Origin of the sequence: Bacillus sp. ISL-51 (assembly GCF_018613535.1) — a bacterium.
Classification (GTDB): domain Bacteria; phylum Bacillota; class Bacilli; order Bacillales; family Bacillaceae; genus Bacillus.
Genome location: NZ_JAGGQB010000005.1, coordinates 114549 through 345234 on the forward strand (window position 1 = coordinate 114549; position 230686 = coordinate 345234).

A 230686-nucleotide genomic window follows, 5' to 3' on the forward strand; every position below is an offset into this window, starting at 1 on the left:
TCGCTCGTGCATGCCTGTTCTTTTTTCGCTGCGGCCACTTTACATTCTGTCAGCTCATGGGAGAGCGTTTCTTTTGTAGAGGATTGAGTTTGCTTTTGCTTTGTCAGCCTGTCCATTTCCTCTTCAAGCTCTTTCAGCTGGGTTGACGCTTCTTGGAGCTGCTCTTCCAATTCCGACTTGCGCATCTGTTTCTCCCGGCTGTTTTCAGTGAGTGACGCTTTCTCCTGATCATAAAGCTCCAAATGGGTATTGATGTTTTTTTCGGCGACTTCAAGTTCATACAGCCGGCCTTTTACATCCTGCTGTTTGCTTCTGAAGGCTTCACCGTCTTCACGCAAGCCGGTGAGTGTATTCTCAAGTTCCTGAATGGCTTGTTTCAGAGTTTTGACTTCTTTTTCGAGCACGGCCGTTTTTTCTTCCATTTCGGCAAGCCGCGCCGTCACTGTTTCAAGCTCACGGCTTCGGCCCAGCAAAGAATTGTTTTTCTTTTTCACCGCACCGCCCGTCATAGACCCGCCGGGGTTGACGACATCGCCCTCAAGCGTGACGATGCGGTAGCGGTGACCGAGAAGCTTGGCCAGTTCATTTGCGCCTTTTAAATTCTCGGTAATCAGCACCGTGCCGAGAAGATTTTGTATGACGTTTCGGTAAGCCGGGTCATATGTGACGAGCCCGCTTGCTGTGCCGAGAAAAGAAGGATGCCCTTGTGCAACCTGCTCGTCCCGCGATTGCAGCTGGCGGTTTTTAATCACCGAAAGCGGCAGAAACGTCGCGCGGCCGAAAGAATTCTGTTTTAAATATTGAATCGCTTTTCTCGCGGACTGCTCATCTTCTGTGACAACGTGCTGCGCCGCTGCGCCGAGCGCGATTTCGATCGCCGTTTCATATTTTTGTTCGGTGGTGATCAGTTCAAGAACGGCGCCCCGGATTCCGCCGAGCTGCTCCTTCGCTTTCAGTACTTCTTTTACACCTTGATAAAATCCTGAAAAGTCGCCTTGCATCGTTTCAAGCATATCCTTTTTAGACCTGGCCTGCTGGACAAATTGATATGCCTGATAAAGCGCGGATTCTTTCTTTTCATATTGGCGTTTTTTCTGTTCATATGCCGTCTGTACATCGCGGTATGTGCCGACCTGATTGTGAATATCTTGTTCAATACGGGCCAGTTCATCCTCACACGCCGCTTTGCGGACAGAAATGTCTTTGCGTTCTTGGATATATTTTTCGTTATTTGCGGTCAGTCTTGCCTGCTGGACGGCTGATTGGGACATTTGGTCATCCAAAAGCTGAAGCTCATTCCGAATCGCCGCCTGACCGTTTAACAGCTCAAAGTAATCGCTTTTTAATTGTTCAATTTTCTCTTCTACGTTTTCGTTGTGCAGACTGAGGGCCTGCTGCTTTTCTTTCACCTGGGCTTTTAATTGTTTTACTTCTGCCCGCAGCTTATCATAGACAGCCGACTGCTTCGAAATGCCGGCCTTCAGTTCGGTTTCTTTTTTTTCATAGTGCGTAACCGCTTCCTCAAGCTGTTCTTGGTTTTGTGCGGCGTTTTTTTTGCGTTCTTTCAGCACTTCTTTCCGGCCTTCGAGCTTCTCAAGCTCTTCACTTGTCACAAGCAGAACCTGCTGCAGTTCGTTTACTGATTCGTCAAGAGCGTGAATTTTATCCCGCGTCTCTTCAATCAGCGCTTCTTTGGCTGATATCGCGGACGATTCCGCAAGCTCTTCTTCTTTTGCCGTCTGTACTTTTTCTTTTAAGCCGGTCCATTTGCCATGCAGCTCTTCGATATCAAAAGCAGTGAGGGCAATTTCAACGTGCTCAAGCTCTTTCTTTTTCTCTAAATAATCTTTGGCGATAGACGCCTGGATTTTAAGCGGTTCGACCTGGCCTTCAAGTTCGTGAAGAATATCTTCCACCCTGTTTAAGTTATCCTGCGTCTCAAACAGCTTGTTTTCTGCTTTTTTCTTTCTTGTTTTATATTTCAGCACTCCGGCCGCTTCTTCAAAAATACTGCGGCGGTCTTCTGCCTTGCTGCTGAGAATTTCTTCGACTTTCCCTTGGCTGATAATGGAAAACGCTTCTTTTCCGAGCCCGGAATCCATAAATAAATCGATGATATCCTTCAGACGGCACTGCTGGTTGTTAATGAGAAATTCACTTTCTCCTGACCGGTACACCCGTCTCGTCACACTGACTTCGTGAAAATCAATCGGCAGAAAGTGATCTTCATTATCAAGCGTCAAAGTAACTTCAGCAAGATTCAGCCGTTTGCGCGAGTCACTTCCGGCAAAAATAATGTCCTCCATTTTCCCGCCCCGAAGCGAGCGGGCCGATTGTTCGCCCAGCACCCAGCGGATCGCTTCCGTAATGTTGCTTTTTCCGCTTCCGTTCGGTCCGACAACGGCCGTGACGCCTTTCACAAAGTCAACGGAGATCCGTTCTGCAAATGATTTAAATCCTATAACGTCTAAACGTTTGAGGAACATCTTAGATCCTCCTTATCGTATAAGTATCTCAATATTATCATAATCACACGCTTATATCAGTCGGCAAACATACTGAAATCCCCCTAGGAGATACAGGGGGATTTTATTGTTTCATATGGTGTTTTTGCAATTTTGCAAGAGCTTCCTGTGCTGCGTGCTGCTCGGCTTCTTTTTTGGAGCGGCCGTTGCCGATACCGAGCGCTTCGCCTTTAAGAGAGACGATGGCTTCGAATTCCCGGTTATGGGCAGGCCCTTTTTCATTGAGTATTTTGTACTCAAGCGACCCTTTTCCGTCCCGCTGTACAAATTCTTGAAGCTGGCTTTTAAAATCCATCACATGAGAAAAAGCACCATCGTTTATTTTAGGGAATACATAAACTTTTAGGAATTTCTGAACCGGCTCAAGGCCCTGATCCAGGTACAACGCGCCGATAAACGCCTCAAACACATCCGCTAAAAGCGCCGGACGCTTTCTGCCGCCCGTCATCTCTTCTCCTTTTCCCAGCAGCACGAGGTCGCCGAAGGACAATTCGTGGGCAAGGGAAACGAGTGACGGCTCGCATACGATAGCGGCTCTCAGCTTCGTCAAATCTCCTTCACTCATGGCCGGATATTTGGCAAATAAGAATTGGGAGATCGTCAGTTCCAAAACAGCGTCACCTAAAAATTCAAGCCTTTCGTTATCTTCATACGGCTTTTTCCGATGCTCATTCACATAAGATGAATGTGTAAATGCTTGATACAAAAGTTTCTCGTTTTGAAAATGAACCGAAATCCGTTCTTGAAACTCTTTAAATTGCTCTATTTTTTTATAGAACTTTTTTTTATCTTTAAAATGTGAGTGTTTTGACATAGTAACCTCCATAGGCACATCAGGTTCACCGCGCTCCTCACCATAAACGGAATCGGCAGCGCGCACAGCGTCATACGCTGATAACCGCACGATTAAAGGGCTAAAGCCCCGCGGTTAGGCGGGACTTTCAGCATCAGCTTATTGCTGGTTTTGTATGTAGTTCACAGCGTCGCCGACTGTTGCAATTTTTTCAGCATCTTCGTCAGAAATCTCCATATCAAACTCGTCTTCAAGTTCCATAACAAGCTCAACTACATCTAGGGAATCAGCACCTAAGTCTTCCTTGAAAGAAGCTTCAAGTTTGACGTCAGCTTCATCAACGCCAAGGCGGTCTACGATGATCTTCGTTACACGCTCTAATGTATCTGCCATAGCAATTCACCTCCCCTCAAAGTATTATAGTGGATTCGTTTTTAAAAAACTAGAGAAACTAGGATGAAATTTTAAAAACAAATCTTTACATCACCATTCCGCCGTCAATATGAAGGGTCTGGCCCGTCATATAACGCGCTCCTTCAGAAGCCAGGAACGTCACAACGCTGCTGACATCACCGGGATCTCCGAAACGCGCGAGCGGAATCTGTTTCAGCATTTCATCTTGGACTTCCTTAGAAAGCTTGTCCGTCATATCTGTGGAAATAAAGCCCGGCGCAATGGCATTTACCGTAATATTGCGGCTTGCAAGCTCTTTAGCTGATGATTTGGTTAAGCCGATCACGCCGGCTTTTGCCGCCACATAGTTGGCCTGTCCGGGGTTTCCGCTGACGCCGACGATGGATGATACATTGATAATCCGGCCGGAGCGCTGCTTCATCATCTGTCTTGTCACAGCTTTTGTGCAGTTGAATACACCCTTTAGGTTAATGTTAATGACGTCATCCCATTCATTTTCTTTCATTCTCATCAATAAATTATCTTTCGTAATGCCTGCATTGTTCACGAGAATGTCGATAGAAGAAAATGCCGCGATAGCTTCTTTCATCATGTTTTGTACTTCTTCGGAATTTGATACATCCGCTTTTACCGCGATCGCGTTTCGGCCCAATGATTTAATCTCATCCACCACTTCATTCGCTTTCGCTTCATTGCCTGAATAATTGACCACAACATTTGCGCCGTTTTTCGCAAGGTCAAGCGCGATGGCCCGTCCGATGCCGCGTGACGCTCCCGTTACGACTGCCGTTTTTTCATTAAGCATCCTGATTCTCCTCCTTCAGCGTTTGAATCGCTAATTCAATCGTCTCATGATCAGAAACCGCAATCGTTTTTAAGCGGCGGTTTACTTTTTTTACAAGCCCTGAAAGCACTTTTCCGGGCCCGATTTCAATAAAAGTCGTAACGCCTTCGTCAATCAGCTTGTTGACGGTTTCTTCAAAGCGTACTGGTGAATAAAGCTGTTCGATCAGTTTTTTCTTGATATCGTCTTTTTCGGTCATGACATCCGCTGAAACATTTGAAATGACCGGAACAGCGGCGTCTTTTAATTCGCAGGCGTCAAGCACCTCTTCAAGCTTTTGTGCGGCGGGTTTCATTAATTCAGAGTGGAACGGACCGCTTACCTCCAACGGAATGGCCCGTTTCGCTCCGTTGTTTTTCGCTTCTTCTGATGCAAGCTCTACGCCTTTTGCCGTTCCCGAAATCACGATCTGGCCAGGGCAGTTCAGGTTGGCAAGCTGCACGAGGTTGCCTTTTTCGGTCACTTGATCCGTTACCTTCTTCAAGGCTTCCGCGTCCATGCCGAGAATCGCAGCCATCGCCCCTTCTCCGGCCGGTACTGCTTCGTTCATAAATTCTCCGCGTTTTCTGACAGTGTAGACGGCATCTTTAAATGATATCGCTCCAGCCGCAACAAGCGCTGAATATTCGCCAAGGCTGTGCCCGGCTGTAAAATCAGGCGTGATGCCGGATTCTTTAAATTTTTCTAATACGGCAATGCTTGTTGTTAACAGCGCGGGCTGCGCGTTATATGTAAGAGTTAATTCACTGGCGTCTCCTTCAAAAATCAGCGAGCTGAGCTTTGTTTCAAGCGTCTCGTCCGCTTCATCAAAAATACGCTTTGATGCTTCTTCCCGTTCATACAAGTCTTTTCCCATACCGATGAATTGTGATCCCTGTCCGGGAAATAAAAATGCAATCTTACTCATGATGCGGTAACCTCCAGACTACTCATCTGTTTTTTCTTCTTTTACTTCTTCTTCAATAAATGCAGCTACGTTTTGGCTGACCATTTCTCTCGCCTGGCGCACTGCATGGTAAACGGCGCGTGCGTCAGAAGAGCCGTGCGCTTTAATGACAGGCGCTTTTAATCCAAAAAGACTCGCTCCGCCGTACTCAGAATAATCCATTTTAAGCTTCATTTCCATCAGTTTCGGTTTCAGCACCCCGGCTGCAAGCTTTGATGCGAAACTTGATGTAAGCGTGTCTTTCAGCATTTTGAAAATGGATAAAGCCGACCCTTCCAATGTTTTCAGCGTGACATTTCCCGTAAAGCCGTCTGTGACAATGACGTCGGCAGCTCCTTCTAACAGATCTCTCGCTTCAACATTTCCGACGAAATTGACGTTTGTTTCTTTTAATAATTCAAAGGTCTTTTTCGTCAGCTCGTTTCCTTTCTTCTCTTCCGTGCCGACATTTAATAAGCCTACCCGCGGCGAGGGTATACCGAGAACCTGGCGGGCATAGACAGAACCCATTATCGCATACTGGACAAGATGTTCTGGTTTGGCATCGACATTGGCTCCCACGTCAAGAAGGAGGAACCCGTCGCCTGATACGGTCGGAAGCGTCGGTGCGAGCGCCGGACGGTCAATTCCTTTAATTCTGCCGACGATAAACAGCCCCGCTGTCATCAGCGCACCCGTATTCCCCGCTGAAATGCAGGCGTCCGCTCTGTTTTCTGCCACTTCCTGCGCCATCAGCACCATGGAAGAATTTTTCTTTCTGCGTACGGCGCGGACCGGTTCGTCCGTCGGTTCAATCACTTCATCGGCGTGCAATACAGTGATGCGGTCTGATGTTGTTGGCAAATGTGATTCTATTGTTGTCTTGTCACCGACAAGCGTAATATGAAGATCGTCAAAAGCCTCTATACTCTTCATTACTCCGTCAATAACAGCTTTGGGTGCGTTGTCGCCTCCCATTGCATCTACAGCTATTCTCATGCATGCTCCACCTTTATGATTGTTTTGAACGGTACATGTCAAAATCCCCCGAGAAAACGACTTCTTCTCCTACATAGCTGTTGACTTCGACTACCGTTCTGCCTTTTTCTTTTTCGACTGCCGTCACCTTTGCTTTTGCAACGACGCGTTCTCCCTCTTTCACCTGTCTTGTAAAACGGATACGCGCGCTTGCGGTCAGCGCCAATTCATCATCAATTACGGCAACGGCGAGTGAGTTCGCCTGCGCAAACAAATGATGCCCCCGCGCAATTTGATTGCGGCTGAAGACATGCTCGCGCCTTACTTCAAATATAGAAATGGCCTGGCCGTCAAGCTCCAGATCAATGATTTCACCAATTACTTCATCTAACGGCAGTGACTTCACTTCGTCTTCAAGTGTTTGTTCTGCCACGTTTTTAATTCTTTCTCTAAGCTCCGGTATGGAGAGCTCTAAGCGGTCCAAACGGATCGTCTGAATGCTTACTCCGAATTTCCCCGATAATTCCTCATCTGTGATGAAGGGTGTCGATTTGATCGTCTGCTGTAATAATTTTTGGCGTTCTTTCTTATTTCTTCTCATCATTAAACACCATCCGGACAATTAAGACTAGGTACTAATAGTAGTATATAATTTCATAGATTGGAATGCAATGATTGTTTACGAAGAAAACCAAAATTTCCGGCTCAGCTTAATTTCTCGCCTTCAAGGACGCCGCTTGAGATTAAGTGATCCCGCAGTGCGCGGTATTCGTCATCTTTCCAGAAAGCCTCTGAGGATACAAGATTCGCCGCATCCTGCCGGGCCGTTTCCAGCGCTCTGTAGTCATGAACCATATCAGCCACTTTGAATTCAGGCATGCCGCTTTGTTTCTTCCCGAAAAAGTCGCCGGGCCCGCGCAGTTCTAAGTCTTTTTCTGACAGCTCAAAGCCGTCGTTTGTCTCCGACATGATTCTCATCCGCTCTTTGCCTGTTTCAGATTTCGGATCGGCCATTAAGATACAAAAGGACTGGTGCTCCCCCCGGCCGACCCGGCCGCGAAGCTGGTGAAGCTGTGATAAACCGAAGCGGTCGGCGTCATAAATGACCATGATGGTCGCATTCGGCACGTTTACCCCAACTTCAACCACGGTTGTTGAAACAAGAATTTGACAATGGTTGGCGCTGAAATCCCTCATGACCTGGTCTTTTTCATCGGAATGGAGCTTGCCGTGCATCAGCCCGACATTCCATTTTCCGCGGTAAACGTCAGACAGCATGTTGTACACATCAATTGCATTCTGCACATCAAGCTTGTCCGATTCTTCAATGAGCGGGCAAATGATATATGCCTGTCTTCCCTGCTTCAGCTCTTTTTCAATAAAAGCCAAAATCCGCTCCAGCATGTCATGCTTGACCCAATAGGTTTCAATCTGTTTCCGCCCGGCAGGCATTTCATCAATAACGGATACATCCATTTCTCCGAATACGGTAATAGCAAGGGTCCTCGGAATCGGCGTGGCGGTCATAAACAGCACATCAGGGTCCTGGCCTTTGCTTCTGAGCTTTTTGCGCTGCTCTACTCCGAACCTGTGCTGTTCGTCCGTAATGACAAGGCTTAAAGCTTTAAATTCCACTTCATCCTGAATTAAGGCGTGAGTGCCTACAAGAATATCAGTCTCTCCGAGGGCAAGACGCTCCAGCAGCTCCCTGCGCCGTTTTCCTTTTACGGAGCTGGTCAAAAGCGCAATATTGACATCTTCGTTCGCAAATAAAGATACGAGGGAGTCGGCATGCTGCTCAGCAAGGATTTCTGTCGGCACCATTAAAGCTCCTTGATATCCAGAGAGAATCGCGGCGTATAAAGCGATAGCGGCGACGGCTGTTTTCCCTGATCCGACATCGCCTTGCAGCAGACGGTTCATTCTGTAAGGCGATGTCATATCCGCCGTAATTTCACGCAGCACACGCGTCTGGGCATCTGTAAGCGAAAAGGGCAGGCTGCTGACAAAGGCAGTGAGCTTTTCGGCCGGAAACGAATGGCTGATGCCTTCTGACTGTTCTCTTTCCGCCTTTCGGAACGCCTGCATCTTCAGCTGGAATATTAAAAATTCTTCATAAACAAATCGGCGTCTTGCCTGCTGTAAAGATTCTCTCGTTTCCGGCTGGTGCATCGTCTGCAAGGCACGGCGGTAATCAGGCAGTTTGTAGCGGGTTCTCAGTTTCTCAGGAAGCGGGTCAGCGGCCGCATCAAGATGATGCTGCAGCGCTTCCTTGATAAATCGCCTCATCATTTTAACGGTGACGTTTTCTTTAACGGAATATACCGGCTCAATGCTTTTGTCTTCTTGGTGCGGGCCGTTTTTTAATTCCTGCACCGAAACGGTCTGCCTGTGTTTGTCCCATTTTCCGGATATCGTGACGACTGAACCGAGTGAAAGCTTCTTTTTTAAGTACGGGCGGTTAAAACAAACAGCCGTGATTAAATAGTTTCCGGCGAGCACTCTGAATGTGAGCCTGTTTCGTTTTTTGCCGTAATAGGTAAGAGAAGGTTCTGAATGAACCTTCCCTTCTACGGTGACTCTCTCTTCATGTTTTACTTCTTCTAAATCCCTCAGCTCATAGTCATCATAACGGTAAGGGAAATAATTCAGAAGATCAGAAATATCATATATACCCAGTTCATGTAATGTTTTTTCTGTTTCCGGCCCAATGCCCTTAATATCCGCTATACTAGTTTGCTGATGTTGTTTCACTTGACTTTAGCGCTCCTCCGAATATTTTTTTCTCTAATTCTCTTCCCGTCGGTGTCGCGGCTAAACCGCCTTGTCCCGTTTCTCGAAGTGCGGTCGGCATCGTTTGTCCGATTTTGTACATCGCGTCAATGACCTCATCGCAAGGGATGCGGCTTGTGATGCCGGCTAGCGCCATATCTGCCGCAATCATTGCGTTGGATGCCCCCATTGCGTTCCGTTTGACGCAAGGCACTTCAACCAAGCCTGCAACGGGGTCACACACGAGGCCGAGCATATTTTTAAGCGTAATCGCCATCGCCTCAGCTGATTGTTCGGGCGTGCCGCCGGCCATTTCTACAATCGCAGCCGCAGCCATCCCGGAAGCTGATCCGACTTCTGCCTGACAGCCGCCGGCCGCTCCTGAAATACTCGCATTATTCGCAACGACAAAGCCGAAAGCACCGGCTGTAAAAAGAAAGCGGATCATTTGTTCTGTCGTCGGGTTCAGCTTATGCTTTACGGCAAATAAAGTCCCCGGCACAACACCCGCCGAGCCGGCAGTCGGAGTCGCACAGATCGTTCCCATCGCAGCATTGACTTCATTTGTCGCTACAGCTTTTGAAACGGCGTCTAAAATAAGATTGCCTGACAGGCTCTTTCCTGATTGAATGTACGCCTGAAGTTTAACCGCATCTCCGCCTGTTAATCCGGTTTGGCTTGTAACGCCATTAAGCCCTTTTTCGACTGCGGCTTCCATGACGGAAAGGTTGCGCTCCATTCCTTGAAAGATTTCTTCTCTCGTTTTTTGGGTAACTTCCATCTCTTGCGTAATCATGACTTCTGAAATCGGAATTTGTTTTTCTTTTGTGATTTCGATTAATTCTTTTACATTACGAAACATGTCATATTCCTCCTGACTTTTTAGTCAGCTATCTTAGTAACCTGAATAATATTCGGCAGTGTTGAAAGTTCGTCAAGCACTTCTTCATCAATATTCTGATCGACTTCAATCGTCATCAGCGCAAGCTGGCCGACGTCTTTGCGGGCAACTTCCATATGGCCGACATTGATGGAGAATTTCGCAAGCACATTGGCAACCCCCGCAATGGTGCCGAATTTATCATTATGGACCACTAAAATGGCCGGGTGGTTTCCTGAAAGACGCAGGTCAAAACCGTTTAATTCCGTTATTTCTATTTTGCCTCCGCCGATTGAAATACCGGTAAGGGCAAGCTCTCCCTCATCATCCGAAATGACGATGCGCGCCGTGTTCGGATGAACGGGCACGGCATCTTCAGTGCGGAACTCTACATGTATGCCCTTTTCTTCAGCGATTTGAATCGCTGTTTTAATTCGTTCATCAAATGTATCAAAATCAAGCAGGCCGCCGATAATGGCGACGTCAGTGCCATGTCCCTTGTACGTTTCCGCAAACGATCCGTAAAAGGATACAACGATACGCCGGGGCTCCCGCCTGAATAAACTTCTGGCCACTCTGCCGATCCGTGCGGCTCCTGCGGTATGTGAGCTGGATGGGCCGATCATTACCGGACCGATAATATCAAAAACGCTCCTATACTTCATGGTGTTTGTTCCTCCTTATCGTCACTTCTTCAGCGCTTTTCTTTAGACTAATTGATCATTTATAAATTGGCAAGCCGGCGCACTGCCGCACTGGCGCAGGTAAATAACGGCATAAGAATAGAAGGGCCTGAAAGCCCTTCTATTCCGCCGCAAATATATATGGGTACAGAGGCTGTCTGCCGTTATGGATTTCAACCTCGATATCGTCGTAAACGCTTGTGAGATAATCTCCGAGTTTCTCAGCTTCTTCTTCTGATGCGTCCTCTCCATACAAAATGGTTACGATTTCATCTTCTTCCCCAATCATTTCATCAAGCAGCAATTTTGCGGCAGAAAGCCGATCGCCGGCGCTGCCGATAATCGAGCTGTTTAAAATTCCGATAAAATCACCTTTTTTAATATCCTTGCCGTCTATGTGGGTATCCCTGACAGAGTAGGTCACCTGGCCGCTTTTCACATGCTGTATCGCTTCAAGCATGCCGGCCTCATTCACCCCTGCCGGCTGCTCGGGATTAAACGCAAGCAGCGCAGCCATACCTTGAGGCACCGTTTTAGCCGGAATGACAATTACCTTTTCCTCAGCAACACTCGCCGCTTGATTGGCTGCCATCACAATATTCGAATTGTTCGGAAGAATGAAAACCGTTTCCGCGTTTACAGACTTTACGGCCTCAACAATATCTTCAGTGCTGGGGTTCATCGTCTGCCCGCCTTCAATGACATGTGACGCGCCGATGCTTGTAAACAGTTCAGAAATGCCTTCCCCCATGGCCACAGTCACGATTCCAAAAGGTGTTCGCGCCGCCTTCGAGACGCCTGCCGGCTTCTGCTCCCCGGCCTCTTGGCTGAGAATGGAGGTATGCTGTTCCCTCATGTTTTCAATTTTGATTTTGATTAAATCACCGTAACGCTGTGCCAAATTGAGCACGTTTCCCGGTTCCTCGGCATGAATATGGACTTTTGCCAGCGTATCATCGGCAACGACCAGCAATGAATCGCCGAAACGGCTCAGCTCGTTTCTGAACGTATCTTCACTGAACGTTCGTTTATCTTGGTCCAGCCTTACCATAACTTCTGTACAAAATCCGAATTCAATATCTTCTGTACTCAGCATGCTCTGCGCGCTTTTATGATGCTCGGCATTCACCATATCGTCGAGCGCCGGCAGAACCGCTTTTTTTGAAACGGTTTCGCCTTTTAATGAAGATAAAAAGCCTTCATATACACAAAGCAGGCCTTTTCCGCCGCTGTCAACGACACCGACGTCCTTTAAAACAGGGAGCAGGTCCGGCGTGCGGTTCAGTGACGCTTCCGCTTCTTCAACGACCGCCTCCATTAACGCAATGATATCGGTTTCTTCTTTGGCTGAGGCGACCGCTTTTTTAGCCGCGTCTTTCGCCACCGTTAAAATTGTTCCTTCAACCGGCTTCATCACCGCTTTATATGCCATATCCACTCCAGCTTGAAGAGCCGCGGCAAATTCTTTGGCGTTTATTTCTTTTTTGTTCTCAATGCTTTTTGTGAAGCCTCTGAATAATTGGGACAAGATCACCCCTGAGTTCCCTCTGGCTCCCATAAGCAGGCCTTTTGACAAGGCGATGCCGACTTTGCCGATTTCAGGTGAGTCAAGGTGCTCAACTTCCCTCGCGCCTGATGACATGGATAAATTCATGTTTGTTCCGGTATCGCCGTCAGGCACAGGAAATACGTTCAGCGCATCGACTGCGGATGCGTTTTGAGACAATGTCTCAGCCCCCGCCAGAATCATTGCCGCAAAAGCTCTCCCATCTAAGTTTCGTCTAGACAATACTCATCCTCCTCACTACGGGTTCGTTACACGTACTCCTTGGACATAAATATTTACAGAATCCACTGCAAGTCCGATTGTTTGATTTACTGTGTATTTTACTTTCGTCTGAACATTGTAGGCTACCTCTGATATTTTTGTGCCGTAGCTGACAATAATGTACATGTCGATATGTATTTGTTCTGCTTCCTGGCGGACATGCACGCCTCTTGCGAAGTTCTCTTTCCGGAGGATTTCAGACAAACCGTCTTTAATCTGGTTTTTTGAGGCCATCCCCACTATTCCGTAACAGTCAATGGCAGCGCCTCCGGCAACCATTGCGATGACTTCGTTGGATATATCAATCTGTCCGTATTTTGTCTTCATTTCAATGGACACACAAGTTCCTCCTTCGGGTGCATAGAGTTATAGTTATTCTACTATATGTATTCCATTATGAAAAGAAAAGATACAGACAGCAACATTGCAAGAAGAAATGTTGCTGCTTTTACATGTCAAGTGATTTTTCTTGAAAGTAGGGTAAACAATAGTTGCAAACGGTTTTTAGCTGTGGTAAATTATTTAAAGTATTGTATAACGAAAGCATCTAAGACACTATGTTTGGAAAAGATGTTTCGCGCAGTTAGGAGGGAAACAAATGGCACGTAAATGTTTTATTACAGGTAAAAAAACAAAAGCCGGCAACAGCCGTTCTCACGCAATGAACGCTTCTAAGCGTACTTGGGGCGCCAACCTTCAAAAGGTCCGCATCCTTGTTGACGGCAAACCTAAAAAAGTATATGTATCTGCTCGGGCTTTGAAATCCGGTAAAGTTGAGCGTGTATAAGCAAAAATGAACGCCTGCCCCTTTTATGCGGCAGGCGTTTTTATGTGTTCAAAGAGGGCAATTCAGCTTCTGAGGCTTACTCTTTTCTAAATGAGCTCAGCATCGCCCGGACAATTCCTCCTAAAAACTTCGGCAATTTAATGGTATAAAATTTCATTTTTGTCCCCTCCTATAAGTCCCGTATCCGCTGCGTTCATCACTTTAGGATTCATGGTTTTTCCGTATATGGCAGAAGCCGCTTTTTTAATCCGCGCTCCTTACCATTATTAATATGCCTTTTGCAAACGAAAAAGTACCTCGTGAATGAATGAGTTCGTTACTAATACATAGTGTGGAACCGAGGGTAATATGACAATTATTCAGCGGATATTTGAAACCTTCCAGGGTCAGGCCGTCTGCGGCTTCCGTAAAGGGGATAAATGAAATATAGCGTTTGTCGCTTCTTGCATCAAGCGTATAACACCCCGGAGCGAACATTTGAATTTCATTCTGCCGGTCTATCAGCCTGATGGAGGCGTTTGTTTTTAAGCCTTTGTAAAGAAGCTGAATGTTCCCTAAAAAGTGGTCGGCTCTCCCGCCCGTAACACCGAACATGTGAATGTTGTTCGCATCCATCTTTAAAGCCCAGTCAAGGGCCAGCTCAAGATCGGTCTGATCCTTTTCTGCCTGAAAGACATGCAGGCCGGGCGCCGCTTTTTCAATTTGCCCGCGCTCCTTATCTGTTATGCTGTCAAAATCGCCGAACGCTTCTTTCGGAATCAGCCCGGCTTGTAAGAGAGTGACCGTACCCTTATCCACTCCGACCCACGTCGTATCGCTGTCCGTATACTTGGTCAGATCAGGGATGAGCTCAGGAGGGCCGCCTGCAACGATATTGATTGTATTCATATGGCTTTCCTTTCTCTTTCAACCAGGAAAAGAGCCTATTCGGCTGACGCCGGGCTCTTTTTCAGCTTATTTGCCGCTTCGGATATCAGAAATGGCTTTTTTTCGGTCCGCTTGATTATAAACGGCAGAACCGGCAACAAGCAGATTGGCGCCCGCTTCAGCACATAAAGGCGCTGTTTCTTTATTGACGCCTCCGTCCACCTCAATTAAAAGCTCAGTTAAACCTCTTTCCTCGGCGAGCTGTTTGACTTCACGAATTTTCGGAAGGACTGAATGAAGGAAAGTCTGCCCTCCGAAACCGGGATTAACCGTCATTAAAAGCACGAGATCAAGCTCGTCGATGATATGCTCGATCATTTGGACAGGCGTGTGCGGATTGAGCACGACTCCCGCCTTCACTCCCTGCTCTTTGATCAATTGAACGGTCCGGTGAAGATGCGGGCACGCTTCAACGTGGACAGACAATATATCCGCTCCCGCTTTCGCAAATGAAGGAATGTAGCGGTCGGGATTTTCAATCATCAGATGCACATCAAGCGGCAGATCTGTCACCGGACGGACCGCTTCAACGATAAGCGGCCCGATTGTAATGTTAGGGACAAAATGGCCATCCATGACATCAATATGGATATAGTCCGCCCCTCCCTTTTCCACGTCTTTAATTTCCTCGCCTAATGAAGCAAAATCGGCGGAAAGAATTGATGGCGCAACCTTCATCATATTAATACCTCGGCTTTCTGTCTTTTATTTCCTGCATGAATTCTTTGTAATGCTCATAGCGGTACGGCTGGATTTCTCCTTCTTCTACCGCTTGCTTCACGGCGCATTTCGGCTCCTTCAGATGCAGACAGCCCCTGAATTTGCACGCAGCGCTGTTTTCTCTGATATCAGGAAACGTGCTTCCTAACTCTTCCTCTCCTACGTCTGTAAATTCCAGCGAACTGAACCCCGGTGTGTCCGCCACTAAACCGCCGGACGTATGAATGAGCTCCACGTGGCGTGTCGTATGCTTCCCGCGGCCCAAATGAGCGGAGATTTCGTTTGTTTTCAGCTCAAGCTCCGGGCTGATCGCATTTAACAGCGATGATTTTCCGACACCGGACTGTCCGGCAAATACCGTCGTCTTATTCGGGAAGTGTTTAGCGATGGCGGTTAAGCCGCTGTTTTCTTTTGAAGACGTAACATATACGTCATACCCGATCTTTTGATAGTCTTTCACATAAGAAAGAATGGCTTCTTTCGTTTCCTGGTCTTCGGCTAAATCCATTTTGGTAATGCAGATGATCGGGTTAATGCCATTGGCTTCAACGAGAACGAGAAAACGGTCCAATAAAGACGTGCTGAACGCCGGCTGGACGGCTGAGAAGACGAGAACTGCCTGATCGACGTTAGAAATCGGCGGCCTGATCAGCTCGTTCGTTCTTTTTTTGATTTCTAACAGATAGCCTTCTTTGTCGTTTTCAGCCTGATACACAACGTAATCGCCGACAAGAGGCGTTATTTTATTTTTTCTGAAGATGCCTCTTCCTCTGCATTGAATGATGCTGTCTTCAGATTTATCCAATACGTAATAAAATCCGCTTAATGCTTTAATAATTTTGCCCTCCGGCATACGGTCCCTCCTTGTCAATCTTTATCATCCTTCGGGTATTCAATCGTTTTGTAGCTGACGACTTTATGGTTTACCATCACTTGATAATACCCTTTTTGTCCCTGTTCAATCTTCAGCTTGATCGTTTTTTCCGTCGGCTCTTTTATTTTAAACGTCTCATACGTATCAGAAATGCTGTGGTCTTTATCATCGATTGCGATTTGGACCTCAAGCTCGTCCCCTTCCTGATCCGGTTCGTAAGGAATGCTGATTTTTTCTTTTACCGTCTTGGCCGGCTTTTCCTCAGGCCCGAGCGAAAATGTAACTTTGACATCGCTTCCCGGTTTCACCGCCGCCCCTGCTGACGGCTCCTGTTTGATCACTTGCCCTTCCGGCACGTCATCTGAATGGGATTCTTTTTCAACCAGGTTCAGACCGTTATCCTCAAGATACCCTGAAGCCGCCTCTTTACTGTATGTTTTTAAATCTCTGAGCGTAATGTCCGCCGGACCGATACTGACCGTCAAGTTCACTTCGTCATCACCCGCGACCATCTCGGTGCCCGCTGACGGGTCTTGATCAATAACGGTTCCCGCATCACTGGCATCATTCACTTCTCTTACATTCACATGCTTGAAGCCTTTTTCCTTTAATGCTTCTTTCGCTTTGTCAATTGAACGGCCTTTTACGTCAATCAGCTCTGTTTTCGCCTTCCCTATACTTTTGTACAATTTTACAGAAGAACCTTCTTTTACGGTCGAACCCGCTTTAGGGTCAGTTTTGACCATTAAGCCCTCTTGTACTTTTTCATCCTCGATGTCCGTTACATCAGAATCCGCCTGCAGCCCGATCTTTTCAAGAAGCGCTTCGGCCTTTTCGTACTCCATTCCTTTTACGTCAGGAACGCTGACGTCTTTTGGCATAAACAGAGACGGGAACACGGTGACGGCAAGGACAGAGGCAGTTATGAGAACGAAGCAGACGGCTAAAAGAATCCACGGCCATTTCCGCTTTTTCTTTTTCACAGGTTTTTCATCATCATCTTCAGCCTGCTTTTGCGGTTCTGGCGGCGTGACGCCCGAACCGTCCGTAATAACGGGTATCGCTTTTGTCATTTCCTCGTCATCTTGCACAGAAAATCTTTCTTCATTCAGCCTGTCGGCATCGAAAGCAGTTCTGATGTCTTCTTCCATGTCTTCCGCGCTTTCATAGCGGTGAAACGGATCTTTGGCGGTCGCCTTTAAAATAATGTTTTCGACGCTTTGGGGGATGGAAGGATTCCACTTTTTGGCCGAAGGTGTTTCTGCTTGAAGATGCTTTAACGCAATGCTGACGGCCGATTCCCCGTCAAAAGGAATTTTGCCCGTCAGCAGCTCAAAAAGCACGATGCCAAGCGCGTAAATATCGGATTTCTTAGTTGCCAATCCGCCTCTTGCCTGCTCGGGAGACAGGTAATGGACAGATCCCAAGACAGAATTTGTATGGGTGATCGTGGTCGAGCTGAGGGCGGTGGCAATGCCGAAATCGGTCACCTTTATATGCCCCATATGATCGATTAAAATGTTGTGCGGTTTAATATCCCGGTGCACGATATGATTTTGATGGGCATGGGCGATGGCTGAAACGATCTGCTCCATAATCGACAGCGCTTCCTTCGGATGCAGCGGCCCGTGTGTTGTTATGTATTCCTTCAGCGTCATGCCTTCCACGTATTCCATGACAATATAATAAATATCGCCTTCTTCCCCGATATCGTAAATGCTGACGATATTCGGATGATCAAGGCTTGATGCCGACTGCGCTTCTCTTCTGAAACGCCTGATAAAATCATTGTCATTCACAAAGTCAAACCGCAGAATTTTGATTGCGACTTCACGTTCAAGAATGATGTCCTCAGCTAAATAAACGTTTGCCATTCCGCCGCCGCCTATCGGCCGGAGAATATGATAACGCCCGCTGATCCGCTTGCCGGTTAGCACTTGTCTTCACCCTCTTTTGCATGTAAAGCAAGCTCAAGCAAAACTGCGGTAATATTATCCTCGCCGCCGTTTTGATTCGCTTTGTCGATGAGCAGGTCAACTTTTTCTTGAGGCGGAGATTCGGCTTGAAGCATTTGTTTTAATTCATCATCTTCAATTTTATTCGTCAGTCCGTCAGAGCATAAGAGAAGCTGATCTCCGTCAGAAAGCTCAAATGAACGGGCATCAGCACTGATGTTTTCATCTGTTCCCAGTGCCCGTGTCAGAACATTTTTTCGCGGATGATGCTCGGCGTCTTGTTTAGAAATTTCCCCCGTGCGGACAAGTTCATTGACAAGGGAATGGTCTTCAGTAAGCTGAATGAAATCATCCTCTTGAAGCAGATAGCATCTGCTGTCTCCAATATGCGCAACAGTGACAAACTTCCCCGTAAATAACACACACACGATGGTCGTTCCCATTCCCCGGCATTCTTCATGCGCTTTGGCATGATCATATATCCGGGTATTGGCCTGCTGAATCCGTTCTTTCAGCCACACCTCGCATTCAGACGGCAGGGAAGGAACCGTTTCTGCCTGGTTCCATTGCTCCTCCATGGCCGCCACAGCCATCTTGCTCGCTACATCTCCGGCAAGATGGCCGCCCATGCCGTCGGCGACAACCGCCAATACTAAATCTTCTTTTCTGAAAATACCCGCATCATCTTCGTTATGCTGGCGGATTTTACCTGTATCTGTTTTTAAGGCTGTAATCAACCTCTTCACCTCGTCTCGTCTTGACGCTCCTTCGCGCGAAGCTGACCGCAGGCCGCGTCAATGTCATGGCCTTGCTCTCTTCTGATCGTGACATTTACACCGCGGGATTTTAACGTTTTTTCGAATGCAAAAATCTGGTCTCTCGGTGTGCGGACGTAATCCCGTTCAGGCACATAGTTAACCGGAATTAAGTTTACATGGCATTTTACGTCTTTTAACAGCTCTGCAAGCTCTTCAGCGTGTTCGACCTGGTCATTCACGCCTCCGAACAAACCGTATTCAAAGCTGATCCGTCTGCCTGTTTTCTCAATATAATATTTGACGGCTTCCATAAGATCAGGAAGCTTGTAAGCTTTGTTAATCGGCATGAGCCGGCTTCTGATTTCCGTATTCGGCGCGTGCAGAGAAATCGCGAAATTGATCTGCATTTTTTGATCGGCGAATTCGTAAATCTTCGGAATGATTCCGCTCGTAGAAACCGTGATATGACGCGCGCCGATATTTAAGCCTTTGTCATGGTTAATGATTTTTAAGAAAGCAAGCATTTCATTGAAATTGTCAAATGGCTCGCCGATTCCCATTATTACAACGGAGCTGACGCGTTCATCCGTCTCATCAAGCGCTTTTTGCACTTTTAAGACCTGGGCGACGATTTCGCCTGCTTCAAGGTTTCGTTTCAGCCCGCCAAGCGTCGACGCGCAAAATGTACAGCCGATACGGCAGCCGACCTGTGTTGTTACACATACAGAATTGCCATACTCGTGTCTCATTAATACGGTTTCGATCGTATAACCGTCATGAAGCTCGAATAAAAATTTCATTGTGCCGTCTTGAGAAGTCTGCTTAATCGCCGTTTTCAGCGTTGTCAGCACAAAATGGCTCTTCAGCTTGTCACGCAGGCTTTTTGAAAGGTTTGTCATCTCATCAAAGGAAGACACCCGTTTTTCATACAGCCATTCAAAAATCTGGGCCGCGCGGAACGGCTTTTCGCCTTGCTCAGTGAGCCATTGTTTAATTTCATCTAATTCAAAAGAGTAAATGGACGGCTGTTCAGTCCGCAGCTCTTTTCGTACTTTTGTCTTTTTTAGTTCTGTCATTTTTATCCCTTCTTTCTCATGCTGCTAATAAAGAAGCCGTCTGTTCCGAAATAGTGTGGAAGGATTTGAAGGCTTCCATCCTGAACAAAGGGTCTCGCCTTTTCAGGCAGCCGCTTTTCAAGAGACAAATCGGGTTCAAATTCAGGGTGTTCTTGTATAAACGCATGCATAACTTCTTCATTTTCTGTCCGGTCCATTGTACACGTACTGTATACGAGAGTGCCACCTTTTTTTACTAATGGCGCGATTTCCCTTAAAATGCCGAGCTGAATGTGCGACAGCCGTGTGCTGTCCTCCGGTGTTTTTGTATATTTCATATCCGGTTTTCTTCTGATTACCCCAAAGCCTGAGCACGGGGCGTCAACGAGAACCCGGTCAAATTGTTCAGCAAGAAAAGCGTCTCCCGCTTTTCTTGCATCCATCGTTTTAGCGTCAATGATATCCAGACCGAGCCTCTCTGCACCTTCTTTTATCAGCTTGACCTTGTGGCGGTGAAGATCCAAGGAAATAAGGCTGCCCTCATTCTTCATCAGCTCGGCGATGTGAGCAGATTTTCCTCCGGGTGCGGCGCAAGCGTCAAGCACGGTTTCGCCCGGCTTCGGATCAAGCGCCCTCGCGACAAGCATGGAGCTTTCATCCTGAATGGATACTTGCCCTCTTTGGAAAAATTTCGTTTTCGCAATGCTGCCTTTTAAAAGCTTAATCGCGTCAGGAGAGAGGTCTCCGTCTTCAGCTTCGATTCCTTCATCCATCATTTCTTTCAGCACTGTATCCCTGTCGGCTTTTATTTGATTGACACGGAGAGTCTGCTTCGGAGGAACAAGATGAATGCTGCAAATGTTCGCAGCCGCTTCAAAGCCGTACGCTTTCGCCCACTCCTTAACGAGCCATTCAGGATGGCTTGTCTCCGTTGAAAGACGGAGAACCGGGTCTTCTATATCGGCAAATGACGGAGCCCCTTCCCGCTGAAGGGAGCGGAGAATACCGTTGACAAATGATGCAATGCCTTTATGCCCGCGCTTTTTGGCAATTTCAACCGCTTCATGGATAGCCGCGCGATCCGGTATTTTTTCCAGGTACTCCATTTGGTAAACAGACAGGCGCAGAAGCTGAATCACCCACGGCTTTACCTTGTTCGGCTTGTTAATGAAAGGCTTCAGTATATAGTCTAAAGCGAATTTATTTTGGAGTGTTCCGTAAACAAGCTCTGTCAGCAGTCCTCTGTCCTGGTCACTGAGCTCATTTGTTTTTATGACTGAGGTAAGGAGCAGGTTGCTGTATGCCTGGTTTTGATCCAGCTTTTCCAGCGCCTCGAGGGCAAGCTCCCGGACATTATTTTTCTTCATTTGCTGCTCCTAACACGTCACCGGCCTGCACTTTTTTGCCTCTTGCAAAGTCCTCGCCCTTCATTCGTTTTTTTCCGGCCGGCTGAAGTTCTGTGATTAAAATAGCGGTGCTGTTGCCCGAAGCGACGACAAAGCCGTTTTGGTCCGTGCGAATGACGGTGCCGGGCGCTGCTTTTGAATCGGCATCGACTTTTTCGGACGCCCACACTTTAACATTTTGCCCGTTCAGCGTAGTATAAGCGACCGGCCAAGGGTTTAAGCCTCTTATTTGGTTGTAAATTTCTTCGCCCGTTTTCGTCCAATCAATCCGCTCCTCGTCACGCTTAATGTTGGGCGCGTAAGTCGCTTTAGACTCGTCCTGCTTAATCGGCTTAATATTTCCGGAAATGACGTTCGGAACGGTTTCTGATAAAAGCTTCGCTCCGGCTGCGCTCAATTTGTCATGAAGCGTGCCGACATTATCTTTCTCATCGATTTCCACTTCGATTTTTGAAATCATATCGCCTGCGTCAAGCTTTTCAACCATATACATAATGGTCACGCCGGTTTTTTTCTTTCCTTGCAGAATGGAATAATGAATCGGCGCTCCGCCTCTTAGTTCAGGCAAAAGTGACGCATGCACATTGATACAGCCGTATTTAGGGCCGTCCAGCAGCTGTTTAGGCAATATTTGCCCGAATGCGGCCGTGACAATTAAGTCGGGGCGCAGGCTGAGCACTTTTTCTATCTCTTCTTCGAGCCTTACTTTTTCAGGCTGAAGCACCGGAATGCCGCGGCGTTCGGCTTCAGCCTTTACAGGAGGAGGCGTCATTACCTTTTTTCTTCCTTTCGGGCGGTCAGGCTGGGTGACAACACCCACGACCTCGTACCCGTCTTCTATAAGCGTCCGCAGCACGGGAACTGAAAAATCGGGCGTTCCCATAAAAACGATCCTTGTCATCCAATCATCCTTCCATTTCTGCCAGTTCTTCTTCTGTATAGTAGGTCAATATCTTTGATGTAAATAAAACGCCGTCCAAATGATCCATTTCATGCTGCACGGCTCTTGCCAAAAAGCCTTTCGCTTCAAAAATGAACGGCTTTCCCTTGCGGTCAAAAGCTTTTACTTTCACGTAGTCAGAACGTGTGACATCGCCGTATACACCAGGGAAGCTTAAGCAGCCCTCCACGCCTGTTTGTTCTCCGCTCTTCTCAAGAATGACGGGGTTTACAAGGTCGATCCTGCCGCTTTCTTCACCGATGTCCACAACGGCTGCTCTTTTGAGGACGCCGATTTGCGGAGCTGCAAGGCCGACGCCGTCCATTTCAAGCATTGTATCGTACATATCGTCAAGCAGTTTTTTTAATTTTTTATCAAATACTGTCACATCTTCAGCCGGTGTTTCCAGAACTTCCGCCGGGTGTGTGACGATTTTTTTCACAGCCAAAATTTATTCCTCCAAAACAAATGTTACATCAGCATGTACGGATTCATATCAATGGAAATCATCACATGCTTTTGCGCTATGTCGCGTTTATAATGGTCCAGTATTTTCTTAAGCTGAACCTGCAACTCGGTTTCCTGTCTGTATTTTATCACGCATTGGTAGCGATATCTATCTTTGATCCTGGCGATCGGGGAAGCGGCCGGCCCGAGAATTTTTGTATCCGGTCCGCATCCTGATTTTAAAAAGTTTGTAATCTTTTCTGCGGTTATCGCGGCTTTGGCTGCTTCTTCATGAGAAACGGTCACAAGCGCCACATAATAATAAGGCGGATAGGACTGAGCCCGCCGGTGCGCCATTTCCTGCTGAAAAAAAGATTCATAGTCATGTGTTTTCGTCAGCTGGATGCTGTAATGCGACGGCGTATACGTTTGGATGATCACCGATCCCGGCTTCTCATGACGGCCCGCCCGTCCGCTTACTTGCGTCAGCAGCTGGAACGTTTTCTCCGCCGCCCGGAAGTCAGGGATATGCAGCGTTGTATCCGCGCTTAACACCCCGACAAGGGTCACGTTCGGAAAATCAAGGCCTTTTGCGATCATTTGCGTACCGAGAAGGATATCTGCCTTTCCTTCGCCGAAAGCCGATAACAGCTTCTCATGAGCCCCTTTTCTGGAGGTCGTATCTACATCCATCCTGATCACCCGCGCTTGCGGCAGCACTTTGGTGAGTTCCTCTTCCACACGCTGCGTTCCCGTGCCGAAAAAACGGATATGCTCGCTGCTGCATTCAGGGCACGTGCCCGGCACGGGCTCCTCATGTCCGCAGTAGTGGCATTTGAGCCTTTGTCCGTAGCGGTGATAGGTCATTGAAATATCGCAATGCGGGCATTGAGGCACATAACCGCAATCACGGCACATCACAAAGGATGAATATCCCCGCTTGTTTAAAAAGAGCACAGCCTGCTCTTTTTTCGCCAGTTTCTCTTCCAGCTGTTCCATCAGCTCTGTCGAAAACATCGACCTGTTGCCGTTTCTCAGCTCTTCCCTCATATCGATGAGAGAAACCTCCGGCATAAGCTGGCGATTTACACGGTGTTTTAATGGCAGCAATTCATAAACGCCTTTTTTCGCCCGCGCAAAGGACTCTAGAGTCGGCGTAGCGCTGCCGAGAACGACCGGGCAGCTGTGATGCTCTGCCCGTTTAATCGCTACGTCTTTTGCATGATATCGAGGCATTTCCTCCTGTTTATAGGAAGACTCCTGCTCTTCATCAATGATAATCATGCCAAGGTTTTCAAACGGGGCAAAAATCGCCGATCTTGCTCCGACGACAAGCCTGACTTCCTTGCGCTGAATTTTCCGCCATTCATCATATTTTTCACCAGTGGATAAACCGCTGTGCATGACCGCAACCTGTGAGCCGAATCGGCCTTTAAAACGGTTGACCATTTGCGGCGTTAAAGAGATTTCCGGAACGAGCACGATTGCTTCCTTTCCTTTGGCAAGCACCTTTTCAATAGACTGCAAATAGATTTCCGTTTTTCCGCTTCCGGTCACCCCGTGAAGCAAAAACACATGATGGACATTATCTGCTACCGCTTGTTTAATCGGCTCAAAAGCAGCATGCTGCTCGTCTGTCAGCGGCAGCGGCTCTGTTTTTTTGAACATTCTGTCCTGATAAGGGTCGCGGTAAACCTCTTCAAAGCTTTCCTTCAGAAGCCCTTTTTTGAGCAGCGTCTTTAAAGTCGCTGAGCTGGCATCTGTTTTTTTGCAAAGGTCGGCTGCAGAAATCTTTGCTCCCCCGGCAATAAAATAGTGAAGCACGGCCAGCTGTTTGGAAGCCTGTTTCGTTAAAGCGTCTGCCTGCCGGATGAGTTCTCCTTTGTCTGCGTCCGCCTCAATCATGCGGATCATTTTTTTATTCGTTTTTTGTGCCACTTTATAAGTGACATCAATGCTGCCTCGGCGTACGAATTTTTGAAGTGACGAAAGGATGTTCTGATCGGAAATATCGGAGTACAGAAGGCTCTTCTGATCCCGGAAGAGCTGCTTGATTTCCGGCGTCAATGCCTCTTCGTCAATGACCTTCAGTTCTTTTTCATACTTTGCCTTCAGCGCAGCGGGCAGCATCGCCTGAAGCGCTGTGATTTTAAAGGACAGCGTTTTGTCTGAGAGCCATAAAGACAGCCGCATCAGTTCTTCAGTCAACACTGGCGTCAAATCAAGAAGCTGCTCAACTTCCTTTACTGACTTGCCGTTAAGCTCTGACGCATCTTTCAAACCGGTCACAAATCCTTGAAGCTTGCGCGGGCCGAACGGGACAATCACCCGCATGCCGACTTCAATCATGCCTTTTAAATGATCCGGGATTTTGTAATCAAAGGGCCTGTCAATGTTTTTTGAGCTGACATCCACAATGACTTCTGCTACATTCATACTCGCTTTTGGCCCTCTTCTTTCAACGCGGTCATTTCCTTCAGCAGTTCAAAGGAAACGTCAAGCTTCGACATAACCGCAAGCTCCCGCTTTCTGCCGTCCCGGAAATAGAAAGTGACGAGGTTAGTGTCTGTGCCGAACCCGGCCCCTTCTGCTTTAACATCATTAGCGACAATCATATCAAGGTTTTTCTTTTCCAGTTTGTTGCGCGCGTAGCGTTCGACGTCTTGCGTTTCAGCCGCGAATCCGACTAAAAGCTGATGGGTTTTCCGTTCGCCAAGCTCTTTCAAAATGTCAGCAGTACGATTGAATTCCATCGTGAGCGAGCCGTCCTTCTTTTTCATTTTTTGATCTGAAACCGATGCCGGCGTGAAATCAGCCACGGCCGCCGTTTTTATCACCATGTCACACGAATCGAACTCAGAAAGCACCGCTTCTCTCATATCAGCTGCGGACTGAACGGGCAGAAATTGATACAGCCCCTCGGGCGGTTCTATCGCCACCGGCCCGGAAATCAATGTCACGCGCGCACCGAGTCGGACGGCAGCCTCCGCAGCGGCGTACCCCATTTTTCCTGTTGACTTATTTGTAAAAAAGCGGACAGGATCAACGGCTTCGCGTGTCGGTCCAGCCGTAATGACGACATGTTTTCCCCGCAGCGGCGCACCTTCCTCCGCCTTTGAAAAATGCTCTTTGACACGCTCGACAATATGCTCCGGCTCTTCTAATCTTCCTTTGCCGACATACCCGCATGCCAAATAGCCTTCGCTCGGCTCGATAAAACGAACGCCGTCCTGATAAAGAACGGAGATATTCCGTTTCACCGCCGGATGATCATACATATGGACATTCATAGCAGGAGCCACCCAGACAGGGGCCTCCGCCGCTAACAGCGTTGTTGTGAGCATATCATCAGCCAGCCCGTTGGCAAGCTTGCCGATGATATTTGCCGTAGCAGGCGCCACAATGATTAAATCCGCCCAGTCAGCCGCATCGATATGGGAAATGACTTTCGGATTCTGTTCTTTAAATGTATCTGTATATACTTCATTCCGGCTTAATGCCTGAAATGTCAGCGGAGAAACAAACTCACGCGCGGACTCAGTCATAATCACTTTTACGTTCGCACCGGCCTGAACCAGCTTGCTTGTCAGTGCGCAGGCTTTATAAACGGCAATGCCTCCGCTTACACATAGTAAAATGTTTCGGTTAATCATGAAGTCTTCTCCCCCTTATGAAAGCATTGGACAAATTCCCAGCGGAAAAAAATAACAACCTATTTAGAGATAGGTTGCTACGTGTGCTTTTTATTCGCTGTCTTCTTTTTCAAACGAAAGCAGGCCCGCATCAATTTCTTCTAAAGCTTTGCCTACATATTTGTGTGAAATGGTATGTTCAATCTGCTGGTCTTTTTTGATTTGCATTTCACGCGCACGTCTTGCAGAAACAGTCACCAGCGTATATTTTGAATCTAATTTATTCATTAAAGAGTCAATTGACGGATCTAACATAAGTTATTCTACCTCCAGCATTTTCTTATATCTCGGAGCAACGCGTTCGCGCTTTAAATGCTCAGCGAGAACGATCGCATTGATCTTGTCGCAAGCCGTTTGAATATTGTCGTTTTCTACGACGTAATCATACGCGTCCATCATTTCGATTTCCGCTTTGGCCGCCTTCATTCTGTTTTCAATTAAATCATCGGTTTCTGTACCTCTCGTCACGATCCTGTTCTTCAGCTCAGAAAGGCTCGGCGGCGCTAAGAAGATAAACAGGCCTTCCGGAAATGCATTTCGCACTTGGAGTGCGCCCTGCACTTCAATCTCTAAGAAGACGTCTTTTCCTTCTTGAAGCGTCTTTTCGACATAATCGACGGGCGTTCCGTAATAATTGCCGACATATTCTGCCCATTCGAGCAGTTTGTTGTTTTCAATCATGTGTTCGAATTCATCTCTTGTTTTGAAGAAATAATCGACTCCGTCCGTCTCGCCCGCTCTCGGGCTTCTCGTCGTGACTGAGATCGAGTATTCGAATTTCGTATCCTCTTGTGAAAATATTGCTTGCCGAACCGTTCCTTTACCAACTCCTGAGGGACCTGAGAGAACGATTAATAACCCTCTTTCTTTCATGCGGCAATTATCCCTGCCCTTCATCCATAATTTCTTCTTTCACAGAAAGTCTGTGTGCAACTGTCTCAGGCTGGACGGCAGATAAGATAATGTGATCACTATCCATGACGACAACTGCACGGGTTCTTCGTCCGTATGTAGCGTCTATTAGCATTCCGCGGTCTCTTGCATCCTGAATCATTCGCTTTATTGGCGCAGACTCCGGGCTGACAATCGAAATCATCCGATTGGCGGAGATGATATTGCCAAATCCGATATTAATCAGTTTAATCGTCATCTTCTACGTTCCCCCTGTAAAATAGACGTCTCTAGTGTAACCTAGAGAGACCGTCTGTAAACAATACGCACAGTCGCTATTCTATATTTTGCACTTGTTCCTTTAATTTTTCAATAGAACTTTTCATTTCGACGACAAGCTTTGTGATTTGATGATCATTTGCTTTTGAGCCGATTGTGTTGGCTTCGCGATTCAGCTCCTGGACGAGAAAATCGAGTTTGCGGCCCACAGCCCCGCCTTCTTCCAATATATCACGAAATTGAACAAAATGGCTCTTCAGCCTGGTAATCTCTTCTGTAATGTCAGATCGGTCGGCAAAAATCGCGCATTCCGTGATCAGCCTGCTTTCGTCAAGCGCGTCCTCCGTCCATTCCTTCATTCGGGCGTACAGCCGCTCGCGGTAATGATCCACAACGGCCGAAGCGCGGTCTTTCACTTGTCCGGACAGAGCCTCGAGACGTTCAATATGCAAAAGGCAGTCCTCTGCCAAAAGCCGGCCTTCCTTCGCCCTCATGTCACAAAGTTCCTTCACCGCCAGCTCAGCCGCTTCTCTGATCACCTCTTCAAGCTTATCATCGCGCATCTGTTCCTCACGGATCTGCGCGACATGCTCAAACTTGAAAAAATCCATTGCATCGGGCTCCGCAGCCAGGCTGTAGCGCTTTTTCATGTCGCGTGCTGCGCTCACATATTCATCAAGCAGCTCCCAATCAATCGCCAGGCTTCTTTTTATAAGCGCGTCACTGTTTACAGTCAGAAATAGCTCCACTCTTCCGCGCTGTATATGCTGTAAAATCATTTGTTTCAGCTTATCTTCTACATATAGCAAAGGCCTTGGCAGACGTGCATTGACTTCTTTGAACCGGTAGTTCACGGATTTCAATTCAACGGTTGCTGAGAGATTGTCTTTTGTGCTGCTTGCGCTGCCGAAGCCTGTCATACTCCGTATCATATGAAACACCCAATTTCTTTCCCGTTATCAAAATAAAAGGGCAATAGACATGCTATTACCCCTAAGATTATATCATATGGATTTATTTTTTTCTTGTCAAAAGTTGACCCGCCAGTAAAAAAGTCGGGATGGATGACATGCCGATAACGAGCATCCAATCACCAGGCGTAATCGGTACGGTTTTGAAAATCGGCTGCAGGGGCGGATAGTAGATCACAATGGTCATCAAGAAAACAGACGACAGGATGGCGCCGATTAAATAAAGATTCTCAAATGGATTACGGGAGAAAACAGACGTTTCGCTCCGGCAATCAAACACGTGAATGAGCTGAGCCAGTACAAGGGTTGCAAATGCGACTGTTTGGGCGTACGGCAGATTTTCAGGATTGCGGTGATAGACGACGATGAAAGCTAAAATGGTTGCGGCGCCGATTAAAAATCCTCTCGATAGCACTTTCCAGCCGAGTTTCCTGGCGAACACCCCTTCTTTCGGATGCCGCGGCTTCCGCCTCATTACGTCATTCTCGGCCTGATCCATGCCGAGCGCCATGGCAGGAAGGCCGTCTGTGACCAAGTTTACCCACAATATTTGAATCGGAACCAGCGGCAGAGGCAAGGCGAGAAGCATCGCAAACAGCATAACGAGAATTTCACCGACGTTTGATGCGAGCAAATAACGGACGAATTTTCTTATATTTTCATAGATATTTCTTCCTTCTTTAATGGCTGATTTAATGGTTGCAAAATTATCGTCTACGAGAATAAGAGAGGACGCTTCTTTCGCCACATCCGTACCGGTAACGCCCATAGCGACACCGATATCGGCCTGCTTAATGGCCGGCGCGTCATTGACTCCGTCTCCTGTCATTGCGACGACGTGTCCGTTCTCTTGAAACGCTTTGACGATTTTTAATTTATGCTCCGGCGATACGCGGGCAAATACATAGACATCATCCACAGCCTCAGCAAGCTCTTTTGACGTAAGCTCGTTAAGCATTTTCCCGTCCATCACACGGCCTTTTTTCGGAAGAAGGCGCAATTCTTTTGCGATAGCTTTTGCCGTTTCCACATGGTCACCCGTAATCATAACGGTTTTAATGCCTGCTTCCCGGCATTCTTTAATGGCTTGCCTGACCTCGGGACGAGGCGGATCAATCATACCGGAAAGCCCGAGCATCGTGAGGTTTTTTTCCGCCTGCTCCATCGTCGGCTTCTCCCCGGACTTAAGCGGTTTGTATGCAATGGCAATCGTTCTGAGCGCTTGAGACGCCAATTGTTTGAGCACCGCTTCTGTTTCGGCTTTCTTTTCTCCAGAATATGGGGCGGTTCTGCCGTCATACATCATATGTGATGAACGCTCAATTAACACGTCAGGAGCACCCTTTGTAATGACGAACTGCTTCTTATCCTTCCCCTCTACAATAACAGTCATCATTTTACGGACGGAGTCAAACGGAAACTCAGTAATCACGCGGTATTGCGACTGGAGCCAGTCATTTGTAAAACCGCCTTTCCTCGCCGCCGTCAATAGCGCCCCTTCCGTCGGATCACCGTCTAATACATAGTGCCCGTCTTTCAGTTCAATTTCGGACGTATTGCATAATGCGCCGAAGAGCAGCATTTGCTCAAGCGGCCTATCATCTTTCGGTTTGATTTCTTGATCATCTCGTGTGAAAACCCCGGCCGGCTCATAGCCGATGCCTGACACTTTAAATGTTTTTCCGCCCGACCACATGTGGGTGACCGTCATTTTGTTTTGCGTCAGTGTGCCGGTTTTATCAGAACAAATAATTGATGCGCAGCCCAGCGTTTCAACCGCCGGAAGCTTTCTTACGATTGATTTTTGTTTGATCATGCGCTGTACGCCGAGTGATAAAGCAACCGTAACGATGGCAGGGAGGCCCTCCGGAATCGCGGCTACCGCCAATGACACTCCCGCCAAAAACATGCTGTAGAGCTCATGTCCCTGTATAACGCCGACAGCTACGACCAATACCGTTAATAGCAGCGCGACAACAATTAAAATTTTGCCCAGTTCTTCCAGCCTTCTTTGCAGCGGCGTTGAGATATTGCCCGCTGAATCCAGCATATCGGCGATTTTTCCCATCGCCGTATTCATTCCTGTGCCGACAACGACACCGACGCCGCTGCCGCGCGTGACGATCGTACCCATAAACCCCATATTGGTGATATCGCCTAAGGAGACATCCGGCTCCCTCAGCTTATCAGCCTGTTTCACAACCGGAAGTGATTCTCCGGTGAGCGCCGATTCTTCGATTTCAAGGCTCTTCGCTTCAACGATTCGCACGTCTGCGCCAATCCGATCGCCGCTTGTAAATTTCACAATATCTCCGGGTACGAGTTCCTTGGACTGAATTTTCGTCCAGTTCCCATCACGAAGCGCTGACACATATGGCGTCGACAGCTCTTTTAATGCTTTCAAAGACTTTTCCGCACGCCGCTCTTGGAAAAAGCCGAGGACACCATTGACAAATACGATCGCCATAATGGCAATTGCATCTACATATTCGCCCAAAAATCCTGAAATTAAAGTTGCCGCCAGCAGCACAAGCACCATGAAGTCTTTAAACTGTGCGAAAAACAATACTATCGCTGAGGTCCGCTTCCCCTCTTGAAGTTCATTCGGTCCGTGCTTTTCAAGGCGTTTTTTCACTTCTTTTTCGGTCAATCCCTGTTTAATGGACGTATTTGTTGCTTGCAGCAAATCGGTTTGTCCCATTTCATGAAACTTCATTTCCCTCGTCCACTCCCCTGCTCACTTTAGAGATGTCACTCTACAAACAAGCTTATTCTGACTCGTCCCTTTTCATGCTATAATTATCGAATGCAGGAAGAAGGAAAGGGTGTTTCATATGTCTTTTGATGGCATGTTTACATACGGAATGACACACGAACTGAACAGCAAGATTGCCGGAGGCCGGATCACAAGAGTCCATCAGCCTTTTAAGCATGACGTGATCTTCTATATTCGCGCAAACGGAAAAAACCATAAATTATTATTATCAGCACATCCCAGCTACTCACGGGTGCATTTGACCGATCAGGCCTATGAAAACCCGAGCGAGCCGCCAATGTTTTGTATGCTGCTCCGAAAGCATATAGAAGGCGGATTTATTGAGAAAATCGAACAGGCCGGATTAGACCGGATTATGATGTTTCATATTAAAAGCAGAAATGAGATCGGCGATGAAACCGCGAGAACGCTTTACGTCGAAATTATGGGGCGGCACAGCAACTTGATTTTGACTGACGAAGAAGGATCAATCATAGACGGCTTAAAGCATTTATCACCGTCAATGAACAGCTACCGGACCGTGCTGCCCGGCTATGATTACAAACTTCCTCCCGCTCAGGAAAAAATATCGCCGCTGACTGCGGATGAAGAGGACATTTTACGTTATCTCAGTTTTCAGGAAGGACGGCTTGACCAGCAGATCGTCAAGCATTTCTCCGGTGTTTCTCCGCTTTTTGCAAAAGAAGCGGTCTACAGAGCGGGACTGGCGAACAAAATCACGCTTCCGAAGACATTGTTAGAGATGTTTCAAGCGGTGAAGGAAGGCAAGTTAACGCCTAATATTACATCAGCAGGCGGGAAGGAATATTTCTATTTACTTGCGCTCACGCACGTAAACGGAGAGGAGCGCGGCTTTCAGTCATTGAGCGGACTGCTGGACCGGTTTTATTTCGGAAAAGCGGAACGCGACCGCGTCAAACAGCAGGCTCAGGATCTCGAACGATTTGTCGTGAACGAACGGAAAAAGAACGCCAATAAAATCAAAAAGCTTGAGAAAACGCTCGACTATTCCGAGAACGCGAAGGAATTCCAGTTATACGGCGAGCTGCTGACGGCGAATTTGTATATGCTGAAAAAAGGAGATAAGGAAGCGAAGGCCATCAATTATTACGATGAGGAAAGCCCGGTGATCACCATTCCTTTAAATCCGAACAAAACACCTTCAGAAAACGCGCAGATATATTTTACTAAGTATCAAAAAGCGAAAAATTCCGTTGCGGTCGTCAAAGAGCAAATCCGTTTGGCCGAGGAAGAAATCGCCTATTTCGATCAGCTGATCCAGCAGCTCTCTTCCGCTTCAACAAAGGATATTCATGAAATAAGAGAGGAGCTTGTCGAAGGCAAATACTTACGCCCGAAGCAGCAAAAAGGACAGAAAAGGAACAAACAGCTCGCGCCTGTTTTGGAGCAATATGAATCTTCCAGCGGTCTGAGCATTCTGGTCGGCAAAAATAATAAACAAAATGAGTATTTAACGACAAAGGCTGCTGCAAGGGATGATATGTGGTTTCATACGAAAGACATTCCGGGCTCACACGTCGTAATTAAAAGCAGCGAACCTGATGAACAATCCATTCTGGAAGCAGCAGCAATTGCCGCTTATTTTTCAAAAGCGAAGGATTCCGGATCAGTGCCTGTTGACTATACAAAAATCAGACACGTTAAGAAACCTAATGGCGCAAAACCAGGCTTTGTGACCTATGACAGCCAGCATACCGTATTTGTCACACCTGATGCCGACCTCGTCATACGGCTGAAAAAATAAAAAGAACATAAAACCACCTCCAGTTGGTTTGGAGGTGGTTTTTTCAAGAAGCTGAACCCAGAAATAAACAAGAGAGGCTGCATCAGCCTCTCTCTCCCTTACTTTTGAACATAGATGGATACCGAGCCGCCGTTCACATGAAACTCTCCCCAGCCATCAGGTTGAATCATTACGGAATCTGACCGGTTCCCCGTGATGTCATACCATGTTTCACCGGCATTTTGCCGGCCGGCATACATCCGCTTTGATCCGCCGGGGCCGTCTGTGATTAAAGCAGCCAAACCTGATTGAGCGACTGATTGATCGCCTTCTCTCGTCCATCCGATAATGTCCTGATGATCAAAATAATCGTGCTGGGTCCCGTATGCATATTGTTTACGCGCTTTCAAAATCGGCTCTATTTTATGTTTTAGCGAAGGAATTTCCTTTGACGAAGAGCCTTTTGTTCCATACAAATCTCCATAGAAAACCTGCGGGTAACCGGACTCCCTTGTTAAAATGAAAGCATAAGCGAGCGGCTTAAACCATGTTTGCACAGTCGACTCTAATGATTGGCCCGGCTGTGTATCGTGGTTGTCAACAAATGTAACCGCCTTCATCGGATGCTTAGAAACGACTGTCCCGTCCAGCAAACGTCTCATATCATAGCTGCCCCCTTGTGAGGATGCTGCCTGTAAATGATAGTGAAGCGGAACATCGAAAACGGATTGATTAAAGCCTGTTTTATTCAAATAGTTTTCGAGCTCGCCCAGGTTATTCTGCCAATACTCCGCAACTGTAAACATTCCCTTTCCGGTTGACTGCCTGACTGCCTTTACCCAATCACTCAAAAATGAAAATTTAATGTGTTTTACGGCATCCAGGCGAAACCCGTCTAATTGAAGTTCGTTTGCATACCATGTTCCCCATCTTTTCGTTTCTGCCGCAACATCGGGATGGTCGTAATCAACATCTGCATACATCAAATAATCGTAGTTGCCGTTTTCACTTGATACTTCCCAATCCCACGCCTTCCCATCCCCTCGAAACTTATAGATGCGGTTCAGCTTTCTGGATTCGTCCCAGTCTACTCCGTCGAAATGATACCAATGCCATTTAAAATCACTGTACGTGCTGCCGCGTCCCGGGAAATGAAAACCTGTCCATGCTTTTATTTGGTACTCTCCGGATGTTTCCTGATTTCTGTCGCTTGGGTTTACTTCAACGGCTGTTACATTTTCTGTTGCATCTGCACCTGCCTTATGATTCAGAACGACATCACCATATACCTGGATGTTTTCGGAATGCAGAGAGCCGATCGCTGCCTGAAGCTCAGACTTTGTGCCGTATTTCGTACGTATCGTCCCTTTTTGCTGAAATTCCCCTAAATCGTACAAATCATACGGACCGTACCCATTATCGGCTTGGCTCGTTCCTTTATATGCAGGCGGAATCCATACGGCAGTTATTCCAATATCAGATAAATGTCCCGCACCCTCTTGTAAACGTTTCCAATGTTGTCCGTCATTAGGCAGATACCATTCAAAATACTGCATCAGCGTGCCATTTATGTTTGCGGCCGATGTTTTAGAGACTGGCAGGTTGACAAATAGCATCGTTAACAAAAGCACGAGACCGCACGATACTGCCCGTTTTTGTTTCTGAAACATGTTCCTCTCCCCTTTCAGTTTAAACCCATTATCATTTTACAACAATAGAAATTTCTTACAAATATCTATTTTCCTATATTTTCACATGCCCAAAAAGCAATTGTGAAATTTAGATATGGAGCTCCGCTGTTGGGGAGTACCCCCGACAAAATAAAAAACACCTTAGCTGAATTTAGGTATGCAGTACAAAATTCAGGCTAAAGGTGTTTTTCTGCGGGAATAAGAGTCAGTTACCACAGTTTTCGGCAGTATTTATGTTCCTCTTCTTTTCTCAAACAAGCGGCTCACTTCTTCAACCAATTCGCCGCCGATCAGCGGGTCTATTTTTTCTGCAATCTGTTTGGTGTGTTTTGGGCTTGCGCCGCTTGTTGAAATTGACACTTGAATATGCCCTTTGCGGATGATCTTCGGCATATAGACGCTGCCGTTTTCAGCCTCGCTTACACAGTTGACCAGCTGGGAATCAGAAGCGTTTGCGGCAATCTGCAAATTCACTGTCCGGTCATTTGTTGCTGCGATGATGAAAAAGGCAGGCGTAAGATCCTCCATTTCAATTTTGCGGGCAATCCAGCGGATGCGGCCCTCCTCCGCCAATTGTTTAATTTCAGGGAGGGCTTCAGGACTGATCACAGTAATCTCCGCTCGTTCCGGAAGCACTGTTTTCAACCGCCTAAAAGCAACATTGCCTCCGCCTGCAATGACCACTTTCTTTCCGCTGAGGTTAATGTGAAGGGGCAGCATATAATTCCCCCTTGAAATCAAACTGACCGTCAGGATTTTCAGCGGCTTCTGCCACACGGTTCAAAAACGCCTGCTTGATATGCTGGTGAAAGCCCAGATATGAAGCAAGATAAACGTTTTGATTCACGGTTTGAAGCTTTTGAACCTCCCGCTCGATCTCTGTCATTAAAAGCCCGGTAAACAGCAGATAAGGCACGATAAAAACAGGAGCGCCATCATCCTCCGCAAGCCTGGCAAACACTTCTTTGTAGTGCGGTTTACAGGCAGTTAAAAAACAAGGAATTACTTCTTTAACGGGCGCGACCCGGCTGAGCCTTCCGGCAACCTCGCTGATATCCTTTTTGACAGCGGGATCTGTACTTCCTCTTCCGATCAGCACAACTTTCGCCTGTTCAATCGCTCCGCCTGTTTCTAAGAGACGATGGTAAACCGCTTTTACGACCTCATCATCCACCCCGATCGGAACGCCGTACGTCACCTGTACATCAGGATGGCGGGCTGCTGCGTGAGCGATCTCAATCGGAATGTCCTGTTTTGCGTGAGCGGCAGTCAACAGCAAGAGAGGCACCACCGCAATGTGAGTGGCGCCTTGATTGACACATGCTTCAAATCCCGTTTCAATAGACGGTTTCTGCAGCTCTAAAAAACAGATTTCTTGAATAGGGGCTTTTGTGTGCATCTTGCATCCTTCTAAAAACGCTGCCGATTCTGTCTGAGCTTTTTTCAGCCGGCTCCCGTGTCCGACGTATAATATCGCCTGCTTCATTTACAACGCCTCGCTCAAATCATGTTTTTTCAGTTCAGATTCAAACCAGTCCAGCTTACAGTGATAATTGACGACATCACCGATGACAATTAAGCTCGGATTTTTGATCTCTTCTTTTATCACCGTTTCCGAAAGTGTGGCCACTGTGCAGAAAACTGACTTTTGCTTGTCAGTCGTGCCCCAGTGAATAAAGGCAGCAGGCGTTTCGCCGTCTCTGCCGTTTTCCAGCAGCATTTTTTCAATATGCCGGATATTTTTGATACCCATGTAGATGACAAGCGTATCAATGCCGGTCGCCAGCGCCTTCCATTTTTCTTCAAAATCGTCTTCTTGTTTATAATGCCCGGTAACGAACGCGACATTTGAGCCCGCATCCCTGTGCGTGACGGGAATGCCGGCGTAAGCGGCCGCCGCGATGCCCGATGTAATACCCGGTACGATCTCAAACGGAATGGCGTTTTGCGCGAGAGTTTCTGCTTCTTCTCCGCCGCGGCCGAACACGAACGGGTCGCCTCCTTTGAGCCTTACGACGGTTTTTCCCTTTTTCGCGTATTTCACAAGAAAACGGTTAATGGTTTCCTGTTTCATAATATGGAAATCAGGGAGCTTACCGCAGTAAATCAAGTCCGCTTCTTCTTTGGCGTATTGTAAAATCTCTTTGTTTACTAATCTGTCATATAAAATAACGTCAGCTTGCTGAATGGCCTTCATTGCCTTTACCGTTAATAAGTCCGGATCTCCCGGACCGGCCCCAACGATAAATACTTTCCCCATGGTATTCTCCCCGATCCGTTTTGAAGTCTTCCAGAACAGCCGCGAGGCCGCACACCAGCTATTTTATCATATCCCGTTCTTCTGACGGGCATCCGGCTGAATGCGCGGCCTTTTTGGACTTATTATGCTAAATTGTTTTTCACAAATTCAATGAGCTGGCTTGTGCATTCTTCTCGTTCATATTTGCCGGAATCAAGTACGAGCTCAGGCGCTTTCGGCTCCTCGTACGGAGAATCAATTCCTGTAAAGAAAGGAATTTCGCCGTTTCTTGCTTTTTTATATAAACCTTTCGGGTCCCGCTGTTCACAAATGTCGAGGCCGCATTTGATGTAGACTTCATTAAATTCACCTTCACTCACCAGCTGGCGAACCTGCTCTCTGTCTTCACGGAACGGAGAAATAAAGGCGGTAATGACGATGGTGCCCTGCTGAACGAAAAGCTTCGCCACTTCACCGATTCTGCGAATATTTTCCTTGCGGTCATCATCAGAAAACCCTAAATCCTTATTTAATCCGTGGCGGATGTTATCTCCGTCCAATACGATCACTTGATAGCCCTGTTCAAACAGCTCGCGCGCTGCGGCATTTGCAATGGTGGATTTTCCGGAGCCGCTTAAGCCTGTGAGCCAGAGAATGGAGCTTTTATGATTGTTTTTCCCCTGATATTCTTCTTTCGTTATTGAGGCATCATGCCACACAATATCACGATTCGTCACTCTTTTTTTCCTCCTTAAGAAACGCCTGCTTCTTCTTTCGTTTTCAGCCCTTTAATTAATACCTCGACAACTTCAGGACGGCTGAATTCCGCCGGCGGCATCACGCCGCTTCGCAGCATTTCTCTGACTTTCGTTCCTGAAAGAATGACGTGGTGCTCTCTTTCGTGCGGACATGTTTTGGCAGTCGCCATGTTGCCGCATTTTTGGCAGAAGAAGCTGTGCTCGAATTTCATCGGCGTAATGCCGAGTTCATCTGCTGTAAACTGGTCGAACAGCTCTTGCGCTTCGTACGTGCCGTAGTAATCACCCACTCCGGCATGGTCGCGGCCGACGATAAAATGTGTGCAGCCGTAGTTTTTCCGGACAAGCGCGTGGAAAATGGCTTCTCTCGGGCCAGCATACCGCATGGCCGCTAAAAATACGCCAAGAAAAACGCGGTCTTTCGGATAATAATGATCGAGCAGCACCTGATAGCTTTCCATTCTGACGTCTGCCAGAATATCGTCTGATTTTGTTTCACCGACAAGCGGGTTCAAAAACAAACCGTCAACCGTTTCAAGCGCTGTTTTTTGAATATATTCGTGCGCGCGGTGAACGGGATTTCTCGTTTGGAAGCCGACAATGGTTTTCCAGCCTTTTTCTTCAAATCTGCGTCTTGTTTCAGCAGGTTCAAAGGTAAACTCCGGAAACTGTTTTGACGCTTTTTTGATTAATGTAATCGGTCCCCCGACGTACGTATCACCGCGGCTGAACAATTTTTTCACGCCAGGATGCGCGGCATCGTCGGTTTTATACACATGAATGGCTTCTTTTTGTTTGTCTGGCGTGTACATATCTTCGATCTCTACCACGCCGTATGTTTCTCCGCCGTACGTTAATTTAACGGTGTCGCCGATTGCAAGCTCAGCTGCTTTTTCTGAATCAACCGGAAGCGTGATCGGAAGAGACCAGACGGTTCCGGATGCCAAACGCATGTTTTCAACGACTGACACGTAATCTTTTTCTGTGAAAAATCCTTCAATCGGGCTGTACCCCCCAATTCCGATCAACTCTAAATCAGCAAACGAAATCAGGTCCAATTCGATTTCCTTTTGAATAGATGTAACGTCGTATTGCTCGTTTATCCGATTAATTAATGTTCCTCCGTGCGGTGCTAAACTCATAACAATTTGTTCCTCCCAGTTAACAGATAAATAAACTCAGATTAATAGTTAAATGCCCCCGCCTTGTTCATGGACAGAGCGCTTCTCTTTGCGGATGGCTTTCATCAGGCTGACTGCTCCGCCGGCGGCTAAAAGCACGCTTGCCATCATAAAGATGGAATAGTAATCTCCTTTTAATAATAAGGAGACAAGCAGGTAAGAAATAGACAGTGATAAAAACGGCGAAACGATCCATACTTTCAGCATCGTTTTCACGACTTGTTTATGAAAAACGTTAGGCCCGTTTTTAGCCATTCCGATACCGATAATTGACGATGAAGTCACTTGTGCCAAAGGAACCGGCAATCCGAATACGGAGCTGATAATGACAAGACCTGCTCCGGTTCCGGAAAGCAGAATGCCTTCTCCGGCTGAAAATCTCGTAATTTTTTTGCCGTTTGTTTCAAGCACCTTTCGTCCTAAAAGCAAAGCCCCGAGGGCAACAAAGACGCCTCCGTACAACGTGCCGTTAGACACGTTGAGCACTCCGGCCGCAACTAATGGGCCTACGGCGTTTGCCACGTTGTTCATTCCGGCTGAAAAAGCTTCCGAAAATCCCGCGATAAGGAGCACAATTCCCAATATTCGCTGTTTTCGGGTTGAAATGACGCGAATATTCAGAGAACTAAACAACTTCGAAACGAGATACGTGAAGCAGAAGGCGACAAACGGAACCAGCACCCAAAATATAACGATCACAAAAAGATGCTGTATAAATAAAACTTTGTAGGCTACGCCTACTCCGACAATCGCACCGACGGTCACTTCGCTTGTCGATAACGGAATGCCGAGCACATTTGCCGTAAATAGTGACAGCGTCGCCGCTCCGATAATGATGCAGACAATGGAGAGCGTAATCGTCTGTTCCGGAATGATTCCGGAGCTTATCGTCTTGACGACTTCTCCCCCGCCGATGATCGCACCGGACAGAACGCCGGCTGCGCATATCAACAGCGCGTAGGTTTTCTTTTTTACGGCGCCAGACCCGTAAGCGACTCCCATCGAAGCCGCCGCGCCGCTTGCTCCGATATTCATGGCAAAAAACAGGCTGAATAAAATTGCGGCTATTTCCATCGCGCAGCTCCCTTATTCATGCAAGCCGCATTCCGTTTTAGCCATGCCGTTCCATCTGCCGCTGCGCAAATCTTCCGCAGTAAATGCCGGAGAGGTGCACGGTTCACAGCCAATGCTCGGATAGCCTTGGTCATGAAGGGGGTTATAATCAAGTTCATGCTTGGATGTATATCTCCAGATGTCTTTCCATGTCCAATGAATCAGCGGGCATACTTTGATTGATTGAAACTTATCGTCTTTATTCAGGAAATTCGTATTTGCCCGGCTCGGACCTTGATCGCGGCGCAGGCCGGAAAGCCATGCAGGATGTCCCGACAGCGCTTCTCTTAACGGCAGAATCTTTCTGATAAAGCAGCACTGGTTAGGGTCACTTTCCCACAGTTTATCCCCGTGAGCCTCAGCCTGTTCTTCAAGAGAAAGGTTTGGTTTTTTCAAAATGATGTTAAGGCCGGGATACCGCTCTTTGACTTTTTCAATGGTCTCGTACGTTTCCTTAAAATGAAGACCCGTGTCAAGAAAAACGATTTCCGCGTCTTTCTTCACTTTATAAATTAAATCGATCAGAACGATCCCCTCAATTCCGAAGCTGCACGCATAAACGAGCTGATCTCCGTAGTGTCCGTACGCCCATTTCAGGACTGACAGCGCACCCTTATAAGAATCGTCTTCCGGAAACGTAATCGCCGGCTCTTCCCATGTGTCATACGTTAACATTTTTTCTTTCCTCCTCTCGGAGACAATCAAACAGCTGTTGCTTTCTGCCGGTTGTCTTTTCCTTAATCTGTTATTCTCATCATATAAAAAACTTTCAATCCAGCGGAATGAAAGACAGTGACCCAGTATAGCCCTTATCTTCAAAATGCTATGCATTTTTCTGGATGCGGCACCTTGCATGATATGCAGGTTGCCGGGCATCATCGGTCCAGTCCCTCAGCCGCTCTTGATAAGTTTTTTTAGATTTGTACTAAATTTTAGCACAATTCTAACAGAAGTCAACCCGAGTTTTTTGATAGGAATAATAAAAACAGGCCCTGCGGCCTGTTTTCTCTCATTTATTTTTTAAACCAATCTTTTGACTCGGGATTCTTTTTCCACGCTTTCAGCTTTTCGAGGTCAGCTGAGTGAATCGTTCCGTTTTCCAGCGCCGCTTCCGTCAGCGTGTCATAGTCCGTTAATGAATAATACGGCAGGCCTGCTTTCTCAAATGCTTCTCTTGCTTTCGGAAGGCCGTATGTGAAAATCGAGATGACGCCGAGAACGTCCGCGCCCTCTCTTTGAAGAGCCGCCGCTGCCTCAAGCACGCTGCCTCCCGTGGAAATTAAGTCTTCGATCACGACGGTTTTTTGCCCTTTTTTGAGGGCGCCTTCGATTTGATTTCCCTTGCCGTGCGCTTTCGGCTTGCTTCTGACGTAGCACATCGGCGCATCCAAACGGTCTGCCAGAAGCGCGGCATGCGGAATGCCGGCCGTTGCTGTTCCCGCGACCATCTCAGCTTCCGGGAAATGCTCTTTTAACAGCTTGCTGAGGCCGTCTGCCACATCATTTCTCACTTCCGGAAACGACAGTGTCAGACGGTTGTCGCAATAGATCGGGGATAATATGCCGCTCGCCCAAGTAAACGGCTCATTCGGGCGCAGAAATACAGCTTCAATGTTTAATAGATGTTTTGCGATGGCTTGTTTCATTGGCTAACGCCCTCCCATTCCAGTTTGATTGATTCATACGCTTTGACGGGGTTTTTCGCTTTTGTAATAGACCGGCCCACGACAATGGCTGATGATCCGTTTTCTCGTGCGAAAGCGGGTGTCGCCACACGAACCTGGTCGTCTGCTGTATCTTGTGACATGCGAATGCCGGGCGTGACGGTCAGAAATGAGGGGCGGACCGTTTCATAAATGGCTTTTGCCTCATGAACCGAGCATACCACTCCGTCAAGCCCGCTCTCATCCGCCATCTTGCTGTAATGCACAACCGTTTCTAAAAGCGGTTTTTGAAGCAGAAGCTCTTCCTTCGCCATTTGCTCTGAGGTGCTTGTCAGCTGTGTGACCGCAATCAAAGACGGCCGTTTTTTTCCTGCCGGGGCTCCTTCTTCCAGTCCCTCGAGAGCGGCCCGCATCATTTGCGCGCCCCCTGCGGCATGCACGTTTACAAGATCAACGCCGAGGCTCGCAAGCCGTTTCATCGCCTTGTTTACGGTTGTCGGAATGTCGTGGAGCTTTAAATCTAAAAACAATTCACAATTCCGTTCCTTTAATTGCTGTATAATGGCGGGTCCTTCTTGATAAAAAAGCTCCATTCCCACTTTGACAAACAGCCTCTCTTTTTGAAATAGATCTAAAAAAGCGAGCGTCTCATCAGCCGATGCGAAATCAAGCGCGATGATGGGCAGGTTGTTTTTCATGTTTCCAGCTCCTTCCGATGCATTCACTTACCGATTGAAAGCCGTATTGGCCCAGCACACGAGGGAGCTGTTCAATGATCTCAGGGCAGGCAAAAGGGTTGACGAAGTTAGCCGTGCCGACGGCAACCGCACTCGCCCCCGCCAGAAGAAATTCCAATGCATCTTCAGCCGTCTGGACGCCGCCCATCCCTATGATCGGAATGTTTACAGCCTGACTGACTTCATAAATCATCCGAATGGCGACAGGTTTTATTGCCGGACCTGACAGCCCGCCCGTTTTATTTGCTAAAATCGGCTTGCCGGTTTTCAAATTAAGCCTCATTCCGACAAGTGTATTGATCATCGTCAATCCGTCAGCTCCGGCCGCTTCAATCGCCTTTGCAATTTCTGTAATGTTTGCGACGTTCGGCGACAGCTTGACATACACAGGCACTTCAGACACATCTTTTACCGCTTTTGTCACTTCTGCGGCCATCAGAGGATCTGTGCCGAAAGCGATTCCGCCTGTTTTGACGTTCGGGCATGAGATGTTGAGCTCAAGCGCGTACACATTCGGCGCTTTGCTGATATGCTCTGCCACTTCCCTATAGTCTTCAACCTGAGAGCCGGCCACATTTGCGATGATCGGTGTATCAAATTGTTCCAGCCAAGGCAGTTCATGTTCAAGCACATGCTGAAGGCCGGGGTTTTGCAGTCCGATGGCGTTCAGCATTCCTGCGCCGGTCTCCGCCACTCTCGGCGTCGGATTTCCGAAGCGCGCCTCTTTCGTGGTCGCTTTAATCATGATCGCACCGAGGCATGACAAATCGTAAAACCGTGCATATTCTTTCCCGAAGCCGAAACAGCCGGAAGCGGGAATGATCGGATTCTTTAAATGAAGACCCGGCAAATTCACTTCTAACATTACAGCGCCACCTCCTCAGCTTTAAATACAGGCCCGTCGAGACAAACTTTGACATATGATGTATCGCTTTCGTCAGTGCGGCACACACAGGCAAAACACGCTCCGATGCCGCAGCCCATCCGCTCCTCCATCGAAAGATAAACCTCTTTATGGCCGTACTGCTGCTTTAATGCCCTCAGCATCGGGGTCGGCCCGCAGCTGAGGAGGACGTCAAATTCGAGCTGCTTCTGTTTAATGACATCCGTCACAAACCCTTTTTCACCGTGTGTCCCGTCAGCCGTCGCTACATAGGTGTCTCCGTATCTGAGGCATTCTTGTTCGTAAAAGACATCCTTAGCCGACTGGAATCCTAACACATGGATGACGTTTACGCCTTTTTCCGTAAGACGCTTTGACAGTTCCTGCAAAGGCGGAACCCCGACCCCGCCCCCGACTAACAAGGCGGTTTTGCCGGATTCAATCTGCCGAACGGGGAATCCATTCCCGAGAGGGCCGAGAACATCAATCTTGCTTCCTTTTTGCTTCTGAGACAAAAGGCGCGTTCCCTCACCGTCTGTTCTATAAATAATTGTCACTTCATTCGCTGAAAAATTGACGTCTGCGATGCTGATCGGTCTTCTTAAAAGCGGCGTGACCGCGTCACTTACCTTCAGATGGAGAAATTGTCCCGGCTCCGTAAAGTGCCGGACAAGTTCTCCTTTCAGCACCATTTGATAGATTCGGTCGGCAATCTCGCGGTTGGATTGAACAGTCAAATGCGCTTTTTTCATATCGTGACAGCTGCCTCCTGATTCGTTTCCGATGCCGGCATATGGTCCGATCGGAATGTCATACTTTCCAATACCCGCAAAATCGCTTCGGCCGTGTCTAGAGACGTCAGGCAGGCCACGCCGTTTTCCACAGATTCACGGCGGATTCTGAAGCCGTCCCTCGCCGGCTGTTTGCCCTTTGTCAGCGTATTGATGACAAATTGCGCTTCTCCGTTTCTGATGACGTCAAGCAGGTTTTGGCCTTTTTCACCGATTTTCCCGACAATCTGGGCCGGAATTGCAGCGTCTTTCAGATATGCCGCCGTTCCTTCCGTCGCCAAAATCTTATAGCCGATCGCATGGAAGCGTTTGGCGATCAACAGTCCTTCTTCTTTGTCTTTATCGGCAACGGTCAGAAGCACTGATCCGTAATTCGGGATTTGGATGCCTGAGGCAATCAGCCCTTTATAAAGCGCCTTTTCGACTGTTGAATCCTTGCCCATCACTTCTCCCGTCGACTTCATTTCAGGCCCTAATGTAATATCGACTCTTCTCAGCTTCGCGAATGAGAAGACAGGCACTTTGACGAATACTCCCTGCTGTTCAGGCTGCAGTCCCTCTTGATAGCCAAAGTCAGCAAGCTTTTGGCCGAGGATGACCTTTGTCGCAAGGTTCGCCATCGGAATCTTTGTGATTTTGCTTAAAAACGGTACGGTTCTGCTTGATCTCGGATTCACCTCAAGCACGTATACTTCACCTTGCGACAGTACGAATTGGATGTTCAGCAAGCCGACGATGTTGAGGCCTTTCGCTAAAGCCGCCGTGTACTCTTCAATTTTCCGCTTGATTTCTTCGCTTAAAGACTGCGGCGGATAGACGGCAATCGAATCCCCTGAATGGACGCCGGCCCGCTCGATATGTTCCATAATTCCCGGGATGACGACTGTTTCGCCGTCTGATACGGCATCCACTTCGATTTCTTTCCCCGTTAAATAGCGGTCGATTAAGACCGGATGCTGCGGGTTGATTTTCACCGCATTTTTCATATAGTGAAGAAGCTCGTCTTCGTGGTAGACGATCTCCATCGCCCGGCCGCCGAGTACATATGAAGGACGGACAAGAACCGGATAGCCGATGGCAGAGGCAATTTTGACCGCTTCGTTAACTGACGTAGCGGTTTTTCCGAGCGGCTGCGGCACGTTCAGCGCCTCAAGCGCCTGCTCGAACTTATCGCGGTCTTCCGCACGGTCTAAATCCTCAAGTGATGTGCCGAGGATTTTGACGCCGCGGGCGCTCAGCTCCTCTGCAAGGTTGATGGCCGTCTGGCCGCCGAATTGGACGACAACGCCTTCCGGCTGTTCCAAATCGATGATGTGCATAACATCTTCAACCGTCAGCGGTTCAAAATACAGCTTATCTGAAATGCTGAAATCAGTTGACACCGTCTCCGGGTTGTTATTGATGATAATCGCTTCATAGCCGGCTTGCTTAATCGCCCACACAGAATGAACAGTCGCATAATCGAATTCAACGCCTTGTCCGATGCGAATCGGCCCTGATCCGAGGACGACGACGCTTTTTCTTGAAGTGACGACTGACTCATTTTCTTCCTCATACGTGCTGTAGAAGTACGGGGTTTCAGATTCAAATTCCGCCGCACACGTATCTACCATTTTAAATACCGGCAGGATAGACGACTGTTTTCTCAGGTTGTACAGCTCTGATTCCGGCATGTTCCATTCCCTGCTGATGTATCTGTCAGAGAAACCGAGTTCTTTTGCCGTCTGTAAGACTGTTAGGCTGCCTTTATTTGCTTTCAGCTCGTTTTCAAACGCAACCAGCTTATGCAGCTTGTGCAAAAAGAATACGTCGATGGCAGAAAACTCATGAAGCTGTTCAACTGTGTAGCCCCTTCTGAAAGCCTCAGCGAGATAAAACAGCCGCTCATCTCCCGCCTTTCGGATCCGTTTTTCCAAAAGCCCGTCAGAAATCTCCTCCGCATCTTTCAATTCCAGATGATAGACGTCAGCTTCCAGTGAACGGACAGCTTTTAAAAGCGATTCTTCAAGTGTGCGGCCGATGGCCATTACCTCTCCCGTCGCTTTCATTTGCGTGCCGAGTCTGCGGTTTGCCGATTCGAATTTATCAAACGGCCAGCGCGGGATTTTGGAGACGACATAGTCAAGCGCAGGTTCAAATGCCGCGTATGTTTTACCCGTTACAGGGTTCATCATTTCATCGAGAGAAAGGCCGACTGCGATTTTAGCCGCCAATTTTGCGATCGGATAACCCGTTGCTTTTGAGGCGAGGGCAGAAGACCGGCTGACCCGCGGGTTTACTTCTATAATGTAATATTGGAAGCTGTCAGGATCTAATGCCAGCTGAACGTTACAGCCGCCTTCGATGCCGAGCGCGCGGATAAGCTTTAATGAGACGTTTCGCAGCAGCTGGTACTCCCGATCGCTCAAAGTCTGGCTCGGAGCAACGACGATGCTGTCTCCCGTATGGATGCCCACCGGATCGATATTTTCCATGTTGCAGACGACAATCGCGTGATCCCTGCCGTCTCTCATCACTTCATATTCGATTTCTTTGAAGCCGGCGATGCTTTTTTCAAGCAGGCACTGGTGAACCGGGCTCAGCTTTAATCCGTTTTCTACAATTTCCTTCAGTTCCGTTTCGTTCGAGCAGATACCGCCGCCTGTTCCGCCCAATGTATAAGCAGGACGCACGATGACCGGGAACCCGATGCGGCTGACAAAATCCTCAGCTTCTTGTAAAGAGTGAATAATATCACTTTCCGGCACTGGTTCATTCAGCTCATTCATCAGCGAGCGGAACAAGTCACGGTCTTCTGCCTGCTGGATGGCTGACAGCTTCGTACCGAGCACTTCCACACCGCATTCTTCAAGAACGCCGAGGTCAGAAAGCTCTACGGCAAGGTTCAGGCCTGTCTGGCCGCCCAATGTCGGCAGGATGGCGTCCGGACGTTCTTTTCTGATAATACGGGTGAGAAATTCGGTCGTCAGCGGTTCGATGTATACCCGATCGGCCATTTCCGTATCCGTCATGATAGTGGCTGGGTTTGAATTGACGAGAATGACTTCATAGCCTTCTTCTTTTAATGCAAGACACGCCTGCGTGCCCGCATAATCAAATTCTGCCGCCTGGCCGATAATAATCGGACCGGACCCGATCACTAATATCTTCTTAATATCTACGCGTTTTGGCATACCGCTTCCCCTTCTTTCTCTGTTGTTTCGATCATGTCGATGAATCTGTCAAACAAGTGATTGGCATCTTCCGGGCCTGGTGAAGCTTCGGGATGGTATTGAACCGTAAATGCCGGCAATGTTTTATGCTTCAGCCCTTCGATTGTGTCATCATTTATCGCGACATGTGTCACTTCAAGCTCTGTCTCATCAATGGAAGAGACCGTGTAGCCGTGGTTTTGGGCGGTCAAAGCGACTTTTCCTGTCGCAAGCTCTTTTACCGGATGATTGGAGCCCCTGTGTCCGAATTTCATTTTTTCTGTATCAGCTCCGGATGCCAGCGCAAATAATTGGTGGCCGAGACAGATTCCGAATAAAGGCACTTTTCCGAGTATTCCTTTTATCATTTCAATCGCTTCCGGGACATCTTTCGGATCTCCGGGTCCGTTAGAAAGCATGACGCCGTCCGGCTTTAATTGAAGCACTTCCTCTGCCGTTACATTGTAAGGCACAACGATGACGTCGCATTTACGTTTGTTTAATTCTCTTAAAATGCCGTGCTTCATGCCGAAATCGACTAACACGATGCGTTTGCCCCGGCCCGGGCTAGGATAAGCCGTTTTCGCTGACACTTGCGCGACTTGGTTTCTCGGAAGTTCGGTTTCTTTCAGCCGTGTAAGTACCGTTTCCACATCCTCATCACATGAAGCAAACGTCCCTTTTAATGCACCGGCCGTGCGGATCATTCTTGTGAGCTTTCTCGTATCAATCCCTTGCAACCCCGGGATATTTTTCATTTTTAAATATTCATCGAGTGTATAAGCCGACCTCCAGTTGGATGGCAGTTCGCATAACTCTTTTACAATGAGTCCTTTTATAAACGGTGTAATGGATTCAAAGTCATCCCGGTTAATGCCGTAGTTGCCGATAAGGGGATACGTCAGCGTAACGATCTGCCCGCAGTAAGAAGGGTCTGATAAAATTTCCTGATAACCGGTCATTCCGGTGTTGAATACGACTTCACCCGCGGTATGGTCCAGGCTTCCGAATGCTTTCCCCTCAAACACCGCTCCATTTTCCAGTACTAGTCTTCTTTTCATTTGACGAGTCTCCCTTCTTCATATGCAAGCTTCCCGGCTGCGATTGTCGCGACAGGCCAGCCGAAACATTTGATCTTGTTGAATGGTGTGTTTTTCCCTTTTGATAAAAATGTATCTTTGTCTATAGCGGCTTCTTTTTCCAGATCAATGAGGGTGATATCCGCTGCCGCACCCGGTTTCAGCGTCCCGTACGGAAGGTTAAACGCTTCGCAAGGTTTTTTCGTCATATAGTCTGTGAGCTGCTTCAGCGACCATGATCCGTTTTTTACAAAGTGTGTGTATAAAAGAGGGAAGGCCGTTTCTAAGCCGACGATGCCGAACGGCGCAAGCTTCATTTCCGTATTTTTCTCTTCTTCCGTATGCGGCGCATGGTCAGTCGCGATGAAATCAATTGTGCCGTCTGACAGCCCTTCAATCAGTGCTTCTCTGTCTTCTTTGCTGCGAAGCGGCGGATTCATTTTATAGTTGGTATCAAGCCCCGGAATATCCTCGTCACAAAGCAGCAGATGATGCGGTGACACTTCGGCTGTCACGCGGATCCCGGCCTCCTTAGCGTCTCTTACGGCTCTGACGGATTCTTTCGTGCTGATATGGCACACATGGTAGTGGCAGCCCGCTGCTTCTGCAAGCAGCACATCACGGGCAATGTGGACGGATTCACATATAGATGGAATTCCGTGCAGACCGTTTGCTTTTGAGAAAACACCTTCGTGCACGCTTCCTCCGTAAATGAGGGAGTTGTCTTCACAATGGGCGACAATCGCTTTATCCGCAGCTGCAGCCCGCTTCATTGCTTCATACATCATTCCGGCAGTCTGGACACCGACGCCGTCATCCGTGAAGGCAAACGCGCCTGCTTCTTTCAGCGCCTCAAAATTTGTCATTTCTTCGCCGATTTGTCTGATCGTGATGGATGCGTACGGAAGCACCCTGACAGATGCGGTTTCTTGAATGCGGCTTTGGAGCCGCTCCATTTGCTCCTTCGTATCCGGCACAGGTCTTGTATTCGGCATGGCGGCGACTGTGGTAAAGCCGCCACGTGCCGCAGCCTTCGAGCCTGTTTCAATGGTTTCTTTTTTCTCGCCGCCCGGCTCTCTGAAGTGCACGTGGAGGTCGACAAGCCCCGGAGATACGAACAGTCCTTCGGCGTCGATCACCGTTTCCCCGTCGTTTGCTGTAAGACTGCCGATGTCAGTAATGACCTCCCCAGCCACACGGATATCCTGTTCGATTCTTTTACCATTTTCGTTTAACATCCAGCCGTTTTTAATGAGATAAGACATACGACGCTTCTCCCCTTTTCACATTTGTTTGCAGTGCTCTCTTTAGTACCGCCATTCTGATAAACACACCGTTTTCCATTTGTTTAAAAATTCTTGATTTTCGGCATTCCACTAATGTTGTGTCAATTTCGATTCCTCTGTTTACCGGCGCGGGATGCATGATGATGGCATGCGGCTTCATGTTTTCAGCCCGCTTTGCCGTCAGCCCGAATTTTTCCAAGTAGCCTTGTTGGCCGGATTCCGTTTGGTGCCTTTCATTTTGAATGCGGAGCAGCATGACGACATCTGACGCGGCAATTGCTTCATCTGTTTGGACACAGGTGCCGAACGTGTTTTCTGCATCCTGCCATTCCGGCGGCCCTGAAAACAGAACGTGCGCGCCCAGTCTTGTCAGCACCTCGGCGTTAGACCTTGCCACCCTGCTGTGTCTAATATCGCCGTGAATCGAAACCGTCAGGCCCTTAAAGCTCTGGAATTCCTCTTGTATCGTCATTAAATCTAGCAAGGATTGGGTCGGATGCTGGCCGCAGCCGTCTCCCGCATTTAAGATCGGAATATTGACTTTGTCTGCCAAATCCTTGTAGTATTCATCTTCCCTGTGCCTGATAACGCAGGCGTCGACACCGATAGATTCAAGCGTTCTGATAGTATCGTACAAAGTCTCGCCTTTTTGAACGCTTGTGCTCGTTCCGTCTAAATTCAGAACGTTCATGCCGAGTTTTTTTTCCGCAACCTCAAAGCTGAACCGTGTTCTGGTGCTTGGTTCGAAAAACAAATTCGCAATAAATTTCCCTGCGAGGTCCGTGCGTTCCGTTCCCTCTTTAATTGCTTTTGCTGCACGCAGGAGTTCTTCGATCTCAGCAATGCTAAGTTCACTCATCGTCGTTAAATGATTCATGTTTTTTCCCCTTCCGTTTCAACTTGAAGGCCGTAAAAAAACACCCCGGTCACTAGACTCGGGGTGCGGTTAAAGAGAGAAGCAGCGCGCAGCTTCTTCCCGTCATAACCCTTCCAAGCCTCTCTGGACTTTCTTTAAAAGGTTTATGTATGATGCTGTTATGAGGCGTCAGCCTCTTCTTCCTTTGCGTGCGGCAGAATCAGGTTGAGGATGACTCCGACAATTGCCGAAAGCGCCATACCCGATACTTGAAAGCCGCCTTTAGATACTTGAATGAAAGCACCGCCTACGCCGATAACGAGGATGACAGATGTAATAATTAAATTTCTGTTGTTTTCATAATCAATTTTATTGTCGATCAGCATTCTCAAACCGCTGGACGCGATGATTCCGAAGAGAAGAAAGGAAACGCCTCCCATGACTGCGGACGGAACTGAGCTGATCAGCGCCGATACTTTGCCGATAAACCCGAAGCAGACTGCGATGACACCCGCGCCTCCGATGACAAAGACGCTGAAGACTCTCGTAATGGCCAGTACACCGATGTTTTCGCCGTACGTTGTCGTCGGCGGGCCGCCGATTAACGAAGCGATGATCGTCGCAACGCTGTCTCCCATTATGGAGCGGTGCAGTCCCGGCTTTTTAATGAAATCCTGTCCGACAACTTTACTCAGCACCATTTGATGGCCGATATGCTCTGACATCGTCACGAAAGCGACCGGCACCATCGCCGCTGCAATGCCGAGTGTCACAGACGGCGTATAGTCTTTAAACGGAATGATGAACTCAGGAGCGGCAAACCATTTGGCATCCATGACAGGCTGGAAATCGACGATTCCCTGTGTAAGGGCGAACAGATACCCGCCTATAATGCCGATCAGCACCGGGATCAGGCTTAAAAATCCCCGCAAAAAGATGGCGCAGATGATGGTAATCGCCAAGGTGACGCCGGCTACACTGAAGTGCTTTAAGCTGTAGACGAGCTCCTTCGCATTCGGGTCTGCGTACATCGCCATGTTGACGGCCGTGCTTGCCAGCCCGAGTCCGATGACGATAATGACCGGTCCGACGACAACCGGCGGCAGCAGCTTCATCAGCCACCCCGTTCCGAGCTGCCTGATCAGTAGCGCGATCAAGCCGTACACGATTCCCGCCAGGAAGGCGCCCACCATGGCCGCCCCCGGCCCTCCCGTTGCTTTCACCAATATAATCGGAGAAATAAAGGCAAATGATGATCCGAGATAAGCAGGAATTTGGCCTTTCGTAATCAAGAGATAGGCGAGTGTCCCGATTCCGCTCGTGACAAGCGCCACTGCCGGACTCATCCCGACCAGTTTCGGAACGAGGATGGTTGAGCCGAACATGGCGAATAAATGCTGCAGGCTGAATGACAGCCAAGACAATGGGTTTGGGACATCCCTGACTCCCAGATTTATTTTTTTCTTACTCATGGCGTTTCCTCCTGATTGACGTCTCTTTAGAATGACTCTTAAATGGTATAAAAAAACCTCTTTGCTTTTTGCGCAAAGAGGCATACAAAGTCCGGCCGCGTCATTCCGCCCGGCTTTTGTGCGTTAAAATCCTCTTTGCAGACTCTCTGGAATGCATTTAAAAAGGTACTTTATTCATTTTCATATATGGCGACCATATCCGTTTGATCGACTTCGCTCAGCTGAACCATCACTTTTTCAGCCTTTGAGGTCGGTATGTTTTTCCCGATATAGTCCGCTCGGATCGGCAGCTCCCGATGTCCTCTGTCAACAAGCACGGCAAGCTGTATGGATGACGGACGCCCTACATCAACGAGCGCATCCATCGCCGCTCTTACCGTCCGTCCCGTATAAAGCACGTCATCGACTACAATGACCTTTTGGTCGGTAATATCGGTCGGAATGTCTGCACCTTTTACAAGCGGCTCTTCATTGCTCGTTTTTTTTGAAAGATCGTCACGATAAAGGGTAATGTCAATTTCCCCGATGGTCACGGGGTTTCCTTCAATCTGCTCAATTCGTTCAGCAAGCCGCTTCGCTAAATAAATGCCTCTTGTTTTAATCCCGACAAGAATACAGTCATTCATTCCTTTATTCCGCTCGATCATTTCATGGGCAATCCTTGTTAAAGCCCTTCTGATCGCCTGCTCATCAAGAATAACAGCTTTTTGATTCACGCGTGACACCTCTCCATTCGTATATAAGAAGAAAAAACCCCTCTTTGCCAGAGCATAGAGGGGTTCCTTTCAGGACGGAACACACATATATCTTCCGTCCTATCCGTTATCCTTCTCAGCCTCTCTGGACTGTGTTAAAGAATCTATTAGCTTGTTTTTATTATTTCAGAAAAGAAACTTGCTGTCAACGGCTATTTCTCAAATTTTCGATGAGTTTTTGCATATCTTCCGGCAGCGGCGCTTCAAATTCCATATATTCGTCTGTCCGCGGATGCTGAAAGCCTAATATTCCCGCATGCAGCGCCTGGCCGTTAAAATCAATGGTTTTTCTCGGCCCGTATTTCGGATCTCCCGCTAAAGGGAAGCCGATATACTTCATATGGACGCGGATCTGATGCGTTCTTCCGGTCTCAAGGCGGCACTCTACAAGCGTAAAGTCATCAAAACGCTCCAGCACGTGGAAATGTGTCACGGCATTTTTGCTGCCTTCTCTCGTAACGGTCATGCTCTGGCGGTCTTTTTTATCTCTTCCGATCGGTGCGTCAATGGTTCCGTCATCATGAGAAATAATCCCGTGGACAACCGCTGAGTATTTCCGGGTAACGGTTTTATTGACGAGCTGATTGACAAGTGATTCATGCGCCATATCATTTTTTGCAACCATTAACAGGCCTGAGGTGTCTTTGTCAATGCGGTGAACGATTCCGGGCCGCATGACGCCGTTAATTCCGGAAAGGTCATTGCAGTGGGCCATCAGTCCATTAACAAGCGTTCCCGTCACATGGCCGGGTGCCGGGTGAACGACCATGCCCCGCGGTTTATTCACGACCAACACGTCTTGGTCCTCATAATAAATATCCAAATCCATAGGCTCGGCAAGCACGTCCAGCTCTTCGGGTTCAGGAACGGTCACTGTCACTCGGTCGCCGGGCTGCATTTTATAGTTTGCTTTCACTGACTTTCCGTTAACAGACACAAAGCCTTCCTTTACCCATTGCTGCACCTGGGTGCGTGACCAGTTTTCACCGGATGAGGCCAAAAATTTATCAATCCGCTCGCTTTTTTGTTCAGGCTGAGCGGTTATGTCAAATTGATTCATGTTATTGCTCCTTCTTTTTCCCGCTGTCAAACAGCATATGAATAAATAAAAGTATCACGCCGACACACAATGAAGAGTCCGCGATATTAAAAATCGGGTAATGATAATTAACGATGATGACATGGATAAAATCCACTACTTCCTGACGCGCCGCCCGGTCAATAAAATTTCCGACAGCGCCCCCCAGCATTAAACCGAGAGAAATCCCGAGTAAAATCTGCCCTTTTGTATAACGCTGTATGTAATAAACGATACCGATGATCACTGCGATGGTAACCAAGTAGAAAAACCACATCTGACCGGCTAAAATGCCCCATGCCGCTCCTGTGTTCCGATGTGAGGTGATATACAGCACCTGATCGATGACAGGTATGCTTTGTCCCAATTCCAAATGGTTTACGACAAGCCATTTCGTCAATTGATCAGCTATGATAATTAAAAGAGCGATAAGATAATAAAGCACACACGTTCCTCCATTATACAGTTACTTTTATCCTTTATGAATTTTATCAGTAAAAGATGCAGGAGTAAAGGCAGATCATCATGCTGCGGCAAACACACGGAAACAGACGCTGTCATTCATACAGCGCCTGATCATATGAATACATCTCGGGCTCCCAGTAAGGAAGGGTTTTCTTTTCAAATTGGGCGGGATAATAAAAATCATCGGCTGCCCGTGCCGTCGGCAAAACCGCAAGCTTTTCAATCGGAATGGGGGCGCCGGTTTTTTCACAATAACCGAATGTATTGTTTTCAAACTTAGACAGCGCAAGAAGAACATCCTGAAGTTCTTCTTTAATATGAAAGATCAGAGTTGCTTTTTGATTGTTTATTGAAGGTTCAACAGATGCTGACATTTGAAAGCAAGAATACTCAAATAATCTTGACTGGAGTTCTTCTTTCATGATGAGAAGCTCCGTATGGATTGCGGTCAGTTGATCATTCATTCATCACAACTCCTGCTCTTTGAGGTTATACCTCTATTGTTGCCCCCGCGGCGTCATCTGAAGCCCATAAGATTTTTCCTATCGTTCTAATCGATGACATTGCTGGCATGAAAAAACGCCCGGTTCCCACCGGGCGCCTACAAACCATTATTTTTGATAATATTTTTCCACGATTTCCGCATTTCGGAGCGATAATGTCGGATATTTCGGATTGGCGCCGACATCTTTGGAAATCACACGGGACCGTTCACACATTTGGCCCTCTGCTTTTTCTACGGTTATTTTTCCTGTGGCAAAGCTTTGCGCATCTTCCGGCGCTTCACTTTCATCTTTCACCGTCAGTTCAGACACGATAAACAGCTGTGCTGTATTTTCTTTAATGGATGACAGCAGGTCACGATTTTCTTTGTTCGGATACAAAGTCAGGCTCGCTTCCAATGATTTCCCGATAATTTTTTCGTTCCGGGCTGTTTCTAACGCTTTTAACACGTCATTGCGCAGCTCCATGAAACGGTCAAATTTTTCCTCTGCCGCTTCACTGTCAGGAACAGAGATCGTTTTCGGCATATCTGTCAGCTGAACGCTCGGTTCTTCCACAAATGATAAATGAGTCCACATTTCATCAGCCGTATGCGGCAGAATCGGCGCAGTCAGCTTCACTAACGCAAGCAGGGTTTCATAAAAAACCGTCTGCATGCTGCGGCGGTCCGGATGATCCGCGTGCTCGATGTACACCACGTCTTTTGCAAAATCAAGATAGAAAGAGCTGAGCTCGATCGTGCAGAAGTTATGAATGCTGTGATATACAACCGCAAATTCATATTCATCATATGCTTTTTTCACTTTTTCAATCAGCTTATTCAATTTAACCAGCATATACTGATCCACTTCCCGAAGGTCTTTTACATCAACGGCATTAACGCTCGGATTGAAGTCAAACAGGTTGCCGTGAAGGAAACGGAATGTATTGCGGATTTTACGGTATACTTCAGCGACTTGTTTTAAAATATCTTCAGAAACAGGGTGGTCGGCCTGATAGTTTACTGATGATACCCATAAGCGTAAAATCTCCGCTCCAAGCTGTCTGGCTATCTTTGTCGGATCAATGGTGTTGCCAAGTGATTTACTCATTTTTCTGCCGTTTGCATCAAGTGTGAAGCCGTGGCTTAAGACACCTTTATAAGGCGCATGGCCTGTGACGGCAACAGCGGTAGAAAGGGATGAGTTAAACCAGCCGCGGTATTGGTCTGAGCCTTCAAGATATAAATCAGCCGGACGGACGAGATCATCACGTTCTTCAAGCACAGCCTGATGCGAAGAACCGGAATCAAACCACACATCCATGATGTCCTGTTCTTTTGTGAAGATGCCGTTCGGGCTTCCCGGATGCGTAAATCCTTCCGGCAGCAAGTCTTTTGCTTCTTTTTCAAACCAGATGTTTGAGCCGTGTTTTTTGAACAGCTCTGAAACGTGTTCAATTGTCTCGTCAGTGATAACCGGCTCGCCATTTTCAGCATAAAATACCGGAATCGGCACACCCCAGACACGCTGTCTTGAAATACACCAGTCACCACGGTCGCGCACCATGTTGTAAAGACGCTGTTCGCCCCATTCAGGCACCCATTTCGTTTTTTTGATGGCATCAAGCAGGTCAGATCTGAAATCTTTGATGGACGCGAACCATTGCGCAGTCGCTCTGAAAATGGTCGGTTTTTTTGTTCTCCAGTCGTGCGGATAGGAGTGTGTAATGAACTCGAGCTTCAACAGCGCGCCATTTTCTTCAAGCTTCTCTGTGATCGGCTTGTTTGCTTTATCATAGAACATGCCTTCAAAACCAGGTGCTTCGTCAGTCATGTTTCCCTTTTCATCAACAGGGCAAAGAACCTCTAAGCCGTATTTTTGACCGACGATAAAGTCATCTTCCCCGTGGCCCGGAGCAGTATGGACACAGCCCGTTCCGGCATCCGTTGTCACGTGCTCACCGAGCATGACGAGCGAATCTCTGCCATACAGCGGATGTTCAGCAATAATATGTTCCAATTCTCTTCCTTTGTATGCGGCGACAACTTCCGGGTTTTCAAAACCGCATGCTTGGGCAACGTTTTCGATTAAATCAGTTGCGACGACATAACGTTTCTCTCCGGCTTTGATGACGCTGTATTCTAACTCCGGATGAACGGAAATTCCGAGGTTGGCAGGCATCGTCCATGGTGTTGTCGTCCAAATGATGAAGCTTTCTCCGTTTTCAAGAACGCCCTTTCCGTCTTTCACTTTAAACGCGACATAAATAGATGGAGAACGTTTGTCCTGATATTCAATTTCCGCTTCTGCCAAAGCAGATTCACTTGAAGGAGACCAGTTAACAGGCTTCAGGCCTTTATAAATGTAGCCTCTTTTCGCCATCTCACCGAAAACGCGGATTTGCTGCGCTTCAAATTCAGGCTGCAGCGTGACATAAGGGTTTTCCCAGTCTCCTCTGACGCCAAGGCGCTTGAATTGTTCGCGCTGTCCTTCAATCTGCTGCCATGCATATTCTTCACAAAGCTTGCGGAAATCAGCAACGGACATTTCTTTCCGGTTTACTTTTTTGTTTTTTGTCAGCGCCGTTTCAATCGGCAGCCCGTGTGTATCCCAGCCCGGCACGTACGGGGCGTTGTAACCGCTCATTGATTTATAGCGGACGATAAAGTCTTTCAGGATTTTGTTCAGGGCATGACCCATGTGGATGTCTCCGTTTGCATACGGAGGCCCGTCATGAAGCACAAACTTCGGGCGGTCTTTCGTCCGTTCTTGAACAAGGCGGTAAATGTCCTGTTCCTCCCATTGTTTTTGCATGTCCGGTTCACGGTTCGGCAGATTTCCTCTCATCGGAAAATCTGTTTTCGGCATCAACAGCGTATCTTTGTAATCCATCTTCATTCCTCCACAACATTTTTCAGAAAATAAAAAAAGCCCTCTCATCCCATAAGGGACGAGAAAGCTTATCTCGCGGTACCACCCTTTTAGAAAAAGCGGCAAATCCCGCCTTTTCCACTCGAGCATCGTAACGTGATGGAACGTCCTTTCCTACTGTAAGTTCAGAAAGGAAACTAAAGGGCTGATCCACATGATTCAGGCCATGCCGGGCTTCCACCTTCCCCGGTTCGCTTTATGGCTTTTTTGAGTCATGACGGTCCCTTTCAATCGTCTTTTCATCTGAATTTATGAACGTATTATATTCGAACGGCCCTGAGAATGTCAAGAAAATCAGAAAATTATTCTTTTTCCTCAAACACCGCATCGACTTCGTATTCAAGCAGATGATCCCAATCATCATTTTTCAAAAGGTCGAGCTGCGCTTCAATCAGCATTTGGAAACGGGTTCTGAACACTTTTGACTGTTTTTTCAGCTCTTCAATTTCCATGGCGATTTTTCTTGATTTTGACAGCGACTCGTTAATGATGCGGTCCGCATTTTTTTCCGCTTCACGGACGATCAGCTTCGCCTCTTTCTGTGAGTTGCGTTTGACGTCTTCTGCGGCCTCTTGCGCCACGAGGATTGATTTATTCAGCGTTTCTTCGATATTAGCAAAGTGTCCGATTCTTTCGTCAAGCTCATTCACTTTCGCTTCAAGCTCCGCTTTTTTCCGGAGTGCGATTTCATAATCTTTTCTGACTTGCATTAAAAATTCATTTACTTCATCTTCATCATATCCGCGAAAACCTTTTGTAAACGTTTTGTTATGGATATCATTTGGCGTTAATGGCATACTGCCACCTCCATTTTTACATTTCAGTACGATTATCTAGTTCACATTATAAAACAAATACGGCACAGATGGAGAAAAAAACTGAAAAAACGACTCATTTTTGACGTTCAAACGTGACTTTCCACTTGTCTTTTTTCGTTTTTCCCTCAATTTTTGTCAAACTGCATCGGCCGAAGCCCCGAATGGAAAGCATGTCTCCTTCTGCGACCTGATAGGACGGATCCTCAACGGTCTTCCAGTTTACCTTGACGAGTCCGTTTTTCACAAGCGTCTGCGCCTTTTGCCGGGATTGCCGGCTCATAGAGGCGCAAACGGCATCGAGACGCAATGAAGAAACCGTGTCATCTCTTATTTCGACATCCGAAGCAGGAATGTGAAGATCGGTGAGCGCAATTTTCTCAAGCTTTACCGGGGCTTTGCCCGCTTTGGTGAGCTGGACGCTGATAAAATCGGCAATTTCCCCGGACACGATAAGCTGCACCGCTTTTTCCGAAAACACCAAATCACCGAATTTCTGCCGCTTTAATCCGATCCCCATTAAAGACCCGAGAAGAGAACGGTGGTCGATGCTGACGAATTTTTCAGCATATTGAACCTCAAAAGCCTGAAGCTCATAATCATTCTGTTCCGGCTCAATATAATCAGGGTATAATATCGCCCGTTTGCGTTCGGCCCGATCATATCCTCCGAAAAACGCGAGACCGCAGGCATCACCGATAACGGCTTTTAACATCACCTGTTCCCGCGGATCTAAAAAATCGGTCAGTTTCAGCCGATACTGCTCCAGGACAATCTGTTTCCATTCGAGCGCCTGATCGATAAAAGGCCGCTCGTCCTTTCTGAAGTGCTGGTAAATATCGCTCATGTTCTTTCCTTTCTATGTAAAGAGGCTTGGCTGGTGCCAAGCCTGTATCAAACTGTCACATTACGTATACATTGCGATCATGCGGTATAGACCCCAAAGTCCTGTCGCGGCAAACCGAAGCACGATAATGGCAACAATCGGGGATATATCCAGCATGGCAATCGGCGGAATGATCCTTCTGAACGGCTCTAAATACGGCTCGCATATTGCTGCGAGAAACCGTCCGACTGCCGTTTCCCTCGTACTCGGCACCCAGGACATAAAAATATAAATAATCAGGGCAAACGAGTAAATGTAAATTAAATAGCTCAGAACGGAAAAAATTTGATAAAGAATCATCCTGCTTTACCACCTCTGATGTTCGTCTTCAGATATGAGCTCCGAAATCGTGCCGGATACGTCGACATTATCAGGCGTGCACAGAAAGATATCTGAACCGATTCTTTGAATGTCGCCGCCGATGGCGTAGACAGTCCCGCTTAAAAAGTCGACGATTCTTTTCGCCTGATCATGCTGAATGCGCTGAAGATTAACGACAACTGCCCGCCTGTTCTTTAAATGATCGGCGATTTCCTGCGCTTCCGCATATACACGCGGCTCACTCAACACCACTTTAGAGGATTTCTGAACACTTTGCAAGCTTACTACGTTTTGCTTGCCGGCCGCCTTTTGAGCATAGGCTGGCTGCTTTTCTTTTTGCTGATCATGCTCTTCCGGATGATCCTGCTCTGTTTCAATATATTCGTACTCATACTCTTCCTCATCCATTGAGAAAAAGTTTTTCAGTTTATTTTTCATGCTCATTTGTTAACACCCCCTGTTTCATTTCCGACTAATGAGGAGCCTATTCTGATAAGTGTAGCGCCCTCTTCAACAGCAATTTCATAATCATTTGACATGCCCATGGAGAGCTCCCGGCACGGTGCGTTCGTCTGGTTCAGCTCCTGTACGCGGTCGCGGAGATCCCGTAATTCCCGAAAACAGGCTCTGATCCTGTCTTTATCGTCTGTCAGCGGAGCCATCGTCATCAGCCCTTCTACAGAGATGTTTGTAAATCCTGAAAGCTCCCGGATAAAGGGGATGACCTCTTCTGTTTTCATACCGTGCTTAGACGGTTCAAGCGATGTATTCACCTGCACTAAACAGCGCACTTTATGTGAAGCTCGTTTTTCAATCTCTTTTGCCAATGACAGTCTGTCTAAGGAGTGAATATAAGATACGCGGTCAACGACAGACTTCACTTTTCTTGACTGAAGACTGCCGATAAAATGCCAATCCGGATTTCCCGTGATGACATCCTGCTTGCGGACCAGCTCGGTATCCCGATTTTCTCCCAGGCTTGTAATGCCTGCATCAACGGCCTCCTGAGCCCTTTCTGTTGATACATATTTTGTAACAGCGATGATGGTCACATTCTCAGGGCTTCGGCCCGATCTGTTACATGCTTCGTTTATTCGTTCGTTTATATGTCGTAATTGATCAGCAACACGCAAGATTACTTATGCCTCCTTCATTCCGATAAAGGACATCATGCGTCCCGTTTTTCCTTTGTCGCGGCGGTGTGAAAAGAAAAGATCACGCTCTGTTTCCGTACATAAACCGCTGACAGAAATGTTTTCTTCCGGAATGCCGCAATGTGTCAGAAGAAGACGGTTGACCTCTTTTAAGTCGAGCTTATATTGGCCTGCGCCCGTTTCACATACGGCTGATTCAGCCGAAAAAGGCAGCGCCCGGACTTCATTGATGACACGGTCATCTACGGTGTAGCATCCGCCGCTGATGGACGGGCCGATGACGGCGTGAATATCAGATACACGGGAGCCTTCCTGATCTGCCCAGCGTTCCGTCATGATGCGCCCAATTTGCTTAACGGTTCCCTTCCATCCGGCATGGGCAGCCCCGATAAGAGAATTCACAGGGTCGTAAAAATACAAAGGCACACAGTCAGCAAAACACAGAGCCAAAAAGACGCCTTTATCTTTCGTGTAGAGCCCGTCCGTCCTGCGAAATGCAGCGGAGTAGTCCCTCGCTCCTTTTCCTCTGTCACCGGCTGTCACTTTTCGAATGCGGTTTTCATGTGTCTGATCGGCAAATACCCAAGAATCCAGTTCAGAGCCGCATAAAGACGCGATGATTTCACGATTTTTAACGACATCACAAGCTTCGTCACGGACATGCAATCCTGTATTTAACGATTCATACGGCGGATTGCTGACACCGCCGTTTTTTGTTGTAAATCCGGCGATGACCTTTGTGTTATGCTGATTCACGCGGTTCCAGTCTTGTATCATGAGTGCCGAGGGGGTGGTAAGACTAAACGGGTGATATGTATTCATGAGGATCCAACCTTTCGACAAACATTAAAAAAGCGTAATTTCCCAATCATTTTACCACAATTTAAAGCATTCGTTTAGCGGCTGACTTTAAAATGAATGAAATAAATGTGCCGGAAACATTGAGATTTCCGGCATTTTCAAGTAATGGGCTGATCATGCAGAGCCCTTTGGTTCATTTACACGCACTAAGATGACATCTTCCCCAATTTTAACTATATTTCGCCAAGGAATGACCATTTCCTCTTCTTTTCCGAAAAAACCGAGAACTTTTCCGCTGCCCCCTAAAATGATCGCCTGAATTTTACCCGTTGTCACATTAATATCGATGTCACCGATGCTTCCGAGTTTTTTTCCGTTCGAAACGTTCACCACATCTTTTATTTGAAATTCAGAAATGCTGATCATCCGGATCACGTCCTTTACCGTTCTTTTTCTTATTATATGAACGGTCGGGCCGAACCTTGTCAAGCCGGGCAATCTTTTTTGCGGCTGCACCAGGTAATGATAAATCTCAGCATGATTTTCGTATACTCAATAAGCTCCTCAACGGACACTTCCTCGTTTACGGAATGGGCATTCTTCAGGTCGCCCGGCCCGTATATGACGCTCGGAATCCCGGCATCGTAAAGCCAGCCGCCGTCTGTTACGGTTTGTGATACATCTGTAACGGGCTCCTCCTTTTTGACGGCGCGGTGCGATGCTGCTAAAACACAAACCGCCGGATGATCAGGATCTATTTCCAGCGCCGGAAAAATTTCGCCCCTGTCCTCAATCATTGAAGAGCCTCCCCATTTGAAAACCGGTCTGTTTTCCCTCAGCCACACATCACTGTCGCTGATTCGGTTCACAAAGTCTTCAATTTCCGCCGCCACTTGTTCATGTGTTTCGTTCGGATAAAAGTGAACCGTAATCCATAAGCGGCACTCATCCGCGACAAAGGCAGCGTGTCTTCCCCCTTCTATTACAGCAGGGTTGATCGTATTTGTGCCGGGCGTAAAGCCGGGATAGTTTTTCATTACCGACCAGTGGCGCTCCAGCTCTCCGAGGGCGCCGATGATCTTCGCCATTTTTTCAATCGCGCTTGCCCCGAATGTGCCGCCGCCCGCGTGAATCATATTGCGCCTCATTCCGTCGTGAAACGTTTTTGCGCTTTTGATTTCTATCCAGCCGGTAATCACTCCGCCCTGGCCTTGAATATGCAGGCTGCTCGTATCCGCGACAACCGCAAAGTCCGCATGATAACCGCGTCTGCAGCATTCAAGCGTGCCCGCTTCACCCACCTCTTCGCCGATGACCGACTGCACAATCAGATCGCCAGGCAGTTGTAAACCGGCTTCATGAATCAGCTTCAAGCAAAAAAGCACGCACGCCAGCCCGCCTTTCATATCAGAAGCGCCTCGTCCGATTAACATGCCGTCTTTTATAAGAGGCTGAAACGGGTCCGAGCCCCAGTCTTCCCCGTTTACTTCGGCTACGTCAATGTGTCCGTTTAGAATGAGGCTTTGATAATGTTCGGAATCGGTTCCCTTTAACACACCGACTACGTTCGGATCTTCGGGGTAAACATCCCATATATCGACAGAACAGCCCAACTCTTTTAAAAACCCGGCAACCCATTTCTGCGCGGTTTTCGTATTTCTCGCGGGCGGCGCCGGTGTGGGAAAGGAGATTAAAGTTTTGGCGATACTGATTAAATCAGCCTGCTGCTCATCTGCTTTTTGTAATATCATATTGAGTTGATCCAATGGAAATCTCTCCTTCTTGTTGTATAGAAAAAACCGTTTCAACGAATGAAACGGCTTTAAAAAAACGCACAGGGGCCCGGCAATATATAAACCGCGGCTTCCTCCGCTTTTTTCACCGCTTCCCTCCGCTGGCATGATCCAGATCAGGTCTGTTAAGGGTTGAGACACACGCCTCTCTCAGCTGCCGGACAGCACCCCCAGGATGAAATGTATTCACCTTTCACACGGATGACGTTTCTTTCGTCCGTGTTAAAAACGGACGGTCATTGTTCCACATCACGCTGACCGGTATGTCAAAAAAGGCAGAAAGCCGTTCATCAGAAAGCATATCCCGTATCCCGCCTGAGGCGAACACTTCGCCTTGTTTTAAAAGCAGCGCTTTATCAAATACCGGTAAAATTTCTTCAGCATGATGGGTGACGTAAAGGATTGACGGCGCATTTTCTTTTCCGGCGATATATGTAATCGTATCTAACAGCTTTTCCCTCGCCATAAAGTCTAAACCAGTCACCGGCTCATCCAAAATTAAAAGTTCAGGATCTGCCATAAGGGCACGGGCAATCAGCGCCCTTTGTCTTTCTCCTTGGGATAAGGTCTCATAGCGCCTGTCCGCGTAACCGAGCGCGCCCAAATCCTTCAAAAGCCCGATCGCTTTTTCCCTTACTTGTTCACTCGGTGTTTCGTATAAACCGATAGATGCGTACGCACCGCTGAGCGCGATTTCAAATGCGGAATCCGCGGGATATAGTTTATGCTGAAGCCCGGCTGACACAAGGCCGATTTTTCTTCTGAACTTATCACCGAGCTCTGTTTTTCCGAATTGATGGCCGAGCACCTGCATCTCTCCTGAAGTAGGAAAGTAATATGAGCATAACATATTTAACAAAGCTGTTTTTCCGGCCCCGTTTAATCCGTACAGCACCCAGTTTTCATTTTGTTCAACATGCCAGTTTATATCCTTTAGAATCCATTTGCCGTTTCTTTTTAATGACACGCGGTCAAGCTGTAAAATCATTGTGCTCCCCCCTGTAAATTTGTTTCAATTTTCATAAAACTTTTACAGATTAGAATACATGACTTTTTTGCATACGTAAACCAGAGACACGAAAAAAGCCTTTAAAACAAATGTTTTAAAGGCTTTTCCCGTTATTGATGGATGTTCTTATTCATTTGTTTAATGGCTGCCTTTTCGAGCCTCGAAACCTGAGCTTGGGATATGCCGATTTCTTCTGCCACTTCCATTTGGGTTTTTCCCTGAAAGAAGCGCTTGCGCAAAATCATTTTCTCCCGTTCGTTCAGCCTTCTCATGCCTTCTTTTAAAGCCAGCTCCTCAATCCATTGTGTATCCTTGTTTCGCTCATCGCTGATCTGGTCCATGACGTAAATCGGATCACCGCCGTCGTTATAAATCGGCTCAAACAGCGACACCGGATCTTGGATGGCGTCAAGAGCAAACACAATTTCTTCATGGGGCACTTCAAGAACTTTGGCGATTTCCTCTGCTGTCGGCTCCTTGCTTGTCTCACTGATTAACCGCTCTCTTACTTGAAGCGCTTTATATGCGATATCACGCAGCGATCTTGAGACGCGGATCGGATTGTTATCACGCAAATATCTGCGGATTTCTCCGATGATCATCGGTACAGCGTATGTTGAAAACTTAACATTATGGCTTAGGTCAAAATTATCAATGGATTTCATTAGTCCGATGCAGCCGACCTGAAATAAGTCATCAACATACTCTCCTCTATTGTTAAACCTTTGAATGACGCTTAAGACAAGGCGCAGGTTGCCGTTTACCAGCTTTTCTCTTGCTGAATCATCGCCTTCATCCTGCAATTGCTTAAATAGCTTTCTCATCTCTTCATTCTTGAGCACCGGTAATTTGGAGGTATCCACCCCGCAAATTTCGACTTTATTTCTTGACACGTTTTTCCCTCCCAACAGGAGCTGCTGTACAACGTTAAGTATCTCCTCGGGTGGGAAAAATATGCACCTTCATTTTACAGAAAAAAACATCTGCCCAAGACAATCCTTGCAGCAGTAAGGGTTGGCTGATGGAAATTTTTTTACACCATTTTGTTAAACTCTTTTCGCAGTCTTTTTATAATCCGTTTTTCAAGCCGGGAAATATAGGATTGGGAGATTCCCATCATGTCGGCTACATCTTTTTGCGTCTTTTCTTCTTCTCCGACAAGCCCGAAACGCAGTTCCATGATCTGCTTTTCTCTCTCGTTTAATTGCTCAAGCGCTTTTTTCAAAAGCTTTTTATCCACATTTGCTTCAATATCCTTTGTAATAATATCATCATCTGTTCCGAGCACATCTGAAAGCAGCAGTTCATTTCCGTCCCAATCAATATTAAGCGGCTCATCAAAGGATACCTCGGAACGGATTTTATTGTTTCTGCGCAGGTACATTAAAATCTCGTTTTCAATGCATCGTGATGCATAGGTGGCAAGCTTTATTTTCTTTTCCGGGTTAAAGGTGTTTACCGCTTTGATCAGACCGATTGTCCCGATGCTGATCAAATCCTCAATATTAATGCCCGTGTTTTCAAATTTGCGGGCGATGTACACGACAAGGCGTAAATTCCTTTCAATTAAAATAGCGCGCGCCGCCTGATCCCCGCTCGGCAGCTTTAAAAGCAGCACCTGTTCTTCTTCTTTTGACAGAGGCGGCGGCAGTGCTTCGCTTCCCCCTATGTAATAAACTTCATCACTTTTCAGCCCGAGTTTCATCAGCCATTTATACCAAAGATATGTCAAACGCAGCTTAAGTTTTTTCATCTTCCTCCCCCTTCTAAATACAATGCGGATTGAGTATGATTAGTAACAGACTTTTAGATCAGGATACATGTTTCACCGCTTTTCCTGTCAGCATTTTCGGATGAATGATCGCGTCAAATTCGCCGTCTGCCGATAATTGTCTCGTGCTGATTCCGATCAGGCATTTCTCACATGCGATCATTTCGTCTTTTGTTAAAATGGTCACGTAATCCGGCTTCAAACAGAGTAAAAATTGATGGTCCTGGCCGACGCCCCTGTACGGAATCAGTCTGAGTTTTTCTGCGTGGCGGAACGTATTATCCAGCTGTTCGATCACCTCAAGCGGACTGGCGGTTTTGATAATGTCTGTTTCCTTTTCCCCGAGAAGCGGGGCAAACTTATCAATATGAAGAATCATGACCGGCGTTTTCGTCAGCGGATCGTACAGCTGGTTTCCCGAATCCACCAATCCCTTTGCATGGATTGTCTGTCCGCCGAATTCAGCCTGCACCCTGACAAGTTCATCATACTGAATGGATTTTGTTTCGATCTCTTCAATTCTTTTTTTCGAAAAAAACCACACGGCGGGAAATCCGATGACGACAAACATCCAGCTGATCGGATCACCGAATCCGGTCTGGCTTGTCACCATTACGCCATGCTGCACGATTGATTTTGTCTGCAATAAGGAATGAACACCGATCATTCCCCCGCCGACGAGAAATGTTGCGAAATAAAAGGCAAACAAATTTTGAAAAAAATACCGAAACCGTTTAAATCCGAAAGCCGTAAGCACGATGAAAACTGAAAACACCATTTTTCCCGCCGGGTGCTCCACAAGCGGCGAAACAGGGGTGAACATCAGCAGCACAATCGTTGAACCGATGAAGCCGCCAGCCGCCACTCTTCTTTTCTTTACCTGGCGTTTTAAAATAAAGGCCGTCAATAAAAGCAAAAGAGAATCAAAACAAAAGTTCAACAGCCAAATGACATCCAGATAGATTTTCACATCTGACCCCTCTCCTCTTTTGTCTTACATACCTGTTTCTCTCTCTTGTTTCATAAGTATAAAGCAAGCTCTGTGGGAAAGTCTGTCAATTAATGTTGAGGGGAAAGTACAATTTTTAAGGGATAACCGTTTTATTTGTCGAGGATGCCTGTTTGGGCATTTTGCTAGGTTCGGATCATCTGAAAAAGCGCTGCCCTTCTAAAGGCAGCGCTTTTCTTTACTCGTTAATATAAAGTTTTCCTTTCGCCGTTTGTCTCGTTTCATTCCCGTAGTCATCTCTTACGATAACGTCAATTTTTGCTCCGTTCGCTTTAATTGAAGAGGTGGCCGTCCAGTATCCTTCATATCTTCCCGGAGAAATTTCTCTCAGCGGAAGCTCCGTTGCGTTTTGGGTAGTTGCGCGCGCATTTGTCAGCGGAAGACGAATGACAAACGTGGCGTCTAATTTCTTTCCGCTGGAGAAAGCGATTTTTACTGATTCTCCGGCTTTTAATGTTTTATCCTCTCCGGGAACTAACCCAGAAATAACGGGGGCGGTGTAATTTGCATTGATAACCGTCTTTTTCGTCGTTTTGTTTCCCGCTTCATCCGCTGCCGTGACTTTGATTTCATTGCTGCCGTTTTCCAGAAGAATTCGGGCTTGGTAAGAGCCGTCTTTCACCTCAGCTTTTTGGCCGTTCACCTTCACACACTTCAAATAATCATCGGCAGCTTTTCCTTTTACGGTCACGGTTTCTTTATTTGTTTTATCTCCGTTTTTCGGATTATCGATCGTCAAATCCGGTTTATCCTGATCAAGTATCACCGTGACAGGGCCGGAAGCGTCTGTTGATCCCCTGTCAGTTGACGTTGATGCAGTCAGGCGGTTGGCCCCTTTATGAAGCGATACATCAGCCTGGAAGGTGCCGTCTGCTCCGGCTTTTGTTTCAGCGGCTTCTTTTTCATCGTTGTAAAGACGGACAGCGGTCCCCGGAGAAGCGGTCCCTTTTACCGCAAGTTTCTCTTGATTTGTAAATGATTTGTCCTGCGGTGAAGTAATCTCAGGCACTGCTGCTTCATAGTCAACCAAAGCGCGGATCATATAGTTTCCGTCAGATTTATCCGATTTTGACCAGCTGCCGCCGATGTACTGCCAGTTTCTGTTTGAATACGGGCTTCCGTCATCGGCTGACAATCCCGGCGAATAAGGATCGGGTTTCGTCTGTACGAAGACGAGATAAAATTCTTTACCGACCGCAATTCCTTTTGAGCTGAGGTCGGCTTTTGTCCATTCACCGTTTCTGAGCGCTTCCGCTTTGAAAGGACCGGCGATTTTTTTACCGGGCGCACCGTCTTTTTCCGATGCGTCATATACTTCTATTTGAAATTCCGTGCCGCCAGGAGCAGGCCAGTCTTCACCCCAAAATTTAAACAGCCCTCCTGTCAGCATGCCGCGGTCTTTTCCGTCAGCGAGCGTCATCTTAACCGCAGATTTGCTGCCTGCCTCAAAGTACGACATGGCGGCTTCTTCCACACCGTTATCATAGGCAATTTCGCCTTCATAGCCGATATACGGCTTTAATTCGGAGTTTTGGGTGACATTCCCTTTTACATCAACAGAAATTTCGTTGTTGTAAAATCCTTTTGCGGCGATTTTGATCGTATAGGAGCCTTCGTACGCCTGAAGTGAATATTCCCCTTTGTCATTCGTCACCGCCGGTTCAATTGCGGCATCCTCGATGACATACAGCGCGGCGCCTTTCACCGGTTCTCCCGTTGACTGATTGGTGATCGTGCCTTTTAACGTGCCGGATGGCATTTTTTCCAGCGTGAAGTCTGCCTGTGCCGTTTGATTTGATTGTATGGAGACTTTTTCTGTTTTTGGCTGATACCCGTAAGCCTCCGCTTTCAGCGTATAGCTGCCCGCTTTATGAGAAAGGGTGTATTTGCCGCTTGCCGGGTCTGAATAAACGGATTTTCCCGTCTCGGCAACACTGACTTGCGCTCTGAGCGGAAGCAGGTTTGTTCCGCGGTTCACAGCTTTTCCTGCTGATTTTGCCGCCGGTTTCGCTTTTTTAGGATTAACAGCTTTTTTCTTTAGTTTGCCGGACGGCTTTTGTATACCGAGTTTAGCTTTTTTCACCTTGCCGTGAGAGCCGGCTGAGAGGCTGACATCATCGATATACCATCCGTCTTCATTTACCACTTCATCGGACTGCAAATTAAACATGACTTTAATGTTTTGGCCTTTATATGCCGATAAATCAATTTCTTCATCAGTCCAGCCTACCGAAGCTCCGTTATAAATGGCAGCCTGCTCCCAATTCGTTTTCCCTTCAGGAAGTACAAACACATATCCGTAATCAAAAAATTCTTCGAGCTTGTGCCAGCTTTTAAATTGAAGGAACAGACGCCCGGCATCCGGCACTTGAATCGGAGGCATCACTAAATTCATGTTGGCCGAATCGGCGTAAGGGCCTGACAGATTCGTCGCAAATACTTTTTCTCCGGAGACTGCTGCGCCGGGGCCTGAAACCGGAACACCCCATTCCCATTGATCGTGTGTTCCGTAGCTTGACCATCCTGCGGGCTGCGACTCAAAATTCTCTTTGTAGCCCGCTGTAATGCTTGGTTTGACAGTGACCCGGTACGTGTCAGATTCCGCCGAATGACCGCCAAAGTCCTTTATCGTCCATTTGTAGCTTACAGATTTGGCCATTACATTCGGGATTTCCGCTTGATATGTTCCCTTTTTTTCATCGCCGCTTTTTTGCACCGCGGTGATCGTTTTCCAATCTCCCTCATCAAACTGATAGGAAAGCGTAACCTTCGTAACACCCACATTGTCTTCCGCCGTGACAGTTAACGGAAGACTCGCGCCTTGATAAGCTTCCGAGACAGGATCATGCTGATATACGGGCGGTTCGTTATCTTCACCTGCTGTCGACACCTGCCCTTCTATTTTTCCAATTCCGTCCGTTACAGCCGAAACGGCGTCAAATGCATTGACAAGACCGTGGCCGTAACCGTTATTCGGTGAATTCGGAAAGACGGAATCGGTCAGCTTTTCTGCTGTGCGAGTCAAGACGTCTTCCATTTCATCGACCGTAATAGAGGCATTCGCCTGCCTCAACAGAGCCGCAGTTGCAGCCACATGCGGTCCGGCCATCGAAGTTCCGTTCCAGCCGCCTTCATATGTTCCCCCCGGCACCGATGAACGGATATTGACTCCCGGAGCCGAGATATCCGGTTTTGTTTCATGATACGGTGAAGGGCCTTGAAGTGAGAAATCAGCGAGTTTCTTTTGGCTGTCGGTAGCACCTGTCGCAAATGCTTCCGGATAATTGGCGGGATTGGCAATCGACCCCGGTCCTCCAGGTGTAAACAAGTCTTCATTTCCCGCAGAGAATTCCGGAAAAATATCAGCCGCTCTCCACGCGTTGACCATGTCCCTGTACCACTCGTCAATTCCTGAACCGCCGGACCAAGAATTATTTACAACGTCCGGAGCCATTTCAGGATGCGGCTTCCCGTCTTTATCTTTTGGCGCCAACACCCATTCACCGGCATCCAAAATATCGGCATCTGTCCCTCCGTCATCCGAGAAAGCTTTTACCGCAATCCATTTTGCGCCGGGAGCCACGCCGATTTGATTTGAGCCGTCAGGTTCAGACCCCGTCATTGTTCCGGTCACATGAGTGCCGTGGTCTTGGTCGTCATAGGGAGCGTCTTTTTTGGCAACGGCATCATACCAGTTCATGTCATGGTTCGGCTGAGCGGGATTTTTAGAATCATAGCCGCGGTATTTCTCCTTTAATGCCGGGTGATCCCACTCAACTCCGGTATCAATGGATGCAACAACCGTACCGGTTCCGTCATAGCCTAAAGCCCAGGCTTTAGGTGCATCGATTTGGCTGATGTTCCATTCGATACCGCCTTTTGCTTTGATTTCTTTTTGTTTTTTCTTCATTTGAAAAGGTGCGGATGATTTTGTCAGCTGACGCTTTTCATTCGGGAGCACTTTTTCCACTTCAGAAAATGAAGCGACTTTTTCCATTACCTCTTTCGAAGCACGGACAGCCATTCCGTTGACAATATAATAGGAATGAATATGGTCTGCCTTGCCTTTCTTTTTTTGTTTTTCCAAGTAATTTTTTATGTTTTGCTGCGCATCATCAGCTGTTACCTTTAAAGAAGAGACAACGGCCGAACGTTTTTGATATTCTGTTTTTGCAGCTGAAAGCGAATGTGACTCAGCTTTCTTTTCGGCCGTCTTGGCAGCTTTTTTCGTATCAGCCCGCTCTTTGAATTTAATGAGAAACGTGACCTTATCACTTTTTTCAAAACGTTTCTTGACCGAATCAGAAATCTTATGCTGGATGGCTTTCGAGGAAGAGAGTTCTTCTTTTAAAGAAGCAGCTGCATGTGTGCTGTTCGCTCCGGCTGCACCCGGAAAAAGCAGTGAGCTGACGACAATGACGCTTAAAACGGAGCCTGTCCACTTGTTTCTCGTTTTTTTTCTCAATCGTATTCCCCCTTATTTAGAAAGATAATGTAATTTTTGTCTGCCCTCCTTTATAACTGGAATCGTTTGTCATTTCGATGTTGTACGTTAAATGTAGACAATCTCCTATTCAGATATTGTCGTATTCTGTCAGAAAGCCATATGAAACTGAAAATAATCCAATGGTCATGTTTTATACATAGGGATAAAGATTCTTTTTTGGTATATGAATCGGAGGACCTGAGGAAGAAATCAGTCTATAGAGGAAAGAAAAAGGACAAAACCATGTGGTTTTGTCCTTTTACATCAGCCGCGTTTGTTGCGGTTTCTTAAAAATGTCGGAATATCCAAGGCATCATCCGCCGGCTGTGATGTATGACGGTTTGCCGTGTTTTGATGCTGCTGCGTTTCTTCACGCTTTGGCTCACGCTTAGCAGCATTTTGGTTTTGGGATTTTAACCCTTGGTTTAATGTCGGGCGCTGCGGTTTTGAGTCGTCTTTTTCCTGTTCAATAAACCCTGTTGCGATGACAGTCACGACAATTTCATCTTTCAGATTTTCATTGATTACTGAACCGAAAATCATATTCACGTCAGGATCAGATGCAGATGCGACGATATCCGCAGCTTCCTGCACTTCGTATAGACTCAGGTTTGTGCCGCCTGTGATGTTCATCAGAACACCTTGCGCTCCGTCAATTGCCGCTTCTAATAACGGGCTGGAAATAGCTTTTTTCGCAGCTTCTGCCGCACGGCTTTCTCCGGTTGCAATTCCGATTCCCATCAATGCAGAACCTTTATTCGACATGATGGTTTTGACATCGGCGAAGTCCAGGTTGATCAGTCCGGGTGTCGCGATGAGGTCTGAAATACCTTGAACCCCTTGGCGAAGCACGTTATCAGCTTCACGGAATGCTTCAAGCATCGGCGTGTTTTTGTCAACAATTTCAAGAATACGGTCATTCGGAATTACGATCAGCGTATCCACCGCTTCTTTCATTGCTGTAATTCCGCCAGCCGCCTGCAGCTGGCGCTTCCGTCCTTCAAATGTAAACGGTCTTGTTACGACTCCGACAGTCAGAGCGCCTAAATCCTTTGCGATTTGGGCAATTACCGGTGCGGCCCCCGTTCCGGTTCCGCCACCCATTCCGGCTGTAACGAAAACCATGTCAGCGCCTTTTAACGCTTCTTCAATCTGTTCTTTGCTTTCTTCAGCGGCTTTTTTGCCGACTTCAGGGTTTGCTCCAGCTCCAAGACCCCGCGTCAGTTTTTCTCCGATCTGCATTTTCACTTCTGCTTTTGACAGGTTAAGAGCTTGTGCATCCGTGTTCACCGCGATGTACTCTACACCTTGCACTTCATTTTCAATCATTCGGTTGACCGCGTTATTTCCGCCGCCTCCTACTCCGATTACTTTAATTGATGCTAAGCCGTCTATGTTTGTTTCGAAATCCAACATGCTAAATCCTCCTAATCTGCCGAATGACTATCTATCTATTCCCAAAACATGCTTAATAGTTTTTTCATTTTGCTCGGTTTGTTCTGTTCGGCTTGTGTTTTTTGTTTTGCTTTAGGCCGCTGCTGTGCCTCTTGCCTCTGATGATGCTGTTCTTCGTGTGAAACCGCAATTTCCTGCACGGCTTCCTCCGGCATATGAAAGCCTATTTTTCTTCCTTGAATTCTTGCGTTTCGGCAGGCGAATTGTATCAAGCCGACACCCGTCATATACTGCGGGTCTCTCACGCCGATATAGTTCGGGCTTGCGACTCTTACATTGTGCCGCAGCACGTCCTGTGCCAATGAAAGCACCCCGGGCATTGCGGCCTGTCCTCCGGTCAGCACAAAGCCGCCGGGCAAGTCGGTAATCCCCATATGTTCGATTTCAGATGCGGCAATCTCAAGAATCTCTTCCACTCTTGCTTCGATGATATTGGCAATTTCCTGCTGCGTAAAAGATTGCTTTTGATTCGTGCCAATGACGGTGACTTCAAATACTTCATCTTCTGAAGCCTCGTCGTAGAAAGCATGTCCGAATTGTTTTTTTACTCTTTCCGCCTCTTCTGTGGACGTCCGTAAACCGATTGACACGTCTTTTGTGATGTTTTCGCCTCCGAGCGGAATTACGGTGGTCGCTTTAAGGTGCCCCTGTTCAAAAACCGCAACCGTCGTAGATCCGCCGCCGATATCAATCATTGCGACGCCGAGGTTCTTTTCGTCTTTTGATAAAGCCGCCGAACCGGCCGCAAGCGGCTGCAGGCAGATATCCGTAATTTCAACGCCCGCTCTCTCCACACAGCGAAGTAAGTTATGTAAGATTGTTTTTGAGCCGGTAATCAGCGTGCCTTCCACTTCCAGGCGGACACCGAGCATTTTTTTCGGATCTGTAATTTCATCTCTTCCGTCAACGATAAACTGTTTCGGAACGACGTCAACGATCAGCTGCTCATGCGGGACCGAAACGACCTGTGCCGCCTCCATCACCCTGCGGACGTCTTCTACGTGAATCTCTTTGTTTTCACTTGAAACAGCGACAACGCCGTTCGTATCTTGAATATTAATATAATTTCCATTAACACCGACAATGGCTTTTCTCAGCGGAAAACCTACCATTCTTTCAGCTTGGTCAAACGCTTTTCTTATAGAATGAACAGTTTCATCTATATCAACGATTGAGCCTTTTTTCAACCCTTCAGACGGTACATTTCCCACTCCGATAATGTTAAGGGAATCATCTGTCATTTCTCCGACGATCACTTTTGTATTGGACGTACCGATGTCAAGACTGACGTAAAGTTCATTGTTGTTCATTCTATGGCACCTCCTCACATTTCGATCAATTCTATTCTATTATTTGCGGAACAACAATACAATGAATGTGGCTTTACAAGTGTGTAACAAAAACAACAGCAACAACATATTCTTATCTGATTTCTCACAATTTATGTTTATTGAAACTATTCGTTATATTCTATGTATATCCTCTTTTATATCACTTTTTTTTTATTTTTTTTAAAGACGGCCCACCTTATCAGAAGATTTCTTTTGATGGCGTCATATTGTGCAACACATGATGCAAATATACCCGCTTTATACAAGTCTACACTAAGATGAACCTTCAGAAAAGCTATAGATATTGCCAGAATCATACGAAAAAAGAAGAAACAGGAGGAAAATTCCAAATACAATGCTTATCTCATATACCATACGCATAACACTGAGAATTTTCCGCTTGTTTATCAGCCATATCTTCAGCAAAAAACAGACATAGTCATAATTATTCCGCTATCGGTTATATCGGATGCCTGCGCTGATTTTAATTGATTCTTTTGAACGGACACAAAAATAGGTATTTAGACTTATTTCATCAATTCTTTTTCTTCTTATCAGCATTACCCTTGTTAAATTCCTCAAAATATGTAGCGACTTCTAAATGGATAATTCCCTTTTTCCCATCCAGCTGCGAAATAATAGAAGGATAGGTTTTCATTTTGCTTGCAACAGTCTTAATAGAAGCCGTAACCACATATCCATCGTTCATATACAGCTTGATCCGGTCATTGTCCATTTTTGCCGGCGTGTAATAAATTTCAGAAATCGACTGTTTTAAAGAACCTGACAGCTTATCAAGCTGCTTTGCCAACTTGATCCGTTTTTTCCCGTTTGTCCAGTCTACCAAAATCGGCCCGGCATCATCCGGAGTGACTTCGTTCGGCAGTACGGTGCCGTTTTCCAGGACTTCATAATATACATCGTTTTTTTGTAAATACGCAATGGTCTTATACTCTTCGATACTGATGTTGACTTTGTTAGGGAAGGCTTTTGTAACCGCCGCCTTTTTCACCAGCTTGTTTTGCTCGATCTTTTCTTCTGTTTTTTTCTTATTCAAGCTCCAGAATTCTGTTTGGCCGTTATGAATATCAGAAAGCGCGGCAACCTCTTTTGCAGGCACAATTTCGTTTCCGGAAACAGAAACAGAAGATACTTTACTGATCGGCATCTGCAAGTACACGATGATCAGCACCATCATAAAAAAGAGCAGAATAAATGAAATGAGACGGCGGTTTGCTTTTTGTTTTCGCTGCTCTTTAATTTTCGGAATCCGTTCTTCAATATTTACAATTTTTTCTCTTTCATGATTCGGGTTCACTGCCTGTCCACCTCACTAAGAATGAAACAGCTTTACATTCGTCTGATTGAAAAACAAACGGCATGCTGTGATGCCGTTTGCCATTTGTTCAAAGTATATCACATGAGCTCGTGTAAATCAGAGAACCATTTAGCGATTGCCGCCGATGATTTCAACTTCTGTGTGCATCTCCACGTCATATTGCTCACGGATTGTCTTTTTCACGTAATCAATCAGGTCAAGGACGTCCCTGGCAGTCGCTCCGCCGGCATTGACGATAAAATTCCCGTGCATCTCGGATACTTTGGCGCCGCCGATCTGATGCCCTTTTAACCCCGCTTTTTCAACGAGGCTTCCCGCATGGTTCGGCAGCGGATTTCTGAATATGCTTCCCGCACACGGGCTTGAGTACGGCTGTGTATTTTTTCTGTAGTCTTTGTTATTTTGCATCTGCGCTGTGATCGCTTCACGTTCCTTCTGTTCAAGTTTAAGGACTGCCTCAAGACAGACGCCGGGCCGTTTCTTTTGCAAAATAGACGTTCTGTAGCTGAAATCCATTTCTTCATTCGTAAGCCATTCGATTGAACCGTCTTCAAATAAAATACGGGCTTTCACAAGGATTTCACTCATATCCGAGCCGTGGGCGCCGGCGTTCATATAGACGGCCCCGCCGATTGACCCGGGAATTCCGGCTGCAAATTCAAGGCCGGACAGCCCCTTTTTGCTCATGGATGTAGCCAGGCGTACAACGGAATAACCGCCTCCGACCGTTACTTGATCACCTTCAAGCTCTAAATGGTCAAGGCCGGGTCCGAGTTTTATGACAACTCCCCTGATGCCTTCATCAAGTACAAGCAGGTTTGAACCGCGGCCGATGACAGTCCACGGCAAATCATATTTTTTCACAATATCCATGATATCTTTGACCGCTTCCACCCGATTGGGAATAATCAAAATGTCGGCAGGTCCGCCAATTTTCATTGTTGTATGGTTCGCGAGCGGCTCTTGTTCTAACACTTTGCCAACTTCGCGGTTTTTTAATTCCTGAATCACGTTCTCCATCGTAAACCTCCGCATTCCAATTACTCTTCTCTTATTTTTTAATATCTTCCATGATACTGTACAGTCTGGCTGCCGCATCTGGAACACCGAGTGACTTTGTCCGCTCACTCATGTCCTTTAGTGTTTCTTCATTCATTACGATCCGGTCAAGAGCGGCAATCAGTTTTTCTCCGCTAAGCTCGGTTTCTTTCAGCACAATTGCAGCGTCATGCTGGCTGAGCGCCTTCGCATTGACTTCTTGGTGATTGGCTGTAACGTACGGGCTCGGAATGAGCACGCTCGGAATTCCGAGGGCGGTAATCTCGGCGATTGTCGTCGCTCCGGCTCTTGCCACAATCACATCAATTGATTTTAAGTATTCCGGCATTTGGTGCAAAAACGGTTTTGTCACCATATTATCCGCGGCTTTGCCTTTCAGCTCCGCCGTTACCTTCTCATAATGCACTTCTCCGGTAATATACAGCACTTGATAAGGCCTCGTTTTTAATTCTTCCTGCATGTCAATAACGGCGCGGTTAATAGGGGCTGCGCCTCTGCTTCCGCCAAAAATCAGAACCGTTTTTTGATTTTCTTTCAGTCCGAATTCGGTTAATGAGCGGCCTGTCTTAATTGAGACGACTTCAGATGCTCTGGGGTTTCCCGTAAAAACAACTTTTTCAGCGGGAAAATGCGATTTTGCTTCTTCAAAGCAAATCGCTACCTTATTAACATATTTCGAGAGAAACTTATTTGTGATGCCCGGAAGACTGTTTTGTTCATGAATAATGGTCGGAATCCCCAATTTCGCAGCCGCGTATACGACAGGACCGCATACATAACCGCCCGTTCCGATGACGGCATCCGGTTTAAATTCTTTTAAATACGATTTGCTCATCTTCACGCCTTTTAAGAAGCGCATAACGGTTTTTACATTTTCAAAAGAAAGTTTTCGTTTAAAGCCCGTAATTTCAATTGAACGAAACGGAATGTTTTCCCGTTCGACGATTTTTTTCTCAAGGCCGTTCTCCGTTCCGATATACAAAAATTCCACATCCGGATGGCGGCGCTGCACTTCTTTAATAAAGGCCAGGGCCGGATAGATATGTCCTCCCGTACCGCCTCCGCTTACTGCAATACGCATACGTATGTCCCCCTTCATCACATAGCGATAACCCTGTTTTTTAGGACAGGGTTATTGATGTTGTCTGTTTTTTTATATTACGAATATATCATGATTTATGAGGCAAGATACAGATCAATACCTCGAATACCGGCTGACATTTAAGAGTACGCCGACGGCCATAAGCATCAGTGTCAATGATGATCCCCCGTAGCTTAAAAACGGCAGCGTAATTCCCGTCACCGGAATGAGACCCGTCACAACGCCGATATTAATCATGACTTGAATGGCAATCATCGAAATAATACCGATGGCGACGAAGCTCCCGTATAAATCCGGAGCGCCGAGGGCGATTCTGACGCCCCGCCATAATAAAATACTAAACAGCAGCAATATGAGCGTACCGCCGATAAAGCCAAGCTCTTCTGATAAAATAGCGAAAATGAAATCGGTTTGCGGCTCCGGCAGATAAAAAAACTTTTGCCGGCTTTGGCCGAGCCCCATGCCGAACAGCCCGCCGGGACCTACGGCGTACAGCGACTGAATGATCTGAAAGCCGCTCCCAAGCGGGTCCTCCCAAGGATTTAAGTAAGAGGTAATCCGCTTGATCCGATACGGAGCGGACAGGACAAGGGCCGCAAACCCGCTTAGTCCGATCAGCCCCAGAAACGCAAAATGAGCGATGCGCGCACCGGATACGAAAATCATTACGATACACGTGCCCACCATAACCGTCCCCGTTCCGAGGTCGGGCTGGCACATAATGATAATAAAGGCAGAAAACACGATTCCGAGGGCGGGAATGAACCCGCGTCTGAATGACGTAATGTTCTTCTGTTTTTCAGAAAGGAACTTAGCCAGAAACGCAATCATCGCGAGTTTCATAAACTCCGAAGGCTGAATGCTGAACGCTCCCACACCGATCCAGCTTCTTGAACCGTTCCGCACCATTCCGACTCCCGGAATCAAAACGAGCACAAGCAGAAAAAAACAGATAATCAGAAGCAGTTTCGACCAAGTCCGCCATGTCCAATAATCCACGTTCATTATAAAAAACATGGCAATGACGCCGATCCCCGCAAACAGCAACTGCCGTTTGGCAAAGAAAAACGAGTCATCAAATTTATAATCCGCCCATACCGCACTTGCACTGTAGACCATAATTAATCCTATTGTTAAAAGCAATAACGTAATAATGACTAATAACAAATCAGGCGCTGTTTTTTTAGTAGTCAAAGCAATCGACACCCCAAGCATAAGTTCATTAGGGCTGCCGAAATTCTTTAGACAAGCCCTTACTTAAGCATATGCACGGCATCTATAAACATGTCACCGCGTTCTTCAAATGTTTTAAACTGATCCCAGCTTGCACACGCCGGTGACAAGAGGATGACGTCTCCTTCATTTGAGAGCGCAAACGCCGCAGATACTGCTTGTTCAACATTATCGACACGTTTGACATGTTGTATTCCCAGCTCGTTGCCCAGTTTTACAAACTTTGGCGCTGTCTGTCCGAACGTAAGGATCGCTTTGACATGTTCCATATACGGTTTTAGTTCATCAACGCCGTTGCCGCGGTCAAGACCGCCGGCAAGCAGAATAACCGGAGCTTTAAACGCGGAAAGCGCTTTGCTCGTTGCTAAAATATTCGTCGCTTTGCTGTCGTTATAAAATTTTCGTTTTTGAATCGTCGTCACGTATTGAAGGCGGTGCTTCACTCCCGTAAAGCTTGTCAGCACCTTTTGAATCGCTTCATTTGATGCGCCCGCAGTCTTCGCAGCGGCAACGGCTGCCAAAATATTTTCTAAATTATGCGCGCCGGGCAGGACGATGTCATCTATAGGAAGAATCGCTTCATCATTAAACATCAGCATTCCGTCTTTTATGAATACGCCGCTAGAAAGCGGCTGTTGAACTGAAAACGGAACAATGCCGGCTTTGCCCGATTCTGCAAGCCGCACCACTGTTTCATCGTTTTGATTGACGATGGCCGTATCGCTTTCAAGCTGGTGAAGATACACCTTCTGCTTGGCCTTCTCGTAATTTTCACGGCTGTGGTGATAATCTAAATGGGCGTCAAATATGTTTAAAATCAGGCTGATTTCAGGTCTGAACGCATGCGTCCCCATAAGCTGAAAGGAAGAAAGCTCCGTGACGATCCATTCATCTCCGTCGGCGTGATATGCCACCTCACTGGCGACAGTGCCGATATTGCCTGCAATCAGGGCTTTTTGAGAATCAGCCTTCAGCATTTCATATATGAGCGTTGTGGTTGTTGTTTTGCCGTTCGAGCCTGTAATGCCGATGAATTTTGCGTTTGTTATATAATATGCAAGCTCAATTTCCGTCCAGACCGGGATGCCTCTTTTTTGCGCTTCCTGCACCATAATATTTTCATAAGGAATCCCGGGATTTTTGATCATAATGGTAATGTCATGCTGATCAAAAAGTGACGTCGGGTGCTCTCCGCAGATGACTTCAATCCCTCTGGCAGAAAGCTTTTGGGCAGGTTCATTTTCTTCAAAGGCTTTCTGATCGTTAACGGTGACGTTAATGCCTTTTTCATGCAGAATTGACGCTGCCGCATACCCGCTTTTTGCCAGTCCGAGGACTAGAAAATTTTGTTTTTGCAAAAAATGTTCGTTTTCCACTTATAACCACACCTCGATGTAAATTCCTAAAACGGCAAGCAACAGTCCCGCAGTCCAAAATGTCACGACGACTCTCCATTCAGACCACCCGACCAATTCGTAATGGTGATGAAGCGGACTCATTTTAAAGATTCGTTTTCCTGTCGTTTTAAAGCTGATAACTTGTAAGATAACAGATAAGGTCTCGATCACAAATACTCCGCCGATAATGACAAGCAGAATTTCAAGCTTTGTCAAAATGGCAACAGTCACGATCGCTCCGCCAAGCGCAAGCGAGCCGGTATCCCCCATAAATACTTTGGCGGGATGCGCGTTAAATACAAGGAAACCGAGAACAGCGCCGACAACGGCAACTGAGAAAATCGCAACATCATATTGTGATTGATTCCACGCCAAAATAGCAAAAGCGCCAAATGCGATAGCCGCAGTTCCAGACAGCAAGCCGTCAAGGCCGTCCGTCAGGTTGACGGCATTTGAGCCCCCGACAAGCATAAAGAGTACGAGAATAAAGTATCCCCAGCCGAGATCGATTGATAGATGAGTGCCCGGCACCCGGATATCAGTTGCAAAATGGCAATAATGATATACACCATAAAATATGATAGCAATAATGATCTGACCGATCAGTTTCTGCTTGGACGTTAATCCAAGATTCCGTTTCATGACAACTTTAATATAGTCATCTAAAAACCCGAGAAGCCCGTAGCCGATTGTGACAAACAGCAGAAGAAACATTTCCGGGCTTAATTCCGAAAATTTCTGCGTCATGACAATGGCCGTAATGGTGATTGATACAATGATCATGACCCCGCCCATCGTCGGCGTCCCTGATTTTTTCATATGTGATTTCGGCCCCTCTTCTCTAATACTCTGGCCGAATTTTAATCGTCTTAAAAACGGGATAAGAATCGGAGATATCAGAACACTGATTAAAAATCCCATTATAATTGTAAATAAAATCACTTGCTCAAGCATTGCTCTTTTCTCCTCCCGTTTCGTTCAAACGACATACGTATTTATCATATTCACATTGTTTCCCCGTATGTGAAATTCTTTTCAATTCCCTCATTCATAACACTCTTTCCTGTTTTACTTTTTATTCAGCTCGACGATAGCTCTCCCCGCTACTTCGGCATCGTCAAAGTCAAATGTTTCAGTGCCGATTTGCTGATAGGTTTCATGTCCTTTGCCGGCGATCAGCACGACATCTCCTTTTTTCGCATTGGCAATAGCAAAAAAGATTGCCTGTTCACGATTTGCGATACTGTGATAGTAGCAGCCTTCGACTCCTCTTTCCATATCTCTTAATATGGCCAGCGGGTTCTCGCTTCTCGGGTTATCTGAGGTAAAAATCGGTTCATCGGCGATACGCACCGCGATTTCCGCCATTTTCGGGCGTTTCGTTTTGTCTCTGTCACCGCCGCAGCCGACGACGACGAAAAGCTTGCCCTCGGTCATGTCTTTACAGGTGTTCAGAACATTTTCAAGACTGTCAGGCGTGTGTGCGTAATCGACGACGACAGGGAACGGCTGATCCTTATTCACCAATTCGAAACGCCCTCTGACACCTTGCAGTTCTTCAAGTGCGCTTGTAATCGTATCAAAAGGAAGATCTGCAGCAATCGCCGTCGCGGCGGCAGCCAGCACATTATACACGTTGAATTGACCGACGAGAGAAACCGTAATATGTTTCGTCCCTTTTGGCGTTACAAGCTCAAAGCTTGTGCCCTGCGCGGAAATCTCAATATGTTTCGCCATCACATCGGCATCGTTTTTAATTCCGTATGTAAGGATATGCGCCGCTGTTGCTTTTTCAAAATAAGCACTCGCCTCATCATCAGCGTTTAAAACGGCCCGCTTCGGCTTTTCATGGTTAAAGGCGCCGCCCAGCTGGGAGAACAGAAGGCTTTTTGCCTGCCTGTATTCATCCATCGTTTTGTGATAGTCCAGATGGTCTTGGGTCAGATTCGTAAACACTGCGATATCATAATCGCAGCCGTGCACCCTTCCCAATGAGAGAGCGTGCGACGATACTTCCATAATGGCTGTGTCGACATGCTCATCATTCATTTTTTTGAATGTCTTTTGAAGGGTAACGCTTTCCGGCGTTGTGTTTTTTACCGGGAATGTCTCATCGCCGATCTTAATATACATGGTGCCGATTAAGCCTGTCTGTCTTCCCGCTTTTTTGAACACCTCATCCACCATGTGCGTCGTCGATGTTTTGCCGTTTGTGCCGGTGATGCCGATGAGCTGAAGCTGTTTCGTCGGCTGCCCGTAAAACGCGTCTGACAGGACACTGAGCGCCCGCTGTGAGCGGCGGACGATAATAACAGGAACACTGACGTCAAGCTCTCTTTCAGCGACAATGGCAGCTGCTCCGTTTTCTTCAGCTTTTTGCGCAAAATCATGCCCGTCTACCGTGTACCCTTTTATACATACAAAAAGACTCCCTTTTCTCACTTCCCTGGAGTCCATCTCGATTGAAGTTATATCAGGGTCATGAAAGTCATTTTGAACAGGTTCGGTCATTAAATATGTAAGCAGCTTTGTAAGTTTCATTGTATCAAACCTCTCAGAAATTCTATTCATTCTTTTATCGTGATAACCGTTTATGAAAGTCAGAACGGCTTTTAAACATACAGTTCATATTTTAGCGTAAAAAAAAGGATACATCCAGTTAATCTTAAAAGTTATCTTCTTTTTTTCTCATTATGATAAAAGGCAGCCGAAAACAATCGGCTGCCTCATCAGACTCAATCTTCACTCAAATAAACCCGGATCTTTGAGCCTTCTTTTACTTTCGTTCCGGCTGCAGGTGATTGTTTGACAATTTTGCTTCCTTTTCCTGAGGAGTCTATATTTAAATTGACAAGCAGCGACTCAAGATCAGAGACAGACATCCCTACAACATTCGGAACCTCTATAGTTTTTGTGTCGGACCATTGATATTTTTTCTCTATTTGATTTTTTCTCGGTTTAATGCCGAGCTCCGGCAGGCTGTCTCTCATGATGTTTCCGACGATCGGCGCGGCAACGGTTCCGCCGAATTGAATCGTGCCTTTCGGGTTATCGACTGCAACGTAAACGACAAGGCTCGGGTCGTCAGCCGGCGCAAAGCCGATAAACGAGACAATGTGGTTGTTTTCAAGATATTTTCCGTCTTTGACTTTTTGCGCCGTACCTGTTTTGCCGCCGACACGATATCCTTCCACAAAGGCATTCCGTCCCGTTCCTTGGGCAACGACGCTTTCTAAAGCGAATCTGATCTGTTTTGACGTTTCCTGGGAAATAACTTGTCTTTTCGCAATCGGCGATTGTTTTTTAACCGTTTTATTCGTGACGGGGTCAACCCATTCTTTCGCGATAAACGGGGTGTAAAGCGTCCCGCCGTTTATGGCTGCTGATACAGCAGCTACCTGCTGAATAGGCGTGACGGACACCCCCTGCCCGAAAGCAGTTGTCGCCTGCTCGACCGGTCCGACTCTATCAAGCGGGAACAAAATCCCCGTTCCTTCCCCTTGCAGATCAATGCCGGTTTTTTTCCCAAAACCGAAGTCCTTTATATATTTAAACAGTTTTTCCTTTCCAAGCCGCTCCCCAAGCTGTACGAACCCCGGGTTACAGGAATTTTGGACGACTTCGAGAAAGGACTGCGAGCCGTGGCCGCCCTTTTTCCAGCATCTGAGGCGGGCGCCGTCCACCTCGGCAAACCCCTTGTCATAGAACTGATCTCTTTGCAAATTCACTTTTTGCTCTTCAAGGGCGGCTGCCAGTGTAATAATTTTAAAGGTTGAACCCGGTTCATACGTGCTCCAAACCGGCAAGTTGCGGTTGTACACGGACGGTTCCACTGATTGATAGTCAGCAGGATCAAAATCAGGTCTGCTTGACATTCCGAGAACTTCCCCGTTTTTCGGGTTCATAGCGACCGCAATCATTCCGTCCGGATTGTACTTCGCCGCCGCATTATCGAGCTCTCTTTCTATGATGGTTTGAACCTTGGCGTCAATTGTCAGTTTCATATCGAGGCCATCCTTCGGCGGTGTATAGTCATCAGCTTCATCCGGCATTTTTTTCCCTTTGGCATCTGTATAAAACTTCACCGATCCTTTTTCACCTTTTAAATCATCGTCATAATAGGCTTCCAGCCCAAGAAGACCTTGGTTATCGATCCCGGCAAAGCCGAGAACATGTGATAAAAAGCTGCCGTACGGATAATGGCGGATACTGTCTTCTGCCACATATACCCCCTTTAAATCAAGCGCTTTGATTTCTTTTGCTTTCTTATTTGAAATCTTCCTGCCTTCGGGTGAAATTTTTTCAATGGAGGCTTTCTTTGTAATGTGCTTATAGACCTTTTCTTCCGACATATTTAAGACTGATGCGAGCAGCTTGCCCGTTTTGATTGGATTTTGAATTTGGCGGGGGACGACAAATACAGTCGGCGCACTTTTATTTGTGGCCAGCTCGACACCGTTCCGGTCAAGAATTTCTCCCCGCTCCGGCTCAAACGGCAAATTCCGGCTCCAAGAATCTTTCGCAAGCGAGGTAAGCTTTTCTCCCATAATAAATTGGACATAGCCTAATCTAGTATCAATGACCAAAAAAATGATCACTCCAAAAAGCAAAACAAATAATAAACGTTTCCGAACCGTTACATTTGAGACGCGCAAGGGATCGTTCACTCCTTATTTAGGCTTGTTTACAATTTATGCCTAAGCTTGGTCACATAGAACGGCGCATCAAAAAAGAAGCCCGCAGCACCTGCGGACTTCCTTTCTCATTTAATCAGGATTTTTGAATTTTACCTTAATCACAGTGTTTTCTTTTAATTCTTTTCCTTTTTTCACACTCTGGCTTACGGCGTATCCCTCACCGCTTACATCAATATGAATGCCTGATATTTTGCTGAATTGGAGTACTTCCCGTCTCGACCAGCCTGACATATCCGGCATGGTCATCTTTCCGTCTGTTTTTAAGAAGATCTTCTGTTTTGTAATGATGTCTTCTCCGGCTTCAGGATATTGCTCTTTTACAGCAACATCGCCGCCGATGACAATCGGTGTAAGGTTTTCGCTTTTGGCTTCCTTCTCCGCACTTGTTACCGTTTGGTCTGTCAGATCAGGCATCTCCTGAGTTTTCGTTTCTTCTTTATTTGAATCAGACGTGTCAGTCGGTTCAATATTCAAGTAATGCAGACTGTTTTTCATCGTCGGGTTAAAGATCTCTGCAACAGGATCTGAGCTGCTTTGCCCCGCCTTTAATTGTGGCTGCTGCACGGCCACATAGATGACAAGCTTAGGATCGTTTTTCGGCGCCATTCCCATGAACGAAAACACATAGTTGCTCGTTCCTTTTAAATATCCGCCTGTTCCGGCAATTTGCGCAGTTCCGGTTTTTCCTGCCACATCAAAGCCTTCAATTTTATAAGGCTTACCGGTTCCGATATCTGAAGTGACGACCTTTCCCAGCAGATTCCGGACCTTTTTGGCCGTATCGGCTGAAATCGGCGTACCTGCTTGTTCAGGCTTAGTCTGCTTGACAACTTTTTTCGTATCCGGATCCACAATATGATCAATGACGTAAGGCTTCATCATTTTGCCGTTATTTGCAATCGCCGTTACCGCTTGAAGCTGCTGAATCGGCGTAATCGCGGATGCCTGGCCGTATGCCGTTGACGCCTTGTCAAAATCATATTTGAAATTAATTTTACTTGACCCTTCTCCCGGCAGATCAACGCCAGTTTTTTGATAGAATCCGAACTTATGCAAATACTCATTATACCGGTCAAAGCCTAGCTTTTCATTTGCCAGCTTGGCAAAGGCGACGTTTGAAGATCTCATAAGACCGTCACGGAAACTTGTCATGCCCCAGCCTGCCCCATTATTCCAATCCCTTACTGTACCGCCGCCAACCTTATACGTGCCTGATTTATATTCCTCATTTGCATTAAACACGTTTTCTTGAATCGCTGCGGCAAGCGTAAAGATTTTCATCGTCGATCCCGGTTCAAACGAGTAAGAAACTAAGTCGTTGTAATAATTCGTGACGTTTCTTATATTCGGATCAAAACTCGGGCGCTGCCCCATCGCAAGCACCTTTCCGGTTTTCGGTTCTACGACGGCAGCCATGATTTTTTTCGGTTTATATTTTTCCGCCACTTTTGTCATACTGTCTTCTAAAAAGGTTTGAATTTTCTGATCAATGGTTAAATATACATTGTCACCATTTTTTGGTGCGGTGATTTTCTCTTTGCTGTTCGGAAGCTTCCAGCCGGATTTATCACTTTCATATGTGACAGAGCCGTCGTGTTCCGTTAAATAGTTGTTAAGTATTTTTTCAAGCCCTAAGGAGCCTTGAATTTGGTTTGTTTTCTGGTTGACATCCGCATAGCCGAGAACATTTGATAAAAATACGCCGTTCGGATAGTAGCGTTTCGTATCTCTCAAGAAAGAAATGCCCGGGAGATTCATTTTTTCGATCTTTTGTTTTTTCGCATACGAAATGTCCCGTCCGGCTGATCCGAATTCCACCTGTTTCGCGCCATTCCTGTTTAAAGTGTCCAGAATCTTACTTTTGTCAAGGTCAATGACAGCGGACAGCTCTTCCGCTGTTTTCTCTTTATCCTTGACATACTGAGGCGCCATCTTTTTATCAAGCACGGCAATCAGCTTATAAGTGGCCGTATCTTCAGCCAGCACTTTGCCTTTCCGGTCGAAAATAGAGCCGCGGCTCGCTTCAATCGTCCGTTTCTTTTCATGCTGCTCGGTCGCTTTTGTCGCCAGTGCCTCTCCGTTTGCTTTGCCCGTTATTTGAATGTATGTCATTCTTCCGAGAATGACAAAGAAAAAGAGAGCGAAACAAATACTAAGTATCGCTGCTCCTCTGTTCATAAACTTATTTTTTTTCGGCATGGGTTATCATTCCTGTATGTTTTTCACTTTTTTGTCTTTCAAATTCAAGCCGTGTTTTTTTGCGATATCCATCAGGCGCTGCGGCTTGCTTAAGTCACCTGCCGTTTTTTCGAGGTCACCGATCTGCTTTTTTTGCTCGGAAATTTGCTCCTCCAGTTTTTGCACTTCAATATTTGATTGATATGCCGCATATGCTTTTGACACGATAAACATTGATGTGCTTAGCACGGCAATCGCAAACAGGACGAGCAGCACCTTTTCTCCGAGTGTAATGGAAGCCCTCTTTTTGACAATCATCTTTTTTTCGGGACTTATCACTTGCCGCTGTTGTTTTTCTTGCTGGTAAGCTAAATTGCTCATAGGCTGATGACCTCCTTTAATGTTGTCATTTGCCGCCCGTTATTTTCGTTTTTCAGCAATCCGGAGTTTAGCTGATCGGGCGCGGTTATTTTCTTCAAGCTCCTCTTTTGACGCCGTAATGGGCTTTCTCGTAATGAGTTTTAATTCAGGCTCAAATTCTTCCGGTATAACAGGAAGGCCCGGCGGCAGTTCAGGAAGTGATGATTTCTCCTTAAATGTCGTCTTGCACATTCTGTCTTCCAGCGAGTGGAAGGTGATCACAGATACCCTTCCGCCCGGCTTCAGCACCTCTATCGCTTGTAAGAGGGCCTCTTCAAATACTTTAAGCTCGTCGTTTACGGCGATTCGAATCGCTTGAAATACACGTTTCGCCGGATGTCCCCCGCTTCTTCTTGCCGGAGCCGGTATCGCGTCCTTTATTAGATCGACCAGTTGGCCGGTTGTTTGAATAGGCGATTTTAATCTTGCCTCTTCAATTTTTCTGGCGATTTGCTTGCTGAACTTCTCTTCTCCGTATTTAAAGAAAATCCGCACAAGATCCTCATACCGCCATTCGTTTACGACCTCTTTCGCCGTAAGTGCGGCCGACTGGTCCATCCTCATGTCCAGCGGTGCGTCATGATGATAGCTGAAGCCCCGTTCCGGGGTATCAAGCTGCGGAGAGGATACTCCCAAATCAAATAAAATCCCGTCGACGCTCGTAATGCCGTGTTCATGTAAACATTCTTTTAAATAACGAAAGTTGCTTTTCACAAGAATAAGCTGTCCTTTATAATCGGACAATGTTTCCTTTGCGTTTTCCAGCGCCGTGTCATCTTGGTCAAAAGCGACTAGCCGCCCTTTTTCCGATAACTGCTGTAATAAATATGTACTGTGCCCGGCGCCTCCAAGGGTGCAGTCTACATAGGTTCCGTCCGGTTTGATATTTAAACCGTCGACGGTTTCTCGAAGAAGTACTGTTTTATGCTGAAACATTTGTGTCGGTCCCACCTTTTATCAGGATGAATTGAATTGTCAGTTGTTAGTGTGTGATGCACGAAGATCCATTATATATCAAATCCAATCATGTTTTCAGCAATTTCAGCGAATGAATCTTCTTGCTCTTCTGTGTATTGTTCCCATATTACCTTACTCCACAATTCAATTCGATTGGAAACCCCGATGACAACACATTCTTTTTCCAGTTTTGCATAGTTCAGAAGAGATGACGCAATATTAATTCTTCCTTGCTTGTCCAGGTCGCATTCGGTCGCCCCGGAAAAAAAGAAACGGGTAAATGCGCGGGCGTCTTTTTTAGTGAGAGGAAGAGCCTTCAGTTTCTCTTCTATCAGCTTCCATTCATGCATGGGATAGCCGAAAAGACATTGGTCAAGCCCTCTGGTCAGCACAAACTGCTCACCCAGGCCTTCTCTGAATTTTGCGGGAACGATCATGCGGCCCTTTGCATCGATTGTATGCTGGTATTCACCCATAAACATGATAAGGACCCCCACTTTCTCCCCTCAGCTCACCACTATCCGCCACTTCTCTCCACACCCTCATTTTACACTGTTTACACATAAAAAAAAACCCTGAACTAGTCAGGGTTCATTAAAACTTTGTTTCAAAGTTTGACAATTTGATGTTGGTTTTGAAAAGAAAATGGCAGATGTTTGAAGGTTGTGAAGAATTTTGGACCGTACCGGTTAAGATAATACATCATATTCCAAATCCGCTCCTGCGGGGCGCCCAGCGGTTTGATGCTATTTTGTATTCTTTCATAGTCACGCAGCACGAAACCTTCTTTTTCTTCGATTCGTTTTGTCACCGTCCGTTCTAAAAACGCGAGCTGATCTTGAATAAAGGCGGCATTTTTCTCTAAAAGCGGCTCCAGGCTTGAATCGACTTTAAGCGCTTGTTGTCTCGCAGACTTGTGGATTGCTTCAATCTGCGCCTTGGCTTGCTCCATCACAGTCGTAAACTCTTCCGGGATTTGCGCTTCAAAGTAAGTATCCTTAAAACGATCAGTCCCGCCTTCGATCGCTTCCTGAAGCGAAATATTCCGTTCTTCCAGCTTCTTTTCAATATGGCGTTCAAGGATCGTAATATTGAGCCTCGGCATAACCGGAGTCATTTTTAAACCCATCAGTGAAAATGCCTGTTTCAGCTCGCCCCAATAATTGACTTCACCGGGGCCTCCGATAAACGCAAGAGTCGGGATGAGAAACTCCTGCATGAGCGGTCTTGTCACGACATTATTGCTGAAGTATTCCGGTTTTTCTTCCATATGGGTATGGAGTTCATCTTTTGTCCACTTCAGGTCAAGCTCTTTAATGACAAAAACGCCGTCTTCTTTTTCAACTAAAAAGCGTTCTCCTTCGTATTCATAAAACAGATTCGCCTGTTCTTTTCCTGATTCAATAATAGGATTGTAGCCAGCCTCGCGCATGATTTGCTGCTGGTTTGACACCGCGTCCGCCAATTCATCATTGTGCTTTAATATCTGCTGAAACATTGACGTTTCCAGTTTTTTAATACCCGGGTCTCCCGAATTGACAAGAATAAGCCCTTCTTCTTGAAAGAGATCAGCAATTAACAGCTCAAAAAAGTCCGTGAATGTCTCTGATGAGCGTAAACATCGCTTCACGTGCTGAAGGAGAGCGTTTGTATGATCCGTTTCTTCAAACGATGCGAACACGTCATCGATCCACGCTGCGCATTTTTCTTGATCGAGCACGGTTTTAGCAGCCGACGTTTTTTTCCAGTAGGATTGCGGCAGCTTACATTTAACGGGGCCTTTTTCGTCTGATGAAGTATGAACATAATTGATTTCTTCCAGATCGTGATCTTCCCCCGCCACCCAGAAAACCGGAGCGACAGGAACCTGTAAAGCTTCTTCCTGCTGTTTGGCAAGTACGATAATGGAGATGATTTTATGTATAGTGTAAAGAGGCCCTGTTAAAAGACCGGCCTGCTGACCGCCTACTACAGCAGCGCTTGACGGATCTCTTAATTTTTCGATGGATGTCTGCATGGCTTCGGAGTGAAATTTTTCGTGATATGAGGATAGATAATCCGCTAATTCCTCCCTGGCAAACGACCGTACGGACAGATCATGAAGCCTCTTTTTCCATACGTTCTCAGAATGAATATCATAATCAAAAAATGAAGACATGTTTTCTCCATCTATATAGTGCTGTACAAACTTGTTTTGACTTTTGATGGAAAGTTCAGTTAGCTGCATCTGTCTGGAACTTCCTTTCTCCAATAAATAGTTAGGTTTCCGAAATGAGTATAGCATGTTACCCTGAAACCTCAAAAGACTTTGTTTCAGTTTCCTTCTAACGCTTTTATGCTGCCGTATAAAAACGGCAAATGAACGGCTTTCAATCCGCGGCTTTTGGCTTCTTTTACAAGATAACCGATAATGGCATCGACCTCTGTCTGCCTTCCCGCCATAACATCGACAAGCATGGAAGAGTGGTTATTTTTCGTTTGCCTGCAAACAACGCAAACCCGGTTCCACGCTTCAGCGCTGTCGTCGAGGCGTAAAATCGCCTCCGCCTCTTCAAATACCTTTCTCATATATTCTTTGTAAGCAGCACACGATAACAGCTCTCCGTTTTTCACACGCAACAATGCGGTTAACGGGTTGATGCACACATTAATGATCAGTTTTCCCGTTAACAGCCGATACCAATCGGTTTCGAAATAAACGGGAAAATCCGAGTGCATGCCGGAAAAGATATTTTCGAGTGCTTCCGGCCGTGAGCCGCGAAACGCACTCCATTTTACCGCACCGGTTCCGGTATGTTCAACGGCTGTATCTGATTTTCTTACAGCTCCGTGCTCCACCGTGCCGACATAAAGCGAATGATCCGTGTGCCAATGTTCTAAATCGTGTATATGCCCCATGCCGTTTTGCAAAAATAAAACATTTGTCGCTTTTATGTTCATCAAGCTCGGTAAAACACTGCTGAGCTGATGCTGTTTAACGGTTACGATCAGAAGATCATAGCCGGAAGCAACGCCTGCCGCAGCTCCGCACTCGGCATTGAACTCTTTTCCGTCTTTCACCAGGCGGATGCCGCGGGCATTTATAGCGTCCGCCTGCTCCTGACGCCTCGTTAAGACCGATACCTGATGGCTGGACGATAAGTAATAAGCACACAGCAGGCCCACCGCTCCGCCACCGATAATTCCGATTTTCACACTGTCACACCCTATATCTGCATTTTTCCATATTATCATAGCAGAACCCGGGGCAAATTACTTCAATTTCGTTTCAGGTGCAAGTAAGATAAACATCTTATAGTTGGAATTTTCAATTAAAGCGTTTACAATAATGGTAGAACACAGCAAAGGGGGAATTTGTGTTGAAAATAGAGCGATTGCTCATCAACTTTAAAACACTTGAAGAATTTAAAAGGTTTAAGGAATACGGGATGCAGGAGCTGTCGATGCTTGAGGAGCTTCAGGATAATATCATTGAAAATGACAGCACCTCGCCATTTTACGGGATTTACTTCGGGGATAAACTAGTGGCGCGAATGAGTTTATATCAGGTAAACGGCAGCACAAATCCGTATTTTGACCAGCGCCAGGACTTTTTAGAGCTTTGGAAGCTTGAAGTTCTTCCGGGCTACCAAAAAAACGGCTACGGCAAGGCGCTCGTTGACTTCGCCAAATCATTCAGAATGCCGATCAGAACAAATTCGCGTATGAAATCGGCGGATTTCTGGGATAAAATGAATTTCGAGCCTGTTAAATATGATATGGCGCGTGACAAAGGAGAAAATCCTTACATTTGGCATCCTGATATGGACGGCGAAATGACATCTGGGGAATCAGCATAATAAAAAACCGGCCGGGACACTGCCCTCAGGCCGGTTCACTTTATATGCCCTGCGCCGATTTTTTATGTCTTTCATCTTCTTTTGAATCCACCATTCTTCTCGCTCTGTCCATAATGTCAATCAAAGCTTTATAATCCTCTTCCGTCATCTCCAGCCTGTTTCTCAAGGTTTCATTTTCCTCGCGCAAATCCTCTACCTCTTTTTGCAGTGCGCTCAGCTGCGCCGAAAGCTTTTCTTTTTCGTGATGCACATCTTCGGCAGCCGGCGACTCTTTGAATTGCTGAAGAAACGCAATAACATCATCAATGGATAACTCTCTTTCTCCTTCCGCCCGGCGGACCGGAGATTGTTTAACAGCGCCCGGCAGATTGGCGGAATGCACGCCGATTTGTTTTCTTAATTCTTTGCGCTGCTTTTTGGCAAGCTCTATGCCGGACTGGTATTGCTTTCTGACATAGGAATTCCACCTGAACCCGCAGGCGGCAGCAGTTCTCGTCAAAGCTCTGCCGACTTCCTCAAAAGCGGAAAGCTGCGTCCCGCCTTCCCGAATGTGCCGCAGCACCACTTCGGCCAGCAGCAAATCTTCATCTTGTGTCCAGGCATCTTGTCTCGTTATGGTCAATCGTATCCCCCTCCATATTTGCTCGTTTACCTCATACATATGCCGCTGATAGATTAGATAGACTACTGCCGCTCACAATTTTTTCGCGCAGACAAGCCGGAGGGAGAAAAAAGAAAAGCGCGGGAATCAAATTCCCGCGCTTTTCTTCATACATTAATTGCTTTTTACATTTATGTCTTTGCCGTTGTATGATCCGCATGCTTTACATACACGGTGAGACAATTTCATCTCTCCGCATGACGGGCATTCTGTCATACCAGGTACATTTAGTTTGAAATGTGTACGGCGCAATCTTTTTTTCATTTTAGAAGTTCTTCTAAAAGGTACAGCCATTATTCCCACCTCCTTAAAGAGTTAAGATTCATCATCTTGTGTTAAGAGCTTTTTCAGATCCGCAAGTCTGGGGTCGATTTGATTTTGCTTGTCTTCCTCAGAAATCACTTGCCAATCTTTCCCCACTTGGGGAGCGGCTCCTTCTTTTTGTTCAGTTTCACAAAAGATTTGCATAGGAATTTCTAAAAGAATCTCTTCTTTTACGATCGGAGTTAAGTCGACAGTATCGTCTTCTGCAATATGAACGTCCTCATCTTCTATATCATCCGTCTTATGAAATCTAAACAGTTCTTTTGTCGCGATTGTAAATGGATACGGCACATCAACTAAAGTTCTTGAGCACGGCAAAATCATTTCGCCTGAAATCGTAAAGTCAAACGAAACCTGCTTGGATTCAATCTCCGCGCGGCCCTTCACCCTGACGGGAGAAATGCGGCGGATGTCAGAATTCAATTTTGTCATCTCATTTAACTCAACTGTTTCATCAAACTCAAAGCTCTTTTTAGCCATTTGATGAAGCTGATAAATCGTCCATTTCATTTGTATCACCTCAGGAAAGCAACAAACATGATTATAGCTTTTCAGAATGTTTTTGTCAATATTTTTTCTTTACAGCATAATGCCGCCGTTATGCAATCGTTGACAGCCGGATGGGCTATGCATACACTAAACGAAACGGACGCAAAATGCGTTTCATTTGCAAATGTACCACACGAAGCAAAACATAGCAAGAAAGGCGGGAGATTTATGAAGGCAGTCGGACTGGTTGTTGAATATAATCCCTTTCATAACGGACACCGCTATCATGCCGAACAAGCAAAAATCAGCACGGGAAGCAGCGTGGCTGCGGCAGTGATGAGCGGTCATTTTTTGCAGCGCGGGGAACCGGCTGCCGTCTCAAAATGGGCCCGAACCAAGATGGCGCTGGAAAACGGAGTGGACCTTGTGATTGAGCTTCCTTATATGTATGCCGTGCAAAAAGCGGAAATATTTGCGCGGGGAAGTGTTTCGCTTTTACACCAATTAGGATGCAGCAGCTTGTTTTTCGGAAGCGAAAACGGGCGGATTGAACCTTTTATTGAGGCAGCTGAGTCATTCGGCCGGGAGGAACAGAACTATAATATTATAGTAAAAGAAGAGCTCAAAAAAGGCGTCAGCTATCCCGCCGCCGCCTCAAAAGCATTTTCAGCCATTTTCAAAGAAAACAATATGCTCGACTTGTCAAAGCCGAACAACATTCTCGGTTTCCACTATGTAACCGCGATACAAGCGGCCGGCTCTTCCATGAAGCCGTACACGACAGCCAGAATCGCCTCACAGTACCATGATGCCGAGCTCCCTGACACAAATAGCCGGATAGCCAGTGCTACAAGCATCCGCAAGGCGATGATAGAAAAAGGATCGGCCGCCGTCGAGGACTTTCTCCCGGAAGCGTCTGCGCGGGAGCTGAACACATATCACACAACATACGGATTATGGCACACCGCTGAAGACTATTTTTCATATGTAAAATACAGCCTCAGCACGCTCTCCCCGCAAGAGCTGAGCCAAATCTATGAAGTGGAAGAGGGACTTGAGCATAGAATACTGCGAATCATCAGACAGGCGCGATCTTACCATGAGATGATGGAGCTTTTGAAAACAAAACGGTATACGTGGACGAGGCTCCAGCGTATGAACACGCACATATTGACACGAACCAAAAAAGAGGATATGCACAAGCTGCTGAAACCTTCTGCCGCCCCTTATATCAGACTGCTCGGAATGACAAAAAAAGGACAGGCCTATCTGGCCGGTAAGAAAAAAGAGCTTTCAGCACCGCTGGTGAGCAAGCTGTCTTCTATTTCTCATCCCGCACTTGATTTAGAAATTAAGGCGGGCCGGATTTACAGTCTGCCGATAAAAGAGCCGCTCAGAACGATGTTTGACCGGCAGGAATTTTCACAAGCTCCGATCCGCTATGATGAAGATGAAAAACGTTTTTTGAATGCGTGAGAAAAGCACCTGACGATCGTCAGGTGCTCTTTACTTTCAGCTTATCCAAATAATCAAGCGCGTCCTGCATGGTGTCGACCGGGACGATCTTCATATGGGTGGCGATGGCTTTTGCCGTTTTCACAGCGTTTTTATAATCGGAATTTTTTGCTCCGTTTTGATTCGGCGCAAAGAAGATGTCTTTTCCCGCTTTGTCTGCGGCGACTACTTTTTGGTCGATTCCGCCGATCGGTCCGACCTTGCCGTCAACGTCAATCGTTCCCGTTCCGGCGATATTGTAGCCTTTTGTTTCGTCCGGCTTTGTCAGCTGGTTATAAATTTCTAATGACATCATAAGACCGGCGGAAGGGCCCCCTATGTTTTCAATGTTAAAATGGAGATCCGGCTTCACTTTCACGTTCCGGTCCGTGTATAATGCCACGCCGATTCCCGCTCTTGACGGCTCGTCCGGGAATGATTTCAACACGAGAGTGACCGTCTTTTCTTTTGTGTCACGTTCAATCTTGAATGTCACTTTTTCACCGGCTTTTTTGCTGCTGATATAATCAATCAGCTTTTCTGCGGATTCATACTTTTTCCCGTCCGCACTGATGATTTTATCGCCGACCTCAATCTTTCCTTTCGCCGGCATGTTTGACACCACTGAGCTTGCGTAAATGCCGTTAAATGAGTAGCTTACCTGTTTGCCCGCTTCCTGATAGGCGGCAATGACCGCGTTTTCCTGAGAGCTCTTCATCATTTGCAGCTGGCGCTTCATATATTCGGCATCTGATTCGCCCTCTTCTTTAATGCTTTCGTCAGGAACGATCTCGTCATAAGGGTGCACTTTCGCCCAAAGATATGTATACGGATTGGCAGGGCCTACTTTTACAGTCATTAAGGACAGGCTTCCCTTTTCCGGATACCCTCCGTCAACTTTAATCAGCGGCCTGAGCTCCGATGCTTCTCCGGGCTGTGTTATGTAATACGGAAGCTTAATAAATGTAACGGCAATCAATAAGATCAGGATGATAAACACCCAGCGAAAATGTTTTGTCTTCATATGAGTTAGCCCTCCCAATTCTCTATTTCTTGTTTAATCCGGCCGATCATCCGGTCTGCGGCTTCTTCGCCGGCGGTGATCATATGATCGATGTTGGCAAATGAGCTTGAGCTGAATGTTTCAAGAGAAGGGCGGATCATGACGTCTGCGGCAATGGTCTGGTGACGGACCAATTCGTTTTGCAGTATATCCATACTTTGCATGATTACATCAAAAATATGTGCCGCTTTTTCCGTTTTTTTCACCCGGGATACATCTGAGGCGATGACGATATCGGCTCCCATATCCTTCACGGCCGATACCGGGATTCTGTCGACTACTGCGCCGTCTACCAAAAAACGTCCATTTATCTTTTGCGGGACAAAAATGCCTGGTATGCTGATGCTCGCGCGGACGGCTTCAGAAACAGAGCCTTTTTTAAAGACGACTTTTTCTCCGGTCTGCAGATCGCAGGCAACGATGCCAAGCGGGATTTGCAGTTCCTCTATTGGCTTGCCGAACGTATACGCATGCACGAGCTGCCTGATGCGGTCTCCTTTCAAAAATCCGAGCCTCGGTATCGAGTAATCCGCATACAGCCGCCTTTTAAAAGCTTTAGCGACTTTTTTCATCTTAGCGACGTCATGCCCCGCCGCATAAAAGCTGCCGACTAAGGCTCCCATACTGCTTCCGGCGATCATATCAATTGGAATCTGATGCTTATGTAAACTGGATAACACTCCGAGATGAGCAATCCCTCTGGCCCCTCCCGAACCTAACGCTAACCCGATTGTAGGTTTGGCCAACTTGATTTAACCCCCTATAGACATCCTATACTTGAATTCTATGGTCTAAATTGAACCCCTATGCTCGTATATTAGTACAGGATCACAAATAGGTACTTGCCCGGCCATCCTTAAGGTCTGATCTTTATTTTATCATGATATAAATGTCAGTGTGCATTTTTAGCATCGGGGAGGTAAGAATGAACTTGTCGAAGTTTCATACATTTTTGATTGCATTGTTTTTTATCTTTTTGACGGCGACGGTTATTACGCACCCGCAGGCCTCATTCGAAGCCTCCAAAACCGGTCTTTCAATGTGGTGGGAGGTTGTTTTTCCTTCTTTGCTTCCGTTTTTTATTCTGTCAGAGCTCTTAATAGGCTTTGGCATCGTCAGGTTTGTCGGCCTTTTGCTTGAGCCCTTTATGCGCCCGATTTTCAGAGTGCCGGGAGTCGGCGGATTTGTACTGGCTATGGGCATGGCCTCAGGATATCCGGCCGGGGCTAAGCTGACTGCGCGGCTGCGGCAGGAAAAACAAATATCGAGAGTGGAAGCTGAACGACTCGTCTCTTTCACCAATTCGTCAAACCCTTTATTTATTTTCGGCGCCGTTGCGGTCGGTTTTTTTCATAACGCGCCACTAGGCATTTTGCTCGCCTCGGCTCATTATCTCGGAAATATCGCCGTCGGCCTGACAATGCGTTCATACGGACGGAAAGAGGAAGCGAAGTATACCGGCAAAAAAACGTTCTCACTTCCTTCGCTGAAGGAAGCATTCCAGGCGCTGCACAGCGCACGGATGGCGGAACAACGGCCTTTCGGGAAAATATTGGGCGATGCGGTCACCTCTTCTGTACAAACTCTTCTCATGGTAGGCGGTTTTATTATATTGTTTTCTGTTTTTAATCGGTTATTATCTGTTGTACAAGTAATGGATGTCCTGTCGGTTTTCACAAATGCTGTACTTACACTCTTTCATCTGCCTGCAAAACTGGACATCCCCCTCATGAGCGGTATGTTTGAAATTACGCTCGGAAGCAAACTGGTCAGCGAAGCAGATGCCGCTTTGCTTCCGAGAGCCATGATTGCAAGCTTCATCCTTGGTTTTAGCGGACTTTCCGTTCAAGCGCAGGTTGCCGGGATATTATCAGATACAGATATCAGGTTCAAACCGTTTTTTATGGCGCGTGTTCTGCAGGGCTTTTATGCCGCTGTTTTTATTCTCTTATTGTGGAAGCCGCTCTATCTCGCATTGGACGAACCTCATCAGTCCGTATTTCTGCCTCTGAATGATCAGGGCGCAGCATCGTTTTTTGTCAGCGGCTGGAACCGCCTTGTCGCGGGCGGCCCCGCTGTCACATTGGCGGCGCTTGCCGTGTATGTGATGATTTATTGGCATAGACTGTCAGCAAGAATAAAAAAAGGATGAGACGCCGACCGGCGTTTCTCATCCTTTAAATTTCTGCTCCAGTGCCTGTTCGACTTCCGGCGGAACAAACTCTGAAACAGGGCCTTTATATTTTGCGACCTCTTTCACAATGCTTGAACTTAAAAATGAATATTGATTGTTCGTCATCATAAAAAAGGTTTCTATTGATTCGTCAAGCACGCGGTTTACAGAAGTCCCCTGCATTTCGTATTCGAAGTCAGAAACGGCTCTCAGTCCTCTGATGATCGCTTTTGCCTGCTTCTTTTTCGCATAGTCGATTAACAGCCCTTGGGACGTTTCCACCGTAATGTTCGGTATGTCTCTCGTTACTTCCCTTAACAGCTCACAGCGCTCCTCGACCGTAAATAAAGGCTGCTTAGAAGAATTATTCAGAACGCATACGTACACGTGCTCAAACACGTTCGCTCCCCGTCTGATGATATCCAGATGCCCGTAGGTGACAGGATCAAAACTTCCGGGACACACAGCTACACTTGCCACATCACTACCCCCTATTTCGGTATATCGTCACTCCTGTAAGCCCGTAAATCTCCCGTCTCGTTACAAGAAGCGCGCCGACAGCTTCAGGCAGCTCCACCTCTTTGTCATGTTCGGCAACGATAAAACCGTCCTCTTTCAGCATGTTTTGCTCATCAATCATCTCGATAAGCGCTTTCAGCTTTTGTTCCTTATACGGAGGATCTAAAAAAATACCGTGAAAACCTTTTTCCCGTTTGGCTGCGGCATAAAGAGCCCGTTCTGCGTCATTGCGGTATACTTCCGCTGAAGACAGCAGGTCAAGCGTTTTTAAATTCGCTTTTACCGTTTGGATGGCCTTAAAATCACGGTCTACAAAAATGCAGCGGTCAAACCCGCGCGACAGCGCTTCAATCCCGAGTCCTCCGCTCCCCGCAAACAAATCAAGCCCCGTTCCTCCGTCAAAATACGGGCCGATCATATTAAAGATAGACTCTTTTACTTTGTCCGTCGTCGGCCTCGTTGATGTGCCCGGCACGGCCTTTAAAGCTCGTCCTTTTCTCGAACCGGAAATTACTCTCATTTTCCACACCACTTTTTCTGAAAACTTTGATGTCTGGCTTCGGCTTAAGGCCGATATGTATAAAAACAAATCCTATCTTATCATAAAGCATTCTCCCAAACAACGAACGGGAATACCATGTATACTTACACACGTTCTTGTCAATATTACGTGTAACAGCATCATTAGTGATGTTGTTGCCAACCGCGGAGAAGACTTACGTTTCCCCATAAGTTCTTCCTCCGGTTTCTCCTCTCCCTTTGCCTTCTCCTTAACTTGTTAAGGAATAGAAGGACCCCGCAGATGTCTGCGGGGATTTTTTTATATACCGACCTTATAATCGTATTCTTTTGCTTTATCAAGCTTAGATTCAAACTCTAACTTAAGAAAAGGCTTATAGGAAGGCTCCACTTTTTTTACATATGAGTAAGAAGATATCTTGTCCATCGTTTTTTCGATTTGACTCATATCGCAATACAGCACAACGTATTTCAGCCGTTTCGAAACATAATGCACGTTCCCGAATTTTCTCAGCATTTTACTGTGCTTTAAGGAGTGAAGATATACGATTATGCCTTGGCGCTTACTTTCCACCATTATCACCCGCCTGACTTTCTATTCATTTATGTAAAAGACGAGACGGCCGTCTCGTCAGGAAACTTTGCATCCGCAGCCCCCGCCGGAACCGCAGCCTCCGCCGCAGGATGACAGGCCGTCAAAATAAGGATTTCCCGCCGGAACTTTTACATGCTCCGATACGGCCGTTCCGATCTCAACGCTGATCTCGTCAAGCAGCGACTGAAGCTCGGTCTCTGCTTTTTTAAAATCGGCCACCTTATCGTTTAAGTCCAGCTCCCGCTTAATTTCCCTCATTTTGCGGGAAATCTCTCTATAATCAGGATGATACTTGCCGAATCGCTGCACATCCTCATACTGCTCTTTAATGCTCATAAAAGAACGAATGATCCGCCCTGCCTCTTCATCTTCACGGAGACGCTTGTAACAATCGCGGTAATTTTCAGCCGTCTCAGACTGCAGAATCATGCCGGCAAGCTGCTCCGCTTCACTTTGAAGCTTGACGGACTCAATTGTTGCATACATGAATACGCACCTCCAGTTGTTAGTTTACCATGAAACCAGCCAATTGGAAAATACGGAGAATGAGGCGCTCCCTTTTCTTTTTTATGAGAGTTTTCGAAGGCTAAAAAAAGCCCCTGTATCAGGGCTTTAATCTTGCGTCCGCATCGCATGGACCATCTGCATCATCATTTGCGCCATTTGAATTCCGTTTGTGAATTGATGAACGCGGTGCGGAATCGTTTTTTCATAAAAATTCATCATGTCAAGCTGAAATGAATTCAGATCATCGGGTTTTCTCGCAAGTCTGCGGTACCAGATGGGGCGTTCCCTTATAAACCGTTTCCGTTCTTCATCAGCCAGTATGAATTCCTGAACCTCTTTGCGCATACACGATCTCCTTCTTTAATCCTTTCTGAACGAAAAAGGATGTTGTCCAGAGCCCTGCTGAGGCTGCTTTGAGCTGCTGCCAGAAAATTGGCTCAAAAGGCTTTGCAATGACGAAATGGACTGGCTCATTTTATTGATCTGCTCATTCATTTGGTTCATATCCATTTTTTTGACGGCGGTCACCATTTTTGAAACAAAATCATTTTTTTCAGCCGGTTCTTCTTTGGTTTCCGCTTGAGAAGCAGGCTGCACGGACTGTTCTTTAAAAGGAGTCCACATAGGATCTTCCTCGCCGAGCAGAACCCAATTTTCGTAAACTTCCTGCCAGCTTTTTTTTTCCTTGCGAACGTTTTGAATCAGCTTGGGATGCTTTTTTACGAATTGTTTAAAATCATCGATTGATTGCCTGGATTGTTGATTCGCCACAATTCTCACCCCCTCCGAAAAGTTTTACCTACTATAATGTATCGGTTTATGCGCCTTTATGTTCGCCTAAATTGTAAAAAAAGCTGGTATATCTCAAAGGTTCTTTCTTTGGTCAGTCCCTGATGCAGAAAACAATAAAAAAACCGCACGGGTGATTCCTCCCCTGCGGTCTTTTTGCTACCAAGGTTTAATAAAATTTTGCGTGTAATATTTTCTGTCCACACCGACACCGAGATGGGTATAGTCCGGGCTTAACAGCGCCTTTCTGTGCCCTTCGCTGTTCAGCCAGCCTTCCACGGCAGCCGGCCCGTCCACATAGTTATACGCAATATTTTCTCCGGCCTCTTGAAATTTCACATTCCCTTTTTCTAACCGATCCTTTAAAGTGCCGTATTTTTTTGACACATGCGAGAAATACTTGTTGTCTTTCATGTCTTCACTATGGCCGAATGCCACCTTTGCCGCCGGCTCATCCCACTTCAGCCTCGCAAGGCCGTGTTTGACGCGGATCACGTTAGTTATATCAAGAATCTGCTGTTCACTCGCCCGCTCAATTTCATCCCATTTTTTATCGGAAACAGGCTCCGGCTCGGTCAGCTTCCCTCTGTACATGACCTCGTACGGCCTTTGTTTCACAAGCGTTTCCGCATCAAACGCGCGGATGCTTGATAGATTTCCTTCAAATTTGTCCATATACAGCTGAACATACATGCCGCCTATCTTTACTGCCGGACGGGTGTTGATATCCTCTTCCGAAAACTCGAACCGATACGTATTCCCCTTGTCAGTGACATTGACGAACGGAGCCACCTGCGTCGTTTTAAAGACCTCGCCAGTCGATTCCCCGATTTTAAACGGTTTCGCGTTGATGCCGCTTCCCGAAGCGTATAAAGTCACCGCTTTATCATTCAAAATGCCGACTTGAACATATTGGTCTTTCCCCTGATTGTATACCCACCATTCATAGTCATAGGCAGACGGATCTTTCCGTACCGGTTCCCCCAGTTTCTTTTTTACCTCGGCAGCAGATTTCCCCATTAAAGAAAGAAGTCCTGATGAAGGCATTTTCAGCCGTTTTCCGTGTGCTTCCTCGTTAGAGACCTGCGGCTCCTCAGGATTTGTCTGTTTCTGAGGAGCTGATCCATATTGTATAAACAGAACATACGCCCCGTAAATAAGTAAAAGGATAACGAGAGCCCTTGCGATATTTTTCAACCTCTCACCCCCATAAAATCATACCGTTCTTTATTTTTTCTCATACAGTACAGCCTATTTTTAACGTCCGTGATTTATGTTTAATGGATAAAACCCTGCTGGCTGTCCCCATCTTCAGAAATGTCAGAAAGAGCTTGGCCTGCCCTCTCGTTTGATTGCTCGGCTAAAGAAAGATCCCCGAGGGTGACAATGCCGACAAGCTTTTTATCCTGTGTGACTGGAATTCTTCTGAGCTGATGCTCTGCCATCATATGGAGCACTTCATCTACAGAAGCATCCTCCTCAACACTGATGACCTGTTTTGTCATAGCATCAGTTATTTTTTGGGAATTTGGTTTTTTTGAGGCAATCCCTCTTAATACGAGATCTCTGTCTGTCACGATCCCAACCAGTGTCTTGCCGTCCTCATCTACAATCGGAATGGCGCCGACATCTGCGTCTTTCATCTTCACCGCAGCTTCATATACATTATCTAATACTGTACAATAATGCAAGTCTGACGTCATGAGCTTATTGATCTTTGTCATTGCGGAATTCCTCCTTTTTTATGCTACTATTGTCGTCAAATTTTTCTTTTCGCATACTTTCACCGTATGAATCATTGAAAGTGTAACGCTTTCATACTATGATTGTCAGGAAAGGTAAATTTTAAAAGGAGGGGGAACGTTTGAAGTTTGAGGACAGCGGTCTTGAAGGAGTAAAAGCCGAGCTTAGCCGCCTGGATGATCTGATGGAAAGCAAGGGGTTAATCCGGGCGGGCCAATGGGATTATGAAAGAGTGACCTATGATAAAAAATTTTCAGTTGCTGAGGGGACATTTTATCTGCGGATTCAAGGGGTTGCAGCAGAGGGTGATGTAGGAAGCGGCCGCGCCGTTATACAGCTGATGGCCCCTCTTTTAGGCAAGCATTATTATCCGCACGGTGTTGAATACGGCAGCACAGAAGAATTTCCGAGCCATGTCGTCGCCCAAAGCAAAGCATTGATCCTTGAATTAGCAGAGCCTTTAAAAACAGTGCAAATGTAAGAAAAAAGGTACAGCATGTTCTGCTGTACCTTTTTTATGATACCGTATGCTGAATATACGGAGGCTCTGTCGGCGTATCTTTTTCCCGCTCCGTTTTCACCCACTGAAAAAAAACGACAGCCAAATACGTTCCGTACACAAGCTCCTGAATGATTTTCATTAATACCGCGCCAAGCTGCTGATCCTCTAAAGGAGGCAGCGTGTTAAACATCTCGGGCCCCGATAAAGGAATCTGCTCCAGCAAATCTAAAGGCACGCACAGCTTCATCGCTTCAGCCCAAGCTGCCGGGTCTGTATACGTCGCATACAGCGGTGCTCCGCTGAACATAATAAGGGCGCAGGCCGGCGTCAGAAGAATTCCGTCTGCCATAATATACCCCAGCTTCATTAACCCGCTGAGGCGCGGCAGGCCGTTCACTTGATGCACAAGCGGCCACCACATAAAAAACGCCGTGATAAATATCAAATCGTTCATCAGCGTGTGATACAGGGAATCCGTTTTCACGGCATCAAATATAAACGGAACGTGATAGAGAGAAAATATGCCGTTAAATAACAGCAATGCGATAAGCGGCAGTGAAAAAAAAGAAAACAGCGGTTTAACGACCGGCCTGAAAATGAGTTTCTCCCACGCCCAGCCGGGAATTCCTGAAATCAAAAGCGGAGGCACAACTAAAAATAAAACCGCCATCTGCGCCATATGAGCGCTGAACATCACGTGCCCCAATAAATCCACCGGACTTCCGGCAGCTGCGTAAAAAAAGAACGCCGAAAGCCCGAACAAAACCTTCTCCTTTACCGATACACGACCCTTATGCCGGCTGCACCAGTAAAAATAAAGCGCCGTAATCACGGCAGTCGCACAAAACAGATAAGGGCTCCACATCGCGCGAAACCCAAACATCTCTAAATTAATCAAATCCCTCACTCCCTGCCGCCCCGATTACCACCAAATAATCGTGACAAATGCCAGCACGGTGATAAACGCGACAAATATTCCCGAATACAGAAATAATGACGGCGCTTCATGCCCTTTTTGGCTCATATGCATAAAATAAAACAGCTGAAAAATGACTTGGATGACTGCAAGCAGGATGAGAAACGGCATTGTAAACCAGCTCGCGATGCCATCGGCCGCCACCGTCAGAAACGCGACAAGCGTAAGGCCGATCATTAAACCGAAGGACATGATTTGATATTTCATCTCCTCGGCATTTTTCTTTTTCCGGTATTCAAGATCCGTACTGACAGTCCCTCTGTTTTTTTTATCGTCCATCGTTATCCCACCATCCCCATTAAATATACAACGGTAAAGATAAAGACCCACACGACATCGATAAAATGCCAATATAAACTGGCAACATAATATTTTGGCGCATTATAAAGGCTGAGCCCTCTTTTTGCATTTCGGATCATAAGTGTGCTGATCCATAAAAGGCCGAACGCCACGTGGGCTCCGTGTGTTCCGACAAGCGTGTAAAACGCTGAACCGAGCGCAGAGCTTGTGATGGTGAATCCGAATTCATGAGTGTAATGTGTAAACTCATAAATTTCTACGCCTAAAAATCCCGCCCCCAATAAGATGGTAATCAGAAGCCACAGCTGCATTTTTCCGAACGAGAAATTTTTCATATGATACATCGCGTACACACTTGTTAAGCTGCTCGTTAACAGCAGCATCGTAGCAATAAACACAATCGGAAGCTCAAACATCTCAGCGGTGGACGGCCCCCCGGCTTTCGACTGCCTTAAGGCGAGAAATGTCGCAAAAAGCGAGGCAAACAAAACGGTTTCCCCGCCGAGAAAAAGCCAAAATCCTAAAAACTTATTTTTCCCCTCCAGCGTTTCTTTTTCAGGAGAAGCCGGAAAGGTTTCAGCCGTCATTTTTTCCTGAAGCTGCATTACGCCTTCACCCCTTTATCATCATTCGGCAAATCTTCTTTATGAATATGATAGCCGTAATCATCAATTACAGAGCGCAGCAGCATGGAAAAGAACGTAATGCCAAGCCCTATAAAGATGACGGGAAGCCCCCAAGAATGGTCGGAGCGATACAAAAGACCGAATGCTGCGACAAATAGCCCAAAAGAAATGATGAGCGGCAAAATGGAACCGTTCGGCATATGAATGTCTTCTACAGGCTCTGCGGGTGCCATCCCCTGATTTCCGGCCTGCTTTTCGATCCAAAGCGGATCAAGCCCTCTTACAAATGGCAGCTGCTTAAAATTGTATTCAGGCGGCGGTGAAGATACGGCCCATTCAAGTGTACGCCCGTCAAGCCATGGGTCACTTCCGACGTATTTGCCTTTTACAGAGGTATAAATGATATTGACTACCAATAAAACAGCCGCACCGGCCATAAAAAATGCACCGATTGAACTGATGAGGTTGCCCGTATCAAGACCCTGGTCAGGAAGAAACGTGTAAACACGCCGCGGCATTCCCATCAATCCGAGAAAATGCTGGATGAAGAAAGTTAAGTGAAAACCGATAAAAAATAAGATGAACGAGATCTTTCCCATCGTTTCGTTAAGCACCTTACCGAACATCTTCGGCCACCAGAAGTGCACACCGGCAAGGATGCCGAACACAACACCGCCGATAATGACATAATGGAAATGGGCAACGACAAAGTACGTATCATGGAACTGGTAATCGGCCGCGGCCGCAGCCAGCATGACACCCGTCACCCCGCCGAGAACGAAAGAAGGGATAAATGCCACCGCGTACAGCATAGGGGTCGTAAACTTGACGTTTCCTCCCCAGATCGTCAGGAGCCAGTTAAAAATTTTAATACCCGTCGGCACCGCAATTGCCATCGTAGCAACAGAAAAAATCGCGTTGGCAATCGGTCCGAGTCCTGTCGTGAACATGTGGTGCACCCATACCATAAATCCGAGGAAGCCGATCAGCACAATCGCAAAGACCATTGAGGAATATCCGAACAGCCGTTTTCTCGCAAATACGGGAATCACTTCTGAAAAAATCCCGAAAGCAGGAAGGATTAAAATATATACTTCCGGGTGCCCGAAAATCCAAAACAAGTGTTCCCAAATAATCGTATTTCCTCCGAGCTCAGGATTAAAGAAATTCGTTCCGAACAAACGGTCCAGCATCATCAGCGCCAAGCCGACCGTGAGCGGAGGAAAAGCAAATAAGATGAGTGCCGACGCCACAAATGTCGTCCACGTAAACAGCGGCATTCTCATATAGGACAAACCGGGCGCCCTCATATTAATAATGGTTGCCAAGAAGTTAATCCCGGCAATCAATGTCCCTAACCCCGATATTTGCAGACCAAGCACGAAGAAATCAATGCCATGCCCTTTTGAATGCAGCGCAAGTGACGCATAAGATGTCCAGCCGGCGTCAGGGGCGCCGCCTAAAAACCAGCTCAGATTCAGAAAAATCCCCCCGAAGAAAAACAGCCAGAAGCCGAGCGCGTTCAAAAATGGAAATGAGACATCACGGGCTCCGATCTGAAGCGGCACGACGGCGTTCATCAGTCCGAATAAAAGCGGCATAGCCGCAAGGAAAATCATTGTCGTTCCGTGCATCGTCATAATTTCATTAAATTGCTGCGAACTGACGAAATGGTTGTCAGGCCTTAAGAGCTGAATCCTGATAAGCATCGCCTCAAGCCCGCCGACTACGAAGAAAAATCCCCCGGCGATCATGTATAGAATCGCGATTTTTTTATGGTCAACCGTCGTCAAATAATCCCAAAGCAAAGAGCCTCTTTTCCGCTTTTCTGTAAGCGTATTCAACATTTGCGACCTCCCCCCAAATATCTCCCTGTCCTCACTTGCTTTCCGCTTTTAACCCTTTTAAATATTCATACAGCGCATCCGTTTCAGAATCTGTCAGCTTCGGATACGAGCCTGTCATTTTGTTTCCCGGCTTAATGCTCTCCGGATCTTTCAGCCAAGCCTTCACATTTTTTTTATTCGAATCCTTGATCCCGGCTACTTTGAGCCGTTCGCCGAAGGTTGCCAGGTTCGGAGCCGTTCTCGCCGCTTCTGCCCGTTTATCATTAGGCTCAACCGCATGGCAGCTCAGGCAGTTTTTCTCCTTAAACAGCTCTTCGCCTTGTGCGGCTAAATCAGAATTCGTCTTATGCTTATAATTTTTCATCGCTTTCGTCCAGTTTTTAAATTCTTTTGACGAAAGCGGCTTCACTTTAAAATCCATCAGCGCGTGTGAAGGCCCGCACAGCTCCGCGCATTTGCCGAAGAAATACTCTCCCGCTTCTTTGCTTCGCTTCGAATCAAAGGTTAAAAAGAAGGTATTGTCATTATCCGTATTCGTATCAATTTTCCCGCCCGCTGACGGAATCCAGAAGGAGTGCTTTACATCTGATGACTTCAGTTTGAAATAGACACGCTCATCCGTCGGAACGATTAGCTCCTGGCTCGTCACAATTCCGTAATCCGGATATTCAAATTCCCACCAATATAAATTAGCCCTGACATTCACAACGAGCGCATCTTCCGCTTTACGGTTTTTCTTATCCATCGGCGATGTATCCGCGAGCGCCAGTGTGTCGATTACAACCGGAATGACAAGAACAATCAAAAGCAAGATGGGAATGACCGTCCATGTGATTTCTAAAAAGCGGTTCCCCTCGACCTGTTTCGGTATCGTGTCTTCCCCTACACGCGACCGTCTGAACCTTACAATGACATAAAAGAAGATAACGGCCACGACCGCCACGACTACAACCATAATAAGTGTGCTGAGCACGGTCAGATCATACTGTTTATCAGCCACCTCGCCGGCAGGCTTGAGTGTGGACAGAAACGGTTTTCCACAGCCGCTCAACAAAAGCGGCACTAAGGCTAATAATGAAAAAAGACGCCAACGCTTTAACATTTCACCCAACCCCTTTTTTGATCAGTACAAGATGAACTTCAACGGAATGTTCACAAGCAGATAAACTGCTTCCAACTGAAATGCTTCATTTCCTCATTTCTTAAAATATGAGATTTTTTACTTAAAATTCCATCTATGTATAAAAGCAAAGCCGCCTGATTAAACAAAAGGTCAAGGCGGCGTTTACTAGTTGTCATCGTTTGTTTTGAAGCGATCAAACAAGGTCGTTATTCAATTTTAAAATAGAGTAAAGACCACCATTGCAACAAAATAAATGGTCATGTAATTAAGTGAATAGACAAACATAAGAGTTGCCCACTTCATGATGTTTTTCATCCGGAAACCCATCAGTCCGAGAACGAGCCATCCGACGTTTAACAAAGTGCCGAGAATGACAATCGGAAGACCGAGACTTCCGAGAAAAAACGGAAGCGGCAATAGGCATGCGACCCAGACGATAATCTGTCTTTTCGTCACTTCAAAGCCATGCACAACCGGCAGCATCGGAATATTTGCGGCTCTGTAATCTTCTGTTTTTTTAATCGCCAGCGATAAAAAGTGTGGAATCTGCCAAATGAATAAAATCATGAACAATACCCACGCGACAACCCCGATATGCCCATCAACTGCCGCCCAGCCGATTAACGGAGGCACGGCGCCTGAGACACTGCCGACAACCGTATTAATCGTATAGCGGCGTTTCGTCCACATTGTATAAAGAACAACGTACGTAAATACGCCGATAAAACCGATCACTGCTGCCATCACGGTGGTCATTAAAAGCATGATAAGTCCTAAAGCAACGAGTAAAATCCCTGACCACAGCGCTTGATTCGGCTGAATCTTTCCGGTAACCGTCGGCCTTACTTTCGTGCGCTCCATTAAATGATCGATATCCCGGTCGTAATAGTTGTTAATGGCACAGGAACCGGCGATGATCAAAGAAGAACCGATTAATGTAAGAAGCACGGTGTTTAAATTGCCTAAAAAGCTTAGACCGGATATATGTAACGCAAGCCACATTCCGGTAAAAGTCGTAATTAAATTTGAATTGACGATTCCTATTTTAATAAGAGAAAGGAAATCCTTCCATGCCGTCGTCTCTTCAATCTGCCCGTCTATAGCTGTATCGTTTAAAATTCTGGAATTAGCCATAACGTAAACCTCCCTTACAAACCTAAAACAGGTTTTTTAAGACCTGCAACTCTATCATACAAGATAATTCCTTGTAAAAAAACATCCTCTTAAATATTAAACGAGAAACAGGAATTTATTTGTGAACTTTTTATGAATTTTACCAAATTCGCCGATTTTGAGTAAAGCGGTTACTTTATTTCTATCAGACCCATGTGGAATAATCAACCCCATAATATAAGAAGTCCTGATTCTATTATATTTTTGTGAACAAACAGAATTGAGAATTGCCACAAAACACATATTCGCTTACACTTGGTACGTATATAAATTTGTTCAGTTTGTTAAGAAGGTGAATGTATAATGAATAAAGCATTAAAAGCACTAGGTGTGCTGACGACATTTGTCATGCTCGTCGTCCTGATAGGCGGGGCCCTCGTCACAAAAACGGGGTCGGGTCTCGGCTGCGGAAGGCAGTGGCCGTTATGTAACGGCCGGTTTTTCCCGGAACTGAACGCCGCGTCGATCATTGAATGGAGCCACAGGCTCGCAAGCGGTGTATCCATCGTTCTCGTCCTGAGTCTCGCTTTTTGGGCGTGGAGAAAAGTCACGCCGGTTTTCCGTGAGACAACCTTTCTCGCCATTATGTCCATTATCTTTTTATTTTTACAGGCGCTCCTCGGCGCATTGGCGGTTGTTTTCGGCTCAAACGCGCTGATTATGGCGCTTCATTTCGGCATATCGCTGATTTCTTTCGCTTCCGTTTTGATTTTAACGCTGCTCATATTTGAAGCTGATAAATCAGTCAGAAAGCTCGTCAAACCGCTTCGTATCGGCAAGAAAATGCAGGTGCATATGATCGGGCTTTTGATTTACACATATGTCGTCGTTTATACGGGCGCTTATGTGCGCCATACCAGTTCAAGCCTGGCCTGTCCGAATGTTCCGCTTTGCAGCAGGCTGAACCACGGGCTTCCTGTCCGCTTCCAGGAATGGGTGCAGATGGGCCACCGGACGGCGGCGCTCTTGTTATTTGTATGGATCATTATCGCAGCCGTGCACGCTGTTCGTTCTTACAAAGATCAAAAACAGATTCTCTGGGGCTGGATGGCGGCACTCGCCTTCGTTTTATTGCAGGCGATATCAGGGATCATGGTCGTTTATTCCGAAATGGCGACCGGTTTCGCGCTTGCCCATTCGCTCTTTATCGCCGGATTGTTCGGCGTCTTATGTTATTTCCTATTATTAATCGCCCGTTTCCGCTATGAATCTAAACAGCAGAACGGCTGATGCAAAAAAGGCCAAAGCTCAGCAGCTTCGGCCTTTTTTTGAACAAAAACTCCCCTTCACCTATACCTTCCGATCTTTTTATAAAAAAAGCCGGACCATGGCGTTGCATGCTCCGGCTTTTCATCAATTACGCTTTTTCAATCTCAATCAGTAAATCGCCTGTTTGAATCGGTTCGCCATTTTTCACATGAATCTGCTGAATTGTTCCAGAGAATGGCGCCTGCACAGTCGTCTCCATTTTCATCGCTTCATTGATCATTAAATGATCGCCTTTATTCACCTTCGCGCCGGTTTCCGTTAACAATTTAATAACGGTCCCTGGCATTGAGGCGGCGATATGGCTCGGGTTTGTCCGATCGGCCTTTAATTTTTCCTGTACGGATGATTTGATGCTTTCATCTTTAATGACAACCTCACGCGGCTGGCCGTTCAATTCGAAATAAACGACACGCGTTGCATCAGGCTGCGGCTCTCCGATAGACACAAGCTTCACGATCAGCGTTTTTCCGCGCTCGATTTCAACTTCAATTTCTTCGCCGAGCGTCATGCCATAGAAGAAGGTCGGCGTGTCCAAAACGGAAATGTCCCCGTAATGTTCAGCTGTTTTGACATATTCAGTGAACACTTTCGGATAAAGTGCATACGCAATAGCATCTTGATCACTCAATTCCAGCTGATGGGTTTCCTTCCATTCTTCTTTAATGCCGTCGAATGATACCGGCTCAAGCAGTTCACCCGGTCTTACCGTAATCGGCGTTTGCCCTTTAAGAATCAGTTTTTGCAGTTTTTCCGGAAATCCGCCGTGCGGCTGGCCGATCTGCCCTTTAAACAGCTCGACAACTGAATCCGGAAAATCAAGCGTTTCGCCTTTATCATAAATATCTTGTTCTGTTAAATTATTTTGCACCATGTAAAGCGCCATATCTCCGACAACTTTAGAAGACGGCGTTACTTTGACGACATCGCCAAACATGCGGTTGACGACGCTGTACATGTCTTTTACTTCATTCCAGCGTTCGCCAAGGCCGACGCCTTTGGCCTGCTGCTGAAGGTTGCTGTACTGTCCGCCAGGCATTTCATGGTTGTAAATTTCAGTATGAGGAGACTTCATGCCGCTTTCAAACTCACTGTAATAATGGCGTACGGATTCCCAATACTGTGACAGTCTTTCAACATTCTGCACATTCATCTCGGGACGGCGGCTGTTTCCTTCCAGCGCATAATAAAATCCGCTTGCGCTCGGCTGGGATGTCAAACCTGCCATCGAGCTGACAGCAACATCAACAATATCCACACCCGCTTCAACAGCTTTAGCATACAGATAGATGCCGTTGCCGCTCGTATCATGCGTATGCAGATGGACAGGAATATCAATCGCTTCCTTAAGTGCTGACACAAGCTCATATGCAGCTTGAGGCTTAAGCAAACCGGCCATGTCCTTAATGCCGAGAATATGCGCGCCGGAAGCTTCAAGCTCCTTCGCCATTGAGAGGTAATAATTCAGATCATATTTCGTCCGGTTCTTATCAAGAATATCCCCTGTATAACAAATCGCAGCCTCCGCCACTTTGCCTGTTTCACGAACGGCATCAATGGCCAGCGTCATGCCTTTCACCCAGTTTAAGCTGTCAAATACCCGGAATACATCAATTCCCGATTCAGCTGACTGCTTCACAAATTCCTTGATGACATTGTCTGGATAGTTTGTATAGCCGACGGCGTTCGAAGAGCGGAGCAGCATTTGAAACAAAGTGTTCGGCACTTCTTTCCGGAGATCCTCCAGGCGCTTCCAAGGATCTTCTTTTAAGAAGCGGTATGCTACATCGAATGTCGCGCCTCCCCACATCTCAAGGCTGAACAGCTCAGGCCATAATGCAGCCGTAGGATTTGCGATTCTCTTCAAATCATTTGTTCTGATTCTAGTCGCCAATAATGACTGATGGGCATCCCTGAAAGTCGTATCAGTTAAAAGAACGGACTTTTGCTCTTTTACCCAGTCCGCAAGCCCCTCTGCGCCTCTTTCATCAAGTATCTGCTTTGTTCCGTTCACAGGCTTTTCTCCGAGACCTAACGTAACGAGCTGCGGTTTATCAAATGCAGGTTTTTCTTTTTTCCCAATACCCGGAAAACCGTTTACCGTCACATTTCCGATATAGTTGAGCATTTTCGTCCCGCGGTCCTTCTGTTTAGGGAATATGAACAATTCAGGCGTTGTGTCGATAAACGATGTATCATACCGCCCCGTCAGAAATTTATCATGTTTTGCCACGTTTTCAAGGAACGGAATATTGGTTTTAATGCCCCTGATTCTGAATTCCTGCAGGTTGCGGACCATTTTCGCCGCAGCTTGATCAAACGTTAAAGCCCATGTCGACAGCTTAACGAGGAGGGAATCATAATAAGGCGTAATGACAGCGCCCTGGAAGCTGTTTCCCGTGTCAAGACGGACACCGAACCCTCCGCCGGATCGGTATGCCATAATTTTACCCGTGTCAGGCATAAAATCATTCAGCGGATCTTCTGTGGTCACGCGCGATTGAATGGCATAACCGTTTGTGACGATATCTTTCTGCTGAGGGATATTGACAGCCCGGCTGTGCAGGCGGTGCCCCTGTGCGACAAGGATCTGCGTCTGCACAATATCAACGCCCGTAATCATCTCCGTAATGGTATGCTCCACTTGTACGCGTGGATTTACTTCGATAAAGAAAAATTCATTATCCGCGACGAGAAACTCAACTGTTCCGGCATTGATATAGCCGACATTTTTCGCAAGCGCGACGGCCGCCTCACAAATCTCGTCCCTTAATTCGGTCTGCAATGAAACACTCGGCGCGACTTCAATGACCTTTTGGTGGCGTCTTTGGACGGAACAGTCTCTTTCATACAGATGAACGACATTGCCTTCTTTATCTCCGATTACTTGCACTTCAATATGCTTCGGATTTTCGATCAGTTTTTCAACATACACTTCGTCGTTTCCGAAAGCGGCTTTCGCCTCAGATTTGGCGCGTTCAAACGAATCTTTCAATTCACTTTCGCTTCTGACGATTCTCATGCCCCGGCCGCCGCCGCCAAGTGACGCTTTAATGATAAACGGATATCCGTGAACTTTTGCAAATTGTTCGACATCTTTAAGCGTTTCAGCCGGCCCGTCACTTCCGGGAATGACTGGGATGCCGGCTTTTTCAGCCTGCTCGCGGGCCTTCACCTTGTCACCAAACATATCTAAATGCTCTGAAGTCGGCCCGATAAATACGATGCCTTCTTCTTCGCAGCGTCTCGCAAATTGGATATTTTCAGATAAGAATCCGTAGCCCGGATGAATGGCATCCACGCTGTTTCTTTTAGCGATTTCAATAATTCCTTCAATATCAAGATACGCATCAATCGGTTTTTTGCCTTCTCCGACAATATATGCTTCATCCGCTTTGTAGCGATGATAGGAACCGGAATCTTCTTTTGAATAAACGGCTACCGTTCTGATGTTCAACTCTGTGCACGCCCGGAAAATCCGGATCGCGATTTCTCCCCTGTTTGCTACTAACACTTTTTGGATGGACTGTTGTGACAAACTTCTCTCCCCCTTGGCCTAAATAAATATGTACTTTATAATAAAGGAATATCCTCCCCGTGTATACATTTGTTTTTTACAGATACACAGTTTTTTCCGCCTGTCTTCTTTGGCTTCCCTTCGGCAGAACAGGTTCCCTCTTTTTCTTTTTTTCTGAGTACTTCACATGCATACTTACATTCACTAAAATCCCCGCGCTCGTTAATAATAAGAGCAATGATGACCCTCCGTAACTGATAAACGGAAGCGGAACTCCGGTGATCGGAATTAAACCGCTCACACCGCCGAGATTAATAAAAGATTGGATAGCAATCATGCTTGAAATTCCAATTGCCAAAAGGCTTCCGAACGGATCTTCACATTTCCTGGCAATATAAAACCCTTTTAACACGACAAAACCGAGTAATAGGATAACAAACAAGACACCGAAAATGCCTAGTTCTTCTGAAATGACTGCCATAATAAAGTCAGTATGTGATTCAGGCAGGTATCCGTATTTTTGAATACTTTCACCTAGGCCGAGTCCGAAAAATCCGCCTGAGCCGATCGCATAATACGAGTTTACAATTTGCAGGCCGGACGTGCTCGCATATTTGAATGGGTTTTCAAGGCTTTCAAACCGGCTTAAACGCCCCGGTGTTAATATGCTGTCCCAATTCAAATAAATAAGCGGGCTGACAAGAAGCAAGACGATTCCCGCCATCACGACAAGCCTGAGCAGTGTTTTGCCGCTGAAGCCCGAGCAAAGAATGACGCAGAGCGCAATTAAACCGATAATCATCGCGGTTCCGAAGTCAGGCTGGATGGCAATAAGCGCGCAAACGACAACGGTAACGATCACCGGAGGCGCAATCCCCGTTAAAAGCTGGTCAATATAGCTTTGTTTTTTTGCATAAACAGCCGCAAGATACAAAATAAGCGTCAGCTTTACAAATTCCCCCGGCTGAATGGCCATTCCGCCTATTTTAAACCAGCTTTGCGCGTTTCCGGCAACATGTCCGAAAACAAACAGCGCGCACAGCGCAGCCAATGAGGCGAGCAATATAAATTTTTGAATTTTTTGGTGGGCCAGCACTTTGTAAGGAAATACGGCCATGATGATAAACAAAACGCTCCCTGCAATGAAAGCAAACAGCTGCCGTTTAAAGAAATAATCACTGCTCACCCCATAGCGCGAAACAGCGGTAATCATACTTGAGCTGTATACCATCAACAGTCCGAAACTGCACAGCAAAATGATAGCGCATATCAATGAATAATCGTAAGATTTTAACATTCTTTTAAACATAACATCCTCTTTCCTGCTTAAAGCTTACGTTTAATACTTATTGCGTATTATATTTTACTATAATTCATATACAATTTACGCAGTTTCTTTATAGTTTTTCGGATGAAATGCAGATTAAGAGACCGTCTCTTGAAAAAAAGGTGTAAAAAAACGTTTACGGTTATAAAAAAACCCAAACCGTTGAAAAGTTTGAGTTTGATCATTTATTTTCCTGTAAACGCGTCATGCAAAGCGGACAGTTCTCTTTCCAATCTGTCCAGCAGTTCTTTTCCGTCGTTTTCATCAACTAATCCCAGGCGGACAGCAAAATCGATTTCCCTCGACAGTCCGAACATCTGAGTATCCAAAACCTCTTCATAAAGAGGACATTGAGGCATCGTTAAGTTATCCATTTGTACTCGGATCAGCTTCAAAATCTTCTCAGCATCTAGCTTCAACAGCTCAAATGCTTTCTGCTGATGGTCAACTATAATCTCTGAAGCCAAAAGTATCCCTCCGTTCCCCAGGCGAGTACCTAATTCTTCTATTTATCATAAAGGGTATCAGCTGAAATTGCAAGAGGATTTAAGCTGATGTTATGATAAAAAAATGTTTTAAAAAATACTCAGCCTGTATATCTCAGACATGATTTCCAGAAGCTTCACACCCGCTATACTGTTGCCTTTTTCGTCCAGCGCCGGGCCGAAAATCCCGATGCCGAAGTTATAAGGCGAAATACCCATGATCCCCCCTGATACGCCGCTTTTCGCCGGGATGCCGACTTTGATCGCAAACTCTCCGCTCGCATTGTACATGCCGCATGTCACCATAAAGGTTTTACAAATTCTTGCGACATCTTTTGAGATGACCTGCTCTCCCGTCTCCGGATGCTTTCCGTCAAGTGCGAATACGCAGCCGATTTTGGCTAAATCCAGGCTGGTCATCTCAATTGCACATTGCTTCGTATACAGGTCCATCACCTCTTCAACATCGCCTTCGAAAATATCATATTGCTTCATGTAATAGCACATCGCGCGATTAATCATCGAGGAGCGGAATTCTGATTCTGCTACGTGCTTGCAGTATGTAATATCAGGATTGTTCGCAAGCCTTCTGATAAATCCGAGCAAATAATCCAGACTTTCTTTCGCAGACTGTCCCTTAATTAAACTTGTGACCACAAGGGCGCCCGCATTAATCATCGGATTTAAAGGCTTGCTCGGATTCACGGTCTCAAGCTTAATAATGGAATTAAACGGGTCTCCCGTCGGCTCCTGCCCCACATAGCTGAATACCTTTTCTTTCCCGTAATCCATTAATACAAGCGCAAGAGTAAGCACCTTCGAAATACTCTGCAGCGTAAATGTTTGATCATCATCGCCTGCCGACAGACATGTATTTTCCGCATGATAAATTGTGACGGAAAGGCTGTTTTTCTCCGATTCAGCCAAAGCCGGAATGTAGTCGGCGACCATGCCTTTCTCGGTCATTTTTTTCGCTTCCTGAACTAACGCCTCCAGCTCCCGGTTATGCCGGCACACCATCTCGATCATCCTCACTTCGCTGCCTTCTTTACATCTAATTTGTGACGCAAAGTGACAATTCATGCGAAAACTTTTATACTTTAGATAAAAGGGGGGCTTCACCATGAGCGTTATTCAAGTTAAAGGAAATGTAACATACCCAATTACAATTGACCCGAGTGTCTGGATTTTTGATGACCGCAAGTTTCCGTTTGAGAAACAGCAGCCCGTTCATCCAGACGGCACGGCTGAAACGGATGAACATACGATTGATACAGAGCGTGTGATCAGAGAAGGGCGCATTTCGCCGCCGACATTAAAAAGCGAAAAACGCTTTGAAAAGGAAAAGCTGATGAACGGCAGTTTCGCAATGAAGCTGGGCGCGGTTTTATTAAACGCGGAACCGAAAGAAAGCGCTGTCCGATGCGTCTTTATTTCAGACTCAAAGAGAACCGCCGTACCGCTGGAAAAGGCGCTTGAAAGCATCGCTCATTTCAGCGAAGCGGGCAAGCCGCTCCAAGACGGCGGTCCCATCCATATTTATGTGGACGAAAACTTTGATGAGCCGATAACCGGCGTAAAAGAAATCGAAGTCCTATAGCAAATCGGCTGCCAGCTGGGCAAGGCCGGACCTTTCGCCTTTCACAAGCTTGACGCTGCCTGAAACGGTTTGTCCTTTAAACCGTTCCACAACATAAGCAAGTCCGTTATTTAAACTGTCTAAATATGGGTGATCTATTTGCTCCGGATCGCCCATCAGGACAATTTTGCTGCCCTCACCGACCCTTGTCAAAAGCGTTTTCACCTCATGCCTCGTCAGATTTTGCGCCTCATCAATAATAATAAATTGATCCGGAATGCTTCTTCCCCGGATGTATGTCAGCGCCTCGACCTGAATCGAACCGATACCGGCCAAAATCGCTTCAAGCTCACCCGGCTTTTTCGCATTGAACAAAAATTCAAGATTATCGAATATCGGCTGCATCCAAGGCTTAAGCTTTTCCTCTTTTTCACCCGGCAAATATCCAATATCCTTCCCTACCGGAACGATCGGCCGTGCGACGATCAGCTTTTTATAAATACCTAAATCCTCCGTTTGTAAAAGCCCCGCAGCGAGGGCGAGCAGAGTTTTCCCGGTTCCCGCTTTACCTATTAATGTAACAAGCGGAATATCTTCCCGCAGCAAGAGTTCAATCGCCATTGTCTGCTGGACGTTTCTCGGTCTGATCCCCCACACATGTTCATCATCGAAGACAAGTCTTTTTACGGCTTCTCCCTTTTTATCAGCAATGCCGACCGCAGACGAAGAGCCCCCCAATTCATCCTTCATCAGCACAAATTGATTTGGGTAAAACTGATGCTGAGGCAGCTCTTGCACGGTGATTTGTTTGTTTTTGTAAAACGATGTGAACAGCTCTTTATTCATGTATACATCTTTGTATCCGCTGTAGACTGCATCATGATCAACGACTCTGTCGTTTAAAAAATCCTCAGCCAAAAGCCCGATGGCATCCGCCTTCACTCTGACAAGCACATCTTTGCTGACCAGGATGACGAGGCGCCCGTTTTCCTTTGTTTCTTCTTCAAGGCTTAAATTTTTTGCCACCGCCAGAATACGGTTGTCATTTGTTTTTTCAATAAAAATTTCTTGGAGCTGATGAAATGATCGGTGGTTCAGTTCAATTCTGATCGTTCCTCCGCTTTCAAGCGGAACTTTTTCATGCAGCCTTCCTTTTTGCCTGAGTCCGTCTATCAGCTTAGATACGTGCCTCGCATTCCTTCCGACCTCGTCCATATACCGCTTTTTTGAATCGACCTCTTCGAGCACAACGGCAGGGATGACAACTTCGTGTTCTTCAAAGGAAAAAATGGCGTTAGGATCCTGCAATAGTACATTCGTATCTAACACATAAATTTTACTCAAGTCTCAGCCTCCTGATATAAGGATCAAAGCCCAGCATATGCTTCTCTTCAGTTGAAAAACGGAGATGCCTGCTAAAATATATGTTTTGGTGAATAAAGATAGAAGGTTAATTCAACAATAAAATAAATGAAAGCATTAAAGGAGGGAATCTGTCAGTGCGAATTCTTTTCATTATCATACAAGCTCTTTTCATTTTGACAGGCTGCAACGCTGTACAGGACGGGCGGGACCGCGCCGCTCAAAATGAATCAGCCAATCAGCAGGAAACAAAACCGATTCATGTCAAAAATACGGCTTCTGATACAAATAACAATCCAGGCCGGACAGACATCGCCAGACATCTTGTTGAGGTAACGGAAAAAATCCCCGGTATAACAGACGCGACTGCGGTTGTTCTCGGACGGTATTCCGTTGTCGGAATCGATGTTGAGGATAATTTAGAAAGAAGCAAAGTGGAAACCATTAAATATACCGTGGCCCAAGCATTAAAAAATGATCCTTACGGCGCAAATGCCGTTGTGGTCGCCGATCCTGATACAGTCGCCCGATTAAAAGGAATGGGCAAGGATATTAAGGCTGGCCGCCCTGTCTCAGGCATTTTGGATGAACTCGCCGCCATTGTCGGCCGGGTGCTGCCGGAAGTGCCAAACAATGTGACGGACAATGAGAAAGAATCACCGACAAAATCAAATAATGATCAGCTTAACCAAAAGGACCAAAACAAGTTACAGCAAGAACAGAACGATCAATCGGATCATCATATGAAAAACCGGCAGTAAGAAACAACGCCCTGCACATATGCCGGGCGTTGTTTTCTTTTCTTCTTCTTATTTTGGCCCCCGGCGGATCCGTGTTATAATGCTTGTCATAGTGAAAGAGGTGAAAAAATCAATGAGAGTAAAATGTTCCATTTGCGACAAACTTGAACAAATTGATGATGAAACACTGACAGCCAAACGCCTCCGCAACCGCCCGATTCATACATATATGTGCCGGGAATGCCATGATCGAATCAAAATCAAGACAGAGGCGCGGCTGAAAACCGGACATTTCTCCTTTCATCCCGGACAAAAAGCGAAAAAAGATAAAGTGAAAAAATAGATCGAAATAAAAATGACCCCGCCGGGAGGCAAGGTCATTTTTTTATTGCGGTTTAGCTGACTGTCCTTTTTTTGACTGGTGCAGTCGGATTTTGTAGATTATCAAAATCAAGGCGGCGACAACCAAGCCCTCCCCTACCGGCAAAAAGACACCGAAAAAGGTCAGCACAGTGCAGCCGAGCACAAGAAAAAGATAAACGGCCGCAGCCTTTAAAACCGGCAGCCGTTTGGCAAAGCCCAGTTTAAACACAATCACCGAAAGCACAACTATCGTTCCGTATAACAGCCACATCCCCGTCAGCGGATGCTGATCCACTTGATAAAGAGCTGCAAAGAACGACAGCCGTTCGCTCACTTCATTCAAAAAGATTCCCTCCCCTTTTACGTTCGGGTTCTATCTTTTCAAATTCTGCAAGTGATTAAGACATTCCTGCTGTTTTTTTCTTTTTCGCCGCTTTTTCACGTTCGTTTTTGTTCAGGATTTTCTTTCTTAAACGGATGGATTCCGGCGTTACTTCACAGTATTCATCGTCGTTTAAGTACTCCAGCGATTCTTCAAGCGACATGATGCGCGCTTTTTTAATCGTTGTCGTTTGGTCCTTCGTCGCAGAACGGACGTTAGTCTGCTGTTTCATTTTGCTGACATTCACCACGAGGTCATTGTCGCGGTTATGCTCGCCGACGATCATTCCTTCATAAACCTCTGTGCCCGGTTCAACGAAAATCACGCCGCGGTCTTCAATACCTTGAATTCCGTAAGATGTCGCTTTTCCGTTTTCCATAGACACGAGCACACCTTGGCGGCGTCCCCCGACTTGGCCTTTTTGCATCGGCTGATAGCTGTCAAACGTGTGGTTAAGGATACCGAAACCGCGCGTCAGTGACAAAAATTCAGTAGAGTAGCCGATAAGACCGCGTGAAGGAACGGTAAAGATCAGGCGCACTTGGCCGTTTCCGTTATTAATCATATCGAGCATTTCGCCTTTTCTGGCACCCATTGATTCCATGACAGAACCAGTGTGCTCTTCTGGCACGTCGATTTGAACGCGTTCAACCGGCTCACAAGTTACCCCGTCGATTTCTCTAATGATAACCTCAGGTTTAGACACCTGAAGCTCATAGCCCTCACGGCGCATGTTTTCAATCAAAATGGATAAGTGAAGCTCACCGCGGCCTGAAACGACCCACGCGTCAGGTGATGCTGTCGGCTCGACACGCAGACTGACGTCAGTTTGAAGCTGCGCGTTCAGACGCTCTTCAATTTTTCGGGCTGTAACAAATTTACCTTCCCGTCCCGCAAACGGACTGTTGTTGACGACAAACGTCATTTGAAGGGTAGGCTCATCAATGCGCAGAACAGGCAGCGGCTCATGATGGTCAGCCGGACAAACCGTTTCCCCTACGTTGATGTCTTCCATACCGGAAACCGCCACGAGGTCTCCCGCTTTCGCTTCTTCAATTTCCACGCGTTTCAGCCCTTGGAAGCCGAAAATTTTCGTTACGCGGAAAGATTTCACCGTTCCGTCAAGCTTCATCAAGGAGACTTGCTGGCCGACTTTCATCGTGCCGCGGAAAACACGTCCGATACCGATACGGCCGACGTAATCGTTGTAATCAAGCAAAGCCACTTGGAATTGAAGAGGCTCGTCAGCATTGTCAACCGGCGCAGGCACATGCTCAAGAATCGTTTCATACAGAGATTCCATGTTTTCGTCCTGCTTTTTCGGGTCAAGGCTTGCCGTTCCGTTAATGGCGGAAGCGTATACTACAGGGAATTCAAGCTGTTCTTCGTTTGCGTCAAGTTCGATGAACAAATCAAGAACTTCATCGATCACTTCTTCAGGACGCGCGAAATCACGGTCGATTTTGTTAACGACAACAACCGGATTTAAGTTTTGCTCAAGAGCTTTCTTCAGCACGAAGCGGGTTTGCGGCATGCAGCCTTCGTATGCGTCAACGACTAAAAGAACGCCGTCAACCATTTTCATAATCCGCTCTACCTCTCCTCCGAAATCTGCGTGTCCCGGAGTATCCAAAATATTAATACGTGTATCTTTATAGTTAATCGCAGTATTTTTCGCAAGAATTGTAATACCGCGTTCACGTTCAAGATCGTTTGAATCCATTGCGCGTTCAGCAATATTTTCGTTGGCACGGAATGTTCCGGCTTGGTGAAGCAATTGGTCTACCAAAGTCGTTTTCCCATGGTCAACGTGGGCAATAATCGCGATGTTGCGAAGATCGGTTCGAAGTTTCACATTTTCATCTCCTAAAAAAATTAGATAACTTTCATATTATACCACACATCCTCTTTAAAAGCGTTACGTTTTTCTGTAAACTGAAGGTATGACGTTAAAGGGGATGGAAATATGAAAAAATTCAATTGGCTTTTATTATTATTTGCATTCGCAGCTGTTTTCAGCATGATGCTGATCGGCGTATCTATCGCAGAAAAAAGCGCCTGGGGCATCATCGGAAGCCTTGTTCTCGTTACCGTTATGATGGGAAGCGGTTTCACTTTAAAGAAAAAAATGCGTGAACGAGGACTGCTTGATTAAAAGCATGACCAATCCTGAAATCCCGTAAACACAAAAAGCGCTTGTAAAGCCTGAATAAAAGATTCAGGCTTTTTTTGCGTCTCCATGATGCAAAAATGTTCTGATTATTAAGGCTTACCTCCCCCGTCAGCTAGTCAGGAAGCCGTGAAAAACGGAACTTGCCGTAGTTACATCAGCAGAGACAGTCAAACGGTGCACCTTGAAATAGTCCGGCAAAGTCATGCAGGAAATACCATAAAACCTATTTCAATCCCAAATCTCTCTCCCTATACTTGTGACTGTAAGCAAATACACATGACAGGGAGAGAACGAAATGAAAACACCTTTTTTCAAGAAAACCGCATTAACAGCCGCCGTAACTGCCTCAGCCGCCTTGCTTGCATTCAGCCCGCTCGATTCTGCCGGAGCAAAAACGCTGAATCCAGATGAAACACATTTCCTGCAATCAGCCGCACAAAAAAATCCTGAAGATCTTACAAAGCTGCTTAACATCCTTAATCAATCGATTGACGAAAAAGACGGCGTCTATTATTTTGACAGCGAAAAAGCAGCCGAATTGGGAATGGACAAAGAAGAAGCACAGCTCATTCAAAAATTGTGGGACAGTTCAACCGAATTTTTAAGCGTTCTTTCTCAATGTATTGAGAAAGAAGACGGCGAATATACCTTTAATAAAGAAAAAGCAGTTGAACTCGGCTTTACGGAAAAAGAAGCCCTTTTCGTTGATCAGCTGTTTACCGCCTTCTCACAAAGCCTACAGCTCCTTCAAACTGTGATCGTCAAGGAAGACGGCGCCTATGTGTTTGATAAAGAACTCGCCGTGAAAGCAGGCATCGGCAAAGAACAGGCGCAGTTATATGCCGGCTTTTTCAATTCACTGCCTCAAGAAGTGCTGGAAAGCATTTATACAGGCCTTCATCCAGCTGCATAAATGGAAAGACGCCCGGCAATTAGCCGGGCGCTTTTTTACAGCAGCAGATTGACAAGCAGCATGATCAGGAACACCGCGCCGAACAAGCAGGCGGCTTTTGTCAGCAAAACGCCGTAATATTTCTGTCTGAACCGCCTTTCTTCCTCCTCGTAACAGGCGGGTTCTGTTATCCTGACGGCATCAAGCTCAAGCGGTTCCTTCATCAAACGATGCAACCTCCCGCACTCCTCACATTCCTCAAGATGGCGGGCTATAAACCGTTCCGTCTCTTTTTTGCAATCACCTTCTATATATAAAGGGAGCAAATCTCTCACTAAACAGCAAGTCATATCTGTCCGTCCTTCCTCTGCTCCGCTAATTGCTGTTTCAGCTGCAGCCTTGCTCTGTGGAGCGTGCTTTTCACCTTTGAAAGGCTCCAACCCAAAATATCAGCAATCTCTTCATAAGACAGCTCTTGAAATTCTCTTAAAATCAAAACGGTTTGCTGATCGCTTTTCAAACGCAGAATCTGCCGGGTTAATGCCTCATGCCTGTCTGTCCGGCTTATGTATTGTTCCGGCAGTTCATATGTCGTTTGCTGAAGCCCTTCATTCAGGCTGATAACTGAAAATTGATATTTTCTGTCCCGCCTGTACCAATTGATAAATGTATGATGGGCAATGGCATAGAGCCATGTCCGGATAGAAGAATGGCCTTTAAACGACTCAAGCCCGTTAAATGCTTTCATAAACGTGTCCTGGGCGAGATCCTTAGCGGTTTCAGCATCATGCGTCCTTCTGTACAAGTAATACATAATATCTTGATAATGTTCACGGTATAACTGTTCAATCGACATCTTGTTTTTCATTTAAAAATAAAACCACACTGTCATCCAGATCGAGAGCGCGATAAAGAAGCTATATAATACGTACGCACAGCGTTTCATATATTTGATCTGGCTGGCATCATCCGCCGGCGTCTTCATCACATCCTCATGCTGCTTTTTCGCGTTTTCCGCTTCGGTTCCGAACAACGGTTCATGTTCCTTCATCCACTGAAGTGTGCCGCCCTCAAGCTCTCCTTCCTCATAAAGTTCATATAAATCGAGAAAAACAGACTTTTTTTCTTTATTGTTCATAAAGGTTCACCGCCTTATAAGTGTCCGCATTTACCACATAGGCATCATGGCGGTTTGAACCGAACGGCTGAATGATCACAAGCCACGCATCATATCTCACACCGTCTTTCGCCGCTGTGACAGGCTTCACCCGCTTTTTGTAGATGACACCGTTATATTTTGCGGCTGCCTTGCGAAATGCTTTTTTTCCCTCTTCGTATGTGTGTGGAAATGTTTTAGCCATCCCCCGATCATCTAAAGATACCTCTGTAATCCCCTCATCATTTTGCAGTGTAATCGTGTGCTTTCCGCCGGCATCCTGAAACACGAAACCGTCTTTCAATTTGTTATCTTGCTTAAGCTCTGACATGTCAGCGCCCAGCAATGAGAAAAGCTTTTTTTGAAGCTCGGCCTTTGTAAGAGACGATTTTCCATCTGGGAGCCTAATCTTGAAAAGACGCCCGGATTCTGTATCAAACTCCAGCTCCGCACCGTTTTTCGCAGTAACCGTCAAACTGCTGCCAATCACGCTGTTGATGTTTATATTTGTAATATCAAAAGCCTGATCAGACATTTGCAGCGTACGAGAGACGGCTTTTGTTTTATTGATGATCTCTTTTTGAGACATGTGCACCTGCGGCAAGGACTCAAGCTTATAGATTGACGGGTTTTCAGAAAAGCTCATGATGGTTTCCTTTTCCCAATAAAACACAGCACCCCGCTGCTCATGATGAATGTCCATTTTTTTCGGTATAATCTCCACCACAATCTGCTGATTTTCTTTCCTTACTTTCGTTTTGATGCGATCTGTATCAAGCTTCCGGCCGTGCGCAGATAAAAACTCCAATGACTTTTTGCGATATTCTTTCTCTGTCAATATACGGCCTTCCGGTTTCTTCAGGCAGTTGTAATCTTGTATCATTTGTGAGACTTCATCCACATCTGCTTCATAATCTTTTGTTTTAAAACGATAAAAATAATGCAGATCCTGATCGGTCCCTGCTAAGTAAATCGGTTCTTTTGCCGGAAAAAATGACGTTACAATCTGTTCCGCTTTTTCTGAGGTGATATGCTCACCGACATAATCAACAGAATCAGCTGCAATCGGCTTCGAAATGGCAAAAGCAGCATCCCCGGCATTGTACAGCGGGTTTAAAAAGACAATAAAACAAACGGCAATCGCTGCCGCAAGGGCTGTTTTCACCCGGCAGCTTATTCTTTTTGACCTGTGAAACAAATGATGGCTCATCAAAAAACCCGCCATCGTTAAATAGGTTGTATACAGAAAAAGCCTGCCGTAATCTTTTGTAGTGTCGTCAGGATACGGGACGAGCACGAAAACCATAAGCCCGATCACCGCCGCATAAAACAAACCGATAAAGACGGCTTTCGGCTTCCAGTACATCTTAAAGAATAAGAAATTCATAGAAATCAAGAGCAATAAAATAATCACCGCAAAACAAAGCGCTTCATAAATTTCTGTTTTTGATATGTATTCAGGGTTGTGTCTCCAATAGGAGAAAAAACTGAAGATCACCTGAATAACGGGCATCGTTACGACAGTGAGATCAAAGGTATAAAATATTCCCTTGCCCTTCTGCTCTTGAGGCAAAAGCATATAGTGAAAGGCTGTAAGCAGCACATACCCATACATTAAGAGATGGAGAATCGGAAGGAGCTCACTGCCCTGTGACGTCAAATACCCCGCTGTAAAATGAGTGATCCGCACCTGATGAATCAGTTCAATTGTAATGCCCGTCAGTAAAATGGCACGCAGCAGAAACCCGGCGTAAAACATCATCGCCTGTCGGCTGATTTTCGGATGGAAGGTAAGTGCGTATAAAACGGCAAGGCAAGCGGCTGACCACTGAATGATAAAAACGCTCTGCCTGCTTAAAATAAAGTACCTGTCGAAGTGCAAAATAAAATGGCTGAAAGTGTCTGACATCTGTAACAATCCTTTACATTTATTAAGGCCTTACCCGGTTAGACAACCCGCACTGAAAAAAGTTTCAATGATAATAAAATTTTTCCCCTATCATTTTTTCTGCTTCCATTTGTCATTTTTCTTATTCTAAATCGCGTCATTCGACTCATGTCTACATCAACACGTGCCTCTCGGCTTATCTCCCGACATCTTCCAACAGAAGCTTACACAGGACAATTCTATCAATTCATCTTTCAAACCTATTTTTTTATTGCAGAGTGTGAGATTACTGGTTTATTATAACAATATAAGTTTTCATTATTTTCAAAAAGGGGGATTTATTGTGGGTTTAGGTAAGAAATTGTCTGTTGCTGTCGCTGCTTCATTTATGAGTTTAACAATCAGTTTGCCAGGTGTTCAGGCTGCTGAAAATCCTCAGCTTAAAGAAAACCTGACAAATTTTGTGCCGAAGCACTCATTGGTGCAATCTGAATTACCTTCTGTCAGTGATAAAGCGATCAAGCAATACTTGAAACAAAACGGCAAGGTGTTTAAAGGCAACCCATCTGAAAGACTGAAACTGATTGACCATACAACAGATGACCTCGGCTATAAGCACTTCCGCTATGTGCCTGTCGTTAATGGTGTGCCTGTTAAAGACTCTCAGGTCATTATTCACGTCGATAAATCCAACAATGTATATGCGATTAACGGAGAATTAAACAACGAATCTTCTGCTGAAACAGCGAACAGCAAAAAATTGTCCGCAAACCAGGCGCTGGATCACGCTTTTAAAGCAATCGGCAAATCACCTGAAGCCGTTTCTAACGGAAATGTTGCAAATAAAAACAAAGCTGAGCTGAAAGCAGCTGCCACAAAAGACGGAAAATACCGCCTCGCCTATGATGTAACCATCCGCTACATCGACCCGGAACCGGCAAACTGGGAAGTAACCGTTGATGCAGAAACGGGTAAAATCTTGAAAAAGCAAAATAAAGTCGAGCATGCCGCTGTAACCGGAACAGGTACAACTCTTAAAGGAAAATCGGTATCATTAAATATTTCATCTGAAGGCGGAAAATATGTATTACGCGATCTTTCTAAACCAACCGGAACACAAATTATTACGTATGATCTGCAAAATCGCCAATCTAACCTGCCGGGTACGTTAGTATCAAGCAGCACAAACCAATTCACGACTTCTTCTCAGCGCGCTGCCGTTGATGCACATTACAATCTCGGCAAAGTGTATGATTATTTCTATCAGACTTTTAAACGCAACAGCTATGATAATAGAGGCGGCAAAATCGTATCGTCCGTTCACTTTGGCAGCAGATACAATAACGCCGCATGGATCGGCGATCAAATGATTTATGGTGACGGTGACGGTTCATTCTTCTCTCCTCTTTCCGGCTCAATGGACGTAACCGCTCATGAAATGACGCACGGCGTCACACAGGAAACAGCAAACCTGAATTATGAAAATCAGCCGGGCGCTTTAAATGAATCCTTCTCTGATGTATTTGGATACTTTAATGATACTGAGGACTGGGATATCGGTGAAGATATTACGGTCAGCCAGCCGGCTCTCCGCAGCTTATCAAATCCGACAAAATACGGTCAGCCTGACCATTACAGAAATTACCAAAACCTTCCGAACAACGATGACGGCGACTACGGCGGCGTTCATACAAACAGCGGAATTCCGAATAAAGCTGCGTACAATACGATTACAAAAATCGGCGTGAAAAAGGCGGAGCAAATTTACTATCGTGCATTAACGGTATACCTCACTCCTTCTTCCAGTTTTAAAGATGCAAAAGCGGCTTTAATTCAATCAGCGCGTGACCTTTACGGTTCTCAAGACGCTGCCAGCGTAGAAGCTGCATGGAATGCAGTCGGATTGTAATTATAAGGAGACCGGAAATATCCGGTCTCTTTTTGTCATATTGAAAAACGTTCTTACAGCTGTCAATAAAAAAAGCCGCCGGTTTTACACGGCGGCTTTTCACAATGGTTTTACCAAAATTATATACGTATTTTCCCGGTCGTCTTTTTCAAGTTTCAGCTGCTCAAAGCCGCATTGGCTTAAAAACAGAACCCATTCCTGCCTGTCAACCGGAACGGCTGCAAACATAGCTTTATTTTCCGCTTTCAGCCTGCTTGCAATCTTTTCTATCATCGCGCGGGCAAATCCTTTATGCTCTGCTTCGGGACGTACCGCCACGGTTCCAAGCCACGGCTTACCGTTTGAGGGCGCCCATTCCAAATGAAAGCTGACGGCGGCCGGAATCCCATCATCCTCCCATACGAGCCATGTTCCGTTATACATGGAGTACGTAAGCATAAAGCTCGCAGCATCTTTTGTTCCAAGCTCCTCTTTTTTCCACACGGGATGGGCTTCTGCTAATTGCTCCAAGAAGCTGAGATCCGCCTCTTCAAAATCTCTACTTGTCAGCATGCAAATAGTCGTCAAAAATGATTTTATGTATCGCCGGATTTCCCGCAAGCACGCTGTGGTTGTCTAAAAACGTGAAGGGCTCCCCTTCAATTGTTGTATAAATGCCTCCGACTTCGTTCAGCAAAATACAGCCTGCAGCGTAATCCCACGGAGCGAGCCTCATGGTAATGTATGCGTCGATGCGTCCTGCCGCGACACTTGCCAGCTCCAGTGCCGCAGAGCCGTAAGAGCGTGTCCCTCTCACCCGTTTCACAAGCGGCGCTAAAATGCCCGGGTCAATTCTTCTGTTCTCCGTCACCCAAGTGGCATTCACTGCAATAATCGCTTCTTCAATCGACACTTCCCGCAAAGAAGGCAGCGCCGTGTCATTCATATAAGCGCCCTCTCCGCTGAATGCGTGGTACAGCTCATCCTGCATGACATCATAAATCAACCCGATTTTCCCTTTTCCGTTTTCAAAAATGCCGATTGAGATCGCAAAATGCCGCTGCTGGTGGATAAAATTCATCGTCCCGTCAATCGGATCGATAATCCAGACAACGCCTTCAAGGGAGTGCAGCTTATCCCCCTGCCCTTCTTCCCCGAGAATGCGGTGGCCCGGAAAGGTTTGCTGTATACGGTCAATGAAAAAGCGTTCTGTCTCTTTATCAATATTCGTGACTAAATCATTCGGATTTGATTTTGTTTCGATCGTCAATTTTTCCTGCATGGATTGTTTGATTCTGCTTCCTGCTTCTCTCACCCATTTTTTTGCGATTTCATCAATTTCCGTCCAATTTGTCATACCGTGTACCTCTTTTCTATGTATAGCTTTACTCTATAGCATACTGATAAAAGCGATTAAAAAGCAAGGAAAATGAAAAATATGTCTTCTCACGTAAAAACGAACCATTCCGGCGGTTCGTTTTTACTATTCTTTATCCGTTAAGACGAATCCATTCTTTTCTGAGACGCTCTAATTTCCTTTTGCTGAGATCAATTTGGTCTTCATTTTCTTTTTGCAATGCCTCGTACAGGGTTGCCAATTCATAATCAACCTCTAGTCTCCAGACAGCTACACGGTTATTTTTTTCCTCTCTGAACCCTTCCTTCACCACTTGCCTCATTGTCTTTCGCCCCTTCCAGAGATCATTTGTTAAAAAAGCATCCCATTCCAAATCATTTATGAATACTTCTTATATCGTATGGAAACTTATATTCGGCTGTAACATCATTCTGAAAATTGTGTGTTTACCTATTCGCTTTTTACCACATTTCCCCTCTCTTCAAACGTTCTCAATGTTTTTGCCGGGAAAAGCAACTGTGGTAAAATATGAATACTTATTATAAGGAGGAAAAACATGACACAGATGCGTTTTACAAATGAAGACTTTGATACATTTACAATAGAAGGTTTAGATGCGCGCATGGAGGTGTTAAAGGAACAGGTCCGGCCGAAGCTGACCCTTTTAGGCGAGCATTTTGCCCCGACATTGTCGGCATTGACCGGGGACGAAATGTTTCCGCACGTCGCCAAGCACGCCAGAAGATCGGTCAACCCGCCGGCTGACAGCTGGGTCGCCTTTGCCAGCAGCAAAAGGGGCTACAAAAAACTTCCCCACTTTCAAATCGGTTTATGGGACACCCATATGTTTGTATGGTTCGCCATCATTTATGAGTCTCCGATAAAAGAGGAGTACGGCAAATTGCTTGAAGCGAAGCAGGAAGAGGTCACAAAGCAAATCCCGCCTCACTTTGTCTGGTCGCCGGATCATACGAAGCCTGCTGCGTACAAGCAGTCAGAAATGGATCATGAGCAGCTGAAAACATTATTTGAACGTCTGCAGACAGTAAAAAAAGCCGAGCTTTTATGCGGCATTCAGCTTCCGAAAGACGAGGTTATTAATATGAACAACCAAGAATTTCTGCAAACGATTGAAGATGCCTTTCATAAGCTTTCGTTTTTATACACTCTGACGCAGAAAGTCTCATAACATAAAAAGCGGGCCGTTTCCGGCTCGCTTTTATTTACATCTTAATAACCGCTTGATCTGATTCTTTTGCCTGTTTCACAGTCCTGTACGGAGAATATGTGCTGTCTGTCTCAAATTGGCCGCAAATCTTCTTTTCCTCCGCTTTTCCCGGAACAATTTCTTTGAAGCGGCGGTACGCCTGCAGCAATTTGTCACGGTCCGCACCTTTTTCATAGGCATTTTCCACCTGCTGAAAAAAGGCAATTACATCCACAGCCTCTTCTGTCGTCCAGTCCTCGTTCATCGGATATTGATATTCCAAATCTCTTCACTCCTTCATTATCCTGCTCAAAAAAAGCATCTTCCATAGATCATAAATTGTTCTTTACATTCTTTCAAGTTCATAATATAATTCATTTGTTTTACGTTTAAAAAACGGGTAATAAACTGAATGTAATACACACTAATTGCGTAGGTATTATGACAAAGGTGGGAAAACAATTGCCGCAACAAGAAACACCCCTGTACACCGGACTGAAAAAGCACGCGAACAGACAGCCTGTCCAATTCCACATTCCGGGCCACAAAAAAGGCGCAGGGATGGACCCAGAATTCAGACAATTTATCGGAGAAAACGCGTTAAGCATAGATTTAATTAACATTGAACCTCTTGATGATTTACATGCGCCAAAAGGGATTATTAAAGAAGCGCAGGAACTGGCCGCTGAGGCATTCGGCGCAGACCACACTTTCTTTTCCGTACAAGGAACGAGCGGCGCCATAATGACGATGGTCATGGCGGTTTGCGGACCTGGAGATAAAATCATCATCCCGAGAAATGTCCATAAATCAATTATGACAGCTATTGTATTTTCCGGAGCGGTGCCTATTTTTATACACCCGGAAATTGATGACGAGCTTGGCATCTCTCACGGCATCACACTCGAATCAGCCGAGCGCGCCTTGACTGAGCACCCTGACGCCAAAGGGCTTCTTGTCATTAATCCGACTTATTTCGGCGTCGCAGCCGACTTAAGCAGCATTGTGAAGCTCGCGCATTCTTACAGCGTCCCGGTCCTTGTGGATGAAGCGCACGGCGTGCATATTCACTTCCATGATCAGCTCCCTCTGTCCGCCATGCAGGCAGGCGCTGATATGGCAGCCACAAGCGTTCACAAATTAGGCGGTTCTTTGACGCAAAGCTCTATTTTAAATGTAAGGGAAGGCCTTGTGTCTAAAGACAGGGTGCAATCGATTTTAAGCATGCTGACAACAACATCAACTTCCTACTTGCTTCTCGCTTCATTAGACGTCGCGAGAAAACGGCTGGCAACAGAAGGCCGAAAGCTTCTGGAAGATACGATTATCCTGGCAAATCAAACACGGGAACGCCTGAACCAAATTGAAGGCATTCGCTGTGTCGGAGAAGAGATAACGGGCTCTAAGGCTGCGTTCAGTTATGATCCGACCAAATTAATCATCTCTGTCAAAAATCTCGGCCTGACGGGTCATGACGTTGAAAAATGGCTCCGCGAATCATATAATATCGAAGTCGAACTGTCCGATTTGTATAACATTTTATGTATTTTCACTCCGGGCGACAGAGCTGATGATGCTGACCGTCTTGTAAACGCGCTTGCCGAGATTTCAAAGCGGGCCTCAGCCAATGAATTTGCTCATAAGCAAACGGAGGTTCTGCTTCCTGAAATTCCGCTTTTAGCGATGACACCCCGTGACGCATTTTACGCCAATACGGAAATCGTCCCTTTGATAGAATCGGCGGGACGGATTATTGCGGAATTTGTTATGGTGTATCCGCCGGGAATACCGATTTTTATCCCTGGTGAAATCATTACAGAAGAAAACATCAGCTACATTTTCAAAAACCTTGATGCCGGCCTTCCCGTTCAAGGCCCTGAAGACGCGACGCTTGAAATGATTCGTGTCATTAAAGAACAAAAGGCCATCCAATAAGGCATGAAAAAGCCCGAAACACAAGATGTTTCGGGCTTTTTTTATATTTTTTACTCTTCTTCAAGATGACACTGGCATTGTCCGCAGCATGTTCCGTATAACGTTGTCACCTTCTCATCCTCAAAGTAATGAATGGCTTCGTTACAGTCTTGGCAAACAATCGTTCCCATCTCTCATTCCCCATTTCTCAGAATTTGAAAACGCTTAATTTTTATTTGTTGTTATTATATTATTATGTCACATTTAATATGTCAACCACTAAACTGTATAACACATTTATTTTTTACGGCCTCTTGATCGCTTTTGGATCGATAATGGTATATCCTTTATCCCGGAGTCCTTTCACAATGCCCGGTATCGCTTCATCCGTCCACTTCCGATCATGCATGAGGATATTAGCGCCGTCCTGTAAATAAGGGCTGTTTAGAGTAATGTCAGTGAGCGCTTTTTTTGATTGATATTTCTGGTCCCAGTCATATCCGAAGGTCCAATTCGTTTTCACCATACCTTCTTTTTGGATGAGCCTGTCACTGTAATCCGTGTTGCTTCCGAAGGGCGCTCTGAAAAATGCAGGCTTTTCCCCGATTACCTTCTCAACGGCTTTGTTGACGCCGACAATTTCTTCCCGCTGTTTTTGTTCTGAAAGATTTTTTAAATTTTGATGGGTCATCGTATGATTTCCGATCATAAAGCCTAAATCATGAATATGCTGAAGTGCTTTTTTATTTTCATCTTTTTTTAGAAATTGTCCGTTCACAAAAAAAATCGCTGATGCATGAAGGTCGTGCAGCTTGTCGGCGATGTCAGCCGCATGCCGGTCCGGCGCGTCATCAATGGTTAACAGCGCAATCGGTTTTTTGTCTTTCTGTTCATCCAGTCTTTCAACCGCAAAGGTTTTCGGATTGATTTGATAGCGGGCCTCAGCCTTTTGCTTTACCGGCTTATCTGTTTTTTCCTTGCTGGTTGTCTGTTCCGTTTTACCGGCAGCGGCATGCGAATGGGTTTTGCTTGATTCCGGCTCCTGATTTGATTGGCAGCTGACGAGGAAGAAAACACACATGACAGCTGCAATTGCTTTATACATAAGAATCCCTCCTGCTTGGTTTTGCCCACAGTATAACGAAAAAACAGCAGTTTCACGATGAATAATGTGCCTTTATTACGCATTGTGAACGGATCTTGTCACCCGTATTATTTCTTCATTAAAAACGGTTTCAATTATATAACAATTAAGTAACAAGCCTTAGCTTTCTCAGGTCTCGTGATACACTTTACATAGTCCTTGTTAACGGATATTCCATTACAATATAAAACAGAGGAGAAAGATAGATGCGCTACCGCATGGTGATTCCCTTTTTTTTGATGTTGTTTGTTTTGTCAAGCTGTTCGGTTTCTACGGTCAGTCCATTCAAAAAAAACCGGATCGACAGCATTCATCACACTCAAATCTTGTTTTTTTCCGATGAAAACCATATAGATAAAGAAGTGCCCTATTACGATGCGATCCTTGATTTGGAGAAGAAATATCCTCATCATGTAGATCAAATGAAGGTATATGACAACAGAAAAGGATGGGAAAAAGAAATCAATACGTTCCCGGCTCTTATGGTCATCAACCATAGCCATGTCGTCATGAAGATAGAAGGATCGGTTAAGAAAAAAGAAGATATTATAAAACCTATGCAGCATGTGCTGGCACAATAAAAAACAGCCCCCGTTATGACACGGAGGCTGTTTCTTGTATTACGTTATTATTTTACGATATGGATCGGGCTTCCGATGGCCACTTCCGCCGCTTCCATTGTGATTTCGCCCAATGTCGGGTGAGCGTGGATTGTCATTGCGATATCTTCAGCAGTCATTCCGCCTTCGATCGCCAAGCTCAATTCAGAAATCATGTCAGAAGCACTCGCACCGGCAATTTGCGCACCGATAACAAGTCCGTCTTCTTTACGAGTGATCAGCTTCATGAAGCCGTCAGTTTCGTTAAGAGAAAGCGCACGTCCGTTTGCAGCAAACGGGAATTTAGAAGCAACCACTTCAAGACCTTCTTCTTTCGCCTGTGCTTCAGTGTAACCGACAGAAGCCAGTTCAGGCTCAGAGAATACAACGGCTGGAATACCGAGGTAATCGATTTCAGCAGGCTCTCCGGCGATAGCTTCCGCAGCGATTTTACCTTCGTAAGACGCTTTGTGAGCCAATGGAGGTCCATCGATGATATCACCGATTGCGTAAATGTTCGGCACGTTTGTACGGCATTGCTTGTCAGTTTTGACTACGCCGCGGTCAGTCATCTCAATACCGACTTGCTCAAGACCGAGCTCATCAGTATTTGGACGGCGGCCGACAGTGATTAATACGTAATCAGCATCAACCGTTTTTTCTTCACCTTTTACTTCAAATGTAACTGTTACGCCGTCAGCTTTTTCTTCGACACCTTTTGCCATAGCGCTTGTATGAATTTCAACGTTGCCTTTTTTCTTTAAGTTGCGTTTTACAAGAGAACTCATTTGTTTTTCGAAGCCAGGAAGAATTTCGTCTCCGCCTTCTAAAATAACAAGTTCAGTTCCGAAGTTTGCATACGCTGTTCCAAGCTCAGTACCGATATATCCGCCGCCGATGACAACAAGCTTTTTAGGAATTTCTTTAAGCGCAAGTGCGCCTGTAGAATTCAGAACGCGTTCGCTATATTTGAAGTTTGGCAATTCGATAGGGCGAGAACCGGTAGCAAGAATCGCGTTTTTAAACGTATATGTTTGCGCAGAGTTCTCATCCATCACACGGACAGAGTTGCTGTCTACGAAATAAGCTTCGCCTTTGACGACGTCTACTTTATTTCCTTTCAGGAGACCTGCAACACCGCCAGTGAGTTTATTTACAACAGAAGCTTTCCATTCTTGGACTTTTGTAAAATCAACTGTTACGTTCTCAGCAGTGATTCCCATGTCATCTGAGTGTTTTGCGTTCTCATAACGATGGCCTGCATTGATGAGCGCTTTTGAAGGAATACAGCCGACGTTCAGACAAACGCCTCCAAGAGTTGCTTTTTCAACGACTGTTACTTTTTGTCCAAGCTGAGCGGCGCGGATGGCAGCCACATAGCCGCCAGGTCCCGCACCAATCACAAGAGTATCTGTTTCAATAGGGAAATCTCCTACTACCATAACATTACGCCTCCATTAAAATAAGTTGTGGATCGTTCAGTAAACGCTTGATGTGATTTAACGCATTTTGTGCAGTTGCTCCGTCGATCATACGGTGGTCGAAGCTGAGAGAAAGAGCTAAGACAGGAGCAGCTACAATTTCACCGTCGCGGACAATCGCTTTTTCAGCGATGCGGCCGATACCGAGAATCGCAACCTCTGGATGGTTAATGACCGGAGTAAACCATTGGCCGCCGGCAGAACCGATATTTGTGATTGTGCAAGAAGCGCCTTTCATTTCCGCAGGTGCAAGCTTGCCTTCACGCGCTTTTGTAGCAAGGCTGTTGATTTCATCAGAGATTTCGAAAACGGCTTTACGATCGGCATTTTTCACTACCGGCACTAGCAAGCCTTTTTCAGTATCCGCAGCGATTCCGATGTTGAAGTAGTGTTTTTGAACGACTTCATCTGTTTTATCATCAATAGATGTGTTTAAAACAGGGAATTTTTTGAGCGCGGATGTTAAAGCTTTTACGACGTAAGGCAAGTATGTCAGCTTAATGCCTTGATCAGCAGCAACTTGTTTGAACTGTTTGCGGTGTGCAACAAGATTTGTTACGTCAACTTCATCCATTAGAGTTACGTGCGGTGCAGTATGCTTAGAGTTCACCATTGCTTTTGCAATCGCTTTACGGATACCGCTCATTTTTTCACGAGTTTCCGGGAATTCGCCTTCAGGAGCTTGAACCGCTGCAGGTTTTGCTGTTTCCTGAGGTGCAGCAGTTTCTTGAGGCGCCGCCTCTTGAGCCGCTCCGCCATTTGCAAAACTGTCGATATCTTCTTTTACAACGCGTCCGTTATTTCCTGAACCCGTTACTTTACGGATATCAACGCCCTTTTCACGCGCATATTTACGTACGGAAGGCATAGCGATTACGCGTTTGTTCGGATCAGCTTCCGCTTGGTCCTGCTGTCCTGCGCCGGTTTCTTTTGCCGGCTCGGCAGCGCGCTCTTCTTTCGCAACATCTTGTCCCGCTTCAGCAGATGACTGAACTTGCGCTTCAGTTTTTGCGTCGCCGGACTCGTCGCTTCCTTTGAATTGAAGATCTTCGTAACCAGGTGCGTCAAACGTAATAATCGTTTGTCCAACAGTTGCAACTGTTCCCTCTTCAACTTTTAATTCTAATACTTTTCCTTTGACAGGTGAAGGAATTTCTACCACTGCTTTATCATTTTGCACTTCAGCCAGTACATCGTCTTCTTCTACCTCGTCGTTCGGCTTGACAAACCACTTAACGATTTCACCTTCGTGGATACCTTCTCCGATATCTGGAAGTTTAAATTCAAATGCCACAGTTTTCGACCTCCTAGTTGATTAAGCAAATTTTAGTTATACATACGCAAGCATTGAACCATCAGAAAAACAGCCCTTTAAATAAGGGAGGAAAAGCACTCGTCTTCTCCTCCTGTTATGAAATCTGATTAAAATTCAAGAACTTTTTTCGCAGTTTCAAGAACGTCTTTATGGTTTGGAAGCCATACGCTCTCAGCTTGCGAGAAAGGAAATACTGTATCAGGCGCAGCGACGCGGAGAACAGGAGCTTCCAAGCTCAGGATCGCGCGGTCGTTAATTTCAGCTACAACGTTAGCGCCTACGCCGGCTTGTTTTTGAGCCTCTTGTACAACAATTGCGCGGCCTGTTTTTTCAACAGAAGCAATGATTGTATCAATATCAAGCGGGCTTACAGTGCGAAGGTCGATAACCTCAGCAGAAACGCCTTCTTTCTCAAGCTCTTCAGCAGCTTTCAGCGACTCATGAACCATTGCGCCGTATGTGATGATAGAAAGATCAGTTCCTTCGCGTTTCACATCAGCTTTGCCAAGTTCGATTGTATATTCTTCCTCAGGAACTTCCTGACGGAAAGAACGGTAAAGTTTCATATGCTCTAAGAAAACGACAGGATCGTTATCACGGATTGCAGAAATCAAAAGCCCTTTAGCGTCATACGGAGTTGACGGAATAACGACTTTAATTCCCGGCTGCTGAGCCACAAGGCCTTCTAAGCTGTCAGCGTGAAGTTCAGGTGTATGAACACCGCCGCCGAAAGGAGAACGGATTGTCACAGGAGAAGTCCAGCGTCCGCCTGAACGGTAGCGCATACGAGCCATTTGGCCTGAAACTGAATCCATTACTTCATATACAAATCCGAAGAATTGAATTTCCATAACCGGACGGAAACCGTTCAACCCTAAACCAAGAGCAAGACCGCCGATGCCGGATTCAGCAAGAGGTGTATCAAATACACGGTCTTCACCAAATTCTTTTTGCAATCCTTCAGTCGCACGGAATACGCCGCCGTTTACACCAACGTCTTCTCCGAAAACTAAGACATTTTCGTCATTTTTCAGTTCTGTGCGTAACGCATCCGTGATTGCTTGAATCATTGTCATTTGCGCCATGGCTTACTTCGACTCCTTCTGTGTATAAGTTTCTAATTGCTCTTTAAGGTTATAAGGCAATTCTTCGTGCATGATTTTGATTAAATCAGTCACTTTTTGTTTTGGTTCAGCATCTGCTTTTTTGATGGCTTGCTTAATTTCTTCTTTCGCAGCCTCAATCACTTTGCTTTCTTCCTCTTCAGACCACAGTCCTTTGTTTTCAAGGAATGCGCGGAAACGAACAAGCGGATCTTTTTGCTCCCATTCGTTTTCAATTTCTTTCGTACGGTATTTCGTCGGATCGTCACCGGCCATTGTGTGCGGGCCGTAACGGAATGTAAGTGTTTCGATCAAAGTCGGGCCTTCGCCGTTGACTGCGCGTTCGCGCGCTTCAGCAGTTGCAGCGTATACCGCAAGAGCATCCATACCGTCTACTTGCACACCGACAATTCCTGCTGCCGCTGCTTTTTGAGCAATCGTTTGTGCCGCTGATTGCTTTTCAACCGGAGTTGAAATGGCATAGCGGTTGTTTTGCACTACGAAGATCGCAGGAGCTTTGTAAGCGCCGGCAAAGTTGATTCCTTCGTAGAAGTCCCCTTGAGATGCACCGCCGTCACCTGTGTAAGTGATCGCTACGGCTTTTTTGCCCCGTTTTTTAAGACCTAACGCCACACCGGCAGTTTGGATGTATTGAGCACCGATAATGATTTGCGGAGAAAGGGCGTTCACGTCATCAGGCATTTGGTTTCCGCGGAAGTGTCCGCGAGAAAATAAGAACGCTTGATAAAGCGGCAGACCGTGCCAGATTAATTGCGGTACATCACGGTAGCCCGGAAGAACGAAATCTTCTTTTTCAAGCGCGAAATGTGTTGCAATTTGTGAAGCTTCTTGGCCGGCAGTAGGAGCGTAGAAACCGAGACGTCCCTGACGGTTTAATGAGATAGAGCGCTGATCCAGCACACGCGTATACACCATGCGGCGCATAAGCTCTTTTAATTGATCATCTGTTAAATCAGGCATCGCCGCTTCATTCACGACTTCTCCCTTTTCATTTAAAATTTGGAACGTTTCGAACTGCTTCTTAATGGCATCAAATTGCTTCTTACTGTCAACGATCGTTTTTTTCGTTTTTGCAGCCATACTAAAGTCACCTCTTCCTTTCTTTTAAACAGTCATTAGACGTGCATTCCTTTATACATACAAACCTAGGATACCCTAAAGTATTAGCAGCAAGTCGTATATATTTTAGCCTATCCCCAGTTTGCCGAAACCTTTTATGTAGGATCATCACTATCTGATCTGAACTGTATTATTACGGAGTTGTAAATGACTGATACAACACCGCTTAACATGGATAAGTTTACACTAAACAAAGAAGACCCGTCAATCGTTTTGAACATTGATTTTTAATAAATGTATTCGCTTTATATTTATCGGGGGCGGCAGGCTGTTTTTCACTTTTTAAACTGTACTAGTATACACCTATTAACTGTACTACAATAGAATTCACAAACTGTTTTTTCAAACATATAAAAAAAGGGACCGGACAGCCGGCCCCTTCACACACGTTCAGCTTTCCTTGACGTGAAAGCCTGCCGCTTTATATAGCGCTTCCCTTGATTTATTGTATTGTTTTGTCTGCTTGTTAAACGCTTCGGTTTGTTTTAACACCTTTTCGTAGGAATCGTTCACTTTGCTGATCTGTTCATCAAGAGCATCGGCAGTCAGGTCTTTTTTCTTAATCATTTTGTACAATTCTTTGTCGTATTGAATCGCTTTTTCATAATCTTTATGCATGCCGGTGTACGATGCATAACGTTTTTCCATATGGACAGCCGCTTCTTTAGCCTTTTTCTTAATGGTTTTATCTTTAATCGAGTCAGCTGCTTGTCTGGCGTCTTCAAATTCTTTTTTAGAGCTGTCAATACTGTCTTTTTCCGTTTCTAAATGCCGCTCTCGCTGATCCGCATTTTTAAGCGCTTCATCCGACAGAGAAACGATTTTGGAATAATCGTCCATGTTCAGCTGAATGACTTCGTTATACAGCTTATCGTCTTTCTTCTCTAATTTCTCTAATGTCTTCTGTTCCTTTTGAAACGGCTTTTCCGCTTGAACGGCTTTTTCCATCGCATCATGAAGCGTGTCAACCGGATCCTTCCCCCCGCAGCCTGAAAGCAGCATACTTACAGCGCCGAGTGCTCCGATGCCAGCAAACATCCGTTTTTGAAAATTATTCACACTGAAATCCCCCAATCTTGACAATTTCCACTATAGAAGCCTCGGCGCCGTTTGACAATAGCTGAGCTGTAATTGCTTATTTCTGCATGCTTCGGGATTGCAGCCGTCAGGAGATTGTCAAAGAAAACTTGCACAAAAAATTAGAGAAAACAGGGCGTATGACCATACATCTTTTTGGCTTTTACATAGGTTATAGTAGACGCCGGCCCTGCTGACAAAGGGTCAGCGTAATTAAAAGAGGAGGTTTTTTTATGTACGGAGGATATGGATACGGATATGGCGGCGGTTGTTGCGGTTACGGCGGCGGTTACGGCGGCGGTTACGGATATGGCGGAGGATACGGCTGCGGAGGCGGATATGGCCGCACGTTCGCGTTAATCGTAGTATTATTTATCTTATTGATCATCGTTGGTGCCGCTTATTTAGGAGGAGGCTGCGGCTGCTGATCGCCGGCCATGAAATTGACCAGCCTTTTAAGGCTGGTCATTTGTTTCGTTGCACCCCGGTAAAGAAATTCGCTATAATTTACATATAAAGCTTTAGGAGTGAAGTTTCTTGATTACTATGGAAAATATTGTCCGAGACGGGCATCCCGCGCTCAGAGAAATCGCAGAAGAGGTGCAGCTTCCCGCGTCCGACGAAGAAAAACAGCATCTTGCTGATATGATTGAGTTTGTGAAAAACAGCCAAAACCCGGAGTTGGCCGAAAAATACCAGCTTCGTCCGGGTGTAGGGCTTGCGGCTCCGCAAACCGACGTAAAAAAACGGATGATCGCTGTTCACGCTGAAGATGCTAAAGGAACATTATACAGCTACGCGCTGTTTAACCCTAAAATCGTCAGCCACTCAGTCGAAAGAAGCTATTTAACAAGCGGAGAAGGATGCCTGTCTGTAGACGAACCCATTCCGGGCTACGTTCCTCGCTACGCCCGCATCAGAGTGAAAGGAACGACGCTTGAAGGGGAACAGATTGACATTCGCCTCAAGGGCTTTCCGGCTGTAGTGTTTCAGCACGAGATTGACCATTTGAACGGGATTATGTTTTACGACCATATCGATAAAGAAAATCCGTTCAAAGAACCAGACAATGCCATTGCCATTGATCGGTAAAAAATGACCGGCACTTTAGAAGTGCCGGTATTTTTATTTCAGAAGGCCAAGCTCTTTTACAGCGTAGCTGATGCCTTCCTCGTCTACAGGTTTCGTGACGAAATCAGCTGCCTCCTTTAATTCCGGCACAGCATTTCCCATCGCCACCCCAGTGCCGACAAACCCGATCATCTCAAGATCATTTAATCCGTCGCCGAAGGCATAAGTGTCACTGATTTCATACGGAAGCCGCTCAAGCACTCTTTTTATCCCCTCAGCTTTTGAACCTCCGCTCGGAAGCACATCAGTTGACAGCTCATGCCAGCGGACATAATCAAACTCCGGAAAAGCTGCATATGCTTTTTCTTCATGACCCCGGCAGAATAAAAGCAGCTGATAGATTTCTTTCCCTTTATAAAACTGTTCATCCACCTCGGGATACGGAGCTTTCAGAGTGCCGATCCCTTCTGAGACGTGCGGATGTCCGGCAATTGTCGTTTTCATTGTGTCCTCAGCCATAAATACAACAGGATGCTCCCCCTCCGCGGCCTGCTGCAATAAACGTTCGATCGCATCTTCAGGCAATGGATTTTTATAAATCACGTCACCCTCAAATACGACAAACTGCCCATTGTAAGAAATAAACGATTGAATATCGAGCTCTTCGAGAATCGGTTTTACCAAAAACGGAGAACGGCCGCTGGCGATAAACACGTGGTGCCCGGCGTCTTTAAGCGCCGCCACCGTTTTTCTTGTGCTTTCGGGGATATGCTTATCATGGTCGTATATTGTTCCGTCAATATCAAAAAAGATTAATTTAGGTTTCATATCAATTTCTCCTTTATCCCATTTATCATCGTCTTTTCCACTTTCATCATACAGAAAGTTTTCGGCCCGGCAAACCGTCTAGTTTAAATTCCATTTATACCCACGAAAAACAAAACAGGATTTCCCGCATACTACTGCTATAAAGGTAATTGTTAAGCCTAATGGGAGGTATGCACTATGCTGCGCAGATTACGAAAGAAACTCAGACGGCAGTGGGGCGGAATGCTCCGAAAAAAAGTCATTGGCTGACAGGGATCCTTCGTTTTTCGAAAGTCCCTTTTTTGCTCAAGACTTTCCTTATATTCCGTTTTCGAATATAATAGAATAAGCGAGTCTAACATACGGCATTTAAGGAGAGATTTGGATGATTTATAAGGTATTTTATCAAGAGAAGGCTGACGAAGTACCTGTTCGTGAAAAAACAGATTCACTTTATATTGAGGGCGTTTCAGAACGGGACGTCAGAACAAAGCTGAAAGATAAGAAATACAACATTGAATTTGTTCAGCCTGTAGACGGTGCTTTCTTAGAATATGAGAAGCAGAGCGAAAATTTTAAAGTATTGGAGTTATGAGCGGAATGAAATTTGTAAAAAATGATCAGACTGCCGTTTTCGCCCTCGGCGGATTGGGCGAGATCGGGAAAAATACGTACGGGGTGCAGTTTCAGGATGAAATTGTACTGATTGATGCGGGAATCAAGTTCCCAGAAGATGAGCTTCTCGGCATTGATTACGTAATCCCTGATTACACGTATTTAGTAAAGAATGAAGATAAAATTAAAGGTTTGTTTATCACCCATGGCCACGAAGACCATATCGGCGGTATTCCATACCTGCTCAGACAAGTAAATATTCCTGTTTACGGCGGTAAACTCGCGATCGGCTTACTTCGGAATAAACTTGAAGAGCACGGACTGTTAAGACAGACGAAATTAAATATTATCGGAGAAGACGACATTGTTAAGTTTCGCAAGACGTCTGTGTCCTTCTTCAGAACGACACACAGCATTCCGGATTCATACGGAATCGTCGTCAAAACACCCCCGGGCAACATCGTGCATACCGGTGACTTTAAGTTCGACTTTACACCTGTAGGCGAACCGGCAAACCTGACAAAGATGGCGGAAATCGGGAAAGAAGGCGTGTTATGCCTGCTGTCTGACAGTACAAACAGTGAAGTTCCTGATTTCACCATGTCAGAACGCCGCGTAGGCGAAAGCATTCACGATATTTTCCGCAAAGTGGACGGCAGAATTATATTCGCGACGTTTGCTTCGAATATACACCGCCTTCAGCAAGTGATTGAAGCAGCCGTTTTAAACGGCAGAAAAGTCGCCGTATTTGGACGCAGTATGGAATCGGCTATCGAAATCGGACAGACCCTCGGGTACATCACATGTCCGAAAAATACATTTATCGAGCATAATGAAATCAATCGGATACCCGCAAATAAAGTAACGATTTTATGTACGGGAAGCCAGGGTGAACCGATGGCGGCGTTATCACGAATCGCTAACGGCACGCACCGCCAGATTTCAATCAACCCGGGAGATACGGTTGTCTTTTCTTCTTCTCCGATTCCCGGAAACACAATCAGCGTAAGCCGCACCATCAACCAATTGTACCGTGCGGGCGCAGAGGTTATTCACGGATCTCTGAGTGACATTCATACATCCGGACACGGCGGACAGGAAGAGCAAAAGCTGATGCTCCGCCTGATCAAACCGAAATTCTTCATGCCGATCCACGGTGAGTACAGAATGCAGAAAATGCATACAAAACTCGCGATGGATTGCGGCATACCGGAAGAGAACTGCTTTATTATGGACAACGGCGAAGTGCTTGCGCTGAAAGGTGAAGAAGCTTCTGTGGCAGGTAAAATCCCGTCCGGCTCCGTTTACATTGACGGAAGCGGAATCGGTGATATTGGAAATATCGTGCTTCGGGACCGCCGTATTCTTTCAGAGGAAGGCCTTGTCATAGTTGTCGTAAGCATCAATATGGATGACTTTAAAGTATCGGCAGGACCTGACTTAATATCCAGAGGTTTTGTTTACATGAGAGAATCCGGTGATTTAATCAACGACGCACAACAGCTGATTTCGAACCATTTGGAAAAAGTAATGGATCGGAAAACGACGCAGTGGTCAGAAATCAAAAACGAAATTACCGATACACTTGCACCGTTCTTATACGAAAAAACAAAACGCCGCCCAATGATCCTTCCGATCATTATGGAGGTATAATAAAAGCTGCACTCATGATGAGTGCAGCTTTTTTATTGCAGCGGAATATGCTGAAAGGCTTTCACGTCAAACAGCCCCGTTGCCGTCATTTTAACATCCGGAATCACCGGCAAAGCTAAAAATGAAAGAGTGAGAAACGGGTTAAAATCCCCGGTAAATCCGATCAGCGGAAGCTTTTCCTGAAGCACGGCCAAACTGTCATTTACCCACTCCGCCGATTGGTCAGAAAGCAACCCCGCAATCGGCAGCGGAACAGAATGAAGCAATTCCCCGTTTTTAACGGCGGCTAATCCTCCGCCGATGTCGTGGAGCTGGTTGATCGCCGCGGCCAAGTCCGTATCGTTTGTTCCGACGGCGATGATATTGTGTGAATCATGAGAAATGGTGGTGGCAAGCGCCCCTTCTTTTAACCCGAATCCATGAACGATTCCGAGCCCCATGATTTTTTCTCCGCTATGCCGTTCCACGACGGCGATCTTTAATAAATCATGCTCGATATCCGGCTGGAACATGTCAGAAGGCGGCGCGGGCACTTCTTTCCGTCTCGTCTCCAAATGATTCGGTATGATTTGAATCACATTCATATGTTTTCCTTCTTGAATCGGCATGTGAAAATCCAATTCAGTCAGCGGCGCTTTCAGCTGCACGGTGCCCAGGAGCGCGGCATCTGGTGATTCTGAGTCAGCCGTCTGCTCATAAGTCGTCCGGCCGTTCTCCGCAACCGTTCGTCCGTTCACCATCGTCTTTGTAATCGTGACCTGCCGCAAATCGGAAATAAACAGCAAATCAGCATCAAATCCCGGCGCCACCGCTCCTTTCGTATCAAGGCCGTAACACTCAGCGGCGTTTAAGCTGCCCAGCTGATAAGCCAAAAACGGATCAAGGCCGGCTGCTATGGCTAATTTGACTTGGTGATTGACACTTCCTTCTGAAAGCAAATCGTCCACATGCTTATCATCCGTACAAAAGAAAAAACGCCGCGCATTTTTTTCATTAACCGCCGGCAGAACGCTGAGCGTATTTTTTGCCACTGATCCTTCACGCAGCATCACATACATTCCCCGTCTGATTCTGTCCAGCGCTTCTTCTTTTGTCGTCACTTCATGATCATTTGACACCGATGCGGTTCTGTATATATTAATCAAATCAGAAGATAATCCTGCTAAATGTCCGTCAATCCGTTTCCCGTGAAGTTTGGCATCGAGCAGTTTCTCGACCATATCCTCTTCTCCCTCGGCAACAGACACATAATCCATCACTTCCGCAAGCCCCAATACCCCTTTCTCCTGATAAAAAGGCTGTAAGTCAGCGGCTTTTAACACCGCGCCTGAGCGTTCAAAGCTTGCAGCGGGAACACAGGAAGGGAGCATAAAATGAATGTGAAGCGGCGCTTTTTTCGCCTGCTCTATCATAAATGAGATGCCTTTTGCCCCAGAAACGTTTGCTATTTCGTGCGGATCGGTAATGACAGCGGTCACGCCGTGCGGAAGGACTGCTTTTGCAAACTCAATCGGAGTAACCATAGAGGACTCGATATGAACATGTCCGTCAATAAAGCCTGGAACGATCATCTGGCCCTCTGCATCAATGACTTCTTCCCCTTCATAATCACCCAGCCCGACGATCATTCCGTCAGTGATGGCGATATCTGCAGAGATCCATTCCTGATTAAATACATCCATGATTTTTCCGTTCTTAATGACGGTATCGGCTTTTTGTCTGCCGGCCGAAGCGTTCAGCCGTTTAGCCAGTGTTTCTTTGTTCAAAATGGGGCCTCCTCTTTTTCTTTATATGGTACAATATGCTATCGGATCGCGTAATCTTAGTCAATAAAAATTGAAGAAAACACCGCTTACACGCTAAATGTCTTTCTATTCTGACATATAAAAAACCGTCCTGTTCAGACGGCTTTAGTCTACTTTGTATGCAGCACTCTTTTTTCAAAACGTGAAATGTCTGAAATAGATCCGATGACGATCAAAATATCTTCTTTTTGAATGACTTCAGTTGCGAGCGGAGATACGATGACCTCTTTTTCCCTTTTGATAGCGACGATGTTAATTCCGTACTTCGCCCGAATGTCCAAATCAAGCAATGTATTCCCGGCAAGGCGGCTGTTGGCCACGATTTCAACGATGCTGTGTTCATCGGACAGTTCTAAATAATCGAGCACGTTGTTCGATACGATATTATGTGCGATCCGCTTTGCCATGTCACGCTCAGGGTGGACGATATGATCGGCTCCGATTTTCGCCAGCACTTTTTCATGATAATCGTTTTGCGCTTTTACCGTGATGGTTTGAACGCCTAGCTCCTTTAAAATAAGTGTTGTTAAAATACTCGCCTGTATATTCTCGCCGATTGCCACAATCACATGGTCAAAATTGCGCATCCCTAAATTTTTCAAAACAGATTCATCGGTTGAATCGCCGATCACCGCATGTGAAGCGATTTTGGCGTATTCATTCACTTTATCTTCATCAATATCCATCGCCATGACCTCAAGGCCTTCCTCACTTAACGCTTTGCAAATGCTCCCCCCGAAGCGGCCAAGGCCGATAACAGCAAACTCTTTTCTCATTACAGTGCTCCTTTAATCAATATCTCTTAGTAGGAATATTATCATATTTTCGGCAAAGAATTCATATAGCGCTTAAGCTTTTCTGAAAAGCCCGGAGATAAATACAGGTCAGCCCCGCGTTCGATTTCCTCCTGATAATGATTCGGAGGCGCAATTTCCTCCGCTTTTTCAAGCACGAGAAACGTCAGACAGCCGGTGTATACACGGCCATTGGCACAAGCATCTATGAAAGCGGGACGATACGTATGAGAATCGACGCCTTCCCTTTTATACAAATAGGTTGCCGCTTCAAACGGCAGCTTGTACAGCACCCCTTCAGTCCGGCCGCCGTCTTCTACAAGATCGGCTCTGGAACCGTCAGGACGCTTTAATGTGAATCTCGTCGAATACCCTTCAACAACGGCCCCTCCGACAGGCTCGGCAAAAAAGTGATCGACCCCCGCCTGTTTAAAGCGGGCATTATCCATGCAGGAGCCGTATGCGAAATAATAAACCGGGCTGTCATCCTCCCGCTTCATAAACCGGTACTCTTTCCAGTCTCCGCTTTCGATACGGTCGAACGGAACACATTTTTCCGGCTTCATGACATAAGCGAAGGCGGTTTTATTCCCGAGATCCGTATTCACGGCGACCTCTCTTCGCTCAAAATCCAGATAATGAGCATCCAGCTTACGGATCATCTGATGATCTGTTTCGTACAGTTCTCCGTAAATAAAAGATGTTCCTGTTAATGACGCCGCCGGCTGACCTTTATCAGTTTCGTACAGCACGCCGTTTATTGCCGCCTGTTCAAACACACACCGCTCACCTTTCAACAACTGATGGTTTTTTTCACGCTTCCGTAACAGACCGTATGCAAAAAGAAGCACCTCATCTTTCCTCCTTTTGGACAGCAGCCGACTCCAATGGCAAAATCACCTGAAACGTGCTGCCTTCCCCATTTTTGCTCTTAATGTTTAGTTTACCATTATGCTCCTTCAAAATTCGTAAACAAATCGGCAGACCAAGTCCTGTCCCCTGATCTTTTGTGGAGAAAAACGGTTTTCCTATATTTTTAAGTTTCTCTTTAGACATGCCGTTTCCCTCATCCTGTATGCTGATAACCGCATCATGTTCTTTCTGTTCAGTGCAGATATGAATATATCCTCCGTCTGGCATGGCTTCTATCGCGTTTTTTATAATGTTGATAAAAACCTGTTTCAGCTGATTTTCATCACCGTTGATCATACAGGACTCCGTATGGCTGAAATCTTTTTCGATCACCGTGTTAGACAGGACCGCGTTTGTATCCAGAAGCGTCGTCACCTGTTTTAAAATATGATTAAGATTATGAGAATTAAACGCCACGGTCTGCGGCTTAGCAAGCAAGAGCAGTTCACCCAATACAAGATCAATTCTTTTAATCTCTGAAAAAATGATATCGAAGTAATCCGTTCTTTCCGGGTACTGGGCTTTCATCAGCTGGAGAAAGCCGCTGACTGACGTTAAGGGATTTCTTACTTCATGGGCGATTCCCGCCGCGAGTTCGCCGGCGATGGCAAGTTTTTGAGATTGCATCGCGAGCCGTTCATTCGTTTCCAAAAGCTCATCCACCGCTTTTTTCCGTTCGCTGATGTCGGACATCGTGCCGAGGCTTCCGACAAATTGCTGTTTTCGGTCATAATAAAGCTTATAGTGGACTTCTCCCCAAAATATGGTGCCGTCCCTTTTGATATATTTGGCCGTAAACATACCCGACGCCGACTTTTGTTTAATTTGGGAGGAAATATAATCAATGATATGCTTTTCTTTTATAAAATAATCGTTATACATCGTGCCCATGCATCCGCTGATTGAGTGGCCCGTGATAGCCGTCCAGGCTTGATTTAAATATGTAATATTCCCATGTGAATCCGTTTGAAAAACAATTTCCTGCAGATTATCCATGATACGGTTTTTTTCATCGGATAACGCCTTTGCTTTCTGTTCACTGTCTTTCAGTTCTATCAATAGCTGCTTTTTATCATCTACATAATAAGCCAGCAGCCAGACGCTGATTAATGCGACGGCTGTAAAGGTGATGTCAGCAGGCCAGTTAATCGGATTCCGCTCAATAATATAGAATAAATAATCCCAAAATATAATAAAAATAATTCCCATGATTACGGAAATGATGCGCACTTGATATTTTCCCATATTCCCACCTGCCGCTAGCGTTTCTCTGTATATTGTAACATTGTTGACTGCATTATTGACTAAAAAATGATAACTATTCCCAATTATTTGGGCAGTTTGCTTGCTATTGTTCGTGTGTTTTGCGCAACTCAATGAAAAAAGGCCGGAATCTTCATTCCGCCCTTCTCCTGTCCATTATTTATCTTTTAGTGCTTCCTGAATTTCATCAAGCAGCATTTGCGCACCTTCAGGGCTTAAAATAATTTTACCGTTGCCGTATTCTTTATTATCAGTCGTAATTTCTCCCGTCATTAAGCAAATACCGTGCGGCTTATATTTTTTTAAGACAATTTTGTCTCCGTCTACAAAAAACTCGATACTATCTTTAATCGCAATATCTAATGCTCTTCTTAATTCAATCGGCATGACAATACGCCCAAGTTCGTCTACTTTTCTTACTACACCAATTGATTTCATAGAAATCCCCTACTTCCTTTAATGTCTCTTATATATGTCCAAGGAAAATCCTTCATAAACGTAGACGAAGGTAATAGAGCAAAAGTTTCTCCGCTTACGGAAATGATTGTTTTTTTACAGATTGAAGTCCGTATGAAACATCGGATACAGACTTTCCCTCCTTTTTTACAAAAACATTTCATTCCCGGCGCAAACCCCCAAAAATCGTGTTTTTTCTTAGAAACTTTAAATGTAGAATCAATTAAATAAGGATAGGGATTGGGTGAAAATATGTTTCAATCAACTGAGATCGGAATCGACTTAGGAACCGCCAATATACTAGTTTACAGTAAAAATAAAGGAATTATTTTGAATGAGCCTTCTGTTGTCGCTATAGATACAACAACAAAAGCGGTGCTGGCCATCGGTACCGATGCGAAAAACATGATCGGAAAAACGCCGGGGAAAATCATCGCCGTAAGACCGATGAAAGATGGCGTCATTGCTGATTATGATATGACAACTGATTTATTAAAACACATTATGAAAAAAGCCGGAAAAAAGATCGGCATGACTTTCCGCAAACCGAATGTCGTTGTATGCACGCCTTCAGGCTCAACTGCTGTCGAACGCCGGGCCATCAGTGATGCCGTCAAAAACTGCGGCGCCAAAAACGTTCACTTGATTGAAGAACCCGTGGCCGCTGCGATCGGAGCCGACTTGCCGGTTGACGAGCCGGTAGCGAATGTCGTCGTGGACATCGGCGGCGGAACGACTGAGGTAGCCATCATTTCATTCGGAGGCGTCGTATCATGCCACTCTATCAGAATCGGCGGCGACCAGCTTGATGAAGATATCGTTTCGTTCGTCAGAAAAAAATACAACCTGCTGATCGGGGAACGAACGGCGGAACAGGTGAAAATGGAAATCGGCTTTGCGCTGATTGAACACGTGCCGGAAACAATGGAAATCAGGGGCCGTGACCTTGTGACCGGGCTTCCGAAAACAATCAGACTGCAGTCAAATGAAATTCAGCATGCGATGCGTGAATCTCTCCTGCACATTCTTGAAGCGATCAGAGCCACGCTTGAGGATTGTCCGCCTGAGCTGAGCGGGGATATCGTCGACCGCGGCGTCGTGCTAACCGGCGGAGGCGCGATGTTAAACGGCATGAAAGAATGGCTGACAGAGGAAATCGTCGTTCCCGTTCATTTGGCGGCAAACCCGCTTGAATCAGTGGCAATCGGCACGGGACGTTCTTTAGAAGTGATAGACAAGCTTCAAAAAGCCATTAAATAATAATATTTACAAATATCCTGCTTCTTTTTTCTCCGGTCAGCTCATATTGTGAGAACGGAGAAACATTAAGGAGGAAGCATATGCTTAAAGATGTAGGAAGACGCGTAGCCGTGGCCGTCATTTTAAGCGGTATTATTTTAGGGGGAATGAGCATTTCATTAGCCAATATGCCCCATTCCCCGGCGGGAAACACAGTAAAACCGAATCACCCGTAAAGACGCAGCGGAGGCTGTGTCTTTTTCGTTTACGCCCCTTTCTTTCCTTTCTGCGTTGATATTTGATATGATGAGAAAAACCGATGAGGAGGAATGAACCATGAGTTCGTTTACTGAAAAGTTAAATACATATGCTCAGCTGGCCGTAGAAGTCGGCGTCAATGTCCAGAAAGGACAGCATGTGGTAATCAACGCCTCAACCGATGTCCGTGATCTTGTCAGACTGCTTGCCAAGCACTCGTATGAAAAAGGCGCTAAACATGTCACCGTAAACTGGCAGGACGATGAATTATCCAGATTAAAATACGAAATGGCCCCTTTTGAAGCGTTTGAAGAATACCCTGAATGGGAGGCAAAAGGCAAAGAAGAGCTCGCCAAAAAAGGAGCGGCGTTTATTTCTGTCGTGTCCTCTGATCCCGATCTGTTAAAGGGAACTGACGGCAAACGGATCGCAGCCTTCCAGAAGGCCGCCGGAAAAGCATTACATACATACAGACAATATATTCAATCAGATAAAGTAAGCTGGACGGTAATCGGAGCAGCTTCAGCAGGCTGGGCGAAAAAAGTATTTCCGGATCAGCCGGAGGAAAAAGCCATTCAGCTTTTATGGGAGGAAATCTTCAAAACAACCCGTGTAAATGAGGAAAATCCCGTGGAAGCTTGGAAGAAACACGACCAGAACCTACATGAAAAGGTGGAGCACCTTAACAAAAAACATTACAGCGCGCTGCATTATCAGGCTGAAGGCACAGACTTAACCATTGAGCTGCCGAAAAAACATGTGTGGGCAGGTGCGGGAAGCGTCAATGAAAGCGGGCATGAGTTTATGGCAAACATGCCGACCGAAGAGGTTTTCACCCTGCCGCAGCGAGACGGCGTAAACGGGACAGTTTCCAGTACAAAACCGCTGAGCTATGGAGGAAACGTGATCGACAACTTTACCCTTACCTTTAAAAACGGCCGCATCGTTGATGTAAAAGCCGAAAAGGGCGAGGATATTTTAAAAGGCATCGTCGAAACCGATGAAGGGTCACATTATCTTGGAGAAGTTGCCTTAGTCCCGTATGATTCTCCGATTTCTAAATCAAATATTTTATTTTACAACACACTATATGATGAAAATGCATCAAACCACCTGGCAATCGGCAGCGCGTATGCGTTTAATATTGAAGGCGGAAAACAAATGACACGTGAAGAGCTTGTCAAAGAAGGCCTGAATGAAAGTATTACGCATGTTGATTTTATGGTCGGTTCCAAAGATATGAATATCGACGGTATTACAGCTGACGGCAAAAGAGAACCTGTCTTCAGAAACGGAAATTGGGCATTTTAATAGAAAAAGGAGGCGAATCGGCCTCCTTTTTTTATTTCGCATCATATATTTGCAAGTTGGCGCAAACGGTTTCCAAAACGGGCGTCTCCACGGATAAACGTTTGGCTTTCTCAAGCAGAAAACCGTGTAAATGGTCCCCTTCGGTCATTTGCCCCCTCTCCATATCCCTCAGCATAGAGGATTTCATATGGTAAGACATACTTGTCAATGTACGATAGCTCTCCTCTTCGAGATTCGGATCTGCCGGAATGCCGTCAGCCCGAAATATGGCTCCGAGTTCGGCAAAAAGACGTTTTGCCGTATTACGGCCGCTTTCTGTATCCAAAATGGGGCCGACCGGCTTTTGAAACAAGGAAGTCACTCCGGCTTGGGCGGCAATGAACATATACTTTTTCCAGATGTCCTTTTCAATATGTGTGCTGACTATAACGTCCGCCTTTATATCGGCAAATGCTTGTTCCAGCTTTCTGATACGTTCGGTGCGTTCGCCGCTCCACTCGCCGAAAACAAACCGGTGAGCAGCGCTTGTATGAAGAATTTCGCCCTTTTCGTTAAGGGCGCTCTCAATAAAACAGAGGCCTCCCAGCACCTGCTGTTTTGAAAAGGCGTCAAACAGCTCATTGTAATGCCTGTACCCGTTTAAAAACGGAATGATAACAGTTGAGGCACGTACAAACGATTTTACATCTTTTATAACCTGCTTCAGGGAATAGGCTTTTGAAGCAATGATAACAGCATCAAACTCCCCTTTATCTCCCGCACTGATTAATGCCGGCTTAATAGATACATCGCCTTTTTCGCTTTTTACGGTAAGTCCCGTCTGTTTTAATTGCTCCGTCCGTTTTTGACGGACGAGAAACGTGACGTCATTCCCCTTCTCTGCAAGCCGCGCACCGATATATCCTCCTACTCCTCCGGCTCCGACAATTAAAAATTTCATCATTTATTCCTCCGTCTCTTTATGTATGTTTAACAGCCGAGCGTATCACATCAAATGTTATGTCTATTTTACAAGGAAGTCAGAACATTGAAAACTTGTTTATAAGCAAAAAAGCAGAGTTTCCTCTGCTTTTTTATCATGCGTATAGTTCTTCAAGCTTTTTCTGCACATCTGTATTTTCAAGAAATTCGTCATAGCTCATTTGTTTGTCGACAATGCCTTTAGGCGTCAATTCAATGATACGGTTGGCGATCGTTTGTACAAACTGATGGTCATGAGAAGAAAACAGCATAGCGCCTTTAAAGCTGATTAAGCCGTTGTTAAGCGCCGTGATGGATTCCAAGTCTAAGTGGTTCGTCGGTTCATCCAAAATTAAAATGTTCGCGCCGGAAAGCATCGCTTTTGACAGCATACAGCGCACTTTTTCTCCCCCGGAAAGGACGTTGGATTTTTTGTTGACTTCTTCACCTGAAAACAGCATACGGCCTAAGAAGCCGCGCAAGAAACTCTCACTTTGGTCATGCGGCGAGTATTGGCGGAGCCAGTCAACAAGGTTCGCATCACTGCCGTCAAAATAATCGCTGTTATCTTTAGGGAAGTACGCTTGAGAAGTTGTCACGCCCCATTTAAATGTGCCGCTGTCAGCTTCCATTTCCCCGGAAATGATTTTAAACAATGTCGTTACAGCCAGCTCGTTACGGCCCGTAAACGCGATTTTATCCTCTTTATTCATAATAAAGCTAACGTTATCGAGTACCTTGACTCCGTCAATCGTTTTTGTCAGCCCTTCTACCCGAAGCACGTCATTTCCGATCTCGCGTTCCGGCGTGAAATTGACGTAAGGGTAACGGCGTGATGACGGTTTAATATCGTCGAGCGAAATTTTATCAAGAAGTTTTTTTCTGGATGTCGCCTGTTTCGATTTAGAAGCGTTGGCGCTGAATCTGGCGACAAACTCTTGCAGCTGCTTAATCTGCTCTTCTTTTTTCTTATTGGCTTCCTGAGAAAGCTTTAACGCAAGCTGGCTTGATTCATACCAGAAATCGTAGTTGCCGACATAAATTTGGATCTTGTTAAAGTCAAGATCAGCAATATGTGTGCACACTTTATTTAAAAAGTGGCGGTCATGGGAAACGACGATGACTGTGTTTTCAAAATTAATCAGGAACTCTTCCAGCCACTGAATCGCTTTGAGATCCAAGTGGTTCGTCGGTTCATCAAGCAGCAAAACGTCAGGCTTGCCGAACAGCGCTTGTGCTAAAAGGACTTTCACCTTGTCTGATCCGCCTAAGTCTTCCATTTTCTTCGTATGCAGGTCTTCTGAAATTCCTAAGCCCTTTAACAAAATGGCAGCTTCACTTTCAGCTTCCCATCCGTTTAATTCCGCAAATTCGCCTTCAAGCTCAGCGGCCCGGATTCCATCTTCATCAGAAAAATCAGGCTTCATATAAATAGCGTCTTTCTCCTGCATGACCTCATACAGACGCTTATGGCCCATGATAACGACTTTTAACACTTCGTATTCTTCATATTCAAAGTGGTTCTGCTTTAAGACAGCCAGACGTTCGCCGGGGCTCATGTGAACATCGCCCGTCTGCGGCTCAAGCTCACCTGATAAAATTTTTAAAAACGTTGATTTACCGGCACCGTTTGCGCCTATTAATCCGTAGCAATTGCCCGGCGTGAATTTAATATTTACATCTTCAAATAACTTACGGTCCGCAAAACGTAAGCTCACATTATTTACAGCAATCATTTAGAATCCTCCATCGTGTCTATCATCATTAAAAGTATACCATGAATAAAGGGGAAGAGAAATGCTTCCTGTTAATTGCTTAGTCGAAAAACACGTATGCGCGAAACGGGCAGCTCTGTGATACAATAGTAATATACATATATCAACACGGAGGAACAAGTTGAAGCTTTTAACACTTACCGAATACTGTTTATTGATTTTTTTCACGGGGTTTTATTTGGCTGTAACCGGCTTTAACGCACAGGATATCGGCTTGTATATCGGAATTGCCCTCATTTATACGTTTTCACATATCTTTTCGAAACGGCTGCTTCAAAAGCGCGGAAAAGAGCAGCAGCAGGTGCATCTTTTTTTCAGCGTCCTCGCGATTGTCGGGTCAGTGCTGATCACTGTATTTTTCATCACGGCAGCTGCCTCGTTTGCGAAATAAAAAACGCCGGCCGTCCGAATCGGGCAGCGCGGCGTTTCTATTTTGTCTGACGCATATCATGAAATGGGAAGAACACAAACTTCGATGTGCCCACAATCCGATCAACGGCAATTAAGCCGAGTCCGTTCCGGCTGTCCATCGAATTCAGCCGATTGTCTCCCATCACGAAATATTTGCCTTTCGGTACCTTAACGGGACCAAAATCCCCGGTCAGGTTGACTCCCAGTTTTTTCGCTTCTTTTTTATTGCTTGCAAGGTAAGGCTCGGCTGTTTTTTTACCGTTTATATAAAGCGTGTCATTTTTCATTTCAACCGTTTCCCCCGGTTTTCCGATGAGCCGCTTTACATAGTGCACCTTCGAAGTATCGCCGTTAATAATGACGATATCTCCCCGTTTAATTTCTCCGATATAATTGACGCTTTTGTTGACAAACAACCTTTCGCCGTTATGTAATGTCGGGTACATTGATGATCCTTCCACTAAGTACGGTTCAAACAGGAAATGGCGGATTAAAAGCGCCAGTGCGACCGCAATAATGATCGCTTTTCCCCATTCCCAATATGTGTTGGATTTTCTTTTTACCGATTTTTCAGAAGCAGGTTTTTGTTCTTCAGTCAACGTAGTTCCTCCTAGACGATCACTGTTTCAGTTGTGTACTATCTTTACTTTATCACAATTTATAACAAAATACATAACGCTACTGTGCACATATCGAAGCGATTGAAAAAAGCGCCCGTAACGGACGCTTTTTCTTATTTCTCAGTAACAGGTTTTTTTATGATTCCTAAAATAACCGCCGTTACAATCGCACCGATCACAATGCTCATTAAGTAAAGCAATGGATGGTTCGTGATGAAGGCAACGAATACTCCCCCGTGCGGTGCAGGAAGGGTTACCCGGAAAAACTCTGTCAAGCCGCCGGCTACCGCTGAACCGATCACAGCGGCTGGAATGACGCGAAGCGGATCAGCTGCCGCAAATGGGATGGCACCTTCTGTGACGAAAGCCGCTCCCATGAAGTAACATGTAATACCCGCTTCACGGTCGCGTTTAGAGAATTTGTGTTTAAAGAATGTTGTCGCCAGCGCAATTCCCAGCGGCGGAACCATTCCGCCTGCCATGATTGCCGCATGCGGCGCATAGTTTCCGGCACCGATCATGGCAATACCGAAGGTGAACGCCGCTTTATTCAGCGGGCCTCCCATGTCGATCGCCATCATACCGCCTAAAATAATACCCATTAAGACAAGATTTCCTGTTCCCAGGCTTTCAAGCCAGTTTGTTAAGAAGTTCATAAACGCTGCAACAGGTGTGTTAACGACAAATTGCATCAGTACGCCTGTAATAAAGATACCAAGCAGCGGGTAAATCAAAACCGGTTTTAAACCGTCAAGCGACTGAGGGATAAAAACAAACAGCTTTTTCAGCAGGATGACAACATAACCGGCTAAGAATCCGGCAATCAGTCCGCCTAAAAATCCTGCGTTCGCTTGTGTAGCCATAAAACCGCCGACCATACCGGGCGCAAATCCCGGGCGATCCGCAATACTCATTGCAATAAAACCGGCCAGCACCGCAACAATCAGTTTTAACGCATTGTCGCCGCCGATAAAGTTCAGCGCCGCAGCAAACGTATTATAAGCAGGGTCTTTCGGATCAGCTGAATGAATTCCCCAGAAGAATGAAATCGCAACGAGGATTCCGCCTCCGACTACAAACGGCAGCATGTTGCTGACACCGCTCATTAAATGTTTATAGAACATGCTTCCGATGCTATTGCCTGATTTCGTTTTCGGGCCGTCTTCTTTTGATGAAGATGAAGAACCGCCGCTGCCTTCGTAAATAGGAGCATCTTGATTTACAGCTTTTTCAATCAGCTCTTGCGGACGTCTGATACCGGCAGTGACAGGCACTTGAAGAACGTGTTTTCCTTTGAAACGCTCCATTTCAACCTGTTTGTCGGCCGCGACGATAATCGCCGGCGCATCTTCAATTTCCTGAGCCGTCAGCTTATGCTTAATACCGCTTGATCCGTTTGTTTCCACTTTGATCTCAACGCCGAGCTCTTTTGCTTTTTCTTTCAGCGCATCGGCTGCCATAAACGTATGAGCGATACCTGTCGGGCATGCCGTAACAGCCAGGATTTTTCCTTTGCCTGACGGGGATGCCTGCTCCTCCTGCTCTTCTTCTTCCTCGTCATCATCTTTGTCGTGCTGATTGATGATGTCAATGATGGCGTCTTTTGTTTCAGCTTCGAGAAGCTGCTTGCGGATTTCTTCACGCATGAGAAGCGTAGAAAGTCTTGATAATGCTTCAAGGTGAGTATTATTCGCTCCTTCAGTAGCCGCAATCATAAAGACTAAGTGCGCCGGCTGGCCGTCCAATGAATCGTAATCAACGCCTTCTTTTGAGCGTCCGAATGCGATGGCCGGATTAATAACACTGGCTGTTTTCGCGTGGGGAATGGCAATGCCCTCGCCGATTCCCGTTGAGCTTTGGCTTTCACGATTCAAAATGGCTGCTTTGTAAGCCTCTCTGTCATTTAATCTGCCCGCTTTATCCAGCACTGTTACCATTTCATCAATAACGTTTTCTTTCTCTTTACTCTCTATGTTCAGATGGATCGTATCTTTTGTTAACAGCTCAGTTATCTTCACTTTTCATTCCTCCTCTATAGACGTGTGACCTGAACTTCAGGAAGAAGCTGCTTTACAAACTCTTCAGTTCCGAGCTCCTCAGAAAATGCCGTCGCGCTTCCGGAAGCAACTCCTAAGCGGAACGCGTCTTCCAAAGGCAGCTGCTTTGAAATCCCCGCAAGGAAACCTGCTACAACGGAATCACCCGCACCTACAGAATTGACTAATTTCCCTTTCGGAACGTTAGCGAGGAAAACCGCCTCTTTCGTAAATAGGAGCGCTCCGTCACCAGCCATGGAAACGATCGCGTGTTCAGCACCTTGTTCAATCAATTTCTTACCGTAAGGAACAGCAGCTTCGGCGGAATCAATGACCGTATTGAACATCTCGCCGAGCTCATGATGGTTCGGCTTCATCAAAAACGGTTTCATTTCAGTCGCTTTCATCAGGGCTTCTCCGGAGATGTCTACTACAACCCGGGCATTTTGCCTGCTGCAAACTTCTGCTATTTTTTCATATGTGTTGTGCGGCAAGGAAGAAGGAATGCTTCCCGCCAAAACCACTATATCTCCCTCTTCAAGCTCGGAGAATTGCTCCAAAAAGGCATTAAACACCTCGTCTGAAATGATTGGGCCCTGTCCGTTAATTTCCGTCTCTTCGCCCGTTTTCAGTTTTACATTTATACGCGTGTCTTCCTTCACCTCAGAAAAAGCTGTTTCTAAGCCTTCTTGCTGTAAAAATGACGTAATATAGTTTCCGGTAAATCCGCCGACAAATCCCATTGCTTTTGACGGCACATGGTGTCTTTTCAGCAATCTTGAAACGTTGATGCCTTTTCCGCCGGGATATTTCGTGTCATAGCTTGAGCGGTTCAAACCGCCTACAGTAAAATCTTCAACGTGTACGATATAATCAACAGACGGATTGAGAGTTACAGTGTAAATCATGGTTTCACTACCTTTACGACAGTTTTTTCTTGGTAATTATCGAATGCAAGTTCATCAGCGTCAGTGGTAATGATTGCGGCGTCGCTCAAGTCGGCAAACGCCGAGAAAGAAATCTCGCCAAATTTAGAAGGGTCGGCTAAAACATACGCTGTTTTTGCCTGCCTTACTGCCTTTGTCTTCAACAGAGCTTCATCAGGATCTGGTGTTGTAAACCCTGCTTCAATATGCACGCCGTTGACTCCGAGAAAGCTTTTATCGAATCGGTACTGGCTGATCGCAGTTAATGAAGCGCCTCCGATCATCGCACCTGTTCGATGTTTCACAAATCCTCCGAGAAGATAAAAGGGAATGCCTTTTCTTATTAAAGCTTCAATATGCATAACCCCGTTTGTGACAACCACAATGTCTTTCGTTTTATCTATAAATTCAATCATATGCAATGTAGTTGTTCCCGCATCAAGATAAATACAGTCGCCTTCTTCTAATAAAGCCGCAGCTGTTTCAGCGATCTTCAGTTTATCTTGAAGGTTTTTGGAGGATTTTTCTAGCATATCCGGTTCGAGCCTGCTATTGGAAAGCTTTGATGCTCCGCCATGAACGCGCTTTAAAAAACCGCGCTCCTCAAGTGTTGATAAATCTCTTCTGATTGTTGATTCAGAAGCGTTCGTCATGCTTATCAGCTCTTGAATCTTTACCACGTCACGCTTGTCAATCTGATCAATAATCAACTGATACCTTTCAGGAGTTAGCATATCCCGCCTCCTATGAAAACGTATTCATTTTGGTTACAAGATTATTGTAATCGCTTTTTTTACTTTAAGCAACTAAAATCACTCAAATTCATTCAATAACTATCAAAATCTTTCATGTTTGTTCATATTAACGTATGTACATAGGGTTTGTAAACTGTAAATTCGACAAAAAGAGGGACAATTGTATGACATTTTCTTTTATCATAAATGAAAAAAGTCTATTATATTCATCATTACTATAAAAACCCGCCAAAAAACCCCATGCAGGCTCCATGGGGCTCTTGACTATTCATATCGTAAAGCTTCAATCGGGTCCAAACGTGACGCTTTGTTGGCAGGCAGCATACCGAATATAACGCCGATCAGCATACTGAACAGAACACCGATACAAACGACCTGCCAGGAAACGAGCGACGGCCATCCTGCGATGAGAGAAACGAGAGATGCCCCTCCATAGCCGAAGCCGATTCCGATCAGACCGCCGATTAAGGTTAACACAACGGACTCAATTAAGAATTGGGTCAAAATCTGTCCTCTTGTCGCACCGAGTGATTTACGGATGCCGATTTCCCTGGTCCGTTCCGTCACTGAAACAAGCATAATATTCATGACTCCGATGCCGCCGACGACAAGTGAAATGCCGGCAATTGAACCGATGATTGTCGTCATAATCGTTGTGACTTGCCCGATTCCGGCTGCAATTTCTTCCATATTCATGACTTGATAGGACTCTTTCGTCCCGTGATTGTCATTCAAAAGCCGGGCCGCTTCTTTTCCCGCTGCTTTCATGTTGTCGGCAGAAGCCGCCTGAACAGAGACGTTGCTGTAGTCACTCGTTCCGAAAGAAGATTTCATCATGTTAAAAGGCACATACATTTCACTGAGGCCTAACGAGAGAAAACCGGTTTCTTCTTTTAATACACCGACAACTTCAATCGGCTGGCCATTGGCCCAGACGATTTTTCCGAGCGGAGTTTTTTTGCCAAACAGCTTCTCAGCCATTTTTTTCGAAATAATTCCCGCTCTTTTCCCGGCAAGAAAATCATCGTCTGTAAATGTTCTTCCGTCTTGGACGTCCAATGATTTCACGTCCATATAGCCGCTGTTAATTCCGTTTAGCGTGATATCCGTTTCTTCTTCATGATAGCGCGCCGTCATGGACTTGACTGCTGAAGCGACGACTTGCTTGACACCGTCCAGCCCTTTTAATCCATTAATATCATCTTCTGTAAAGCTCGCTTCCATTAAAGCGTTCGGGTTGGCCGACAATTCTTCATCACTCGGAAGATAATACAATTCAATCGTGTTGCCCGGGCCGCTGATGGATTGCTTCAGCATTTGTTCGCCGCCCTGGCCGACCGCTACGACGACGATAACTGAGCCGACGCCGATAATGATGCCAAGCATCGTCAGGATGGACCTCATCTTATGGGCTCTTACAGAACTGAGGGCCATCCGAAGATTTTCTATCAGACTCATTCCCCCACTCTCCTTTGCTCCGAATCGCGGGAAACGATCTGGCCGTCACGGACGAAAATGATTCTGTTTGTACAGTCCGCCACCTCAGGTTCATGAGTGACGAGCACCACGGTCACGCCCTCGGCATTCAGTTCTGTGAACTGCTCCATAATGGAGATGCTTGTTTTCGTATCCAATGCGCCTGTCGGCTCGTCAGCCAAGATGAGCTTCGGCTCGTTGACAATCGCTCTTGCTATGGCTACGCGCTGCTTTTGGCCGCCCGACAGCTCATTCGGCATGTGAAGCATCCGATCCGATAAGCCTACTTTTTCCAGCGCGTACTCCGACCGCTCCTCGCGTTCTTTTTTGCCGATGCCGGCGTATATCATGGGCAGTTCAACATTTTTCTTCGCATTTAAACGGGGCAGCAGCTGAAATTGCTGAAACACAAATCCGATTGATTTGTTGCGGACTGCTGCAAGCTCTTTTTCCGTGCAGGAAGAAACGTCTTCACCCGCAAGTCTGTAACTCCCCGATGACGGTCTGTCAAGGCAGCCGATAATGTTCATAATCGTAGATTTTCCCGATCCTGACGGCCCCATAATCGACACGTATTCTCCCTCTTCAATCGTGAGGTCGATAGAGCGGAGCACATCAAACGTCTCCTTGCCGATCTGATAGCTCTTTTTCACCTTTGAAAGCTGAATCATTTACGCTTTCACATCCGTTCCGTCGGTCAAACTGTCAGCCGGATTCAGAATGACTTTATCATCCTTTGAAAGTCCCTCTTTTATCTCCGTCATCTGCTTTGCCGTATCGCCGACTTTGACCTTCACCCGTTTGGCCTTGCCGTCTTTTATCGTAAAGACGTAATGTTCATTATCTTCTTTTTTGACGGCCGTTGACGGAAGAGTATCAGCTTTTCGTTTGTCTGTTTCAATGTTCATGATCAATTTAAAACCCGGTTTGCCTTCCGGAAGGCTGCCGATCAGCTTGACCTGAAACGGGTACTGCACGGCTTGTTCCGTGTCTGCGCCTGAGGCTGTTCCTGACTTTTGATCGGGAACGAGGCCGACCGCTGTCACTCTGCCTTTCCACGTTTTATCCGGAATGGCGTCTGAGGTGATCGTTACCTTTTGCCCTTTTTTCACTTTCAGCGTATCGTATTCAGACAAACTTCCGGCTACGATGAGATGCTCCGGGTCGCCTATATGTATGATCGGTTCTTGAATATCTGATTTTTTAGAGGCCGCTTCATGATTGACCGAGATAACCGTTCCGTCCATCTCGCTCTTTACTTCAAGATCAGCCACTTGGTTTCTGAGAGATTGCTTTTGCAGCTCAGATTGCTTCAATTCAATTTCCGCCGTTTTTTGCTGAAGCTGTAAATCAGTCCGTTCAGATTCAATTTGTTTTTCAGCTTCTTTTTCTCCCACTTGCTTTGCCAGTTCTTTTTCTTTGCTGTTTAATGTGTTCAGTTTTTCTGTGATTTGACCGATTTGCAGCCGTTTTGATTCTTCAGATAGCTCATTCTGTTCTTTATCAAGGTTCAGCTGCTCGTTTGTATAGGAGACTAAGGACGTTCCTTTTTTCACCTTGTCCCCTTCCTTTACTTTCACCTTATTAAGAGTGCCTTTATCAGCTTCATAAAAGACATACTGTTCATTTGAAAATTTTAGTGTTCCCGGCACCATAACGGTCGATGAGATTTCCTGTTTTTCCAAGGTTCCTGTTTCAATCTTTTCCCCGGCGCTGCCGCTAGCGGGAGCGGCAGACCGGTAAATATTTATACCGATGAATGCTGCGATAATAACTGCGATGCCGATTCCGATCCATATTTTTTTCATGTTACGCACCTGCCACTGAATTTACCAGTCCTCCGAGAAGCGAGAACAAGAGCATGATAACAAACAAAACGATTGCTGAAATCCAGGCCGCTTTTTTAGAAATGCCGCCTGTATGATGCAGACCTGCAGCAAGCAGAATATAGCTCCAGATGCTGAAGATTTCGATCGAGCTTAAAAAGACCGCCGCTGACTTGCCTGCGGGTATGATACTTGCCAAAGACGTGACACTGTAAATTGAGTTTGCATCAGTGAAATAGATAACAAGGCCGTTAATGACTAAGCCGATGTTTGAAATAAAGGCCGTGAATAGACCGAGAGAGAGCATTTTTTTGTAGGTCGTGACACCGCCTGAGATTTTCACGCACAGCCAATAAATTAACGGAACGATAAACAGCGCGAGAATGCCGCCAAAGATGCCGCCGAAAATCGTACCGTATTTCGTAATGGATTTGGTCATTTCTATCTGTTCATCCGTCAATCCCTCAAGTGACGAGCTTTTCAGAATTTCATCATAATTCATCCCCAGTCCCTGTAACATATAGCCGACTGCAATGAGAACAATGACAATGAAGAGCGGAATGCCTATGATCGGCTTTTCTCTTAATCTTTTAAATTGAACAACGGGACTTGTGATCACGCCGAAGAGAGACGGCTTTTCCGTTACTGCGGTATTGCTTTTTTCAACATTTGGTTCCATTTTGCTGATCCCTCCTATGTATATTCAGTTTATAGTTACGCATGAGGCTTGGAGAAGTTTCATTTTTTCACCGCATACGCATTTATGCTAAATTGTAACATAAATCCAGTTCGTTTTCGTTCCATTATTAAGTAAAAATGCCTCCGCTGAGGGAAGGCATTTTTTACTGTCATGATATGCTGTACTGCGCTTTAACGAGTCCCGCGTATATACCGTTATGCTTCATTAGCTCGGCATGATTTCCTTCCTCGATCTTTTTACCGTGATCAAGGACGATAATCCGGTCGGCATCACGGATTGTAGACAGCCTATGGGCGATCATGACCGCTGTCCGGTCCTTTAAAAGCGTCCGCAGCGCATGCTGGATCTTCACCTCGGTTTCGGTGTCAATGCTTGCGGTCGCTTCATCCAGTATTAATATGGAAGGGTCGCAAAGAAGAGCTCTCGCAAAGGAAATGAGCTGACGCTGTCCGGCAGATAAAACATTGCCCCGCTCTTCTACCTCGGTGTTATACCCCTTCGCGAGATTTGATATAAATTCATCCGCGCCGACGGCTTTTGCCGCCTCTATGACTTCTTGATCAGAAGCTTCCGGCCTTCCGAATCTGATGTTTTCCATGATCGTTCCCGAGAAGATAAATGTCTCCTGAAGCACGATACTGATTTTTGCACGCAAATCGGAAAGTGACAGGTCTGCAATCGGTATTCCGTCTATCGCAACCGTCCCTCCCGTCGCATCGTAAAATCGGCTGATTAAATTCGCAATCGTCGTTTTGCCGCTGCCCGTATGTCCTACTAGAGCAAGAGTCGTTCCCGCCGGGACAGCGAAAGAGACGTCAGAAAGCGCCTTGCGTTTTTGATCATATGAAAATTCAACTTGATGAAATTGAATATCTCCCTTCATATGCGGAAGGCGGACTGCATTTTGTTTTTCTTTCACATTCGGCTTCTCATCTAAAAACTCAAATATCCGTTCTGACGACGCCATTCCGATTAACAGCTGATTATACACTTGGCCCAGTCTTGAAATCGGCTCCCAAAACATTCCCAGGTAAAACGCAAATGAAACAAAAACACCTATCGTAATCGCTCCGTTCATCATCAATGCAGCTCCGTACCAGATCAAAACAGCGGTTCCGACCGCATTGGTCAAATCAACGAGCGGCCTGAAAATGGCGTTTTTTTTCGTTGCTTCCTGCCATGAACGGTAATTTTCCTGATTTATGCCGTCAAAGTATGCCATATTTTCGTTTTCCTGCGTAAACGCTTGTGTAACCCGGATGCCTTGGATGCTTTCATTCAAATGAGAATTCAGCTTTGATTGCTTCAGACGGACTGTCTGCCATGAACGGCGGATGCGTTTCCGTAAGCTTGTCGAAATAAAAAACATAATCGGCAGCGTAATCATAATGGCCACTGTCAGCTGCGGGCTTAACGTGAGCAAAATAACAAAAATACCCAAAAGAAGCAGCAAGTCAGTTAATAGATTAATAACGCCGCTCGTAAATAAATCCTGCAGAGAATTAATATCATTCATAATTCTGACTAAGATCGAACCCGCCGATCTTTGGTCAAAGAAGCGATGAGACAAACGCTGGACATGTGTAAACAAATGCTTTCTCAGATCGTAAATGACATGCTGGCCAAGCCGGTTCATCCAGCGGATTCTTAACATATTCGAAGCGTAATTAAGTACATATAACCCGCCGATGACAAAGATCAGCTGAACAAGCAGCCCGGTATTTCTGTCGGTAATTGCTTTGTCCAGCACATAAACTCCGATGAGAACCGGAACGATCAGCCGGACTGCCGTTCCGATAAACACCGTTAAAAACGAAAGCGGCAGCAAATGTTTTCTGTACGGTTTCACATAGCTCAGAAGCCGCCACATTTGCCCCCAATTAAAAGGCTTTTCGATGATTTCATCAGATGTGTAATAAAAACGTTTCATCACGGTTTGTTTTTTCGTCCCGTCCATGCGGCCCCCTATCCGACCCGATGCGGCATTTGCACCGCTTCCAGATCTTTGTACTGAATATCATGGATTTTTTTGTAATAGCCGGACTTCCCAAGAAGCTCTTCATGAGTGCCTCTTTCTGTTACGGCTCCGTCCTGTAAAACCAGAATTTCATCTGCATGCTTTAATGATGAGATTCGGTGCGCGATGATAAACGTAATGCGATTTTTCATTACCTCTTTTAACCCCTCCTGTATGTTTTGCTCTGTTTCCATATCCACAGCGCTTGTCGCATCATCCAGCAATAAAATGTCAGGCTGTAAGCAGATGGCCCTTGCAATGGCGATCCGCTGTTTTTGGCCGCCTGACAAGCCCAGCCCCCTTTCCCCAAGCACGGTGTCATACCCGTCAGGAAGCTCCATAACAAAGTCATGGGCCTGGGCTTTTTTAGCCGCCTCAATGACATCCTCCATTGCGGCTTCTGGATTTCCATATGAAATATTCGATCTTATCGTCGAAGAAAACAGAAACGATTCTTGAAACACGACACCGATTCGGGAACGCAATGACTGTAAAGAGAACTCAGAAAGCGGCTTGCCATCCAAGAAAATCATTCCGCCTGACGGTTCGTAAAACCGGCTTAAAAGCTGAGTAATTGTGCTTTTACCTGAGCCGGTCGGCCCCAGCAATCCGATAACCTTCCCGCGTCCAGCTTCAAAACTGACGCTGCTGAGCGCTTGTTTGGATTCCGTTCCGTAGCTAAATGACACGCCGCTGAATTGAACAGCGCCTTTCACACCCTCAATGACTGCCGCACCGGGGTGATCTTTCATTTCTTCTTGTTGATCCAAAATGTCTAACAATCGTTCGCTTGATGCTTTCGCTTGGGAGAACATATTAATGACAAAGCCCAAGTTCATAATCGGCCACATCATATAATTGACAAGACTGAAAAACGCCACCAGTTCACCGGGATTGAGCTGGTTTTGCATAACAAGATAGCCTCCGTAAGAAAGAAGTGCCACGATAGAAATGTTACCGATCAGCTCCATTAACGGAAAGTAAGCTGACCAGATCGAGGATGTCTTTAGAAAGGTCGAGCGGTATTCCTGATTCGCTTTATTAAATCCGCTGGTTTGAAAGTCTTCTCTGGACAGCGATTTCACGGTATGAATACCGCTGATATTTTCTTGAACTTTCGTGTTGAGGCTTGCGAATGATGTTCTGACGCTTCTGAAGGCAGGATGGACTTTTTTATCAAACCTGTATACTGCGGCGGCTAAAAATGGCAGAACAGCGATTGTCACGATGGTGAGGGAAACTGAGTAGTAACACATGACGCTTAAACTGACCGAGACGAGCAGAATAAAACGAATGAATTCAGCGAGGCCGTATGATAAGAAAAAACGGAGGCCTTCGACGTCCGCAGTAAGACGGGACATTAAGTCCCCCGTTTTGGCGTTATCATAATAAGAAAAAGACAGCCTTTGCAGCTTGCCGTACAGTCCGTTTCTTAGCTGATAAACCGATCGAATACCGAACATGTCACCTAAATATTGATGAAAAAACGTAGCGGCTCCTTTTATGAGCATGACTCCGATAAACCCGAGACCGATCCATGCAGCAAGCTGGAATTGACCGCCCAGCACGATGTCGTCAATTGTAATTTGCAAGATGACAGGATAGACAACGGTAATGGCAATTGTAATGAGCATCGCAAGAATCGACCATATAAATATGTTTTTGAACGGCCAATAATAATGTTTTAATCTTTTAAATGTATTCATGGGCATGCACCTTTCCGATATGATTGTTTTTACTATATCCGTCCCATCATTTAAATTCCATAATTTTCCCAAAAATCAGTCAGAAGATGTATCTTTTCTCCAACCGGCGCCCGTAAGAACCTTACAAAACATCATTGTATGCTGATGCAATCAGAAGATATGCAAATAAAAAAACCGGATGGCAGTCATGCTCATCCGGTTTTTCTCATCCTCCGCTTACCGGAGGGATAAAGGCGATTGTATCGCCAGTCGATAATATGATGTTTTCTTTTACGTACGTTTCATTTACCGCTATCATCGCATTGTCAATTGCGTGAAGGGCGTATTGCTCTTTTAACAGCGTTTTAATTTCCGAAATTGCAGCCTGCTTCTCGTCAAGCTCTATGACAGATGTTCCGGCCTGCTCGGCAAGTCCTGCGAATAAAAGAACTTTAATCATGGCTATCTCCTTTTTCGAAATCCGGTTTTCCGTTTGGATAAGCAGTCGTTTCAAGCTGGTCGCCTATCCATTCTTCACCGTCTTCCCATATTTCTTTTTTCCAAATCGGCACGATCTGTTTAATACGTTCAATCGCGTATTCATTCGCCTCGTATGCGGCCTTTCTGTGCGGTGAGGAGACCGCAATGACGACTGCCGCCTCGCCGATATCGAGGACGCCGACCCGGTGGGTGATCGCCGTCTCTGCCCCCTCCCATTTCGCGCTGATTTCCGCGCCGATTTGAGCTAGCATTTGAACAGCCATCGGCTCATAGGCTTCATATTCAAGCCTCACAGTCCGGCGGCCGGCCGTCCACTCTCTCACCGTGCCGATAAACGTGGTGATTGCGCCGGCTTCACGTTTTTCAACTTTTTTTACGATATCTTCTGTAATGATAGGTTCTGTTGTGATTTGAAAACGGTTCATTTATGCAGATTCCCCCTTCAGCTGTGAAAGCACAAACGTAACGGCAGCCGGATCATCCGCATGAAACACAGGCAATCCCGGCTGTGCCGCTGCAAGCTCCATATTTCTGCAGACAACGGCGATTACGCGCTCTAATTGCCGCAGCTTTTGCCATTCTTCTTTATTTTTAATCATCACGATTTTCGGATACGGTTCACGCTTAAACCCCTCAATAAGCAGACAGTCCGTCCCAAGAAAACCGTACAGGCCGATCAGACGCGTGAGGTCCCATTTCCTGCGCACCGTGAGCTGCAAGACGCCAGCACCCTCAACTGCCGTAATATCGGCTCCAGCCGCCAATAAGCGCTCCGAATCTTTCCCTTCAGAAAACGGATCGGGCTCGCCGCCATGGCCGTGATGTTTTAAACAGCCCACTTTTAATTCCTTCGGAGCAGACGCCAGCACCCGTTCGATAAACGTCGTTTTTCCGCTGTTTTGAAAGCCTACGACCTGGAGGATCGGGAAAGAATTGACCACGGCCATTCACTTCCATTCTCATCGCGGATAAGGAGCGCATAAACCGTCCGGCCCGCTTCATGTCCCCTCGTGCCGCCCGGTAAAATAATGAACGCATTCGCCTCTGCAAGGGACGTTACGGAGCTTGATTTGTCCAAACCGACCGGTGACGCCATCATCTTGCCACCCTCGTGATAAACGAACGCCCGAACAAATCTTGTAAACGGATTCGGCTTCGGAAAATCATTTGTCAGCACGGCCTCAGCCCATCCTGAGTGAGGCTTTTCATTAAGGAGCCATGTCTGGATCATCGGCTTTACAAACAGCGTAAAGCCGACATAACATGCGGACGGATTGCCTGAAAGGCCGAACAGCAGCATGTCATTTGCCCGGGCTACGGTTGTGACGCTCCCCGGCCGCATTGCAACTTTATTAAATAAAACCTCCGCGCCGAGTTTTTCATAAATGTCAGGAAGAAAATCAAAATCACCGACAGACACGCCGCCTGTAGTGATCAGAAAGTCAACTTTTTTCATTGCTTCCTTCACCGCAGCGTAGCTGTCTTCAAAATCGTCGGAGATTTTGCCTAAATCAAGAGGGACCGCCCCCGCTTCAATGACCTGGGCATATACCATTGCCGCGTTGCTGTTGCGGATTTTACCCGGCTCAAGCGGGTCGCTGACATGGAGCAGCTCCGTTCCGGTGGCGATAATGCCGACAACGGGTTTTCTGACAACCGGAACGGACGCATAGCCGAAGGTTGCTAACAGTGCGGTCACTCCTGGCGTAATTTTCGTTCCTTTTTTTAATAGGGAGCTGCCCTTTTGCGCATCTTCTCCTTGACGGGAGATATTATCACCCTCATGAAACGGGCGTTTCACTGACATGTAAACCGTGCCGTTTTCCGAAAACGTTTTGGTCAGCTCAAGCATGACGACGGCATCCGCGCCTTTTGGGATCTGCGCTCCGGTCATAATGCGGACCGCTTCATACGGGCCAAGCTCTTTTTCTGATACGGCGCCGGCTCCGATATGGTCAATCACCGCAAACTTGACTTCATTTTCCCGCGAAGCCGCCTTTGTATCGCGAGCCCTGATGGCAAACCCGTCATATGGAGAACGATCAAAGGCAGGCACATCATGGTCGGCTTTAACGTCCTCCGCCAAATAGCGGTGAAGGCTGTCCTCCAGCCCCACCCATTCTGTTTCCCCTTGTTTTTTATATTGACTTACACGGCGAACCGCCTCATCTACCTGTATCGGTGTTCTTTTTTCCAGCATATAGATCCCCTCCTGTTGTTACAGCCCAATCACTCTTGCCAAAACTGAATTTGCTTCTGTTATGTCATTTGTACCGTGAATCAGCGCACGGCCGTCTTGAAAAATGACGATTCTGAAACGCTCATACGATATGTGCAGCAGAAATTCATTCGCTTCGACTTTCCCGATCAGCTTCAGCCGTTTTACAAGCTCTTGTTTCGGCAGCCGTTTTAAAGCATCCGATCTGATTTGAACAGTGTCTCTTCCGCATAACACGCTTGCTTTCGGCCTGTTTTCAGGCTGCAAATACGGATACTCGGGCTCCAGGCCGCAGGACGGACAATGATCCCGCTTGATATGATCTACATTTATGCTCATATTGCTGTTATTCCACACATCAAAGGTGGCAAAGCGCCGATTGACTGTTTTCACATTACCTGTCAGCAGTTTAAGCGCCTCAGCCTGCTGATATGCAGAGACGATATGAACCGCAGGAGGAATAATGCCGGCCGTATCACATGTCGCCCCGCCCACTGGTATTTGCTCAAACAGGCATGACAAACACGGCGTAACTCCCGGAATAATCGTCATATACATCCCTTGGCTGCTGACACAGGCCCCGTAAATCCAAGGCGTCTTCGTTTTTTGCGCAAGATCATTTATCAGCATTCTCGTTTCAAAATTATCAGTCGCGTCCACTACGCAATCAGCCGCTTCTATAAGGGGCTGAAGGGTTTCAGCCGTACCTTCCGCCACATAGGCATCTATATGTATTTCACTGTTGATCGCCAAAAGACGCGATTTTGCCGCCATCGCTTTCGGCATGCGCTGTCTCGCGTCTTCTTCCGTATACAGCTGCTGTCTTTGTAAATTGCTCCATTCCACATAGTCCCGGTCTATAATCGCCATGCGGCCTATTCCGGCTCTCGCAAGGCCTTCCGCGCCGGCTGTTCCGAGGGCGCCGGCTCCGACGATCAGCACGCTGCTGTCAGCCAGTGCCTTCTGTCCTTCTTCCCCTATCGGCTTAAATCTCGTCTGCCGTGAATAGCGCTCTTCCATCTGTATTGTCCCCTTGCCTTTTTTATTTCCATCATATCATGTTTCTTCCCGCTTAGTCCTGATTCGAAGACTCCATATGAGCCAAAAGTCTGAGGTAGTCATCCTGAGTATTAATATTTACAAACTCCTCCGGCGCGGCGCCGATCTCTTCAGCCTGCACGTAACAGACCGACAGCTGCCGCAGCGCATCCGCCATCCGCAGCTGGTTATGTGTAAGCTGATCAAAAAGCAGGTTTTTGACCCGTTTATGATATACCGCGATCAGCGGCTGCTCTCTTTTTCCGCAAATCGGAATAACAGCGTCCGCTCCGCCGGTCATCCTCATTTCCAGTGAAGCCACGGTCCTCCTTGAAACAAGCGGCGTATCGCAGGATATCACCGTATATGACTCGCCTTCCATCTGTTCCATCGCCGTATATATGCCGGCCAAGGGACCCATTCCCCGAAAAGGCTGTACATCCGGAAAAACATATTTCTCTTTGTGTGATGTAAATCTTTCTATATGTTCAGGACGGCAGATAATAACCGATTCTCCGCTGCCAAATGCGTTTTTCGCCCGTTCATAAAACATTTCGCCTCTCCATTTTGCAAATGCTTTCGGCTCGCCGAATCGGCGGGAAGCTCCGCCTGCCAATAATACATTCACCCGTTTCATGTCATCTCTCCTATTCTGTATAAAAGGATAGCAAACGCCTCATACGAAACACAATGTTCCGGTGCTTGTCTGTTTATTTAAGAGGAATAGCCGTTCTTTATTTCCCATATTGTAGTGTTAACATCATGAGGGAGATGGTTCTTATGAAAATATCAGGTCCGTTTTTCCACGACACTTCTCAAGAGAACCTTTACTTAAAATCAGAACTGGCCAGATGCCAAAAATTAATTTCAGAGTTTGAAGAAAGCTATTTTCATCAAAAAAACAATAAACTTCTCCAAGAAAACGCCAACATTAAGGAACAGCTTCAAAAACTTTCATCCGAGTTAGAAGAAATGACGGCACAGCAAAAACAGTCAAACAACTCGAGCCGGGCTTTTCAGGAGGTCAGAGCCGAGCTGCTTGATAAAATTGTCACCCTTCAAGAACTGCTTCAGCAAGAAACGTTCCAGCGAAAAAGAGAAATTGAAGAAAAACACCGTCTTCATCTGACAAACGTAAAATTCGAAGAAGAAAATAAAAACTTACATACCCGAATCCGATTACTTGAAACCGCCATACAAGCTGAACAGACGTCTCATCAGGAAACAAAACAGCTTTTTGACGCCGCTGCGGAGGAAAAAACCCGGCTGCAAAAACAAATCACAGAAAAAGAATACCAGCTGAAAAATATCAAAATAGAAATTAATCATATGAGAGAACGAATAATAGAAACAAAAGAACGGCTTGTAGAAATAGAAAAAACAAAAGAAAAACTATTTCAAGAAACCATTTTATCGTATAAAAGGCAGCTTGATGAAAGTGATGCTTGGATTGCCAGCCATTTTGCTGATATTGACAGCCGCACGGCGGAAACGAAAGAACCGGCGGCAGAACTTCACACAATTTCCGCGAATTCCGAACATACAGAGCATCTGCTTGAAGCCGTCACGGAGCAAGTCTTCTCCCTGCAAAAACAGCTTGCAGAATCAGAGCGGCGTGATGAGTCGCTGGATGAAAAACTGGACGCGATCAAGGAACGGGCAGCTGAAGAAAAACCTTTCCAAAAATGGGTCGTAAAGCTCGAAAAAAAGAACGGAAAAGACACAAAATCAGCTGAGAGTAAACGTGACAACGCAAAAAAACTGCTTGAGTAACGCAAGCAGTTTTTTACTGTTTTTCTATTCAGCAGACGTGTCAGTAACTGATTCAGACGTTTCCGGAGCAATTTCACCTTCGAGAATATACTGGCCGCGGTATGGTTTTTTTACTTCCGGGTACATTTTAATTAAGCTTTGCATAAATGTTGTCATATTAGGAATTTCAAGGCCGCTTTCCTTTTCAATTTCCTTTTGCAGCTCAGAACTTTTAATGGCTGCGTTGTGGCGTTTCAATGTTTTAATAGCTGCTTCGCGCAGTTTCGCTGCTTTTGATCCGGGTCTTGCCGTTCCTCTTCTTCTTCTTGTAGAACCGTCAGGAATGCCGGCGGGAAGAGATGAAATAGACTGTATTTGCGGCTGAACGGATTGAGGCTGTGTTTGCGGTTTTTGATAGCTTCTCATTTCCTGTGCCGCAAGCTCTGCAAGCACCGGAAGAGACTCGCTTTTCTTCTCCGGGCGATAATCTTTTTTTGTATCAGACAGGCTTCCCGTATTGTCCAATTCTCTCAGTTTTGCATATATTTTATCACGTTCTATTTGATATTCACGAATGACTTTAACCTCAGCTTCATTCAATTGTTCTAAACGTAAGCGCAGCGCTTCTCTTTCACTAAACATGTGTAAAACCCCCTGTCAAAAATTTAAACGCTTTATTTAAGATATTAGATTACAAAAGTAATTTTATCAACTATTATTTTATCATTTTACTATTTTATTTACTCTATGAAAAAGTGCTTATTTTCTGAAAATGAGACTTTTTATACAAAAACCCTTTATTCTATAGGGGATTTTGGACAACATTCCATTTTTTTCAACAAATTCAAAATATAACTTAAAATCACTTCTTTAATGAAATTATCTACAATTTTCGACTATGTAAGCCGAAAAACAAAAAAGGAGAAAAACGAGGAACGATGCCTGTATTCAGCTATTTTTCTCTCTTGGCGAAGAAATCACCATACAATTATTAACATATTTCGCAAGTGTGCTATTTGGGAATTTATATCCAAATAGCACACAAAAAACCCTTTCTGCCGATACGGGAAGGGTTTTTAAAAAACGAGACAAAAGGCTGACAGGAACATCCCGGCAGCCAATCTGTCCTCACTTTATTCAGAAGCCTGCTCTGTTTCCGCAAGAACACGGTTGACGCGTTTTTCAAGCATCTTCATCCCGCTGCCTCCCGCTTGGAAATGGCGGAGCTGGCCCGTTTTATCAAATACGTAATAAGCAGGCACATATTCATTTTCAAACGCCTCTGTCAGCGCATGATCACTGTCTACATAAATCGGCTGCGTAATATCATGCTCAGCCGCTACCTCTTTGATTTTGTCAAGATCAAGATCGTCTTCGGAACGAGGCATATGAACGGCAACAACGTTCAGCTTATCTTTATATTTATCGCGGAACTCGTTCACCTGCGGCATTGCTTCTTTACATAAATGACAGCTGACAGACCAGAAGTGAATTAATGTCGGTTTTTCTCCGATCAGCTGCTCTTTTGTGACTTCTCCGTTAAACCAAGCTTTAGCGCCTGTCAATTCAGGCATTGGCTGACGTAATTTCATCTCTTTTTCCCTCCAATATTGATAAGTATGAAAAAGGCCTAACAGTAGTTAGACCTTTTTATCTTCTCCGCTCAAGCGAACGAATTAAAGTGTTTTTTGGCCTGGCTTCCAGTTAGCCGGGCAAAGTCCGCCTGTTTGGAGAGCTTGAAGAACACGTAATGTTTCATCAACGTCACGGCCGATGTTGTTGTGGAATACTGTTTGATATTGAAGTTCGCCTTCAGGATTGATGATGAACAATCCGCGAAGCGCTACACCCTCTTCTTCAATTAACACACCGTACTCACGGGATACTTCGTGGTTAGTGTCAGCAGCAAGCGCGTATTTCAGCTCGCCAAGACCGTTTTCTTTGCGGTCAGTATTAATCCAAGCCAAGTGAGTGTGGATTGTATCAGTTGATACGCCGATAACTTCTGCATCAAGGTCTTCGAACTCGTCATAACGGTCTGACATTGCTGTAATTTCAGTCGGGCATACAAAAGTGAAATCCATCGGATAGAAGAAAAGCACTGTCCATTTGTCGTTTTTCATATTTTCTTCAAGACTGACTTTGCCAAATTCCTTATTTGCAAGAACAGCTTCCATTTCAAAACGAGGAGCTTGTTTTCCTACCATACGTTCTGCCATATGTAATTCCCTCCAAAGTATATGATTTGGCTGAATAGCCATGTTAAAATGAGAAAAGAGAATAAATATTCTCATTTAGTTAATATCTTCACAAAAATAATTATAAAGGAATCGGTTTTTTTAGTCAATATTAACAAATAATAAATGTAAATAACTCTATCGCAATCGCTATAAAAAGTTTAACATGTTCTTGAGCAGGGAAACAAACTTTTAGCTTTATCTGCAATATGACCGGAAAGGAAGACATCTCTATGATTGATTTGAAACACTATGATTGGGCCGGACTGCTGACTGCTGCCGGAATATTCGTCATAAAACTGGCCCTCATTATTTTAGCCTATTTTATTTTTCGGGCGCTCGGCAGCAAACTGATCAAACATCTGTTTGCGAAATTTGAGAAACAAAACAACCTTTCGACAGGTCGCACCTATACCCTGCAAAGCCTGGCGCTGAATGTGTATGCATACATACTGATTTTCATTTTTATCGTGATGATATTGGATTTATTTCATTACAATCCGAGCGCCCTCATTGCCGGAGCAGGCGTGGTAGGGCTTGCGATCGGCTTTGGCGCCCAAGGGCTTGTCAGTGACATCGTCACCGGATTTTTCATCCTATTAGAAAAACAAATCGACGTCGGTGATTACATTACGGCTGCCGGCTTCAACGGTATCGTCGAGCAGGTCGGGCTTCGCACAACACAAATCCGCAGCTTTGACGGCACGCTCCACTATATTCCCAACCGAGGCATCATTAATGTGAGCAACCATTCCCGCGGCACGATGCAGGCGCTTGTCGATATTAAAGTGCCGCTTGAAAAAAATCTCGATGAAACGGTTCAAATTCTTCAAGCAGCGTGTGACAAAGCCGCCGCAGAGCTACCGCAAATTAAAGAAGGGCCGGATGTCATCGGCGTGCAGGATTTAAGCGCATCCGAAATGGTGATCAGAATTATCGCGAAAACAGAAAACATGGAGCAATGGCGGGTCGAACGCGTCCTGCGAAGAGAAATGAAAATCGCGCTTGACCGGTACAAGGCAGCCGCTTCAGATGAATAGAAAAACCGAAGCCCATGCTTCGGTTTTTTCAATTTAATGAAGTTTCTTTTCTACTTCGCTGCAGATTTCGTCAGCCGTCATCCCGGAAGCCGTAATGACAGATGCCTGTGTGGAAGTATCGGCTATACCTTGCACATTGCTGTCAAGCCCGGTGACGACACAGCAGTCACAGCCTTTAGCGTCATCAGGAGTCTTCATCATCACAACGTCATAGCCTTTTTGCTTTAAAGCTTGTTCTACATCCGATAATGATTGTTCAATTCCAATTTTTTTCGTCATATCGAACACCTCCGTTATGTAGAATGCTCATTTTTTGTTAGATTATTCTTCTTCTCGGATTTAATTGGCATATTCCGAAAAATATCCGACCATAACCTTTACTGCGGTTTCTATCGCGCCCTCATCGGGATTCAGCTTGGCATGGTGCAGACCGTGGGAGGAATCAGCTCCGAGCCAAAACATAAAGCCGGGATATTTTTTAAGCATATACCCGAAATCTTCTCCGGTCATGGCTTCTTTCGCTTCTTTCACTTCTGCCAGTTGACGGTCAGCCACAAATTCCATAAACTCTTCAGTCAGGCCGCTTGTATTAAACACTTGATGATAAACAGATGGGTATGTGACCTTTCCCTTACAGCGGAATCCGATTTCAATCCCCTTGACTAATTCTTCAATTCGTTCTTTCACCATGCGCATTGATTTCTCAGAAAGCGTCCGGATCGTTCCTTCCAGATGAGCGTTTTCCGCAATGATGTTTTGCGCTGTTCCTCCGGTAATCGTCCCGACAGTAATCACCGCGCTGTCAAGCGGATCCGTGTTCCGGGAAATGACTGTCTGCAGCTGAGTGACAAGCGTGCTTGCGGCTACGACCATGTCATCTGCGGTATGCGGATACGCCGCATGTCCGCCTTTGCCCTCCAGATCAATGACAAGCTCACTTGTATTGGCGAAAAGCAGCCCGCTTTTCGTGGAAATCGTGCCGACCGGCAGTTCAGGCGCGATATGCAAAGCCGTCACAAGATCCGGCGTCCACTTTTTCAGGACATCACTTTCAAGCATCGGTTCTGCCCCGCCCGGACCTTCCTCCGCCGGCTGAAATAGGAAAAGAAGATCATGCTTAACGGGATGATGGACAAAATGATCAATAATGCCAAGCGCTATCGTCATGTGCATATCGTGTCCGCACGCATGCATAAAGCCGGGATGCTCAGACGCAAACGGAAGCCCGGTTTGTTCTTCAATCGAAAGCGCGTCCATATCCGCTCTGTAGGCAAGCATTTTTTCCGGCGCCGTCCCGTTGATTTTTACAAAAATCCCCGTTCTCCATGTTTCGATTTCAATTCTATCTTCAGGGTATTGCTTTAGGATATTTAATAGATATTGCTGGGTTTTATATTCCTGAAAGCCAAGCTCCGGAATGCGGTGCAAGTCTCTGCGGATGGCAATCAGCCGCTCTTTTTCCATTTTGATTCCTCCTGCCTATACGAATAAGGCGTGGATTGTCATCCACGCCCTTCCCATCAAACCATTCCTTACAGTTGGCGTAATTCCTGTTTGATTTCTGTTTTGCCTTTTGTTTTTTCATCAATGTCTTTGATTTTTTTCGCAGGTGTTCCCGCTACAACGGTGTACGGCTCAACGTCATTTACGACGATTGCTCCAGCAGCGACAACCGCGCCTTTTCCGATTGTTACACCTTCAAGCACAACTGCGTTTGCGCCGATGACGACATCATCTTCAACAACAACCGGTTTAGCGCTTGGCGGCTCGATCACTCCCGCTAATACAGAACCCGCTCCGATGTGGCAGTTCTTTCCGACTGTCGCGCGTCCGCCGAGGACAACGTTCATATCGATCATCGTGCCTTCGCCGATCACTGATCCGATATTGATAGAAGCGCCCATCATGATGACTGCGTTATCACCGATTTCTACTTGGTCGCGGATAATTGCGCCCGGCTCAATGCGTGCTTTTACATCCTTAAGATCGAGCATAGGGATCGCAGAATTGCGGCGGTCGTTTTCTATCACGTAATCCTCGATTTTATTTTGGTTTTCTTCGAGAGCTGTTTTGATTTCGCTCCATTCACCGAAAACGACACCCGTGTTTCCGTTGATGAAAGCTTTTGCTGAAGCGCCAAAATTGATGCCTTCCAGTTCACCTTTTACGTAAACTTTAACAGGCGTTGATTTTGTACTATTTTGAATAAATGAAATAATTTCATTTGCGTCCATCATTTTCATATGTAATGTCCTCCTCTGATTTTCTACCTCATTACTGTAACAAAGGAAGGATACAAAGACAAGAAAAAAAGGAACAAGCCTTTATTCTGCCGGCTGTCTGCACAAAACGGCAAATTGTCTTCCGAATTCCTTTAATTCCTCTTCCTCACTGCCTTCAGGGTTCATTTCAATTTTGACAGACGGCAGCACCACCCGGCCGCCGCGTGCCGTAATCGTCTTTTCCAATTCATCAACCGCTCCGCAGAAAAATTCATAGGACGTGTCTCCCGATCCGAACAGAGCAAACGTTTTCCCCGTAAATTGAAGGTTTTCCATATCATCGGCAATATCCATTAATTCATCGGGAAGATCTCCGTCCCCCCATGTATATGTTCCAAAAATAATGTGCTCATAATCATTCAAAAGCTCAGCATCTATATCCATTGCTTCATATCTGTCAACGGATGCCTCAGCTTCAAGAAGCCCTTTTTCAATAAGATCGGCCATTGCTTCAGTGTTTCCTGACATCGTGGCATAAACAAGCAAAATATTCCCCATCTTCTTCTCTCCTTTATATATTGACATTAATGCGCGAGCTGCGCTGCCTCATACGGCCTGACAAATTTACATTCATACAGACCCGCGCAAAAAAAGTTCTCTTTTCGGTTTGCAACCCTCCAGCCGTGGCCCTTGATGGTATCAAACCATTTTAATTCCCGCGCCGCGAGATCCGCCTGATAAATGCGTGAAAATCCATCTTCATCTTGGGAAGAGGTGACATAAATAATGCCCTCATCCTCAGAGACATCGAGAAATGATTTTTCCCGCCCGGCAGGTCCAGGTGAAATGGCAAGCTCCTCTCCCGTCCAGACATTTTGTACTGTAACCGCGCCTCGTTTCCCCTTAATGGAACCCTTGGCGGAAATCAGCCAGCCCTCCTGATACATGAGCATTGATGCCGTCATGCGGTGACTTTCCTGATTCACGTGCCGGACGCTTCCGCTCACCAAATCAAAGGCCCAAATGCCGCCGTGGTTTGTATGGATTCGAGTGCCGATATAAAGGGTCTGCCCGTGTAAACATAATGACCGGATCACGGGCGGCTCCTTCAATCGTGAAAAAGGTTTAGCCACATGCCAAATGACGCCGAAATCATCGGATAAATAAAGGCAATGCTTGCCGTGCGCACAAACAAACCCGTCGCTGCGGCCCGTAACAGCCCATATCGCAGCGCTCGTCGGAAAACTGGATGTCGTCCAGGTTTTTCCTTGGTCGGCCGATCTGATAATAACGCCTTTTTCTCCCGCGGCAAATATATAAGGCCCTATGTACGTCATTACATGAATGTTGTTTTTCATTTGAAACAGCTTTTTCCACCCGTCTTCTAAAGAAAAATGAAAGATGCCCTCGCCTTTGATGGCGACAAAATATCCTGAAGACACAGAGGCCATCACCGCCGTCGCGCCTTTATGAAACATGGCATTGATCCCCGTGGTGTGCGGCCCAGGCAAGGAAACCGCGGACAAACTCCTTGCAGCATTCCTTATCTTCAGCCGTCTCCGGCGCAAGCTCGATTTTCAGCGTTTCCGGATACAAAGCAGCTCCGGCCTCTTCCAGCACATGGCTGAAGAGAGTTACAGCTTCGCAAAACTTTGGATAAGCATGGTCGCCGGACCCGAAACAAGCCGTTCTCAGCCCATTGAGCTGGAGATTTGAAATATCCTCATAAAAACCCTCCGCTTCATAAGGAAGATCGCCGTCACCCCAGGTATATGTCCCGATAAAGACATAATCATATAACATAAGGGAATCCGCATCAGCTTCATCCATGTCAGCACAGTCAATTGCAATCTGGTGCTCTTTCAGTGTTTCTTTTATGATATTGGCAATATCCTCTGTATTCCCGGACATGCTTGCGTATATGATGAATGCTTTTTGCATATGACCACCCCGTAATTGATAATGATTTTCATTAACATATACAATACTTTAAATGATAATGATTTTCATTGTCAATGAAAAATAAAAAAAGACAGCATGTGCGCTGTCTTTCTTAAAATGGGCGTTCCTCTTTCAGCATATCTTTCACGACAGAAACAAAGGCCTGCACCTGTTTTAATTCAAATGCCGGCTCATACCCGAGAAGCCATGTATCACGCCCTATCGGATGATCCTTTACATCCAAAAGCGGCATTTTATTTACTTTGTCTTCCTCTTCAAGCGTGACGGAAGGCAGAATGGCATAACCGATTCCGTGCAGAGCCATCTGCTTGCACGTTTCGATCTGGTCGACGAGGATCGTCTGCTTCGGTGAGGTTTTAAATTTTTGATGCCACCAATGCTGAATTTCTTGAAAATATGTACTGTCACTTTTGAACTGAATGAACGGCCGATCGGTATGGGCGATATCATCAATACAGGAAATTTCAGTATCGACCAAATATAGATGATCGGTCATTAAATATTCTTTTCGGCCTTTCCACTCCGGATTTCCCCTGATTATGCCGATATGCACCTGATCTTCATACAAACTCTTCAGCATTTCGCTGCTCCAGCCGGTAATGAGTGAGACCTTGGCATTCGGGTACCGCTCCACATATGTTTTTAAGACCTTCGGCAGCCAGTGCTGACCGATAATGGAGGCGACGGCAAGCTTCAATGTGCCGTGTATTTCCCCTTCAAGCTCATCAATATTTTCTCTTATTCTCTCTTGCCGATCCGTGACGTCATTTGCAAATTGAATGATTTTTTCCCCTGCCGGCGTTACCGTCAATCCTTTTTGAGATCTTAAAAAGATCTTTGTTCCCCAGGCTTTTTCGATGGTCTGCAATCGCTGGGACAGAGCCGGCTGTGACACGAATAACCGTTCGGCAGCCTTTCTCATGTTTAATTCCTCAGCTAAAACTACGAGCATATGAAGCTCTTGAAGCTGCATGTCGTCCTCCTTTTCAATGCACCTGCGTATTTCTTATCTTCCATTCTAATAAAATAAAGGCTGCCGAGGCAAGCATCACTCGTATGTATACGCTTTCTTTTTTTGGTATACGAAGAACAAATAGGCCGGTGCTGCGAGCCTACTTATTCAATGATCTGATATGCTTGCTTAATTGCTTTAAAACGACTCTTCTCGTAAAAATGCCTTCAAATACGCCTTCATCATTTTCAACGCAAACAAATCCGTTATTAATGACCATACTGAACCCTTTAATAATGGGATCATTTATGTGAAGGCGCGGAATATCCTTCAGCATGACTTCCTCAACTGTAATTTGGTCCAGCTTTTCAAACTCAATCCGTTCCAGTCCGAATATGCTGTTCATAATCATGTTTGTCCCGATCAAGCCGTGCAGACGGTACGAAGCGTCCAAGACAGGGATAGCAGTATAGCCGGTTTTTGTCAGCACTAAAAGAGCATGCTCAAGGTTGTTTCCGACCTGTACGTGCGCGACTTTATCCGCCTCGATCATAAATTGTTCGACTGTTGCTTCAAGAAGCTGATCTGATTGTAAGCTAATCATGTCACTTCGACCCCTTTACATTTTTCATCAAAACATGTATACCCTATATTACAATAATATAAACATTATCATTTTTTGTCGAAAAGTTTCCGTCAATAAAAAAGATACTCTTTGTATTCGAGTATCAATTATAGGTCACTGATTAATTTTCGTTTCGAAAACGGTCATAAAGCGTTACGAGTTTTTTATAAGTGGTTCCATCAACGCTTTTTGTCCCTGCTTCTATGTCGTTGATTTCGCTGGTCAAAAGCTCAATGGCATATTCATGATTGATCAGGATATTCAGCAGAAGATCTTGTTCTTCTTCCGTAAATCGTTCACCGATAAGACTCATACGTAATCAGGCCCCCTATTTTTTTACTGAATACCTCTGAAAGCAAGATTAGATTTGCTTTCAGCTCTACCGCTAGAATAAGTAAACAGAAAAAAATCGTCAACCGCATAATTCGACATTTTACGGTCTCAGCATGAAATATTATTTTGTATAACGATTTGCATAACTGAATGCTGTGTAGGAATCGGGCTTGATTTTCGCTTCAATGCCCATCGAGGTAATCCTGCCGGTCATTTCCTGTATCAACTCTTTTGTCAGCCCTTTTTTTCCGATATCCAGATGCACTTCAAATGTGAGATCCGCTCCTTCTCCGGTGAACGGCAGAAGCAAATCCGTAATTTCAATTAAGTGGCCGTCAAGGATATATGCGGCAGTCTCTTGGCTGAACGCGGTTTCAAGCGAAATTTTTTCGCGAAGGCTATGTATCGGTCTGGCGAGTTCATGATTTTTCAAACAGCCCCAAGCTCCCTTTCCTGTTCGGTGCAAGTGTATCGCTGTAATAAATTTCGTGCGGTCGCGGAAAGCTTGTGAATCGGTCCCTACAGACAGCACATATGCTGAACGGGGGTCTCTTCTGACAAAGCTTTTCAGCCGTTCCATCACATCTTGAAAGGTCATTTGTGCCTCTGAAAGATTATAAAACAGTAAAGAATCGGCCATTTAAAGACACTCCTCTTCAAAGATCTTACAACCAATATGAAACAAGCACATTCCTTTGCGTTATTTATAAGCTCTCCGCTTGCGGAAGACGGGAAGCTTGGTCAGCCTGAAAAATCAAATAAAGTTACTGAAGGAGCTCGAAGATTTCAATAGAAATCATGTCAATGTTATCAAACGGATATGTCGTTGGTTTTTCACCTTTTTGAAATACCGTAAGCTCAAACGTTTGATTCTTTTCGAAATATTTAACACTGCATATTTTTTCGCCGTTAACTTCAAAATAACGCTGCATCGGCTCGCTTGCCGCTTCCGCCGTTTCTTGCAGGCTTTGCAGCCTTGTGATGATACCCATTAATTGTGACATTCTAAAAAAAGACTCCTTTCAAAAAACAACTTCAAATCAACAAGTATTTATTATAATACAAGTTCTACAGAGCATCATACCATAAAGTAAGGCCGGATGGCATTTCCCCGCTGGATTTTACGAAAAGAAAAAAACGGGAAAACCTTGTTTTCTGATAGTTTGAAGCTTTTTTTTGAATGGCATACGCGTTAAAAATGATTTTTTTACCTTTTGAGCCGTCATCGTTACATGTATGAAAAAACAGGCTTTTTTATGCGCAGACAGCATAAAAAAACTTGGCGGGGGTAGCGCCAAGCTTTTTCGGATCTTGATCTGATAGAGGGGTTGGGGAACAGAGAGTAACTTCTCTCTATAAGTAAATGATAATGATTATCAGTATCAATGTCAATCGTTTTTTAAAATTTTTTTTCAAATGATATTAAAAAAAGCGGCATACCGCAGCCGCTTTAAAGTAATCCGTCCTGTTCATATAAATAAGAGTAAGGCAGATCGATAAATAAATACATATGGTCATCCATCGGGTACGAAAAGGTTCTGATCATCTCTCCCGTTTCAATGTCACTGTATAGATCACTAAAAAAACCTTTTCTCGAATTCCGCATCCGCATGATGTTTTCTAAAAAATACGGGCGCCAGCTCCAGTTTTTCTCCATATATTCCGGCTGATAGATCCATTCACCGGATTGCTTGAACACATTTCCCGTCAGCTGATAGCCCTCTTCATCGCACATATAAATCCTGAAGCAGCAGTCTGTCAGCTTTTCCGCTAATTTTTTAATAAACTCATCATCCGCCTGATGGGTTTTCATCAGATCTGAGACAACCTGATTCACACGCTTATAAAATTTCTCAGAGTGCTCATACACCGTCTCCAGCTTCTTTTTCTCCCGGGTGATAAACTGATGAAATTCTGTTTTTAATCTCGCTTTTAAAAGATCTCGATCTAAGAAATGATCAGTCGGCGCCTGCAGGTAATAGCCCTGAAAGAAGCGGCCTCCGTTTCTCCAGGCGTATTGGAGCTGAAAATCAGCCTCTATATCTTCATACAGCAGTGCAGCGCCGATTTTTCTCGCCAGCAATGAAATGCTGTACAGTACATGCTCATAGGACGGTGATGGCTGGGACACTTTCAGCGCCTGTAAATCAATTTTCAAAAGGTCTGGTGAAAGGAGCGCGATTCTGTCCAGGTTGCTGCTTTCCTTGCCTATATTGTCTACTGCGATTTTAATTCCGTATGTACGATAGTATGCAAGCATATGGTACAGCTGTTCAATGTCACCCTCAAAATTGTGCTCGGTGATTTCCAAAACGAAGCGGTTCAGTTCAATACCCTTTGCTTCATATTCTTTCAAGAGCTCCAGAAAGCTTTCACCGTGATCAAGCATCAGAACATTCGCATCCTGATTGATAAAGATTAAAAGGTCACGGTCCGCATCTGTAAACCGCTCAAGCGCCTGCCGGATAATTTTGTCATCGACCTCCAGCTTATATTCCTCAGGAATGCCGGGATCTAAAAAAAACGGCCCGAGACTCTCTATCTCAGAATCTGCCGAAATACGCCCCAGCACCTCATAGCCTACGACTCTTTGCTCTTCAGCGCTGAAAATGGCTTGATAATACGGAATGACATCATCAATATTCGTTAATATATCAAGTGGGTCCAACATGTTATCACCTGCTTCTCTATCTTTGTCTGATTATACCACATTGGTTATTGACATCAATTTAAGGCAGGATAATTCTTTTGAGGTACAGAATTAGGTAATATCGGAAATGATATTACTTATTTAGACGACGTTCATTATATTTTTTATGAACTAAATAAAAGATTGGCAGTCACAGATAATAAGTTCCTGTTGTTCCTTTATCTGTCTTTCCTTCATTACTTTTAAAGACAGTCACTCCATATTAAGTACTTGTTCCGTCTCTGTAATTTATCGGCAAAAATGCATATCCGGTTAAAAGAGGTTTTACATGTTCGCTCGGTGCATTTAAATATAAAGAAATCAAAGAGTCGCCGCCAAGTCCAGTTTGCTGCTCTATAATCTTTGTGAATTTTGCGTCATTCGGAAAATCAATATGAAATCATTTTTCGAGTCTTTTTATCTTTTTATATCATTAGTTGTACACTTCGTATTTTGATAGTATTCAGGAGATGAAATACAAAATACCGTCCATTACAAAGCAAAAAGAGAACCCCCAAAAACAATGTGAGCATTATCTTACATTTTTTCATCTCTACACTCCTATACCTGAAAGAAAATACTATAAACAGGCGAGCAAAAAAATTTGTCGCCTGCTGCATTTTTTTATTCGGCTTTCTTACATTCTTCTAAAACTTCACTAAATGCTCGGTTACTTAACCAATTGTCTAGAGTAATTATCAACTTTAAATACCCTTTGGAAAACCTTCTAAGGCCAAATATTTTCATCAGCATTCAAATAATGTTCTTCCTGCTATTATATATCATTACTGATTTACTCAATCTATTGCCAATAAATTGAGTATGCCTATTTGTTTTTTTGGTAAGAATTTCATTCCTTGATCACGTGGTTTTGCGCCGATCCAGCCGAAGTCAGATTGACTATATTGACAGCGTCATTACCCGCTGATTTGTTTTTTAAAAAGGATGTGAATTCAGCCATTGACCCCCGTCCAATGTCACACATTCTCCATTCATATAAGACGCATCCTCTGATAATAGAAAGGACGCCAGCGCGCTTATTTCCTCAGGTGTGCCGAAACGGCCGAGCGGCACACTGTTCAGCGTTCGCTTCATTGCAGCTTCTGATTCAAAGAGTTTTTCCGCTCCGCCGGTTCTTTCGATCGGCCCCGGAGCGATGGCGTTTGTGCGGATGCCGTATTTTCTGCCCCATTCGACCGCCAGCGTTCTTGTTAACGAAAGCACGCCTGCTTTGGCAGCTGCTGAATGGACGACACCCGCCCCGGCTCCCCAGGCATAAGTCGCTGCCATATTTAAAATGGAACCCTTTTGTTTCGTTTTGATCCAATGGCGGCCTGCCGCTTGACTGCAGAAAAATGTTCCGTTCAGGACGATGTCGATGACGGCCTTCCATCCGTTCGGTGAAAGGTCTTCAGCCGGGCAGATGAAATTCCCGGCCGCATTGTTAATCAGTGCGTCGACGTGACCGAAAGCTTCCTCCGTTTTGGCCACCATTTGTTCCGCCGCCGTCTCGGAGCGGACATCCATCTGAATAAAAGCAATCTGCCCCGGAAATGTTTCAATTTCGGCTTTCGTTTCCTCAAGCGCATCGAGAGTTCTGCCCGCCAGCATGACATGCCATCCCTCTCCTGCGAGTCTTTTTGCCATCGCTTTTCCCATACCGCTCGATCCGCCTGTAATCATTACTGCCTTCTTATTCATAACAAACACACCCCTTTATTTATTGAATGAATAGTCATTCATAATTCTATCATATTTGTCTTTTCCCGTCATTACATGTTGAAAAGGGATTTTTCAGACGTGCTGATGATATAATAGAAAAACTCTGACAAAGGTTGGTTTACATATGGAGAAAATGACGAGACGAACGTTTTTAAAAAGAGGGATCGGCGTTTTGGCCGCGGGTCTATTGACAGCCGGCGGCGGCTATAGCTATGCCCGGTATATTGAACCTCGTATGATCGATATAACCCGGCACACGATCCGTCACCGCTTCATCCCACGCGGTTTTGACAATTTCAAAATCGTTCAGTTCACCGATACACATTTAAGTGATGTGTATACATCCAAGGATTTGGACAAAGCGGTGCAACAGATAAATCAGCTGAAACCTGACTTGATTGCCTTCACGGGTGATTTAATCGATAAACCTCATATGTATCGGGATCATCAGAGAGCCCTCGCTGCTTTGCAAAGGCTTCAGGCTCCCTTCGGCAAACTTTGTGTTTACGGAAATCATGATCACGGAGGATTCGGCACGAACACCTATAAGGCGCTGATGGAAGGAGCAGGGTTTCAAGTAAAGCGGAACGGATACGAGCGGCTGCGGCTGACGGACGGAAGCAGCATCGAAATCGCCGCTCTGGATGATTTAATGCTCGGAAAACCCGATTATGAAGGAACGCTTTCCCGGCTTTCAGCGGATGTGTTTTCAATTTTACTCGTTCACGAGCCGGATGCCGCTCTAAAGATTGGCGGACACCCCGTCAACCTGCAGCTGTCGGGACACACCCACGGCGGACAAATTCAGCTCCCTTTTTTCGGGCCTCTTATTACGCCGCCATACGGAAAAATATATACAGACGGCATGTATACGTTAAATGACACAGCCATTTATGTAAATCGCGGCCTCGGTACGACAAGGCTGCCGCTGCGATTTTTGGCCAAACCGGAAATCGCGCTGTTTACGCTGAAGTGCGCTGCATAAAAATAAGACTTTTATCCTGATGCAGAAATGCCCCTTCCTTAATATGTATATGGGAAAGAACTTATAGGAAGGGTGATTGAACTGCTGATCTACCAGGTCAAACAAGGTGAAACCATATCCAGCATTGCCGCAGATTTCAGAATGAGCACTGCGGCGCTTCTTCAGGCAAACCCCTCTATACATTCGGCTGTCAATCCGGGGCAGAACATCATGATACCGGGACTTCCTGATCCATCCTCCATCCCATTTTCCATTATTGTCTCTATCGGAGCGAAGCAGCTGCAATTATACCGCAACAGCCGGCTCATCCGCACATACCCGATCGCAGTCGGAAAAATATTGACGACTACGCCGACTGGAAACTTTTACATCGTCAATCGCCAGCCTAAGCCCGGCGGCCCTTTCGGCGCTTATTGGCTCAGCCTCTCAAAACTGCACTACGGCATCCACGGCACAAATAACCCCTCTTCGATCGGCAAAGCTGTGTCTAAAGGATGTATTCGAATGTATAATCAAGACGTTATTGAACTTGCGGCAGCCGTGCCGAACGGAACAAAAGTGACAATTACGAGGTAGCGGTATCTCATTTGTTTAAAAAACGCGCTGATGATAATATATTACAGTGGGACCTTTAGGGTAAGGAGCGTGTTTATGGATATATTTAAAAATCGTAATTTTGTCCGGTTATTCTTCGCAGCACTCGCTTCTCAAATGGGAACGACTGTAGGTAATATGGCATTTGCTTTTTACTTGCTGGACCGCTTTTCCAATCAGCCGGTTTATACGACTCTGGCTGAGCTGATGTATTCTCTGCCGACTGTTTTTGTCTTTCTCATTGTCGGCGTCGTAGCTGACCGGTTTGACAGGAAAAAGGTCGCAGAGAATTGCGATTGGATCAGAGCCGGATTAACGGTTGTCTTCTTTTTGGCCTTATACAGCGGGAATATTCCTCTTGTGTTCTGTATTTTGTTTATCAGAAGCGCCGTGACAAAGTTCTTTTTCCCGGCAGAAGCCAGCCTTGTACAAGCTATCCTGCCTAAGGAGCATTATGCTAAAGCTGCGGGGCTTAATCAAATTCTGTTCAGCATCTTTATGGTATTCGGCGTAGGTATAGGTGCGTTTATGTATAAAACGATCGGCATTCACGGAGCGATCATTCTTGATTTTGTCAGCTTTATTGTGTCAGGCTGTCTCATCCGCGCCTGCCGCATTCCAATAGAAGCCCGTCAGCCGAACGGTCCTTTTAAATGGGGAGATTCAGTCCTTAAAGATTCGGTCGCAGATTTTAAAGAAGGTATCGTGTATATTGTCAAAAACAAACTGCTTGCTTCACTTATTTTCGGTTTTTTCATCTTTGGATTTGTCAATGGCGGATTTGCAGTACTGCCGATGTTTACAATGAAGTACGGACTTGCGCCTGACAATTATGAATCGCATACCTCCATCTTTACGATCGCTCTCGGCTTTGGCTTGCTTGCCGGAAGTGTCGCCGGAACGGTCATCGCCAAGAAGGTCAAGCCGCATCATTTAATGTCGGTTCCTATTTTGGCAGCCGGGCTATTGATCTTTCTGCTTGGCTATACAGATAACCTGTGGATCTATTATGCGACTGCTTTCGTGCTTGGCATGTGTATTGGCCCCGTCAATATCGCTATCGGCGGCTGGATGCCAAAAATCGTCCATCCGAAAATTATGGGCCGTGTGAGCGGCTGGCAAGACCCTTTTATGATGTTTGCCCAGTCCATTACACTCGGTTTGGTCGCCCTGTTATTCCCGAAGATCGTTTCCAATATTGATTATCTTTATTACGGCATGGGAGCCGTTATTTTGATGGTGTTTGTGTTCTATTTTATCGCTCTTCCGAAATACAGCGCCGAGGCAGCCGAGATCGATGTTCAGAAATCGTTAAAGGCCAAATCCAGAAAAACGGCGAAATCTGTCTAATAAAGGAAAAAAATGCGCCCTTTTCATCAGAAAAAGGCGTATTTTTTTAATCAATATTTGCATTTCAACGCTAAAAAAGTATAATCTATATAAGAACTTGATCAATGCAAAGGAGAGAAATAATGGACGACCACGCTTATTCGAAAGAGCTGCAGCCAACCATCGAGAATCTTTCAAAAGCTGTTTATACTGTGAACCGCCATGCAAAAACCGCCCCCAACCCTAAATACCTTTATCTGCTGAAAAAACGGGCTTTACAAAAGCTTGTGAAAGAAGGCAAAGGGAAGAAAATAGGGCTTCATTTTTCAAACAATCCCAGGTTTAGCCAACAGCAGTCAGACGTACTTATCTCTATCGGAGACTACTATTTTCACATGCCTCCAACAAAAGAAGACTTCCGGCATCTTCCGCATTTAGGTACGTTAAATCAATCGTACCGCAATCCTAAAGCACAAATGTCTTTGACAAAAGCGAAAAACTTATTGCAAAAGTATGTGGGCTTAAAGGAAAAACCAATTGCCGCAAACAGGCAGCAGCCCGCTTATCATAAACCCGTGTTTAAAAAACTCGGTGAAAGTTATTTTTAATTCTGCAAAAAGCCGATGCTTAAACGCATCGGCTTTTCTCTATTCCATGACGTACGTATCGACTTTTTTAATCAATTCACTGATTTCCGGTTTGCTGATTTGTTCGTCTGCCCCGACGACCTCTCCGCGATGGCGCAGATCATCTGTAATCAGGGACGAAAAGATCATAATCGGCACATCAGAGCTTTTCGGATTATCCTTCAGAAGCTTTGTCAAACGGTGGCCGTCCATTTTCGGCATCTCAATGTCACTGATGATCATGTCAACATGCTCTGACAGGTTTGCTCCGTTATCCGTGAGATTCATCACATAATCATACGCCTCTTTGCCGTTTTCAAAGGCAACGATCTCATTGTAGCCGGCCTCAGTTAATTCATCCGTCAGCAAACGCATCAGAAGCGGCGAATCTTCAACGATAATCAGCTTTTTGCCTGCCCGTCTTTCATCAAACCCTTCTTGATGAACATGATATGTTTCGACCCCTGAAGCCGATTCAATATCATAAATGATCTTTTCATAATCAGGTAAAAAGATCATTGTGTCTTCGAGTTTAATGATACCGGTCAAATGCCGCTCCATGCCCTGGTTGAGTGAAGTCGGCTTTTCAATGGCCTCCCATGACACCCGGTGGATTTGTGAAACGGAACCGACGTGAAAGACAATTTTCCGTTTGTTAAATTCTGTTACGATATATTTATCGTCTTTTGATCCTTGAGCGTCAACGCCGAAAAATGAATACAGGCTGATGACGGGAAGGATTTCGCCTCTCAGCTTAATCATTCCTTCTACATCCTTGTGAGACTGGGGCACTAATGTCACTTCGACCGGCTGGATAATTTCCCGGACTTTCATCACATTAATGCCAAATGTATTAACGCCTACTTCAAATTTGACGATTTCTAATTCATTTGTGCCTGAATCCAATAAAATATCGTATTGTTGTAAAGACAATTCAATCCCTCGCTATCCGCATTCAGTATTGTACTGTATATATCGGCTGAAAATAGAAAAAGTGAATGTGTTCAAGCCAACTGGCTATGAACTCTTTACAAAAAGATTCATTTTGCCGATACCCCATTGACTTTTTGACGTCCAGTGGTAAAATAGTCAAGGATTTTTCAGGAAGAAGGGTGTAATGAATGGGTACAGTAGTCATATTCGACCAAGATAAAATGACGGTATTAGAAGATATCAGTAAAACGGCTTATCTGCGGATGAAAAAAGAAGCAGAAGATAGTCTTGATAAGCCCTCCCCGTATTTCGTATGGCAGAAAGACCCCAGCTTTGAATACGGTTATTGATGACATTCGCCACATATCACAATAGATAGATCATGATACAATGAAGACAATCATTTCAGCTGGTTGTCTTATTTTTTTCTGAAAGAAGGTATGTTTTCACATATCGGACATATACTCGGGTTAGACCAATTTAAATAGATGACAAATGCTCAGCTAATGGTAAAATAGGATAAACTCAATATATAGTGTAAGGTGATGAATTATGGAACATTTGCTTAATCCGAAAGTAAAAGAAATCGAAATTTCAGGAATTCGCAAATTCTCAAATCTTGTAGCCCAATACGACAACGTCATTTCGCTTACCATCGGCCAGCCGGATTTTTTCACACCGCATCATGTCAAAGCAGCTGCAAAAAAAGCAATCGATGAGAATGCAACGGCTTATACACCGAATGCGGGCGGGCTTGAGCTGAGACAGGCCGTTCAGCTTTATATGAAGAAAAAAGCCGATTTGAACTATGAAGCTGAAACTGAAATCATCGTCACAACGGGGGCAAGCCAAGCGATTGACGCCTCTTTGCGGACGATTTTATCTCCCGGCGATGAAGTTATTCTGCCCGGACCGATTTATCCGGGCTATGAACCGATTATCCGCATGTGCGGCGCCATTCCCGTCCACGTTGATACGACGACACACGGCTTTAAGCTGACGGCGCGTCTTATTGAAGAATCAATAACGCCGAAAACAAAATGTGTTGTGCTTCCTTATCCGTCAAACCCGACCGGGGTGACGCTATCTGAGGAAGAGCTGAAGAATATCGCAGCCGTACTGAAGGGCAGAAATGTGTTTGTTTTATCTGACGAAATTTACAGCGAATTAACCTTTGACAGACCCCATTATTCTATTGCTTCGTTTTTGAGAGACCAGACGATCGTGATCAACGGCCTCTCAAAATCACACAGCATGACAGGCTGGAGAATCGGGTTCATTTTCGCTCCGAAAGAAATTGCAAAACATGTTTTAAAAGTGCACCAATACAGCGTCACATGCGCGTCATCCATCTCCCAGAAAGCGGCGCTTGAGGCGGTGACAAACGGTGTTGATGATGCGCTTATCATGAGAGAACAGTATAAAAAGCGGCTTGATTATGTATATGACCGGCTCGTTTCAATGGGACTTGACGTTGTAAAGCCGTCAGGTGCCTTCTATATCTTCCCTTCCATTAAATCATTCGGGATGTCATCGTTTGATTTTAGTATGGCGCTTTTGGAGGATGCAGGTGTGGCGCTGGTTCCCGGCAGCTCGTTTTCAAAGTTAGGTGAAGGATATGTGAGGCTGTCATTCGCATATTCACTGGATACGTTAAGAGAAGGCTTGGACCGGCTGGAAGCATTTGTTTTAAAAACGAGAGAATCCATGCAGACTATTTAAACAACGGCATAACGCCGTTGTTTTTTTATTGTTTTGGGAATGAAATTTTAAAGGCTGTGCCTTTATCCGGTTTGCTGTCTACTTGAATGGCTCCCTGATGATTTTTAATCAGATTAAACGTTACCATAAGCCCCAGTCCGGTTCCTTTTTCTTTTGTTGTTAAAAACGGTTCTCCTATTCGTTTCAGCACGTTCTCCGGTATACCGTCACCCTCGTCTTTTATCGTCACGTTAACGGAATACTCGTCTTCTGTCATGAGAATGTGAACCGTTCCGCCATCAGGCATGGACTCGACCGCATTTTTAATCAAATTGATAAACACCTGCTTCAGCTGGTTTTGGTCGCCGTTAATATACACGCTGTCCTGACCGTATTCCGTCTTGATGAAAGTTCCTTTGAGATTTGCCTGTGTTTCCAGGAGAGCCGTCACTTCGCTTATGATTTTCTTCAGGTTTACACGCTCTTTAACGGCGTTTTGCTGTGGTTTGGCAAGCATCAAAAGCTCGCTCAGGATTAATTCGATTCTGCTCAGTTCAGAAAACACAATCTCAAAATAATGCTCATTGCCTTCCATTGTAGGCTTCATCAGCTGTAAAAAGCCTTTAATGGCCGTCAGCGGGTTGCGGATTTCATGGGCAATTCCCGCCGCCAGCTGCCCTGCGATGGACAGTTTTTCCGACTTCAGCATTAATTCCTCTGTCTGCTTCCGCTCGGAGATATCACGCAGAATAACTTGTACGGCCGTTTCTCCGAAAAACGTCGTCGGGATACAGACCATCTCCGTATAGATCAGCCGATTTTTAAACGTAAACCAAGATTGTTTAATGATTTCGGAATCGGTCTTCCGTTCGATAATGTTTTGGACGCGTTTCCTCACGCTGTCATGATCGCAAGGATGAAGCTGGTCATAGACGTTTTTCCCGATTAAATCTTCATACGTTGCCGCCTCAAACAGTGAAATACCCGATTCATTCATGAACACCCATTTGTCATTATGAATAACGGCAATCGTGTCGATGGAATTTTGAATGAGCAGCTGATAACGCTCCCTGCTTTTTTGCAGGATCGTTTGAAATTTCTTCCGTGAAGAAATATCAATCAGAAGAAGCAATTCAGCCCGCTGATTTTTGTATGTCGTCGGAGCCGCTTTCACCTCCAAATGAACGGGTGTGCCGTCAAGCCTTTTCCACGTCTGTTCAATCATTCCGACTTCCATTCCTTTTTGCATCCGCACAATTCTGTTTTTCACGATGTCATGATATTCTTCCTCGATAAATTCATAAGATTGCCTGCCGATCACCGCATCCTTGCTTTCGGCTCCCAGCATTGCAAGCATCGCATTGTTTGCGTATGCTATTGTGCCGTTGATGCTGACGAATAAAGGGTTGGGAAGCATTTCAACAAGACGTTCAAATTCGCCGCTTTCAGCCGCCTCTGCTGACTGTTCTTCCGCCTGCTGCTTCTTTTGCTCACAGACGAGAGGCATGCGGGGCGTCTTCTCCTCAAGCACCTTAATCTTAAGGATGATTTCCCGCTCCGTTCCCTCCATTTGCGGCGTGACAATTTCCACGCCCGCTTCAAGCCACACGATGGTATGGTCTTTTTTGATAAGACGAAAGGTGCACGGCATTAAATGATGCTCGTTATAGAAATAACTTTCAACCAAAAACTGATCTTCCTCATGCAGAAATGTTTTGAGAAATGATCCCATCATCTCTTCCTGGGAATAGCTGAAATATGATTTGCAGTTTGCAGAAATATACATAATGCGTCCGTTAGAAGTTAAGACGGCATGAATATCGGTTTTCGATTGAAGCTGTTTTACATGCTGAGTATCCTGTTCCACAGAATCCCTCCTTTGCATTATACTCGCACTGCAGGCTGGCCACGGACTGATAGTAAAAGAATTTCCACTAGATTGATTCGCTAAAAAATGAGTATTCTCCTTCTATTCTGATTGTGAACGTCAATTTTCCTGAATAAAAGAAAGGGCGCACAATATATTCGGCGGCCCCTTCTTTTGTTATTTTTTATTGTATTTCTTTTCAAGTTCTTTGTAAGCGTCAATGGCTCCCTTGGCAATGTTTTTGCTTACGGGATCGTGATCATCCCGAACAGACGGAACGACAACGCTGAATGCCACTCTTGGATTTTCTGACGGATAGTAGCCGACAAAGGTCAGGTTATACGTCTCTTTTCCCCACCAGTTTCTGTTCGTGCCGTAATAGTGCGTCTGCGCGGTTCCCGTTTTTCCGGAAACATCAGCGCCAGAACCCTGGAACGTTGTATAAGCAGTCCCTTGAGGTGAGCTTGTGACCAATTTCATTCCTTTATGAACCTGGTCAAAATCGCTCGGACTGTTATTTACTTTGTTCAAAATTTTAATATCGCGCTGTTCAATCGCTTTCCCCAGTTTGTTTTTGCTGTCCGGTTCATGAATGCTTGTGACAATCCGCGGCTGCACGCGGTAGCCGCCGTTTGCGATGGCTGAAATATATTGAGCCATTTGAAGCGGCGTATATGTATCAAATTGTCCGATCGCAAAGTCCAGCAGCAATCCCCCGACCAATTGCGGATTTGACTGCATTCCCGCTGATTCCTGAGGAAGGTCAATCCCGGTTTTCACACCCAGGCCGAATTGGGCGTAGTAGTTGCGCATTTTTTTAATATCGTCTAATCCGGCAGGCAGCGTGCCGTACGGGGTGTAGGTAAGGCCGGCGATATGCATGGCAACATTAAACATATACACGTTTGAACTTCTTTGCAGCGCAGTCAGCTCAGTAATGGCCCCCATTTGTGTCCACGATTGTTTTTTCGTATTGTCTTTAAAAATAAGCGGTGCATCGACAAACGTTTTATAATGGGGAAGGCCGCTTTGGTAACCGGCAAGTACAGTTGCTCCTTTTACAGAAGAGCCCATCTCATATTGGGTCGTAAATGATCCGATCGCAAAATCCTGTATTTTATTTGTTTCCAGATCAATGCGTTTCCCCGCCATTGAGAGAATATCCCCGTTATTCGGATCCATCATTACGGCAAAGGCTCTGTCCACCATGTAGTTGCCTGCGGCGCGGCTTCTTCTCAGCTCTTTTTCAATGACTTTTTCTACTTTCGACTGTAATTCCATATCGAGCGAGAGCTGAAGATCGTAGCCTCTGCTGCCTTCATCGACGGGCTTTTGGCTGACGACTTCACCTTTGCTGTTTTCCACATACTCTACTTTTTCTTTATGCGCGTTTAAATAGTCTTCATATTGATATTCAATGTAGCTTTTTCCCACTCGGTCATTCAGTGAGTAGCCTCTTGTGACATAGTAATCTTTCCGTTCACCCAACAATCCCTGTTCCGGTGTCGTGACTCCGCCGAATAGAGAGTAGAGCGTTTTGTCGTACGGATATTTGCGCGTCCAGTCGTTGACAACGTCAATGCCGGGGAGCTCTTTCAGATTCTCGGATACGACGGAAACTTCTTCATATGTCAGATCGCTTTTCGGTTTCTGCTTATTGTTTTCATGCTCGTCAAGCAGCGACCCGCTGTTTCCGTTTCCGTTAAGCTTATTTGGGTCCATTGATTTGACGACTTGCGGCTGATAGGCGTTGCCGCTTGAAAAACGCGTATAAATCGCCGTGATTTCCAGCTCTTTTTTGTCTTTTTTTATCGTAGTGATCTCCTCCGCCGGCACACGATCAACCTGGCGTTTGTATGCTTCTTGCGGTTTCAGGCTGTTCTCCGAATTCTTCAAAAGCTTCGCTGCCTGCTTCGGATGAGCCGCAAGCCAGTAGTCCCTTATATTCCGTTCCTTTAAGAATTCAGTATCCATATGGATCAGGCCGGCCAGATTTTTTGCCGTTTTTAATTTATCCTTTGTCTCCGTTTTTGAGGTTGATACGTAAACAATTTCAGGAACCGCCTGGTTATCAACGGCCACCCTGTCCTGTCTGTCGTACATCTTTCCTCTCGGGGTAGGATAATACGCTGTCTTTGCGTTTGCTTTCTCTGCATCTTGGCGGTGTTTATCCCCTTCCACAATCTGAACGATACCGAGTTTAAAAATAAGCGCCGTAAAGAGAAAGAAAACAATCAAGAAATAAAGATTCATTCTCAGCGCTCTGTGCTTTTTGGTTTTTTTCTTTGGTTCGCGCGCGACTTCAGCCACTTCCCGTTACACCTCTCACATCATTCAATATATTTACATAAACAGATTTTAATTGTAACATTTTTGTAAAAGTTGTTACAGCAAAAAAGGGTAAAAAAAACTGTCAAGATCAAATTATCTTAAAATATATCCAATACTTCAAATAATTTGAAGAGATGTAACAGAACCATAAAAATAAATACAGAGCGTTTTTCCCTGTATAAAGCCTTCCGGCGTCTCTCAGTTACAAATATGACAATCCTCCGTTGTCAAAGGAAAAGGCTGGTTCCAATATGACAAAAAAACTATGATAAGATTTTTGGTGTAGAAAAAAACTTCTCTGGGAGGCTATGAACTTATGAAGAAAGCATTTATTTTATCTGCTGCCGCGGCAGTCAGCTTATTTACATTCGGAGGCATCCAGCAGGCATCTGCAAAAGAACTGTCTTGCCAGCCCGTGGTCACTGTAAAAACAGGAAACACAGTACAGCACCTGACGCTTAAAGAGGCATCCGCAAAGCTACATATGAAAACAAGCGTTAAAACGTTAAAGGTCAAAAATGAAAAAGAATTAAAGCAGCTTCTTCAAAAGCACGCGAAGCATTCAGATATGACAATTAAAGATGTTCAAAAAAATACACCAGCGAAAACGGCTCCGGCGGCTTCAGAAAAACCGAAAGCCGGGCAAAGCCAATCGGCTGACAACGCAAAGCAAACAGATAAAACAAACAGCAGCACAACGGCCGCTCCTTCATCTGTAAGTGCGTATGAAAAGAAAGTCGTTGAACTGACAAATGCCGAAAGACAAAAACAAGGCTTAAAACCGCTTCAGATTGATGAAAAGCTAAGCAAATCAGCTCACGCAAAATCACAAGATATGAAAGACAAAAACTATTTCGATCATCAAAGCCCTACTTACGGCTCACCGTTCGACATGATGAAATCTTTCGGAATCACTTATAAAACTGCTGGTGAAAATATCGCCAAAGGACAGCCGACTCCTGAAGCTGTCGTTAAAGCATGGATGAACAGTGAAGGCCACAGAAAAAACATCATGAATCCTGAGTTCACTCAAATCGGTGTCGGTTATGTAGAATCAGGAAACATCTGGACACAGCAATTCATCGGAAAATAAACCAAAAAAGATTGCCCCTGATAGCGGGGCAATCTTTTTTTATTTGATCCAAAGCTTATAAATGCTCTGGGTTCCGCTGTTTTCCTCGCCCTGTGCTGCAAGTTTATCGTATAACGATTTGGCAAGCGCCAGGCCGGGCATGTCCTCTCCCATCAGTTCCGCTTCCTCAAGGGCAATTCCCATGTCTTTAATAAAGTGTTTAACGTAGAATCCGGGTTCAAAGTCGCCTTTCAGCATACGGGGGGCAAGGTTGGACAATGACCAGCTTCCCGCTGCGCCGGTTGTGATGCTTTTGAGCACATGTTCCGGATTCAAGCCGGATTTTTGAGCATATGCCATCGCCTCAGCCACTCCGACCATTCCGGCCGCAATTGCGATTTGGTTGCACATTTTTGTGTGCTGCCCGCTTCCTGCCGGCCCTTGATATTGAATGTTCTCACCCATTACATTAAAGATCGGGAGACAGGCTTCAAACGCTTCTTTGTCTCCGCCGGCCATAATGGCAAGCGTTCCGTTTCGGGCGCCGATATCTCCTCCCGAAACAGGTGCGTCAATGGCGTATATTGATTTTTGCTTCGCCTGTTCTGCTATCTTTTTGGCAAGGGACGGTTTTGATGTCGTCATGTCAATGACATATGTCCCCTCTTTTGCATGATTGATAATTCCATTTTCGTTTAAATAAATGTCCTCAACGTCACTCGGATAGCCGACCATTGTAATGATGACATCAGCTTCCTCTGAAAGGTCCTTGACCGACTCCTTCCAGACAGCCCCCTTGTTGAGGATCGGATCTGCTTTTTGTTTTGTCCGCGTATACACAAGGACTGGATAGCCTGCTTCTAAAATATGGGACGCCATACTGTTTCCCATTACGCCTAAACCGATAATACCGACTGTTTTTTTCAATGCGCTTTCCTCCCGTGATGATCGATTTACATATCATTCTTCCATTTCTAGATTACCATATTGCAGATCGATTCTATAGAATGAAAAAGAGTTCGGCTACAGTGTGAATTTAGAGATGGCTCCGATCAGTTCCTCGCTTGCGCTCTTTAACAGATCTGTCGATTGTTTCACTTTTTCGAGCGTAACCAGCTGCTCATCCGTCGAGGCGTTCACTTCTTCCGCCGCAGCCGCAGATTCCTGCGAGATGGCGGAAATGCTTTGAATGGCTTCTGAGATAGCCGCTTGTTCTTCGCTCATCTTTTGAATGTCATGATAGATATGGTCGATTCCCTGAACGAGTGACTGCATTTCAGTTGTAATGAGATTGAGCACTTCGCCCGTTTCATGAATGGCGCTGTTTTGTTCATCATTCATTCTGCTTGCCTCTGTCATGGCATGAGATGCCTCTTTTGTTTCTGATTGAATCAGCCGGACCGTCTCACTGATATGCTTCGAAGAAAGGGCGGATTGTTCAGCGAGCTTGCGGACTTCTTCTGCAACCACGGCAAATCCCCGCCCGCTTTCTCCGGCTCTGGCCGCTTCAATACTCGCATTTAACGCAAGCAGATTCGTCTGGTCAGAGATCGCTGATATCGCCGTTACGACTTCCTCTATGTTTTTCGTTTGATTTTCCAGATCAGTCAGCATTACCTCTACTTTTTTCGTTTCGGAATTGGCTTCATTTGATTTCATCAGCAGCTGGCCAAGCGCGTCCAATCCTTTATAACTGGCATCCTCTGATGATTTTGAAAGAGTTTTAATACTGCCTGCGCGGTCAGCGATTCCTTTCATTTTGCTTGAAAGATTTTCTGATTTTTCATTGATCGTTTCAACCTCGGACGCCTGCTCTGTCGCTCCGGCGGCAACTTCTTCTATCGCTTTTGCGATTTGCCCGCTCGTTTCATTCGTCTCTTGTGATATGACGGTTAACTGTTCTGACGTGTCGGACACTTGTTCAGAAGAGGTTTTGACCTGCTCGACCATCGATTTCATATTTTCAACCATCTGGTTAAAGTCTTTTGTTAATACGCCTATTTCATCTCTTGATTTCGTCTGTGCATGAACGGTTAGATCTCCGGCAGAAACTGAGTTCGTTTTTGCGATCAGCTGCTGGATCGGACCGGTAATTGTTTTAGCCAGAAAATAGCTGAGCCCGATCGTTATGACAAGAGCGATCAGTGACATGAAAATGCTCACTGTGTTCATTCGGTCGGCGACCCCCATCAGCTGATCTTTGTCAAACTGCGTCCCGACCTTCCAGCCTGTTTCTTTTATCGTTTGATAGACGATCATTTTTCCCTGCTGCTCTTGAATCCCTTCTTTGCCGGAGCTGATTACTTTTAAGGCTTGATCGTCCGAAATATTTTTCCCTTGTTCTGACGGATGTGCCAGAAGAGCTCCGTTTTCGTCTGCCAAAAATGCAAACCCTTTATACGGAACCTTTTGCTTATTGACCATGCTTTGAATGGAGGACAGTTTAAGGTCTAAGCTCGCGACTCCGATGACTTTTCCGCCGTTTTGAACCGCTTTGGCAGCTGTAACAATCATATCTCCGGTTACAACGTCTTTATAAGGCTCAGTCCACACAACACGATCCGGCTTTTCAGCTGCAAGCTTATACCACGATCTGTTTGTCGGATCATAGTCTTTGGCAAAATCGGCCTTTGGATATGTAATCATTTGCTTTCTTTCGGTTCCGACGTATGCGAGAGCAACGTACTTGTCATTTTCTTCAATCTGCTTTAATTCATCGTGAAACAACTGGGCGGTATCCTTCTTCCCCTCAGTTAAGAATGAACGGGACAATTCACCGTTTGCTAATCTCAATAAAGAAATTTCATAATTCTTCAATTGAAGCTCGATATTTTGTCCGAGTGAATTTGTGACGTTCTGTGTCGTATGTTTCGCTTCATCCGTCATCATCGGTTTTAATGTCAGATAAGAAGAAACCGTTAAAAAAACAACCGTTAATATAAGCATTGCCGATACAAAAACAGCAATTTTGAGATGCATTTTTTTAAACATACCCATCCCCTCCTGAGAGTTATATCGGTCTTTTGACTAAGAAAATGAATAAACTCTTGGAATAATTACCTGAGATTTCATCTTTTCTTCTCTTTACATTACGGCCGTTGTAAACGACTTAAATAAAAAAGGGCTGTCCCGCTGACAGCCCGCTTTTACGTAAAATATTCGATTTTCGCTTTCGGAAAATAGGTTTCAATATAAGACTCGAGCGTTTCCCGCAGAGCATGCTCTTCATCCTTTTGATAAATGTACTTACCGATTCCGTAGCGTCCCCACTTGTACCTGCGTTTTTCTTCATCAAGCTCAAGTTTTGATTTCGGATAGTTTTTTTCAATCACCCGTTTTGCCGGCTTCGTAAAACGATGCTGAATCAATTCAAACGTGATATCATGCCGTACATCCTCATCTAATGCGGCGTCCAGCTTTTTAAATAACTCCTTATAGCCTTCTTCCCAGCCTTCATGAATATAAATCGGAGCGACGATGAAACCGAGCGGATAGCCTGCTTTAGCAATCTTTACAGCCGCTTCTATCCGTTTATCGAGCGGGGATGTTCCGGGTTCAAAGTTTTTGATCACATAATCCGCATTGATGCTGAATCTGAACCTTGTTTTTCCGTTATGCTTGGCGTCCAGCAAGTGATCAACATGATGGAACTTTGTTACAAATCTGAGCTTTCCCAACTCACTTTGGCCGAAATGCTCAATTGCTCTTTTTAACGTATGGGTTAGGTGGTCGATACCTACGATGTCTGACGTACATGAGGCTTCAAACCTTGTAAATTCCGGAGCCCGTTCCTTCATATATTCATCTGCCTGGTCCAAAATTTCCTCGACATTAACATACGTACGGATATAAGGCTTTGACCCCATCGTTGTCTGTAAATAGCAGTAGTGGCAATGTCCCATGCAGCCTGTTGCAAACGGAATTGCATATTCGGCCGATGGTTTAGAAGAATCGAATTTTAACGTTTTACGGACGCCGATGACTAATGTTGATTTCGCGTTCCTGTACTGCTGCAAATGGTTTTTTCCCGGAATATTCCGAACTTGATTGTGCGATGTCGTTTCTCTGATTTTAAGCCCCATATTTTCGAACTTATTTTTCAGCTCTTGTCCTAACGGGTATTCCAGCGCTCTCGGTTCGATATAAACAAGCTGGGGAACAAACGGCTTCAGCATGGAATGACACTCCCTTTTTACATATTCTCATATGGTTACTTTTCGCTAAAAGGGAGCGGATATGTGTTGTAAACATTTCCTTCACTTATTGATATTGATTATCGTCAAAAAGCTCATGATACAGCGCTTCAGCTTCTTCGTAAGTAGAAAAGACAGCATCGTCCTCTGCGAGCGGGTGATAGGTTTCGTATAAAAACAGTGACAGCTCCCCCTCGTAATACGGGTGATGGACGATTTCCGCCTCTTTAATATGGGCAACATTGGCGGCATGCGGATTGCGGTAAATCACATAGACTGTATCCCCCGCCCCAAACGGTTTTGTCATTGTAATCCCTCCTGTTGAAGGTTATTGTTCCCTCCTTTATTTCGAATATGAAAAAAACCAGACGGATTCATGTCCATCTGGTTTTTCTATTACTTATTGAAAGTTTCTTTTACGAACGCAACAACTTCTTCTGTCGTGCTCATAGATAAGATTTTTTCTTTAAATGACTGAGCTTCTTTTTTAGAAAGCTTGCTGATCTGCGTTCTTGCCGGAAGGATGGAAGTCGCACTCATTGAGAACTCATCCAGGCCAAGGCCGAGAAGAATCGGAATCGCAATTTCGTCTCCCGCCATTTCTCCGCACATACCGACCCACTTGCCCTCTTTGTGAGCGGCTTCGATTACAAGGGTGATGAGGCGGAGAATCGCTGGATTGTATGGCTGATACAGATAAGCAACACGCTCGTTCATACGGTCAGCAGCCATAGTGTATTGGATCAAGTCATTTGTTCCGATACTGAAGAAATCAACTTCTTTAGCAAACTGATCTGCGATGACGGCTGTTGACGGAATCTCTACCATCATACCGACTTCAATGTCGTCAGAAACCGTTACGCCGGCTTTCACGAGACTTTCTTTTTCTTCAAGAAGAATCGCTTTTGCCTCTTTAAACTCGTTTACTGTCGCAATCATCGGGAACATGATTTTTAAGTTTCCGTATGTACTTGCACGAAGCAGCGCACGAAGCTGAGTTCTGAAAATCTCTTGCTCTTCAAGGCAAAGGCGGATCGCTCTGTAGCCTAAAAACGGGTTCATTTCTTTCGGCAGCTGCAGGTAAGGAAGCTCTTTGTCGCCGCCGATATCCAATGTCCGTACGACAACTGATTTTCCTTTCATGCGCTCCAGAACTGTTTTATAGGCGTCAAATTGCTCTTCTTCCGTCGGAAGCTGGTCGCGCCCCATGTAAAGGAATTCCGTACGGTAAAGCCCTACAGCTTCGCCGCCGTTTTCCAGAACGCCTTTTACATCATCAGGCGTACCGATGTTGGCTGCAAGCTCTACATGGTGGCCGTCTTTTGAAACAGTCGGTTCATTGACGAGCTTCGCCCACTCAGCTTTTTGCGCCAGATAAGCGTTATGCATTTCTTCATATTGTTTTACGATTTCAGCCGCCGGATCAATGATGACATCGCCATTGATTCCGTCAACGATAACCGTAACACCATTTTCAATTGTGCCAGTAGCCGTTTTTGTACCAACGACAGCCGGGATTTCAAGCGAACGGGCCATGATCGCGGAGTGTGAAGTACGGCCGCCTATATCAGTCGTAAATCCTTTTACAAACTCACGGTTTAATTGAGCCGTGTCAGACGGTGTCAAGTCTTCAGCCACGATAATAACCTCTTCTGAGATCATGCTCGGGTTCGGTATTTCAACGCCCAGCAGGTGTCCTGTCACACGTTTTGTCACGTCGCGGATATCAGCCGCACGCTCTTTCATGTACTCGTTATCCATTGATTCAAACATTGTAACGAACATGGAAGCTGTTTCTTTTAAAGCGAATTCAGCACTGACTGATTCTGAGCTGATTTTTTCTTTCACTGGGTTTAACAGCTCAGGATCGCTCAGAACTAAAAGGTGAGCGGAGAAAATGTCTGCTTTGTCTTGTCCCAGTTCTTTTAAAGCATGCTCTTTAATTTTTTCCAGCTCTTCTTTAGAACGTACAATCGCTTCTTCAAAACGGCTTACTTCCGCTTCAGCGTCAGCAATGTTTTTCTTTTCAACCGTTAAGTCCGGCTCTTCAAGCCGGTATGCTTTTGCAATCGCAATTCCGGCTGAAGCTCCTATTCCTTTTAATTCCAGCATTACTCGCCGAGTCCTTCGCTTTTCATTGTTTCTTCTAAAGCGTTAAGAGCATCGTTTTCGTCTGCGCCAGAAGCAGAGATTGTGATTTCAGCGCCTTTCGCGATACCTAAAGACATAACACCCATAATAGACTTAAGGTTTACCGTTTTTCCGTTATATTCCAAATTGATGTCAGCGTCATATTTGCTTGCAGTTTGTACAAGAACAGTCGCAGGACGAGCGTGGATCCCAGAATCTGCAGTTACTTTAAATGTTTTTTGTGCCATGTTTATCATTCTCCTTTAAATTAAAGCTATTTTACTACACAATATTATATCATACAGCCGTACTTGTCATCTGACAAGCACGGCGTATTTATATGCTTATTTGCCGATTTTCACGATGTCTTTTTGTTCTCTTTTTACTGAACCTTCGGCTGAAATGGCAATCGTTTCACCCTCAGCCAGGTTTGTAAATACAATCGGTGTCATCAGTGACGGCACTTTAGGTTTCACCGCTTCAAGATCGACTTCCAGAAGCTTTTGACCCGGTTCAACACGGTCTCCTTCAGATACAAAAGCAGTAAACCCTTCGCCTTTGAGGCTGACTGTGTCGATACCGAAATGGATCAGTATCTCTTTGCCGCCGTCAGACTGCAGGCCGATCGCATGTTTTGTCGGGAAAACATTTAACACTTTTCCGCGAACAGGCGATACCACAATACCTTCTTCTGGAAGAATCGCAAATCCGTCACCCATCATTTTTCCTGAGAATACTTGGTCAGGCACATCGGTAATCGGATGAATTTCACCGGTGATCGGCGCTGCGAACACTTCTTCACCCTGCTCATTTTGGAGCGGTTCGGCGATGACTTCCTCAACCTGCTGGCTGACTTCTTCTTGTGCGGATACTTTCGGATCAGGTCGCGGAGTTCGTCCCGCAATAATATCCTGCATTTGCGTTTTTAAACCGTCAGAGCGAGGGCCGAAAATGGCTTGAATGTTATTTCCGACCTCGAGCACTCCTGACGCGCCAAGCTGCTTCAGACGGGCTTTATCAACTTTCTTCTGATCGTTGACCGTTACGCGCAGCCTTGTAATACAAGCGTCAAGGTGCTTGATATTTTCCTGGTCGCCCATTGCCTGTAAAATCTCGTAAGGCAGGTCGCTTGTCTCCCCTGTCGAGCCTGAAGCTTCATCTTCAGCTTCCTCTTCACGGCCGGGAGTCTTCAGATTAAACTTCCGGATGGCAAACCGGAAACCGAAGTAGTAAATGACCGCAAATCCCAAGCCGACCGGAATGACGAGCCACCAAGCCGTCCGGTTAGGTAAAATCCCGAACAGGAAGTAGTCAATCAGACCGCCTGAGAAGGTCATGCCGATTTTAACATTCAAGAGCTGCATAACCATAAAGGAAAGACCCGCGAACACACAGTGAATCGCAAACAGGATAGGAGCCACAAACAGGAATGAGAATTCAAGCGGCTCGGTAATACCCGTTAAGAAACTTGTCAATGCGGCAGAACCCATAATTCCGGCAACAAGTTTTTTCTTTTCCGGCTTCGCTTCATGATAGATTGCAAGCGCTGCCGCAGGAAGCCCGAACATCATGAACGGATATTTCCCTGTCATAAATGTTCCTGCTGTCAGCTGAACGCCGTCTTTAATCTGCGCCATGAAAATCCGCTGATCCCCGCGGATGATATCGCCCGCCGTATCTTTGTAGCTGAAAAATTCATACCAAAACGGCGAGTAGAATATGTGATGCAGACCGAACGGGATCAAGGACCGTTCAATCATTCCGAAAATAAAGGCAGCCAAGGTTGGATTCGCTTCCACAAGTCCCGTTGAGAAGGAATTCAAACCGTGCTGAATCGGAGGCCAGATCACTAACATAATAAGACCGAGAATTAATGCGGAAATTGATGTGATAATCGGAACGAAACGCTTACCCGCAAAAAATCCGAGATATTGCGGAAGTTCAATTTTATAAAATTTGTTGAACAATAACGCGGCCAGCACCCCGACGATAATACCGCCGAACACGCCCGTCGCCAAAGTAGGAATCCCCAGCATGTTAATATAGGCCGGATGATTTTCCGCAAAGAACTTTGCCCGTTCAATTTTATCGGACGGAATGCTTCCGTTAGCCATAAGCACAGCGCTCATGGATACGTTCATCACCAAGTATCCGATAATTGCTGCGATTCCGGCAACGCCGTCTCCGTTTGCAAGACCGATCGCAACCCCTACTGCAAATAGAAGCGGCAGGTTGTCAAACACGATTTGACCGGCGCTTTCCATGACGTTCGCCACAAGCTGGACGCCATCATTGCTTAGGAAATGCATCACTTGAATCATATCTTTGTTCTGCATGGCATTTCCAAGCGCGAGCAAAATCCCCGCAGCCGGTAAAATCGCAACCGGAAGCATAAGAGCACGGCCAATTTTCTGGAGAACGCCGAATAATGCTTTAAACATAAAGAATGTACCTCCTCTATTAGCTAGTGTGACCTTACAGCGAAAATTCATGACAACGAATTCATAGGCGCAAGTCTTCAGTTTAACCGTTTACATTTGCCCTTTTACACAACAAAAAAGGCATAAGTAAAAAAGGGTGTGCAAAATAACGGGAACGATCTTCCCGTTTTTTACCCTCAATCACTCATGCCTGATCGAATCAGTAACACGTTTTTAAAGGCTGAACTGAAATTATGAAATTTTATTGGTTAATCGGTACAGATGAAGCGTGAGATAAACCGCTTCCGCCTCATGAACTGGTTTGTTCAGCATCTGCTGCAAGATTTTTATCAGTTTCCAAGCAGTATTGTAGCATAGCGGATATTCATTTTTCAATAATAACATTAACTTTTCTGGTTCTTTTGTCGGCTCTTCCCGCTTAATCCTGTCAATGGTAAATCTGATGTGCCGGATCAGCCGCAAATAGTGCACGCTATCTTTATCCACTTTCATTTGAAAAGAGTCCTCAATAACCTGTACGAGCCGGGCCATCAGCTGGGAATGCTGGTTCACCTCCGACAGGGGGCGGTTCGTCAGGGATGAATGAATATGAAGGGCGATAAACCCGATTTCTCCTTCCGGAAGACAGATCCCCGTCTTTTCATTAATCATGCCGACGACTTCACGGGCAATTTGAAATTCTTCAGGATAAAGTGATTCCGTTTCCATCAGAAACGGATTTTTGATATCAAACCCCTGCTGCAATCGCTTAACCGCAAAGGCGATATGATCCGTCAGCGCAATATGGATATGCTCATTTAATGAGTGGTTTGTCCGCTTTTTGATATGATAAATGACGTCATTGGAGATGTCGACAAGTGTTTCGTCCACATAACCGAGGAGCTTTTTAAATTGTTTTTGTTCTTTTTCATCCTTTAAGATGAACATCTTGTCATAGCCTTTATCTTCAATGACATCCGCTTGTTTTTTTCCAAAGCCGATCCCTTTTCCGATTAAAACGACCTCACTGTATCTATCATGGGTTGCAATGAGCACATTGTTATTTAATACCTTTTCAACTGTAAAGGACCCATTCATGATCCTCAGCTCCTTTGTCATTCAATACCTCATATCGTACAAAACGAACGGAAAGCGCGTCAATTCTTTTTTTATACGGTTGACCTTTCAATGAGGCGGTATTCAAGAACCTTCTTTGCAGCGGGCTGTCCTCTGATGCTTTTCTCCAGCATGCGAAAGGCCTGCTTTCCCATTTCTTTCGTCTGAATATCAATGGTGGAAATACCGAGCAACCGGCTGATTTCATGATTATCGATGCTTAAAATGGCGACATCTTCGGGTATGCGGGCGCCGTGAGCCCTTGCTTCGAGGTAAAAGCCTGCTGATACTTGATCATTTGCGGCAAAAAGCGCAGTCGGTTTGTCACGCCACTTTTTCCATTTATGAAAAAGCGCTTTACCGTCAAGCATCGTGATCGCCTTTTCAACAACCCAGTCCTCCCGATAAAGCTGCCCGATGTCTTTCAGCGCTTCCTTATATGCCGCGATACGGACTTGGCTGTTCATCCCTTTTTTCCTTGCCAGACAGATTGCTATTTTTTCGTGGCCTCTTTCTATTAAGTAGTTCATTCCGTGCCGAAATGCTTCTTGATGCGGAATGCTGATTGAGGAAAATCCGGCGGCATCTGCCTGGCAAAGCAGGATCGGGCCTTTCGTGCCGAGCAGTTGCTCATCGGAAATCGCTTTTGAGCAGAAAATCAGGCCGTCCACCTGGCGCTCCTGTAATTGAGATAAGGCAAAAACTTCTTTTTCAGGCTGATAATCAGTCTGGTACAAAGAGAGATGGACGCCTGATGCTTCGGCAGCGTCTGCAATGCCTGCGATCAGGTCTGCGAAATACGGCAGGTGAATGGACGGAAGCACCACTCCGATCATATTGGAAAAACCCTTAGATAAATGTACGGCATGGATATTGCGCGTATATCCGAGAGATTCCATCGCTTTTTTCACTTTCAATCTTTTTTCTTCACTTACATACTGATGGTCGTTTAATACCCTTGATACAGTCGTAACGGAAACACCAGCCGCGCTGGCAATGTCTCTGATCGTAGCCACGGCGCTCCCCTTTCTTTTTCCCTTGATCTGGAATGCGTTTCATACATTAAGATAAAACAAAACACTTTTACTCAGCTTGAAAGGAGAAGAAAAGCGATGGGTATCTTTTGTTTGCTGGGGTTGTGTCTGGCTGTTCTTGGCGGCAGCTTCCTTGCTTTAAAGCCGCTTAAGCAAAAGCATGACATTAAACCGTTTCGGAACTTTGATGATTTTTTTATTTAATACGGGGAATAAAAAAGGACGCTGTAATGAAAAGTCCTTTTTTATTCCAAAACGGCTTTCTATTTTAAGATCGTTAATTCCTTCGGATAACGCGTTAATGCTTCAGCACCGTCTTTAGTGACAAGCACGTCATCTTCAATGCGAACGCCTCCGACTTCCGGCACGTAAATGCCCGGTTCGATCGTGTAAACCATTCCTTCTGTCAGCAGCGTATCATTTGTGCGGCTCATTGAAGGATATTCGTGAACCGAAATACCGAGCCCGTGGCCGAGGCGGTGCGGGAAAAAGTTTCCGTATCCCGCTTTTTCTATAATGCCGCGGGCTTTTAAATCAAGGTCACCGATTCTGACGCCCGGTTTGCTTAACTGAAGCGCCTCTTGTTCCGCCTGCAGCACCGTTTGGTAAATCTCTTCTTGCTTCGGGCTGATTGATTGGTATGCAAATGTTCTCGTAATGTCTGAACAATAGCCGTCAAGGATGACGCCTAAATCAAACAGGACGAAATCACCTTTTTTCAACCGGTCTGCACCCGGATTGCCGTGGGGCTGGCCTGACTTTTCTCCGAACAGCACCATTGTCGAGAAAGACATGCCCTGTACGCCTTTTTTCTTCAGCTCAAACTCGATTTGCGCAAGAACCTCCGTTTCACTGACTCCTTCTTTAAGCGCTGCAACACCGACTTCAACACCGTAATCTGCAAGTTTTGCCGCTTCCCGGAGAATGCTGATTTCTTTCTCATCTTTCACTAGACGGAATTGGTTGAGCGTTTCTTCCGCGGAAACAAACTCAGCGCCGCCTGCAGCCTGCTTGAGTTTTTCTGAACGGGAAAGAGAAATCGAATCCTTTTCTACCGCGATGGAATGCATCCGGACGTCACGTTTCGCAAGCTCGGCTTGTACCATCTCCCATGGATCCTCATGATCTCCGTAACCGATGATGTCACGCTCCCATCCGGCGCTGCGGGCTTGGCCGGCTTCCATTCCCGGACAGATGAAAAATGGCTCCTGCTCCTGAAAAAGAAACAATCCCATTAGCCTCTCATGCGGGTCCGTATAAAAACCCATTAAATAAAATACGTTTTCCTTTGTATGTATAAACGCCGCCTCATGCCCTTCTTTTTTCAGCCACGACGAAATCCGCTCTAATCTGTTCATTCCTTTTTCCTCCTTACCATTAGTGACTCTTCTCCCATTCTATCAGTTTTTTGCTGATTTTGCTTTTCATGGCCATTAAAAACAGCCGCCTTTCGGGCGGCTGCTGTTTTATTTTAATAATCGCAATCCGTTTAAGATGACCAAAATCGTACTTCCTTCATGGCCGATAACGCCAAAAGGCAGCTCCATGACCTGCAAAAAATTAGCGCAGATCAACAGGCATATGACTGTCAGTGAGAAAACGATATTCTGCTTAATGATGCGGTTCATTTTTCTGGAAAGCCGGCACATTTTCACAAGTTTATGCAAATCGTTTTGCATAAGGACCAAGTCGGCTGTTTCCAATGCGACGTCCGTGCCGCCGCCCATCGCGATGCCGACATCAGCGGTTTTTAAAGCCGGCGCGTCATTAATGCCGTCTCCTACCATCGCAATCGTTCCGTATGTTTTTTTAAGTTTTTTAATTTCTTCTACCTTCTGATCGGGCAGACATTCTGCGACAACCGTCGTCATGCCTGCTTCTTTGGCGATAGCAGCCGCTGTTTCCGGATGGTCGCCTGTAAGCATGGCGGTTTTGATTCCGAGTGCTTCAAGCTCCTCCATAACCGCTTTTGCTTCAGGCCGAATTTGATCTTTCAAGGCAATGCAGCCCGCTATCCGTTCATTTTTTTTAATAAAAACAAGCGTATAGCCTTTATCGTTCAAATCTTTTCCCGTCTTTTCCAAAAATGCAGCGGCCAGATCTTCACCGATGAATCCGGCTTTTCCGATCATCCATTTGGCTCCTGAAACGTCGGCTTGAACACCGAAACCGGACGTTTCGTCAATCGATGTATAGCCTGCGTGCGCGGCGCCGCGGCTTTCAGCAAATTCCGCTATCGCTTTGGCAAGCGGGTGGCTTGATTGCTTTTCAATCGCATAAACTGCTTCTAATACTTCAGCTTCATTTACATCTTCCGCAGCTTGGAACGCTTCGACCGCCGGCTGTCCTTTTGTAACTGTACCGGTTTTGTCAAAAGCAATCATTTTGACGCTTCCCAGCTGCTCTAAAAATACGCTCCCCTTTACCAATAAACCGTTGCGCGCCCCGTTAGAAATAAGCGAAAGCGCCGCAGGCATGATGGAAGCAACAAGTGCGCACGGAGAGGCCACAACCATAAATACCATTGCCCGGTAAAAGGTTTCACTCCAGCTCCAGCCTAAAGCGAAATGGGGAACAAATAAAAGCAATGCGACCGCAAAAAGCACGCATTTCACATAGACGTTTTCAAATCGTTCAATAAACGCCTGGGCCGGTGACACACTGTTTTGCGCCGCTTCCACAAGCCTGATAATTTTTCTGAATAAGGAATGTTCATTTGATTTAGTGACACGTACCGTTAATGAACCGTTTCTGTTCACTGTGCCTGTATAGACGGCATCTCCGGCTGCCTTTTCCACCGGCATCGCTTCCCCGGTGAGCGCCGATTCATCCAGACTCGTTGCGCCGGATTCAATGATACCGTCGGCTGCTACGCGTTCGCCAGGCTTTATGACAATCATGTCACCGACTTTAATATCAGCAGCCGGAATCCGTTTTTCTTTACCGTCCACAAGCAGGCTCGCTTCCTCCGGCTCAAGTTTCATTAATGATGTTAAATCCCGGCTGCTTTTGTTCATCGTGTATGTCTCTAATGCGCCGCTTAATGAAAAAATAAATATGAGGACAGCTCCTTCCGCCCAATACCCGATAAGGGCAGAACCGACAGCTGCAAAAATCATTAGCAGCTCGACATTTAACGCCTTTGTCTCCAGTGTATCCAGAATACCTTCTTTCGCTTTCGCAAATCCGCCGATCAGGAAGGCAAGTATATACAGGGAAACGGACAGACTTTCCGTTTCGTTGAAAAACCAGCCCGCCAGAATGAGGATGCCGGATACGAGGGCTGCGATCAGCTCAGCATGCTGAAGCCACTTTTTCTCAGGCCGTTCTTCTTGTATTGGCTGCTGTGAATTGGTTTGGGTCATTACTTGTTCATTCATTATAGATTCTCCTCTCTAATTGAGAACGCAAATCATCTTCATTTCCCTGATAAAAGCAAAACGGCTGCCTCACAGGCAGCGTTCTTACTCCAATATTGCAGTATTTTCTTTATTATAGCACGACGGCGGAAGATTTCAATTATAATTGTTTTAATTTCTTTATGATAATAATTATCATTAGATCTCTTCTGCCTCTCATTATATGCAAAAAAGCCGAGAGGAAATCCTCTCAGCTTTTATTGTTCTGACCATTTTTTTAACTGTGCTGCCGTCATCGGGCCGACGACCGTTTTTTCAATTTCTCCTTTTTCATTCAGCAGAAACGAAGTCGGAATTGTAATGATACGGTATTCCTTCATCAGCTCGCCTCTGGAATCGAGAACGATCGGGAATGTAAGATGGTGTTGGTTTATGAAGTTTTGAACGGCCTGCTTGTTTTGCTCCGCGTTTACCAGGTTAACCGTCACAAGGCTCACTTGATCAGAATGATGGTTTTCATAATACGTTTGAAACTGAGGCAGTTCTTTTTTACATGGAGGACACCATGACGTCCAGAAATGCAAAATCGTTTTCCGGCCTTTATTCGGGATCGAAATATCGTCTCCTTCAATCGTTTTCATCATAAAGACTGCAGGAACAGCCTGTTTTCCGGCGGCTTTTGCCTCAGGCATCCAGGCTGCGGCAAGTATGAAAAGAGCTGCACATACAATAAGGCGATTTTTCAGCATATGATCTTCCTTTCATGCGTTTCAGATAGCTTGCCCTTCCTTATTGAAATGTATCAGCTTTTTCAGCTTTCGATGCGAGGCGATCTGCCTCCGCCTGTAAGAAATACAGACACACCGAGCTCTTTGCAAATCGTCGTGTAATGCAAGCTTGTCACGAGAATCATTCCTGTATTCATTCCGAGAATAATGCCGAGCATTTGCAGATTCGGCATGGAACCAAGCACATACATCATCGTCAGCGCAACAATATGGCTCCACACGTTATGGAAAAAAGCCGTTTTCACATGGCCGATTCCGATCAGGCAAGCCTGAAACGGCATAACAAACAGGTGAAAAAGAAAGTACGGCCATAACAGCTGCAAATAAACCTGCGCTTCCGGAGATTGAAAAAAAAGATGGGTCAGCGGGCCGGCGAATTGAAACATCACCCAAACTGCCGGAATGCCGTAGCCGAAAGTAATAAAAATCGACTGCCTCAGCCGTTTCAATACAATATCATATTGAGAAAGCGCGTACGCTTCAGAAATACTCGGGATCATCACGACCATTAATGAATGGGCGATAAACGCGGGAAACGAACCGATCGTTACCGCTACCCCGGCAAGCATGCCGTATTGATCAATCGCAGCTGTTCCGGCGGCCCCCGCCGCCAAAAGCGCCGCTTTCACCAGAAAAGGTTCAATAGCATTGGTCACGGCATGAAAAATGCGCAATCCCGTTGTCGGAATCGAAACGGCCAACAGACGTTTCCGCACATCCCTTCCGCGCAGATGGATATGCTGTTGGCCGGAAATCGCCCTCCGCGCTAAAATAAACTGCGTATACAGATAAACAAACACCACGACATCGCTTGCGACAAGCACAAACAATGAAATGAGCACCGCCATGTCAATTTCAAAAGAGTACCATTGAAAAAATACAAACAGACACAGCACTTGAATGATTTTTTTCAGGACATTCGCAACAGCGATTTTCCCCATTTGCTGCACTCCCATAAAATAACCTCTGGCAATGGATGTGAAAGCCACAATGGGAATCAGGCCGATAACAATTCCTTTGATAAAAGGATGATACGTATCAAATACAGGGATAAACGGCAGCGCGATGCTGGCAGCGGCGGTCGAAAAAGCGGTAAATACGGCGGTCATTCGGAAAGCATGCCGGAGCATGCTTTCATGCAGCTTTTGGTTTGATTCGGCAATAAATTTCGAAATTGAAATCGGAAGCTCGAGACTTGCTATAACGATAATCAAAAAAATGGTGGGCAGAATACTCATATAAAGCCCCATTCCATGCTCGCCAAGCTCCCGCGCCAATATCATATTCACTACAAATTCCAGGCATTCAGCGAAAAAGGCGGCAATGGATAAAAGGATAATCCCTTTCACAAATCGATTCATGCTGTCTCTCCTTGTCTCTCGTTCTTCCACCATCATATGAGACAAGTTCTGAAAATATTTTCGATTTCTTAAAATTGAAAAAAAGCATAGCCGGGACTTTTCATCCCGCTATGCTTATACGGCAAATACGTGTCTGCCGATTCTTTCGATGATTTTTCTGGAACGGATCCAATGGTCAGAAGCCGTTTTCGGATTGTAGAAGTACAATGCCTTTGTATCTCTGCCCTGGTTTTCCATCGCCTCTTTTACCGCTGCAATGGAATCCTTATCCGGTTTTTGATTAATACTTCCGTTCGATACCGGCTCAAATGCGTTCCTTTGATAAATAACGCCCCGAATGGTGTCCGGAAAGCCGTGCTTCTCGGTGCGGTTCAGCACTACGCTTGCCACAGCCACTTTCCCTTTATAAGACTCGCCTTTCGCTTCTGCGTGAACGAGACGGGACAGAAGTTCTCTGTCAGCTTGGGAATAAACTTTTTTAGACGGATGATACTCAGCCGGCTCCGGCTTGGCTTTTTTCTTTGTATGCGATGACAGTTTGATCACATTGATTGAACGCTTTTGATCAGCATCTGCCAGCTTTGGAACGGCGCTATTTCGATTTATATGATTAACCAATGAAGTGCTATCTTGCTTTGGCTTCTTTGTTAAACTAACTAGAGCTTGTGTATGTTCAATTTTTGTTGCAGGCATAAAACAAAGAAAAAAGACAGCCAAGGCAGCAAATTTTGTCGTCATACGATTTCCTCCTTAAAATACTTCACTACCTTAACAAGAGCAGCACTCAAATTCACGGTTAAAGATTTTCCAGTTCTCCCAAACAGCTATTATGCTGGAAGATGTTCTATAACGGCCTTGTTATTGCCAAAAAAACAGCTGTGATTCACATAAAAATAGCCAAATAGTTGTAAAAACATCCATCGGAGGGAGTTTACAATTTGTTTACATCTGTTACAGGGAGATGAAGTCAGCATCTGAAAATAAAAAAAACTCCTCACATAGAGGAGTTTTCAGCTTCTTGGCTGTTCTAAATATTGGAATATGACATCTCCGCCCTGCTGGGCAATGCCGCGAAAATGCTTAAAATCTTCCTGCTTTGATAACACAGCCCGAAATGCAAGAAAGTGTTCTTTTTGCACCCTGAATTCCGGGATTTCCCCGGTGCGGATTTGATTGATACGTTCTGTAATTTCTTCCGGCAGCAACAAAAACAGCCCCCTTTTTCTGCTTATTAACGAAAAACAATATACCATCTTTGCCGCGTCCGGACAATGGATAAGCGGAACAATACCCATATTGCTTTACTTCTTAAAGAAAATACTGCAAAATATTTTCAAACAGGAATTATGATAAAGGAGAGGAAGCTCGTGAAAATTGCAAAGGTTGGAAACGTCATTGAATTTAAAAACGGATTAACCGGGATTGTTGAAAAGGTAAATGAAAATTCCGTCATCGTTGATGTAACCATCATGGATAATTATCGTGATCTTGAATTAGATTCCCTCACTGTCGTTAATCATAAAAACTATAAAATCATCAAAGACTCCATTTAACCCCCACGCACGCAACCCGAACACTTTACATATCCCGCACGCTTTTCAAAAGCTGCCGCCCGGCAGCTTTTTCACATGAAGTCACACCTCAGTCAGCTCAATAGAAAAGTCCCCGGTCTCACCTTCCCGATAAAGGTTTGTCATCGATGTATAATAATTGGTAATTTCACCGCGGAAATCGAGACCCCGCTCAGGCGCCTGCACCTCGAATGTTTTTTCATACAGAAGGACGGCGATATCATGATACGTTTCACTGGTTACCTTTAATACAAATGAAATGACACGGCCGCTTTGGCCCGTCTCTTCTTTACAGTTATACATATTCAGCCTTACACCGTTTAAAAGCAGCGGCTCCATGATGTTCACTCCTTCTTTTTACAGGACATGCTATCACGCCGCTGACCGATTTACAATTGATCTGTTTTCCCAGAATGAATAATTTAAGTGAAGGTATTTACAAACGTATGTTCCTATTTTATAATAAAACAGACGAGCTGCCATCCAGCACCCGTCACGTGATGTAGCGGCGAGTACAATCCCCCCGGGTTTACTCGTCTTTTTTCAAAGCAAAATTCTTTTTATCCAAGGGATGCAGCTTGAAATTTGGAGCTTCGTATTGCATTATTACGATTCCCTATCATTTGGACTGTCCAGTAAAATCTATACAAAAATCCCCCGCCTGAAAAGACGGGGGATTTTAGATCATTAACGATTATCAACCGTTTCCGGATACATATCATGATTCATCATACGATGCTCAGCCATTTGTTCATACTTCGTTCCCGGTCTGCCGTAGTTTGTGTATGGATCAATTGAAATTCCGCCTCTTGGCGTGAATTTCCCCCATACTTCAATGTAGCGCGGGTCCATCAGTTCAATCAGGTCATTCATGATGATGTTCATGCAATCCTCGTGAAAATCCCCATGGTTGCGGAAACTGAAAAGATAAAGCTTCAGTGATTTGCTTTCTACCATTTTTTCGTCCGGAATGTAGCTGATGTAAATCGTTGCGAAGTCCGGCTGTCCCGTTTTCGGGCAAAGCGACGTAAATTCAGGGCAATTGAATTTAACGAAATAATCACGGTTGACGTGTTTATTCGGAAAGGACTCCAAAACCTCCGGCGCATATTCAAATAAATAGTTTGTCCCTTGATTACCCAGGAGCGTAACTCCTTCTAATTCTGAATCTTTTCTGGTCATATGAATCTCCCTTTCTCTTTATACTCCCCGTTTGTTTCCCCACAGCAGTGTATGCAGCTGGGGCAGGACTCTGACGAGATTCAATTCTGAATCAGCAGAAACCTTGTCAACGAGTTTTTCATATTTTCCGAGCAGATGCGTGATTAACGCTTGGTCATCTGTCGTATGAACGTTGTCATTTCCGACTTGCAGATAAAACGGAATATCCGGATGTCGTTTATGAACCGTTTTTGCAAATGCCAGATCCTCATCATTAAAAATGACGACTTTTAAACTGACCGCATGGCCCCTGTTTGCCGCTTTAAGAGAAGACAAAATGTGATCCAGCTTGTTAAAATCGGTCGTCATTCCTGAGCTCGGCGGCTTTGGAGAAATCGTCAAGTCATCAATCATCGTAAACCAATCCTGATAAACAGTTCCTTGCGTTTCTAAAGCGGCGCGCACATCATGCTGTTTCAATAACATAATAAACGCGTCAAGCTGCTTTAACAGCGCCGGGTTTCCGCCCGAAATGGTGACATGAGAAAAGGCGTCTCCTCCGATTTCTCTCAGCTCATGATAAATGTCTTCCGCCGTCATCCAGCGGATATCTTTTTTGGCTGATCCGTCCCACGTAAAAGCGGAATCGCACCAGCTGCAGGAATAGTCACAGCCTGCCGTGCGGACAAACATGGTTTTCTGGCCGATGACCATGCCTTCCCCTTGTATCGTCGGCCCGAAAATTTCTAAAACCGGAATTCCTTTAGCCATTCAGATCACCTTTTTTCGGACGGTATACACAATAGCTTGTCGGTGTTTCTCTGACAAATATCTGCACGCAAACCGGTTTATTCTCCAGTGTTTCAAGATAGGCTTGAACCTTATCATAAATCGTTTTCGCCACAACTTCCGTCGTCGGCAATGAGTATCGGTCATCATCGGAAAATTCGTCATGATTATTCAGCAATGTATGATCATAAGCGCCGTGCACCAATTTTTTCAGCACGCTGAAATTCACGAGGAATCCTGAATCATCCAATTCATCCCCGGCAACAGTAATATTTACGGTATACGTGTGCCCGTGCACTCTGCTGCACGCTCCGGCACTTTCCCGGGGAATAAAGTGCGCGGCGGAAATGTGCATGTCCTTGTTCAATTCAAATGAGTAAGGATGCTGAGCCTGCGGGTAAATTTGAGAAAGCAATTAATTCCGCTCTCCTTTCATTTTCATATATTCATCATAGCCTTTATTGCGGAGCAGACATGCCGGACATTCTCCGCAGCCGTCCGCAATAATACCGTTATAGCAAGTCAGTGTATTGTTTTTTACAAAATCAAGTGCGTCAAGCTCATCGGCAAGCTTCCATGTTTCCGCTTTATTCAGCCACATGAGCGGTGTGTGAATAACAAACGGTTTTTCCATCGCCAAATTAACGGTGACGTTGCAGGATTTCACAAACTCGTCACGGCAGTCTGGGTAGCCGCTGAAGTCAGTCTCACAAACACCGGTTATAATGTGGCGCGCCCCGATTTGATACGCAAGAATAGAAGCAAACGATAAGAATACGAGATTGCGTCCCGGCACGAAAGTTGTCGGCAATTCCCCGTCTTTTGCTTCGATCTCAATATCGTCTCTTGTCAGCGCGTTCGGCGCAAGCTGGTTTAAGAGAGACATATCAAGCAAGTGATTTTTGACGCCGAGCTTTTCAGCAATGGCCTTTGCCACATCAATTTCCTCTTCGTGGCGCTGATTATAATGGAATGTTACGGTTTCTACTTCTTCAAAGTTCTGTAACGCCCACAATAAACAAGTCGTGCTGTCCTGGCCTCCGCTGAACACGACGACTGCTTTTTCTTTTTTCATATCTGGTCTCTCCCTTATTTACATTTTATAAATAAAAAAGCGCCTTTCTCGGAAAAGGCGCCCTAAAAAACATAAAAAAAGACCGTATCCAAGGATACAGCTCGTCCTTAGTTTTTTATAGAGGGTGTAGCTAGAACCTCTCCCGCAGAAATACGGATTTTCTTCATTTTTTTCCCTTCTGCTATCATACCATAATCAAGTCTCCATTTACAATAAAAAAGACAGCCTGAAAACAAAGTTCAGGCCGCCGCATCCAGAGCTGTTTTAAGCTCTTCGTTTTTTCCCGGGAAATACCATCAGCGCCATTCCGATCAGGATAAATAAGACCGGCCAGAAGACAGACACCGGGAATGCCAATTGATACATCATAATAAAACATAATGCGACCAGCGTCAGCACCGTTACCGGAATCAGCAGCGCCTTTTGTTTCCCGCCAAACAGCCACAGTTCAAATAAACCGAAAGCGGTTGCTAACAGGTAAACAGGCCAAGTCACACCGGAATATGACCAATTTGTTGCAATTTCGAAGAAAAACAAGACGCCCGTAATAAGTAATATGCCGCCCGGCACGAGAAGCCCTGCGTTTTTCACCGGTTTTGAGCTGAAAATCGGGATATGAAAAGCAATACCAAGCAAAATAAGGATAGCGGGCCATCCATGTTCATTTATTTCTGCATTTGTATTGCTGAAGATGCCGAAAATTCCTGTACAAGCAAGAACCGCCGATGCAATGAGCAGACCTTTTTGCTTTTTGCCGAACAGCCAGCTTTCAAAAAGCCCGAACGCAGCGGCAAAGAGATAGACCGGCCATGTTACATTTGCATAAGCCCAATCCGTTAACGTTTCAAACCATAATAAACCGCCGGTAAGAAGCAATATACCGCCTGGGATGAGAAACCCCGTTCTTTTTTGCGGATGCAAAAATGCACTGATATGAAAAATAAGCGATACGATAATGATCAAAAGCGGCCATACCTCTGCCATAAGCATGCCGGTAAAACATACAGCACCGACAGTGGACAGGATAAAAACAGGGATCAATACACCCGTTTTTCTTCCTCCGAAGAACCACAGTTCAAAAAGGCCGAATGCGGGAGCCCATATATATACAGGCCAAGTCATACTTGAATACGTCCATCCTGTTGCGGTTTCAAAACAAAACAGGCAGCCCAGCACAAGGGTAATTCCGCCTGGAACGAGCAGCCCCGCTTTGTCAGCTGCTTTGCCCGTGAATAAAAATCCGGCATGAAAACCTGCGGACAACACAACGAAAAGAAACGGCCAAGCCGAGGCAGCCGCTACGTGGATTATTCCCGCCTTCTGTAAAAAAAAGAGAATACCGATGCCAATAAAAATGAAGCCTAAAAACCGAAAATCTTTCATTCCATACTCCTCCCCATCATTTCCCAATTCATTATACAGAAATGACAGGGAAAAAGAAGGGGAATTTTTCAAAAAAACAGACAATAGTCTCATGCCGCTCATGTTTTTTGCGGGGTTTTTTTACAAACCAGCGCACCGATAAAAGCAAGGCTGACATATCCAAACAGCGGATAAACCGTTGAAATCAGCTGGCCGTAGCCGATTTGACTGACAATGTAAGCGAATATCAAAATGCCGCCGTAAATATATGTACTCTTTATATGAAGAAAGCTGTTCAATTGTTTTTCCAGACCGTATAAATTGCCGATTACCGATGTAAACACCTCTCCAAAAATAATAAACAAATAAATGATATGAAGGGAGCGGGAAAATAAATAGACGACTTGAGCCATCGGAATCTCATATTCCTGCACATTCGGGAGCACCGACAAGGACAAAAAGCTTGCGAACAGCACCAGCGTAAGCAATCCGGCGCCTAAATAAGCCCCTCTTCGGATCACCTTTTCTGATGTCATTTCGTTTGCAAGGGGTACAAGGACAGCTTGGGCCAGCGATAAATTTAAAGCGCCGTAAGACACGGCTGACAAAAGCCAATTCCACCTGTCAGGCCATACCCATTCCTCCGTGTTCCTAGCGGCCGTAAACACAAATGAATCGGCCGCCACGATAAAAGAAAAAGAAAGCAATAGCGGCACAACTAATACATTGACACCGAAAACGCCTTTGACGCCGCTAGTCATGACGACAAAGCTCAGCCCCATTGTCAAAAGTATTCCGGCTTGAGCGGTCCAGCCAAGCTGTTCATGAAACAGCGCCCCCGCTCCGGACAGCATGACAGAGGTCACCCCTAACAAAATAAACATCATAAACATGTTGACAATGCGGCCGACAGACTGCCCGAATAAATAATTATTTAATTCTTGATAAGACGCTGCATTGATCCGCTTTGAAATGATCATTATTTTTGCGCCTAAAAAAGTAAACATCAGACCGCTCACTACAATGCCGAACAGACCGATCCATCCGAACCTCAGGAAAAACTCAACGATTTCGCGCCCCGTGGCGAAACCGGCCCCTACAACCGTCCCTACGTATACAAATGCAAGCTGACTTGCAGACCCTTTTGATTGTCTCATTTCACCCTCCGGCTAAACGCAGTTTTGTCCAGGCCTTTTTATCAGCCTATGAGACAAGTTGCATGAAAAGAAGAATAAATCGTGTTTACTTGAGAAAACAGATGCAAATTTGCCCCTCAAGCAAAAAAATTGAAAGCAGAAAAAAAGCGGCGTATACTCATCAGCAAAGAAGGATCAAAATGCATTGGTCAAGATTAATCAAAGAATACAAATTGACTAATCTGAATCGCAAGTATTGATTTTACAAGGTTAGAAACAAAATACTTGAAAGTCAAAGAAGGTCAGAGTATACTATTAATCAAAGAAGGTCAAACCAGGCCTTATTTTCTAACTCTATTGGTCAAAGATAATCAAACATTACCTAAGGAGGTTTTGGCAAATGCGTTGTCAACATTGTCAGAAAAACGAGGCGACGATTCGCCTAAACATGCAAGTCAATTCCATTCAAAAACAATTGGTTTTATGTGAAACCTGTTATACAGAATTAACCCGCAAACCGTCTATGAGCATGGGGCCGCAATCATTCGGTTTCCCATTTGAACAAGCCTTTCACGCTGATAAAAACGAACAGCAGTCTCAGCGTAAAAAAGGATTGCTCGATGAACTCGCGCAAAATGTCACAAACGGCGCAAAAGCAGGTTTGATTGATCCTGTTATCGGCCGCGATGATGAAGTGGCGCGCGTGATCGAAATTTTAAACCGCCGCAACAAAAACAACCCGGTCCTCATCGGAGAACCAGGTGTCGGCAAAACAGCAATCGCAGAAGGCCTTGCGCTCAAAATCGCGGAAGGCGATGTACCGAATAAACTGAAAAACAAAGAGCTCTACCTGCTGGATGTCGCTTCCCTCGTTGCCAATACGGGGATCAGAGGCCAGTTTGAAGAAAGAATGAAACAGCTGATGAACGAATTAAAAGAACGGAAAAACGCAATTCTGTTCATTGATGAAATTCATCTTCTCGTAGGTGCAGGGTCTGCTGAAGGATCAATGGATGCAGGAAATATCCTGAAGCCGGCGCTAGCCAGAGGAGAACTGCAGGTCATCGGGGCGACGACGCTGAAAGAGTACCGCCAAATCGAAAAGGACGCGGCGCTTGAAAGACGCTTCCAGCCTGTTATGGTTCACGAACCTTCTATAGAACAAGCGATCAGCATTCTTGAAGGCATTAAAGATAAATATGAGAAGTACCACGGCGTCACATTCAGCAATGAAGCGATTAAGGCGTGTGTCACTCTCTCTTCCCGATACATTCAGGACCGTCATCTGCCGGACAAAGCGATTGACCTGTTAGATGAAGCGGGATCAAAGGCAAATCTGCAGCTGGATACTTTAAATGAAGAAGAAGCGGCTAAAAGACTTTCTGCCATTGAAGCTGAGAAAACAAAAGCGCTTCAAGAAGAGAACTATGAGCTTGCTGCAAAACTTCGTGACGAAGAAGCGGCTTTGGAAAAGCAGCTGGCACAAGAAACACCCGCCTCATCAGCTGAAGTGGGAGCGGAACACATACAAGCCATCGTCGAACAAAAAACGGGCATTCCCGTCGGAAAGCTCCAGGCTGATGAACAAACAAAAATGAAAGAGCTTGAAGAGCACCTTCATCAGCGTGTGATCGGCCAGGAAACAGCCGTTAAAAAAGTGGCTAAAGCGGTAAGAAGAAGCCGCGCCGGCTTGAAATCCAAAAACAGACCTGTCGGCTCCTTTCTCTTTGTCGGACCGACCGGCGTCGGAAAAACCGAGTTGTCTAAAACACTCGCAGATGAACTGTTCGGCACAAAAGATTCCATTATCCGCCTCGATATGAGTGAATACATGGAAAAACACGCCGTTTCTAAAATTATCGGCTCGCCTCCGGGTTATGTAGGCCATGATGAAGCCGGACAATTAACGGAAAAAGTGCGCCGCAATCCATACAGCATCGTATTGCTTGATGAGATTGAAAAAGCCCACCCTGACGTCCAGCATATGTTTTTGCAAATTATGGAGGACGGCCGTTTGACAGACAGCCAAGGCAGAACGGTCAGCTTTAAGGATACCGTTTTGATTATGACGAGCAACGCGGGCACCGGCGAAAAACAAACAAAAGTCGGTTTTCAATCAGAAGAAAGCGTGATGAAAGAGCAGACGCTGATCGATTCACTCAGCATGTTCTTCAAACCTGAATTTTTAAACCGGTTTGACAGCATTATTGAATTCCAGTCTCTTGAAAAAGAACATCTCGTTAAAATCGTCACCCTGCTGCTTGCAGAGCTCGACGACACATTAAAAGAGCGCGGAATCAGTTTGCACGTCACGGATGAAGCGAAGGAAAAAATCGCTGAAATCGGCTATCATCCTTCCTTCGGCGCACGTCCGCTCAGAAGAACCATCCAAGAATGGATCGAGGACGAAATGACTGATCTATTACTTGAAGATAACGAAATCAAAGCCTTCAACGTAATAATGGAAGATGACAGCATTAAAGTACAGGCGAAATAGGAAAAAAGCGGTTCTCCATTCGGGGACCGCTTTTTTTATGACTTCCCGTACCTTCTAATATCTGATGATCAGTTTCCTCTCCAAAAACAGCTATTTGACATATCAGCGGTATGATAAAAGGAGCAACCTGTGAATAATTCGAGAACATTTTCCCAATCGCCCTAAAGTTCCAAGCACTGGCACCGATATTAACCATAGAAAGCTAGTATAAAGGATTTGGTGAAAAATATGGATAAAACATCGATTATCGGTATCATTCTTGCCTTGATCGCTTTAAGCGTCGGCATGGTGCTGAAAGGGGTAAGCTTAAGCGCACTCGCCAACCCCGCAGCTATTTTAATTATTTTGTTCGGTACGATTTCTGCCGTCATTATTGCATTTCCCGGCAAAGAAATTAAAAAAGTGCCTGCTCTTTTTAAAGTGCTGTTTAAGGAAAACAAACAGTTGACCATTGAACAATTGATTCCCATGTTTTCTCAATGGGCGCAAATTGCCAGACGTGAAGGCCTGCTCGCGCTGGAGGCAAGCATTGAAGACGTCGATGACGCGTTTTTAAAGAACGGCCTGAGCATGGCGGTAGACGGTCAAAGCGCAGAATTTATAAGAGATATTATGACTGAGGAAGTTGAAGCGATGGAAGACAGGCACCAGGCCGGCGCAGCAATCTTTACCCAAGCCGGAACATATGCGCCGACACTTGGCGTATTGGGTGCAGTTATAGGCCTTATCGCCGCCCTTTCAAACATGAACAACACGGAGGCGCTCGGGCATGCTATCAGTGCGGCGTTTGTCGCCACCCTTCTCGGGATCTTTACAGGGTATGTATTATGGCACCCCTTCGCCAACAAGCTGAAACGCAAATCAAAACAGGAAATCAAACTGCGGGAGATCATGATTGAAGGCGTCCTTTCCGTGCTTGAGGGACAAGCGCCGAAAGTAATTGAACAAAAACTTCTGATGTACCTTCCTGCAAACGAACGTGCAAAAGTCAGCGAACAAGAAGGAGAGTCAAACAATGGCGAGAAAAAAGAAGAAGAAGCATGATGACGAGCATGTGGATGAGTCTTGGCTGATCCCGTACGCGGACCTTCTCACCCTTCTCCTTGCTCTGTTCATTGTATTATTCGCCATGAGCTCTGTCGATGCGGCGAAATTCCAAATGCTTTCTAAATCATTCAACGCCGTATTTACGGGAGGCACAGGTGTCTTGGACTATTCAAGCGTCACGCCCCCTGAGAATGAAAAAGACGGCATTGATACGATAAAAAAAGACAAGGAAAAAGAGAAAGAGAAAAAAAAGAAAGCAAATGAAGCAGCGGATCGCGAAGAGCTTGAAGGCGTGCAGAAACAGGTCAATCAATTCATTAAAAATAAAAAGCTTGAGCATCAGCTTGAAACGAAGCTGACAAACGAAGGCTTGTTAATCACTATTAAAGACAGCATCTTTTTTGATTCGGGCAGAGCCGATATCCGCCGGGAAGATGTCCCGCTTGCGAAGGAAATCTCGAATTTATTGGTGCTGAACCCGCCGCGCAACATTATCATCAGCGGTCATACGGACAATGTTCCGATTAAAAACTCAGAATATCAATCAAACTGGCATTTAAGCGTCATGAGAGCCGTCAACTTTATGGCTTTGCTCACTGAGAATCCGAAATTGGATGCAAAAGTGTTCAGCGCCAAAGGCTTTGGCGAATATAAACCGATTGCGTCTAACAAAACCGCAGAAGGACGCAGTAAAAACAGACGCGTTGAGGTATTGATACAGCCGAGAAACGCCGGCACCGACGAAAATCAATAATAAAAAAAGGAAGCCCTTCAAACGGCTTCCTTTTTCACTTCTGATGAAAATGTTTTGCGTTTAATCCTACTCTTTTCAGCATCTCCGTACACATTTCTATCTCTTCATCACTCAGCACACTGATCATTTCGTTTATCTCCGCCGCATGATCCGGGAAAATATCATCCAAAAGACGGATACCCTTTTCTGAAATTTGTGCAAAGGTCACCCTTCTGTCTGTCGGCGAGGCTTTTCGGATCAAGAGGTCTTTTTTCTCCAGCTTGTCAACGACGTATGTAATACTTCCGCTCGCTAATAAAATTTTGTCGCCGATTTGCTGCAGAGGCTGGTCGCCTTTGTGGTATAGCAGCTCAAGCACCGCAAATTCCGTCGGATTCAGGCCGTGCTTATGAATATGTTTATTCATATGATCGTTAATGGAACGATACGCACGTGAAAGTACAATAAATAATTTCAATGAGTTTTCTGTCTTATCTGTCATAAATCAATCATCCTTTTACAAAAGAAACCGTTACAGAGAAACATTAATAAACAAACTGAAAAATGTCAACAAAAACGCTTCCAAAATTTCTCTTCTTTTTGCAAGGCTTCATAAAATAACTTGTTTTTCTATCATTTTGGTTATTTTTTCTTATTAAAGCAGTATAAACAATGATATAATACCTCTATTCAAGTGTTATGTTGGAGCGATGCAGATTGAATACTTTTAAAGGTGCTCTGGGAAAGATCAAGCTTTATCTGATATTGGTGATCATCCCGGCACTTATTATCAGCTTTTTCATTTATGAAAAAGAAAAGCAGAAAATATCCGATAAACATATACAGGAAGCCAGTATGATGCTAAATCTTCACCGCAATAAGCTCAATTATTTAATTGGTGAAACAAAAGCCCGGATGACAACGCTTGCGATCGCTGTCGATAAGCCGGTCAGTGAAGAAAAAATAAATGAAATCCTCGATCAGGCTTTTGAAGATGAACCGAGATTCAGCGGGCTTTACATGCTGAACTCAAAAGGCGATGTCATAGCGAGCACAACCGATCTTAAATCAAAAGTGAACCTGGCGGACAGGCCGTATTTTACGAAAGCAAAAGAGACGAAAAAAACAGTCATCACAAACGACTACTCCAGCAGAATTACAGGCCAGCGCATTTTTACGATCTGTGTCCCGGTTTTAGACGCAAACCGGAAGGTCACGGACTATTTAGTCGCCGCCATCCAAGTAGATTATTTGAGAAATATGATTAATATGCTGAGCCCCGATGTTTATGTGAAGGTAGTGAACCAGAAAAAAGTGATATTCGCCAGCGGACATGCTGATCAATCAGAAGACGAAAAACCGGTCAGCGGTTATTTGGATGATATCAACTGGAATATCAATGTGTATCCTAAACCGGTTGAGTTGAACGAGTTGACCAAAAGCGTGCTGCTTCCAATGTCCAGCATTGCCGTGCTGCTTAATATTTTGTTCATTCTCGTTCAATATTATTTGCTGAAGCGCCAGACCCAGCTGGAGCGCGCTCAAAATGAGGCGCAAAAGCTCGAGCTGATCGGAACGCTTGCCGCGAGCACCGCTCATGAAATCCGCAATCCGCTTACCGGAATCAGCGGCTTCATTCAGCTTTTGCAAAAAAAGTATAAAACTGAGGAAGATCAGCTGTATTTCTCTATAATTGAGCAGGAGATAAAACGAATTAATCAGATCGTGAGTGAATTTTTGGTGCTCGGCAAACCGACCGCGGAAAAGTGGGAGGTTAACTCGCTTCAGGATATTCTCGATGAAATTATGCCGATCATTTATTCTGAAGGAAATCTCTATAATGTGGAAGTCGACGTGAAGATTCAGGTCGAACGGCCGCTGATGGTCAACTGTACGAAAGACCATATTAAACAGGTGATCTTGAATGTGGCAAAAAACGCGCTTGAATCAATGCAGGAAGGCGGCAAACTGGCAATCTATTTAGATGCCCGCGATCATAAAGCAGTGATTAAGGTCGTCGACAACGGAATGGGCATTTCTGAAGATATGCTGCAGCACATTTTTCTGCCATTTGTAACGTCCAAGGAAAAAGGCACCGGCCTCGGCCTTGTCGTGTGTAAACGTATCGTTTTGATGTACGGAGGTTCAATTGACATTCAAAGCGAGCCGGAAGAAGGCACTGTGGTCACCATTACCCTTCCTGCCGCTTCACGTTAAAAAAACACCCTGAATCGGGTGTTTTTTTATCTAAAGGAGCATATGTGTAAGAGGATGCATGCGGAGGTCGGCATCATGGCCTGCTGCAGATAAATACGAGGCGCTTCGCGAGCAGAATCAACGGGGTCTTCCCGTTAATAAAAACGCGTTCATCTTTAGGATGCCGCGCTTGTTCAGGAAGCGCTTTTGCTCTTCGTTATCTGTATTATCATCATTCATTTGTTTGCCTCATACGCCGGCATTACATCACCGCGGGAGAACAAGCCTATTTTCTTCACAAGGCCCTGTATTCCTTGATGATGTGTGTGTTCCCGGTTTATCATCTGCTGATACGCGTTCATCAGACAGTCCAGCTCCTGACTGTGTCTGATCGTATCATATCCTGTAAACCCCTGCCTGTTAGCGGCATCTATCATCATTTTTCTTTTTTCATCAATAGATACCAGCAATTTTTCTTGTTCAGAATAACTACCCATTCACTTCACCCCTCACCGCTAAAAGAATAGGAAACAAGTTTGATTGGGTTATTGAGCATTATTACAGATTATACTTTATTTGTAAACATTTTTTTACTAAATAACTTGATTTTTCATTTCATATTGGAATCTTTAGCAGGATTAAGAGAATAATACCCAGTTGTATGATCATGTAAACGGCATTTCGCATGTTCCGGCGGCGGAAAATAGAAGTTTAGCAGAAAACGGAGGATGATGACTTTATATTAAAATACCGTCAACAAGAAAAACCCCCCACGCGTTTTTCTGCGTGAGAGGCTTGTGTTTTCGTTAGTTTTGCACTCTTTCATTTTCGTAAATCGGAACCCATCCTTCTGACGTAACGAAAATCCTGACTGCGACGACTTTGCGGTCTTCTTGAAGCGTAAAGTAGTGGCGGATGTTTTCCGGAACCGAAATTAAATCTCCCGGGTTCAAACGGACATCAAAAAAAGTGCCGTCTTTGCCTTGAATGACGAAGATGCCGTGGCCGCTGACGATAAAGCGGACTTCATCATCGGTATGGTGATGTTCTCTTTGAAAGTTTTTCAATAATTCATCAAGATTCGGAGTCGTATCTGATAAAGATATGACGTCTTGGGATTTATAACCGCGCCGTGCGGAAATGTCTTGAATCTCCTTGTCAAAAGCAGCAAGAATCTGCTCTTTTTCGTCTTCTGTCAAATCATATTTTTCTGAAAGCTCAGGCGGAAGTTTATCAATGTTCCACTGCTCATAAATAACCTCCTGGTCG

The 230686-nt window shown here is 45.6% G+C and carries 226 protein-coding genes, 2 pseudogenes, 3 riboswitches and 1 other annotated feature (2 of these 232 only partly in view); of the genes and pseudogenes, 39 read left to right on the top strand and 189 right to left on the bottom strand.

Going from position 1 to position 230686, the window contains the following annotated elements:
* The 12 genes from smc to J7E26_RS05420 all read right to left on the bottom strand — a co-directional run.
* On the bottom strand, positions 1-2486 hold the 5' portion of the coding sequence (gene smc / locus J7E26_RS05365; protein ID WP_214799365.1) for a chromosome segregation protein SMC. Its footprint begins 1075 nt before the window's first position; only the first 2486 of its 3561 coding nucleotides appear in the window; its start codon is at positions 2484-2486; the stop codon falls past the left edge of the window.
* Positions 2487-2589: 103 nt separating this feature from the next.
* Positions 2590-3339: a ribonuclease III gene (gene rncS, locus J7E26_RS05370; protein ID WP_214799368.1), complete on the bottom strand. Its 750-nt coding sequence runs from the start codon at positions 3337-3339 to the stop codon at positions 2590-2592.
* Between the two features lie 138 nt (positions 3340-3477).
* Positions 3478-3711: an acyl carrier protein gene (gene acpP, locus J7E26_RS05375; protein ID WP_003154310.1), complete on the bottom strand. Its 234-nt coding sequence runs from the start codon at positions 3709-3711 to the stop codon at positions 3478-3480.
* 85 nt (positions 3712-3796) lie between these two features.
* Positions 3797-4537 (bottom strand): 3-oxoacyl-[acyl-carrier-protein] reductase, encoded by a 741-nt coding sequence (gene fabG / locus J7E26_RS05380; RefSeq protein WP_214799370.1) that lies wholly within the window; start codon positions 4535-4537, stop codon positions 3797-3799.
* On the bottom strand, positions 4530-5483 hold the full coding sequence (gene fabD, locus J7E26_RS05385) for an ACP S-malonyltransferase (protein ID WP_214799372.1): 954 nt from the start codon (positions 5481-5483) through the stop codon (positions 4530-4532). Before fabD ends, fabG begins: the two co-directional genes overlap by 8 nt.
* Before the next feature lie 18 nt (positions 5484-5501).
* Positions 5502-6500: a phosphate acyltransferase PlsX gene (gene plsX / locus J7E26_RS05390; protein WP_214799375.1), complete on the bottom strand. Its 999-nt coding sequence runs from the start codon at positions 6498-6500 to the stop codon at positions 5502-5504.
* A 13-nt stretch (positions 6501-6513) separates the two neighbouring features.
* Positions 6514-7080 carry a transcription factor FapR gene (gene fapR / locus J7E26_RS05395; RefSeq protein WP_214799913.1) on the bottom strand — a complete coding sequence of 189 codons (567 nt, stop codon included), beginning with the start codon at positions 7078-7080 and terminating at the stop codon, positions 6514-6516.
* Between the two features lie 104 nt (positions 7081-7184).
* Positions 7185-9233, bottom strand: a complete 2049-nt coding sequence (recG, locus tag J7E26_RS05400) for an ATP-dependent DNA helicase RecG (RefSeq protein ID WP_214799376.1) — start codon at positions 9231-9233, stop codon at positions 7185-7187.
* Complete coding sequence (gene sdaAA, locus J7E26_RS05405; protein ID WP_214799378.1) at positions 9211-10113, bottom strand: L-serine ammonia-lyase, iron-sulfur-dependent, subunit alpha; 903 nt, start codon at positions 10111-10113, stop codon at positions 9211-9213. Before sdaAA ends, recG begins: the two co-directional genes overlap by 23 nt.
* A gap of 20 nt (positions 10114-10133) precedes the next feature.
* The gene (gene sdaAB / locus J7E26_RS05410) at positions 10134-10796 is read right to left on the bottom strand and encodes an L-serine ammonia-lyase, iron-sulfur-dependent subunit beta (protein ID WP_214799380.1); all 663 of its coding nucleotides are present in this window, start codon (positions 10794-10796) and stop codon (positions 10134-10136) included.
* Positions 10797-10935: 139 nt separating this feature from the next.
* Positions 10936-12603 (bottom strand): DAK2 domain-containing protein, encoded by a 1668-nt coding sequence (locus tag J7E26_RS05415; protein ID WP_214799382.1) that lies wholly within the window; start codon positions 12601-12603, stop codon positions 10936-10938.
* A gap of 15 nt (positions 12604-12618) precedes the next feature.
* Positions 12619-12981 (bottom strand): Asp23/Gls24 family envelope stress response protein, encoded by a 363-nt coding sequence (locus tag J7E26_RS05420; RefSeq protein WP_061520482.1) that lies wholly within the window; start codon positions 12979-12981, stop codon positions 12619-12621.
* Between the two features lie 259 nt (positions 12982-13240).
* Between J7E26_RS05420 and rpmB the strand changes: the two genes are divergently transcribed.
* Positions 13241-13429: a 50S ribosomal protein L28 gene (gene rpmB, locus J7E26_RS05425; RefSeq protein ID WP_214799384.1), complete on the top strand. Its 189-nt coding sequence runs from the start codon at positions 13241-13243 to the stop codon at positions 13427-13429.
* A 76-nt stretch (positions 13430-13505) separates the two neighbouring features.
* Here the strand turns inward: rpmB and spoVM are convergent, their stop codons facing one another.
* The 17 genes from spoVM to J7E26_RS05510 all read right to left on the bottom strand — a co-directional run bounded on the left by spoVM (position 13506) and on the right by J7E26_RS05510 (position 31060).
* The gene (spoVM, locus tag J7E26_RS05430) at positions 13506-13586 is read right to left on the bottom strand and encodes a stage V sporulation protein SpoVM (RefSeq protein WP_061520481.1); all 81 of its coding nucleotides are present in this window, start codon (positions 13584-13586) and stop codon (positions 13506-13508) included.
* 86 nt (positions 13587-13672) lie between these two features.
* On the bottom strand, positions 13673-14317 hold the full coding sequence (locus tag J7E26_RS05435) for a thiamine diphosphokinase (RefSeq protein ID WP_214799386.1): 645 nt from the start codon (positions 14315-14317) through the stop codon (positions 13673-13675).
* 66 nt (positions 14318-14383) lie between these two features.
* Entirely contained in the window at positions 14384-15037 is a 654-nt protein-coding gene (gene rpe, locus J7E26_RS05440; RefSeq protein ID WP_214799388.1) for a ribulose-phosphate 3-epimerase, read from the bottom strand.
* A gap of 1 nt (position 15038) precedes the next feature.
* Positions 15039-15929: a ribosome small subunit-dependent GTPase A gene (gene rsgA / locus J7E26_RS05445; RefSeq protein ID WP_214799390.1), complete on the bottom strand. Its 891-nt coding sequence runs from the start codon at positions 15927-15929 to the stop codon at positions 15039-15041.
* A 14-nt stretch (positions 15930-15943) separates the two neighbouring features.
* Positions 15944-17887, bottom strand: a complete 1944-nt coding sequence (pknB, locus tag J7E26_RS05450; RefSeq protein WP_214799392.1) for a Stk1 family PASTA domain-containing Ser/Thr kinase — start codon at positions 17885-17887, stop codon at positions 15944-15946.
* Positions 17881-18642 carry a Stp1/IreP family PP2C-type Ser/Thr phosphatase gene (locus tag J7E26_RS05455; RefSeq protein WP_214799394.1) on the bottom strand — a complete coding sequence of 254 codons (762 nt, stop codon included), beginning with the start codon at positions 18640-18642 and terminating at the stop codon, positions 17881-17883. Before J7E26_RS05455 ends, pknB begins: the two co-directional genes overlap by 7 nt.
* 5 nt (positions 18643-18647) lie before the next feature.
* A complete protein-coding gene (rlmN, locus tag J7E26_RS05460) occupies positions 18648-19739 on the bottom strand; it encodes a dual-specificity RNA methyltransferase RlmN (RefSeq protein ID WP_214799396.1) in 1092 nt (363 codons plus the stop codon).
* A 2-nt stretch (positions 19740-19741) separates the two neighbouring features.
* Positions 19742-21085 (bottom strand): 16S rRNA (cytosine(967)-C(5))-methyltransferase RsmB, encoded by a 1344-nt coding sequence (gene rsmB / locus J7E26_RS05465; RefSeq protein ID WP_214799398.1) that lies wholly within the window; start codon positions 21083-21085, stop codon positions 19742-19744.
* Entirely contained in the window at positions 21072-22025 is a 954-nt protein-coding gene (fmt, locus tag J7E26_RS05470) for a methionyl-tRNA formyltransferase (protein WP_214799399.1), read from the bottom strand. Before fmt ends, rsmB begins: the two co-directional genes overlap by 14 nt.
* A gap of 4 nt (positions 22026-22029) precedes the next feature.
* Positions 22030-22512 (bottom strand): peptide deformylase, encoded by a 483-nt coding sequence (gene def, locus J7E26_RS05475; protein ID WP_214799401.1) that lies wholly within the window; start codon positions 22510-22512, stop codon positions 22030-22032.
* A 23-nt stretch (positions 22513-22535) separates the two neighbouring features.
* Positions 22536-24947 (bottom strand): primosomal protein N', encoded by a 2412-nt coding sequence (gene priA / locus J7E26_RS05480; RefSeq protein WP_214799403.1) that lies wholly within the window; start codon positions 24945-24947, stop codon positions 22536-22538.
* Positions 24944-26164 (bottom strand): bifunctional phosphopantothenoylcysteine decarboxylase/phosphopantothenate--cysteine ligase CoaBC, encoded by a 1221-nt coding sequence (gene coaBC / locus J7E26_RS05485; RefSeq protein WP_214799404.1) that lies wholly within the window; start codon positions 26162-26164, stop codon positions 24944-24946. Before coaBC ends, priA begins: the two co-directional genes overlap by 4 nt.
* Before the next feature lie 90 nt (positions 26165-26254).
* A complete protein-coding gene (rpoZ, locus tag J7E26_RS05490; RefSeq protein ID WP_061520469.1) occupies positions 26255-26458 on the bottom strand; it encodes a DNA-directed RNA polymerase subunit omega in 204 nt (67 codons plus the stop codon).
* 3 nt (positions 26459-26461) lie between these two features.
* The gene (gene gmk, locus J7E26_RS05495; protein WP_214799407.1) at positions 26462-27076 is read right to left on the bottom strand and encodes a guanylate kinase; all 615 of its coding nucleotides are present in this window, start codon (positions 27074-27076) and stop codon (positions 26462-26464) included.
* Positions 27077-27083: 7 nt separating this feature from the next.
* Positions 27084-27353, bottom strand: a complete 270-nt coding sequence (gene remA / locus J7E26_RS05500) for an extracellular matrix/biofilm regulator RemA (protein ID WP_003154355.1) — start codon at positions 27351-27353, stop codon at positions 27084-27086.
* 76 nt (positions 27354-27429) lie between these two features.
* The gene (locus J7E26_RS05505) at positions 27430-28305 is read right to left on the bottom strand and encodes a YicC/YloC family endoribonuclease (RefSeq protein ID WP_214799409.1); all 876 of its coding nucleotides are present in this window, start codon (positions 28303-28305) and stop codon (positions 27430-27432) included.
* A gap of 82 nt (positions 28306-28387) precedes the next feature.
* Entirely contained in the window at positions 28388-31060 is a 2673-nt protein-coding gene (locus tag J7E26_RS05510) for a calcium-translocating P-type ATPase, SERCA-type (protein WP_214799412.1), read from the bottom strand.
* A gap of 118 nt (positions 31061-31178) precedes the next feature.
* Between J7E26_RS05510 and J7E26_RS05515 the strand changes: the two genes are divergently transcribed.
* Entirely contained in the window at positions 31179-32885 is a 1707-nt protein-coding gene (locus tag J7E26_RS05515; RefSeq protein WP_214799414.1) for an Rqc2 family fibronectin-binding protein, read from the top strand.
* Positions 32886-32983: 98 nt separating this feature from the next.
* Here the strand turns inward: J7E26_RS05515 and amyS are convergent, their stop codons facing one another.
* The 51 genes and pseudogenes from amyS to J7E26_RS05770 form a co-directional block, all read right to left on the bottom strand.
* Positions 32984-34534 carry an alpha-amylase gene (amyS, locus tag J7E26_RS05520; RefSeq protein WP_214799416.1) on the bottom strand — a complete coding sequence of 517 codons (1551 nt, stop codon included), beginning with the start codon at positions 34532-34534 and terminating at the stop codon, positions 32984-32986.
* A 252-nt stretch (positions 34535-34786) separates the two neighbouring features.
* Complete coding sequence (locus J7E26_RS05525) at positions 34787-35275, bottom strand: precorrin-2 dehydrogenase/sirohydrochlorin ferrochelatase family protein (protein ID WP_214799418.1); 489 nt, start codon at positions 35273-35275, stop codon at positions 34787-34789.
* Positions 35256-36041 (bottom strand): sirohydrochlorin chelatase, encoded by a 786-nt coding sequence (locus tag J7E26_RS05530; RefSeq protein ID WP_214799420.1) that lies wholly within the window; start codon positions 36039-36041, stop codon positions 35256-35258. Before J7E26_RS05530 ends, J7E26_RS05525 begins: the two co-directional genes overlap by 20 nt.
* Complete coding sequence (gene cobA / locus J7E26_RS05535; RefSeq protein ID WP_214799422.1) at positions 36042-36815, bottom strand: uroporphyrinogen-III C-methyltransferase; 774 nt, start codon at positions 36813-36815, stop codon at positions 36042-36044.
* A 122-nt stretch (positions 36816-36937) separates the two neighbouring features.
* Entirely contained in the window at positions 36938-37531 is a 594-nt protein-coding gene (cysC, locus tag J7E26_RS05540) for an adenylyl-sulfate kinase (protein WP_214799424.1), read from the bottom strand.
* Between the two features lie 14 nt (positions 37532-37545).
* The gene (sat, locus tag J7E26_RS05545; RefSeq protein WP_214799426.1) at positions 37546-38694 is read right to left on the bottom strand and encodes a sulfate adenylyltransferase; all 1149 of its coding nucleotides are present in this window, start codon (positions 38692-38694) and stop codon (positions 37546-37548) included.
* 48 nt (positions 38695-38742) lie between these two features.
* The gene (locus tag J7E26_RS05550; RefSeq protein WP_214799428.1) at positions 38743-39807 is read right to left on the bottom strand and encodes a sulfate permease; all 1065 of its coding nucleotides are present in this window, start codon (positions 39805-39807) and stop codon (positions 38743-38745) included.
* 12 nt (positions 39808-39819) lie between these two features.
* Positions 39820-40521, bottom strand: coding sequence for a phosphoadenylyl-sulfate reductase (locus tag J7E26_RS05555; RefSeq protein WP_214799429.1), 702 nt, complete (start codon positions 40519-40521; stop codon positions 39820-39822).
* Positions 40522-40652: 131 nt separating this feature from the next.
* A riboswitch (SAM riboswitch) is annotated at positions 40653-40757 on the bottom strand.
* Between the two features lie 102 nt (positions 40758-40859).
* Positions 40860-41492, bottom strand: coding sequence for an orotate phosphoribosyltransferase (gene pyrE / locus J7E26_RS05560; protein ID WP_214799431.1), 633 nt, complete (start codon positions 41490-41492; stop codon positions 40860-40862).
* Positions 41489-42208: an orotidine-5'-phosphate decarboxylase gene (gene pyrF / locus J7E26_RS05565; protein ID WP_214799433.1), complete on the bottom strand. Its 720-nt coding sequence runs from the start codon at positions 42206-42208 to the stop codon at positions 41489-41491. The genes pyrE and pyrF overlap by 4 nt, the downstream gene beginning before the upstream one ends.
* A complete protein-coding gene (locus J7E26_RS05570) occupies positions 42177-43112 on the bottom strand; it encodes a dihydroorotate dehydrogenase (RefSeq protein ID WP_214799435.1) in 936 nt (311 codons plus the stop codon). The genes pyrF and J7E26_RS05570 overlap by 32 nt, the downstream gene beginning before the upstream one ends.
* The gene (locus J7E26_RS05575; RefSeq protein ID WP_214799437.1) at positions 43112-43882 is read right to left on the bottom strand and encodes a dihydroorotate dehydrogenase electron transfer subunit; all 771 of its coding nucleotides are present in this window, start codon (positions 43880-43882) and stop codon (positions 43112-43114) included. The genes J7E26_RS05570 and J7E26_RS05575 overlap by 1 nt, the downstream gene beginning before the upstream one ends.
* The gene (carB, locus tag J7E26_RS05580; protein ID WP_214799439.1) at positions 43879-47094 is read right to left on the bottom strand and encodes a carbamoyl-phosphate synthase (glutamine-hydrolyzing) large subunit; all 3216 of its coding nucleotides are present in this window, start codon (positions 47092-47094) and stop codon (positions 43879-43881) included. Before carB ends, J7E26_RS05575 begins: the two co-directional genes overlap by 4 nt.
* On the bottom strand, positions 47079-48173 hold the full coding sequence (locus J7E26_RS05585) for a carbamoyl phosphate synthase small subunit (protein ID WP_214799441.1): 1095 nt from the start codon (positions 48171-48173) through the stop codon (positions 47079-47081). The genes carB and J7E26_RS05585 overlap by 16 nt, the downstream gene beginning before the upstream one ends.
* A complete protein-coding gene (locus J7E26_RS05590) occupies positions 48170-49456 on the bottom strand; it encodes a dihydroorotase (protein ID WP_214799443.1) in 1287 nt (428 codons plus the stop codon). The genes J7E26_RS05585 and J7E26_RS05590 overlap by 4 nt, the downstream gene beginning before the upstream one ends.
* Positions 49440-50354 carry an aspartate carbamoyltransferase catalytic subunit gene (locus tag J7E26_RS05595; protein ID WP_214799445.1) on the bottom strand — a complete coding sequence of 305 codons (915 nt, stop codon included), beginning with the start codon at positions 50352-50354 and terminating at the stop codon, positions 49440-49442. The genes J7E26_RS05590 and J7E26_RS05595 overlap by 17 nt, the downstream gene beginning before the upstream one ends.
* Positions 50355-50512: 158 nt before the next feature.
* A complete protein-coding gene (gene pyrP / locus J7E26_RS05600; RefSeq protein WP_214799447.1) occupies positions 50513-51805 on the bottom strand; it encodes a solute carrier family 23 protein in 1293 nt (430 codons plus the stop codon).
* A 170-nt stretch (positions 51806-51975) separates the two neighbouring features.
* Complete coding sequence (gene pyrR, locus J7E26_RS05605; protein WP_214799449.1) at positions 51976-52521, bottom strand: bifunctional pyr operon transcriptional regulator/uracil phosphoribosyltransferase PyrR; 546 nt, start codon at positions 52519-52521, stop codon at positions 51976-51978.
* Between the two features lie 184 nt (positions 52522-52705).
* Positions 52706-53620, bottom strand: coding sequence for an RluA family pseudouridine synthase (locus tag J7E26_RS05610; protein ID WP_214799451.1), 915 nt, complete (start codon positions 53618-53620; stop codon positions 52706-52708).
* Between the two features lies 1 nt (position 53621).
* Positions 53622-54083, bottom strand: coding sequence for a signal peptidase II (gene lspA / locus J7E26_RS05615; RefSeq protein ID WP_214799453.1), 462 nt, complete (start codon positions 54081-54083; stop codon positions 53622-53624).
* Between the two features lie 112 nt (positions 54084-54195).
* Positions 54196-54567 (bottom strand): TraR/DksA family transcriptional regulator, encoded by a 372-nt coding sequence (locus tag J7E26_RS05620; RefSeq protein WP_214799456.1) that lies wholly within the window; start codon positions 54565-54567, stop codon positions 54196-54198.
* Positions 54568-54714: 147 nt separating this feature from the next.
* Complete coding sequence (gene ileS, locus J7E26_RS05625) at positions 54715-57480, bottom strand: isoleucine--tRNA ligase (RefSeq protein ID WP_214799458.1); 2766 nt, start codon at positions 57478-57480, stop codon at positions 54715-54717.
* A 51-nt stretch (positions 57481-57531) separates the two neighbouring features.
* Positions 57532-57760, bottom strand: a binding site (T-box leader).
* A 61-nt stretch (positions 57761-57821) separates the two neighbouring features.
* Positions 57822-58316, bottom strand: coding sequence for a septum site-determining protein DivIVA (gene divIVA / locus J7E26_RS05630; protein ID WP_061520447.1), 495 nt, complete (start codon positions 58314-58316; stop codon positions 57822-57824).
* 94 nt (positions 58317-58410) lie between these two features.
* Positions 58411-59181: a YlmH family RNA-binding protein gene (locus tag J7E26_RS05635; protein WP_214799460.1), complete on the bottom strand. Its 771-nt coding sequence runs from the start codon at positions 59179-59181 to the stop codon at positions 58411-58413.
* A 60-nt stretch (positions 59182-59241) separates the two neighbouring features.
* The gene (locus tag J7E26_RS05640; protein ID WP_214799462.1) at positions 59242-59520 is read right to left on the bottom strand and encodes a YggT family protein; all 279 of its coding nucleotides are present in this window, start codon (positions 59518-59520) and stop codon (positions 59242-59244) included.
* A gap of 6 nt (positions 59521-59526) precedes the next feature.
* A complete protein-coding gene (gene sepF, locus J7E26_RS05645) occupies positions 59527-59985 on the bottom strand; it encodes a cell division protein SepF (protein ID WP_214799464.1) in 459 nt (152 codons plus the stop codon).
* Positions 59982-60674, bottom strand: coding sequence for a YggS family pyridoxal phosphate-dependent enzyme (locus J7E26_RS05650; protein WP_214799466.1), 693 nt, complete (start codon positions 60672-60674; stop codon positions 59982-59984). Before J7E26_RS05650 ends, sepF begins: the two co-directional genes overlap by 4 nt.
* Positions 60675-60680: 6 nt before the next feature.
* Positions 60681-61517 carry a peptidoglycan editing factor PgeF gene (gene pgeF / locus J7E26_RS05655; RefSeq protein ID WP_214799468.1) on the bottom strand — a complete coding sequence of 279 codons (837 nt, stop codon included), beginning with the start codon at positions 61515-61517 and terminating at the stop codon, positions 60681-60683.
* Positions 61518-61670: 153 nt separating this feature from the next.
* Complete coding sequence (locus tag J7E26_RS05660; protein WP_061520809.1) at positions 61671-61922, bottom strand: YlmC/YmxH family sporulation protein; 252 nt, start codon at positions 61920-61922, stop codon at positions 61671-61673.
* 59 nt (positions 61923-61981) lie between these two features.
* Positions 61982-63247, bottom strand: a complete 1266-nt coding sequence (locus J7E26_RS05665) for an acetylornithine deacetylase (RefSeq protein ID WP_214799915.1) — start codon at positions 63245-63247, stop codon at positions 61982-61984.
* Between the two features lie 118 nt (positions 63248-63365).
* A riboswitch (TPP riboswitch) is annotated at positions 63366-63471 on the bottom strand.
* A gap of 11 nt (positions 63472-63482) precedes the next feature.
* On the bottom strand, positions 63483-64277 hold the full coding sequence (locus J7E26_RS05670) for an ABC transporter ATP-binding protein (protein ID WP_214799470.1): 795 nt from the start codon (positions 64275-64277) through the stop codon (positions 63483-63485).
* Between the two features lie 131 nt (positions 64278-64408).
* A complete protein-coding gene (sigG, locus tag J7E26_RS05675) occupies positions 64409-65191 on the bottom strand; it encodes an RNA polymerase sporulation sigma factor SigG (protein ID WP_061520440.1) in 783 nt (260 codons plus the stop codon).
* A 140-nt stretch (positions 65192-65331) separates the two neighbouring features.
* Positions 65332-66051, bottom strand: a complete 720-nt coding sequence (gene sigE / locus J7E26_RS05680; RefSeq protein WP_007409714.1) for an RNA polymerase sporulation sigma factor SigE — start codon at positions 66049-66051, stop codon at positions 65332-65334.
* Positions 66052-66109: 58 nt separating this feature from the next.
* The gene (gene spoIIGA / locus J7E26_RS05685) at positions 66110-67039 is read right to left on the bottom strand and encodes a sigma-E processing peptidase SpoIIGA (protein WP_214813188.1); all 930 of its coding nucleotides are present in this window, start codon (positions 67037-67039) and stop codon (positions 66110-66112) included.
* Positions 67040-67256: 217 nt separating this feature from the next.
* Complete coding sequence (locus J7E26_RS05690; RefSeq protein ID WP_214813191.1) at positions 67257-71543, bottom strand: S8 family peptidase; 4287 nt, start codon at positions 71541-71543, stop codon at positions 67257-67259.
* Between the two features lie 285 nt (positions 71544-71828).
* Positions 71829-72980 carry a cell division protein FtsZ gene (ftsZ, locus tag J7E26_RS05695; protein WP_214799475.1) on the bottom strand — a complete coding sequence of 384 codons (1152 nt, stop codon included), beginning with the start codon at positions 72978-72980 and terminating at the stop codon, positions 71829-71831.
* A 35-nt stretch (positions 72981-73015) separates the two neighbouring features.
* Complete coding sequence (gene ftsA / locus J7E26_RS05700; protein ID WP_214799476.1) at positions 73016-74329, bottom strand: cell division protein FtsA; 1314 nt, start codon at positions 74327-74329, stop codon at positions 73016-73018.
* A 556-nt stretch (positions 74330-74885) separates the two neighbouring features.
* A complete protein-coding gene (locus tag J7E26_RS05705) occupies positions 74886-75668 on the bottom strand; it encodes a cell division protein FtsQ/DivIB (RefSeq protein ID WP_214799477.1) in 783 nt (260 codons plus the stop codon).
* A 129-nt stretch (positions 75669-75797) separates the two neighbouring features.
* Positions 75798-76709 (bottom strand): UDP-N-acetylmuramate dehydrogenase, encoded by a 912-nt coding sequence (gene murB / locus J7E26_RS05710; RefSeq protein ID WP_214799478.1) that lies wholly within the window; start codon positions 76707-76709, stop codon positions 75798-75800.
* 31 nt (positions 76710-76740) lie between these two features.
* Positions 76741-77829 carry an undecaprenyldiphospho-muramoylpentapeptide beta-N-acetylglucosaminyltransferase gene (gene murG, locus J7E26_RS05715; protein WP_214799479.1) on the bottom strand — a complete coding sequence of 363 codons (1089 nt, stop codon included), beginning with the start codon at positions 77827-77829 and terminating at the stop codon, positions 76741-76743.
* Positions 77830-77943: 114 nt separating this feature from the next.
* A complete protein-coding gene (gene spoVE / locus J7E26_RS05720; RefSeq protein WP_061520431.1) occupies positions 77944-79044 on the bottom strand; it encodes a stage V sporulation protein E in 1101 nt (366 codons plus the stop codon).
* A gap of 59 nt (positions 79045-79103) precedes the next feature.
* Complete coding sequence (murD, locus tag J7E26_RS05725; protein ID WP_214799480.1) at positions 79104-80459, bottom strand: UDP-N-acetylmuramoyl-L-alanine--D-glutamate ligase; 1356 nt, start codon at positions 80457-80459, stop codon at positions 79104-79106.
* Positions 80460-81434: a phospho-N-acetylmuramoyl-pentapeptide-transferase gene (gene mraY / locus J7E26_RS05730; RefSeq protein ID WP_214799481.1), complete on the bottom strand. Its 975-nt coding sequence runs from the start codon at positions 81432-81434 to the stop codon at positions 80460-80462.
* 114 nt (positions 81435-81548) lie between these two features.
* A complete protein-coding gene (locus J7E26_RS05735; RefSeq protein ID WP_214799482.1) occupies positions 81549-83021 on the bottom strand; it encodes a UDP-N-acetylmuramoyl-L-alanyl-D-glutamate--2,6-diaminopimelate ligase in 1473 nt (490 codons plus the stop codon).
* Positions 83022-83145: 124 nt separating this feature from the next.
* A pseudogene (locus J7E26_RS05740) lies at positions 83146-85135 on the bottom strand (stage V sporulation protein D).
* A 111-nt stretch (positions 85136-85246) separates the two neighbouring features.
* On the bottom strand, positions 85247-87376 hold the full coding sequence (gene pbpB, locus J7E26_RS05745) for a penicillin-binding protein (RefSeq protein WP_214799484.1): 2130 nt from the start codon (positions 87374-87376) through the stop codon (positions 85247-85249).
* Positions 87377-87382: 6 nt separating this feature from the next.
* Positions 87383-87736: a cell division protein FtsL gene (ftsL, locus tag J7E26_RS05750; protein ID WP_214799485.1), complete on the bottom strand. Its 354-nt coding sequence runs from the start codon at positions 87734-87736 to the stop codon at positions 87383-87385.
* 39 nt (positions 87737-87775) lie between these two features.
* Complete coding sequence (gene rsmH / locus J7E26_RS05755) at positions 87776-88711, bottom strand: 16S rRNA (cytosine(1402)-N(4))-methyltransferase RsmH (RefSeq protein WP_214799486.1); 936 nt, start codon at positions 88709-88711, stop codon at positions 87776-87778.
* Between the two features lie 71 nt (positions 88712-88782).
* A complete protein-coding gene (gene mraZ / locus J7E26_RS05760) occupies positions 88783-89214 on the bottom strand; it encodes a division/cell wall cluster transcriptional repressor MraZ (protein WP_061520423.1) in 432 nt (143 codons plus the stop codon).
* Positions 89215-89339: 125 nt separating this feature from the next.
* Complete coding sequence (gene bshC, locus J7E26_RS05765) at positions 89340-90959, bottom strand: bacillithiol biosynthesis cysteine-adding enzyme BshC (RefSeq protein WP_214799487.1); 1620 nt, start codon at positions 90957-90959, stop codon at positions 89340-89342.
* Between the two features lie 86 nt (positions 90960-91045).
* Positions 91046-91927 (bottom strand): 2-dehydropantoate 2-reductase, encoded by an 882-nt coding sequence (locus J7E26_RS05770; protein ID WP_214984914.1) that lies wholly within the window; start codon positions 91925-91927, stop codon positions 91046-91048.
* A 161-nt stretch (positions 91928-92088) separates the two neighbouring features.
* Between J7E26_RS05770 and J7E26_RS05775 the strand changes: the two genes are divergently transcribed.
* A complete protein-coding gene (locus J7E26_RS05775; protein WP_214799489.1) occupies positions 92089-92571 on the top strand; it encodes an N-acetyltransferase in 483 nt (160 codons plus the stop codon).
* A 40-nt stretch (positions 92572-92611) separates the two neighbouring features.
* Here J7E26_RS05775 and gerR read toward each other — a convergent pair whose 3' ends face one another.
* The 3 genes from gerR to J7E26_RS05790 all read right to left on the bottom strand — a co-directional run bounded on the left by gerR (position 92612) and on the right by J7E26_RS05790 (position 94066).
* Positions 92612-93193, bottom strand: coding sequence for a sporulation-specific transcriptional regulator GerR (gene gerR, locus J7E26_RS05780; RefSeq protein WP_214799491.1), 582 nt, complete (start codon positions 93191-93193; stop codon positions 92612-92614).
* Positions 93194-93346: 153 nt separating this feature from the next.
* Positions 93347-93526: a 50S ribosomal protein L32 gene (gene rpmF, locus J7E26_RS05785; protein WP_003154457.1), complete on the bottom strand. Its 180-nt coding sequence runs from the start codon at positions 93524-93526 to the stop codon at positions 93347-93349.
* Positions 93527-93547: 21 nt separating this feature from the next.
* Positions 93548-94066: a YceD family protein gene (locus J7E26_RS05790; RefSeq protein WP_214799493.1), complete on the bottom strand. Its 519-nt coding sequence runs from the start codon at positions 94064-94066 to the stop codon at positions 93548-93550.
* A gap of 207 nt (positions 94067-94273) precedes the next feature.
* Here J7E26_RS05790 and J7E26_RS05795 point away from each other — a divergent pair, with 207 nt between their 5' ends.
* A complete protein-coding gene (locus J7E26_RS05795; RefSeq protein WP_214799495.1) occupies positions 94274-95521 on the top strand; it encodes a nucleotidyltransferase in 1248 nt (415 codons plus the stop codon).
* A 19-nt stretch (positions 95522-95540) separates the two neighbouring features.
* Here the strand turns inward: J7E26_RS05795 and J7E26_RS05800 are convergent, their stop codons facing one another.
* Both J7E26_RS05800 and J7E26_RS05805 read right to left on the bottom strand, forming a co-directional pair.
* Positions 95541-96563 (bottom strand): SepM family pheromone-processing serine protease, encoded by a 1023-nt coding sequence (locus J7E26_RS05800; RefSeq protein ID WP_214799497.1) that lies wholly within the window; start codon positions 96561-96563, stop codon positions 95541-95543.
* Positions 96564-96568: 5 nt separating this feature from the next.
* On the bottom strand, positions 96569-97348 hold the full coding sequence (locus tag J7E26_RS05805) for a patatin-like phospholipase family protein (RefSeq protein WP_214799499.1): 780 nt from the start codon (positions 97346-97348) through the stop codon (positions 96569-96571).
* A 179-nt stretch (positions 97349-97527) separates the two neighbouring features.
* Here J7E26_RS05805 and ylbJ point away from each other — a divergent pair, with 179 nt between their 5' ends.
* Positions 97528-98754, top strand: a complete 1227-nt coding sequence (gene ylbJ / locus J7E26_RS05810) for a sporulation integral membrane protein YlbJ (RefSeq protein WP_214799501.1) — start codon at positions 97528-97530, stop codon at positions 98752-98754.
* 18 nt (positions 98755-98772) lie between these two features.
* Here ylbJ and coaD read toward each other — a convergent pair whose 3' ends face one another.
* The 8 genes from coaD to J7E26_RS05850 all read right to left on the bottom strand — a co-directional run bounded on the left by coaD (position 98773) and on the right by J7E26_RS05850 (position 103428).
* Positions 98773-99255, bottom strand: a complete 483-nt coding sequence (coaD, locus tag J7E26_RS05815) for a pantetheine-phosphate adenylyltransferase (RefSeq protein ID WP_214799503.1) — start codon at positions 99253-99255, stop codon at positions 98773-98775.
* 4 nt (positions 99256-99259) lie between these two features.
* Positions 99260-99814, bottom strand: a complete 555-nt coding sequence (rsmD, locus tag J7E26_RS05820; RefSeq protein WP_214799505.1) for a 16S rRNA (guanine(966)-N(2))-methyltransferase RsmD — start codon at positions 99812-99814, stop codon at positions 99260-99262.
* A 300-nt stretch (positions 99815-100114) separates the two neighbouring features.
* Complete coding sequence (locus tag J7E26_RS05825) at positions 100115-100387, bottom strand: YlbG family protein (protein WP_214799917.1); 273 nt, start codon at positions 100385-100387, stop codon at positions 100115-100117.
* Positions 100388-100444: 57 nt separating this feature from the next.
* On the bottom strand, positions 100445-100894 hold the full coding sequence (gene ricF / locus J7E26_RS05830) for a regulatory iron-sulfur-containing complex subunit RicF (protein WP_214799507.1): 450 nt from the start codon (positions 100892-100894) through the stop codon (positions 100445-100447).
* Between the two features lie 126 nt (positions 100895-101020).
* Positions 101021-101260, bottom strand: a complete 240-nt coding sequence (locus J7E26_RS05835; protein ID WP_061520411.1) for a YlbE-like family protein — start codon at positions 101258-101260, stop codon at positions 101021-101023.
* A 15-nt stretch (positions 101261-101275) separates the two neighbouring features.
* Positions 101276-101686 (bottom strand): YlbD family protein, encoded by a 411-nt coding sequence (locus J7E26_RS05840; protein WP_214799509.1) that lies wholly within the window; start codon positions 101684-101686, stop codon positions 101276-101278.
* Between the two features lie 177 nt (positions 101687-101863).
* Entirely contained in the window at positions 101864-102901 is a 1038-nt protein-coding gene (locus J7E26_RS05845) for a CAP domain-containing protein (protein ID WP_214799511.1), read from the bottom strand.
* Between the two features lie 80 nt (positions 102902-102981).
* On the bottom strand, positions 102982-103428 hold the full coding sequence (locus J7E26_RS05850) for a CBS domain-containing protein (protein ID WP_061528683.1): 447 nt from the start codon (positions 103426-103428) through the stop codon (positions 102982-102984).
* A 140-nt stretch (positions 103429-103568) separates the two neighbouring features.
* On the opposite strand from J7E26_RS05850, the gene J7E26_RS05855 reads away from it, so the two are divergent.
* Positions 103569-103928 (top strand): YugN family protein, encoded by a 360-nt coding sequence (locus J7E26_RS05855; RefSeq protein ID WP_214799513.1) that lies wholly within the window; start codon positions 103569-103571, stop codon positions 103926-103928.
* Positions 103929-103962: 34 nt separating this feature from the next.
* Here J7E26_RS05855 and ctaG read toward each other — a convergent pair whose 3' ends face one another.
* From ctaG to cyoE, 6 genes are all read right to left on the bottom strand, one after another.
* On the bottom strand, positions 103963-104847 hold the full coding sequence (gene ctaG, locus J7E26_RS05860; protein ID WP_214799515.1) for a cytochrome c oxidase assembly factor CtaG: 885 nt from the start codon (positions 104845-104847) through the stop codon (positions 103963-103965).
* Positions 104848-104871: 24 nt separating this feature from the next.
* On the bottom strand, positions 104872-105204 hold the full coding sequence (gene ctaF / locus J7E26_RS05865) for a cytochrome c oxidase subunit IVB (protein ID WP_061520406.1): 333 nt from the start codon (positions 105202-105204) through the stop codon (positions 104872-104874).
* Between the two features lie 2 nt (positions 105205-105206).
* A complete protein-coding gene (ctaE, locus tag J7E26_RS05870; RefSeq protein WP_061520405.1) occupies positions 105207-105830 on the bottom strand; it encodes a cytochrome c oxidase subunit III in 624 nt (207 codons plus the stop codon).
* Complete coding sequence (gene ctaD / locus J7E26_RS05875; protein WP_214813194.1) at positions 105830-107698, bottom strand: cytochrome c oxidase subunit I; 1869 nt, start codon at positions 107696-107698, stop codon at positions 105830-105832. Before ctaD ends, ctaE begins: the two co-directional genes overlap by 1 nt.
* Positions 107699-107729: 31 nt before the next feature.
* Positions 107730-108800 (bottom strand): cytochrome c oxidase subunit II, encoded by a 1071-nt coding sequence (gene coxB, locus J7E26_RS05880; RefSeq protein WP_214799519.1) that lies wholly within the window; start codon positions 108798-108800, stop codon positions 107730-107732.
* A 237-nt stretch (positions 108801-109037) separates the two neighbouring features.
* Complete coding sequence (cyoE, locus tag J7E26_RS05885; protein ID WP_214799521.1) at positions 109038-109955, bottom strand: heme o synthase; 918 nt, start codon at positions 109953-109955, stop codon at positions 109038-109040.
* Between the two features lie 342 nt (positions 109956-110297).
* On the opposite strand from cyoE, the gene ctaA reads away from it, so the two are divergent.
* A complete protein-coding gene (ctaA, locus tag J7E26_RS05890) occupies positions 110298-111224 on the top strand; it encodes a COX15/CtaA family protein (RefSeq protein WP_214799523.1) in 927 nt (308 codons plus the stop codon).
* 127 nt (positions 111225-111351) lie between these two features.
* Here the strand turns inward: ctaA and pyc are convergent, their stop codons facing one another.
* The 4 genes from pyc to glsA all read right to left on the bottom strand — a co-directional run bounded on the left by pyc (position 111352) and on the right by glsA (position 117609).
* A complete protein-coding gene (pyc, locus tag J7E26_RS05895) occupies positions 111352-114798 on the bottom strand; it encodes a pyruvate carboxylase (protein ID WP_214799525.1) in 3447 nt (1148 codons plus the stop codon).
* A 76-nt stretch (positions 114799-114874) separates the two neighbouring features.
* Positions 114875-116086, bottom strand: coding sequence for an FtsW/RodA/SpoVE family cell cycle protein (locus tag J7E26_RS05900; RefSeq protein ID WP_214799527.1), 1212 nt, complete (start codon positions 116084-116086; stop codon positions 114875-114877).
* A 203-nt stretch (positions 116087-116289) separates the two neighbouring features.
* Positions 116290-116571 (bottom strand): Fpa/YlaN family protein, encoded by a 282-nt coding sequence (locus J7E26_RS05905; RefSeq protein WP_003154494.1) that lies wholly within the window; start codon positions 116569-116571, stop codon positions 116290-116292.
* Between the two features lie 108 nt (positions 116572-116679).
* Positions 116680-117609, bottom strand: coding sequence for a glutaminase A (glsA, locus tag J7E26_RS05910; protein ID WP_214799919.1), 930 nt, complete (start codon positions 117607-117609; stop codon positions 116680-116682).
* Between the two features lie 103 nt (positions 117610-117712).
* Here glsA and J7E26_RS05915 point away from each other — a divergent pair, with 103 nt between their 5' ends.
* Positions 117713-118189 carry a peptidyl-prolyl cis-trans isomerase gene (locus J7E26_RS05915; RefSeq protein ID WP_214799529.1) on the top strand — a complete coding sequence of 159 codons (477 nt, stop codon included), beginning with the start codon at positions 117713-117715 and terminating at the stop codon, positions 118187-118189.
* Here the strand turns inward: J7E26_RS05915 and J7E26_RS05920 are convergent.
* Positions 118184-119512 carry a PhoH family protein gene (locus J7E26_RS05920; protein WP_214799531.1) on the bottom strand — a complete coding sequence of 443 codons (1329 nt, stop codon included), beginning with the start codon at positions 119510-119512 and terminating at the stop codon, positions 118184-118186. The genes J7E26_RS05915 and J7E26_RS05920 overlap by 6 nt on opposite strands.
* 155 nt (positions 119513-119667) lie before the next feature.
* On the opposite strand from J7E26_RS05920, the gene J7E26_RS05925 reads away from it, so the two are divergent.
* Both J7E26_RS05925 and J7E26_RS05930 read left to right on the top strand, forming a co-directional pair.
* Positions 119668-120291: a YhcN/YlaJ family sporulation lipoprotein gene (locus J7E26_RS05925; protein WP_214799533.1), complete on the top strand. Its 624-nt coding sequence runs from the start codon at positions 119668-119670 to the stop codon at positions 120289-120291.
* A 112-nt stretch (positions 120292-120403) separates the two neighbouring features.
* Positions 120404-120613 (top strand): YlaI family protein, encoded by a 210-nt coding sequence (locus J7E26_RS05930; RefSeq protein WP_214799534.1) that lies wholly within the window; start codon positions 120404-120406, stop codon positions 120611-120613.
* A gap of 42 nt (positions 120614-120655) precedes the next feature.
* Here the strand turns inward: J7E26_RS05930 and J7E26_RS05935 are convergent, their stop codons facing one another.
* Positions 120656-120976 (bottom strand): YlaH-like family protein, encoded by a 321-nt coding sequence (locus tag J7E26_RS05935; protein WP_061520393.1) that lies wholly within the window; start codon positions 120974-120976, stop codon positions 120656-120658.
* 55 nt (positions 120977-121031) lie between these two features.
* Positions 121032-122870, bottom strand: a complete 1839-nt coding sequence (typA, locus tag J7E26_RS05940) for a translational GTPase TypA (RefSeq protein ID WP_061520392.1) — start codon at positions 122868-122870, stop codon at positions 121032-121034.
* A 111-nt stretch (positions 122871-122981) separates the two neighbouring features.
* Between typA and J7E26_RS05945 the strand changes: the two genes are divergently transcribed.
* Both J7E26_RS05945 and J7E26_RS05950 read left to right on the top strand, forming a co-directional pair.
* Complete coding sequence (locus J7E26_RS05945) at positions 122982-123170, top strand: YlaF family protein (protein WP_214799536.1); 189 nt, start codon at positions 122982-122984, stop codon at positions 123168-123170.
* Between the two features lie 313 nt (positions 123171-123483).
* Positions 123484-124101, top strand: a complete 618-nt coding sequence (locus J7E26_RS05950; RefSeq protein WP_214799538.1) for a hypothetical protein — start codon at positions 123484-123486, stop codon at positions 124099-124101.
* 35 nt (positions 124102-124136) lie between these two features.
* Here the strand turns inward: J7E26_RS05950 and J7E26_RS05955 are convergent, their stop codons facing one another.
* The 4 genes from J7E26_RS05955 to J7E26_RS05970 are packed head-to-tail and all read right to left on the bottom strand — an operon-like array spanning position 124137 to position 127145.
* Positions 124137-124430: an anti-sigma factor family protein gene (locus J7E26_RS05955; RefSeq protein ID WP_214799540.1), complete on the bottom strand. Its 294-nt coding sequence runs from the start codon at positions 124428-124430 to the stop codon at positions 124137-124139.
* The gene (locus J7E26_RS05960) at positions 124427-124948 is read right to left on the bottom strand and encodes a sigma-70 family RNA polymerase sigma factor (protein ID WP_214799542.1); all 522 of its coding nucleotides are present in this window, start codon (positions 124946-124948) and stop codon (positions 124427-124429) included. The genes J7E26_RS05955 and J7E26_RS05960 overlap by 4 nt, the downstream gene beginning before the upstream one ends.
* A complete protein-coding gene (locus J7E26_RS05965) occupies positions 124949-125218 on the bottom strand; it encodes a hypothetical protein (RefSeq protein ID WP_214799544.1) in 270 nt (89 codons plus the stop codon).
* On the bottom strand, positions 125208-127145 hold the full coding sequence (locus J7E26_RS05970) for a hypothetical protein (RefSeq protein WP_214799545.1): 1938 nt from the start codon (positions 127143-127145) through the stop codon (positions 125208-125210). The genes J7E26_RS05965 and J7E26_RS05970 overlap by 11 nt, the downstream gene beginning before the upstream one ends.
* Positions 127146-127467: 322 nt before the next feature.
* On the opposite strand from J7E26_RS05970, the gene J7E26_RS05975 reads away from it, so the two are divergent.
* Positions 127468-129033 carry a M4 family metallopeptidase gene (locus tag J7E26_RS05975; RefSeq protein ID WP_214799547.1) on the top strand — a complete coding sequence of 522 codons (1566 nt, stop codon included), beginning with the start codon at positions 127468-127470 and terminating at the stop codon, positions 129031-129033.
* Positions 129034-129132: 99 nt separating this feature from the next.
* Here J7E26_RS05975 and J7E26_RS05980 read toward each other — a convergent pair whose 3' ends face one another.
* The 3 genes from J7E26_RS05980 to J7E26_RS05990 form a co-directional block, all read right to left on the bottom strand.
* Positions 129133-129585 (bottom strand): GNAT family N-acetyltransferase, encoded by a 453-nt coding sequence (locus tag J7E26_RS05980; protein ID WP_214799549.1) that lies wholly within the window; start codon positions 129583-129585, stop codon positions 129133-129135.
* The gene (gene suhB / locus J7E26_RS05985; RefSeq protein WP_214799551.1) at positions 129572-130369 is read right to left on the bottom strand and encodes an inositol monophosphatase family protein; all 798 of its coding nucleotides are present in this window, start codon (positions 130367-130369) and stop codon (positions 129572-129574) included. Before suhB ends, J7E26_RS05980 begins: the two co-directional genes overlap by 14 nt.
* Before the next feature lie 133 nt (positions 130370-130502).
* On the bottom strand, positions 130503-130691 hold the full coding sequence (locus J7E26_RS05990) for a hypothetical protein (protein WP_214799552.1): 189 nt from the start codon (positions 130689-130691) through the stop codon (positions 130503-130505).
* Positions 130692-130925: 234 nt separating this feature from the next.
* Between J7E26_RS05990 and J7E26_RS05995 the strand changes: the two genes are divergently transcribed.
* Entirely contained in the window at positions 130926-131558 is a 633-nt protein-coding gene (locus J7E26_RS05995) for a DUF1054 domain-containing protein (RefSeq protein WP_214799554.1), read from the top strand.
* Between the two features lie 34 nt (positions 131559-131592).
* Here the strand turns inward: J7E26_RS05995 and J7E26_RS06000 are convergent, their stop codons facing one another.
* Positions 131593-131859, bottom strand: coding sequence for a UPF0223 family protein (locus J7E26_RS06000; protein WP_214799555.1), 267 nt, complete (start codon positions 131857-131859; stop codon positions 131593-131595).
* A 179-nt stretch (positions 131860-132038) separates the two neighbouring features.
* Between J7E26_RS06000 and J7E26_RS06005 the strand changes: the two genes are divergently transcribed.
* Complete coding sequence (locus J7E26_RS06005) at positions 132039-133511, top strand: aminotransferase class I/II-fold pyridoxal phosphate-dependent enzyme (RefSeq protein ID WP_214799557.1); 1473 nt, start codon at positions 132039-132041, stop codon at positions 133509-133511.
* Positions 133512-133561: 50 nt separating this feature from the next.
* On the opposite strand, the gene J7E26_RS06010 is transcribed toward J7E26_RS06005, so the two are convergent.
* Positions 133562-133681 carry a GapA-binding peptide SR1P gene (locus J7E26_RS06010; RefSeq protein ID WP_003154518.1) on the bottom strand — a complete coding sequence of 40 codons (120 nt, stop codon included), beginning with the start codon at positions 133679-133681 and terminating at the stop codon, positions 133562-133564.
* Between the two features lie 113 nt (positions 133682-133794).
* Positions 133795-134595, bottom strand: coding sequence for a polysaccharide deacetylase family protein (locus tag J7E26_RS06015; protein ID WP_214799559.1), 801 nt, complete (start codon positions 134593-134595; stop codon positions 133795-133797).
* Positions 134596-134840: 245 nt separating this feature from the next.
* Here J7E26_RS06015 and J7E26_RS06020 point away from each other — a divergent pair, with 245 nt between their 5' ends.
* Complete coding sequence (locus J7E26_RS06020; protein ID WP_214799561.1) at positions 134841-135215, top strand: hypothetical protein; 375 nt, start codon at positions 134841-134843, stop codon at positions 135213-135215.
* Positions 135216-135262: 47 nt separating this feature from the next.
* Here J7E26_RS06020 and lpdA read toward each other — a convergent pair whose 3' ends face one another.
* The 5 genes from lpdA to J7E26_RS06045 form a co-directional block, all read right to left on the bottom strand.
* A complete protein-coding gene (gene lpdA, locus J7E26_RS06025; protein WP_214799563.1) occupies positions 135263-136675 on the bottom strand; it encodes a dihydrolipoyl dehydrogenase in 1413 nt (470 codons plus the stop codon).
* A gap of 4 nt (positions 136676-136679) precedes the next feature.
* Positions 136680-138008 carry a pyruvate dehydrogenase complex dihydrolipoyllysine-residue acetyltransferase gene (gene pdhC, locus J7E26_RS06030; RefSeq protein ID WP_061522032.1) on the bottom strand — a complete coding sequence of 443 codons (1329 nt, stop codon included), beginning with the start codon at positions 138006-138008 and terminating at the stop codon, positions 136680-136682.
* A 128-nt stretch (positions 138009-138136) separates the two neighbouring features.
* Positions 138137-139114 carry a pyruvate dehydrogenase complex E1 component subunit beta gene (gene pdhB / locus J7E26_RS06035; protein WP_013352120.1) on the bottom strand — a complete coding sequence of 326 codons (978 nt, stop codon included), beginning with the start codon at positions 139112-139114 and terminating at the stop codon, positions 138137-138139.
* Between the two features lie 3 nt (positions 139115-139117).
* Entirely contained in the window at positions 139118-140233 is a 1116-nt protein-coding gene (pdhA, locus tag J7E26_RS06040) for a pyruvate dehydrogenase (acetyl-transferring) E1 component subunit alpha (RefSeq protein ID WP_061522033.1), read from the bottom strand.
* Between the two features lie 429 nt (positions 140234-140662).
* Entirely contained in the window at positions 140663-141331 is a 669-nt protein-coding gene (locus tag J7E26_RS06045; RefSeq protein ID WP_214799565.1) for a YkyA family protein, read from the bottom strand.
* 251 nt (positions 141332-141582) lie between these two features.
* Here J7E26_RS06045 and J7E26_RS18600 point away from each other — a divergent pair, with 251 nt between their 5' ends.
* Positions 141583-141777, top strand: coding sequence for a YjcZ family sporulation protein (locus tag J7E26_RS18600; protein ID WP_214799567.1), 195 nt, complete (start codon positions 141583-141585; stop codon positions 141775-141777).
* Positions 141778-141886: 109 nt separating this feature from the next.
* Positions 141887-142441 carry a peptide deformylase gene (gene def, locus J7E26_RS06055; protein WP_214799569.1) on the top strand — a complete coding sequence of 185 codons (555 nt, stop codon included), beginning with the start codon at positions 141887-141889 and terminating at the stop codon, positions 142439-142441.
* 33 nt (positions 142442-142474) lie between these two features.
* Here def (J7E26_RS06055) and J7E26_RS06060 read toward each other — a convergent pair whose 3' ends face one another.
* Positions 142475-143248 (bottom strand): Cof-type HAD-IIB family hydrolase, encoded by a 774-nt coding sequence (locus J7E26_RS06060; RefSeq protein WP_214799571.1) that lies wholly within the window; start codon positions 143246-143248, stop codon positions 142475-142477.
* Positions 143249-143612: 364 nt separating this feature from the next.
* On the opposite strand from J7E26_RS06060, the gene J7E26_RS06065 reads away from it, so the two are divergent.
* Together J7E26_RS06065 and rnjA are read left to right on the top strand one after the other, a co-directional pair.
* Positions 143613-143822, top strand: a complete 210-nt coding sequence (locus J7E26_RS06065) for a DNA-dependent RNA polymerase subunit epsilon (RefSeq protein ID WP_061522037.1) — start codon at positions 143613-143615, stop codon at positions 143820-143822.
* Between the two features lie 5 nt (positions 143823-143827).
* Positions 143828-145495, top strand: a complete 1668-nt coding sequence (gene rnjA, locus J7E26_RS06070; protein ID WP_214799573.1) for a ribonuclease J1 — start codon at positions 143828-143830, stop codon at positions 145493-145495.
* A gap of 32 nt (positions 145496-145527) precedes the next feature.
* Here rnjA and ade read toward each other — a convergent pair whose 3' ends face one another.
* From ade to J7E26_RS06095, 5 genes are all read right to left on the bottom strand, one after another.
* Positions 145528-147261 carry an adenine deaminase gene (gene ade / locus J7E26_RS06075; RefSeq protein ID WP_214799575.1) on the bottom strand — a complete coding sequence of 578 codons (1734 nt, stop codon included), beginning with the start codon at positions 147259-147261 and terminating at the stop codon, positions 145528-145530.
* A gap of 149 nt (positions 147262-147410) precedes the next feature.
* Entirely contained in the window at positions 147411-148076 is a 666-nt protein-coding gene (gene ktrC, locus J7E26_RS06080; RefSeq protein WP_061522039.1) for a Ktr system potassium transporter KtrC, read from the bottom strand.
* Positions 148077-148117: 41 nt separating this feature from the next.
* Positions 148118-148945: a gamma-glutamylcyclotransferase family protein gene (locus tag J7E26_RS06085; RefSeq protein ID WP_214799577.1), complete on the bottom strand. Its 828-nt coding sequence runs from the start codon at positions 148943-148945 to the stop codon at positions 148118-148120.
* A 1-nt stretch (position 148946) separates the two neighbouring features.
* The gene (locus J7E26_RS06090; RefSeq protein WP_214799579.1) at positions 148947-150251 is read right to left on the bottom strand and encodes an ATP-binding protein; all 1305 of its coding nucleotides are present in this window, start codon (positions 150249-150251) and stop codon (positions 148947-148949) included.
* Positions 150252-150425: 174 nt separating this feature from the next.
* On the bottom strand, positions 150426-150707 hold the full coding sequence (locus J7E26_RS06095; RefSeq protein ID WP_061522042.1) for a transcriptional regulator AbhA: 282 nt from the start codon (positions 150705-150707) through the stop codon (positions 150426-150428).
* 270 nt (positions 150708-150977) lie between these two features.
* Here J7E26_RS06095 and mreBH point away from each other — a divergent pair, with 270 nt between their 5' ends.
* From mreBH to J7E26_RS06110, 3 genes are all read left to right on the top strand, one after another.
* Complete coding sequence (gene mreBH / locus J7E26_RS06100; RefSeq protein WP_214799581.1) at positions 150978-151985, top strand: rod-share determining protein MreBH; 1008 nt, start codon at positions 150978-150980, stop codon at positions 151983-151985.
* Positions 151986-152065: 80 nt separating this feature from the next.
* Positions 152066-152200, top strand: a complete 135-nt coding sequence (locus J7E26_RS06105) for a protein YkpC (protein ID WP_214799584.1) — start codon at positions 152066-152068, stop codon at positions 152198-152200.
* Between the two features lie 100 nt (positions 152201-152300).
* The gene (locus J7E26_RS06110) at positions 152301-153533 is read left to right on the top strand and encodes an aminopeptidase (protein ID WP_214799586.1); all 1233 of its coding nucleotides are present in this window, start codon (positions 152301-152303) and stop codon (positions 153531-153533) included.
* Between the two features lie 31 nt (positions 153534-153564).
* Here the strand turns inward: J7E26_RS06110 and J7E26_RS06115 are convergent, their stop codons facing one another.
* Positions 153565-154473: a ketopantoate reductase family protein gene (locus tag J7E26_RS06115; protein ID WP_214799588.1), complete on the bottom strand. Its 909-nt coding sequence runs from the start codon at positions 154471-154473 to the stop codon at positions 153565-153567.
* A gap of 136 nt (positions 154474-154609) precedes the next feature.
* Positions 154610-156229 carry an ABC-F family ATP-binding cassette domain-containing protein gene (locus J7E26_RS06120; RefSeq protein ID WP_061522045.1) on the bottom strand — a complete coding sequence of 540 codons (1620 nt, stop codon included), beginning with the start codon at positions 156227-156229 and terminating at the stop codon, positions 154610-154612.
* Between the two features lie 160 nt (positions 156230-156389).
* On the opposite strand from J7E26_RS06120, the gene J7E26_RS06125 reads away from it, so the two are divergent.
* A complete protein-coding gene (locus tag J7E26_RS06125) occupies positions 156390-156659 on the top strand; it encodes a hypothetical protein (RefSeq protein ID WP_214799590.1) in 270 nt (89 codons plus the stop codon).
* Positions 156660-156696: 37 nt separating this feature from the next.
* On the opposite strand, the gene sipT is transcribed toward J7E26_RS06125, so the two are convergent.
* From sipT to mobA, 16 genes are all read right to left on the bottom strand, one after another.
* Complete coding sequence (gene sipT / locus J7E26_RS06130) at positions 156697-157278, bottom strand: signal peptidase I sipT (protein WP_214799592.1); 582 nt, start codon at positions 157276-157278, stop codon at positions 156697-156699.
* A 134-nt stretch (positions 157279-157412) separates the two neighbouring features.
* Positions 157413-159317, bottom strand: a complete 1905-nt coding sequence (locus J7E26_RS06135) for a PTS fructose transporter subunit IIABC (protein ID WP_214799594.1) — start codon at positions 159315-159317, stop codon at positions 157413-157415.
* A 14-nt stretch (positions 159318-159331) separates the two neighbouring features.
* Complete coding sequence (gene pfkB / locus J7E26_RS06140) at positions 159332-160243, bottom strand: 1-phosphofructokinase (RefSeq protein ID WP_214799596.1); 912 nt, start codon at positions 160241-160243, stop codon at positions 159332-159334.
* Positions 160240-160995: a DeoR/GlpR family DNA-binding transcription regulator gene (locus J7E26_RS06145; protein ID WP_214799598.1), complete on the bottom strand. Its 756-nt coding sequence runs from the start codon at positions 160993-160995 to the stop codon at positions 160240-160242. Before J7E26_RS06145 ends, pfkB begins: the two co-directional genes overlap by 4 nt.
* A gap of 285 nt (positions 160996-161280) precedes the next feature.
* Positions 161281-162474, bottom strand: a complete 1194-nt coding sequence (locus tag J7E26_RS06150; RefSeq protein ID WP_214799600.1) for an ABC transporter permease — start codon at positions 162472-162474, stop codon at positions 161281-161283.
* Positions 162471-163163, bottom strand: coding sequence for an ABC transporter ATP-binding protein (locus J7E26_RS06155; protein ID WP_214799602.1), 693 nt, complete (start codon positions 163161-163163; stop codon positions 162471-162473). Before J7E26_RS06155 ends, J7E26_RS06150 begins: the two co-directional genes overlap by 4 nt.
* Entirely contained in the window at positions 163164-164300 is a 1137-nt protein-coding gene (locus J7E26_RS06160) for an efflux RND transporter periplasmic adaptor subunit (protein ID WP_214799604.1), read from the bottom strand. It lies immediately after the preceding gene.
* Between the two features lies 1 nt (position 164301).
* Positions 164302-164997, bottom strand: a complete 696-nt coding sequence (gene yknW / locus J7E26_RS06165) for a YknW family membrane protein (RefSeq protein ID WP_214799606.1) — start codon at positions 164995-164997, stop codon at positions 164302-164304.
* 169 nt (positions 164998-165166) lie between these two features.
* Positions 165167-166975, bottom strand: a complete 1809-nt coding sequence (locus tag J7E26_RS06170; protein WP_214799608.1) for an ABC transporter ATP-binding protein — start codon at positions 166973-166975, stop codon at positions 165167-165169.
* 8 nt (positions 166976-166983) lie between these two features.
* Positions 166984-168741, bottom strand: a complete 1758-nt coding sequence (locus tag J7E26_RS06175) for an ABC transporter ATP-binding protein (RefSeq protein ID WP_214799610.1) — start codon at positions 168739-168741, stop codon at positions 166984-166986.
* A 205-nt stretch (positions 168742-168946) separates the two neighbouring features.
* Positions 168947-169180, bottom strand: a complete 234-nt coding sequence (moaD, locus tag J7E26_RS06180) for a molybdopterin converting factor subunit 1 (RefSeq protein ID WP_214799612.1) — start codon at positions 169178-169180, stop codon at positions 168947-168949.
* Positions 169173-169646, bottom strand: coding sequence for a molybdenum cofactor biosynthesis protein MoaE (locus J7E26_RS06185; RefSeq protein ID WP_214799613.1), 474 nt, complete (start codon positions 169644-169646; stop codon positions 169173-169175). The genes moaD and J7E26_RS06185 overlap by 8 nt, the downstream gene beginning before the upstream one ends.
* On the bottom strand, positions 169647-170168 hold the full coding sequence (mobB, locus tag J7E26_RS06190; RefSeq protein ID WP_214799615.1) for a molybdopterin-guanine dinucleotide biosynthesis protein B: 522 nt from the start codon (positions 170166-170168) through the stop codon (positions 169647-169649).
* Positions 170129-171421: a molybdopterin molybdotransferase MoeA gene (locus J7E26_RS06195; protein WP_214799617.1), complete on the bottom strand. Its 1293-nt coding sequence runs from the start codon at positions 171419-171421 to the stop codon at positions 170129-170131. Before J7E26_RS06195 ends, mobB begins: the two co-directional genes overlap by 40 nt.
* Positions 171422-171439: 18 nt before the next feature.
* Positions 171440-172459 (bottom strand): MoeB/ThiF family adenylyltransferase, encoded by a 1020-nt coding sequence (locus tag J7E26_RS06200; RefSeq protein ID WP_214799620.1) that lies wholly within the window; start codon positions 172457-172459, stop codon positions 171440-171442.
* A 52-nt stretch (positions 172460-172511) separates the two neighbouring features.
* Positions 172512-173114 (bottom strand): molybdenum cofactor guanylyltransferase, encoded by a 603-nt coding sequence (gene mobA, locus J7E26_RS06205; RefSeq protein WP_214799621.1) that lies wholly within the window; start codon positions 173112-173114, stop codon positions 172512-172514.
* A gap of 143 nt (positions 173115-173257) precedes the next feature.
* On the opposite strand from mobA, the gene J7E26_RS06210 reads away from it, so the two are divergent.
* Positions 173258-174250 carry a coiled-coil domain-containing protein gene (locus J7E26_RS06210; RefSeq protein WP_214799623.1) on the top strand — a complete coding sequence of 331 codons (993 nt, stop codon included), beginning with the start codon at positions 173258-173260 and terminating at the stop codon, positions 174248-174250.
* 24 nt (positions 174251-174274) lie between these two features.
* On the opposite strand, the gene rok is transcribed toward J7E26_RS06210, so the two are convergent.
* The 3 genes from rok to ahpA form a co-directional block, all read right to left on the bottom strand.
* Positions 174275-174871: a transcriptional regulator Rok gene (gene rok, locus J7E26_RS06215; RefSeq protein WP_214799625.1), complete on the bottom strand. Its 597-nt coding sequence runs from the start codon at positions 174869-174871 to the stop codon at positions 174275-174277.
* A gap of 491 nt (positions 174872-175362) precedes the next feature.
* Positions 175363-175821, bottom strand: coding sequence for a TlpA family protein disulfide reductase (locus tag J7E26_RS06220; protein ID WP_214799627.1), 459 nt, complete (start codon positions 175819-175821; stop codon positions 175363-175365).
* Between the two features lie 84 nt (positions 175822-175905).
* Positions 175906-176448, bottom strand: a complete 543-nt coding sequence (gene ahpA, locus J7E26_RS06225; protein ID WP_061522065.1) for a biofilm-specific peroxidase AhpA — start codon at positions 176446-176448, stop codon at positions 175906-175908.
* 251 nt (positions 176449-176699) lie between these two features.
* Here ahpA and J7E26_RS06230 point away from each other — a divergent pair, with 251 nt between their 5' ends.
* Positions 176700-177506 (top strand): mechanosensitive ion channel family protein, encoded by an 807-nt coding sequence (locus J7E26_RS06230; RefSeq protein WP_214799629.1) that lies wholly within the window; start codon positions 176700-176702, stop codon positions 177504-177506.
* 33 nt (positions 177507-177539) lie between these two features.
* On the opposite strand, the gene J7E26_RS06235 is transcribed toward J7E26_RS06230, so the two are convergent.
* From J7E26_RS06235 to fadH, 13 genes are all read right to left on the bottom strand, one after another.
* Positions 177540-177785, bottom strand: coding sequence for a YkuS family protein (locus J7E26_RS06235; RefSeq protein WP_214799631.1), 246 nt, complete (start codon positions 177783-177785; stop codon positions 177540-177542).
* 60 nt (positions 177786-177845) lie between these two features.
* The gene (locus tag J7E26_RS06240; RefSeq protein WP_214799633.1) at positions 177846-178970 is read right to left on the bottom strand and encodes an N-acetyldiaminopimelate deacetylase; all 1125 of its coding nucleotides are present in this window, start codon (positions 178968-178970) and stop codon (positions 177846-177848) included.
* A gap of 68 nt (positions 178971-179038) precedes the next feature.
* A complete protein-coding gene (gene dapD / locus J7E26_RS06245; RefSeq protein ID WP_214799635.1) occupies positions 179039-179749 on the bottom strand; it encodes a 2,3,4,5-tetrahydropyridine-2,6-dicarboxylate N-acetyltransferase in 711 nt (236 codons plus the stop codon).
* Between the two features lie 81 nt (positions 179750-179830).
* Positions 179831-180286 carry a flavodoxin gene (locus tag J7E26_RS06250; RefSeq protein ID WP_214799637.1) on the bottom strand — a complete coding sequence of 152 codons (456 nt, stop codon included), beginning with the start codon at positions 180284-180286 and terminating at the stop codon, positions 179831-179833.
* Between the two features lie 26 nt (positions 180287-180312).
* Positions 180313-181206: a WD40/YVTN/BNR-like repeat-containing protein gene (locus tag J7E26_RS06255; protein WP_214799638.1), complete on the bottom strand. Its 894-nt coding sequence runs from the start codon at positions 181204-181206 to the stop codon at positions 180313-180315.
* Positions 181196-181669, bottom strand: a complete 474-nt coding sequence (locus J7E26_RS06260; protein WP_214799640.1) for a flavodoxin — start codon at positions 181667-181669, stop codon at positions 181196-181198. Before J7E26_RS06260 ends, J7E26_RS06255 begins: the two co-directional genes overlap by 11 nt.
* A gap of 112 nt (positions 181670-181781) precedes the next feature.
* Positions 181782-182663, bottom strand: a complete 882-nt coding sequence (gene ccpC, locus J7E26_RS06265) for a transcriptional regulator CcpC (RefSeq protein WP_214799642.1) — start codon at positions 182661-182663, stop codon at positions 181782-181784.
* A gap of 139 nt (positions 182664-182802) precedes the next feature.
* Entirely contained in the window at positions 182803-183246 is a 444-nt protein-coding gene (gene cbpB / locus J7E26_RS06270; protein WP_061522074.1) for a cyclic-di-AMP-binding protein CbpB, read from the bottom strand.
* A gap of 142 nt (positions 183247-183388) precedes the next feature.
* Positions 183389-183580, bottom strand: a complete 192-nt coding sequence (gene abbA / locus J7E26_RS06275) for an antirepressor AbbA (protein WP_214799644.1) — start codon at positions 183578-183580, stop codon at positions 183389-183391.
* A gap of 141 nt (positions 183581-183721) precedes the next feature.
* Positions 183722-184240, bottom strand: coding sequence for a ribonuclease H-like YkuK family protein (locus J7E26_RS06280; RefSeq protein ID WP_214799646.1), 519 nt, complete (start codon positions 184238-184240; stop codon positions 183722-183724).
* A gap of 124 nt (positions 184241-184364) precedes the next feature.
* Positions 184365-184604 (bottom strand): YkuJ family protein, encoded by a 240-nt coding sequence (locus J7E26_RS06285; protein ID WP_061522077.1) that lies wholly within the window; start codon positions 184602-184604, stop codon positions 184365-184367.
* Positions 184605-185050: 446 nt separating this feature from the next.
* A complete protein-coding gene (locus tag J7E26_RS06290; protein WP_214799648.1) occupies positions 185051-186271 on the bottom strand; it encodes an EAL domain-containing protein in 1221 nt (406 codons plus the stop codon).
* Between the two features lie 954 nt (positions 186272-187225).
* Entirely contained in the window at positions 187226-187990 is a 765-nt protein-coding gene (fadH, locus tag J7E26_RS06295) for a 2,4-dienoyl-CoA reductase (RefSeq protein ID WP_214799650.1), read from the bottom strand.
* Positions 187991-188135: 145 nt separating this feature from the next.
* Between fadH and J7E26_RS06300 the strand changes: the two genes are divergently transcribed.
* The 4 genes from J7E26_RS06300 (at position 188136) to J7E26_RS06315 (ending at position 191527) form a co-directional block, all read left to right on the top strand.
* The gene (locus tag J7E26_RS06300; protein WP_214799651.1) at positions 188136-188996 is read left to right on the top strand and encodes a metallophosphoesterase; all 861 of its coding nucleotides are present in this window, start codon (positions 188136-188138) and stop codon (positions 188994-188996) included.
* 81 nt (positions 188997-189077) lie between these two features.
* Positions 189078-189572, top strand: coding sequence for a L,D-transpeptidase family protein (locus J7E26_RS06305; protein WP_214799921.1), 495 nt, complete (start codon positions 189078-189080; stop codon positions 189570-189572).
* Positions 189573-189647: 75 nt separating this feature from the next.
* On the top strand, positions 189648-190940 hold the full coding sequence (locus tag J7E26_RS06310) for an MFS transporter (RefSeq protein WP_214799653.1): 1293 nt from the start codon (positions 189648-189650) through the stop codon (positions 190938-190940).
* Between the two features lie 122 nt (positions 190941-191062).
* Positions 191063-191527: a YkyB family protein gene (locus J7E26_RS06315; protein ID WP_214799655.1), complete on the top strand. Its 465-nt coding sequence runs from the start codon at positions 191063-191065 to the stop codon at positions 191525-191527.
* Positions 191528-191566: 39 nt separating this feature from the next.
* Here J7E26_RS06315 and cheV read toward each other — a convergent pair whose 3' ends face one another.
* Positions 191567-192478, bottom strand: a complete 912-nt coding sequence (gene cheV, locus J7E26_RS06320) for a chemotaxis protein CheV (protein ID WP_214799657.1) — start codon at positions 192476-192478, stop codon at positions 191567-191569.
* A gap of 188 nt (positions 192479-192666) precedes the next feature.
* Between cheV and J7E26_RS06325 the strand changes: the two genes are divergently transcribed.
* Together J7E26_RS06325 and J7E26_RS06330 are read left to right on the top strand one after the other, a co-directional pair.
* The gene (locus J7E26_RS06325; RefSeq protein WP_214799659.1) at positions 192667-192828 is read left to right on the top strand and encodes a hypothetical protein; all 162 of its coding nucleotides are present in this window, start codon (positions 192667-192669) and stop codon (positions 192826-192828) included.
* Between the two features lie 202 nt (positions 192829-193030).
* A pseudogene (locus tag J7E26_RS06330) lies at positions 193031-194211 on the top strand (aminotransferase A); the annotation flags it as partial.
* A gap of 14 nt (positions 194212-194225) precedes the next feature.
* On the opposite strand, the gene J7E26_RS06335 reads toward J7E26_RS06330, so the two are convergent.
* Together J7E26_RS06335 and J7E26_RS06340 are read right to left on the bottom strand one after the other, a co-directional pair.
* Complete coding sequence (locus J7E26_RS06335; RefSeq protein WP_214799663.1) at positions 194226-196046, bottom strand: PAS domain-containing protein; 1821 nt, start codon at positions 196044-196046, stop codon at positions 194226-194228.
* A 177-nt stretch (positions 196047-196223) separates the two neighbouring features.
* Positions 196224-198356, bottom strand: coding sequence for a peptidoglycan D,D-transpeptidase FtsI family protein (locus J7E26_RS06340; protein ID WP_214799665.1), 2133 nt, complete (start codon positions 198354-198356; stop codon positions 196224-196226).
* Between the two features lie 337 nt (positions 198357-198693).
* On the opposite strand from J7E26_RS06340, the gene J7E26_RS06345 reads away from it, so the two are divergent.
* Positions 198694-199470 (top strand): CAP domain-containing protein, encoded by a 777-nt coding sequence (locus J7E26_RS06345; protein ID WP_214799666.1) that lies wholly within the window; start codon positions 198694-198696, stop codon positions 199468-199470.
* A gap of 39 nt (positions 199471-199509) precedes the next feature.
* On the opposite strand, the gene J7E26_RS06350 is transcribed toward J7E26_RS06345, so the two are convergent.
* The 9 genes from J7E26_RS06350 to J7E26_RS06390 form a co-directional block, all read right to left on the bottom strand.
* Positions 199510-200376, bottom strand: a complete 867-nt coding sequence (locus J7E26_RS06350) for an NAD(P)-dependent oxidoreductase (RefSeq protein WP_214799668.1) — start codon at positions 200374-200376, stop codon at positions 199510-199512.
* A gap of 96 nt (positions 200377-200472) precedes the next feature.
* Entirely contained in the window at positions 200473-202440 is a 1968-nt protein-coding gene (locus J7E26_RS06355) for a methyl-accepting chemotaxis protein (RefSeq protein WP_214799670.1), read from the bottom strand.
* A gap of 155 nt (positions 202441-202595) precedes the next feature.
* The gene (splB, locus tag J7E26_RS06360) at positions 202596-203624 is read right to left on the bottom strand and encodes a spore photoproduct lyase (RefSeq protein ID WP_214799672.1); all 1029 of its coding nucleotides are present in this window, start codon (positions 203622-203624) and stop codon (positions 202596-202598) included.
* A gap of 85 nt (positions 203625-203709) precedes the next feature.
* Positions 203710-203949, bottom strand: a complete 240-nt coding sequence (gene splA / locus J7E26_RS06365) for a splAB operon transcriptional regulator SplA (RefSeq protein WP_214799674.1) — start codon at positions 203947-203949, stop codon at positions 203710-203712.
* 89 nt (positions 203950-204038) lie between these two features.
* Positions 204039-205754, bottom strand: a complete 1716-nt coding sequence (gene ptsP, locus J7E26_RS06370; protein ID WP_214799676.1) for a phosphoenolpyruvate--protein phosphotransferase — start codon at positions 205752-205754, stop codon at positions 204039-204041.
* Positions 205754-206020, bottom strand: a complete 267-nt coding sequence (locus J7E26_RS06375; protein ID WP_043857399.1) for a phosphocarrier protein HPr — start codon at positions 206018-206020, stop codon at positions 205754-205756. Before J7E26_RS06375 ends, ptsP begins: the two co-directional genes overlap by 1 nt.
* 96 nt (positions 206021-206116) lie before the next feature.
* Positions 206117-208213 carry a glucose-specific PTS transporter subunit IIBC gene (gene ptsG, locus J7E26_RS06380; protein WP_214799678.1) on the bottom strand — a complete coding sequence of 699 codons (2097 nt, stop codon included), beginning with the start codon at positions 208211-208213 and terminating at the stop codon, positions 206117-206119.
* A gap of 231 nt (positions 208214-208444) precedes the next feature.
* A complete protein-coding gene (gene glcT, locus J7E26_RS06385; protein ID WP_214799680.1) occupies positions 208445-209311 on the bottom strand; it encodes a glucose PTS transporter transcription antiterminator GlcT in 867 nt (288 codons plus the stop codon).
* Between the two features lie 50 nt (positions 209312-209361).
* Entirely contained in the window at positions 209362-210324 is a 963-nt protein-coding gene (locus J7E26_RS06390; protein WP_214799682.1) for a LacI family DNA-binding transcriptional regulator, read from the bottom strand.
* 96 nt (positions 210325-210420) lie between these two features.
* Here J7E26_RS06390 and J7E26_RS18445 point away from each other — a divergent pair, with 96 nt between their 5' ends.
* Positions 210421-210546, top strand: coding sequence for a hypothetical protein (locus J7E26_RS18445; protein WP_285288981.1), 126 nt, complete (start codon positions 210421-210423; stop codon positions 210544-210546).
* A gap of 59 nt (positions 210547-210605) precedes the next feature.
* On the opposite strand, the gene J7E26_RS06395 is transcribed toward J7E26_RS18445, so the two are convergent.
* The 6 genes from J7E26_RS06395 to J7E26_RS06420 form a co-directional block, all read right to left on the bottom strand.
* On the bottom strand, positions 210606-211700 hold the full coding sequence (locus J7E26_RS06395) for a M24 family metallopeptidase (protein ID WP_214799684.1): 1095 nt from the start codon (positions 211698-211700) through the stop codon (positions 210606-210608).
* Between the two features lie 108 nt (positions 211701-211808).
* A complete protein-coding gene (locus J7E26_RS06400) occupies positions 211809-213722 on the bottom strand; it encodes a heavy metal translocating P-type ATPase (protein ID WP_214799686.1) in 1914 nt (637 codons plus the stop codon).
* 236 nt (positions 213723-213958) lie between these two features.
* Positions 213959-214450, bottom strand: a complete 492-nt coding sequence (gene stoA / locus J7E26_RS06405; protein WP_214799688.1) for an endospore biogenesis thiol-disulfide oxidoreductase StoA — start codon at positions 214448-214450, stop codon at positions 213959-213961.
* A 62-nt stretch (positions 214451-214512) separates the two neighbouring features.
* Positions 214513-215850 carry a polysaccharide biosynthesis protein gene (locus J7E26_RS06410; protein WP_214799690.1) on the bottom strand — a complete coding sequence of 446 codons (1338 nt, stop codon included), beginning with the start codon at positions 215848-215850 and terminating at the stop codon, positions 214513-214515.
* 114 nt (positions 215851-215964) lie between these two features.
* Positions 215965-216588 carry a cell wall hydrolase gene (locus J7E26_RS06415; RefSeq protein ID WP_214799692.1) on the bottom strand — a complete coding sequence of 208 codons (624 nt, stop codon included), beginning with the start codon at positions 216586-216588 and terminating at the stop codon, positions 215965-215967.
* A gap of 272 nt (positions 216589-216860) precedes the next feature.
* Positions 216861-217055 (bottom strand): hypothetical protein, encoded by a 195-nt coding sequence (locus tag J7E26_RS06420; protein WP_061523551.1) that lies wholly within the window; start codon positions 217053-217055, stop codon positions 216861-216863.
* Positions 217056-217217: 162 nt separating this feature from the next.
* Here J7E26_RS06420 and J7E26_RS06425 point away from each other — a divergent pair, with 162 nt between their 5' ends.
* Complete coding sequence (locus J7E26_RS06425) at positions 217218-217403, top strand: YkvS family protein (RefSeq protein ID WP_214799694.1); 186 nt, start codon at positions 217218-217220, stop codon at positions 217401-217403.
* 81 nt (positions 217404-217484) lie between these two features.
* Here the strand turns inward: J7E26_RS06425 and J7E26_RS06430 are convergent, their stop codons facing one another.
* The 7 genes from J7E26_RS06430 to J7E26_RS06460 all read right to left on the bottom strand — a co-directional run bounded on the left by J7E26_RS06430 (position 217485) and on the right by J7E26_RS06460 (position 222965).
* Positions 217485-217760, bottom strand: a complete 276-nt coding sequence (locus J7E26_RS06430) for a DUF3219 family protein (protein WP_214799696.1) — start codon at positions 217758-217760, stop codon at positions 217485-217487.
* Between the two features lie 348 nt (positions 217761-218108).
* Positions 218109-218603 (bottom strand): preQ(1) synthase, encoded by a 495-nt coding sequence (gene queF / locus J7E26_RS06435; RefSeq protein ID WP_214799698.1) that lies wholly within the window; start codon positions 218601-218603, stop codon positions 218109-218111.
* 18 nt (positions 218604-218621) lie between these two features.
* Entirely contained in the window at positions 218622-219353 is a 732-nt protein-coding gene (gene queE, locus J7E26_RS06440) for a 7-carboxy-7-deazaguanine synthase QueE (RefSeq protein ID WP_214799700.1), read from the bottom strand.
* Positions 219346-219786 carry a 6-carboxytetrahydropterin synthase QueD gene (queD, locus tag J7E26_RS06445; protein WP_214799702.1) on the bottom strand — a complete coding sequence of 147 codons (441 nt, stop codon included), beginning with the start codon at positions 219784-219786 and terminating at the stop codon, positions 219346-219348. Before queD ends, queE begins: the two co-directional genes overlap by 8 nt.
* The gene (gene queC, locus J7E26_RS06450) at positions 219787-220446 is read right to left on the bottom strand and encodes a 7-cyano-7-deazaguanine synthase QueC (RefSeq protein WP_214799705.1); all 660 of its coding nucleotides are present in this window, start codon (positions 220444-220446) and stop codon (positions 219787-219789) included.
* Positions 220447-220547: 101 nt separating this feature from the next.
* A riboswitch (PreQ1 riboswitch) is annotated at positions 220548-220592 on the bottom strand.
* 118 nt (positions 220593-220710) lie between these two features.
* The gene (locus J7E26_RS06455; RefSeq protein WP_214799707.1) at positions 220711-221829 is read right to left on the bottom strand and encodes a hypothetical protein; all 1119 of its coding nucleotides are present in this window, start codon (positions 221827-221829) and stop codon (positions 220711-220713) included.
* Positions 221830-221927: 98 nt separating this feature from the next.
* Positions 221928-222965 carry a YkvI family membrane protein gene (locus J7E26_RS06460; RefSeq protein WP_214799709.1) on the bottom strand — a complete coding sequence of 346 codons (1038 nt, stop codon included), beginning with the start codon at positions 222963-222965 and terminating at the stop codon, positions 221928-221930.
* Between the two features lie 379 nt (positions 222966-223344).
* On the opposite strand from J7E26_RS06460, the gene clpE reads away from it, so the two are divergent.
* From clpE to motB, 3 genes are all read left to right on the top strand, one after another.
* Positions 223345-225441, top strand: coding sequence for an ATP-dependent Clp protease ATP-binding subunit (clpE, locus tag J7E26_RS06465; protein ID WP_214799711.1), 2097 nt, complete (start codon positions 223345-223347; stop codon positions 225439-225441).
* A gap of 228 nt (positions 225442-225669) precedes the next feature.
* Positions 225670-226485 carry a flagellar motor stator protein MotA gene (motA, locus tag J7E26_RS06470; RefSeq protein ID WP_061523541.1) on the top strand — a complete coding sequence of 272 codons (816 nt, stop codon included), beginning with the start codon at positions 225670-225672 and terminating at the stop codon, positions 226483-226485.
* Positions 226457-227242, top strand: coding sequence for a flagellar motor protein MotB (motB, locus tag J7E26_RS06475; protein ID WP_214799713.1), 786 nt, complete (start codon positions 226457-226459; stop codon positions 227240-227242). The genes motA and motB overlap by 29 nt, the downstream gene beginning before the upstream one ends.
* A gap of 34 nt (positions 227243-227276) precedes the next feature.
* Here the strand turns inward: motB and mhqR are convergent, their stop codons facing one another.
* Entirely contained in the window at positions 227277-227723 is a 447-nt protein-coding gene (gene mhqR / locus J7E26_RS06480; RefSeq protein WP_214799715.1) for a MarR family transcriptional regulator MhqR, read from the bottom strand.
* A 197-nt stretch (positions 227724-227920) separates the two neighbouring features.
* On the opposite strand from mhqR, the gene J7E26_RS06485 reads away from it, so the two are divergent.
* Entirely contained in the window at positions 227921-229438 is a 1518-nt protein-coding gene (locus J7E26_RS06485; protein ID WP_214799717.1) for a sporulation kinase KinD, read from the top strand.
* Between the two features lie 215 nt (positions 229439-229653).
* Here J7E26_RS06485 and spo0E read toward each other — a convergent pair whose 3' ends face one another.
* Both spo0E and J7E26_RS06495 read right to left on the bottom strand, forming a co-directional pair.
* A complete protein-coding gene (spo0E, locus tag J7E26_RS06490) occupies positions 229654-229914 on the bottom strand; it encodes an aspartyl-phosphate phosphatase Spo0E (RefSeq protein WP_214799719.1) in 261 nt (86 codons plus the stop codon).
* Between the two features lie 309 nt (positions 229915-230223).
* Positions 230224-230686: the 3' portion of a 1,2-dihydroxy-3-keto-5-methylthiopentene dioxygenase gene (locus J7E26_RS06495; protein WP_214799721.1), read on the bottom strand. The gene runs 74 nt beyond the window's last position; only the last 463 of its 537 coding nucleotides appear in the window; the start codon falls outside the window, past its right edge; the stop codon is at positions 230224-230226.

Excerpts from the sequence above, each read along its gene's own strand:
- divIVA (WP_061520447.1), bottom strand. The coding sequence starts at position 58,316 with ATGCCATTAACGCCAAATGATATCCATAACAAAACGTTTACAAAAGGT.
- ileS (WP_214799458.1), bottom strand. The coding sequence starts at position 57,480 with ATGGATTACAAAGATACGCTGTTGATGCCGAAAACAGATTTTCCGATG.
- pbpB (WP_214799484.1), bottom strand. The coding sequence starts at position 87,376 with ATGCCGAAAAAAAATAAGTTTATGAACAGAGGAGCAGCGATACTTAGT.
- suhB (WP_214799551.1), bottom strand. The coding sequence starts at position 130,369 with ATGACAAATTGGACGGAAATTGATGAAATCGCAAAAAAATGGGTGAGA.
- rsmD (WP_214799505.1), bottom strand. The coding sequence starts at position 99,814 with ATGAGAGTAATTTCCGGTTCGAGAAAAGGACGAGCTTTAAAGGCCGTG.
- J7E26_RS05950 (WP_214799538.1), top strand. The coding sequence starts at position 123,484 with ATGAAAACACCTTTTTTCAAGAAAACCGCATTAACAGCCGCCGTAACT.
- J7E26_RS06095 (WP_061522042.1), bottom strand. The coding sequence starts at position 150,707 with ATGAAATCAATTGGTGTAGTAAGAAAAGTAGACGAACTTGGGCGTATT.
- J7E26_RS06430 (WP_214799696.1), bottom strand. The coding sequence starts at position 217,760 with ATGGAGCCGCTGCTTTTAAACGGTGTAAGGCTGAATATGTATAACTGT.
- glcT (WP_214799680.1), bottom strand. The coding sequence starts at position 209,311 with ATGACAAAGGAGCTGAGGATCATGAATGGGTCCTTTACAGTTGAAAAG.
- J7E26_RS05945 (WP_214799536.1), top strand. The coding sequence starts at position 122,982 with ATGAAAAAATTCAATTGGCTTTTATTATTATTTGCATTCGCAGCTGTT.
- J7E26_RS18445 (WP_285288981.1), top strand. The coding sequence starts at position 210,421 with ATGGGTATCTTTTGTTTGCTGGGGTTGTGTCTGGCTGTTCTTGGCGGC.
- J7E26_RS05735 (WP_214799482.1), bottom strand. The coding sequence starts at position 83,021 with ATGAAACTTACAAAGCTGCTTACATATTTAATGACCGAACCTGTTCAA.
- J7E26_RS05790 (WP_214799493.1), bottom strand. The coding sequence starts at position 94,066 with ATGAAATGGACGATTTATCAGCTTCATCAAATGGCTAAAAAGAGCTTT.
- rpmB (WP_214799384.1), top strand. The coding sequence starts at position 13,241 with ATGGCACGTAAATGTTTTATTACAGGTAAAAAAACAAAAGCCGGCAAC.
- ctaF (WP_061520406.1), bottom strand. The coding sequence starts at position 105,204 with ATGGACGATAAAAAAAACAGAGGGACTGTCAGTACGGATCTTGAATAC.
- fabD (WP_214799372.1), bottom strand. The coding sequence starts at position 5,483 with ATGAGTAAGATTGCATTTTTATTTCCCGGACAGGGATCACAATTCATC.
- J7E26_RS05595 (WP_214799445.1), bottom strand. The coding sequence starts at position 50,354 with ATGAATCATTTAACGACGATGAGTGAACTTAGCATTGCTGAGATCGAA.
- sepF (WP_214799464.1), bottom strand. The coding sequence starts at position 59,985 with ATGAGCATGAAAAATAAACTGAAAAACTTTTTCTCAATGGATGAGGAA.
- J7E26_RS05530 (WP_214799420.1), bottom strand. The coding sequence starts at position 36,041 with ATGAAGCAGGCGATATTATACGTCGGACACGGGAGCCGGCTGAAAAAA.
- J7E26_RS18600 (WP_214799567.1), top strand. The coding sequence starts at position 141,583 with ATGTACGGAGGATATGGATACGGATATGGCGGCGGTTGTTGCGGTTAC.
- murB (WP_214799478.1), bottom strand. The coding sequence starts at position 76,709 with ATGGAGAACGTGATTCAGGAATTAAAAAACCGCGAAGTTGGCAAAGTG.
- J7E26_RS05670 (WP_214799470.1), bottom strand. The coding sequence starts at position 64,277 with ATGATTTTACAGCTTGACCGCGTGTCATTAAAAAGAAACGGCAAATGG.
- J7E26_RS05525 (WP_214799418.1), bottom strand. The coding sequence starts at position 35,275 with ATGCTGCCCCTTCACATTAACCTCAGCGGAAAGAAAGTGGTCATTGCA.
- J7E26_RS06160 (WP_214799604.1), bottom strand. The coding sequence starts at position 164,300 with ATGAAAAAAATATGGATCGGAATCGGCATCGCAGTTATTATCGCAGCA.
- gmk (WP_214799407.1), bottom strand. The coding sequence starts at position 27,076 with ATGAAAGAAAGAGGGTTATTAATCGTTCTCTCAGGTCCCTCAGGAGTT.
- yknW (WP_214799606.1), bottom strand. The coding sequence starts at position 164,997 with ATGGAACCAAATGTTGAAAAAAGCAATACCGCAGTAACGGAAAAGCCG.
- J7E26_RS05665 (WP_214799915.1), bottom strand. The coding sequence starts at position 63,247 with ATGATATTACAAAAAGCAGATGAGCAGCAGGCTGATTTAATCAGTATC.
- mraY (WP_214799481.1), bottom strand. The coding sequence starts at position 81,434 with ATGCTTGAGCAAGTGATTTTATTTACAATTATAATGGGATTTTTAATC.
- dapD (WP_214799635.1), bottom strand. The coding sequence starts at position 179,749 with ATGAAAATGATGGACGCAAATGAAATTATTTCATTTATTCAAAATAGT.
- ccpC (WP_214799642.1), bottom strand. The coding sequence starts at position 182,663 with ATGCAGCTTCAAGAGCTTCATATGCTCGTAGTTTTAGCTGAGGAATTA.
- J7E26_RS05620 (WP_214799456.1), bottom strand. The coding sequence starts at position 54,567 with ATGAATGATCAACTGACCGCAATCCATACGGAGCTTCTCATCATGAAA.
- J7E26_RS05660 (WP_061520809.1), bottom strand. The coding sequence starts at position 61,922 with ATGATCAGCATTTCTGAATTTCAAATAAAAGATGTGGTGAACGTTTCG.
- J7E26_RS05590 (WP_214799443.1), bottom strand. The coding sequence starts at position 49,456 with ATGTCTTATCTCATTAAAAACGGCTGGATGTTAAACGAAAATGGTAAA.
- pyrE (WP_214799431.1), bottom strand. The coding sequence starts at position 41,492 with ATGAAACAAGCCATCGCAAAACATCTATTAAACATTGAAGCTGTATTT.
- J7E26_RS06185 (WP_214799613.1), bottom strand. The coding sequence starts at position 169,646 with ATGAACCGTTTTCAAATCACAACAGAACCTATCATTACAGAAGATATC.
- J7E26_RS05510 (WP_214799412.1), bottom strand. The coding sequence starts at position 31,060 with ATGAAGTTTCATGAAATGGGACAAACCGATTTGCTGCAAGCAACAAAT.
- J7E26_RS06240 (WP_214799633.1), bottom strand. The coding sequence starts at position 178,970 with ATGGAAAAAGAGCGGCTGATTGCCATCCGCAGAGACTTGCACCGCATT.
- clpE (WP_214799711.1), top strand. The coding sequence starts at position 223,345 with ATGCGTTGTCAACATTGTCAGAAAAACGAGGCGACGATTCGCCTAAAC.
- J7E26_RS05965 (WP_214799544.1), bottom strand. The coding sequence starts at position 125,218 with ATGAACAATAAAGAAAAAAAGTCTGTTTTTCTCGATTTATATGAACTT.
- J7E26_RS06395 (WP_214799684.1), bottom strand. The coding sequence starts at position 211,700 with ATGAACAGATTAGAGCGGATTTCGTCGTGGCTGAAAAAAGAAGGGCAT.
- splB (WP_214799672.1), bottom strand. The coding sequence starts at position 203,624 with ATGCTGAAGCCGTTTGTTCCCCAGCTTGTTTATATCGAACCGAGAGCG.
- J7E26_RS06150 (WP_214799600.1), bottom strand. The coding sequence starts at position 162,474 with ATGAGTCTGATAGAAAATCTTCGGATGGCCCTCAGTTCTGTAAGAGCC.
- sat (WP_214799426.1), bottom strand. The coding sequence starts at position 38,694 with ATGAGTTTAGCACCGCACGGAGGAACATTAATTAATCGGATAAACGAG.
- J7E26_RS05850 (WP_061528683.1), bottom strand. The coding sequence starts at position 103,428 with ATGACAAAGATCAATAAGCTCATGACGTCAGACTTGCATTATTGTACA.
- J7E26_RS06485 (WP_214799717.1), top strand. The coding sequence starts at position 227,921 with ATGTTGGAGCGATGCAGATTGAATACTTTTAAAGGTGCTCTGGGAAAG.
- J7E26_RS05555 (WP_214799429.1), bottom strand. The coding sequence starts at position 40,521 with ATGTTAACGTATGACACATGGGAAGAGCCGGCGATTACGTTTCCGGAA.
- ktrC (WP_061522039.1), bottom strand. The coding sequence starts at position 148,076 with ATGAGAAAAGAGTTTGCTGTTATCGGCCTTGGCCGCTTCGGGGGGAGC.
- rsmH (WP_214799486.1), bottom strand. The coding sequence starts at position 88,711 with ATGTTTCAGCATAAAACAGTACTTCTTCGAGAAACCGTCGACGGTTTA.
- motA (WP_061523541.1), top strand. The coding sequence starts at position 225,670 with ATGGATAAAACATCGATTATCGGTATCATTCTTGCCTTGATCGCTTTA.
- sigE (WP_007409714.1), bottom strand. The coding sequence starts at position 66,051 with ATGAAAAAACTTAAGCTGCGTTTGACATATCTTTGGTATAAATGGCTG.
- J7E26_RS06120 (WP_061522045.1), bottom strand. The coding sequence starts at position 156,229 with ATGATTGCTGTAAATAATGTGAGCTTACGTTTTGCGGACCGTAAGTTA.
- J7E26_RS06255 (WP_214799638.1), bottom strand. The coding sequence starts at position 181,206 with ATGTTTCATAAAGGCGCGACGGCGGTGATGGCCTCTGTGTCTTCAGGA.
- fmt (WP_214799399.1), bottom strand. The coding sequence starts at position 22,025 with ATGACAAGGATCGTTTTTATGGGAACGCCCGATTTTTCAGTTCCCGTG.
- J7E26_RS06375 (WP_043857399.1), bottom strand. The coding sequence starts at position 206,020 with ATGGCACAAAAAACATTTAAAGTAACTGCAGATTCTGGGATCCACGCT.
- J7E26_RS06460 (WP_214799709.1), bottom strand. The coding sequence starts at position 222,965 with ATGAGACAATCAAAAGGGTCTGCAAGTCAGCTTGCATTTGTATACGTA.
- J7E26_RS05960 (WP_214799542.1), bottom strand. The coding sequence starts at position 124,948 with ATGAAAAACAAGATGTCGATTGAACAGTTATACCGTGAACATTATCAA.
- J7E26_RS06345 (WP_214799666.1), top strand. The coding sequence starts at position 198,694 with ATGAAGAAAGCATTTATTTTATCTGCTGCCGCGGCAGTCAGCTTATTT.
- rpoZ (WP_061520469.1), bottom strand. The coding sequence starts at position 26,458 with ATGTTAGATCCGTCAATTGACTCTTTAATGAATAAATTAGATTCAAAA.
- murG (WP_214799479.1), bottom strand. The coding sequence starts at position 77,829 with ATGCGTATTGCAGTAAGCGGAGGCGGTACGGGAGGACATATCTATCCG.
- mobB (WP_214799615.1), bottom strand. The coding sequence starts at position 170,168 with ATGGCCGTGGTCAATTCTTTCCCGATCCTCCAGGTCGTAGGCTTTCAA.
- stoA (WP_214799688.1), bottom strand. The coding sequence starts at position 214,450 with ATGCTGAAAAATCGCCTTATTGTATGTGCAGCTCTTTTCATACTTGCC.
- mraZ (WP_061520423.1), bottom strand. The coding sequence starts at position 89,214 with ATGTTTATGGGTGAATACCAGCATACAATCGATGCAAAGGGCCGCATG.
- amyS (WP_214799416.1), bottom strand. The coding sequence starts at position 34,534 with ATGTTTCAGAAACAAAAACGGGCAGTATCGTGCGGTCTCGTGCTTTTG.
- abbA (WP_214799644.1), bottom strand. The coding sequence starts at position 183,580 with ATGAGTCTTATCGGTGAACGATTTACGGAAGAAGAACAAGATCTTCTG.
- queC (WP_214799705.1), bottom strand. The coding sequence starts at position 220,446 with ATGAAAAAAGAAAAAGCAGTCGTCGTGTTCAGCGGAGGCCAGGACAGC.
- cyoE (WP_214799521.1), bottom strand. The coding sequence starts at position 109,955 with ATGGCTAATTCCAGAATTTTAAACGATACAGCTATAGACGGGCAGATT.
- rlmN (WP_214799396.1), bottom strand. The coding sequence starts at position 19,739 with ATGACAGAACTAAAAAAGACAAAAGTACGAAAAGAGCTGCGGACTGAA.
- rsmB (WP_214799398.1), bottom strand. The coding sequence starts at position 21,085 with ATGAAGAAAAATAATGTCCGGGAGCTTGCCCTCGAGGCGCTGGAAAAG.
- pgeF (WP_214799468.1), bottom strand. The coding sequence starts at position 61,517 with ATGAATACATATCACCCGTTTAGTCTTACCACCCCCTCGGCACTCATG.
- J7E26_RS06260 (WP_214799640.1), bottom strand. The coding sequence starts at position 181,669 with ATGCAAAAAGCATTCATCATATACGCAAGCATGTCCGGGAATACAGAG.
- J7E26_RS06060 (WP_214799571.1), bottom strand. The coding sequence starts at position 143,248 with ATGAAACCTAAATTAATCTTTTTTGATATTGACGGAACAATATACGAC.
- glsA (WP_214799919.1), bottom strand. The coding sequence starts at position 117,609 with ATGGTGTGCCGGCATAACCGGGAGCTGGAGGCGTTAGTTCAGGAAGCG.
- J7E26_RS06210 (WP_214799623.1), top strand. The coding sequence starts at position 173,258 with ATGAAAATATCAGGTCCGTTTTTCCACGACACTTCTCAAGAGAACCTT.
- pdhA (WP_061522033.1), bottom strand. The coding sequence starts at position 140,233 with ATGGCTGCAAAAACGAAAAAAACGATCGTTGACAGTAAGAAGCAATTT.
- J7E26_RS06220 (WP_214799627.1), bottom strand. The coding sequence starts at position 175,821 with ATGAAATTACGTCAGCCAATGCCTGAATTGACAGGCGCTAAAGCTTGG.
- fadH (WP_214799650.1), bottom strand. The coding sequence starts at position 187,990 with ATGAATAAGAAGGCAGTAATGATTACAGGCGGATCGAGCGGTATGGGA.
- rpmF (WP_003154457.1), bottom strand. The coding sequence starts at position 93,526 with ATGGCTGTACCTTTTAGAAGAACTTCTAAAATGAAAAAAAGATTGCGC.
- splA (WP_214799674.1), bottom strand. The coding sequence starts at position 203,949 with ATGACAAAACCGTTTGGGGCGGGGGATACAGTCTATGTGATTTACCGC.
- J7E26_RS06145 (WP_214799598.1), bottom strand. The coding sequence starts at position 160,995 with ATGCTAACTCCTGAAAGGTATCAGTTGATTATTGATCAGATTGACAAG.
- ftsA (WP_214799476.1), bottom strand. The coding sequence starts at position 74,329 with ATGAACAACAATGAACTTTACGTCAGTCTTGACATCGGTACGTCCAAT.
- J7E26_RS05795 (WP_214799495.1), top strand. The coding sequence starts at position 94,274 with ATGAAGGCAGTCGGACTGGTTGTTGAATATAATCCCTTTCATAACGGA.
- ctaA (WP_214799523.1), top strand. The coding sequence starts at position 110,298 with ATGAATAAAGCATTAAAAGCACTAGGTGTGCTGACGACATTTGTCATG.
- J7E26_RS05550 (WP_214799428.1), bottom strand. The coding sequence starts at position 39,807 with ATGGAAATAGCCGCAATTTTATTCAGCCTGTTTTTTGCCATGAATATC.
- J7E26_RS05930 (WP_214799534.1), top strand. The coding sequence starts at position 120,404 with ATGAGAGTAAAATGTTCCATTTGCGACAAACTTGAACAAATTGATGAT.
- J7E26_RS06310 (WP_214799653.1), top strand. The coding sequence starts at position 189,648 with ATGGATATATTTAAAAATCGTAATTTTGTCCGGTTATTCTTCGCAGCA.
- J7E26_RS06315 (WP_214799655.1), top strand. The coding sequence starts at position 191,063 with ATGGACGACCACGCTTATTCGAAAGAGCTGCAGCCAACCATCGAGAAT.
- J7E26_RS06065 (WP_061522037.1), top strand. The coding sequence starts at position 143,613 with ATGATTTATAAGGTATTTTATCAAGAGAAGGCTGACGAAGTACCTGTT.
- J7E26_RS06230 (WP_214799629.1), top strand. The coding sequence starts at position 176,700 with ATGATTGATTTGAAACACTATGATTGGGCCGGACTGCTGACTGCTGCC.
- J7E26_RS06410 (WP_214799690.1), bottom strand. The coding sequence starts at position 215,850 with ATGAATCGATTTGTGAAAGGGATTATCCTTTTATCCATTGCCGCCTTT.
- J7E26_RS05970 (WP_214799545.1), bottom strand. The coding sequence starts at position 127,145 with ATGTCAGACACTTTCAGCCATTTTATTTTGCACTTCGACAGGTACTTT.
- J7E26_RS06200 (WP_214799620.1), bottom strand. The coding sequence starts at position 172,459 with ATGGAAGAGCGCTATTCACGGCAGACGAGATTTAAGCCGATAGGGGAA.
- pyrP (WP_214799447.1), bottom strand. The coding sequence starts at position 51,805 with ATGAGTAAGAAAAAAATAAATCTGGGAGTCAGGGATGTCCCAAACCCA.
- remA (WP_003154355.1), bottom strand. The coding sequence starts at position 27,353 with ATGACGATTAAACTGATTAATATCGGATTTGGCAATATCATCTCCGCC.
- mhqR (WP_214799715.1), bottom strand. The coding sequence starts at position 227,723 with ATGACAGATAAGACAGAAAACTCATTGAAATTATTTATTGTACTTTCA.
- J7E26_RS05515 (WP_214799414.1), top strand. The coding sequence starts at position 31,179 with ATGTCTTTTGATGGCATGTTTACATACGGAATGACACACGAACTGAAC.
- mreBH (WP_214799581.1), top strand. The coding sequence starts at position 150,978 with ATGTTTCAATCAACTGAGATCGGAATCGACTTAGGAACCGCCAATATA.
- rsgA (WP_214799390.1), bottom strand. The coding sequence starts at position 15,929 with ATGCCGGAGGGCAAAATTATTAAAGCATTAAGCGGATTTTATTACGTA.
- J7E26_RS06110 (WP_214799586.1), top strand. The coding sequence starts at position 152,301 with ATGAGTTCGTTTACTGAAAAGTTAAATACATATGCTCAGCTGGCCGTA.
- J7E26_RS06290 (WP_214799648.1), bottom strand. The coding sequence starts at position 186,271 with ATGTTGGACCCACTTGATATATTAACGAATATTGATGATGTCATTCCG.
- ylbJ (WP_214799501.1), top strand. The coding sequence starts at position 97,528 with ATGAACTTGTCGAAGTTTCATACATTTTTGATTGCATTGTTTTTTATC.
- priA (WP_214799403.1), bottom strand. The coding sequence starts at position 24,947 with ATGAATGTAGCAGAAGTCATTGTGGATGTCAGCTCAAAAAACATTGAC.
- J7E26_RS06105 (WP_214799584.1), top strand. The coding sequence starts at position 152,066 with ATGCTTAAAGATGTAGGAAGACGCGTAGCCGTGGCCGTCATTTTAAGC.
- mobA (WP_214799621.1), bottom strand. The coding sequence starts at position 173,114 with ATGAAACGGGTGAATGTATTATTGGCAGGCGGAGCTTCCCGCCGATTC.
- J7E26_RS06115 (WP_214799588.1), bottom strand. The coding sequence starts at position 154,473 with ATGAAATTTTTAATTGTCGGAGCCGGAGGAGTAGGAGGATATATCGGT.
- ptsG (WP_214799678.1), bottom strand. The coding sequence starts at position 208,213 with ATGTTTAAAGCATTATTCGGCGTTCTCCAGAAAATTGGCCGTGCTCTT.
- J7E26_RS05955 (WP_214799540.1), bottom strand. The coding sequence starts at position 124,430 with ATGACTTGCTGTTTAGTGAGAGATTTGCTCCCTTTATATATAGAAGGT.
- fapR (WP_214799913.1), bottom strand. The coding sequence starts at position 7,080 with ATGAGAAGAAATAAGAAAGAACGCCAAAAATTATTACAGCAGACGATC.
- queF (WP_214799698.1), bottom strand. The coding sequence starts at position 218,603 with ATGACCAGAAAAGATTCAGAATTAGAAGGAGTTACGCTCCTGGGTAAT.
- J7E26_RS05570 (WP_214799435.1), bottom strand. The coding sequence starts at position 43,112 with ATGTTAGAAGTGAATTTGCCGGGTCTTCATTTAAAGAATCCGATCATT.
- J7E26_RS05900 (WP_214799527.1), bottom strand. The coding sequence starts at position 116,086 with ATGTTTAAAAGAATGTTAAAATCTTACGATTATTCATTGATATGCGCT.
- J7E26_RS05505 (WP_214799409.1), bottom strand. The coding sequence starts at position 28,305 with ATGATACGGAGTATGACAGGCTTCGGCAGCGCAAGCAGCACAAAAGAC.
- rncS (WP_214799368.1), bottom strand. The coding sequence starts at position 3,339 with ATGTCAAAACACTCACATTTTAAAGATAAAAAAAAGTTCTATAAAAAA.
- ctaE (WP_061520405.1), bottom strand. The coding sequence starts at position 105,830 with ATGCAGCTTCAGGAAAAAATGACGGCTGAAACCTTTCCGGCTTCTCCT.
- J7E26_RS06155 (WP_214799602.1), bottom strand. The coding sequence starts at position 163,163 with ATGATTCAGCTTTCAAAGGTGAAAAAGAGCTATCAGATCGGCAAGGAG.
- queE (WP_214799700.1), bottom strand. The coding sequence starts at position 219,353 with ATGGCTAAAGGAATTCCGGTTTTAGAAATTTTCGGGCCGACGATACAA.
- sdaAB (WP_214799380.1), bottom strand. The coding sequence starts at position 10,796 with ATGAAGTATAGGAGCGTTTTTGATATTATCGGTCCGGTAATGATCGGC.
- bshC (WP_214799487.1), bottom strand. The coding sequence starts at position 90,959 with ATGCAGCTAACTGAACTTTCCATCAAAAGTCAAAACAAGTTTGTACAG.
- pfkB (WP_214799596.1), bottom strand. The coding sequence starts at position 160,243 with ATGATTTACACTGTAACTCTCAATCCGTCTGTTGATTATATCGTACAC.
- J7E26_RS06010 (WP_003154518.1), bottom strand. The coding sequence starts at position 133,681 with ATGGGAACGATTGTTTGCCAAGACTGTAACGAAGCCATTCATTACTTT.
- J7E26_RS06300 (WP_214799651.1), top strand. The coding sequence starts at position 188,136 with ATGGAGAAAATGACGAGACGAACGTTTTTAAAAAGAGGGATCGGCGTT.
- J7E26_RS06175 (WP_214799610.1), bottom strand. The coding sequence starts at position 168,741 with ATGAATACATTTAAAAGATTAAAACATTATTATTGGCCGTTCAAAAAC.
- J7E26_RS06235 (WP_214799631.1), bottom strand. The coding sequence starts at position 177,785 with ATGACGAAAAAAATTGGAATTGAACAATCATTATCGGATGTAGAACAA.
- J7E26_RS05610 (WP_214799451.1), bottom strand. The coding sequence starts at position 53,620 with ATGAATCAATTTGACATAACCGCTCAGCCTGAACAAAAAAGCGAGCGG.
- motB (WP_214799713.1), top strand. The coding sequence starts at position 226,457 with ATGGCGAGAAAAAAGAAGAAGAAGCATGATGACGAGCATGTGGATGAG.
- ricF (WP_214799507.1), bottom strand. The coding sequence starts at position 100,894 with ATGTATGCAACAATTGAGTCCGTCAAGCTTCAAAGTGAAGCGGAGCAG.
- J7E26_RS06285 (WP_061522077.1), bottom strand. The coding sequence starts at position 184,604 with ATGTCACAATTAATGGGTATCATCACAAGGCTGCAAAGCCTGCAAGAA.
- acpP (WP_003154310.1), bottom strand. The coding sequence starts at position 3,711 with ATGGCAGATACATTAGAGCGTGTAACGAAGATCATCGTAGACCGCCTT.
- J7E26_RS05640 (WP_214799462.1), bottom strand. The coding sequence starts at position 59,520 with ATGATTCTTTATCAAATTTTTTCCGTTCTGAGCTATTTAATTTACATT.
- J7E26_RS06170 (WP_214799608.1), bottom strand. The coding sequence starts at position 166,975 with ATGGACGGGACGAAAAAACAAACCGTGATGAAACGTTTTTATTACACA.
- J7E26_RS06250 (WP_214799637.1), bottom strand. The coding sequence starts at position 180,286 with ATGGGGAATATTTTGCTTGTTTATGCCACGATGTCAGGAAACACTGAA.
- lpdA (WP_214799563.1), bottom strand. The coding sequence starts at position 136,675 with ATGGTAGTAGGAGATTTCCCTATTGAAACAGATACTCTTGTGATTGGT.
- pdhB (WP_013352120.1), bottom strand. The coding sequence starts at position 139,114 with ATGGCGCAAATGACAATGATTCAAGCAATCACGGATGCGTTACGCACA.
- J7E26_RS05835 (WP_061520411.1), bottom strand. The coding sequence starts at position 101,260 with ATGCGCAAAGAGGTTCAGGAATTCATACTGGCTGATGAAGAACGGAAA.
- spo0E (WP_214799719.1), bottom strand. The coding sequence starts at position 229,914 with ATGGGTAGTTATTCTGAACAAGAAAAATTGCTGGTATCTATTGATGAA.
- J7E26_RS05980 (WP_214799549.1), bottom strand. The coding sequence starts at position 129,585 with ATGCTGACAAGTAGAGATTTTGAAGAGGCGGATCTCAGCTTCTTGGAG.
- J7E26_RS06355 (WP_214799670.1), bottom strand. The coding sequence starts at position 202,440 with ATGTTTAAAAAAATGCATCTCAAAATTGCTGTTTTTGTATCGGCAATG.
- plsX (WP_214799375.1), bottom strand. The coding sequence starts at position 6,500 with ATGAGAATAGCTGTAGATGCAATGGGAGGCGACAACGCACCCAAAGCT.
- carB (WP_214799439.1), bottom strand. The coding sequence starts at position 47,094 with ATGCCAAAACGCGTAGATATTAAGAAGATATTAGTGATCGGGTCCGGT.
- J7E26_RS06400 (WP_214799686.1), bottom strand. The coding sequence starts at position 213,722 with ATGAATGAACAAGTAATGACCCAAACCAATTCACAGCAGCCAATACAA.
- J7E26_RS06090 (WP_214799579.1), bottom strand. The coding sequence starts at position 150,251 with ATGGGAAAATATCAAGTGCGCATCATTTCCGTAATCATGGGAATTATT.
- coaBC (WP_214799404.1), bottom strand. The coding sequence starts at position 26,164 with ATGATTAACCGAAACATTTTACTATGTGTAAGCGGAGGCATTGCCGTT.
- J7E26_RS05585 (WP_214799441.1), bottom strand. The coding sequence starts at position 48,173 with ATGAAAAGAAGACTAGTACTGGAAAATGGAGCGGTGTTTGAGGGGAAA.
- coxB (WP_214799519.1), bottom strand. The coding sequence starts at position 108,800 with ATGTTAAAGCGTTGGCGTCTTTTTTCATTATTAGCCTTAGTGCCGCTT.
- fabG (WP_214799370.1), bottom strand. The coding sequence starts at position 4,537 with ATGCTTAATGAAAAAACGGCAGTCGTAACGGGAGCGTCACGCGGCATC.
- ftsL (WP_214799485.1), bottom strand. The coding sequence starts at position 87,736 with ATGAGCAATTTAGCTTACCAGCAAGAAAAACAACAGCGGCAAGTGATA.
- J7E26_RS05915 (WP_214799529.1), top strand. The coding sequence starts at position 117,713 with ATGAGCGTTATTCAAGTTAAAGGAAATGTAACATACCCAATTACAATT.
- rnjA (WP_214799573.1), top strand. The coding sequence starts at position 143,828 with ATGAAATTTGTAAAAAATGATCAGACTGCCGTTTTCGCCCTCGGCGGA.
- J7E26_RS05635 (WP_214799460.1), bottom strand. The coding sequence starts at position 59,181 with ATGAGCGATATTTACCAGCACTTCAGAAAGGACGAGCGGCCTTTTATC.
- rpe (WP_214799388.1), bottom strand. The coding sequence starts at position 15,037 with ATGATGAAGGTTGCGCCATCAATTCTTTCCGCCGATTTTGCTTCATTA.
- ctaD (WP_214813194.1), bottom strand. The coding sequence starts at position 107,698 with ATGTTGAATACGCTTACAGAAAAGCGGAAAAGAGGCTCTTTGCTTTGG.
- J7E26_RS06415 (WP_214799692.1), bottom strand. The coding sequence starts at position 216,588 with ATGACGACAAAATTTGCTGCCTTGGCTGTCTTTTTTCTTTGTTTTATG.
- cbpB (WP_061522074.1), bottom strand. The coding sequence starts at position 183,246 with ATGATTAGCTTACAATCAGATCAGCTTCTTGAAGCAACAGTCGAACAA.
- spoVM (WP_061520481.1), bottom strand. The coding sequence starts at position 13,586 with ATGAAATTTTATACCATTAAATTGCCGAAGTTTTTAGGAGGAATTGTC.
- J7E26_RS06195 (WP_214799617.1), bottom strand. The coding sequence starts at position 171,421 with ATGCTGGAAAAAAGAACACCGATACAGGTAGATGAGGCGGTTCGCCGT.
- J7E26_RS06015 (WP_214799559.1), bottom strand. The coding sequence starts at position 134,595 with ATGTATAAAGCAATTGCAGCTGTCATGTGTGTTTTCTTCCTCGTCAGC.
- J7E26_RS06280 (WP_214799646.1), bottom strand. The coding sequence starts at position 184,240 with ATGGCCGATTCTTTACTGTTTTATAATCTTTCAGAGGCACAAATGACC.
- J7E26_RS05435 (WP_214799386.1), bottom strand. The coding sequence starts at position 14,317 with ATGAATACAATCAATATCGTTGCAGGCGGCCCTCCTGAGCTCATCCCT.
- rok (WP_214799625.1), bottom strand. The coding sequence starts at position 174,871 with ATGTTTAGTGAAAGAGAAGCGCTGCGCTTACGTTTAGAACAATTGAAT.
- ahpA (WP_061522065.1), bottom strand. The coding sequence starts at position 176,448 with ATGGCAGAACGTATGGTAGGAAAACAAGCTCCTCGTTTTGAAATGGAA.
- pyrF (WP_214799433.1), bottom strand. The coding sequence starts at position 42,208 with ATGAAAAACAACCTGCCCATCATCGCGCTTGATTTCGCATCGGCTGAT.
- sdaAA (WP_214799378.1), bottom strand. The coding sequence starts at position 10,113 with ATGTTTCGTAATGTAAAAGAATTAATCGAAATCACAAAAGAAAAACAA.
- J7E26_RS06325 (WP_214799659.1), top strand. The coding sequence starts at position 192,667 with ATGGGTACAGTAGTCATATTCGACCAAGATAAAATGACGGTATTAGAA.
- J7E26_RS06020 (WP_214799561.1), top strand. The coding sequence starts at position 134,841 with ATGCGCTACCGCATGGTGATTCCCTTTTTTTTGATGTTGTTTGTTTTG.
- ftsZ (WP_214799475.1), bottom strand. The coding sequence starts at position 72,980 with ATGTTGGATTTCGAAACAAACATAGACGGCTTAGCATCAATTAAAGTA.
- ptsP (WP_214799676.1), bottom strand. The coding sequence starts at position 205,754 with ATGCTGGAATTAAAAGGAATAGGAGCTTCAGCCGGAATTGCGATTGCA.
- J7E26_RS05990 (WP_214799552.1), bottom strand. The coding sequence starts at position 130,691 with ATGAGGCAAGTGGTGAAGGAAGGGTTCAGAGAGGAAAAAAATAACCGT.
- J7E26_RS06455 (WP_214799707.1), bottom strand. The coding sequence starts at position 221,829 with ATGAAAGATTTTCGGTTTTTAGGCTTCATTTTTATTGGCATCGGTATT.
- moaD (WP_214799612.1), bottom strand. The coding sequence starts at position 169,180 with ATGATTAAAGTTCTTTTATTCGCAGGACTTGCCGAGCAGGCCGGAACA.
- J7E26_RS05575 (WP_214799437.1), bottom strand. The coding sequence starts at position 43,882 with ATGAAAAAAGCGCATTTGACTGTTCAATCCAACCGCGAGATTGCCGAC.
- J7E26_RS05800 (WP_214799497.1), bottom strand. The coding sequence starts at position 96,563 with ATGAAGACAAAACATTTTCGCTGGGTGTTTATCATCCTGATCTTATTG.
- cobA (WP_214799422.1), bottom strand. The coding sequence starts at position 36,815 with ATGGGGAAAGTATTTATCGTTGGGGCCGGTCCGGGAGATCCGGACTTA.
- J7E26_RS05995 (WP_214799554.1), top strand. The coding sequence starts at position 130,926 with ATGACACAGATGCGTTTTACAAATGAAGACTTTGATACATTTACAATA.